219 protein-coding genes, 2 tRNA genes and 1 pseudogene (2 of these 222 running past the window's edge) are annotated in these 225,647 nt (G+C 68.3%); 142 read left to right on the forward strand and 80 right to left on the reverse strand.

The window, feature by feature from the left end; translation table 11 throughout:
• Positions 1–1,032, forward strand: partial view of an AI-2E family transporter gene (locus N177_RS16490; protein ID WP_081718618.1) — the 3' portion only. Its footprint begins 159 nt before the window's first position; 1,032 of the gene's 1,191 nt are visible here — the last part of the coding sequence; the start codon falls outside the window, past its left edge; the stop codon is at positions 1,030–1,032.
• Positions 1,033–1,039: 7 nt separating this feature from the next.
• On the opposite strand, the gene N177_RS16495 is transcribed toward N177_RS16490, so the two are convergent.
• The 4 genes from N177_RS16495 to N177_RS16510 are packed head-to-tail and all read right to left on the reverse strand — an operon-like array spanning position 1,040 to position 4,401.
• Positions 1,040–1,774, reverse strand: coding sequence for an SDR family oxidoreductase (locus N177_RS16495; protein ID WP_023433531.1), 735 nt, complete (start codon positions 1,772–1,774; stop codon positions 1,040–1,042).
• On the reverse strand, positions 1,771–2,622 hold the full coding sequence (gene sseA / locus N177_RS16500; protein ID WP_023433532.1) for a 3-mercaptopyruvate sulfurtransferase: 852 nt from the start codon (positions 2,620–2,622) through the stop codon (positions 1,771–1,773). The genes N177_RS16495 and sseA overlap by 4 nt, the downstream gene beginning before the upstream one ends.
• A 16-nt stretch (positions 2,623–2,638) precedes the next feature.
• Entirely contained in the window at positions 2,639–3,361 is a 723-nt protein-coding gene (locus N177_RS16505) for an alanyl-tRNA editing protein (RefSeq protein ID WP_023433533.1), read from the reverse strand.
• Positions 3,361–4,401, reverse strand: a complete 1,041-nt coding sequence (locus N177_RS16510) for a cysteine synthase A (RefSeq protein WP_023433534.1) — start codon at positions 4,399–4,401, stop codon at positions 3,361–3,363. The genes N177_RS16505 and N177_RS16510 overlap by 1 nt, the downstream gene beginning before the upstream one ends.
• A gap of 186 nt (positions 4,402–4,587) precedes the next feature.
• Here N177_RS16510 and N177_RS16515 point away from each other — a divergent pair, with 186 nt between their 5' ends.
• From N177_RS16515 to N177_RS16535, 5 genes are all read left to right on the forward strand, one after another.
• Entirely contained in the window at positions 4,588–5,004 is a 417-nt protein-coding gene (locus N177_RS16515) for a lysozyme inhibitor LprI family protein (protein WP_040485964.1), read from the forward strand.
• Between the two features lie 288 nt (positions 5,005–5,292).
• Positions 5,293–6,417 carry an ABC transporter ATP-binding protein gene (locus N177_RS16520; protein WP_023433536.1) on the forward strand — a complete coding sequence of 375 codons (1,125 nt, stop codon included), beginning with the start codon at positions 5,293–5,295 and terminating at the stop codon, positions 6,415–6,417.
• A 98-nt stretch (positions 6,418–6,515) separates the two neighbouring features.
• A complete protein-coding gene (locus N177_RS16525; protein ID WP_023433537.1) occupies positions 6,516–7,610 on the forward strand; it encodes an extracellular solute-binding protein in 1,095 nt (364 codons plus the stop codon).
• A gap of 93 nt (positions 7,611–7,703) precedes the next feature.
• Positions 7,704–8,990 (forward strand): ABC transporter permease, encoded by a 1,287-nt coding sequence (locus N177_RS16530; RefSeq protein ID WP_023433538.1) that lies wholly within the window; start codon positions 7,704–7,706, stop codon positions 8,988–8,990.
• A 10-nt stretch (positions 8,991–9,000) separates the two neighbouring features.
• Entirely contained in the window at positions 9,001–9,852 is an 852-nt protein-coding gene (locus N177_RS16535) for an ABC transporter permease (protein WP_023433539.1), read from the forward strand.
• 26 nt (positions 9,853–9,878) lie between these two features.
• On the opposite strand, the gene N177_RS16540 is transcribed toward N177_RS16535, so the two are convergent.
• Positions 9,879–10,319 carry a PaaI family thioesterase gene (locus N177_RS16540; RefSeq protein ID WP_023433540.1) on the reverse strand — a complete coding sequence of 147 codons (441 nt, stop codon included), beginning with the start codon at positions 10,317–10,319 and terminating at the stop codon, positions 9,879–9,881.
• A 253-nt stretch (positions 10,320–10,572) separates the two neighbouring features.
• Between N177_RS16540 and N177_RS16545 the strand changes: the two genes are divergently transcribed.
• From N177_RS16545 to N177_RS16565, 5 genes are all read left to right on the forward strand, one after another.
• Positions 10,573–11,250, forward strand: coding sequence for a 3-oxoacid CoA-transferase subunit A (locus N177_RS16545; RefSeq protein ID WP_200863424.1), 678 nt, complete (start codon positions 10,573–10,575; stop codon positions 11,248–11,250).
• A 10-nt stretch (positions 11,251–11,260) separates the two neighbouring features.
• On the forward strand, positions 11,261–11,938 hold the full coding sequence (locus tag N177_RS16550; protein ID WP_023433542.1) for a 3-oxoacid CoA-transferase subunit B: 678 nt from the start codon (positions 11,261–11,263) through the stop codon (positions 11,936–11,938).
• A 113-nt stretch (positions 11,939–12,051) separates the two neighbouring features.
• Entirely contained in the window at positions 12,052–12,663 is a 612-nt protein-coding gene (locus tag N177_RS16555) for a flavodoxin family protein (RefSeq protein ID WP_023433543.1), read from the forward strand.
• 403 nt (positions 12,664–13,066) lie between these two features.
• Positions 13,067–13,288, forward strand: a complete 222-nt coding sequence (locus N177_RS16560) for a hypothetical protein (protein ID WP_023433544.1) — start codon at positions 13,067–13,069, stop codon at positions 13,286–13,288.
• 212 nt (positions 13,289–13,500) lie between these two features.
• A complete protein-coding gene (locus tag N177_RS16565; RefSeq protein ID WP_023433545.1) occupies positions 13,501–13,743 on the forward strand; it encodes a hypothetical protein in 243 nt (80 codons plus the stop codon).
• Between the two features lie 38 nt (positions 13,744–13,781).
• Here the strand turns inward: N177_RS16565 and N177_RS16570 are convergent, their stop codons facing one another.
• The 3 genes from N177_RS16570 to trhA all read right to left on the reverse strand — a co-directional run bounded on the left by N177_RS16570 (position 13,782) and on the right by trhA (position 16,751).
• The gene (locus N177_RS16570; RefSeq protein ID WP_023433546.1) at positions 13,782–14,609 is read right to left on the reverse strand and encodes a slipin family protein; all 828 of its coding nucleotides are present in this window, start codon (positions 14,607–14,609) and stop codon (positions 13,782–13,784) included.
• Positions 14,609–15,979 carry an NfeD family protein gene (locus tag N177_RS16575; RefSeq protein WP_244444295.1) on the reverse strand — a complete coding sequence of 457 codons (1,371 nt, stop codon included), beginning with the start codon at positions 15,977–15,979 and terminating at the stop codon, positions 14,609–14,611. Before N177_RS16575 ends, N177_RS16570 begins: the two co-directional genes overlap by 1 nt.
• A 124-nt stretch (positions 15,980–16,103) precedes the next feature.
• Entirely contained in the window at positions 16,104–16,751 is a 648-nt protein-coding gene (gene trhA, locus N177_RS16580; RefSeq protein ID WP_023433548.1) for a PAQR family membrane homeostasis protein TrhA, read from the reverse strand.
• A gap of 153 nt (positions 16,752–16,904) precedes the next feature.
• Between trhA and N177_RS16585 the strand changes: the two genes are divergently transcribed.
• The 6 genes from N177_RS16585 to N177_RS16610 all read left to right on the forward strand — a co-directional run bounded on the left by N177_RS16585 (position 16,905) and on the right by N177_RS16610 (position 23,382).
• Positions 16,905–17,699: a DeoR/GlpR family DNA-binding transcription regulator gene (locus N177_RS16585; RefSeq protein WP_023433549.1), complete on the forward strand. Its 795-nt coding sequence runs from the start codon at positions 16,905–16,907 to the stop codon at positions 17,697–17,699.
• Between the two features lie 124 nt (positions 17,700–17,823).
• The gene (glpD, locus tag N177_RS16590) at positions 17,824–19,347 is read left to right on the forward strand and encodes a glycerol-3-phosphate dehydrogenase (RefSeq protein ID WP_040486086.1); all 1,524 of its coding nucleotides are present in this window, start codon (positions 17,824–17,826) and stop codon (positions 19,345–19,347) included.
• 105 nt (positions 19,348–19,452) lie between these two features.
• On the forward strand, positions 19,453–20,538 hold the full coding sequence (locus N177_RS16595; RefSeq protein WP_023433551.1) for an ABC transporter ATP-binding protein: 1,086 nt from the start codon (positions 19,453–19,455) through the stop codon (positions 20,536–20,538).
• Between the two features lie 11 nt (positions 20,539–20,549).
• A complete protein-coding gene (locus tag N177_RS16600; protein ID WP_023433552.1) occupies positions 20,550–21,620 on the forward strand; it encodes an ABC transporter ATP-binding protein in 1,071 nt (356 codons plus the stop codon).
• 3 nt (positions 21,621–21,623) lie between these two features.
• A complete protein-coding gene (locus N177_RS16605; RefSeq protein ID WP_023433553.1) occupies positions 21,624–22,502 on the forward strand; it encodes a carbohydrate ABC transporter permease in 879 nt (292 codons plus the stop codon).
• A 73-nt stretch (positions 22,503–22,575) separates the two neighbouring features.
• Positions 22,576–23,382: a carbohydrate ABC transporter permease gene (locus tag N177_RS16610; RefSeq protein ID WP_040486087.1), complete on the forward strand. Its 807-nt coding sequence runs from the start codon at positions 22,576–22,578 to the stop codon at positions 23,380–23,382.
• Positions 23,383–23,385: 3 nt separating this feature from the next.
• On the opposite strand, the gene N177_RS20730 is transcribed toward N177_RS16610, so the two are convergent.
• Both N177_RS20730 and N177_RS16620 read right to left on the reverse strand, forming a co-directional pair.
• Positions 23,386–23,742 carry a helix-turn-helix transcriptional regulator gene (locus N177_RS20730; protein ID WP_023433555.1) on the reverse strand — a complete coding sequence of 119 codons (357 nt, stop codon included), beginning with the start codon at positions 23,740–23,742 and terminating at the stop codon, positions 23,386–23,388.
• Between the two features lie 12 nt (positions 23,743–23,754).
• A complete protein-coding gene (locus N177_RS16620) occupies positions 23,755–23,991 on the reverse strand; it encodes a type II toxin-antitoxin system RelE family toxin (RefSeq protein WP_023433556.1) in 237 nt (78 codons plus the stop codon).
• 68 nt (positions 23,992–24,059) lie between these two features.
• Here N177_RS16620 and N177_RS16625 point away from each other — a divergent pair, with 68 nt between their 5' ends.
• From N177_RS16625 to N177_RS16640, 4 genes are all read left to right on the forward strand, one after another.
• On the forward strand, positions 24,060–24,344 hold the full coding sequence (locus N177_RS16625; RefSeq protein ID WP_023433557.1) for a DUF2160 domain-containing protein: 285 nt from the start codon (positions 24,060–24,062) through the stop codon (positions 24,342–24,344).
• A gap of 70 nt (positions 24,345–24,414) precedes the next feature.
• Entirely contained in the window at positions 24,415–26,172 is a 1,758-nt protein-coding gene (locus N177_RS16630; RefSeq protein ID WP_040485966.1) for an ABC transporter substrate-binding protein, read from the forward strand.
• Positions 26,173–26,301: 129 nt separating this feature from the next.
• The gene (glpK, locus tag N177_RS16635; protein ID WP_040486089.1) at positions 26,302–27,795 is read left to right on the forward strand and encodes a glycerol kinase GlpK; all 1,494 of its coding nucleotides are present in this window, start codon (positions 26,302–26,304) and stop codon (positions 27,793–27,795) included.
• 129 nt (positions 27,796–27,924) lie between these two features.
• Positions 27,925–28,770 (forward strand): HTD2 family dehydratase, encoded by an 846-nt coding sequence (locus N177_RS16640; RefSeq protein WP_023433560.1) that lies wholly within the window; start codon positions 27,925–27,927, stop codon positions 28,768–28,770.
• Between the two features lie 49 nt (positions 28,771–28,819).
• On the opposite strand, the gene N177_RS16645 is transcribed toward N177_RS16640, so the two are convergent.
• Positions 28,820–29,053, reverse strand: a complete 234-nt coding sequence (locus N177_RS16645; RefSeq protein WP_023433561.1) for a hypothetical protein — start codon at positions 29,051–29,053, stop codon at positions 28,820–28,822.
• 55 nt (positions 29,054–29,108) lie between these two features.
• Entirely contained in the window at positions 29,109–29,555 is a 447-nt protein-coding gene (gene trxC, locus N177_RS16650) for a thioredoxin TrxC (protein ID WP_040485967.1), read from the reverse strand.
• 237 nt (positions 29,556–29,792) lie between these two features.
• On the opposite strand from trxC, the gene N177_RS16655 reads away from it, so the two are divergent.
• Genes N177_RS16655 through N177_RS16665 form a run of 3 tightly spaced genes read left to right on the forward strand, consistent with a single transcriptional unit; the run spans position 29,793 to position 34,046 of the window.
• Complete coding sequence (locus tag N177_RS16655; RefSeq protein WP_040486090.1) at positions 29,793–30,470, forward strand: ABC transporter ATP-binding protein; 678 nt, start codon at positions 29,793–29,795, stop codon at positions 30,468–30,470.
• 4 nt (positions 30,471–30,474) lie between these two features.
• Positions 30,475–32,838, forward strand: coding sequence for an ABC transporter permease (locus tag N177_RS16660; protein ID WP_023433564.1), 2,364 nt, complete (start codon positions 30,475–30,477; stop codon positions 32,836–32,838).
• 2 nt (positions 32,839–32,840) lie between these two features.
• Positions 32,841–34,046: an efflux RND transporter periplasmic adaptor subunit gene (locus N177_RS16665; RefSeq protein ID WP_023433565.1), complete on the forward strand. Its 1,206-nt coding sequence runs from the start codon at positions 32,841–32,843 to the stop codon at positions 34,044–34,046.
• A gap of 10 nt (positions 34,047–34,056) precedes the next feature.
• On the opposite strand, the gene N177_RS16670 is transcribed toward N177_RS16665, so the two are convergent.
• Both N177_RS16670 and N177_RS16675 read right to left on the reverse strand, forming a co-directional pair.
• Entirely contained in the window at positions 34,057–34,845 is a 789-nt protein-coding gene (locus N177_RS16670) for an SDR family oxidoreductase (RefSeq protein WP_023433566.1), read from the reverse strand.
• Positions 34,846–34,848: 3 nt separating this feature from the next.
• Positions 34,849–35,784, reverse strand: a complete 936-nt coding sequence (locus N177_RS16675) for a dihydrodipicolinate synthase family protein (protein WP_023433567.1) — start codon at positions 35,782–35,784, stop codon at positions 34,849–34,851.
• 122 nt (positions 35,785–35,906) lie between these two features.
• On the opposite strand from N177_RS16675, the gene N177_RS16680 reads away from it, so the two are divergent.
• Positions 35,907–37,040, forward strand: coding sequence for an AEC family transporter (locus N177_RS16680; RefSeq protein WP_152527946.1), 1,134 nt, complete (start codon positions 35,907–35,909; stop codon positions 37,038–37,040).
• Between the two features lie 16 nt (positions 37,041–37,056).
• Here N177_RS16680 and N177_RS16685 read toward each other — a convergent pair whose 3' ends face one another.
• Together N177_RS16685 and N177_RS16690 are read right to left on the reverse strand one after the other, a co-directional pair.
• Positions 37,057–37,605, reverse strand: a complete 549-nt coding sequence (locus tag N177_RS16685; RefSeq protein ID WP_023433570.1) for a DUF4334 domain-containing protein — start codon at positions 37,603–37,605, stop codon at positions 37,057–37,059.
• The gene (locus tag N177_RS16690; RefSeq protein WP_023433571.1) at positions 37,602–39,083 is read right to left on the reverse strand and encodes an ArnT family glycosyltransferase; all 1,482 of its coding nucleotides are present in this window, start codon (positions 39,081–39,083) and stop codon (positions 37,602–37,604) included. The genes N177_RS16685 and N177_RS16690 overlap by 4 nt, the downstream gene beginning before the upstream one ends.
• A 64-nt stretch (positions 39,084–39,147) precedes the next feature.
• On the opposite strand from N177_RS16690, the gene N177_RS16695 reads away from it, so the two are divergent.
• Both N177_RS16695 and N177_RS16700 read left to right on the forward strand, forming a co-directional pair.
• The gene (locus N177_RS16695) at positions 39,148–39,963 is read left to right on the forward strand and encodes a phosphatase PAP2 family protein (protein WP_160170940.1); all 816 of its coding nucleotides are present in this window, start codon (positions 39,148–39,150) and stop codon (positions 39,961–39,963) included.
• On the forward strand, positions 39,960–40,859 hold the full coding sequence (locus tag N177_RS16700) for a CehA/McbA family metallohydrolase (protein ID WP_040486093.1): 900 nt from the start codon (positions 39,960–39,962) through the stop codon (positions 40,857–40,859). The genes N177_RS16695 and N177_RS16700 overlap by 4 nt, the downstream gene beginning before the upstream one ends.
• Before the next feature lie 73 nt (positions 40,860–40,932).
• Here N177_RS16700 and N177_RS16705 read toward each other — a convergent pair whose 3' ends face one another.
• Positions 40,933–41,436 carry a ferritin-like domain-containing protein gene (locus N177_RS16705; RefSeq protein ID WP_023433574.1) on the reverse strand — a complete coding sequence of 168 codons (504 nt, stop codon included), beginning with the start codon at positions 41,434–41,436 and terminating at the stop codon, positions 40,933–40,935.
• A 218-nt stretch (positions 41,437–41,654) separates the two neighbouring features.
• On the opposite strand from N177_RS16705, the gene N177_RS16710 reads away from it, so the two are divergent.
• Positions 41,655–42,155, forward strand: coding sequence for a YciE/YciF ferroxidase family protein (locus N177_RS16710; RefSeq protein WP_023433576.1), 501 nt, complete (start codon positions 41,655–41,657; stop codon positions 42,153–42,155).
• Between the two features lie 27 nt (positions 42,156–42,182).
• Here N177_RS16710 and N177_RS16715 read toward each other — a convergent pair whose 3' ends face one another.
• From N177_RS16715 to N177_RS16735, 5 genes are all read right to left on the reverse strand, one after another.
• Positions 42,183–43,232, reverse strand: coding sequence for an ABC transporter ATP-binding protein (locus N177_RS16715; RefSeq protein ID WP_023433577.1), 1,050 nt, complete (start codon positions 43,230–43,232; stop codon positions 42,183–42,185).
• On the reverse strand, positions 43,220–44,956 hold the full coding sequence (locus N177_RS16720) for an ABC transporter permease (protein ID WP_023433578.1): 1,737 nt from the start codon (positions 44,954–44,956) through the stop codon (positions 43,220–43,222). Before N177_RS16720 ends, N177_RS16715 begins: the two co-directional genes overlap by 13 nt.
• A complete protein-coding gene (locus tag N177_RS16725) occupies positions 44,949–45,938 on the reverse strand; it encodes an ABC transporter substrate-binding protein (RefSeq protein ID WP_023433579.1) in 990 nt (329 codons plus the stop codon). The genes N177_RS16720 and N177_RS16725 overlap by 8 nt, the downstream gene beginning before the upstream one ends.
• 130 nt (positions 45,939–46,068) lie before the next feature.
• Positions 46,069–47,034 carry a D-2-hydroxyacid dehydrogenase family protein gene (locus N177_RS16730; protein WP_023433580.1) on the reverse strand — a complete coding sequence of 322 codons (966 nt, stop codon included), beginning with the start codon at positions 47,032–47,034 and terminating at the stop codon, positions 46,069–46,071.
• Between the two features lie 21 nt (positions 47,035–47,055).
• Entirely contained in the window at positions 47,056–47,994 is a 939-nt protein-coding gene (locus N177_RS16735; protein ID WP_023433581.1) for an acetamidase/formamidase family protein, read from the reverse strand.
• A gap of 121 nt (positions 47,995–48,115) precedes the next feature.
• On the opposite strand from N177_RS16735, the gene N177_RS16740 reads away from it, so the two are divergent.
• Positions 48,116–48,703, forward strand: a complete 588-nt coding sequence (locus N177_RS16740) for an NAD(P)H-dependent oxidoreductase (RefSeq protein WP_023433583.1) — start codon at positions 48,116–48,118, stop codon at positions 48,701–48,703.
• A gap of 65 nt (positions 48,704–48,768) precedes the next feature.
• Here the strand turns inward: N177_RS16740 and N177_RS16745 are convergent, their stop codons facing one another.
• The 4 genes from N177_RS16745 to N177_RS16760 form a co-directional block, all read right to left on the reverse strand.
• A complete protein-coding gene (locus N177_RS16745; RefSeq protein WP_023433584.1) occupies positions 48,769–49,713 on the reverse strand; it encodes a sulfotransferase domain-containing protein in 945 nt (314 codons plus the stop codon).
• 127 nt (positions 49,714–49,840) lie between these two features.
• Complete coding sequence (locus N177_RS16750) at positions 49,841–50,641, reverse strand: M48 family metallopeptidase (RefSeq protein ID WP_023433585.1); 801 nt, start codon at positions 50,639–50,641, stop codon at positions 49,841–49,843.
• A 10-nt stretch (positions 50,642–50,651) separates the two neighbouring features.
• Positions 50,652–51,131: a YtoQ family protein gene (locus N177_RS16755; RefSeq protein WP_023433586.1), complete on the reverse strand. Its 480-nt coding sequence runs from the start codon at positions 51,129–51,131 to the stop codon at positions 50,652–50,654.
• A 140-nt stretch (positions 51,132–51,271) separates the two neighbouring features.
• Positions 51,272–53,275, reverse strand: coding sequence for a PhoX family protein (locus tag N177_RS16760; protein ID WP_023433587.1), 2,004 nt, complete (start codon positions 53,273–53,275; stop codon positions 51,272–51,274).
• A 156-nt stretch (positions 53,276–53,431) separates the two neighbouring features.
• Here N177_RS16760 and N177_RS16765 point away from each other — a divergent pair, with 156 nt between their 5' ends.
• Positions 53,432–53,800, forward strand: a complete 369-nt coding sequence (locus N177_RS16765; RefSeq protein WP_023433588.1) for a TfoX/Sxy family protein — start codon at positions 53,432–53,434, stop codon at positions 53,798–53,800.
• On the opposite strand, the gene N177_RS16770 is transcribed toward N177_RS16765, so the two are convergent.
• Positions 53,769–54,245, reverse strand: a complete 477-nt coding sequence (locus tag N177_RS16770; RefSeq protein WP_023433589.1) for a YaiI/YqxD family protein — start codon at positions 54,243–54,245, stop codon at positions 53,769–53,771. The genes N177_RS16765 and N177_RS16770 overlap by 32 nt on opposite strands.
• An 85-nt stretch (positions 54,246–54,330) precedes the next feature.
• Here N177_RS16770 and N177_RS16775 point away from each other — a divergent pair, with 85 nt between their 5' ends.
• Positions 54,331–55,098 carry a sulfite exporter TauE/SafE family protein gene (locus N177_RS16775; protein WP_023433590.1) on the forward strand — a complete coding sequence of 256 codons (768 nt, stop codon included), beginning with the start codon at positions 54,331–54,333 and terminating at the stop codon, positions 55,096–55,098.
• Positions 55,099–55,104: 6 nt separating this feature from the next.
• Here the strand turns inward: N177_RS16775 and N177_RS16780 are convergent, their stop codons facing one another.
• On the reverse strand, positions 55,105–56,625 hold the full coding sequence (locus tag N177_RS16780) for an ATP-binding protein (protein ID WP_040486096.1): 1,521 nt from the start codon (positions 56,623–56,625) through the stop codon (positions 55,105–55,107).
• 206 nt (positions 56,626–56,831) lie between these two features.
• On the opposite strand from N177_RS16780, the gene N177_RS16785 reads away from it, so the two are divergent.
• From N177_RS16785 to N177_RS16795, 3 genes are read left to right on the forward strand one after another with little or no spacing between them, the layout of a single operon-like run.
• Complete coding sequence (locus N177_RS16785) at positions 56,832–57,149, forward strand: c-type cytochrome (protein ID WP_023433592.1); 318 nt, start codon at positions 56,832–56,834, stop codon at positions 57,147–57,149.
• 16 nt (positions 57,150–57,165) lie between these two features.
• Positions 57,166–57,792: a DNA-3-methyladenine glycosylase gene (locus N177_RS16790; protein WP_023433593.1), complete on the forward strand. Its 627-nt coding sequence runs from the start codon at positions 57,166–57,168 to the stop codon at positions 57,790–57,792.
• On the forward strand, positions 57,789–58,313 hold the full coding sequence (locus N177_RS16795; protein ID WP_023433594.1) for a metallophosphoesterase family protein: 525 nt from the start codon (positions 57,789–57,791) through the stop codon (positions 58,311–58,313). The genes N177_RS16790 and N177_RS16795 overlap by 4 nt, the downstream gene beginning before the upstream one ends.
• A gap of 37 nt (positions 58,314–58,350) precedes the next feature.
• Here the strand turns inward: N177_RS16795 and N177_RS16800 are convergent, their stop codons facing one another.
• The 3 genes from N177_RS16800 to N177_RS16810 form a co-directional block, all read right to left on the reverse strand.
• Positions 58,351–59,850, reverse strand: coding sequence for an aldehyde dehydrogenase family protein (locus tag N177_RS16800; RefSeq protein ID WP_023433595.1), 1,500 nt, complete (start codon positions 59,848–59,850; stop codon positions 58,351–58,353).
• Between the two features lie 91 nt (positions 59,851–59,941).
• Positions 59,942–64,846 (reverse strand): translocation/assembly module TamB domain-containing protein, encoded by a 4,905-nt coding sequence (locus N177_RS16805; RefSeq protein ID WP_023433596.1) that lies wholly within the window; start codon positions 64,844–64,846, stop codon positions 59,942–59,944.
• Complete coding sequence (locus N177_RS16810) at positions 64,846–66,753, reverse strand: autotransporter assembly complex protein TamA (protein WP_023433597.1); 1,908 nt, start codon at positions 66,751–66,753, stop codon at positions 64,846–64,848. Before N177_RS16810 ends, N177_RS16805 begins: the two co-directional genes overlap by 1 nt.
• Positions 66,754–67,188: 435 nt before the next feature.
• On the opposite strand from N177_RS16810, the gene N177_RS16815 reads away from it, so the two are divergent.
• The gene (locus N177_RS16815) at positions 67,189–68,370 is read left to right on the forward strand and encodes a Ppx/GppA phosphatase family protein (protein ID WP_023433598.1); all 1,182 of its coding nucleotides are present in this window, start codon (positions 67,189–67,191) and stop codon (positions 68,368–68,370) included.
• The gene (locus N177_RS16820) at positions 68,367–69,089 is read left to right on the forward strand and encodes an RlmE family RNA methyltransferase (protein WP_023433599.1); all 723 of its coding nucleotides are present in this window, start codon (positions 68,367–68,369) and stop codon (positions 69,087–69,089) included. The genes N177_RS16815 and N177_RS16820 overlap by 4 nt, the downstream gene beginning before the upstream one ends.
• A gap of 4 nt (positions 69,090–69,093) precedes the next feature.
• Here the strand turns inward: N177_RS16820 and N177_RS16825 are convergent, their stop codons facing one another.
• On the reverse strand, positions 69,094–70,170 hold the full coding sequence (locus tag N177_RS16825) for an alkene reductase (protein WP_023433600.1): 1,077 nt from the start codon (positions 70,168–70,170) through the stop codon (positions 69,094–69,096).
• Between the two features lie 90 nt (positions 70,171–70,260).
• Here N177_RS16825 and N177_RS16830 point away from each other — a divergent pair, with 90 nt between their 5' ends.
• Positions 70,261–70,617, forward strand: coding sequence for an ArsR/SmtB family transcription factor (locus N177_RS16830; protein ID WP_023433601.1), 357 nt, complete (start codon positions 70,261–70,263; stop codon positions 70,615–70,617).
• Between the two features lie 7 nt (positions 70,618–70,624).
• Here the strand turns inward: N177_RS16830 and N177_RS16835 are convergent, their stop codons facing one another.
• Positions 70,625–72,049, reverse strand: coding sequence for a DHA2 family efflux MFS transporter permease subunit (locus N177_RS16835; RefSeq protein ID WP_023433602.1), 1,425 nt, complete (start codon positions 72,047–72,049; stop codon positions 70,625–70,627).
• Positions 72,050–72,259: 210 nt separating this feature from the next.
• On the opposite strand from N177_RS16835, the gene guaB reads away from it, so the two are divergent.
• From guaB to guaA, 5 genes are all read left to right on the forward strand, one after another.
• On the forward strand, positions 72,260–73,768 hold the full coding sequence (gene guaB, locus N177_RS16840) for an IMP dehydrogenase (RefSeq protein ID WP_023433603.1): 1,509 nt from the start codon (positions 72,260–72,262) through the stop codon (positions 73,766–73,768).
• The gene (locus N177_RS16845) at positions 73,765–74,193 is read left to right on the forward strand and encodes an MAPEG family protein (protein WP_023433604.1); all 429 of its coding nucleotides are present in this window, start codon (positions 73,765–73,767) and stop codon (positions 74,191–74,193) included. Before guaB ends, N177_RS16845 begins: the two co-directional genes overlap by 4 nt.
• Positions 74,190–75,476: an RsmB/NOP family class I SAM-dependent RNA methyltransferase gene (locus tag N177_RS16850; RefSeq protein ID WP_023433605.1), complete on the forward strand. Its 1,287-nt coding sequence runs from the start codon at positions 74,190–74,192 to the stop codon at positions 75,474–75,476. The genes N177_RS16845 and N177_RS16850 overlap by 4 nt, the downstream gene beginning before the upstream one ends.
• A gap of 82 nt (positions 75,477–75,558) precedes the next feature.
• Entirely contained in the window at positions 75,559–76,017 is a 459-nt protein-coding gene (locus N177_RS16855) for a BA14K family protein (RefSeq protein ID WP_023433606.1), read from the forward strand.
• Between the two features lie 157 nt (positions 76,018–76,174).
• On the forward strand, positions 76,175–77,755 hold the full coding sequence (gene guaA / locus N177_RS16860; RefSeq protein WP_023433607.1) for a glutamine-hydrolyzing GMP synthase: 1,581 nt from the start codon (positions 76,175–76,177) through the stop codon (positions 77,753–77,755).
• A gap of 46 nt (positions 77,756–77,801) precedes the next feature.
• Here guaA and N177_RS16865 read toward each other — a convergent pair whose 3' ends face one another.
• The 4 genes from N177_RS16865 to N177_RS16880 all read right to left on the reverse strand — a co-directional run bounded on the left by N177_RS16865 (position 77,802) and on the right by N177_RS16880 (position 81,109).
• Positions 77,802–78,350: a pseudouridine synthase gene (locus N177_RS16865; RefSeq protein WP_023433608.1), complete on the reverse strand. Its 549-nt coding sequence runs from the start codon at positions 78,348–78,350 to the stop codon at positions 77,802–77,804.
• A 479-nt stretch (positions 78,351–78,829) separates the two neighbouring features.
• Positions 78,830–80,284 (reverse strand): cytochrome c oxidase accessory protein CcoG, encoded by a 1,455-nt coding sequence (ccoG, locus tag N177_RS16870; protein WP_152527948.1) that lies wholly within the window; start codon positions 80,282–80,284, stop codon positions 78,830–78,832.
• 113 nt (positions 80,285–80,397) lie between these two features.
• Positions 80,398–80,760, reverse strand: coding sequence for a DUF488 domain-containing protein (locus tag N177_RS16875; protein ID WP_023433610.1), 363 nt, complete (start codon positions 80,758–80,760; stop codon positions 80,398–80,400).
• A gap of 10 nt (positions 80,761–80,770) precedes the next feature.
• On the reverse strand, positions 80,771–81,109 hold the full coding sequence (locus tag N177_RS16880) for a hypothetical protein (protein ID WP_023433611.1): 339 nt from the start codon (positions 81,107–81,109) through the stop codon (positions 80,771–80,773).
• 126 nt (positions 81,110–81,235) lie between these two features.
• Between N177_RS16880 and N177_RS16885 the strand changes: the two genes are divergently transcribed.
• From N177_RS16885 to N177_RS16900, 4 genes are read left to right on the forward strand one after another with little or no spacing between them, the layout of a single operon-like run.
• The gene (locus N177_RS16885; RefSeq protein ID WP_040485970.1) at positions 81,236–81,712 is read left to right on the forward strand and encodes an RrF2 family transcriptional regulator; all 477 of its coding nucleotides are present in this window, start codon (positions 81,236–81,238) and stop codon (positions 81,710–81,712) included.
• 35 nt (positions 81,713–81,747) lie between these two features.
• Positions 81,748–82,227: a group III truncated hemoglobin gene (locus N177_RS16890; RefSeq protein ID WP_040485971.1), complete on the forward strand. Its 480-nt coding sequence runs from the start codon at positions 81,748–81,750 to the stop codon at positions 82,225–82,227.
• Entirely contained in the window at positions 82,224–82,910 is a 687-nt protein-coding gene (locus tag N177_RS16895) for a 5-formyltetrahydrofolate cyclo-ligase (protein WP_023433614.1), read from the forward strand. Before N177_RS16890 ends, N177_RS16895 begins: the two co-directional genes overlap by 4 nt.
• Before the next feature lie 32 nt (positions 82,911–82,942).
• Entirely contained in the window at positions 82,943–83,404 is a 462-nt protein-coding gene (locus N177_RS16900; protein ID WP_244444296.1) for a PAS domain-containing protein, read from the forward strand.
• A gap of 18 nt (positions 83,405–83,422) precedes the next feature.
• On the opposite strand, the gene N177_RS16905 is transcribed toward N177_RS16900, so the two are convergent.
• The 4 genes from N177_RS16905 to N177_RS16920 form a co-directional block, all read right to left on the reverse strand.
• Positions 83,423–84,637, reverse strand: a complete 1,215-nt coding sequence (locus N177_RS16905) for an NnrS family protein (RefSeq protein WP_023433616.1) — start codon at positions 84,635–84,637, stop codon at positions 83,423–83,425.
• 276 nt (positions 84,638–84,913) lie between these two features.
• On the reverse strand, positions 84,914–85,951 hold the full coding sequence (gene nirK, locus N177_RS16910; protein WP_023433617.1) for a copper-containing nitrite reductase: 1,038 nt from the start codon (positions 85,949–85,951) through the stop codon (positions 84,914–84,916).
• A gap of 107 nt (positions 85,952–86,058) precedes the next feature.
• Positions 86,059–86,997: a calcium/sodium antiporter gene (locus N177_RS16915; RefSeq protein WP_244444297.1), complete on the reverse strand. Its 939-nt coding sequence runs from the start codon at positions 86,995–86,997 to the stop codon at positions 86,059–86,061.
• A 305-nt stretch (positions 86,998–87,302) separates the two neighbouring features.
• Positions 87,303–87,734 (reverse strand): Ros/MucR family transcriptional regulator, encoded by a 432-nt coding sequence (locus N177_RS16920; protein WP_023433619.1) that lies wholly within the window; start codon positions 87,732–87,734, stop codon positions 87,303–87,305.
• Between the two features lie 349 nt (positions 87,735–88,083).
• Between N177_RS16920 and N177_RS16925 the strand changes: the two genes are divergently transcribed.
• Positions 88,084–88,449, forward strand: coding sequence for an ArsC family reductase (locus N177_RS16925; RefSeq protein WP_023433620.1), 366 nt, complete (start codon positions 88,084–88,086; stop codon positions 88,447–88,449).
• A gap of 120 nt (positions 88,450–88,569) precedes the next feature.
• Here N177_RS16925 and N177_RS16930 read toward each other — a convergent pair whose 3' ends face one another.
• On the reverse strand, positions 88,570–88,932 hold the full coding sequence (locus N177_RS16930; RefSeq protein WP_152527949.1) for a hypothetical protein: 363 nt from the start codon (positions 88,930–88,932) through the stop codon (positions 88,570–88,572).
• 315 nt (positions 88,933–89,247) lie between these two features.
• Here N177_RS16930 and gatB point away from each other — a divergent pair, with 315 nt between their 5' ends.
• On the forward strand, positions 89,248–90,729 hold the full coding sequence (gatB, locus tag N177_RS16935; RefSeq protein WP_023433622.1) for an Asp-tRNA(Asn)/Glu-tRNA(Gln) amidotransferase subunit GatB: 1,482 nt from the start codon (positions 89,248–89,250) through the stop codon (positions 90,727–90,729).
• Between the two features lie 41 nt (positions 90,730–90,770).
• Here the strand turns inward: gatB and N177_RS16940 are convergent, their stop codons facing one another.
• Positions 90,771–91,199, reverse strand: coding sequence for a VOC family protein (locus tag N177_RS16940; protein ID WP_023433623.1), 429 nt, complete (start codon positions 91,197–91,199; stop codon positions 90,771–90,773).
• 121 nt (positions 91,200–91,320) lie between these two features.
• Here N177_RS16940 and N177_RS16945 point away from each other — a divergent pair, with 121 nt between their 5' ends.
• Together N177_RS16945 and N177_RS16950 are read left to right on the forward strand one after the other, a co-directional pair.
• Positions 91,321–91,698 carry a hypothetical protein gene (locus N177_RS16945; RefSeq protein ID WP_023433624.1) on the forward strand — a complete coding sequence of 126 codons (378 nt, stop codon included), beginning with the start codon at positions 91,321–91,323 and terminating at the stop codon, positions 91,696–91,698.
• A 105-nt stretch (positions 91,699–91,803) separates the two neighbouring features.
• Entirely contained in the window at positions 91,804–92,496 is a 693-nt protein-coding gene (locus N177_RS16950) for a glutathione S-transferase N-terminal domain-containing protein (RefSeq protein WP_023433625.1), read from the forward strand.
• Between the two features lie 61 nt (positions 92,497–92,557).
• Here N177_RS16950 and N177_RS16955 read toward each other — a convergent pair whose 3' ends face one another.
• A complete protein-coding gene (locus tag N177_RS16955; protein ID WP_040485972.1) occupies positions 92,558–92,935 on the reverse strand; it encodes a DUF2147 domain-containing protein in 378 nt (125 codons plus the stop codon).
• Between the two features lie 280 nt (positions 92,936–93,215).
• Here N177_RS16955 and N177_RS16960 point away from each other — a divergent pair, with 280 nt between their 5' ends.
• The gene (locus N177_RS16960) at positions 93,216–93,485 is read left to right on the forward strand and encodes an SEL1-like repeat protein (RefSeq protein WP_023433627.1); all 270 of its coding nucleotides are present in this window, start codon (positions 93,216–93,218) and stop codon (positions 93,483–93,485) included.
• 36 nt (positions 93,486–93,521) lie between these two features.
• On the opposite strand, the gene ilvD (N177_RS16965) is transcribed toward N177_RS16960, so the two are convergent.
• Positions 93,522–95,357, reverse strand: a complete 1,836-nt coding sequence (ilvD, locus tag N177_RS16965; protein ID WP_023433628.1) for a dihydroxy-acid dehydratase — start codon at positions 95,355–95,357, stop codon at positions 93,522–93,524.
• Positions 95,358–95,750: 393 nt separating this feature from the next.
• Between ilvD (N177_RS16965) and N177_RS16970 the strand changes: the two genes are divergently transcribed.
• The 4 genes from N177_RS16970 (at position 95,751) to N177_RS16985 (ending at position 98,766) form a co-directional block, all read left to right on the forward strand.
• A complete protein-coding gene (locus tag N177_RS16970; protein WP_023433629.1) occupies positions 95,751–96,269 on the forward strand; it encodes a MarR family winged helix-turn-helix transcriptional regulator in 519 nt (172 codons plus the stop codon).
• Positions 96,266–96,811: a flavin reductase family protein gene (locus N177_RS16975; protein WP_023433630.1), complete on the forward strand. Its 546-nt coding sequence runs from the start codon at positions 96,266–96,268 to the stop codon at positions 96,809–96,811. The genes N177_RS16970 and N177_RS16975 overlap by 4 nt, the downstream gene beginning before the upstream one ends.
• A 16-nt stretch (positions 96,812–96,827) precedes the next feature.
• Complete coding sequence (locus N177_RS16980; protein WP_023433631.1) at positions 96,828–98,318, forward strand: 4-hydroxyphenylacetate 3-hydroxylase family protein; 1,491 nt, start codon at positions 96,828–96,830, stop codon at positions 98,316–98,318.
• A 73-nt stretch (positions 98,319–98,391) separates the two neighbouring features.
• A complete protein-coding gene (locus N177_RS16985; RefSeq protein WP_023433632.1) occupies positions 98,392–98,766 on the forward strand; it encodes a cupin domain-containing protein in 375 nt (124 codons plus the stop codon).
• Positions 98,767–98,837: 71 nt separating this feature from the next.
• Here the strand turns inward: N177_RS16985 and N177_RS16990 are convergent, their stop codons facing one another.
• The 5 genes from N177_RS16990 to N177_RS17010 form a co-directional block, all read right to left on the reverse strand.
• A complete protein-coding gene (locus tag N177_RS16990) occupies positions 98,838–99,515 on the reverse strand; it encodes an ABC transporter ATP-binding protein (protein ID WP_023433633.1) in 678 nt (225 codons plus the stop codon).
• Entirely contained in the window at positions 99,515–100,261 is a 747-nt protein-coding gene (locus tag N177_RS16995) for an ABC transporter ATP-binding protein (RefSeq protein WP_023433634.1), read from the reverse strand. Before N177_RS16995 ends, N177_RS16990 begins: the two co-directional genes overlap by 1 nt.
• On the reverse strand, positions 100,258–101,193 hold the full coding sequence (locus N177_RS17000) for a branched-chain amino acid ABC transporter permease (RefSeq protein WP_023433635.1): 936 nt from the start codon (positions 101,191–101,193) through the stop codon (positions 100,258–100,260). The genes N177_RS16995 and N177_RS17000 overlap by 4 nt, the downstream gene beginning before the upstream one ends.
• Before the next feature lie 5 nt (positions 101,194–101,198).
• A complete protein-coding gene (locus N177_RS17005; protein ID WP_023433636.1) occupies positions 101,199–102,095 on the reverse strand; it encodes a branched-chain amino acid ABC transporter permease in 897 nt (298 codons plus the stop codon).
• 75 nt (positions 102,096–102,170) lie between these two features.
• Positions 102,171–103,454: an ABC transporter substrate-binding protein gene (locus N177_RS17010; RefSeq protein ID WP_023433637.1), complete on the reverse strand. Its 1,284-nt coding sequence runs from the start codon at positions 103,452–103,454 to the stop codon at positions 102,171–102,173.
• Between the two features lie 258 nt (positions 103,455–103,712).
• Between N177_RS17010 and N177_RS17015 the strand changes: the two genes are divergently transcribed.
• Together N177_RS17015 and N177_RS17020 are read left to right on the forward strand one after the other, a co-directional pair.
• Positions 103,713–104,399 (forward strand): DUF2848 domain-containing protein, encoded by a 687-nt coding sequence (locus N177_RS17015; protein WP_023433638.1) that lies wholly within the window; start codon positions 103,713–103,715, stop codon positions 104,397–104,399.
• Positions 104,400–104,441: 42 nt separating this feature from the next.
• The gene (locus tag N177_RS17020; protein ID WP_023433639.1) at positions 104,442–105,137 is read left to right on the forward strand and encodes a GntR family transcriptional regulator; all 696 of its coding nucleotides are present in this window, start codon (positions 104,442–104,444) and stop codon (positions 105,135–105,137) included.
• A 64-nt stretch (positions 105,138–105,201) separates the two neighbouring features.
• On the opposite strand, the gene N177_RS17025 is transcribed toward N177_RS17020, so the two are convergent.
• Genes N177_RS17025 through N177_RS17045 form a run of 5 tightly spaced genes read right to left on the reverse strand, consistent with a single transcriptional unit; the run spans position 105,202 to position 111,606 of the window.
• Entirely contained in the window at positions 105,202–105,984 is a 783-nt protein-coding gene (locus tag N177_RS17025; protein ID WP_023433640.1) for a carnitinyl-CoA dehydratase, read from the reverse strand.
• On the reverse strand, positions 105,969–108,026 hold the full coding sequence (locus tag N177_RS17030; protein WP_023433641.1) for an acetate--CoA ligase family protein: 2,058 nt from the start codon (positions 108,024–108,026) through the stop codon (positions 105,969–105,971). The genes N177_RS17025 and N177_RS17030 overlap by 16 nt, the downstream gene beginning before the upstream one ends.
• Entirely contained in the window at positions 108,026–109,186 is a 1,161-nt protein-coding gene (locus N177_RS17035) for an acyl-CoA dehydrogenase family protein (RefSeq protein WP_023433642.1), read from the reverse strand. Before N177_RS17035 ends, N177_RS17030 begins: the two co-directional genes overlap by 1 nt.
• A gap of 13 nt (positions 109,187–109,199) precedes the next feature.
• A complete protein-coding gene (locus tag N177_RS17040) occupies positions 109,200–110,696 on the reverse strand; it encodes a carnitine 3-dehydrogenase (RefSeq protein ID WP_040485973.1) in 1,497 nt (498 codons plus the stop codon).
• Positions 110,697–110,700: 4 nt separating this feature from the next.
• Positions 110,701–111,606 (reverse strand): beta-keto acid cleavage family enzyme, encoded by a 906-nt coding sequence (locus N177_RS17045; RefSeq protein ID WP_023433644.1) that lies wholly within the window; start codon positions 111,604–111,606, stop codon positions 110,701–110,703.
• A 103-nt stretch (positions 111,607–111,709) separates the two neighbouring features.
• Between N177_RS17045 and N177_RS17050 the strand changes: the two genes are divergently transcribed.
• The 17 genes from N177_RS17050 to lpxB all read left to right on the forward strand — a co-directional run bounded on the left by N177_RS17050 (position 111,710) and on the right by lpxB (position 129,353).
• The gene (locus N177_RS17050; protein WP_023433645.1) at positions 111,710–112,699 is read left to right on the forward strand and encodes a GlxA family transcriptional regulator; all 990 of its coding nucleotides are present in this window, start codon (positions 111,710–111,712) and stop codon (positions 112,697–112,699) included.
• A gap of 94 nt (positions 112,700–112,793) precedes the next feature.
• A complete protein-coding gene (locus N177_RS17055; RefSeq protein WP_023433646.1) occupies positions 112,794–113,522 on the forward strand; it encodes an HAD family hydrolase in 729 nt (242 codons plus the stop codon).
• A gap of 138 nt (positions 113,523–113,660) precedes the next feature.
• Complete coding sequence (locus N177_RS17060; RefSeq protein ID WP_023433647.1) at positions 113,661–114,494, forward strand: YihY/virulence factor BrkB family protein; 834 nt, start codon at positions 113,661–113,663, stop codon at positions 114,492–114,494.
• A 260-nt stretch (positions 114,495–114,754) separates the two neighbouring features.
• A complete protein-coding gene (locus tag N177_RS17065) occupies positions 114,755–115,795 on the forward strand; it encodes a 30S ribosomal protein S2 (RefSeq protein ID WP_040485974.1) in 1,041 nt (346 codons plus the stop codon).
• A gap of 93 nt (positions 115,796–115,888) precedes the next feature.
• Positions 115,889–116,821, forward strand: coding sequence for a translation elongation factor Ts (tsf, locus tag N177_RS17070; protein ID WP_023433649.1), 933 nt, complete (start codon positions 115,889–115,891; stop codon positions 116,819–116,821).
• A 25-nt stretch (positions 116,822–116,846) separates the two neighbouring features.
• Complete coding sequence (gene pyrH / locus N177_RS17075; protein WP_023433650.1) at positions 116,847–117,548, forward strand: UMP kinase; 702 nt, start codon at positions 116,847–116,849, stop codon at positions 117,546–117,548.
• 63 nt (positions 117,549–117,611) lie between these two features.
• The gene (gene frr, locus N177_RS17080; RefSeq protein WP_040485975.1) at positions 117,612–118,172 is read left to right on the forward strand and encodes a ribosome recycling factor; all 561 of its coding nucleotides are present in this window, start codon (positions 117,612–117,614) and stop codon (positions 118,170–118,172) included.
• Positions 118,173–118,198: 26 nt separating this feature from the next.
• Entirely contained in the window at positions 118,199–118,954 is a 756-nt protein-coding gene (locus tag N177_RS17085; protein WP_023433652.1) for an isoprenyl transferase, read from the forward strand.
• An 8-nt stretch (positions 118,955–118,962) separates the two neighbouring features.
• Entirely contained in the window at positions 118,963–119,814 is an 852-nt protein-coding gene (locus N177_RS17090) for a phosphatidate cytidylyltransferase (RefSeq protein ID WP_023433653.1), read from the forward strand.
• A gap of 24 nt (positions 119,815–119,838) precedes the next feature.
• A complete protein-coding gene (dxr, locus tag N177_RS17095) occupies positions 119,839–121,020 on the forward strand; it encodes a 1-deoxy-D-xylulose-5-phosphate reductoisomerase (protein WP_023433654.1) in 1,182 nt (393 codons plus the stop codon).
• A gap of 26 nt (positions 121,021–121,046) precedes the next feature.
• Complete coding sequence (gene rseP, locus N177_RS17100; RefSeq protein ID WP_023433655.1) at positions 121,047–122,189, forward strand: RIP metalloprotease RseP; 1,143 nt, start codon at positions 121,047–121,049, stop codon at positions 122,187–122,189.
• 190 nt (positions 122,190–122,379) lie between these two features.
• Complete coding sequence (gene bamA / locus N177_RS17105; protein ID WP_244444298.1) at positions 122,380–124,899, forward strand: outer membrane protein assembly factor BamA; 2,520 nt, start codon at positions 122,380–122,382, stop codon at positions 124,897–124,899.
• Positions 124,900–124,949: 50 nt separating this feature from the next.
• Positions 124,950–126,017, forward strand: a complete 1,068-nt coding sequence (gene lpxD, locus N177_RS17110) for a UDP-3-O-(3-hydroxymyristoyl)glucosamine N-acyltransferase (RefSeq protein ID WP_040485976.1) — start codon at positions 124,950–124,952, stop codon at positions 126,015–126,017.
• The gene (fabZ, locus tag N177_RS17115) at positions 126,010–126,468 is read left to right on the forward strand and encodes a 3-hydroxyacyl-ACP dehydratase FabZ (RefSeq protein WP_023433658.1); all 459 of its coding nucleotides are present in this window, start codon (positions 126,010–126,012) and stop codon (positions 126,466–126,468) included. The genes lpxD and fabZ overlap by 8 nt, the downstream gene beginning before the upstream one ends.
• A 2-nt stretch (positions 126,469–126,470) precedes the next feature.
• Positions 126,471–127,280, forward strand: a complete 810-nt coding sequence (lpxA, locus tag N177_RS17120; protein WP_023433659.1) for an acyl-ACP--UDP-N-acetylglucosamine O-acyltransferase — start codon at positions 126,471–126,473, stop codon at positions 127,278–127,280.
• Between the two features lies 1 nt (position 127,281).
• Entirely contained in the window at positions 127,282–128,169 is an 888-nt protein-coding gene (locus N177_RS17125; RefSeq protein ID WP_040485977.1) for an LpxI family protein, read from the forward strand.
• Entirely contained in the window at positions 128,166–129,353 is a 1,188-nt protein-coding gene (gene lpxB / locus N177_RS17130) for a lipid-A-disaccharide synthase (protein WP_023433661.1), read from the forward strand. Before N177_RS17125 ends, lpxB begins: the two co-directional genes overlap by 4 nt.
• Positions 129,354–129,408: 55 nt before the next feature.
• On the opposite strand, the gene gltA is transcribed toward lpxB, so the two are convergent.
• The 3 genes from gltA to N177_RS17145 all read right to left on the reverse strand — a co-directional run bounded on the left by gltA (position 129,409) and on the right by N177_RS17145 (position 131,909).
• Positions 129,409–130,701: a citrate synthase gene (gltA, locus tag N177_RS17135; RefSeq protein ID WP_023433662.1), complete on the reverse strand. Its 1,293-nt coding sequence runs from the start codon at positions 130,699–130,701 to the stop codon at positions 129,409–129,411.
• 267 nt (positions 130,702–130,968) lie between these two features.
• Positions 130,969–131,370, reverse strand: a complete 402-nt coding sequence (locus tag N177_RS17140; protein WP_051402436.1) for an SH3 domain-containing protein — start codon at positions 131,368–131,370, stop codon at positions 130,969–130,971.
• A 107-nt stretch (positions 131,371–131,477) separates the two neighbouring features.
• Entirely contained in the window at positions 131,478–131,909 is a 432-nt protein-coding gene (locus tag N177_RS17145) for an EF-hand domain-containing protein (protein ID WP_023433665.1), read from the reverse strand.
• 380 nt (positions 131,910–132,289) lie between these two features.
• On the opposite strand from N177_RS17145, the gene N177_RS17150 reads away from it, so the two are divergent.
• From N177_RS17150 to N177_RS17160, 3 genes are read left to right on the forward strand one after another with little or no spacing between them, the layout of a single operon-like run.
• Positions 132,290–132,910, forward strand: coding sequence for an RNA polymerase sigma factor (locus N177_RS17150; protein WP_023433666.1), 621 nt, complete (start codon positions 132,290–132,292; stop codon positions 132,908–132,910).
• Entirely contained in the window at positions 132,907–133,371 is a 465-nt protein-coding gene (locus tag N177_RS22120; protein WP_023433667.1) for a hypothetical protein, read from the forward strand. Before N177_RS17150 ends, N177_RS22120 begins: the two co-directional genes overlap by 4 nt.
• A complete protein-coding gene (locus N177_RS17160; RefSeq protein WP_023433668.1) occupies positions 133,368–133,760 on the forward strand; it encodes a periplasmic heavy metal sensor in 393 nt (130 codons plus the stop codon). Before N177_RS22120 ends, N177_RS17160 begins: the two co-directional genes overlap by 4 nt.
• Positions 133,761–133,976: 216 nt before the next feature.
• Here the strand turns inward: N177_RS17160 and gltX are convergent, their stop codons facing one another.
• Complete coding sequence (gltX, locus tag N177_RS17165) at positions 133,977–135,410, reverse strand: glutamate--tRNA ligase (RefSeq protein WP_040486120.1); 1,434 nt, start codon at positions 135,408–135,410, stop codon at positions 133,977–133,979.
• Between the two features lie 106 nt (positions 135,411–135,516).
• On the opposite strand from gltX, the gene N177_RS17170 reads away from it, so the two are divergent.
• Both N177_RS17170 and lexA read left to right on the forward strand, forming a co-directional pair.
• Positions 135,517–137,763, forward strand: a complete 2,247-nt coding sequence (locus N177_RS17170) for a ComEC/Rec2 family competence protein (protein WP_152527951.1) — start codon at positions 135,517–135,519, stop codon at positions 137,761–137,763.
• Between the two features lie 81 nt (positions 137,764–137,844).
• Complete coding sequence (gene lexA, locus N177_RS17175; protein WP_023433671.1) at positions 137,845–138,555, forward strand: transcriptional repressor LexA; 711 nt, start codon at positions 137,845–137,847, stop codon at positions 138,553–138,555.
• A gap of 80 nt (positions 138,556–138,635) precedes the next feature.
• Here the strand turns inward: lexA and N177_RS17180 are convergent, their stop codons facing one another.
• From N177_RS17180 to N177_RS17210, 7 genes are read right to left on the reverse strand one after another with little or no spacing between them, the layout of a single operon-like run.
• On the reverse strand, positions 138,636–139,844 hold the full coding sequence (locus tag N177_RS17180) for a molybdopterin molybdotransferase MoeA (protein ID WP_023433672.1): 1,209 nt from the start codon (positions 139,842–139,844) through the stop codon (positions 138,636–138,638).
• On the reverse strand, positions 139,841–140,326 hold the full coding sequence (gene moaC / locus N177_RS17185) for a cyclic pyranopterin monophosphate synthase MoaC (RefSeq protein ID WP_023433673.1): 486 nt from the start codon (positions 140,324–140,326) through the stop codon (positions 139,841–139,843). Before moaC ends, N177_RS17180 begins: the two co-directional genes overlap by 4 nt.
• Positions 140,327–140,330: 4 nt before the next feature.
• Complete coding sequence (gene trpC / locus N177_RS17190; RefSeq protein ID WP_023433674.1) at positions 140,331–141,143, reverse strand: indole-3-glycerol phosphate synthase TrpC; 813 nt, start codon at positions 141,141–141,143, stop codon at positions 140,331–140,333.
• 17 nt (positions 141,144–141,160) lie between these two features.
• Positions 141,161–142,180, reverse strand: a complete 1,020-nt coding sequence (trpD, locus tag N177_RS17195; protein ID WP_023433675.1) for an anthranilate phosphoribosyltransferase — start codon at positions 142,178–142,180, stop codon at positions 141,161–141,163.
• Between the two features lie 52 nt (positions 142,181–142,232).
• The gene (locus N177_RS17200; protein WP_023433676.1) at positions 142,233–142,835 is read right to left on the reverse strand and encodes an anthranilate synthase component II; all 603 of its coding nucleotides are present in this window, start codon (positions 142,833–142,835) and stop codon (positions 142,233–142,235) included.
• Complete coding sequence (gene trpE, locus N177_RS17205; protein WP_023433677.1) at positions 142,832–144,376, reverse strand: anthranilate synthase component I; 1,545 nt, start codon at positions 144,374–144,376, stop codon at positions 142,832–142,834. Before trpE ends, N177_RS17200 begins: the two co-directional genes overlap by 4 nt.
• Positions 144,376–146,262 carry a peptidylprolyl isomerase gene (locus N177_RS17210; RefSeq protein WP_023433678.1) on the reverse strand — a complete coding sequence of 629 codons (1,887 nt, stop codon included), beginning with the start codon at positions 146,260–146,262 and terminating at the stop codon, positions 144,376–144,378. The genes trpE and N177_RS17210 overlap by 1 nt, the downstream gene beginning before the upstream one ends.
• Before the next feature lie 195 nt (positions 146,263–146,457).
• Here N177_RS17210 and N177_RS17215 point away from each other — a divergent pair, with 195 nt between their 5' ends.
• The 8 genes from N177_RS17215 (at position 146,458) to N177_RS17250 (ending at position 153,502) form a co-directional block, all read left to right on the forward strand.
• Entirely contained in the window at positions 146,458–146,745 is a 288-nt protein-coding gene (locus N177_RS17215) for a virulence factor (RefSeq protein ID WP_023433679.1), read from the forward strand.
• A 5-nt stretch (positions 146,746–146,750) separates the two neighbouring features.
• Entirely contained in the window at positions 146,751–147,443 is a 693-nt protein-coding gene (locus N177_RS17220; RefSeq protein WP_023433680.1) for a hypothetical protein, read from the forward strand.
• Positions 147,440–148,204, forward strand: a complete 765-nt coding sequence (gene tpiA / locus N177_RS17225; RefSeq protein WP_023433681.1) for a triose-phosphate isomerase — start codon at positions 147,440–147,442, stop codon at positions 148,202–148,204. The genes N177_RS17220 and tpiA overlap by 4 nt, the downstream gene beginning before the upstream one ends.
• Before the next feature lie 15 nt (positions 148,205–148,219).
• Complete coding sequence (locus N177_RS17230) at positions 148,220–149,338, forward strand: alpha/beta hydrolase (RefSeq protein WP_023433682.1); 1,119 nt, start codon at positions 148,220–148,222, stop codon at positions 149,336–149,338.
• Between the two features lie 114 nt (positions 149,339–149,452).
• Positions 149,453–149,827 (forward strand): preprotein translocase subunit SecG, encoded by a 375-nt coding sequence (gene secG, locus N177_RS17235; protein WP_023433683.1) that lies wholly within the window; start codon positions 149,453–149,455, stop codon positions 149,825–149,827.
• Positions 149,828–149,894: 67 nt separating this feature from the next.
• Positions 149,895–151,523 (forward strand): CTP synthase, encoded by a 1,629-nt coding sequence (locus tag N177_RS17240; RefSeq protein ID WP_023433684.1) that lies wholly within the window; start codon positions 149,895–149,897, stop codon positions 151,521–151,523.
• An 11-nt stretch (positions 151,524–151,534) separates the two neighbouring features.
• Entirely contained in the window at positions 151,535–152,410 is an 876-nt protein-coding gene (locus tag N177_RS17245; RefSeq protein ID WP_023433685.1) for a VOC family protein, read from the forward strand.
• Positions 152,411–152,470: 60 nt separating this feature from the next.
• Positions 152,471–153,502: a DNA topoisomerase IB gene (locus N177_RS17250; protein ID WP_023433686.1), complete on the forward strand. Its 1,032-nt coding sequence runs from the start codon at positions 152,471–152,473 to the stop codon at positions 153,500–153,502.
• Between the two features lie 70 nt (positions 153,503–153,572).
• On the opposite strand, the gene N177_RS17255 is transcribed toward N177_RS17250, so the two are convergent.
• A complete protein-coding gene (locus tag N177_RS17255; protein ID WP_023433687.1) occupies positions 153,573–154,580 on the reverse strand; it encodes a hypothetical protein in 1,008 nt (335 codons plus the stop codon).
• Positions 154,581–154,680: 100 nt separating this feature from the next.
• Between N177_RS17255 and eno the strand changes: the two genes are divergently transcribed.
• From eno to N177_RS17320, 13 genes are all read left to right on the forward strand, one after another.
• The gene (gene eno, locus N177_RS17260; RefSeq protein ID WP_023433688.1) at positions 154,681–155,955 is read left to right on the forward strand and encodes a phosphopyruvate hydratase; all 1,275 of its coding nucleotides are present in this window, start codon (positions 154,681–154,683) and stop codon (positions 155,953–155,955) included.
• Between the two features lie 69 nt (positions 155,956–156,024).
• A complete protein-coding gene (locus tag N177_RS17265) occupies positions 156,025–156,351 on the forward strand; it encodes an FtsB family cell division protein (protein WP_023433689.1) in 327 nt (108 codons plus the stop codon).
• 124 nt (positions 156,352–156,475) lie between these two features.
• On the forward strand, positions 156,476–157,519 hold the full coding sequence (pdhA, locus tag N177_RS17270) for a pyruvate dehydrogenase (acetyl-transferring) E1 component subunit alpha (protein ID WP_040485978.1): 1,044 nt from the start codon (positions 156,476–156,478) through the stop codon (positions 157,517–157,519).
• 7 nt (positions 157,520–157,526) lie between these two features.
• Positions 157,527–158,969 carry a pyruvate dehydrogenase complex E1 component subunit beta gene (locus tag N177_RS17275; protein ID WP_023433691.1) on the forward strand — a complete coding sequence of 481 codons (1,443 nt, stop codon included), beginning with the start codon at positions 157,527–157,529 and terminating at the stop codon, positions 158,967–158,969.
• 91 nt (positions 158,970–159,060) lie between these two features.
• Positions 159,061–160,524: a pyruvate dehydrogenase complex dihydrolipoamide acetyltransferase gene (locus N177_RS17280; RefSeq protein ID WP_023433692.1), complete on the forward strand. Its 1,464-nt coding sequence runs from the start codon at positions 159,061–159,063 to the stop codon at positions 160,522–160,524.
• A gap of 48 nt (positions 160,525–160,572) precedes the next feature.
• Positions 160,573–161,991, forward strand: coding sequence for a dihydrolipoyl dehydrogenase (gene lpdA / locus N177_RS17285; protein ID WP_023433693.1), 1,419 nt, complete (start codon positions 160,573–160,575; stop codon positions 161,989–161,991).
• A 30-nt stretch (positions 161,992–162,021) separates the two neighbouring features.
• On the forward strand, positions 162,022–162,279 hold the full coding sequence (locus tag N177_RS17290) for a GlsB/YeaQ/YmgE family stress response membrane protein (RefSeq protein ID WP_023433694.1): 258 nt from the start codon (positions 162,022–162,024) through the stop codon (positions 162,277–162,279).
• A 5-nt stretch (positions 162,280–162,284) separates the two neighbouring features.
• The gene (locus N177_RS17295) at positions 162,285–163,385 is read left to right on the forward strand and encodes a DUF2066 domain-containing protein (protein ID WP_023433695.1); all 1,101 of its coding nucleotides are present in this window, start codon (positions 162,285–162,287) and stop codon (positions 163,383–163,385) included.
• A gap of 68 nt (positions 163,386–163,453) precedes the next feature.
• The gene (locus N177_RS17300; RefSeq protein WP_023433696.1) at positions 163,454–164,026 is read left to right on the forward strand and encodes a CDP-alcohol phosphatidyltransferase family protein; all 573 of its coding nucleotides are present in this window, start codon (positions 163,454–163,456) and stop codon (positions 164,024–164,026) included.
• A complete protein-coding gene (locus tag N177_RS17305) occupies positions 164,016–165,137 on the forward strand; it encodes an AI-2E family transporter (protein WP_023433697.1) in 1,122 nt (373 codons plus the stop codon). The genes N177_RS17300 and N177_RS17305 overlap by 11 nt, the downstream gene beginning before the upstream one ends.
• Entirely contained in the window at positions 165,134–165,808 is a 675-nt protein-coding gene (locus tag N177_RS17310) for a P-loop NTPase family protein (protein ID WP_023433698.1), read from the forward strand. The genes N177_RS17305 and N177_RS17310 overlap by 4 nt, the downstream gene beginning before the upstream one ends.
• Before the next feature lie 113 nt (positions 165,809–165,921).
• Positions 165,922–168,153: an RNA degradosome polyphosphate kinase gene (locus tag N177_RS17315; protein ID WP_023433699.1), complete on the forward strand. Its 2,232-nt coding sequence runs from the start codon at positions 165,922–165,924 to the stop codon at positions 168,151–168,153.
• Positions 168,140–169,681 (forward strand): Ppx/GppA phosphatase family protein, encoded by a 1,542-nt coding sequence (locus tag N177_RS17320; protein WP_051402437.1) that lies wholly within the window; start codon positions 168,140–168,142, stop codon positions 169,679–169,681. Before N177_RS17315 ends, N177_RS17320 begins: the two co-directional genes overlap by 14 nt.
• Positions 169,682–169,704: 23 nt before the next feature.
• Here the strand turns inward: N177_RS17320 and rnd are convergent, their stop codons facing one another.
• Entirely contained in the window at positions 169,705–170,901 is a 1,197-nt protein-coding gene (gene rnd, locus N177_RS17325) for a ribonuclease D (protein ID WP_023433701.1), read from the reverse strand.
• 295 nt (positions 170,902–171,196) lie between these two features.
• On the opposite strand from rnd, the gene aspS reads away from it, so the two are divergent.
• Genes aspS through N177_RS17350 form a run of 5 tightly spaced genes read left to right on the forward strand, consistent with a single transcriptional unit; the run spans position 171,197 to position 177,367 of the window.
• Positions 171,197–172,984, forward strand: a complete 1,788-nt coding sequence (gene aspS / locus N177_RS17330; protein ID WP_040485979.1) for an aspartate--tRNA ligase — start codon at positions 171,197–171,199, stop codon at positions 172,982–172,984.
• 49 nt (positions 172,985–173,033) lie between these two features.
• Positions 173,034–175,319 carry an NADP-dependent malic enzyme gene (locus N177_RS17335; protein ID WP_023433704.1) on the forward strand — a complete coding sequence of 762 codons (2,286 nt, stop codon included), beginning with the start codon at positions 173,034–173,036 and terminating at the stop codon, positions 175,317–175,319.
• A 31-nt stretch (positions 175,320–175,350) separates the two neighbouring features.
• Positions 175,351–176,145 (forward strand): glycosyltransferase family 2 protein, encoded by a 795-nt coding sequence (locus N177_RS17340; protein ID WP_023433705.1) that lies wholly within the window; start codon positions 175,351–175,353, stop codon positions 176,143–176,145.
• Positions 176,146–176,148: 3 nt separating this feature from the next.
• Positions 176,149–176,802, forward strand: coding sequence for a ceramidase domain-containing protein (locus N177_RS17345; RefSeq protein WP_023433706.1), 654 nt, complete (start codon positions 176,149–176,151; stop codon positions 176,800–176,802).
• Positions 176,795–177,367, forward strand: coding sequence for a dihydrofolate reductase family protein (locus N177_RS17350; RefSeq protein WP_023433707.1), 573 nt, complete (start codon positions 176,795–176,797; stop codon positions 177,365–177,367). Before N177_RS17345 ends, N177_RS17350 begins: the two co-directional genes overlap by 8 nt.
• A 7-nt stretch (positions 177,368–177,374) precedes the next feature.
• Here the strand turns inward: N177_RS17350 and N177_RS17355 are convergent, their stop codons facing one another.
• Both N177_RS17355 and N177_RS17360 read right to left on the reverse strand, forming a co-directional pair.
• The gene (locus tag N177_RS17355; protein WP_023433708.1) at positions 177,375–178,814 is read right to left on the reverse strand and encodes a cryptochrome/photolyase family protein; all 1,440 of its coding nucleotides are present in this window, start codon (positions 178,812–178,814) and stop codon (positions 177,375–177,377) included.
• Positions 178,815–179,091: 277 nt separating this feature from the next.
• Positions 179,092–179,167 (reverse strand) — tRNA-Asn (locus N177_RS17360).
• Between the two features lie 202 nt (positions 179,168–179,369).
• On the opposite strand from N177_RS17360, the gene N177_RS17365 reads away from it, so the two are divergent.
• Positions 179,370–179,600, forward strand: coding sequence for a hypothetical protein (locus tag N177_RS17365; RefSeq protein WP_341872339.1), 231 nt, complete (start codon positions 179,370–179,372; stop codon positions 179,598–179,600).
• Positions 179,601–179,602: 2 nt separating this feature from the next.
• On the opposite strand, the gene N177_RS17370 is transcribed toward N177_RS17365, so the two are convergent.
• Positions 179,603–179,676 (reverse strand) — tRNA-Cys (locus N177_RS17370).
• Positions 179,677–179,803: 127 nt separating this feature from the next.
• Between N177_RS17370 and N177_RS17375 the strand changes: the two genes are divergently transcribed.
• From N177_RS17375 to N177_RS17425, 11 genes are all read left to right on the forward strand, one after another.
• Positions 179,804–180,664, forward strand: coding sequence for an STAS domain-containing protein (locus N177_RS17375; protein WP_023433710.1), 861 nt, complete (start codon positions 179,804–179,806; stop codon positions 180,662–180,664).
• Positions 180,654–181,061, forward strand: coding sequence for an STAS domain-containing protein (locus N177_RS17380; protein WP_051402438.1), 408 nt, complete (start codon positions 180,654–180,656; stop codon positions 181,059–181,061). Before N177_RS17375 ends, N177_RS17380 begins: the two co-directional genes overlap by 11 nt.
• 4 nt (positions 181,062–181,065) lie before the next feature.
• A complete protein-coding gene (locus tag N177_RS17385) occupies positions 181,066–181,455 on the forward strand; it encodes an ATP-binding protein (RefSeq protein ID WP_023433712.1) in 390 nt (129 codons plus the stop codon).
• Complete coding sequence (locus N177_RS17390) at positions 181,452–182,456, forward strand: SpoIIE family protein phosphatase (protein ID WP_023433713.1); 1,005 nt, start codon at positions 181,452–181,454, stop codon at positions 182,454–182,456. The genes N177_RS17385 and N177_RS17390 overlap by 4 nt, the downstream gene beginning before the upstream one ends.
• Entirely contained in the window at positions 182,453–183,586 is a 1,134-nt protein-coding gene (locus N177_RS20735) for a sensor histidine kinase (RefSeq protein WP_023433714.1), read from the forward strand. Before N177_RS17390 ends, N177_RS20735 begins: the two co-directional genes overlap by 4 nt.
• Positions 183,587–183,691: 105 nt before the next feature.
• A complete protein-coding gene (locus N177_RS17400) occupies positions 183,692–184,354 on the forward strand; it encodes a protein-L-isoaspartate O-methyltransferase family protein (protein ID WP_040486129.1) in 663 nt (220 codons plus the stop codon).
• Positions 184,355–184,517: 163 nt separating this feature from the next.
• On the forward strand, positions 184,518–185,909 hold the full coding sequence (locus N177_RS17405) for a TolC family outer membrane protein (protein ID WP_200863420.1): 1,392 nt from the start codon (positions 184,518–184,520) through the stop codon (positions 185,907–185,909).
• Between the two features lie 362 nt (positions 185,910–186,271).
• Complete coding sequence (locus tag N177_RS20740; RefSeq protein ID WP_160170941.1) at positions 186,272–186,868, forward strand: PopZ family protein; 597 nt, start codon at positions 186,272–186,274, stop codon at positions 186,866–186,868.
• Positions 186,869–187,013: 145 nt separating this feature from the next.
• Positions 187,014–189,713 (forward strand): valine--tRNA ligase, encoded by a 2,700-nt coding sequence (locus tag N177_RS17415; RefSeq protein ID WP_023433718.1) that lies wholly within the window; start codon positions 187,014–187,016, stop codon positions 189,711–189,713.
• 282 nt (positions 189,714–189,995) lie between these two features.
• On the forward strand, positions 189,996–191,720 hold the full coding sequence (gene ilvD / locus N177_RS17420; protein ID WP_023433719.1) for a dihydroxy-acid dehydratase: 1,725 nt from the start codon (positions 189,996–189,998) through the stop codon (positions 191,718–191,720).
• Positions 191,707–192,510: a tetratricopeptide repeat protein gene (locus N177_RS17425; protein WP_023433720.1), complete on the forward strand. Its 804-nt coding sequence runs from the start codon at positions 191,707–191,709 to the stop codon at positions 192,508–192,510. Before ilvD (N177_RS17420) ends, N177_RS17425 begins: the two co-directional genes overlap by 14 nt.
• Before the next feature lie 30 nt (positions 192,511–192,540).
• On the opposite strand, the gene xth is transcribed toward N177_RS17425, so the two are convergent.
• Both xth and erpA read right to left on the reverse strand, forming a co-directional pair.
• Positions 192,541–193,323, reverse strand: coding sequence for an exodeoxyribonuclease III (gene xth, locus N177_RS17430; protein ID WP_023433721.1), 783 nt, complete (start codon positions 193,321–193,323; stop codon positions 192,541–192,543).
• A gap of 7 nt (positions 193,324–193,330) precedes the next feature.
• Positions 193,331–193,672, reverse strand: coding sequence for an iron-sulfur cluster insertion protein ErpA (gene erpA / locus N177_RS17435; protein WP_040486132.1), 342 nt, complete (start codon positions 193,670–193,672; stop codon positions 193,331–193,333).
• A 123-nt stretch (positions 193,673–193,795) separates the two neighbouring features.
• On the opposite strand from erpA, the gene N177_RS17440 reads away from it, so the two are divergent.
• From N177_RS17440 to N177_RS20745, 15 genes and pseudogenes are all read left to right on the forward strand, one after another.
• Complete coding sequence (locus N177_RS17440; RefSeq protein WP_023433723.1) at positions 193,796–194,989, forward strand: deoxyguanosinetriphosphate triphosphohydrolase; 1,194 nt, start codon at positions 193,796–193,798, stop codon at positions 194,987–194,989.
• A gap of 41 nt (positions 194,990–195,030) precedes the next feature.
• On the forward strand, positions 195,031–196,782 hold the full coding sequence (argS, locus tag N177_RS17445) for an arginine--tRNA ligase (RefSeq protein WP_023433724.1): 1,752 nt from the start codon (positions 195,031–195,033) through the stop codon (positions 196,780–196,782).
• A 74-nt stretch (positions 196,783–196,856) separates the two neighbouring features.
• The gene (locus N177_RS17450; RefSeq protein ID WP_040485981.1) at positions 196,857–198,476 is read left to right on the forward strand and encodes an SPOR domain-containing protein; all 1,620 of its coding nucleotides are present in this window, start codon (positions 196,857–196,859) and stop codon (positions 198,474–198,476) included.
• Positions 198,477–198,518: 42 nt separating this feature from the next.
• Entirely contained in the window at positions 198,519–199,532 is a 1,014-nt protein-coding gene (gene nagZ / locus N177_RS17455) for a beta-N-acetylhexosaminidase (protein ID WP_023433727.1), read from the forward strand.
• Position 199,533: 1 nt separating this feature from the next.
• Complete coding sequence (locus N177_RS17460) at positions 199,534–200,319, forward strand: segregation and condensation protein A (RefSeq protein ID WP_023433728.1); 786 nt, start codon at positions 199,534–199,536, stop codon at positions 200,317–200,319.
• Between the two features lie 36 nt (positions 200,320–200,355).
• Entirely contained in the window at positions 200,356–201,021 is a 666-nt protein-coding gene (scpB, locus tag N177_RS17465; RefSeq protein ID WP_023433729.1) for an SMC-Scp complex subunit ScpB, read from the forward strand.
• A 140-nt stretch (positions 201,022–201,161) separates the two neighbouring features.
• Positions 201,162–201,305: pseudogene (locus tag N177_RS22340) on the forward strand (ATP-binding cassette domain-containing protein); the annotation flags it as partial.
• A 94-nt stretch (positions 201,306–201,399) separates the two neighbouring features.
• Positions 201,400–202,176 carry an ABC transporter ATP-binding protein gene (locus tag N177_RS17470; RefSeq protein WP_023433730.1) on the forward strand — a complete coding sequence of 259 codons (777 nt, stop codon included), beginning with the start codon at positions 201,400–201,402 and terminating at the stop codon, positions 202,174–202,176.
• A gap of 93 nt (positions 202,177–202,269) precedes the next feature.
• Positions 202,270–202,515 carry a twin-arginine translocase TatA/TatE family subunit gene (locus tag N177_RS17475; protein WP_023433731.1) on the forward strand — a complete coding sequence of 82 codons (246 nt, stop codon included), beginning with the start codon at positions 202,270–202,272 and terminating at the stop codon, positions 202,513–202,515.
• Positions 202,516–202,582: 67 nt separating this feature from the next.
• Positions 202,583–203,053, forward strand: a complete 471-nt coding sequence (gene tatB / locus N177_RS17480; protein WP_023433732.1) for a Sec-independent protein translocase protein TatB — start codon at positions 202,583–202,585, stop codon at positions 203,051–203,053.
• 12 nt (positions 203,054–203,065) lie between these two features.
• Positions 203,066–203,863 carry a twin-arginine translocase subunit TatC gene (gene tatC, locus N177_RS17485; protein ID WP_023433733.1) on the forward strand — a complete coding sequence of 266 codons (798 nt, stop codon included), beginning with the start codon at positions 203,066–203,068 and terminating at the stop codon, positions 203,861–203,863.
• A 64-nt stretch (positions 203,864–203,927) separates the two neighbouring features.
• Positions 203,928–205,211, forward strand: a complete 1,284-nt coding sequence (gene serS / locus N177_RS17490; protein WP_023433734.1) for a serine--tRNA ligase — start codon at positions 203,928–203,930, stop codon at positions 205,209–205,211.
• A gap of 14 nt (positions 205,212–205,225) precedes the next feature.
• Positions 205,226–205,999 (forward strand): 5'/3'-nucleotidase SurE, encoded by a 774-nt coding sequence (gene surE, locus N177_RS17495; protein WP_023433735.1) that lies wholly within the window; start codon positions 205,226–205,228, stop codon positions 205,997–205,999.
• 4 nt (positions 206,000–206,003) lie between these two features.
• Positions 206,004–206,666 carry a protein-L-isoaspartate(D-aspartate) O-methyltransferase gene (locus N177_RS17500; RefSeq protein WP_023433736.1) on the forward strand — a complete coding sequence of 221 codons (663 nt, stop codon included), beginning with the start codon at positions 206,004–206,006 and terminating at the stop codon, positions 206,664–206,666.
• Between the two features lie 71 nt (positions 206,667–206,737).
• Complete coding sequence (locus N177_RS20745; RefSeq protein WP_081718640.1) at positions 206,738–208,252, forward strand: peptidoglycan DD-metalloendopeptidase family protein; 1,515 nt, start codon at positions 206,738–206,740, stop codon at positions 208,250–208,252.
• Positions 208,253–208,274: 22 nt separating this feature from the next.
• Here N177_RS20745 and N177_RS17510 read toward each other — a convergent pair whose 3' ends face one another.
• Positions 208,275–209,171: an ATP-binding protein gene (locus N177_RS17510; RefSeq protein ID WP_023433738.1), complete on the reverse strand. Its 897-nt coding sequence runs from the start codon at positions 209,169–209,171 to the stop codon at positions 208,275–208,277.
• A gap of 186 nt (positions 209,172–209,357) precedes the next feature.
• Between N177_RS17510 and yajC the strand changes: the two genes are divergently transcribed.
• The 6 genes from yajC (at position 209,358) to N177_RS17540 (ending at position 213,850) form a co-directional block, all read left to right on the forward strand.
• Positions 209,358–209,693 (forward strand): preprotein translocase subunit YajC, encoded by a 336-nt coding sequence (yajC, locus tag N177_RS17515; protein WP_023433739.1) that lies wholly within the window; start codon positions 209,358–209,360, stop codon positions 209,691–209,693.
• Positions 209,694–209,739: 46 nt separating this feature from the next.
• Positions 209,740–211,344 (forward strand): protein translocase subunit SecD, encoded by a 1,605-nt coding sequence (gene secD, locus N177_RS17520; RefSeq protein ID WP_023433740.1) that lies wholly within the window; start codon positions 209,740–209,742, stop codon positions 211,342–211,344.
• Positions 211,345–211,407: 63 nt separating this feature from the next.
• On the forward strand, positions 211,408–212,307 hold the full coding sequence (gene secF / locus N177_RS17525) for a protein translocase subunit SecF (protein WP_051402474.1): 900 nt from the start codon (positions 211,408–211,410) through the stop codon (positions 212,305–212,307).
• Between the two features lie 17 nt (positions 212,308–212,324).
• Positions 212,325–212,702 carry an Mth938-like domain-containing protein gene (locus N177_RS17530; protein WP_023433742.1) on the forward strand — a complete coding sequence of 126 codons (378 nt, stop codon included), beginning with the start codon at positions 212,325–212,327 and terminating at the stop codon, positions 212,700–212,702.
• 2 nt (positions 212,703–212,704) lie between these two features.
• Complete coding sequence (locus N177_RS17535) at positions 212,705–213,556, forward strand: phytoene/squalene synthase family protein (protein WP_023433743.1); 852 nt, start codon at positions 212,705–212,707, stop codon at positions 213,554–213,556.
• Positions 213,557–213,643: 87 nt separating this feature from the next.
• Entirely contained in the window at positions 213,644–213,850 is a 207-nt protein-coding gene (locus tag N177_RS17540) for a hypothetical protein (protein WP_023433744.1), read from the forward strand.
• 24 nt (positions 213,851–213,874) lie between these two features.
• On the opposite strand, the gene trmFO is transcribed toward N177_RS17540, so the two are convergent.
• From trmFO to N177_RS17560, 4 genes are all read right to left on the reverse strand, one after another.
• The gene (gene trmFO / locus N177_RS17545) at positions 213,875–215,293 is read right to left on the reverse strand and encodes a methylenetetrahydrofolate--tRNA-(uracil(54)-C(5))-methyltransferase (FADH(2)-oxidizing) TrmFO (protein WP_023433745.1); all 1,419 of its coding nucleotides are present in this window, start codon (positions 215,291–215,293) and stop codon (positions 213,875–213,877) included.
• 102 nt (positions 215,294–215,395) lie between these two features.
• Positions 215,396–215,956 (reverse strand): type 1 glutamine amidotransferase domain-containing protein, encoded by a 561-nt coding sequence (locus N177_RS17550; protein ID WP_023433746.1) that lies wholly within the window; start codon positions 215,954–215,956, stop codon positions 215,396–215,398.
• 102 nt (positions 215,957–216,058) lie between these two features.
• Positions 216,059–218,944, reverse strand: a complete 2,886-nt coding sequence (gene uvrA, locus N177_RS17555) for an excinuclease ABC subunit UvrA (protein ID WP_023433747.1) — start codon at positions 218,942–218,944, stop codon at positions 216,059–216,061.
• Positions 218,945–218,962: 18 nt separating this feature from the next.
• Positions 218,963–219,499 (reverse strand): GNAT family N-acetyltransferase, encoded by a 537-nt coding sequence (locus N177_RS17560; protein ID WP_023433748.1) that lies wholly within the window; start codon positions 219,497–219,499, stop codon positions 218,963–218,965.
• A gap of 215 nt (positions 219,500–219,714) precedes the next feature.
• Here N177_RS17560 and N177_RS17565 point away from each other — a divergent pair, with 215 nt between their 5' ends.
• The 3 genes from N177_RS17565 to N177_RS17575 all read left to right on the forward strand — a co-directional run bounded on the left by N177_RS17565 (position 219,715) and on the right by N177_RS17575 (position 222,733).
• Positions 219,715–220,233 (forward strand): single-stranded DNA-binding protein, encoded by a 519-nt coding sequence (locus N177_RS17565; RefSeq protein ID WP_023433749.1) that lies wholly within the window; start codon positions 219,715–219,717, stop codon positions 220,231–220,233.
• Positions 220,234–220,363: 130 nt separating this feature from the next.
• Entirely contained in the window at positions 220,364–221,431 is a 1,068-nt protein-coding gene (locus tag N177_RS17570; protein ID WP_023433750.1) for a ketopantoate reductase family protein, read from the forward strand.
• Between the two features lie 234 nt (positions 221,432–221,665).
• Positions 221,666–222,733 (forward strand): ketopantoate reductase family protein, encoded by a 1,068-nt coding sequence (locus N177_RS17575; RefSeq protein WP_023433751.1) that lies wholly within the window; start codon positions 221,666–221,668, stop codon positions 222,731–222,733.
• A gap of 56 nt (positions 222,734–222,789) precedes the next feature.
• On the opposite strand, the gene arsB is transcribed toward N177_RS17575, so the two are convergent.
• The gene (gene arsB / locus N177_RS17580; protein ID WP_023433752.1) at positions 222,790–223,872 is read right to left on the reverse strand and encodes an ACR3 family arsenite efflux transporter; all 1,083 of its coding nucleotides are present in this window, start codon (positions 223,870–223,872) and stop codon (positions 222,790–222,792) included.
• Between the two features lie 253 nt (positions 223,873–224,125).
• On the opposite strand from arsB, the gene N177_RS17585 reads away from it, so the two are divergent.
• On the forward strand, positions 224,126–225,214 hold the full coding sequence (locus N177_RS17585) for an SDR family oxidoreductase (protein WP_023433753.1): 1,089 nt from the start codon (positions 224,126–224,128) through the stop codon (positions 225,212–225,214).
• Between the two features lie 83 nt (positions 225,215–225,297).
• Here the strand turns inward: N177_RS17585 and N177_RS22265 are convergent, their stop codons facing one another.
• Positions 225,298–225,647, reverse strand: the 3' end of a protein-coding gene (locus tag N177_RS22265; protein ID WP_023433754.1) for a MarC family protein. The gene runs 568 nt beyond the window's last position; 350 of the gene's 918 nt are visible here — the last part of the coding sequence; the start codon falls outside the window, past its right edge; its stop codon occupies positions 225,298–225,300.

A 225,647-nucleotide genomic window follows, 5' to 3' on the forward strand; every position in this document is an offset into this window, starting at 1 on the left:
CTGCTGCCCGTGACGCTGTCGTTCCTGTTCGCGCTGGTGCTCAGCCCGGTCGCCCGGTGGCTGCACCGGAAGGGGCTGCCGGAGGGTTTCGGCGCGATCATCCTCGTCGCCGGGCTGACGGCGGGGCTCGCCACCAGCATGTACTTCCTCAGCGGTCCCGTCTCGGACTGGGTCCAGAAGGCCCCGGAGGCGATCGCCGACGTGCGGATGAAGCTCTACCACGTCTCCGGTCCGATGGACGCGGTGCAGGACGCGACGGAGCAGGTGGAGGAGATGACGTCGGAGGACAAGCCCGGCGTCCAGACCGTCGTCGTGCGCGAGCCGGGGCTCATGTCGAAGGCCGCCTCCGGCGCCCCGAACATTCTCGCGAAGATCGTGCTGACGCTCGTCCTCCTGTTCTTCCTGCTGGCATCCGGCGACATGTTCTACGAGAAGCTCGTGGCGGTGATGCCGACCTTCTCCGACAAGAAGCGCGCCGTGCGGATCGCCCGGGACGTCGAGCGGGAGGTCTCGCGCTACCTCCTCACGATCACGATCATCAACGCAGGGCTCGGCCTGTGCATCTGGGCGACGATGTTCGCGCTCGGCGTGCCCAATCCCGTGCTCTGGGGAATCATCGGCGCGATCCTCAACTTCATCCCCTATATCGGCTCGCTGATGGGGGTCGCGCTCGTCGCTCTCGTCTCCCTCGCCACGTTCGAGTCCGTCGAGTACGCCCTCCTGCCGCCGCTGGCCTATCTCTGCCTGACGGCGCTCGAGGGCCAGTTCCTGACGCCGACGATCGTCGGGCGGCGGCTCGAGCTGAACGCGGTCGCGATCTTCATCGCCGTCGCCTTCTGGGGCTGGCTGTGGGGCATTGTCGGCGCCCTGATCGCCGTGCCGTTCCTCGTGACGATCAAGATCTTCTGCGACCATGTGGAGGCGCTGAGCGCCCTCGGACAGTTCCTGTCCGCCCGCCACGTCTCGCCGCTCCACGAGGACGAGGACGATCCGCCGGGCGTCGTGTCGCGTCGCGGCGCGCCGGCCGAATAGGGGCAGGTTATTCCGCGTAGATCATCTTGCGCGTCATGCCGCCGTCGACGACGAACTCCGAGCCGGTGACGAAGCCGGATCTGTCGCCGTCGAGGAGGAACGACACGGCCTGCGCCACGTCCGCGACCTTGCCGACGCGTCCCGCCGGATGCTGCGCGTGATCGACCGGCCGGAGCTCGCCGTAGCCCTCCGTCTCGATCCAGCCGGGGCTCACGCAATTGACCCGGATCCGCGGGCCGAGACTGATCGCCAGCGCGTGGGTGAGGGCGACGAGCCCACCCTTGGAGGCGGCGTAGGCCTCCGTGTCGGGCTCCGACATGTGGGCGCGTGTAGAGGCGATGGTGACGATCGAGCCACCGCCCTCGCGAAGGTGATTCGCGGCCGTCCGCACGAGGTGGAAGGTGGCGGAGAGGTTGGTCGCGAGAACCCGGTCCCAGTCGGAGGTGGACAATTGCTCGACCGGCGCGGAGACCATGATGCCGGCATTCGAGACGAGGCCGTCGAGCCTGCCGAAGCGGCTGCGGGCCTCCTCGACCGCCCGGGCCGCCTGCGCCGGATCCGACACGTCGGCCGCCATCGCGGCCACCGTCCCGGCGGGGAACGACTCTTCGACGCGGCCGAGCTTCTCCTCGGCGCGGTCGACGAGGCAGACCTGCCAGCCGTCCCCGACGAGCTGCCGCGCGATGCCGGCACCGATGCCCTGCGCCGCGCCCGTGACGAGGGTGACCCTGGGAGAGCTCATCGGCGGCCCGTCTCGACCGGTGTGTCGGCGCCGCCCCACTCGCTCCACGAGCCGTCATAGAGCCCGACGTCGCGGTGGCCCGTCAGCGTCAGGGCGAGGCTCAGGACGGCGGCCGTCACGCCGGAGCCGCACGTGGTGACGACCGGGCGGGCCGGATCGACCCCCGCCCCGCGCAAGGCGGCCTGAAGCTCCGCGTCGGGCTTCACCGTGCCGTCGGCGGCCAGGATCTGGCGATAGGGCAGGTTCAGGCTCCCGGGTATGTGGCCGGCGCGCAGGCCGGGCCTCGGCTCGGGCTCCTCGCCCGCGAAGCGGCCGGCCGAGCGCGCGTCGATGATCTGCGCGCCGCCGTTCGCGGCGATCTCCTTCATGGCCTGGAGGTCGCGCACGGCGGCCGCGTCGAGCGAGGCGGAGAAGATCGCGGGCTTGCGCCTCGTCTCGCCGCTCTCGGTCGGCCGGCCTTCGGCGAGCCACTTCGGCAGGCCGCCGTCGAGGATCGCGACCTGGCGCGCGCCCATGACGCGCAGCATCCACCACACGCGGGCGGCGGAGAACAGGCCGGCGCCGTCATAGACGACGATGCGGTTCCGGTCGGAGATGCCGAGCGCGCCCATGCGGGCGGCGAAGGCCTCGGCCGTCGGCAGCATGTGGGGGAGGGGATCTGACCTGTCGCTCACCTCGTCGATATCGACGAAGACGGCGCCCGGAACGTGCCGATCGAGATACTCCTCGCGGCCGTTCCGCTTCATGTCCGGCAGGTACCAGGACGCGTCGACGATGGCGAGGTCCGGCTCGCCGAGCCGCCTCGCCAGCTCGTCGGTCGAAACGAGCGTCTCCTCGCGTGTCGTCATGAGGCGCCTCTCCCTCTCAGGCTTCGTCGAGCAGCGTCACCCGGACGCGCCGGTTCTGCGCACCCTTCGACTCGATCTTCGTGACGGCGACCCGGCCGATCTCTCCGGTGCGGGCGACATGGGTGCCGCCGCAGGGCTGGAGGTCGATGTCGCCGATGCGGATGAGCCGGACCCGGCCGGAGCCGCGCGGCGGCTTCACGCTCATCGTCTTCACGAGCTCGGGCTTCGCCTCGAGCTCCGCGTCGCTGATCCACTCGGCCGAGACCGGATGATCCGCCGCGACGAGCGCCTGGAGCCTCTCCGTCAGCTCGTCCTTGTCGAGCTTCGCGTCGTCGGCGGAGAAGTCGAGGCGGCCGTATTCCTCGGCGATCTGTCCTCCGGTCACCGGGAAGGGCACCGCGACCGACAGGAGATGGAGGCAGGTGTGGATGCGCATGTGACGGTAGCGCCTGGCCCAGTCGATCTGAAGCGTCACATGCTCGCCGCCGTCGGGCAGGCCCACCGGCTCGGCCGGGACGTGGACGATCTCCTCGGGGCCGTCGCCCTTGACCGTCGTGGCGATCTGCAATTCGCGGCCGTCGGAAAAGCGGATCGTGCCGTGATCGCCCGGCTGGCCGCCGCCCGTCGGGTAGAACACGGTGCGGTCGACGAGGACGCCGCCGCGCGGGTTCACGCCGATCACCGCCGCCTCGCAGGACCTGAGATAGGGATCTTCGCGGAAGAGCGCTTCGGTGGACATCAGGCCTCCGGCAGGAACGGGATCTCGACGCTCGGGCTTCGCTCGAGCCATGCGGGCACGGGAAGGTTCTTCTCCCGGAGGAAGCCGGGGTCGAACAGGCGCGACTGGTAGCGGGTGCCGTAGTCGCAGAGGATGGTCACGATCGTGTGGCCCGGCCCCATCTCCCGCGCGAGGCGCACCGCCCCCGCGACGTTGACGCCGCTCGACCCGCCGAGGCACAGGCCCTCGTGCTCGAGCAGATCGAAGACTTGCGGGATCGATTCCTCGTCGGGGATCCGGTAGGCGAGGTCGACCTCCGCGCCCTCGAGGTTGGCGGTGATGCGGCCCTGGCCGATTCCTTCGGTGATCGAGCTGCCCTCCGCCTTCAGCTCTCCCGCCGTGTAATAGCTGTAGAGAGCGGCACCGGGTGGATCGGCGAGCGCGATCCTGATCGCGGGATTGCGCTCCTTCAGCGCCATGGAGACGCCCGCCAGCGTGCCGCCGGTGCCGACCGCGCTGACGAAGCCGTCGACCTTGCCCTCGGTCTGCGCCCAGATCTCCGGACCGGTCGTCTCGAGATGCGCCCGCCGGTTCGCGACATTGTCGAACTGGTTCGCCCATATGGCCCCGTTCGGCTCCGTCCGGGCGAGCGCTTCCGCGATGCGGCCCGAGATCTTCACGTAGTTGTTGGGATTCCTGTAGGGGACCGCCGGCACCTCGACGAGCTCGGCCCCGAAGGCGCGCAGCGTGTCCTTCTTCTCCTGGGACTGCGTTTCCGGAATGACGATCACCGCCCGGAATCCCGCCGCGGCGGCGACCAGCGCGAGGCCGATGCCGGTGTTGCCCGCCGTGCCCTCGACGATCGTGCCGCCCGGCCGCAATTCGCCGCGCTCGATCGCGTCCTGAACGATGAAGAGCGCCGCGCGGTCCTTCACCGACTGGCCCGGGTTCAGGAACTCGCACTTGCCGAGGATCGTGCAGCCGGTCGCTTCCGAGGCACGTCTTAGCTTCACAAGGGGGGTGCCGCCGATGAGCTCGAGCACGCCGTCGCGGAAGTTCATACTGTCACGCCTCTTTCTCCGGGGAGGGAGGCGGACGGTACTGCCACCCCCGCCGGCGTTCAAGCGCACCCTGCCGGCTCTCGGCGAAACCAGGGGCGTCTGCACCAGGCGTCACACATAGGCCTTGCAGCCGTGGCTCTGCTGTGAGAGGCGAAATCCAGCGCGAAAACAGACAGGAGCCTCAGGATGCTGAGCAGGATCAGGACCCTCGCCCTTGCCGGGCTAGTCGGGGCGGCCGTGGCCGCTCCCATGGAGGCCGGCGCCCAGTCGGGCGGGCGGGGGGACCTCGTGGTGTTGAGCTTCGAATGCGCGAGCGCCATCCGGCCGGACCAGACGATGGTGTGCGCTTCGCCCCCGCTCGCGGCGATGGATATCCAGATGCACACGCTCTACACGGTCGTGCGGAAGTTCATTCCCGCGAGCGAGCGCGAGGATCTCGTGGCCGGGCAGCGGGCCTTCATCAACACGCGCGCTGCCTGCGGCACGCAGTTCGAGTGCATCGGCAACGCCTATGCCGAGCGCATCACCTCTCTCGGCCAGATCATCGACTCGATCGGGCAGGCGATCGACCAGATCCAGGGGCAGCAACAGCCAGCGCAGTAATGTAGGAGCGGAGCCCCGTCCGCTCCGCCGGCCGCGACGGTACGTCGCGGCTTCCACCCGGCAGCTTCGGCAGGATGACGTAGGTGCACCGCAAGGTCGCGGTCCACGACATCCCGCCGAACCTTCCAAGATTCTGCCACAATGGGTTGCCTCCGGCTCAAATTGCTGAAGAATATGGAGCCGACGTCGTGCACCGCACACGATCGCTTTCCAGGGGATCAGCAAGCAGCACACGCCGCCGACAATCGCGAAACGCGGAGGGGCAGGCGTTGAGCCAGAAGGAGAGGCATGCCGGAAGCTTCGACGAGGCAATCAGATCCAGGAGCGGCATCCTACGTCCGCTTCGAGGGCGTCCAGAAGAGCTATGACGGCGAGACGCTCGTCGTCAAAGACCTGAACCTCGACATCGCCCGCGGCGAGTTTCTGACCATGCTGGGGCCGTCCGGCTCCGGCAAGACGACCTGCCTGATGATGCTGGCGGGCTTCGAATCCACCACGCACGGCGCGATCTACCTGCACGATCAGCGCATCGACAACGTGCCCCCGCACAAGCGCGGTATCGGCATGGTGTTCCAGAACTACGCGCTCTTCCCGCACATGACGGTGCGCGAGAACCTCGCTTTCCCGCTGAAGGTGAGGGGGATGGGCCGGAGCGACATCGAGACCCGCGTGAAGCGGGCGCTCGAGATGGTCGAGCTTCCGAATTTCGGCGATCGCCGGCCGGCGCAGCTCTCCGGCGGCCAGCAGCAGCGCGTGGCGGTCGCCCGCGCCCTCGTCTTCGAGCCGGACCTCGTCCTGATGGACGAGCCGCTGGGCGCCCTCGACAAGCAGCTGCGGGAGCAGATGCAGTTCGAGATCAAGCACATCCACGAATCGCTCGGCGTCACCGTCGTCTACGTGACGCACGACCAGACCGAGGCGCTCACGATGTCGGACCGGGTCGCGGTCTTCAATGACGGCGTGATCAAGCAGCTCTCGACGCCCGACGTCCTCTACGAGGAGCCGGCGAACGCGTTCGTCGCCCAGTTCATCGGCGAGAACAACCGCCTCTACGGAGAGGTCGTGGAGGCAGGGGACGCGGGCAGCGCCGTCACCGTGCGGCTCGACAGCGGCCAGCACGTCAAGGCGCTGCCGGTCGCCGTCTCGGGTGCCAGGGGCGAGCGGACGACGCTCTCGCTGCGGCCGGAACGGGTGAAGGTGAACCCGCCCGAGGGATCGGTGCCGAACGTCCTCGAGGGGAAGGTGGCCGAGGTCATCTATCTCGGGGACCACATCCGCACCCGGTTCTCCGTCGCGGGCCACGACGACTTCGTCGTGAAGATCCCGAACGCGGCCGAGCACCCCCGCATGCACGAGGGCGATATGGTCAAGCTCGGATGGGCCATCGAGGACTGCCGCGCGCTCGACGCGTGAGCATGGCACCGGCGCGGGTGCCGAGAGATCCGGGCGGAAGCGTCGCTCGGCAAGACGAAGCCCGTAAGGGAAACAGTAAGCCAACCGGAGGACTTCAAATGAAGCGCAAGACACTTCTTCTCGCCGCCGCGGCCGTGCTGCCGGCTGCAGCCGCCGTCGCGCAAGAGGGCAGCCTGACGATCGTCTCGTGGGGCGGTGCCTACTCGATGTCGCAGCAGAAGGCCTATCACGAGCCTTACACGGATAAGACCGGCACGCGGATCCTGACCCAGGACGAATCCGCCAACGCCCTCGCCGGCATCCGCTCGCAGGTCGACGCCGGCAACGTGACGTGGGACGTCGTCGACATGCTGCAGGCTGACGCCCAGCGGGCCTGCGACGAGGGGCTGATCATGCAGATCCCGCACGACGAGTGGCTCGCGGAGGCGCCCGACGGGACACCCCCCTCGGACGACTTCATCGAGGGCACGCTCGGCGAGTGCTTCATCCCGCAGATCCTCTACGCGACGATGTTCGCCTACAACGAGGAGGCGTTCCCCGACGGCGGGCCGCAGACGGTCGCCGACATCTGGGACCTCGAAGCCTTCCCGGGCACGCGGTCGCTGCAGAAGATTCCGCAGAAGAACCTCGAATGGGCGCTCATCGCCGACGGCGTGCCCGGCGACGAGGTGTATGACGTCCTCGCCACGCAGGAGGGCCAGGACCGGGCCTTCGCGAAGCTCGACGAGATCAAGGACAACGTCATCTGGTGGTCGGAGGGCGCTCAGCCGCCGCAGATGCTCGCCGACAAGGAGGCCGTGATCGCGACCGCCTATAACGGCCGCATCTTCAACGCCCAGGTCAGCGAGGATCAGCCGTTCCAGATCATGTGGGACGGCCAGATGTTCGAGGTGGACGGCTGGGTCGTGCCGGTCGAGAAGAGCGACGAGCAGCTCGAGCTGATCAAGGACTACCTGTACTTCGCGACCGACACGCAGCGCCTGGCCGACCAGGCGAAGTACATCCCGTACGCTCCGGCGCGTCAGTCGTCCGTTCCGATGGTCTCCACCCATGAGGAGACCGGGGTCGAGATGCAGCCGCACATGCCGACGACGGAGAAGAACTTCCAGAACGCGGTGCAGTTCAACACCGACTTCTGGGCCGACTACGGCGATCTCCTCGAGGAGCGCTTCAACGCCTGGCTGGCGCAGTAACGCACGTCACGTGACGACCGGGCGCGGCTCGCCGCGCCCGGTCACCCGCCGGGGCGACCCGGCATCGGGGACGAGGATCGGGAGCCCGCGCGGATGGCCGACATACCTGCAGCCGGCACGGTGCCGGAGATGCGACGCGACGAGGAGCTGACGACCGCGGACGGACGCCCGCTGCGGGTCGCCCTGCGCAGGTCGCAGCGCCAGCTCCGCCGCCGCGCCTTCTACCTCGTCGCGCCGCTCCTGGTCTTCCTGCTCGTCACCTTCGGCTGGCCGATCGCGAACATGATCGCCGGGTCGGTCTACAATCCCGAGGTCGCCCATTTCCTGCCGCTGACCTCGTCCGCGATCTCCGACTGGGACGGCGAGGACGTGCCGGGCGAGGACGTGTTCGCGGCGATGGCCATGGACATGGAGTCGGGCCTCGCGAACCGCACCATCGGCCGGGCCGCCGGACGCATCAACCGCGAGATCCCCGGCGCCCGAAGCCTCGTCATGGGCACGGCGCGCGACCTCGAGGACATGCAGCCGCCCTACCGGGAGGCCTTCCTCGCGGAGGACGAGCGCTGGGGCGACCTCGAGTTCTGGCGCCTGATCAAGCGCGAGACGCGCATCGTCACGCCGGCCTACTACCTCCTGGCGCTCGACTTCGAGTACAACAGCCGCGGCGAGATCGTGGAGCGGCCGGAGATCTACCAGGTCTACCGCCAGCTCTTCTGGCGCACGGCGTGGATGAGCCTGACGATCACGGCGCTCTGCGTGCTCCTCGGCTATCCGGTCGCGCACCTCCTCGCGACGCTGCCGCTCAAGACCTCGAACGTCCTGATGATCCTGGTGCTGCTGCCGTTCTGGACGTCGCTCCTCGTGCGGACCTCCGCCTGGATCGTGCTCCTGCAGCAGCAGGGCGTGATCAACGACCTCCTCGTGTGGGCGAACATCATCGACGCCAGCGGCCGCATCCGCATGATCTACAACCAGACCGGCACGATCATCGCGATGACCCACATCTTGCTGCCGTTCATGATCCTGCCGCTCTACTCGGTGATGAAGACGATCCCGCCGAGCTACATGCGCGCGGCCCGCTCGCTCGGCGCCACCCAGTTCACCGCCTTCACGAAGGTCTACATGCCGCTGACGATCCCTGGGGTCGCTGCGGGCGTCCTCCTCGTCTTCATCCTGGCGATCGGCTACTACATCACGCCGGCCCTCGTCGGCGGCGAGAGCGGCATCTTCATCTCGAACCTCATCGCGCAGAACATGCAGGGCACGAGCGCGCAGCTGAAGCTCGCCTCGGCGCTGGCGACGATCCTGCTCGTCGGCGTCCTGTTCTTCTACTGGCTCTTCAACAAGCTGATCGGCGTCGATCGGCTGAAGTTCGGCTGAGGAGGGTACGATGGCGCTTCCAGCCTATGCGGGAACCGGCGAGCGGGTCTGGTACTACAGCTACAGGGTGATCTGCGCGCTCATCTTCCTCTTCCTGATCGTGCCGATCATCGTGATCGTGCCGCTCTCCTTCAACGCGCGGCCCTACTTCACCTTCACGCAAGGGATGCTGGCGCTCGACCCGTCCGCCTACTCGCTGCGCTGGTACGACGCCCTGTTCTCGAGCCGGGAGTGGATGAACTCCATCCGCAACTCCTTCTTCATCGCCACCTCCTCGGCGCTCATCTCCACCGCGCTCGGAACGCTGGCGGCGCTCGGCCTGAGCCGGCCGCAGATGCCCGCGCGCGCCTTCATCACGGCGATCCTCATCTCGCCGATGATCGTGCCGCTCATCATCACGGCGGCCGCCCTGTTCAGCTTCTACGCGCGGCTGAACCTCGCCAATACGTTCTTCTCGATCATCATGGCGCACGTGGTGCTCGGCACGCCCTTCGTCGTCATCACGGTGACGGCGTCGCTGTCGGGCTTCGACCAGCAGCTGATCCGGGCGGCCCAGAGCCTCGGCGCGAACCAGGTGACGACGTTCTTCAAGGTCATCCTGCCGCTGCTTCTTCCGGGCGTCATCGCCGGCGGGCTCTTCGCCTTCATCACCTCGCTCGACGAGGTGGTCGTCGTCCTGTTCCTGGCAGGCCCCGAGCAGACGCCGATGACGGTGCGGATGTTCTCCGGCCTCAGGGAGGAGATCAGTCCGACGATCCTCGCGCTCGCCTCGATCCTCGTCGCGATCTCTATCCTGCTGCTCACCTCGATGGAGTTCCTGCGCCGGCGGAACGAGCGCCAGAGGGGGATCAGTCAGACGTAGCGATCTCCTCCCGGCGACGCTCGCGGCTATGCCGGGCGGACCCGCCGCTCGCTGACGCGGAAGGAGCCCTCGCCGTGGGCGACGAGGGTGCCGTCACCGTCGAAGATCTCGGCGCGCGCGAAGTAGATCCTGCGGCCGCCGCCGGAGCGCGCGCCCACGGCGCGAAGCGGTCCCTTCACGGCGGGCGCGAGGAAGGACGTCGTGAGGGTGACGGTCGCGACGGCCGGCTGCTCGCCCGGTGTCTCGGCATAGCCGCCGGAGAACCCGCAGGCCGTGTCGATCAGCGAGGCGAGGACGCCGCCGTGGACGACCTTGCGCCGGTTGAGGTGCTGCGGCCCGATCTCCATCACGACGACCGCCCGCCCGTCGGTCCACTCGGCCAGCCGGTAGCGCATCGTGGACTGGAAGCCCGACGGCTCCTCGAGGGACCTGGCGGTCAGAAGATCGTCCCTGAACCCATCGGACATCGGTGGCTCGCTCCTCTGCTCGTGGCGCGAAGGAAGACGGCCCCCGGCGCGAGGCTCGGGGTTACTGCAGCGGGATCGGGCCGACAACACGGCACCCCTGCGCAGGGGTTACAGGAGCTATAACCAACACGTATGGCGGTTGGCCCCGGAGCTGCTTTGCACCTCGGCCGCGATTGGCTAGGTTCGCCCCGCCGCCCGACTTCCGGGGCGCCGATCAGCAGGAACACGCGGGGCCACGAGCGAAGCACCCATGATAGACAAATTCGTGCGCAGCATGGCCGATGCCATGGAAGGCATCGCCGACGGATCGACGGTGCTCGTCGGCGGCTTCGGCTCGGTGGGGCAGCCCGACGCGCTGATCGACGGGCTGATCGAGAGCGGCGCGAAGGACCTGACGATCGTCGCCAACAACGCCGGCGCCGGCCGCGTCGGCCTCGCGAAGCTTCTCGAACTGCGCCGCGTCCGCCGCATCATCTGCAGCTTTCCCCGCAGCGCCGGCTCCGTCGTGTTCGAGGAGCTCTACGCGAACGGCGAGATCGAGCTCGAGATCGTGCCGCAAGGGACGCTGGCGGAACGGCTGCGCGCGGCCGGTGCCGGCATCCCCGCCTTCTTCACCCCCACCGCCGCCGGCACCCAGCTCGCGGAGGGCAAGGAGACGCGCGTAATCGACGGGCGCGAATACGTGCTGGAGAAGTGGCTGCCGGGCGATGTCGCGCTGATCGAGGCTTGGCAGGCCGACCGCTGGGGAAACCTCACCTATCGCTCGAGCGGGCGGAACTTCAACGCCGTGATGGCGATGGCCGCGACCACGACCGTCGCGCAGACCCAGCACGTTGTGGACCTCGGCGCGATCGATCCCGAGGCCGTCGCGACGCCCGGCATCTTCACGAGCCGCGTCATCCATGTCCCCTATGGCGACCCCGAGATCTGAGGCACCACCCATGTCCGACACTGCTGCGGCCTTCAAGGCCCTCAACCGCGACGAGATGGCGAACCGCCTGGCGCAGGACATTCCGGAGGGCTGGTACGTCAACCTCGGAATCGGCGCGCCGACGAAGGTCGCCGACTTCATTCCGGCCGACCGCGAGGTCGTCATCCACTCCGAGAACGGCATCCTGGGAATGGGGCCGGCGCCGGCGAAGGACCAGGTCGATCCATGGATCATCAACGCCGGCAAGCAGCACGTGACGCTGAAGCCCGGCGGGTCCTACTTCGACCATGCGACGAGCTTCGCGATGATCCGCGGCGGCCACATCGATCTCTGCGTGCTCGGCGCCTACGAGGTGGCCGAGAACGGTGACATCGCGAACTGGGCCACCTCGGCGACGGAATCCGCGCCCGCGGTCGGCGGCGCGATGGATCTCGCGGCGGGTGCGAAGCGCATCTGGGTCCTGATGCAGCACACGACGAAGCAGGGCGAGGCGCGCCTCGTCGAGAGCTGCTCCTATCCGCTGACCGCCGCGGGCGTCGTCAAGCGCATCTACACCGACCTCGCCGTCATCGACGTGACGGAGGAGGGCTTTTCCGTCGTCGAGATGATTCCCGGGCTGACGCGGGAGGAGCTGCAGGCGCGGTCGGGTGCGAGGCTTCGCTTCGATCGCCTGAACACCGCGGGCTGACCCGGCGGAGGCGCGTGCGGCTCCGCGCCGCCAGCGCCCGGGGGCGGACGAGGAGGGACCCGTCCGGGGCTGCCGGACGTTGGACGTGACATGCCAGCGACCGGAGCTTCCTCATGACCCTCAAGGCCCTCGCGCTCAACTGCACGCTCAGCCCCGCGACCGAGAGCTCGTCCACCCAGCTTCTTCTCGATCAGGTGCTCGCGGCGCTCGCCCCCTTCGACGTGACCGGCAGCTCGATCCACGTCGTCGGCCGGAACGTCAAGCCGGGCGTCACCTCCGACGAAGGGGAGGGCGACGACTGGCCGGCGATCCGCGCCGACATCCTGTCGAGCGACATCGTCATCCTCGGCACGCCGATCTGGCTCGGGCAGCCGTCGAGCGTCGCCAAGCGCGTGCTGGAGCGAATGGATGCGTTCCTCTCGGAGACCGACGAGGAAGGCCGCATGGTGTCCTATAACATCGTGGCGGGCGTGGCGGTCGTCGGCAACGAGGACGGCGCCCATCATGTCAGCGCCGAACTCTACCAGGCTCTGAGCGACGTGGGCTTCACCATCCCCGCGAACGCCGTCACCTACTGGGTGGGGGAGGCGATGCACGGCACCGACTACAACGAGCTCGGCGCGACGCCGGACCCGGTGAAGAAGGCGACGGCGATGCTCGCGCGCAACGCCGCCCATCTCGCGAGGCTCCTCAAGGACAATCCCTATCCCGGAGAAGGGAGCTGACGCCCGCGGCGTCGCCCTTCGGGCGAAGCCGGCGGCCGCGGTCGGCCCGGAGGGGGCGGAGAGCCCCGGAGAACGAACCGGCCCGGCATCCAGGCCGACGAACGCCCGGCCCCGTACGGTGAGGGCCGGAGGCGCCTGCGGGGAGCGTCGGTGTCTTGTCCCGTCCTCGAGGCATTCCCATATAGATGTTGATTTTCCGCCCGAGCCAGCCGGCTCGCGCGCAGCCTCCCTTCCACGCTCGGTTCCCCGGCCGCCCCGCGCCGGCCGTGCCCCGAGCCCCGCCGAGGCGTCTGGAACTCCGCGAAGCTGCTCGCGAAGACCGGCGCCATACCTGAAACATCGGGGGAGCAGCGTCGGTCCTCGGCGCGTCCTGTCCGACAAGCTCGCACTGGAAGGAGCCAGCATGACTTCGCACGCTTACACTGTCGGCCAGAACGTTCGCCTGGCCGGCTCGACCCTTCATCAGGGCCTGGATGGCGTCTACAAGATCCTCGCGCTTCTGCCGGAGGAGCGGGGCGACTGGCAGTACCGCGTCGAGAGCATGTCGCGGCCGCAGCAGCGGGTCGTCACCGAGAGCCAGATCACCCATGCGGACTCCTCGCCGGCCCTCGCATCCGGCGGCTGACGTGGACGCGGCGGCGACTGGTCGCAACACCGCTCGATGGTTGATGGCTAGCGGGGCATCGCCCCCTGGGGCCCGTTAAGCCTTTTCACGGGCGGCGCGGCACCGCGTTCCCGAGACGGCAAATCTCGATCATACTGTTGCTCTCACGCCCCCGCACCTGGTGCCGCGGCGTCGAGGCTGTCGTGTCACATGAACAACGTCGGAGGTTCCGGATGTCGAAGAACAGTGGCGGGAGCGCCCAGAGCAAGCGGGACCGGGGCGAAGAGACGACCAAGACGGCCAAGGCTCTGATCGACGCGGAGCGCACCGCGGCGCAGAAGAAGACCCTGCGGCTGCGCGAGGCGCGGCTGGCCAAGGAAGCCGAGGACGCCGAGGCGGCGGAGGTTGCCGCCAAGGCCAAGGCCAAGGCCAAGGCCGCGCCCAAGAAGCGCAAGCGCGCGGTTCCCGCCGGGTAGGGGCTTCCGGCCGGCCGGACGAGGCGGGATGTGGCGGCTTACGGCCTGCCGCCCGACCCTTCGCCCCGGTCGCTTGGGGACGGCGCCGGCGCCGCCGCCGAGGGCGACGCGCCGGTGGCGGCGCTGAACAGGCCTCGCATCAGATCGATCGGCACGGGGAACACGATCGTCGAGTTCTTGTCGCCCGCAATGTCGTAGAGCGTCGAGAGATAGCGCAGCTGCATCGCCTCCGGGCGGGCGGCGAGGGTGCTCGCGGCTTCCACGAGCCGTTCCGCGGCCTGGTGCTCGCCTTCCGCGTTGATGATGCGGGCGCGCCTGTTGCGCTCGGCTTCCGCCTGCCGGGCGATTGCTCGCACCATGCTCTCGTCGATGTCCACGTGCTTGATCTCGACATTCGCGACCTTGATGCCCCAGGCGTCGGTTTGGCTGTCGAGGATCTCCTGCAGGTCGGCGTTCAGCTTGTCGCGCTCGGACAGCATCTCGTCGAGGTCGTGCTTGCCGAGCACCGAGCGCAGCGTCGTCTGGGCGAGCTGGCTCGTCGCCATCATGAAGTTCTCCACCTGGATCACCGCCTTCCCCGGATCGACGACACGGAAGTAGAGGACGGCGTTCACCTTCACCGAGACGTTGTCCTTCGAGATGACGTCCTGGCTCGGCACGTCGAGGACGATGGTGCGGAGGTCGACCCTGACCATCTGCTGGACGACCGGGATCAGGATGATGATGCCCGGCCCCTTCACGCCCGAGAACCGGCCCAGGGTGAAGACGACGCCGCGCTCGTACTCGCGAAGGATGCTGATCAGCGAGACCAGCACGAAGACGGCCAGGGCTGCGATGACGAGGTAGGCCACGAGGTCGAAAGGCATCACGCGTCTCCTGTTCGGTTCGGTGTTGTCTGTTCCGGCTCCACGACGAGAACGAGCCCCTCCCGGCCGATGACGCGGACATGGTCGCCGGCCGCGAACGAAGCGTCGGAACGGGCCTTCCAGCGCTCGCCGTGGACATGGATCGAGCCGGAGGTGCCGGACCATTCGATCACTTCGGCCGGCTCGTCGGGAAGGGTCTCGTCCCCCGTGACGACGCGGCGCCGATAGGCCCGCGCGACGGCCGCGAAGCCGAGGATCAGGAAGCCGGCCGTCACCGCCGTGGCGACGGCGATGACGGCCGGCGAAAGCGCGAAGCCCGGCACGTCCTCGAACAGGAAGACAGACCCGAGCGCGAAGGCGACGGCGCCGCCGATGCCGAGTATCCCGAACGACGGAACGAACGCCTCGGCGGCCATGAGCGCGAGACCGAGGAACAGGAGCGCGCCGCCGGCATAGCTGACCGGCAGCATGTTCAGCGCGAAGAGGGCGACGACGAGGGCGATGGCGCCGATGACGCCGGAGAAGATCGTGCCGGGGTTCCAGAACTCGAGGATGATGCCGTAGATCCCGATCAGCATCAGGATATACGCGATGTTGGGGTCGGTGATCGCGGCGAGGAGCCGCGTGCGCCAGTCGGGCTCGAGCGACGTAAGGCCGAGATCGGCCGTGCGCAGGACGACGTCCCGGCCCTGGACGCGCACCTGCCTCCCGTCCGCCTGGGCGAGCAGGTCCAGCAGGTCGTCCGCGAGGATCTCGATCACGTTCTCGTCCAAAGCGGCGCGCGCGGCCAAGCTCTCTGCATCGCGCACCGCATGCTCGGCCCAGTCCGCGTTGCGGCCGTGGATGTCCGCGAGGCTGCGGATCTGGGCGACCGCGTCGTTGACCGCCTTGCTGCTCGCCGGATCGCGGGAGGGTCTATCCTCGCCCTCCTCTTCGCCCTCGCCACCCGGTGTGAGGCCTCCGCCGATCTCGATCGGGGTGGCAGCACCGACATTCGTGCCGGGTGCCATGGCCGCGAGGTGGCTTGCATATAGGATGTAGGTGCCGGCGCTCGCCGCCCGCGCCCCGCTCGGGGCCACGTAGGCGATGACGGGGACGGGGGAGCCGAGGAGGTCGCGGATGATGTCGCGCGTCGAGGAGACGAGGCCGCCGGGCGTGTCGATCCGCAGGACGATCGCCGCCGCGCCACGGTCTGCCGCCTCGTCGAGCCCGCGCCTGAGGAAGAGCGTGGTGGCGGGACCGATGGCGCCCTGCACGTCGAGGAGGAGCACCGTGCCTCCGCTCTCCGCCGGCTGGGCGGCCGAAAGCGTCCGGTCCGACAGGAACAGGAACGCGCCCAGGACGGTCAAGGTCGCGAGCGCGAACAGCAACACCCGGCCCCGAGGCCCGGAATGGCGATGTCGCGGTCCCGCCGTCGGCAAGCTGCCTCTCCCGATCCGGTTCGAGTCTCCCCCCCTTTCTAGCCGATTTCGGCGCCCGGCGCTCCCCGGGGTCTCACGCGGTGACGCAGATCCAGACGGCGGCGAAGTGGATCGAGGCGGCGACGAGGACGAGGCCGTGCCAGATCGGGTTGTGGAAGCGCAGGGTCTGCCACAGGTGGAAGATCACGCCGAGCGTGTAGACGAGACCTCCCGCCAGGATGAGCCAGAGCGTCGCCCTGGGCAGGGTCTCGATGAAGACGTCGAGGGCGCTGACGCCGCTCCAGCCGAGGGCGAGGTAGAGGTAGATCGACAACCGCTCGTACCGCCCCGGCCGGATGAGCTTCAGCGCGACCCCGGCCACCGCGACGGTCCAGACGACCGCCATCAGCCGATACGTGCCGGCCTCGATCATGAAGGGGGTGTATGTCCCGGCGATCAACAGGTAGATCGCCGAGTGGTCGAAGCGCCTCAGAAGCCACTTCGTGCGGCCGACCGGCCAGATGTTGTAGGTGGCCGACAGGCCGAGAGACAGGAGCAGCGACGCGGCGTAGGTCGAGACCGCCATTGTACCCACCAGGTCGAACCTCTCGAGGGATGCAATGAAGAGGGCGGTGGCGGCGACGACCCCCAGAACGAGCCCCACCGCGTGGACGATGCCGTCAGCCCATAGCTCCGCCGGCGTGTAGTTCCAGGATCTGGCGTCGACGAAGCGTTCCGACATTGCTTCTCCGTTTGAGCGAGGCGAGGCGCCTCGTAAACCTAGATACCCCCGACGGGGAAGCAAGTCGTCCCTCCGGGCTCTGGTGCCGCAGCCGGGACCTGCGGTATCTTGCGCGGGACTTTCGATTGTCCCAGAAAACGAAAGCGTCTCACCATGCTGCCTGAACGCCAGAAAGCAATTCTCGGGCGTGCCCGCGAGGTCGGCCGGGTGGCCGTCGAGGATCTCGCCGAGCGGTTCGGGGTGTCGTCGCAGACGATCCGCAAGGACCTGAACGAACTCTGCGATCGGCGCTACCTCACGCGCGTGCATGGCGGCGCCACGCTCTCCTCCAGCGTGGAGAATGTCGGCTACGACGCGCGGCGCATGATCGCGCACGCCGAGAAGGCCGCGATCGGCCGTGCGGCCGCGGGCCTGATCCCGGACCGGGCGTCACTCTTCATCAATATCGGGACGACGACGGAAGCCGTGGCCGAAGCGCTTCTGCAGCGGTCCGGACTGATGGTGATCACGAACAACATCACCGTCGCCACGATGATGCGGCCATATCCCTCGCTTCAGGTCATCATTGCCGGCGGGGTCGTCCGCTCGTCGGACGGAGGCGTCGTCGGCGAGGCGGCGGTCGACTTCATCCGGCAGTTCAAGGTCGACTACGCGATCATCGGCATATCGGCGATCGACCTCGACGGCGCGCTCCTCGACTTCGACTACCGGGAAGTTAAGGTCGCACAGGCCATCGCCGAGAACGCCCGGCGCGTGGTGCTGGTCGCGGACGCCACGAAGTTCGAACGCACGGCGCCCGTCCGCATGGGGCATCTGAGCCAGGTCGACGTCTTCGTGACCGACCGGTGCCCCCACGAAGAGGTTCGGCGGCTCTGCGCGGAGCACGACGTCGAGCTTATCGAGGCCCTGCCGGAAGCCTCCCCCGCAGCCCTTCCCGAAGCGGTGTAACGTTTTCATCGCCTTTTTGCTTTCGGGCTACTTGCGGAAATGCGCCAAACCGAAATACAAATGAAGGGGTCGAGAGCGGCGAAAGACCGCCCGGCGCGCAAGGGAGCGAGCGCAGGTGGGGCGCGTGGCGAAGCAGTACGACATTCTCGTGGTCGGCGGCGGCATCAACGGATGCGGCATCGCGCGTGATGCGGCCGGGCGGGGCTGGTCGGTCCTGCTCTGCGAGATGAACGACCTCGCCAGCGGCACGTCGTCATGGTCGACGAAACTCGTGCATGGCGGCCTGCGCTACCTCGAGTACTACGAGTTCCGTCTGGTGCGCGAGGCGCTGATGGAGCGCGAGGTGCTGTGGTCGATGGCGCCGCACATCATCTGGCCGCTCCGTTTCGTGCTGCCGCACCATCGCGGCCTGCGGCCGGCGTGGCTGCTGCGCCTCGGCCTCTTCCTCTATGACCATATCGGCGGGCGGAGGAAGTTGCCGCCGACGCGGACGCTCGACCTGCGCCGGGACGCCGCGGGGAGGCCGCTCGCCGGCGACTATCGCCGCGGCTTCGAGTATTCCGACTGCTGGGTCGACGATGCTCGCCTCGTGGTGCTGAACGCGCGCGCCGCCCGGGAGAAGGGCGCGGAGATCCGAACGAGGACGCAGGTCGCCTCGCTCGAGCGCTACGGCGAGGGCTGGCGGGTGCTCCTGCGCACGCCCGACGGGGGCAGCGAGACCGTCCATGCGCGGCTCGTCGTCAACGCCGCCGGGCCATGGGTCGACAAGGTGCTGGGCGTCGCGACCCACGCCACGGCCCACAACGTGCGGCTCGTCCAGGGCAGCCACATCGTGGTGCCGAAGCTGTTCGACCACGACCGCGCCTACATATTCCAGAACGAGGACGGCCGCATCGTCTTCGCCATCCCCTACGAGCGCGACTTCACTCTGATCGGCACGACCGACCGGGACTACGAGGGCGACCCGGGCTCGGTCCGCATCACCGACGAAGAGATCGAGTATCTCTGCCGGGCGGCCGGCGAGTATTTCTCGCGGAAAGTCGCTCCGGCCGACGTCGTCTGGACCTATTCGGGCGTACGGCCGCTCTTCGACGACGGGGCGACGGCAGCTCAGGCCGCCACGCGCGACTACGTCCTGAAGCTCGACCGGGGCGCAGGCGTGCCGCCGCTCCTCAACATCTTCGGCGGCAAGATCACGACGTATCGCCGTCTTGCCGAGGCGGCGCTCCAGAAGATCGAGGAAGCGCTCGGCGAGCGGCGGGGCCGGCCATGGACTGCCGGTGCGACGCTGCCCGGCGGCGACTTTCCGGCCGACGGCTACGAAGCGCTCTGCGACCTCGTGGCGCGCGACCACCCGGCGCTGCCGCGCGATCTCGTGCGGCGCCTGGTGCGGGCCTACGGCACCGACACGAGCCTGCTGCTGAACGGGGTCGGCTCGGTCGCGGATCTCGGTCGCGACTTCGGCGAGGGACTGACGGAGCGCGAGGTCGAATGGCTGCGCGCGAAGGAGTGGGCGAGCACGGCCGAGGACATCGTGTGGCGGCGTTCCAAGCTCGGCCTGCGCATGACGATCGACCAGGTGGCGGCACTCGAGGAATATCTGCAGGATCGACATCCGGCACGCGAAGCAAACCTCGCCGCCGGCTGAGACGAGAGGGCGGGCGAACCGCCCCGAGCCAGAAGCGTGCGGCCGCAAATGGCCGCGAGGGAAGGACAACGGCGCCCGCGGGGCCGGAGAAGGGAACGGCGGTCGATGCTCGAACTGCGTGACGTGACCAAGGTCGTCGGGCGGGAGACGCATATTCGCGGCGTCTCGATGGCGCTCGAGCGCGGGTCGCTCAACGTGCTGCTCGGGCCGACGCGCTCCGGCAAGACGAGCCTCATGCGCCTGATGGCCGGGCTCGACAGGCCCGCCTCGGGCGACATCCTGATGGACGGCAAGAGCGTCGTCGGGGTGCCGGTCCAGAAGCGCAACGTCGCCATGGTCTACCAGCAGTTCATCAACTACCCGACGCTCACCGTCTACGAGAACATCGCCTCGCCCCTGCGCGTCGCCGGCCGCGACAAGGCGACGATCGAGGCGGAGGTCAGGAAGGCGGCCGCGCTCCTCAGGCTCGAGCCCTATCTCGAGCGCACGCCGCTCGAGCTCTCCGGCGGACAGCAGCAGCGGACGGCGCTCGCGCGGGCGCTGGTGAAGGGGGCCGACCTCGTGCTCCTCGACGAGCCGCTCGCCAATCTCGACTACAAGCTGCGCGAGGAGCTGCGCGCCGAGTTGCCGAAGATCTTCGCGGAAAGCGGCACGATCTTCGTCTACGCCACGACGGAGCCGAGCGAGGCTCTCCTTCTCGGCGGCAACACGGCGACGCTGTCGGAGGGCAGGGTGACGCAGTACGGCCCGACGCCGGAGGTTTTCCGCAACCCCGTCGACCTCGTGACGGCAAGAACCTTCTCGGACCCGCCGCTCAACATGCTGAAGGTGACGAAGCGCGGCGACCGCTTCCACGGCCCGCAGGACACGGCCATCGCCGCGCCCGCCTCCGCGATGGCGCTGGCCGACGGCACCTACGTGCTGGGTTTCCGGCCACACCACCTCTACCTCGATCCACCCGGGCCGCAGGCCGTGGCGCTGAAGGCCCGCGTCGCGGTGACCGAGATCACGGGCTCGGAGAGCTTCGTCCACCTCGACCACGGCGGCGAGCGCTGGGTCGCCCTCGCGCACGGTGTGCGGTCGATCGAGGTGGACGAGGACCTGACGGTCTATCTCGATCCGCAACGTCTCTTCGTCTTCGGATCCGACTGGCTGCTCGCCGCCGCCCCGGCCCTCCGCAGCGCCGCCTGAGGGAGAAGCCCATGTCCCGCATCGTGCTCGACGGCATCGCCCACTCCTACAGGTCCAACCCTCAGGGCGCCGCGGACTGGGCGCTGAAGGAGGTCAACCACGTCTGGGAGGACGGGCAGGCCTATGCGCTCCTCGGCCCCTCCGGCTGCGGAAAGACGACGCTCCTCAACCTGATCTCGGGGCTCCTGACGCCGAGCAGGGGCCGCATCCTCTTCGGCGACAGCGACGTGACGGACATGCCGCCGGAGGCGCGAAACATCGCGCAGGTCTTCCAGTTCCCGGTCATCTACGACACGATGTCGGTCTTCGACAATCTCGCCTTCCCCTTGCGCAACCGCCGCGTGCCGGAGGCGGAGGTGCGGACGCGGGTCGAGGAGATGCTTCGCATCATCGACCTTCAGGACAAGGCGAAGCGCAAGGCCGCCAACCTGTCGGCCGACGAAAAGCAGAAGATCTCGCTCGGCCGGGGGCTTGTGCGCTCCGACGTCAACGCGATCCTGTTCGACGAGCCCCTCACGGTCATCGATCCGCACATGAAGTGGGTGCTTCGCTCGCAGCTCAAGCACCTGCACAAGCGCTTCGGCTTCACGATGATCTACGTCACCCACGACCAGACGGAGGCGCTGACTTTCGCCGACAAGGTCGTCGTCATGTACGAAGGCGAGGTCGTGCAGTTCGGGACGCCTGAGGAGCTCTTCGAGAAGCCGCGCCACACCTTCGTCGGCTACTTCATCGGCTCGCCGGGGATGAACGTGCTGCCTGCCTCCGTCGACGGGCGGGAGGCGATTCTCGGCGGCAACCGCATTTCGCTGTCGGGTAGCTACGAGCGAGCCGTGACCGCCGAGATCGGCGTGCGGCCGGAGTTCGTGCGGGTCGCCCGGGCAGGGGAAGGCCTGCCGGTGCAGATCAGGCGCGTCGAGGATCTCGGACGCTTCCGCGTCGTGCGTGCTTCGCTCGAGGGCCACGAGGTCAACGCCGTCGTCGGCGAGGACCAGGAGCTGCCGGCCGAGGCCTCGCTCGTCTTCGATCCTGCCCGGGTGAACGTCTACGTCGACTCCCATCTCGTCGAGCCGAGGGCCTGAGCGATGGAAAAGCCCTGGAACAACAAGGCCTGGTTCCTCGTCCTGCCGGTCATCGTACTCGTGGCATTCTCGGCGATCATCCCCCTGATGACCGTCGTCAACTACTCGGTTCAGGACACGTTCGGGAACAACGTCTTCTTCTGGGCGGGGACCGAGTGGTTCGAGGAGACGCTACAGTCGGAGCGGTTCTGGGCGGCCCTCGGGCGCAACCTCGTCTTCTCCTTCATCATCCTCGCGATCGAGGTGCCGCTCGGCATCGCGGTGGCGCTCGCCATGCCCCGCAAGGGGATCGGCGTCCCGGTCTGTCTCGTCCTGATGGCCCTGCCGCTGCTCATACCATGGAACGTCGTCGGCACGATCTGGCAGGTCTTCGGCCGCATCGACATCGGCCTTCTCGGGCGCGTGCTGGCGGATTTCGGCATCTACTACAACTACACCCAGAACCCGCTGCACGCCTGGATCACGGTCATCGTCATGGACGTGTGGCACTGGACGAGCCTCGTCGTGCTCCTGTGCTACGCCGGCCTCGTCTCCATTCCCGATGCCTACTACCAGGCCGCGCGGATCGACGGGGCCTCGCGCTGGGCCGTCTTCCGCTACATCCAGCTGCCGAAGCTGAAGCACGTCCTGCTGATCGCCGTGCTCCTGCGCTTCATGGATTCCTTCATGATCTATACCGAGCCCTTCGTCGTCACTGGCGGCGGCCCCGGAAACACGACCACGTTCCTGTCGATCGACCTCGTGAAGATGGCCATCGGCCAGTTCGACCTGGGGCCGGCGGCGGCGATGTCGATCATCTACTTCCTGATCATCCTCGCGCTGTCCTACGTCTTCTACACCGTGATGACGCAGACGGGCCGCGACCGCGAGACGGGGCGCTAGAGCCATGGCCGCGACAGACGTGACGACGACCGCGCCCGCGGCGCAGGTGCGCCCGGCGACCAGGACGAGGAGCATGGGCCGTGCCCGGTTCTCCTGGATCGTGCCGACCCTCTACATCATCTTTCTGCTGCTGCCGATCTACTGGCTCGTGAACATGAGCTTCAAGACGAACCAGGAGATCCTGTCGATCTTCACGCTGTGGCCGCAGAACCCGACCCTCGCCAACTACCGGGTGATCTTCACCGATCCGGCCTGGTATAACGGCTACATCAACTCGATCATCTACGTCGTCCTCAACACGGTGATCTCGGTCGCGGTCGCGCTGCCGGCGGCCTACGCGTTCTCGCGATACCGCTTCCTCGGCGACAAGCACCTGTTCTTCTGGCTCCTGACGAACCGCATGGCGCCGCCAGCCGTCTTCGTGCTGCCGTTCTTCCAGCTCTACTCGGCCTTCGGGCTGATCGACACGCACATCGCCGTCGCCATCGCGCACTGCCTGTTCAACGTGCCCCTGGCGGTGTGGATCCTCGAGGGCTTCATGTCCGGCGTCCCGAAGGAGATCGACGAGACCGCCTATATCGACGGCTATTCGTTCCCGCGCTTCTTCACGAAGATCTTCATGCCGCTGATCGCGTCCGGCATCGGCGTCGCGGCCTTCTTCTGCTTCATGTTCTCCTGGGTCGAGCTCCTGATCGCCAGGACGCTGACGACGACGGACGCGAAGCCGATCGCGGCGACGATGACGCGCACCGTCTCGGCGTCGGGCCTCGACTGGGGCGTGCTGGCGGCAGCCGGCGTGCTGACGATCATCCCCGGCGCGCTCGTGATCTATTTCGTGCGCAACTACATCGCCAAGGGCTTCGCCCTGGGGAGGGTCTAGATGTCAGTCGATGATGTCTTCCACACCCAGATTGAGCGCGCCGGCGAGAGCCTTGAGCGTCGACAGGCGCGGGTCGATCTTGCGGCTCTCGATGTCGCTGACGCTGGCCGGCCGGACGCCCGCCTTGGCGGCGAGGGCCGCCTGGGTGAGCCCCACCGACTTACGCCACGCGGCGAGGGGGTGGAGCTGGCCGTCGAGCGACGCAATGACGAGTTCGGACGGCATGCCGGGAGAGCCTTCGGCCTCGATTTTCGCCTGCTCGGCCAGGGCCATGTCGCCCGCATCCTCGACGAGGGTGCGGTACTCTTCTTCGGTCATGACGATCAGCCGATCGCCCTTCAGATTGACGGCCTCGTTCACGAGAGATCTCCCTCAACGGTAGATGTCTTTTCGATGTGCGATGCGGACCACATAGACGTCGTCGACAAGCTCGAAGACGGCCCGCCAGACGCCGTGTCGCAAGCGGAACCTCGGCTCGCCGACGAGTTTGATCACGTCTCCCGTACCGTCGGCCGCGAACCGTTCGAGCTTCGAAACGATCGCTACCCGGTCGGTCACGGGCATGCGCTTGAGGCCCCGGCGTGCCACGTTCGAGAAGATAACCTTCATGCGCTGGTCCGCAAGACTCTGCGGCAAGGATACGGTACGGCGCATATTTCTGCAATTGGGGGGCCAGCATGATCGACCTCTCCTGGATGGCCTGGACGTGGCCGACGGCGATCTTCTTCCTGACGATCTTCGCGCTGCTCGCGACCATGGGCGTGTGGGAATACGCGCGGCCGGGCGGGCACCCGAGAAACGGTATCCTGGGCTTCGAGACGACACGCGGCGACAGGCTCTTCATCTCGCTGCTCGGCTCGGCCTTCATCTGTCTTGCATGGCTCGGCTTCACGGAGCTGAGCCTCTGGTGGGCTCTCGCCCTCTGTCTGGCCTACGCCTACGGCGTCTTCCGGCTGGTCTGAGGGCGGACGAGGTGTCGGACCCGCGGCAGACGGGCCGGCAAAGATCAACAACGACTTGGGAGGACCTTCGATGAAAAGGACACTTATGGGGACGGTGGCGATCTGCGCGCTCACCCTGTCCTCGAGCGCCTTCGCCGACATGGACGCGGCGAAGAGGTTCCTCGACGAGGAGATCGGCGATCTCTCCAGCCTGTCCCGCGAGGAGCAGGAGCAGGAGATGCAGTGGTTCATCGACGCGGCCGAGCCCTTCCAGGGCATGGACATCCGCGTCGTCTCCGAAACGATCACGACCCACGAGTACGAGTCGAAGGTGCTAGCGCCGGCCTTCACGGCGATCACCGGCATCAAGATCACGCACGACCTGATCGGCGAGGGCGACGTCGTCGAGAAGCTGCAGACGCAGATGCAGTCGGGCGAGAACATCTACGACGCCTACATCAACGACAGCGACCTGATCGGCACGCACTGGCGCTATCAGCAGGCGCGCAGCCTGACCGACTGGATGGAGAACGAGGGCGCGGACGTCACGAACCCGAATCTCGACATCGACGACTTCATCGGGAAGTCGTTCACCACGGCGCCGGACGGCGAGCTCTACCAGCTGCCCGACCAGCAGTTCGCGAACCTCTACTGGTTCCGCTACGACTGGTTCAACGACCCCGAGATCCAGGCCGACTTCAAGGAGAAGTACGGCTACGACCTCGGCGTGCCGGTGAACTGGTCGGCCTACGAGGACATCGCCGAGTTCTTCACGGGCCGCGAGATCGACGGCCAGAAGGTCTACGGCCACATGGACTACGGCAAGAAGGACCCCTCGCTCGGCTGGCGCTTCACCGATGCGTGGCTCTCCATGGCCGGCAACGGCGACGTGGGCATCCCGAACGGCGTGCCGGTCGACGAGTGGGGCATCCGCGTGAACGAGCAGAGTCAGCCCGTCGGCTCCTGCGTCGCGCGCGGCGGCGACACGAACGGCCCGGCGGCGGTCTATTCGATCCAGAAGTATCTCGACTGGATGGAGGCCTACGCGCCGCCGGAGGCGCAGGGCATGACCTTCTCGGAGTCCGGCCCGGTGCCGGCGCAGGGCGCCATCGCCCAGCAGATCTTCTGGTACACGGCCTTCACCGCCGACATGGTGAAGGACGGGCTTCCCGTCGTCGACGAGGAGGGCAACCCGAAGTGGCGCATGGCCCCGTCGCCGCACGGTGTCTACTGGAAGGACGGCATGAAGCTCGGCTACCAGGACGCGGGCTCCTGGACGCTGATGAAGTCGACCCCGGACGACCGGGCGAAGGCCGCCTGGCTCTATGCCCAGTTCGTGACCTCGAAGACGGTCGATGTGAAGAAGAGCCATGTCGGCCTGACCTTCATCCGCGAGTCTTCGATTCAGCACGACTCCTTCACCGAGCGCGCGCCGAAGCTCGGCGGCCTCGTCGAGTTCTACCGCTCGCCCGCGCGCGTGCAGTGGACCCCGACCGGCACGAACGTGCCCGACTACCCGAAGCTCGCCCAGCTCTGGTGGCAGGCGATCGGTGACGCCTCGTCGGGCGCGAAGACCGCCCAGGAGGCCATGGACTCGCTCTGCGAGGAGCAGGAGAAGGTGCTCGCCCGCCTCGAGCGCGCCGGCATCCAGGGCGACATCGGCCCGAAGCTCAACGACGAGCACGACATGGAGTACTGGGTCGAGCAGGCACAGGCGAACGGCACGCTCGCGCCCCAGCCCAAGATCGAGAACGAGAAGGAAGAGCCGCAGACCGTCTCCTATGACGAGCTGGTGAAGAGCTGGCAGGGCGAGTCTTCCGCCGACGGGCAGAAGGCCAGCGCGAACTGAGATCTACCTCTCTCCCGGGAACAGACTGGAGATGGCCAGGGCCTTCGGGCTCTGGCCAAATTTTCCGGCAGGGGAGGACGTCACGAGGGTCGCGTGAAGACGACCGGCAGGAACGGCAAGGGAGGGCAGATGAGCCGCTTCGTACTCGCCATCGACCAGGGCACAACCTCCTCGCGCGCCATCGTGTTCGACGGCGACTGCCGTACGGTGGGGGTGGGGCAGCTCGAGTTCCCGCAGCATTTCCCCCAGTCGGGGTGGGTCGAGCACGATCCGGAGGACCTGTGGCGCACGACGGTCGCCACTGTGCGCCAGGCACTATCCGAGGCGAAGATATCGGCCGCAGACCTCGCTGCGCTCGGCATCACGAATCAGCGCGAGACGGCCCTTGTCTGGGATCGCCACACCGGCGAGCCGATCCACAACGCCATCGTATGGCAGGATCGCCGCTCCGCCCGGCTCTGCGACCGGCTGATCGCCGACGGCTATGCGGAGATTGTCGCCGAGAAGACGGGGCTCCTCATCGACAGTTACTTTTCGGGCACCAAGGTCGCCTGGATCCTCGAGAACGTCGAGGGCGCCCGGGCGCGTGCGGAGAATGGCGATCTCCTGTTCGGCACCGTCGACACCTGGCTGATCTGGCGCCTGACGGGCGGCAAGCGCCACGTGACCGACGCCACGAACGCCTCGCGCACCCTGATGTTCGACATTCGCGGGCATCGGTGGGACGACGAGCTGCTGCGCATGCTCGGCGTGCCGCGATCGATGTTGCCGGAGGTGCTCGATTCCGCGGCCGAGTTCGGCGAGACCGATCGCGAGATCTTCGGCGCCACGATCCCGATACGCGGCGTTGCCGGCGATCAGCAGGCGGCGACGGTGGGGCAGGCGTGCTTCTATCCGGGCATGGTGAAATCGACCTACGGCACGGGCTGCTTCGCCGTCCTCAACACCGGCCATGAGTTCGTGCGCTCGCAGAACCGGCTTCTGACGACGATCGCCTATCGGCTCGACGGCCAGACCACATACGCGCTCGAAGGCTCTATCTTCGTGGCCGGCGCGACCGTCCAGTGGCTGCGCGACGAGCTGAAGCTGATCGATCGGGCCGAGCAGTCGGGCCAGCTCGCCGCGCGCGCCGACGAGACCCAGGAGGTCTTCCTGGTGCCGGCCTTCACCGGCCTCGGCGCGCCCTGGTGGGACGCCGACGCCCGCGGCGCGATGTTCGGTCTCTCCAGGGCGACCGGGCCCGAGGAACTCGCCATGGCCGCGCTCGAATCCGTCTGCTTCCAGACCGTCGACCTCGTCGACGCGATGCAGCGCGACTGGACGCATGACGGGCAGACCGTGCTGCGCGTCGACGGCGGCATGGTGGCGAGCGACTGGACGATGCAGCGCCTCGCCGACCTCCTGGACGCCCCGGTCGACCGCCCGGTGGTCCTCGAGACGACCGCCCTCGGAGCGGCTTGGCTCGCAGGCCGGCAGGCGGGCGTCTGGCCGCGGGAGGCCGAGTTCGCGGAGGCGTGGCGCCGCGATCGCCGCTTCACGCCGGAGTTCGACGCGGAGCGGCGGAGCCGGAAGCTCTCCGGCTGGCGCGACGCCGTGCGGCGGACGCTGTCGCGAGCGGAGTGAGCCTCCGACGGTCCGGCATTCTTGCGGCGTCGGGGGCTGGTCGGCACCCGACGAGCGGCGTATTCCTCGAAGAAGTGACCGTCGTACGGCAGACAGCCGCGGCGACGGAGCGCGGCGAGGGGACGCAGCATGGCAGGGCGCTTCGACGACTGGGTGGGGCGTAACGAAACTCGCCGCGACACCATTTCCGCCGACGCGGTGGCGCGGCTGTCCGCGACGCTGGACCGGGACGAGGCGGAGCCGGTGGTTGGCGAGGCCGCGCCTCCGCTCGGCCACTGGCTGGCCTTCCTGCCTCGTGAGCGGCAGTCGCTCCTGGGCGAGGACGGCCATCCGAAGCGCGGCGGCTTCCTGCCTCCGATCGACCACCTGCCGCGCCGCATGTGGGCCGGCAGCCGCCTGACCTTCGACGGCGACCTGCCGGTGGGCCGGCCGATCGACCGGCGCTCGACCATTTCCTCGATCAGCGAGAAGGCGGGCCGCGGCGGCGACCTCGTCTTCGTCACGGTGCGCCACGAGGTCGGCGAGCCAGGCGGGCCGGTCCTCGTGACCGACGAGCACGACATCGTCTATCGCGAGCCGCCCAAGGGCCCTGCGCCGGAGCCCGAGAGGCGGAGCACCGGCGAATGGCACCGCGCGCTCGTTCCCGATCCGGTGCTCCTGTTCCGCTACTCCGCGCTGACCTTCAACGGCCACCGCATCCACTATGACGGCGCCTATGTGACGGAGGTGGAAGGTTATCCCGGCCTCGTCGTCCACGGCCCGCTGACGGCGACGCTGCTGCTCGATCTCCTGCGGCGGAAGATGCCGCGGGCGCGCATCCGCTCATTCGAGTTTCGGGCCGTCTCTCCGCTCTTCTGCGGCAGTGAGATGCACCTGAACGGCACGCCACCTGATGCGAACGGCATGGCCGAGCTCTGGGCGACAAACGCGCAAGTCGGCCTCGCGATGACGGCGCGTGCGGTGGTCGAGGCGTAAGATCGCCGGGTGAGGAACCACCGAACGTGCCGGCTGAGGGATCAGCGCCTCAGCACGACAAACCCTTCAGCTCGTCCGGCGGCTCGCTCATCGGTGCGCCCGGCGAGCAGTACCACATGGCGGAGTGCTCGAGCGGGTGCTCCCGGCACTCGCGCTCCGCGAAGCTCTTGCGCTCGAGGCATGCGTCTTCCGTGGGATAGGCCCGGGAGCTCCAGCCATCGATGTCGTCGCCGGACACCCAAACACCGTTCACGAGGAAGAAAACGCTCAACCACCACTGCATCGACCGGTCCCGCGATGGCGTTCTACAGGGGGAGGCGAGGTCGGCCGATCCGTCGTCACGCGGCGACGCCCAGTCGCTGTCGCGTCCAGTCGACGATCTGCCGGGCCTGCAGGGCACCCGAGATCCGATCGATCTCGCGGCCATCTCGGAACAGGATAAGGGTCGGGATCGAGCGGATGGAGAGGCGTGCGGCGAGGGCCTGCTCGCTCTCCGTGTCGAGCTTGATGAGGCGCACGTCGGGTTCGAGGACGCGTGCCGCCTCCGCGAAGGCCGGCGCCATCATCCGGCAGGGGCCACACCAGGGCGCCCACGCGTCGACGAGAACGGGAACGCCGCTGCGCTCGACCTGACGCTTGAACATCCGTGCGTCGGCCTCGGCCGGGTGGCCATCGAAGAGTGCCCCCTTGCATGTTCCGCAGCGGGCGGCCCCGGCGGGCCGGCCGGTGGGAATGCGGTTCACTCCCGCGCAATGGGGACACACGACGTGATGGGCGCCAGTCATCCTGTTCCGCTCCTCTTCGGGATCCCGGCTGACGCCATCGATATTAGGCTACGCTAAAGTGATGGCAAGCCCAACCGGTCTCGCGGTCGGCGCCGGTTGCGCCACATCATTGGGAGAGGATGCGCGGCCGGTTAAGCTTGTTTGTCGGTTCGGGAGGGCAAGCACATGGATGGGGCGGCGGCTGACGGGTTCGACCCTGCGTCCGGTCCGCATCAGCCGGTCTTCGTGATCGAAGGCGTGAGCAAGCTCTATCGCACGGGAGAGGTGGAGGTCCGCGCGCTGAATGGGGTCGACGCCGTGCTCTACGAGGGTGAGCTCACGGTGCTGCTCGGCCCCTCCGGCTCGGGAAAGTCGACGCTTCTCAACATCCTGGGCGGCCTCGACAAGCCGAGCGAAGGGACGGTCCGCTTCCGCGGCCGGGAACTCAGCGCCTTCAGCGAGCGCCAGCTCACCCTCTATCGCCGCGACCATGTCGGCTTCGTCTTCCAGTTCTACAACCTGATCCCGAGCCTGACGGCGCTCGAGAACGTGGCGCTCGTGACGGAGATCGCGCGCCGGCCGATGAAGCCCGAGGAGGCGCTCGAGCGCGTGGGCCTCGCGCCGCGGATGGATCACTTCCCGGCCCAGCTGTCCGGCGGCGAGCAGCAGCGCGTCGCCATCGCCCGCGCCATCGCCAAGCGCCCGGAGGTGCTTCTCTGCGACGAGCCAACAGGCGCTCTCGACTCCCAGACCGGGATCCGGGTTCTCGAGGCGCTTTCGGCGATCAACGCCGAGCTCGCCACCGCAACCGCGATCATCACCCACAACGCGGCGATCCAGGCCATCGCGCACCGCGTCTTCACCTTCGCCGACGGGCGGATCAGCGAGATGCGCGAGAACGAAAGTCGCGTGTCCCCCTCCGAGATCAGCTGGTAGCGCCATGACGGCGCTCGACCGCAAGGTGCTACGCGACCTCGGGAGGCTCTGGGCGCAGGCGCTCGCCGTCGCGCTCGTCCTCGCCTCGGGTGTCGCCACGCTCGTGCTGGCGATGGGAGCCTACCGCTCGCTCGACGAGACCCGCGAGGCGTATTACGAGCGCTACCGCTTCGGCCACGTCTTCGCGCACGCGACGCGGGCGCCGGACAGCCTCATAGTGCGTATCGCGGCCATCGAAGGAGTCGCCGCCGTCGAGGGCAGGGTCGTCGAGAGCGTGCTTCTCGACGTGCCGGGGCTCGAGGCGCCGGCAACCGCGATCGCCGTCTCGCTGCCTGACCACGGCGAACCGTCGGTGAACCGACTCTATCTCCGCACGGGCCGCCTTCCCGAGCCGGGGCGGCCGGACGAGGTGGCGGTCAACGAGAACTTCGCGACGGAGAACCGCCTTTCTCCGGGCTCCGCGATCTCCGCCCTCATGGACGGGGTGAAGCGCACCTTGACGATCACCGGGACGGTTCTGTCTCCCGAATACGTCTACGCGCTCGGACCGGGGTCGCTCGTTCCGGACAACCGGCATTTCGGCATCCTCTTCATGTCGAGAAGGGCCCTCGGCTCCGTCTTCGACATGGAAGGCGCGTTCGATGATCTGAGCCTTCGCCTGCTCCGCGGGGCGGACGAGCAGAGCGTCATCGCGGCGCTCGACCTTCTCCTCGCACCCTATGGCGGCACGGGCGCCTATGGGCGGAAGGACCAGCTCTCGCACGCCTTCCTCGACGGCGAACTGACGCAGCTCCTCGCGATGGCGCGCATCATCCCGCCGATCTTCCTGCTCGTGTCGGCCTACCTGATCAACATGATCCTCTCGCGGCTGATCGCGCTCGAGAGGGAGCAGGTGGGGCTCCTGAAGGCGCTCGGCTATTCCGGGCTGCAGATCGGCGTCCACTACCTGAAGCTCGTCGTCGTCATCGCCTGCGTGGGCGTCGTCGTCGGCTTCGCCGCAGGCACGTGGCTCGGCGCGGGGCTGACGAGGCTCTACGGCGAGTTCTACAGCTTCCCCTTCCTCATCTTCCAGTGGAGCGTCGGCACCTATCTGGCGGCAGGGGCGGTCGGAATCGCGGCGGCCGTGGTGGGAGCGCTGAGGGCGGTGCACGGTGCCGTGGCCCTGCCGCCGGCGATCGCCATGCGGCCGCCCGCGCCCCCGGTCTTCCACCACATCTCGTTCGACGTATTCGGCCGCCTCGGGCTGTTCTCGCAGCTCACGGTGATGGCGCTCCGCCACCTCTGGCGCTGGCCGCTGCGCGCGGCGCTGAGCGCGCTCGGCACCTCGCTCGCCGTCTCGCTCCTGGTTGTGGCTCTCTTCTCCTTCGATTCGGTGGAGTTCATGGTCGACATGCTGTTCTTCCAGTCGGACCGGCAGGACGCGACTATCAGCTTCGCCCATGCCCGGCCGCCGGCCGTCCGGGAGGCGGTGCTTCAGCTGCCGGGCGTGATGGCGGCCGAGCCGTTCCAGGCCGTTCCCGTCCTGCTGCGCCACGGTCACCGGGAGCGGCGGTTGGCGATCACCGGCAAGCCGATGGCGACGGACCTGAGCCGCGTGCTCGATCTCGACCTCCAACCCGTGGTGCTGCCCGAGACCGGCCTCGTCCTCAGCGAGCGCGTTGCCGCGATACTGGATGTCCAGCGTGGCGATCTCGTCGAGGTCGAGCTGCTCGAGGGGCACAGGCGCTCGGTCCGGGTGCCGGTCGCCGAGGTCATCCAGAGCTATCTCGGCCTGATGGTGTTCATGAACCTGGAGGCGCTCTGGAAGCTCACCGGAGAGGGACCGCGCGTCTCCGGCATGCACGTCGCGATCGACGAGGCGAAGCTGTCCGCGCTCTATGCCGCCGTGAAGGAGACGCCGGTCGTGGGATCGGTCGCGCTGCTCGACGCGACCCGGCTGAAATTCCGCGAGACGATCGAGCAGAACATGCTCGTGATGACGACGGTCTACGTCGTCCTCTCGGTCATCATCGCTTTCGGCGTCGTCTACAATTCGGCGAGGATCCAGCTCTCGGAGCGCGCCCGCGAGCTCGCGGGCCTGCGCGTCCTCGGCTTCACCCGGTGGGAGGTTTCGCGCGTGCTGCTCGTCGAGCTCGCCATCGTGACGGTACTGGCACAGCCCCTCGGCTGGGCACTCGGCTACGGCTTCGCCTACGCGGTCATCGCCGGCTTCGAGAGCGACCTCTACCGCGTCCCCTTCGTCGTCGAACGCGACACCTTCGCGGTGGCGAGCCTCGTGGTCATGGCCGCCGCGACCGCATCCGCCCTCCTGGTCAGGCGCCGCGTCGACACTCTCGACCTCATTCGCGTGCTCAAGACGCGGGACTGACAATGGCATGGCTGAAACGACTTCTGCTGCTTCTCCTGGTCCTCGGCCTCGGAGGAGCAGTCTATTGGGGCCTTCGTCCGGATCCCGTTCCCGTCGACGCGGCGGTGCTGGCTCGCGGGCAGATGCAGGTGAGTGTCGGCGAGGAGGGCAAGACGCGCATCCGCGACGTCTACCGCGTCTCGGCTCCCATCGCCGGACGCGCCGCACGCACGTCCTTGAAGGTGGGGGACGAGGTGGTGGGGGACGAGACGCTGATCACCACGATCCATCCGGCCGACCCTCCGTTCATCGACGTGCGGACGGAACGCGAGTTGCGCGCGGCGGTCTCCGCCGCCAGCGCCGGCGTGGGCTATGCCGAGGCGGAGCTCTCGCGGGCGAACGCCCAGCTCCGGCTGGTCGAAGGCGACCTCGAGCGGGCGCAGCGTCTTTCCCGCAGCGGCACGATCTCGGCTCGCGCACTCGAGAAGGCCGTGCTCGACGTCGAGACGGCGAAGGCCGGGGTGCGGGAGGCGGAGGCCAGCCTGGAGCTTCGCCGCAGCGAGCTCAGGAGCGCGGAGGCACGGCTCATCCAGCCGGGCAGCCGCGAGACGTACGCCAACGGCGATACCTGCTGCGTCGAGGTGCGGGCCCCGGTGAGCGGGGTGGTCCTGAGCCTGCCCGTCGACAGTGAGCAGGTGATCCAGGCGGGCAAGCTCTTGGCGGAGATCGGCAGTACTTCGGACCTCGAGATCGTTGTCGATCTTCTCTCGAACCAGGCGCTGAGTATCGAGCAGGGCGCACGGGCGACGATCACCGAGTGGGGTGGGCAGCCGCTCGAGGCGCGGGTCCGGCGCATAGATCCCGCCGCCTTCACCAAGGTCTCCGCCCTCGGCATCGAGGAGCAGCGGGTCAACGCGGTCCTCGACATCGAGGCGCCGCGCGAGACCTACGCGCGGCTCGGACACGGTTTCCGGGTCTATGTCGAGATCGTGGTCTGGACCGGCGACGACATCCTGCTCGTGCCGCTCGGCGCGCTGTTCCGCGCAGGGCCCGACTGGGCGGTCTTCGTCGTCGAGGAGGGGCAGGCCCGGTTGCGGCGGGTCGAGATCGGACGCCGCAACACGCAGGTCGCGCAGGTTCTTTCGGGCCTAGAGGCGGGCGACCTCGTGATCCTCCACCCGAGCGACCGGGTGGAGGACGGCATCGAGGTGGCGCCGCGCCAGGAGTAGCCGGCCGTGATCAGACCGACTTCACGGAGCCGCCGTCGCAGCGGATGACGCTGCCGGTCACATAGCTCGCCGGGCCGCTGACGAGGAACGCGGCGACGGCCGCGAACTCCTCGACCTTGCCGTAGCGGCCGGCGGGAATCGTGGCGAGGGCCGCCTCGCGCACCTCCTCGCGCGACTGGCCCGTCCGCTTGGCGTTCGCCTCGTCGAGCTGGTCCGTCCGGGCGGTGTGGATGCGGCCCGGGAGGAGGAGGTTCGAGGTGACGCCATCGGCCGCGACCTCGTTGGCGAGCGACTTCGACCAGCCGACGAGCGCGGAGCGCAGCGTGTTCGACAAAGCGAGGTTCGGGATCGGCTGCACGACGCCCGACGAGGCGACGGTGAGGATGCGTCCCCACTTCCTCTCGCGCATGCCCGGCAGGGCGCGGGTCGTCAGGTCGATCACCCGCGCGACCATCATCGGGAACTGCTTCTGCAGCTCGTCGACCGACATGTTGGCGGCACCGCCCGGAGGAGGGCCGCCGGTGTTGTTGACGAGGATGTCGATGCCGCCGAGCTTCTGGTCGGCCGCGTCGAGCATCCGGTCGACGAAGCCCTCGTCGCCGAGGTCGGCCTCGACCCAGTCGGCCGTGCCGCGGCCTTCCGCATTGATGGCCCCGGCATTCGCCGCGAGAGCATCGGCGCTGCGGCCGCAGAGCAGCACGTTGGCACCTTCGGCGGCGAGCGCCCGCGCGATGCCGTGGCCGAGGCCCTTCGAGGAGGCGAGGACGAGGGCGCGCTTGCCTTCGATCTGGAGATCCATGAGCTAGAGTCCCTTCACTTTCCGGTCGGTTCGCTCCATCAGGCGGGTCAGTTCCGCCTGGTCGGTGTCGTTCAGGCGCGGCCCGGGTGCCCGGGTCCGGGCGCATGCGATCGCGCCGCGCCGGCGCAGGATCTCCTTGCGCACGGCGAGGCCGAAGCCCGGCTGCTGCTCGTAGCGCAGGATGGGGAGGTAGGCGTCGTAGATGTCCTCCGCCCGGTCGGGGTCGCCCGCGCGGTGGGCTTCGACGACCTGGACGAGCATCTCCGGATAGGCGAAGCCCGTCATGGCCCCGTCGGCGCCGCGGGAGAGCTCCTGCGGCAGGAACAGGCCGCCATTGCCGCAGAGGATCGAGATGCGGGGCGTCTCGGCCGTGCCCGAGCCCGCCCGTACGGCGGAGATCTTCGAGAGGCCCGGCCAGTCCTCGTGCTTCAGCATCACGATCTGCGGCATCTCGCGCGTGAGCGTCAGGATCGTGGCGACGGACACCGGAACGCCGGTCGTCAGCGGGAAGTCCTGGAAGCAGATCGGAACGTCAGGTCCCAGCGCCTCGCACACCTGCCGGAAGTAGCCGATGATGCGGTCCTCGACCGCTGGGCCCGGCGTCGGCGCCACCATGATGCCGGCCGCGCCCTCGTCCATGGCGAAGCGGGAGAAGCTCTTCAGGTTGTCGATGCCTGCCGCCGACGCGCCGACGATCACGGGGATGCGTCCGTCGATGCGCTTGAGGACGCGGCTCGCGAAGCCGCGCGATTCCTCGGCGGTCAGCTTGTTCGCCTCGCCCATGATGCCGAGGATCGTCATGCCGTTGACGCCGCTGTCGAGGTAGAAGTCGACGAGACGGTCGGTGCTCGCCTCGTCGACCGCTCCGTTCTCGGTGAACGGTGTCGCGGAGATGATGTAGACGCCGCTCGTGTCGCGGTCGATCAGCCGTTGTGCCATCTGGCCTCCCTGAAGCCGGTCGTTGCCATCCCGTGGGCGTGCCGGTGCCGGCACCGCCGCAAGATGTCCGTCGCTGTAGCCCCCATGGAGCCTCACGCCAAGAGGGGGAGCGGTCGACACCGGTGCCGGCATCGCTGGAGCGAGGGCGCGTCGCGCTCGGTTTCCGGCTGCGGGGCGGCGGGCAATCAGCTGCGGTGTCGCCCGCTCGCGCCACCGGGAGCGGCGTCTTCGCACTGGCACGATCACGCCGGCCGCGCTACGGCTTCACGCGCCCGCCCGGCGCTCGCCCCGCACACCCATCGCTCGAGCCGAACCTCGTCCTCATGGCCGACCTCCTGTCGCTGACGCTGCCCATCTTCCTGCTGATCGGCCTCGGACTCTTCGCGGTGAAGAGCGGGATACTGACCGACCAGCACATCGCAGGTCTCGCCGCCTTCGTCCTCTATTTCGCGCTGCCGGCGCTCATCCTGCACGCGATCCTCGCGCAGGAGCTCAGTGAGACCTTCAGCCTCGGCTACATCCTGGTCTACGGCGCGGCATCGGTCCTCACGTTCATCGCGGTGCTGGCGGTCATGAGGCTTCTGTTCCGCCGTGCGCTCTCCCACGCGGCCATCGCGGCGCTCGGCGGCTCCGCCTCCAACAGCGCCTATGTCGGCTTTCCCGTGGCGTCCCAGGCTGTCGGGCCTGCAGCGCTGACGGCGCTGCCGCTTGCGATGCTGATCGAGAACCTCGTGGTCATCCCAACCGCGCTGGCGCTCGCGGAGGCCGGGGCTCAGAACGGCAGCTCCAGGCGCCAGGTTCTGCGCCAAACGCTTCTGCGGTTCGCCAGGACGCCTCTCATCGCCGCCATAATCCTCGGTGTGGCTCTCTCGGTCTTCCAGGTGGAGTTGCCTGGCACCCTCGCATCGGCGCTCGCCATGCTCGCGCAGGCCTCCGTGCCATGCGCCCTGGTCGTCGTGGGAGGCACGCTCGCGGCGATCGAGCGGGTGGAGCTTGCGGGCGACGTCGCGTGGATCGTCGTCGCCAAGCTCGTGCTCCATCCCGTCCTGGTGGCGGCGGGATTTCTTCTCGTCGACGATGTGCCGGACGACCTCAAGATCGCCGGCATCATCATCGCGAGCGCTCCGTCCCTCGGCGTCTATCCCATTCTCGGGCGCCGCTTCGGCCTCGACCGCATGTGCGCCGCCGCCCTGATGTTCGCCACGGTCGCCGGGTTCTTCACGATCACGACGGTGCTGGCCCTGACCGTTAGATAGCGCGTGGCGCCCAGGATCAGGCTTCCCGTTCGAGCAGGAAGAAGAACGGCTCCGGCACGCCGCGCAGATCCATCAGGCCGAGCATCCTGTCCCGGTCGATCAGGCGGAAATGGTCGATGATCGGCTGCCGGTCGTAGATCATCGCAGCACTCGCCACCGCCCGGTGCTCGACCACGCGCACGCGTGCCGCAGGGGCCGAGGTCGCCAGAAGAGGCAGCGAGAGGCGGAAGAGCCTCGGCGCGAGCGGATTGCGCAGCACGGGGAGAAGCCGCAGCGCGAGCCCGAGGGGCAGGCGAGCAGGGTCCACAGTGCGGATGCCGCCGCCGAAGGATCGGAAGAGCAGCGGCGCTACGTCATCTTCCGTCCGCAAGTCCTTGCCGTGCCACCCGAAGGCCTCGAGGAGCCCGTCGAGGCGGTTGCCGCTGCCGAGCCCGGCGCCGCGCCATCGCCCGATCGCCGAGGCAATGGGCACGCCCGGCAGCGCGTCGAAGAGAGCGAGCCCCTCCTCGGGTGAGAGGGGCGCCTCTCGCCACCGGCAGAGCCAGTCGGGAGCTCGAGGCGTCATGGCAGCGCGTAGACCGTCATACTCTGGGAGTGGTTGTTATAGAGCGGGGCTTGAATGTCGGCGACAGGGTGCGCGCCAAGCCTCTCCGCGGTCGGGAGATCGAAACCGAAAAGGAACGTCCCGGCGCCCCCGTCGCCTGGCCGCCATGGCCGGTCGAGGTGGAAGTGGTGGGATGGCGCCGTTCCCTCCGGAAAATACGACAGGACCTCGATGGGCGCTTCGCGCAGGGCGTAGACGAAACCGGCCGTGTAGTTGCGGCCATTGATCACAAGTGTCCTCGCCCCTTCCTCGCGTGCCACCTCCTCCAGCGCCCGGGCGGTCTGAGACCAGCCGCCGAGCTGCCGCAGCTGACGTGCCGGCCCGGAGACGGATGTCGGATCGACGAAGGCCGCGCCAGCCGCGATCGCCAGGGCCAGGAGCCCACACAGCACGACGTTGGCCACCCTGAGGGCGTGCCAGCTCCGGTCGACGATGATGGCCGAGGCGACGACGACGCCCGCGGGGTAGGCGGCGGCTCCCCAGTTGGCATTGGCGCTGGACAGGAAACCCTGGAGGGTGATCGCCGCCAGCACCGGGCAGGAGAGCCACAGCAGAAGGAGATCGGTGCGCGGCCGGCTGCTCCGCCGGTGGGCCAGCAGCGCGGCCAGGAGGGCGACCATCACGGCCGGGCCTGCGACGCCGAACTGGGCGGCGAGAAACTCGAAGCCGCCGACCGGGTTGAGCCGCGAGATGCTCCAGCCGATGTTCTCTCCGGTATGCGAGAAGGTCGCGAAGCCGTGAGCGGCGTTCCACCAGAGATTCGGAGCGATGAGCGCGAGCATGATCAGCGCGGCCAGGGCCGAATAGCGTCTCACGAGCGCCGCACGAACCTCCGGGAGCGCAACCGCCGCCAGAACCGCCATCGCCGGGAGGTAGATCATCGCGTATTTCGCGTTGAGGCCGAGGCCCGCAGCCACCCCGAAGACGATGGCGCTGGCCCATCCGGGCCTCTCGACATGGCAGACGAGCGCATAGAGCGCGACGCTCCAGAGGAAGAGGAGAGGCACGTCCGTCGTCATCAGGAAAGACGACACCGCCACCCCAGGCATGAGCGCGTAGATCACAGCAGCCAAAGCGCCGACCGATCGGCCGTAGATGCGGTTTCCCAGGGCCCCGAGCGTCACTGCCGTCGCAAGGTGCAGGAACGGGGCCGCGATCCTGACGCAGGCCGCGCCCGATCCGCAGATCTCCGTCTCCGCGCGGATGAGCCAGGCTATGAGCGGCGGCTTCGTGAAATACCCGAAGGCGAGTTCCCGCGACCACGTCCAGTATTGAGCCTCGTCGGGGCCGAGTTCGCTTGGACTGACGGGCAAGGCGACGAGCCGCAGCAGCGTGACGGCCATGATCGCGCCTATCGCCGCGCTCCAGCCCCACAAGGGCAGGAGCGGCCGGGTCGGATTTCCCGCATCTCCGGGCGAACCGAGCGTGTGGGGTGTCATGCTAGTCTCACTCGCCGAGCATAAGAGAGGCCGTGTGATTCACGACCGGGAGATGCTTGAGGAAATGACGGCAACCCGCGCCGCACATATGCCGCCCCTGGCGAGGCTGAGCCGTCTCGTTTCCTCCGTCCCACGCTTCCTACTCGTGGCGGCGCTCGTCGGCGCCAGTGCGGTGTTCATCGCATCCCCGGAAATCGATATCTCCGTCAGCCGACACTTCTTTGACGGCGAGGGGTTTCCAGCCACCGGCGATGCGGTTCTTCGGCTCATTCGCTCCGCCGGAATCCACCTGACGGCCTTCATCATCGTCGCGTCTCTGGCCGCCGTCGCTTTCGCGGCCGTCTCGGGGCGCATGACCTCGCCCCGGCCGAGCCGGGCCCTCTTTGTGCTCTCCGTCTACCTCGCAGGGCCGGGACTTGCGGTCAACGCGATCCTCAAGGAGGTATGGGGGCGCGCTCGCCCGCGAGAACTCATCGAGTTCGGAGGCGACGGCGTGTTCTCGCCGGTGTGGATCGTCGCCGGCAGCTGCGTCGGCAACTGCTCGTTCTCCTCGGGCGAGGCGGCTTCCGCCGCAGCGCTCCTGTCCCTTCTGGTCCTCGTTCCGAAGTCGGATCGGAAGACGCTCGGTCTCGGGCTCTTCACGGTGGCACTCGTCCTATCGGTGAACAGGATAGCCTTCGGCGGCCACTTCCTGTCAGATGTCGTCGTGTCGTGGCTTCTCGTGCTCCTGATCGCGGTCTGTCTCTTCCCGCTGTTCTCCGGCGCACGGGGAGAGGCCATCGACCGTGTCGTGCTCGGCAGCCGGGCGAGAGCTGCGGCATGGTGGCGAGGCGTGCGGTGGGCCGCCGCCGCCGGCCGGTTGCGGAGGCGATCAGGATGAGCTTCGGAGCTTTCGAGAGCGGGGGCAGGTTCTTTCGCGGCAACATCCATACCCATTCCACGAACTCCGACGGCCATCTCGAGCCGGAGGCGGTGGCGCGCCACTATGCCGAGGCCGGGTACGACTTCCTCTGCCTGTCCGACCACTTCCTCGATGCCTACGGCTTCCCGATCAGCGACACGACGCCGTTTCGCACGAACCGGTTCACCACGATGCTCGGTGCCGAGCTCCATGCTCCGGCGAACAGCCACGGAGAGCTCTGGCACATCCTCGCAGCAGGCCTTCCCGCAGATTTCGCGCCGACCGCCGATGGTGAGGACGGAGTGGCACTCGCGCGCCGGGCGCGCGCCACCGGAGCCTTCGTCGGCATCGCCCATCCGCAGTGGTCCGGCCTGACGATCGAGGACGGGCGGGCCCTCGCGGAGATCGCCCATGCCGTCGAGATCTACAACTTCACCTGCGATATCGACACGGCGCGACCCGATGGCACCTACCTCCTGGACCAGCTTCTGAACGAGGGGAATCGGCTCCTCGCCTATGCCGCCGACGACGCGCATTTCCGATGGCCGGACGCAGGCGGCGGCTGGATGATGGTGAAGGCGGAGGGCAATGAGCCGGAGGCTCTCCTCGAGGCGATGAAGAGGGGAGACTTCTACTCCAGCCAAGGGCCGGAACTGCGCGAGCTCTGCCGCGACGGCGATCACCTCGAAATCGCCTGCTCACCCGCCACCACGATCTGTGTCCTCGGGCGCGGCACGAGGGCGGAAACCGTGCAGGGGCGCCAGCTGACGCGCGCCCGTCTCCCGCCCGAGAAGTTCCTGGGCGACTGGTGCCGTATCGTCGTCAGGGACGCGAGCGGACGCCACGCCTGGACGAACCCGCTCTGGCTCGACTGACACGCGGCATGAGAAAGAGAAGACCCGCCGGCGGGACCGGCGGGTCTACTGCTCATGCCGTCTGGGTGCGCCCTCAGCGCTTGGCCGTCTCGCTGCCCGTCTGCTCGCGCTCGAGATACTGGCGCGTCATCGTCGGCAGGTGGTCGTAGAGCCACGTCGCCATCGCCTCCTCCTCGAGCAGGATCTCCTCCGCGACGGCCTTGACCTCCGGCTCGCCCGCGATCTCGGCGGCACCGATGATCGAGCGGTAGGCAGAGATCTCGAAATGCTCGAAGGCGTAGCTCGCCATGGCGCCCTTGACGACTTCGTCGCCGGCGAACATGCCGCCCATGCCCTGCATCATCGCCGTCATCTTGGCACCGGCATCCTTCATGGCCGAGGTGCCCCCGAGGCGATCGAGGCAACCGCGCAGCTTCTCCTCCTGGCGCTCCGTCTCCTTGAGGTGCTGCTCGATGCGCGCCTTCAGCTCTGGATAGTGCTCTATGCGGCTCGACTGAGCGTCGAGCATGGTCTTCGCCTGCTCCTCCATCGCGTGGGCGTCGCGCAGCCACTGCGCGAGAGTATCCTTGGCGGCCATGGGTGGGCTCCGTCTCTGATGCTTGCGCTGAATCATCCGGGCGTCCCGGATCTCTCGGCGAAGAAGCGCATCTTGAGCGTGCACGTTCCGTCACGTGCGAATAGGTGCGCTTGCGGACTGAGGATCGCCTCGCCCCGCGGACGGCCGAGTGTCTGGACCTCGGCGACGGTCGACACCGTTCTTGCCCCGACACCCCATTCGGGAAGAGGATTCGTCCGATGACGATCAAGACCTTTCACGAGCTGTACGTCGCCGAGCTGCAGGAGGCGCGTTCCCTCGAGGAGATGCTGACGAAGGCTCTGCCGAAGATGGCGGACGCGGCCAAGAGCGAGCGTCTGAAGACGGCCTTCGGACAGCATCTCGAGGAGACGCGCGGCCATCTGGAGCAGGTGGAGGCGCTCCTGCGCGGCTTGAACGAGGAGAAGGCGGCCCACGCCGACCAGAGCATGGAGCGTCTCATTCAGGAGGCCGACCGCATGGCGGGCATGGTCGAGGCGGGAGCCGTGCGGGATGCGGCGCTGATCGCCTCGGCGCAGAGGATCGAGCACTACGAAATCGCCGTCTACGGCACGCTCTCGAGCTATGCCGACGTGCTGCAGCGAACCGAGGACCGAGAGATCCTGGCGGCAATCCTCGAGGAGGAGGAGGACTGCGACGACCTCCTCACCGACATCGCCGAGGGCATGGTCAATCCCTCTGCGATCGAGGCGGCCGAATAGGTGCTAAGGCGGCGGGCTCCTGCCGCCTCAGCTGGGCAGGAGCCAGGCATCGAGCACCCGGACGCCCGCCTGCTCGCCAAGGCGGGGCGGCGTGCCGGTGTGCTGGACGCGCAGCTCGCCGACCCCCGCGACGAGCACCGTCACGATGGTGGCCGCACCCTGGTAGCTCGTGTCGACGACCGGGCCGCAAAGCACGTCATCTCCGGGTGCCGCGATCTCCAGGTTCTCCGGCCTGAGGCAGGCGAGGCCGGGGCCCGGCTCCTTCGCGGCACCGAGCACACACACGAGAAGGCCATCCAGCCGCACTTCGCAGAAGCCGTCGTGCGAACGCTCAACCTCGACCGGGACCACCATTCCGCGCCCGACGAAGCGTGCGACCATCTCCGTGCTCGGCTCGCGATAGAGGTCGCGGGGGTGGCCGACTTGCTGGAGCTGCCCCCGATCCATGACGGCGACGCGATCGGCCATCGACATCGCCTCGGTCTGGTCGTGCGTCACGTAGACGAAGGTCGCGCCGCTCTCGCCGTGGAACCGGCGGAACTCGCGCTGCATGGTCTCGCGCAGATGCGTGTCCAGGTTCGCGAGCGGCTCGTCGAGGAGCACGATGCCCGGCCGCATCGCGAGGCATCGTGCGAGCGCGACGCGCTGGCGCTGGCCGCCCGAAAGTTCATGCGGCCGGCGGGACGCGAAGTCCTGAAGGCCCACGGCCGCCAGAGCCTCCGACACGCGCCGCTCGCGCTCAGGGCGAGCGACGCGGCGGACGCTGAGCGAGAAGCCGACATTCTCCGCGACGCTCATGTGCGGCCACAGCGCGTATGACTGGAAGACCATCGCAAGCCCCCGGTCCTCCGGCGCCACGGAGCGCGAGGCCTGCCCGACGATCGTGTCGTCGAAGCTGATCGTCCCGGCGTCCGGCGTCTCGAAGCCCGCGATCAGGCGCAGGAGGGTCGTCTTGCCGCAGCCGGACGGGCCGAGCAGGGCGAGGAACTCGCCGCGGCGGATGTCGAGCGAGACGGCGTCGACGGCGTTCGTCCTGCCGAATCGCTTCGTGACCGCCTCGAACCTCACGCGCGCCACGGCACCGCTCCGTCGGGCAGGCGTCGGCCGAGCAGGCCGAGGGCGAAGGCGATCAGAAGCGTGATCGCGACCGTCGCGGTCGCCAGCGCGGAGGCGGCCGGCGAATTGCCCTCGTAATGCAGGGCGAAGATCATCACGCCGATCGTCTCCTTCCCCGATGACCAGAGAAGCGCCGAGACGGTGAGCTCGTTCAGTGCCGTGATGAAGATGAGAAGGCCCCCCGCAGCCGCCGCCGGAGCGACGTTCGGCAGGACGATCGACCAGATGCGGCGCAGGGGCCCCGCGCCTGCCACGCGTGCCGCCTCGTCGAGTGCCGGCTCGAGCGTCTCCATGCCGGCAGTGACGGGGCGGAGCGCCAGCGTCAGGAAGCGTGCGAGATAGGCGACGAGCAGGATCCAGATCGTGCCGTAGATCGAAACGCCGAGGCCCGGCAGCGGCGGCAGGTAGACGAGGATGATGCCGATCGCGAGCACGGTGCCCGGTATCGCATAGGGCGTGTCCGCGACGAGGTCGAGCGCCCGGGCGAGTGGCCGGCGGCGCAGGATCGACAGGTAGGCGAGGGGTATCGCGATCGCGGCGCTGACGACTGCCGTCGCCGCCGCGAGCATGAGCGAGTTCATGAAGGCCCGGTGGCTGGCGGCCTGGCTGAAGATGGCGAAGCGGTAATTGTCGAGCGTCGCGGTGTGAAGGTTCAGCGGCACGCCGAGGGCCGGCGTCAGCGAACTCGCGACGAGCGCGGTCAGCGGCAGCAGGGCGATCACCGCCAGCACGAGCCAGATGCCGGCCTCGACCGGCAGCCGCGCCCGGCCCAGCGCGAAGGGCTGGAGCGGCGCGCTCGAGCGCTCGACCGCGCTCCGCGACCAGCGCGAGAAGAGGGCGCGCAACGCGAGCCCGCCGACCGCCAGCAGGATGAGCACCACGGCGATCGCCGCGACCTCGCCGAGGATCGACGGACCGAATCCGTTCAGACGGCGATAGATGAGCGTGGTCAGCATCGGGTAGCGGCCTGGAATGCCGAGAAGGGCCGGGACGCCGAAATTGCCGATCGCCGAGACGAAGGCGAGAGCCGCGCCGGCGAGGATCGAGGGGAAGGCGAGCGGCGCGATCACCGAGAGCGTCGCGCGCAATGGCTTCGCGCCGGCGAGGCGGGCCGCTTCGACGAGGTCGCGCGGCAGATGCCTCAGCCCCGCGCGCACGGCGAGGAAGACGAGCGTCGCGTGCTCGATGCCCATGACGAGGACGATCCCCTCGCGGGAATAGAGGGGATTGGTCGTTCCCGGCGCCGCCGCGAGCCCCAGCAGGTTCAGTATCGGGCTCGACGGACCGGTCAGTTCGAGCCAAGAGAGCGCGGTGATCTGCGGCGGAATGAGAAGCGGCAGGAGCAGCACGAAGGTGAGCGCCGTCTTCGCGCGCACGTCCGTCAGCGCCAGGAGGAACGCCATGGAAGTTCCAAGCGCGACGGAAAGGACTGTAGCGAAAGCAGAAGCTTCGAGAGTGTTCTGAAGAGCGCGCGTGAAGCTGCGGCTCTGCCACTGGTCGCGCAGAAGTCCCAGAAGCTCGCCCTCGGCGTTCGGCGCCAGTGCCTCGGCCAGCAGCCGACCGAGCGGCCACAGCGTGAAGAGCGCGAGGTAGGCGACGACGGCGAGGAGGATCAGCCCCTCGCCGTCCGGAAGAAGGCGCCTCGGCAGGAGCCGCGGCGCCATGGGCAGCGCGGCGTCAGCCACCGAAGAGTTCCGCGAACTCTTTCTTGTTCTCTTCGTCGCTCTGAAGGATCTGGCCGGCGTCGGTCGGCAGGATCCTCAGCGACGAGACCTCGGGATAGCCGGCAGGCGGCTCGACACCCTCGAAGATCGGGAAATAGCCCTGCTCGACCGACTGCTGCTGCGCCACCTGCGAGAGCTGCCAGTCGACGAACGCCTTGGCGGCCTCCTCGTTGTCGGTCGTCTTGAGGATCGCGACCGGCTGCGTGATCGCCGAGACGCCTTCCTCGGGGAACACGAACTCGACCGGCGAGCCCTGGTTCTTCGCGTTCATCGCCATGTACTCGATGATGATGCCGTAGGCCTTCTCGCCGCGCGCCACCGCTTCGACCACCGAGCCGTTGCCGCGGCCGGCGACGGCGCCGTTCTCCGCCAGCGTCTCGTAGTAGTCCCAGCCGAACTCGGGCTGCTGGACCATGGTGCCGACGTGGATCACCGCCGCACCGGAATAGAGCGGGCTCGGCATGATGAGCTTCGAGGCGACCCCGGCGTCGGCCAGATCCTTCCAGGAGGTCGGCGCCTCCTCGACGAGATCGGTGTTGTAGATGATGCCCGTCGTGATCAGCTTCGTGCCGAAGAAGGTCATGTCGGGATCGACCACTTCGGCAGGCAGGCTGTCGACCGGCGCGTCCTCGTAAGCGAGCAGACGGTCGTCGTTCTTGAGCTGCGTCGCCGCCGTCGCGTCGGCGATGAGGACGATGTCGGCCTGCGGATTGCCGGCCTCGAACTCGGCCATCAGCTTGTTCATGACCTCGGTCGTGCCGGACCGGAAGACCTCGACCTCGATCTCCGGATAATCCTCGTTGAACGCCCTGACGACGGCGTCCATCTGCTCGCTCGGCTGCGAGGTGTAGACGGTGATCGTGCCGCTCTGCGCCGCGGCGGGGAGCACGGAGGCTCCGGCCATCGCCGCTCCGGCGAGAAGGGTGAAGACGGATTTCATCATGGCGCCTGTCCCGTGGGTTGTCGGAAAAAACGTGGGGCGCCGGTGAGGTAGCAATGCTGCATAACGGATCCGTGACACCGTCTGCGCCGCCCGCACCTCGCGGGTTCGGCGCAGACGGCGAGGCCTCCGTCTAGCCGGCGGGCGCGGCCAGCACCCGCACGGGGCTGCCCTGGCGCCACGCCCGGATATCCTCGACCATCCCCTCGTAGAACTCGGCGTAGCCGGCCTGCGTGACATAGCCGAGATGGGGCGAGAGCACGACGTTCGGCGCCCGGCGGAGGGGGTGTTCACGGGGCAGCGGCTCAACGTCGTAGACATCGAGGCCGGCGCGGATGCGACCCTCCTGCAAGGCCGCGAGCAGGGCCGCCTCGTCGACGATCGGCCCTCGCGAGGTGTTCACGAGGATCGCCCCCGGCTTCATCAGGAGAAGATCGCCTTCACCGACGAGCCCGCGCGTGCGGGGGCCGAGCACGAGGTGGATCGACACGGCGTCCGCCTCGCGGAACAGCGTCTCCTTCTCCGCGAACTCCGCACCGCCCTCCGCCGCCCGCTCCGGCGTCAGGTTCGGGCTCCAGGCAAGCACACGCATGCCGAACGCCTTGGCCACCGGCACCATCTTCCTTCCGAGGCGGCCGAGGCCCACGAGACCGAGCGTGCCGCCGTTCAGTGCGGTGCCGACGCTCTCCTGCCAGCGACCGGCGCGGACATTGGCGTGCTCGTCGACGAGGTGGCGGGAGGCCGCCAGGATCAGCGCCCAGGCGAGCTCCGGCGTCGCGACGCCCCCCTGGCCGCCGCCGGTGCCACAGACCGTGATGCCCTGCGCCGCAGCCGCATCGAGGTCGATCATGCGCGCGTTCGTCCCGGTCGCGACGACGAGCTTCAGCTTCGGCAGCCTTGCCAGGAGGTCGGCCGGCATCTTCATGCGCTCGCGCATCAGGCAGATCACGTCGTAGTCGGCGAGCTTCGCCGCCGCCTCGTCCCCGCCCGGAATGTTCTCGTGGAAGAAGTCGACCTTGCACTCCTCGTCGAGCGTGGACCAGTCGGCCATCGAGGCCGCAACCTTCTGATAGTCGTCGAGAACGGCGATGCGGGTCATGTTCTTCTTTCCGTCTTGGTTTCAGAGCAGGGACTTCGCGAGCATCATGTGCACACCCTTGTGCACGTCGACGAGCTGCGTGACGCGCAGGTCGCCGGCGAGCGAGCAGAGCATGTAGGCCTCGTTCGGCGTCAGGTTCGTGCGGTCGCAGACGTGGCGCACCATCTCGCGCACCGCCTGCTTCGCCGCGTCGTCGAGATCCTCGTCGATGCCGATCGAGATGAGGTGCGTCTCGTTCTCGGCGAAGGGGCGCTCGTAGTCGAGGTCCCTGCGCACGGTCAGCCGGAACGTGCCGCTGACGCCCGTCTCGAGCGCCGTCACGCAGACCTCGCCGTCGCCCTGCACGCCGTGGCCGTCGCCGGCGTAGAAGAGCGCGCCTTCGTTGAACACCGGCAGGTAGAGCGTCGTGCCGGGGCGCAGCTCCTTGTTGTCCATGTTGCCGCCGAAGGCGCGCGGGATGATGGTTCCGCAGCGGCCCCAGAGGGGCGGTGGCGCGACGGCGATCGTGCCGAAGAACGGCGCGAGCGGCACCTCGGTGCCCCACGGCATGACGGCGACCTGCCGCGCGTGGTCGACGCTGGGGTGGATCGTCTCCGGCTCGTCGAACTCGTCCGGCAGCGTTCCCTCGAGCGGCATGATCGCGGTGATGCCCCAGTCGTAGTCGACCACCGTCTCGAGGATGTCGATCTGGAGGACGTCTCCCGGCTCCGCGCCGTCGACGTGGACAGGTCCCGTCACCCAGTGCGGGCCGGGGCCCATCTCGACCTCCCGCAGCGCGCGAAGATAGGCCTCGGGCACGAGCGAGCGATCCTCCGGCAGCCGCGTGCCGTCGCCGGCGGGGAAAGCGCTCAGCGAGACGGTGTCGCCGGAGGCGATGCGGAGGACGGGCTCGGCACGAGCATCGAAATAGCCCCAGGCCATGTGCTCGTGCGTGCCCGGGATCTCGTGGCGGCGGGGCATCGGCCTCTCCTGGCTCTTCGGTGGGTCGGTTGCTGGCGGGCGTCCGGGGTGATCTGCGTCAAGGCGGGTGTCTCAGGGGCACTATAGGCTGTTCGTCGGTCCGTAGCAGTGAGAAGTGCTCATGATCCGGCGAATCCTCGTCATCGACGGCCATCCGGATCCCGACCTCGACCATCTCGACCATGCACTTGCCGATGCCTACCGCGCGGGTGCCGAAGCGGCGGGGCACGAGGTTCGCCTGATCCGCGTCGGGGAGCTCGACGTCCCGCTCCTTCGGCGGGCCTCGGACTTCGAGCACGGTGCGGTGCCGCCCGGGCTGCAGCCTGCGGTCGACGCGCTCCTGTGGTGCGATCACCTGGTGGTCGTGTTCCCGCTGTGGCTCGGCATGGTGCCGGCGGCGCTCAAAGGCCTGCTCGAGCAGATGGCTCGGCCGGGCGTCGCCTTCGCCTACACGAAGCGTGGGCCGCAGGCGGGACTCAAAGGGCGCTCCGCCCGCATCGTCGTGACGATGGGGATGCCTGCCATCTTGTACCGGCTGTGGTTCCGGGCTCACGGCACGAGGGCGCTCGAGCGCAATGTGCTGCGCTTCGTCGGCATCCGGCCGGTGCGCACGACGATGTTCGGCATGGTCGAGGCGGGAGGGAGGGGGCGGAAGCGGAAGTGGAAGTGGCTCGAGAAGATGGAGCGGCTCGGCCGGCGGGGCAGGTGAGGGCGGGGGCGCCGGCCGGATGGCGGCCGGCCATCGGCGCCGGGAGCCGATGGCCGTCGATGAACTCAGGCAGCCAGTGCCGCAGCCGTCCGGTCGTCGTCGCGATTGCCCGTCGCCAGCCATCGGGCGCAGTCCTCGCCGAGCTCGCGGCGCGCCCGCTCCTCGTAGGCGAGGCTGTCGCACGCCATCAGCACGTCGTGCCAGCGGCCGTTCGTGCCCCTGTTGATGAAGGTCTCGGCCCCGCCGTCCCAGAAGGCGCCGCCGAGCGGGACGCTCTTCGTCGCGTTCTTCTTCATGTAGTCGAACGTGCAGTGCTCGACGATCGCCGGGAAGCGTAATTCGTCGATCGGAATCGACAGGAACTCGGCGATCCGCCGGATCTGGCCCGGCATGTCGGCCTTCAGCTCCGAGAAGTGGAGGAGCATGACGTTCGGCAGGTGACGCACCGCCCACCAGGAGCGGACGTTCTCCCAGAAGGGCCAGAACGGGTGGCCGTCGCGCGCGAGCCACTCCTGAAAATACTGGCGGATGGAGGCCGGCGGTCTCCCGATCGGGTCGCCGACGCGCCCCGGCGCGTCGTTCAGCGCCTGGTACCAGAGCTCGTTCGCGTTCGCGTGGTGATTGTACATGCTCATCACCACGTCGCGACCGTCGCGGGCGATGTAGATGTACTTCGCCTTCGGCGAAAAGACGAGCGCATCGACGGGCAGGTGGGTCTTCAGGAAGCGGCGGTGAGCCTGCGCCTCGATCGCCGGAAGCTTCACCTCCTTCGGCGGGACGCGCAGGTCGACCCACGGCGACATCTCGGCGACGTTCAGATCCTCGCGGCCGTCGAAGAGAAGCTGGCCGACGATCTGCTGCGTCCAGGTCGTGCCCGACTTCGCATAGGTGGCGATGACGATGTCGTCGTCGCGAAACCGGAAGTCGTTCCAGACGGTGGAATCGAAATGGTGGTTGTGCATCTCCCGCGTCTTGCGGGGCGAGACGAAGGTGTAGGACGGCATGTCCATGGCGAGACCTCGTAGATGAGCAGAGGCCTGCTTTGTAACGACCTGCCGTTGCGGGGCGATTTCGTCATGTCGGAATGTGGTTTCTGGCGCGTGTCTTCCCGGTGGGCCACCGGTAGCGGCCGGATCGTCAGGACAGCGGCGGGCAGCCTGCCGCCTCTCTTGCCTGAAGGGCCTCGTCGATCCAGCCGGTGAGGTTCTCGATGCGGCTCTGCGGCGCCGGGTGCGTCGACATGAACTCCGGCGGCCCGTCGCCTGCGGCGCGCGCCATGCGGCGCCATAGCTCCGGCGCCTCGCGCGGGTCGAAGCAGGCCTGCGCCATGAGGACGAGCCCGATCCTGTCCGCCTCCGACTCGTGGACGCGCGAGAAGGGCATGAGGATGCCGAACTGCGTGCCGATGCCGAGCGCGCCGATGACCGCCTGGCGTGTGCCGGGGTCCATGTCGCCGAGGGCGACGGCGACGGCGAGGCGGCCGAGATCGGCGATCCGCTGCTGGGTCAGACGCTCGGCGGAGTGGCGGGCGATGACGTGGGCCACCTCGTGGCCGATGACGGTGGCGAGGCCGTCGGCGTTCTGCGCGACGGGCAGGAGCCCCGACAGCACGGCGATGTTGCCGCCCGGCAGCGCGAAGGCGTTCGCCGCGTCGTCCTGCAGAAGCTCGGTGCGCCAGTCGTAGTCGGCGCCGAAGCTCTCTTCCGCAGCCTTGACGATCCGGGCTGCGATCTCCCGCACGGCATCGGCTCCGTCGCCCTCGAGGGCTCGGTGCCGCGACAGCACCTCCTCGAAGGCACGGGCCCCGAGGGCGGATTCCTCTCCGGAATCGATGAGGATGACCTGCGAGCGCTCCGTCAGCGGCACCTCGTCCCCGCCGGTGAGCCAGGCCCATGCGAAGGAGATCGCGAATCCGATCGCCGCGAGGATCTCGAACATGGCCCCTGTCTCACTCGGCGGCGGCGCGCGCCCGCCCCGGCAACTCCCCGGCAATCACGTAGCGCAGGATCTCGACGACCTGCTCCGGCGTCTCCGCGACCGCAAGGGCGGCGGCGTCGACCTCCTTCAGGGCGTGCGTATGTTCCTGCGGGTGCAGCACGATCAGCGGCTTGCCCAGTGCGGCCGCATAGCCCGCGTCGAACGCCGCGTTCCACTGCTTGTACTTGTCGCCGAAGCGGACGACCACCACGTCGGCCTGCTCGATCAGGGTGCGCGTGCGGATCGCGTTCAGCTTCGCGCCCTTGTGGTCCTTCCAGAACGGCTTGTCCTCCTGGCCGAGGATCGCCACGCCGCAATCGTCGCTCGCCTCGTGGTCCGTCACCGGCGCCGAGAACGTGATGTCGAGCCCGGCCTCGTCGGCGCCCGCCTCGATGCGCTCGCGCCAGTCCGTGTGGATCTCGCCGGAAAGGTAGACGTCCCAGCCATACATGCTTCGCTCCTGTCGTTGCTTCCGCAGCCAATTCGCCACTCGCAGATGGGGCGGCGGCGGGCACCGCCAAGGGTCTTAGACGCGAAGGGCGCCGGCGGAAAGCCGCCGGCGCCCCGAAGGTGAGCGTTTCGAGGTGAGCCTCAGACGGCGATCTTGCCGCCGCCCTGCCGGGTGATCACCACGACCGACGGGCGTGTCGGCATGTCGTCCCGGAAGTCGGGCCACCGCGTCGACAGGTCCTCGTAGTAGGAGGGACGGCCGAACTCCGGCCAGTCGTCGCCGCCGTCGGCGGGATGCTGGACGGCGACGAACATCGTCTCCATGTCGTCGAGGACGAGCGGACCGCACATCTCCGCGCCCACGGGGACGCGATAGAAGAGCTTCGAGGTGGCGCGGGCCTCGCCCTCCGTGTCGACGGCCCAGAGGCCGTCGGTGCGGCCCGTCGCCTTCGGCGAGTTGCCGTCGGTCGAGACCCAGAGACGGCCGTCGCTGTCGACGGCGCAGTTGTCGGGCATGCCGAACCACCCGTTCTCCGTCGTGGAGGTCGAGAAGGTGGCACCCACCTCGGCGACGCTCGGGTCGCCGCACTGCAGGAGCACCTCCCACGTGCCGCTCTCCGCGGCGAAATCGCCCTCGGCCTCGGCGATCTCGATGATGTGCCCGAAGGCGTTCTCGGCGCGCGGGTTCGCCGCGTCGACCTGATCTTCCTTGCGGCGCGTGTTGTTCGTCAGCATGACGTAGACGCGGCCGTTCGTGCCGTTCGGCTCGATGTCCTCGGGGCGATCCATCTTCGTGGCGCCGAGGAGATCGGCGGCGCGGCGCGTCTCGATGAGGATGTCGGCCTGGCTCTCGAACCCGTTCTCCGCCGTCAGCGGGCCTTCGCCGTGCACCAGCTTCATCCACGTGACGCTGCCGTCCTCGTCGAAACGGGCGACGTAGAGCGTGCCCTCGTCGAGCAGGTTCATGTTCGCCTCGCGGTCGCCTTCCGCGAAGGCGCCGGCGGTCACGAACTTGTAGACGTAGTCGAAGCGCTCGTCGTCGCCGAGATAGAAGACGACGCGGCCGTCCTTCGCGACGATCGACTCGGCGCCCTCGTGCTTGAACCGGCCGAGGGCGGTGCGCTTCCGCGGCACAGAGTTCGGGTCGAACGGGTCGACCTCGACCATCCAGCCGAACCGGTTCGGCTCGTTCGGCTCCTTCGAGACGTCGAAGCGGTCGTAGAACTTGCCCCAGTCGTACGTGCCGTCCGGCACGCCGTAGCGCTTGTAGTTCTCGGCCTCGGTGTGGCCCTCGGGAAGCTCGCCGAGGAAGTAGCCGTGGAAGTTCTCCTCCGCCATCATATAGGTGCCCCACGGCGTGACGCCGCCGGCGCAGTTGTTGATCGTGCCGAGCACCTTCGTGCCGGTCTCGTCGGCAACCGTCCTGAGGCGATGGTGGCCGGCGGCGGGGCCGGTGATCTCCATCTCGGTGTCGGCGGTGATCCGGCGGTTGTAGGGCGAGTCCTTCACGACCTGCCACTTGCCCTCGACCTTGCGGATCTCGACGATCGTGCCGCCATGCGCGGCCATCTCGATGTCGATCCGGTCCTGCGTGGCCTCGGCCACCTGCGGCTTCCCGTCGACGATCGTGACGATGCCGGGGAACATCAGGTGCTCGTTCGTGTACTCGTGGTTCACGACCAGCAGGCCGTGGGAACTCGGGTCCTCGGCGTCCGGCAGCGGGATGTAGCCGACATAGTCGTTGTTGTAGCCGAACTGCCGGCGCTGCTTCTCCGCCGTCTGCGCGTTCGGGTCGAATTCCGGCGCGTCCACGAAGAGCGGGTCGCCCCAGCGCAGCAGCACGTCGGCGTCGTAGCCTTCCGCGACGTGGTGATCGGCGTCGACGCCGGCCTCGACCTCGGTGAAGCTGAAGCGCGAACCCGTTTCCGCCTTCGCCTGGTCGGCGGCGACCAGCGCGAGGGGGCTGACGGTCGTGGTGATCGCGGAGACGGCGAGCGCCCCCTTCAGCAACCCGCGGCGCGAGAATCGGGCGGCGATGACCTCGCCCATCGTGGGATTGGAGGTGGGGTTGCGCGGCTCGGACACCGCGTCCTCGAGAAGGCTCGTGCGGAAGGCTGGCGCGTCCGGTTTCACATGCTCGTTCATGTCGGGGCTCCTGACGAAGAATAGATCGCTCCGGCTCCCTCTCCCGGAGCCGTTGCGATCCGCTATCCAAGGTCGGTCACAGGATGATGACGGGGGCTTGCGCGACTCCCCGTCCGGATGGATGCTGCCCTCGCCGTATGCTCCGGAGTCCTCGGGATGGCCGTCTCGCCGCAGTTCAGGCCCCACGTGGTCGACCTGCTCATGCCCCTGGGCCCGATCGATACGAAGCGGATGTTCGGCGGCCTGTCGGTCCGCTGCGCGGGGCGCCACTTCGCCGTCGTCATCGACGACACGCTCTATCTCACCTCGGACGAGGCGCTGCGGGCGGAGCTCATGGCGCGGGGAGGGAGCGTCTTCACCTACGCGAAGCGCGACCGGATCGTGGAGGCGCCGCGGCTCGTCTCGGTGGTCGAGGATCTGCTCGAGGACCCCGAGGCGCTTCTGCCTTTCGCCCGGCGATCGCTCGAATTCGCGACGAGCGGCCCGGGCGCCGTCAGGCCCCGAAGCCCGCGCGCTTCAGCCTGACGACCGCGAGTTCCAACGCCTGGAGGAAGGCGGAACGGTCCGCCTGGGAGAATGGGGGTGGCCCGCCCGTCATCTCCCCGGCGCTCCGCAGGTCGTCCATCAGGTTGCGCGTTGCCAGCGCCATGCCGATCGTGCGTTCGTCGAAGAAGCGCCCTTTCGGCGAGAGGACGGTCGCCCCGGCCTTCACGCAGCGGCTGGCGAGCGGCACGTCCGCCGTCACGACCACCGCTCCGGGCCGCGCACGCTCGGCGATCCAGTCGTCGGCGACATCGAGGCCGCTGCCGACGATCACGCGCTCGATCAGCGGGTCCTTCGGGACGTTCATGAAGCTGTTCGAGACCACCAGGGTCCTCAGCCCGTGGCGGCCGGCCACCTTGTAGATCTCGTTCTTCACGGGGCACGCGTCCGCATCGACGTAGATCTCTATCACCCGGCTGTCGTCCACATCGCCTCCTTCACCCGGCTTGCCGATTTGCAGAAACCGCGCCTGCGGCTTAAGGAAGCTCCTACCACACGGATTTCCCCGACGTATGTCCCTCATCGAAGCGTTTCTACCAGCCGGCCTGTCCTTGCTCGGCGCGACGGGCCTGGTGCTCGCCGCGTTCCTCACCGCCACGCTCACCGCCGCGATGGGCATTGGCGGGGGCGTCGTGATGCTGGCCGTCATGACGCAGATCGTGCCGATCTCGGTTCTCATCCCGGTCCATGGCGTCGTCCAGGTCGGCGCGAACGTCTCGCGCGCGGTCGCCCAGTGGCGGCACACGCACTGGAACCTGATCGGCTATTTCCTGGCCGGATCCCTCGTCGGCGCGGTGGTCGGCGGCAACATCTTCGTGGCCCTGCCCGAGGACGTGATCCTCGTGACGGTGGCGCTCTTCATCCTGTGGTCCGTGTGGGGCAGCCTGCCGGCGATCCGCGGGTCCGGCCGTGCCGTTCTGGCGATCGTGGGCGCCGTCGCGGCGGTCCTCACCATGTTCGTCGGCGCGAGCGGGCCCTTCGTCGTCGCCATGTTCCGCCAGTTCAATCTCAACAAGACGGCGCTCGTCGGCACGCACGCGACGGCCATGACCCTGCAGCACGGGCTGAAGGTCGTGGTGTTCGGCTTCCTCGGCTTCGCCTTCGGCGAGTGGTTGCCGATCATGGTGGTGATGGTGCTCTGCACCTTCCTCGGCACGGCGTTGGGAACGCTCCTGCTCCACCGCCTGCCCGAGGAGGGCTTCCGGCTCGGCCTCAAGATCATCCTGACGGCCGTGGCGGTGCAGATCCTCGCGAAGGAACTCTGGGACGTCGTTGCCTGACGGAAATCAGGCCCGGCGCTTCTGCAGTGAGGCGCGGGCCTGTCCTTGCGCGGCCTTCGGTGCCGAAGGCGCGGTGCGCCAGCCGACGCCGGGGAAGGAGACGACGCGCTGGCCGCGGAAATCGGTCTCGCAGAGGATGTAGCCCTGGTTCTCCATGTAGGTGAGAAGCCAGCGCGCCCGCGAGGGCGAGTGGCTTCCATAGGCGCGGGCGAGGCTCTCGTCGGAGGGGCAGGGCGCCTCCTCGCCGGCGCTGCGGGCGAGCATCAGGAAGACGCCCTGCATCTCGACCGGCAGGTTCTCGGACACGGCCAGCACCTGCGACCATGACGCATCGTCGGCGTCGCGGGCGGAGACGCCGGCGCGCCCGAGCGCAAGCCTCCGCCGGAACGTCGCCATGTCCTGCGCCACGGCTCCGAGCTTCTTGACGCGGCAGTGGAACTGGAAGTCCTGGTAGATCACGGGCTCGGGCCGGAAGGCTGCCTCCGGCTCCGACAGGATCTCCGCGAAGATCTCGTCGAGCGCCGCCTCGAGGGTCTCCGCGTCGATCGCCTGGGCCTCGGCTTTCGCCTCGCTCGCCGCCGTCGCGCCGGCGGTCTCCACCTGCACGATGAGCTCGTCGGTCGTGGTGCGCATCGGCATCACCATCTGCGACGGCATGGCCGGCTCCGGATCGTTCGGGCTCGGCTGGAAGATCAGGTCCTCGAGATCCTCCCTCGGCGTCTCCGGCAGCGGCAGGAGCTCCGGTCGGCCGCTGCGGCCCCGCGTGACGACGTCGCCGATCTTGATCCGCAAGGGGCGACGGGAGAGTGCGGGCCCCAGCGCCACGAACTGGCCCGGCGCGAGGTCACGGAAAGCCTCCGCCTGCCGGCGCTCCATCCCGAGCAGATCCGACGCGCGCGCCATGTCGATGTCGAGGAAGGTGCGGCCCATCAGGAAGTTGGATGCTTCCGCCGCCACGTTCTTGGCGAGCTTGGCGAGCCGCTGCGTCGCGATGATGCCGGCGAGGCCGCGCTTGCGGCCGCGGCACATCAGGTTCGTCATGGCGCCGAGCGAGGCGCGGCGGGCCTCCTCCGAGATCTCGCCGCCGCCCGCGGGCGCGAAGAGCTGCGCCTCGTCGACCGCCACCAGCATCGGGTACCAGGCCTCGCGGTCCGCGTCGAAGATGCCGTTCAGGAAGGCGGCCGCGCAGCGCATCTGCACCTCGGCATCGAGCCCCTCGAGGTCGAGCACGACGGAGGCCCGGTGGTGACGGATGCGGTTCGCGATCTTCGCGAGGTCGTTCGGCGTGCGGTTCGCGTCGACGACGATGTGGCCGTAGCGCTCCGCCAGCGTGACGAAGTCGCCCTCGGGATCGATGATCGCCTGCTGCACGAGGCCTGCGCTCTGCTCGAGCAGCCGGCGCAAAAGGTGCGACTTGCCCGAGCCGGAGTTGCCCTGGACGAGCAGGCGCGTGGAGAGCAGCTCTTCGAGATCGAGCCGGGCCGGCAGGCCCTTCTCGTCCGTGCCGAGTACGATGCCGGAGTCCATGAGGATGAATGCGATTCCCTTGGCGTTCGCGGGCGCCAACATAGCACGTCGGCGGACGTGCGAGCGTGGGAGGCGGACCGGTCTCCACAGGGAATCGGGCGGGTCGGGCCGCTGGACAGCCTCCGTGTTGATCCTATCGTTGCCGCCTCGTCGTGAAGCCCTATCCTCGCTGGGGTGTCACGGGCCGACGAGGAGGAGTGGGAACGATGCGCAGGGTCTGGCTGATCGCGCCGGCAGTGCTGGCGGGTGTCGTCGCAGGAAGTGTCGGGGCACAGGCGAGGGGAGACGCTCGGGCGGGCGAGGAGATCGCCAATCGCTGGTGCGCGACGTGCCACATCGTGTCGGAGGGGCAGGAGAGGGGAAGCGCCGCCGTGCCGACCTTCATGGAGATCGCCGCCCGCTCGGAAGGCGATCTTGCATGGCTCGACGGCTTTCTCGCCGATCCTCACCCGATGATGCCGGACATGAGCCTCACCCGCCAGGAGATCCAGGACCTCGTGTCCTACATCGCGAGCCTGCGGTGACGTCCAAATCGTGAGTATGAAGCGATCCCGCCGCGAGATGGGGGAGGACGACGATAGGCCGGCGCTGCCGGCCGGCTTCTTTGCCGGCCCCGCGCCAGACGTCGCGCGCGGGCTGATCGGCGCCACGCTTCTCGTCGGCGGCGTCGGCGGAGTCATAGTGGAGACGGAGGCTTATGTTCGCGAGGATCCGGCGTCGCACAGCTTCGCCGGCCGAACCGAGCGGAACGCGGCGATGTTCGGTCCCGTCGGGCGCGCCTATGTCTACCGCTCCTACGGCATTCACTGGTGCCTGAACTTCGTCTGCGACGAGGCGCAGGAGGGCAGCGCCGTCCTCATCCGGGCGGTCGAGCCCACCAACGGGATAGAGATCATGCGCGAGCGGCGGGGGCTCCAGGACATGCGCCTGCTCTGCGCGGGCCCTGGGCGGCTGTGCCAGGCGCTCGCCGTCACCCGGGACGAGGACAAGGCGCCGCTCGACGCACCACCCTTCGTGCTTCTGCCGCGGCAGGCCGAGGTCGAGATCGGCGTCGGGCCCCGTATCGGGATCACGAAGGCTGCGGAGAAACCGTGGCGTTTCGCCATGGCAGGTTCCCGCTACCTGAGCCGCCCCATGAAGCCGCTCCTCGTCGAGGCCAGGGCTTGAGCGTCTTCTTCACCGGCGACACGCATTTCGGCGATCCTCGGGCGCTTCGGGCCGACCGCCGGCCGTTCCCCGACATGGCGGCGCACGATGCAGGGCTCGTCGCACTGTGGAACGAGGTCGTGTCGCCGGCGGACGAGGTCTGGCATCTCGGCGATTTCGCGCTCGGGCCCGGGCCGGAGCGAATCGACGAGTTGCTCTCCAGCCTGAACGGCACGAAACACCTGATCATCGGCAACAATGACGGGCCGGCCACCATCGCCGCGGCGGCCTGGGCGAGCGTGCAGCACTACCGCGAGATCACGGTCGACGGGCGCATGGTCGTCCTGTGCCACTACGCGTTCCGCACCTGGAACGGCGCGGGCAAGGGCGCGCTCAACATACACGGCCACAGCCACGGACGGCTGTCGCCGATCAGCCGGCAGTACGACGTCGGTGTCGACGCGCAAGGATACCGGCCGGTGCGGCTCGAGGACATCATGGGCAAGCGGCGGAAGAAGCGGCCGGGCATCGGCAAGGCGTGAGGGCGGCCGCCGGCGCGACCGCCCGGTTTCCCCGGGGTCAGCCCACGAGATCCTTCAGGCTGAACGGGTAGGGGCGCGGCACGTGCTGCACCGTCACCCACTGGTCGGTGGTGAAGGCGTCGATCGCCCAGCGGCCGTTGAAGCGGCCGATCCCGGAGTTCTTCTCGCCGCCGAAGGGGTTGAAGGGCAGGTCGTTGACCGGCTGGTCGTTGACATGCGCCATGCCGGCCTCGATCGAACGGGCGAAGCGGGTGCCCTTCTCGACGTCGCGGGTGAAGACGGCGCTCGACAGGCCGTACTCGGTGTCATTGGCGATCTTCAGTGCGTCCTGTTCGTCGCGTGCCTTCAGGATCGGCGCGACGGGGCCGAAGATCTCCTCCTGCGCCAGCGCCGAGTCGGTCGGGATGTCGGCGAAGACGTGCGGCGGCAGGACCTGGCCGTCGGGCTCGCCGCCGGCGAGCATGCGGGCGCCCTTCTTGCCCTTCTCGATCTTCTCGACGACCGAATCGAGCTGCGACCTGTTGATGATCGGGCCGATGAACGTGTCGGGGTCGCTCGGATCGCCGACCTTCAGGCCCTTCACCCGGTCGACGAAGCGCGAGACGAACTCATCGTAGATCTTCTCCGTCACCACGAGGCGGTTCGAGATCATGCAGATCTGGCCTTGGTGGAGGAACTTGCCGAAGACCGAGGCCTCGACGGCGAGGTCGAGGTCGGCGTCGTCGAGCACGACGATCGGGCTGTTGCCGCCGAGCTCGAGCTCGAGGCGCTTGATCTTCTTGCCGTCGGCGCTGGCCTTCGCGATGCCGCGCCCGACCAGCGTCGAGCCGGTGAACGAGACGACGCGCGGGATCTCGTGCATGATCAGCGTGTTGCCGACCTCGGAGCCCGGCCCCGGCAGGACGGAGAGGAGACCCTCGGGCAGTCCTGCCTCCTCGAGGATCTTAGCAAACAGCAGTCCGCCGGTGATCGGCGTGTCGGAGGCGGGCTTCACGACCACGCCGTTGCCGACGGCGAGCGCCGGCGCCAGCGTGCGTGCGGTGAGCTGGAACGGCCAGTTCCACGGGCTGATGAGGGCGACGACGCCGACCGGCTTGCGGTAGACGCGCGACTCCTTGCCGGGGATGTCGTTCGGCAGGATGCGGCCCTCGACCATGTGGGGGAGGGAGGCGGCTTCCTTGAAGACGCCCTGGACGAAGGTCCACTCCATCGTCGCCTTGAGGCGCGTCGAGCCCGCCTCGCGCACGAGCCACGAGACGATCTCCTCCTGGCGCGCTTCGACGATCTGCGTCGCCTTCATCATAATCTCGGCGCGGGCGGCGGGCACGAGCGCGGCCCACTCGCGCTGCGCCTCGAGGGAGGCGCGGCAGGCCTCGTCGACGTCCTCGGCGGACGCGGTGCTGATCTCCGCAAGGGTGTCGCCGTTGAACGGATTCGTGTCCTCGATCGGCTTCCCGCCCCGGCCGCGCCGCCACTGTCCGGCGATGAAGATCGACTGAAAGCCCGAGTAGAGGCCTGGATCTGCGGTGCTGTTCATCGTGGCTCCAATCGCGGTTCTCGCAGTGGAGAATGCGCGACTGGACCAAGGGTTCGGGCGGAGCGGGGGCTCCGGGCGCCACGGACGGCGGTCAGTACTCCCGCTCGTAGAACAGGCCGATGCTGGAGTCGCGGGTCGTCGCCTCTCCGCGGATCTTGAGGTTACCCGTGATGTCGAGATTGACGGAGACGCCGCTCTCCTCCTCGCCCGCGGTCACGCCGAGATAGATATTCTCGTCGATATAGCGTCCCGCCTGGACGGCGGCGCCTCCGCCCTCTTGCGTGACGATGTCGAGGTCGTCGAGACCGGTTGTCGCGCGCAGCTGCTGAAGGATGCTCGGCCCGCCGCCGCCCGCGAGCTGCGCCGCAGCGGAGGCGAGTTGGGCGATCTGGAGCGCCGACAGGTCGTTGATCGACCGGCCGAAGAGAAGCTGCGCCAGAACTTCGTCCTGCGGGAGGTCCGGGTTAGACGAGAAGGTGATGTCGGGGTCCGAAGCGCGGCCCTGCACGCTGAGCGTGATGGTGACGGTGTCGGTCTCGGTCGTCGCGACGAAGTCGAGATAGGGGTCGAGATCGCCATAGAGCGTGACGAGGCCGCGATCGAAGGTGATCCGCTGGCCGAGTATGTCTATGCGGCCGCGGATCATCTCGAACGAGCCGACAGGGCTGATATTCGAGACGGGCCCGGTCAGCCGCACGCTGCCGCCGAGCTCGGCGTCGAGGCCGCGCCCGCGCACGAAGATCTGGTTGGGCGCGTTGATCGTCAGGTCGAGGAGGATGCCGCCGGGCTGGTTGCCTCGGGTGGCGCGGGGCTCGTCACCCCCGAGGAGGTCCGCCTTCTGCAGGGTGTTCAGGACGTCGGCGGGCGTGTTCACGTGCCGAACGTCGATCAAGGCCGTCGAGCCGCCGAACCTCTCCGGCACCGTGATCTCGGCTCTGTCGATCGTCACGACGCCCGCGAGCGTCGGTTCGCCGAGGAGCGGACCCTGCAGCGTCAGATCGCCCGTGAGGGTGGCCGCGATGAGCTGCGGATCCTCGTAGCGGGCATCGCGCAGAGTGATGCGAAGATCGGCGGGGAAGGAGCTCGCCGGATCGATGCCGATGGTCCCGGTGACGGAGACGCGTCCATTGCCGAGCGACGCGGACAACTCGTCAATCACCGCCTGCTCGCCGGTCAGCGACGCGCGCAGCCGGCCATTCGTCAGCCTCAGGCCCGAATCGGGATCGATGAAGCTGACGCCGTCTGCCGTGAGGCTGCCCGAGAAGCGCGGCGCCTGGATGGATCCGACGACGCGCGCGTCGACGGCGATCGCTCCGGACAGGCGGGCACCACGCTCGGCGAGAAGCTGGTCACTCAGCGTGAGGGGGATATTGCCCTGCACAGCGACATCCAATCCCTCGCCGCTCAGCGGCACGCGCCCCTGAGCGCGAAGGGTCACTCCGCTGCCCTCGGCCGACGCGGACTGCAGGATGACCGTCTGGTTCTCGAACCGCCCGTCGACCGCGACGCTGACGGCGGCGATGCCGGCCTCTCGCAGGGGTGTCGCCGACAGGCCCTGGCCCCTGACGTTGAACGCGGCGGCGGGATTGTCGATCGAGCCCGTGGCGGTCGCCGTGCCGGTCAGGCTACCCCGGAGACCAAGGTCCGGCGCAAAGGCGTTGGCGATCGCCAGCGGCAGGTTCTGCAACTCGACCCGGACGTTCAGGCCCTGCCCCTCGAGTGGGACGGTGCCCTGGGCCGTCGCCGAGATGCCGCCGCCCTGCAGCCGGGCCGTCTCGAGCGTGAGGGTGCGGCCCGATACGCGGCCATTGGCCGTGAGGCTGAGCGGCCCGGCATTCGCCTGCCGCAGGACGTCAGCCGTCAGGCCGACGATCGTCGCGTCGAACGTGCCATCCGGGTTGTCGAGCGATCCCGTCGCGCGCGCCGTGCCGCTCAGCGACCCGCCGAGGCCGAGATCGGGCACGAAGGCGTTGGCGATCGCGACCGGCAGGCCATTTATTCGCGCCGTCACGTCGAGGGTCTCGCCGATGCTGCCCTCCACGTTCACGGTGCCGCCGCCGACATTCGTGTCGAGCGTCAGCTCCACCGTGCCGTCACGGAACTGGCCGGCCGTCTCGATCGAGAGGGCGCTGATGCCGGCGTCGCGCAGCGGAGCCGCGGTGATGCCGCGGCCGGTCAGCTGGAAATCGGCCACGGGAGATGCCGTCGTGCCCGTCGCCTCGAGCCTTCCGGAGACCTCGCCGCCGAGAGCGAGGTCGGGCACGAAGGCATTGGCGAGCGACAGCGGCAGCGCCTGTACGACCGCCGACAGATCAAGCTCGTCGCCTATCGTCCCCGCGAGCGTCACTCCCCCGCCGCCGATGCCGAGATCCGCGCTCTCGATGGCGATCTCGCCATCGCGGATGGCGACGCGAGCCTCCGAGCGCAGGCTCGCGACGATGTCCTGATGCGAGAGGCGTAGCGTCGACAGAACGACGTCGAAGCCGCTCTCGACGGGGGCGAGCGTGCCGCTCGCCGCCAGGGCGCCTTCCGCGAGATCTGCCGTGACGTCGAAGCTCGTCGTGTCACCCGAACGTGTGGCCGTGGCCTGCAGGCTGTCGAGAACGTAGCCACCCACCCGGACGGCCGACGCGGTCGCCTCGCCCTCGAGCATCGGAGCCTGAAAGAGGTTCGACCCGGTCAGATCGACCGAGGCCGAGCCCACCTCGATCGTGTTGAATCGCAGCCTGTTCGCGCTCGCCTCGATGGCGGCGGACTGTTCCTCGCCGACGACCGACAGGTTGACGTCCGCCTGAAGGGACCCCGAAGCGTCGGCCAGGAAGAGCGGCGCTATCGTGGCGAGATCGGGCGCGTCGAGGGAGATCGCGCCCTCGTAGAGCCCGTCGGGCCGCAGGGTCAGGTTGCCGCTCGCCGTCGCCCTGCCGGCACGCGCCGTCAGGTCCTGGAGCACGCGGCTGCCGTCCTCGAGGCTGGCGATCCCGGCTTGCGCCTCGACCGGCACGCCATCGAGGCTGGCCGAGACCGCAAGATCGCCGTTCAGGTAGGTGCCCTCCGTGAGGGCGCCCTCGAACGTCGCATCGAGACCCGTCAGCGGCTTGCCGTTCAGCACGAGGCGATCGCTGTTGACCGAGGCGGCGATCTCCGGACGCTCGGCGTTCCCGGTCAGCATCGCCTCGACGGAGACGGAGCCCGAGGCGCGATCGCTCAGGGCGGCGATATCGTCGACCTCCACCGTGGCGACCAGATTGGCGGCTTCGCTCCCATATGCGCCATGGACGCGAGCTTCCACCTGCGGGTTCGAAAGCCTCAGTTCCTCGAAACGGAAGCCGGTGTCGGAGCGCGCGATGCCGCCCTCCAGGGAGGTCTCCCCGGCGAAGAGCCCGTCGAGTGCGGGGATGCCGAGTTCGAGGTTCGTCCCGCGCCCTTGAAGGGTCAGGTCAAGCTCCGCGCCGGAGAGGCCGACCAGCCCGCTGGCCGTGACGTCGACCGCCCCGCCGAGATCTTGTCCGACGAGCCCGGAGAAGAGCCCGAGATTCTGCGCCTGCAGCGCATAGTCGCCCCGCAGGCCGTCGCCGTCGATGCGACCCTCGAAGCTCGCGTTCGCGTTCGGGTTCTCGATGCGGGCAACCTGCACGTCGACCGGCTGGCCGGACGACCAGTTGCCGCGCGAGGAGAGGGTGATCTCTCCGCCGAGCGCGCGCGCCACGTCTCGGTCGTTCGAAGTGAGGCCTGTGGCCGAGCCCGACACTTCGAAGGTGATGCGCCGGTTCTCGGCGTCCGCCATGTTGGCAGCGAGCCCGCTCCCCATGATCTGCGCGCGTTCCGCGGAGAGGAGGGGTGTGTTCAGCTGGTTGAGGTCGAAGCGCGCCACCCATGTGTTCTCGACATCGCCGCCCAGCGTGATGCTGATCGTCCCGCTCTGCACCGTCGCCTCGCCGCCACCGCCGGGAAGCGCAACGGGGTTGCCTTCATCCGAGCCGAGCCGAACGTCGGCGTCGAGCGCGGTCGGGAAGCCGTCGGCCGCGACCTCCGCCGTGGCCTGCACGCTGGCGACGCCCGAGGTGATCTCTGCGCGCCGCACGCTGATCGCGCCGCTGTCCGCACGCGTGACATCGATCGCGAGGTTCGAGCCGCCCTGGACGAGGTCCTGGTAGAGCGGCGGCACGAGGGGCTGCAGGTTGCCGTCCACGTCCGCCACGAAGCGCAGGCCGGCGCCCGTCTGGGAGATGGTCGCGGTGCCGTCGACCAGCTGCTCGTCGTTCGCGGAGAGGGAGATGTCCGCCTCGAAGGCGTCGAGCGGTCCGGTGCCTTCGATCGAGAAGGAGAGGGCGGGGCGATCTGGAATGTTGAGCGCGTTCGCGACGACGCCGTTCTCCGGCTCCGACAGGCGCAGGTTGAGGCCGAGCACCCGCGTCTCGTTCGAGAAGCTCGCTTCGAGCACGAGACTGCCGGGCTCGTCGAGGCGCTCGATCTCAAGGTTCGAGTCGAGCGATCCGTCGTTGAGGTGCAATTCGCCAGTGACGGAGAGCGAAACGGCAGGACCGATGACGCCCGCGGCGATGTCGATCCGCGGGACGTTCATCTCGTCGATGTCGACGCCGACCGGCAGCTCGGGGATCTCGAACTGCGCCTCCTCCGGGATCTCTTCCTCGGGGGCGTTCGGAGTGCGCGCGATCTCGATCCTATCGGCCTCGAGAAGGTCGATGTCCAGTCGCCCGCGCAGCAGCGCCAGCCGGCTCCAGACGAGATGCGCGTTCTCGATGGTCAGCCAGACGCCCTCGCGGTCGGCGATGGTGATGGACGAGATCGTGACGTCCGAGGAGAGGGCGCCGTCGATGGCTCCGAGGCGGATCTGGCGGTCGGGAGTGGAGATCTGCCGCTCGACGAAGCGAACGAAGCGCGACCTCTCATTCTCCTCCTGTGCGTCGGCGATGGTCTGCCAGCCGACGAGGATCGCCAGGCCCAGAAACACGAAACCGAGGACGTAGCGCACCATCAGAATGCCTGTCCCAATCCAACATAGATGCCGAAATCCGGATCGCCCGGTCCGGGGTCGAGGGGAAGCGCGACGTCGACGCGAAGCGGCCCCAATGCCGTGAAGTACCGCAAGCCGACGCCTACCCCGACCTTCAGGTCCTCCTCGAAGGAGGGGTAGCTTTCCAGGAAGGCGTTGCCGGCGTCGGCGAAGGCGACGACGCCGATCTTGTCCGTCACTTTCGCGCGCAGCTCGATGGAGCCATCCACGTAGGATCGCCCGCCGATAACCTGATTGCTCACGTTGACGCCGTTCACGAAGGTGCCCTCGGGCAGCCGCGGGCCGACGTTGCGATAGCCATAGCCACGGATCGACCCGCCGCCTCCCGCGAAGAATAGCCGGTCGGCCGGCAGCTCGTCGCGCGCCGCGCCAACGATCGAGCCGACCCCGATGCGGCCCGCGAGGATGAAGCGGTCCTCGGCGTCGATCGAGTAGTAGGTCGAGATCCTGGCGTTGGTGATGAGCGCGACATTCTCGAACTCGAACTCGTAGAGCGGCTCGGCCTTCAGGGAGGCCCGGATCCCCTCGGTGGGGTTCAGCTCGTCGTCACGCGTGTCGTAGGTGAGTTCGGAGGGCAGGCTGACGAGGAAGAAGTCACGCTCGCCCAGCGGATCCTCGGTGCGCGAGCGCTCGACGTTCAGCATGGCGTTGCCGCTCAGCTCGTCGGAGAACCGGTGCGCCAGGCCGATCTGCGCGGCGGCGCGCCGCGAGAGGTAGCTCTCCGGGCGCTCCTGCTCGGCGAGCACCCGTGCGGTCAGGTCCGTGAACGGGGTGATGACGCCCGGCTTCACGAAGGTGACGCCCGCCCGGTATTCGAGATCCTCGTAGCCGTTCGAGCCCAGGCGGCCGACGCTGCCTTCCACGCGCAGCCTCTCCGCCTGTCCGAACAGGTTGCGGTGCTGCCAGTAGGCTTGGACCCCCGCTCCGTCGAGCGTCGAATAGGTCCCGCCGAACCCATAGACGCGCAAGGGGCGTTCGGCGACCTGCACTGTCAGCGGCAGCGTTCCGTCCGGCGTGACTTCCTCGGCCTCGACAATCTGCAGCGCCTGGAACACTTCGAGGCGCCGAAGCTGCTTGCGAGCAAGCTCGAGATCGTCGGGATCGAAGGGCTCGCCCGGCCGGATCCCCGTCTGCCGCGCGACGAAGTCGGGGTTCATTCGCTGCGTCCCCGTCACGCTGACCGGGCCGTAGACGGCGAACGGGCCGGGATCGACGTCGATGCCCACGTCGAGCGTGTCGCTCTCGTGGCGCGCGACGGCGTCCCTGCGTGCGATGGCGGCCTTCGGGTGGCCGAGCTCGCGCCACCGCGAGACCAGCACCCCCTCGCTCTGCAGAACGAGACTCGAGCGCGCCTCGTTGCCGGGAACGAGACCAAGCTCGGCCGGCGTCTCCGGAACGTCGTTGTCGTCGGGAATGGGGCCAGGCTCACCCTGGATCCGCACATTGCCGAAACGGAACTGGGGTCCCGGATCGACCGTCACGACCACCCGCGCCGTCTCCCCGAACTGCGCATCGGCGGGAATCGTCTCTGCGGGCCGGCCGTCGATCGTGATGTCGATGACCGGGCCGTAGCGGCCCTCGCCGTAGAGGGCGCCGACGAGGCGAGCGTAGTCGCCACGGGCCCTGCCGATCAGCGCGGCGGGGCTGAGTGGCACGTCCTCGCGCTCCCGGTAAAGCTGGGACGCGTTCTGCAGGGTCTCCTCGAGATCGTCGTCGTCGCCCGCGACGCGGAAGTCGATCTCGTAGGGCTGGGCGTCCGCGGTCAGCTCGGGATCCTCGGCGTCCCGGCCGAAGAACCGCATGCCGAAAAGCTCGAAGGCATGAGAGGGCGCCGCCATGGGAAGCGCGATCGCAGCCGTGGCGAGCAAGCACGCGAAGCCCCTCCGGATGGGTCCTGACCGCTCAAACACCATACTTGATCGCCGTCTCGTCACCTGTCCGCCGCCCGTCGAGGGTGCACCCTATTGGTTAAGCTATTGGAAGCCAACGAAGCAGGGGCGTTTGCCGGGAGGTTTGGCGGGAGGGTGTAGCCTTCAGGACATAGCTCGTCGCATCCCGCGCACGCCGGCTGGACCTCGCTTCGGCCCAGATGCCGCCAATGCCGTCCCCCGAGGCGCCGCCGCCCGAGCGATCCGGGCGTGGCGTCACGTTGCGGTGAGGCCGGAGGATCGAGAGCCGACCAGCTCCCGTCTGCAGCGGTCCTTTGCGTGTTTCGCGCAGCGTTGTTAAGCTGCTCCCGACTGAATTTTCCTGCGGCGGTCCGGACTTCGATCATGATCGCCGCCTTACGGGACGCGAGTGTTGTGAACGAACTTTTTGACGGCGCGCCCGTGGCCGAACTGCTCGTATCGGGCACCGGAAACGAGTGCGGCGTCGTTCGCCCTGTGGCGGAGACGGCGCCGCTGCGACAGGCGCGCCCGGCGCGGAGAACGGGCGACGAGCCGGCGAGCGATTCGCTGTACGCCGCGCTCGACCTGGGCACGAACAACTGCCGGCTGCTCGTGGCGCAGCCGACGCGCCGGTCTTTCCGAGTGGTCGACGCATTTTCCCGGATCGTGAGACTTGGCGAGGATCTCGACCGGAGGAGCGCGCTCGGCGATGCCGCCCAGTCCCGGGCCATCGAGGCGCTTAAGGTTTGCCGCGACAAGTTGATCTCGCGCGGCGTCACGCGCTCGCGCCTGATCGCGACCGAAGCCTGCCGCCGCGCGGCGAACGGCATGGAGTTCATCGACAGGGTCCAGCGGGAGACCGGGCTGAAGCTCGAAGTCGTCGACCGTGAGACGGAGGCGAGGCTGGCGGTTGCCGGCTGTGCGAGCCTCGTCGATCCGGCGGCGCGCGGTGCGATCGTGTTCGACATCGGCGGCGGCTCGACGGAGCTCGTCTGGTTGGATTTCGACGGGCAGTGCTGGCCCGGCCCCCTCGGCCTGCAGAAGCGCGTCGCGGCCTGGACGTCGATGCCGCTCGGCGTCGTCACGCTCGCAGAGAAGTTCGGCGGCGTGGCCGTCGGTCCCGAGGACTTCGAGGAGATGGTGTCGCATGTGCGCGAGACGCTGGAACGTTTCGAGGCACGCGAGATCATGGTGAAGGCACTCGCAGAGGGCGACGTCCACCTGCTCGGCACCTCCGGCACCGTCACCACGATCTGCGGCGTGCATCTCGCGCTCGACCGCTACGACCGGCGCAAGGTCGACGGGACGTGGATGCGCGGCGACGACGTGGTCGCGGTGACCGAGCGGCTGCTCGGCATGACGTTCGAGGAGCGGGTGAAGAACCCGTGCATCGGCCCCGATCGGGCCGACCTCGTGCTCGCGGGTTGCGCGATCTTCGAGGCGATCAGGCGGGAATGGCCGTGTCGGCGCATCCGCGTGGCCGACCGCGGCTTGCGAGAGGGAATCCTCATGTCGCTGATGGCGCGCGACGGCGTGTGGCGCAACAGCCGCGGGCGGCGGGCGCGGCGCGGCCGGCGCAGGCAGCAGCCGGCATGAGCGACAATCGGGGCCGCGAAGGGCGGCTCAAGGTGCGCGTGCGCACGGCGCGCGGCCGCAAGACCTCGTCGACACGGTGGCTGCAGCGGCAGCTGAACGATCCGTATGTCTCGAAGGCGAAGGCGGAGGGCTATCGTTCCCGTGCCGCCTACAAGCTGATCGAGATCGATGACCAGCAGCACCTCCTGAAGCCCGGCCAGTCCGCGCTCGACCTCGGTTCCGCGCCGGGCGGCTGGAGCCAGGTGGCGGCCGAACGCGTGAAGTCGCGAGAGGGGCAGGGAAGGGTGGTCGGCATCGACATTCAGGAGGTCGCGGAGATTCCCGGCGTCGAGTTCATGCAGATGGACTTCCTGTCGCCGGATGCACCTGCGCGCCTCGAGGCGCTGCTCGGCGGGCGGGTGGACCACGTGCTGTCGGACATGGCGCCGCACGCGACGGGGCACAAGACCACCGACCACCTGAAGATCATGGCGCTCTGCGAGGCGGCGCTCGACTTCGCGCGCCAGGTTCTGAAGCCCGGGGGTTCCTTCCTGGCGAAGGTGCTGCAGGGCGGAACGCAGAACGAGCTGCTGGCGCAGATGAAGCGCGACTTCGCGGTGGTGAAGCACGTGAAGCCGAAGGCGAGCCGCGCCGACTCGTCCGAGCTCTACGTCCTCGCCACCGGCTTTCGCGGCGGCGGCGAGGACGGGGGAGCCGAAGGGCCGGGCGCCGAGGCCTGAGGGCCTACTCGGCAGCCTGTGCGTTGGCTTGCTCTAGGGTAGGGTAGTCGATGTAACCCTCGGGCCCGGAGGCGTAGAAGGTCGAGGCGTCCCACTCGTTGAGGGGTGCACCGAGCTCGAAGCGGCGCGGCAGGTCCGGGTTCGCGATGAAGGCCTTGCCGAACGCGACGGCGTCGGCGTCGCCACTGGCAACAAGCTCGGCGGCGCTTTCGAAGTCGAACGCCTCATTCGCGATGTAGGCGCCGCCGAAGGCTCTCTTCAGCTTAGGGGTCAGCCAGTCGTCGCCCCTGTGCTCGCGCGAGCACAGGAAGGCGAGGCCGCGCCGGCCGAGTTCCTCCGCCACGTAGCCGAAGGTCCTGGCAAGATCGCTGTCGCCCATCGTATGGCTGTCGCCGCGCGGGGCGAGATGCATGCCGACCCGGCCCGGCGACCAGACGGAGAGCACGGCGTCCGTCACCTCGAGCATGAAGCGCGCGCGGTTCTCCAGCGAGCCGCCATAACGGTCGGTGCGGATGTTCGAGCGGTCCTGCAGGAACTGGTCGATCAGATAGCCGTTCGCCCCGTGGATCTCGACGCCGTCGAAGCCCGCCCGCTTCGCGTTCTCGGCTCCCCTGCGATAGGCCTCGACGACGGCAGGGATCTCGGAGGCTTCGAGCGCGCGGGGCGTCACATAGTCCTTCTTCGGCCGCACGAGGCTGACCGAGCCTTCCGGGCGCAGCGCGCTCGGAGCGACGGGAAGGGCACCGTCGAGGTAGACGGGGTCGGAGATGCGCCCGACATGCCAGAGCTGCAGCATGATGAGGCCGCCCTCTTCGTGCACCGCGTCCGTCACCCTGCGCCAGCCGGCGACCTGCTCGTCGGACCAGATCCCGGGCGTATCGGGATAGCCGACGCCCATCGGGTCGACGGAGGTCGCCTCGCTGAGGATCAGCCCGGCCCCGGCGCGCTGGCGGTAGTACTCGACCTGAAGGTCGCTCGGCACCCGGCCCGCATCGGCGCGGCACCGGGTGAGCGGCGCCATCAGGATGCGGTTCCCGAGTTCGAGCTCCCCGACCTTTATCGGATCAAACAGCGTAGCCATCTACGTCTCCATCGGATGTGTTCGTCAGCGGCCTTTGCCTTGCGGCCCGAGACGGGCGAACATGGCTGAGGACAGAAAGTTCGATGTTCGTTGATCATCGACCATAGGGAGGCGACACTGGCGAGGCAATGCGGACATCCGTGCCTTGAGCAGGTTCGGCTCGGCGACGTTCTCGCGGCGCTGAGCGATCCCGTGCGCCTGTCCATCATGTGCGCCCTCTCCGACGGCGAGGAGCGCGCCTGGGGCGACTTCTGCGAGCCGGTCGCGAAGTCGACGCTGAGCCATCACATGAAGGTGCTGCGCGAGGCCGGCCTGATCGTCACGCGACACGAGGGGACGCGGTGCTTCGTGAGACGGCGCGACGAAGTCGACGAGATCTATCCGGACCTCGTTTCCACCGTTCTCTCGCTCGCTCACCGCGAGCGGAACGCGAAGGAGGGCGCCTGAGCGCTCATCACGGCCTTTCGCGCGCGACCGAGACGGCACCCTGACCGCACGCTCTGTGCCCCGACACCTGGCCACCCGCGGCGGCCGGCAGCGCCGCGAACACGAAGGCCGAAAGTGCCGCGGCCGCCCCGACGACCAGGAACGCGGGGGCGAAATCGGCGACTTCGAAGCTCGAGGCCGGCTCCCCCGCCGTCGTCGTGTGGAGCACGATGGCGGCCACGCTGATGCCGAGACTGAGCGAGAACTGCTGCATCACGCTCGTGAGGCTGGTGCCGCCGCTCATGCGCGGCGACTCGAGGTCCGAGAAGGCGAGGCCATTGATGCTCGTGAACTGCAGCGAGCGGAAGAAACCACCGACGAGCAGGATCGCGACGATGAGGGCAAACGGCGTCGCCTCGCTGAAGGCCGCGGGAACGGCGACGAAGGCGGCGCAGAGGAGAGCGTTCAGGACGAGGATCCGCCTGAACCCGAAGTGGCGCACGAGCCTCGAGGCGCAGAGCTTCATCCCGATCGCCCCGAGCGCCCCCGCGAAGGTGATCATGCCGGACTGGAACGGCGTCAGGCCGAAGCCGATCTGCAGCATGAGAGGCAGGAGGAACGGGCTCGCCCCGATGCCGATCCGGAAGAGCATGCCGCCGAGAACGGCCGCCCGGTAGGTCGGCACCGCGAAGAGCGACAGGTCGAGGATCGGTGCGGCGACGCGGCGGCTGTGGCGGACATAGGCGGCGATGAGAATCGCACCGACCGCGAGGAGCGCGGCCACCCATGGCAGCGGGATGACGTCGAGCCCCATCGTCGTCGAGCCGCTGACGATCGCGGAGAGCCCGAGGCCCGACAGCAGAAATCCCACGATGTCGAAGCGGGGGCGCGCCTCCTCCCGGATGTCCGGGACGTAGATGCGGGCGAGCACGAGGCCGACGCAGCCGATGGGCACGTTGATCCAGAAGATCCACTGCCAGGAGAAGTAGGTCGTGATGAAGCCGCCGAGCGGCGGCCCGAGGACCGGCCCCGTCAGGGCCGGGATGGCGAGCCATGCCATCGCGTCGACCATTTCCGACTTCGGCACCGACCGCAGCACGACGAGCCGGCCGACGGGCACCATCATCGCGCCGCCCAGCGCCTGGATGACGCGTGCCACCACGATGTGCCCGATGGACTGCGAGAGGGCGCAGAGTATCGATCCCGTGATGAAGACGAGGATCGCCGTCGAGAACACGTTCCGGGCTCCGAAACGGTCGGCGAGCCATCCGCTGGCCGGAATGAACACCGCAAGCCCGATGAGGTAGGATGTCAGAGCGAGCTTCAGCCGGATCGGGTCTTCGCCGAAATCGGCTGCGATCGCAGGCAGCGCCGTCGTGAGAACCGTCGAATCGAGGTTCTCCATGAAAAGGGCGCTGGCAATGATGAGGATGACGAGGCGACGATTCGGCACAGCGCGTCGAGTGCTATCAGAAGACGGTACGGCGGGCGAGGCTGCGGGACGCATGGCAGCGTCTCGCGGCTCGGAGGCACGCTCCTCTTTGCGCCGTCACAAAGGAATGGTATGAACCGCCGCCAACCCGAACGCGCGCCGTCCCGGGATCCTTCCCGCATTTCTAGAACCTCTCGCCGCCCAGAGAGGTCGCCCCTCAGGAGTTGGCACATGGCCCATCGAGACATCTTCGTATCGGAAGAGATGGGGGCGCCGATGGCGCTCACCTTCGACGACGTCCTCCTGCGTCCGGCCGCGTCGAACGTGCTGCCCGGGGAAGTCGACACGGCCACGCGCCTGACGAAGACGATCCGCCTGGGCGTCCCGATCATCTCTGCCGCCATGGACACCGTGACCGAGGCACGGCTCGCCATCGCGATGGCGCAGGCGGGCGGTCTCGGCGTCATCCACCGCAACCTCGAGCCCGAGCAGCAGGCCGAGGAGGTGCGGCAGGTCAAGAAGTTCGAGTCCGGAATGGTCGTCAATCCGGTCACGATCACGCCCGACGCGACGCTGTCCGAAGCCCATGCGGTGATGCGGGCGAACGGCATCTCGGGAATTCCCGTCGTCGAGCGGGACGCGAGCGGCGTCCAGAAGCGCCTCGTCGGCGTCCTGACGAACCGCGACGTGCGCTTCGCGACCGACCCGAACCAGCCGGTGTCCGAGCTGATGACGAAGGAGAACCTCGTCACGGTGCGCGACACGGTGAACCAGGAGGAGGCGAAGCGCCTCCTGCACCAGCACCGCATCGAGAAGCTGCTTGTCGTCGACGACCAGTACCGCTGCATCGGCCTCGTGACCGTGAAGGACATCGAGAAGGCGCGGCTCCACCCGAATGCCTGCAAGGACGAGCAGGGGCGTCTGCGGGTGGCCGCGGCGACGAATGTCGGCGAGCAGGGCTACGAGCGCTCCGAGCGCCTCGTCGACGCGGGCGTCGACGTCGTGGTGGTGGACACTGCGCACGGGCATTCCTCACGCGTTCTCGAATCGGTCTCGCGCATCAAGCGCATCTCGAACGCCGTGCAGGTGGTGGCCGGCAACGTCGCGACGGCCGACGGAGTGAAGGCACTCATCGATGTCGGCGCGGACGCGGTGAAGGTCGGCATCGGCCCCGGCTCGATCTGCACCACGCGTGTCGTGGCGGGCGTCGGCGTTCCGCAGCTGACGGCGATCCTCGACGCGGTCGGCGCCGCGCGCGACGCGGACGTGCCGGTGATCGCGGATGGCGGCATCAAGTACTCAGGCGACCTCGCGAAGGCGATCGCCGCCGGCGCCGAGGTCGCGATGATCGGCTCGCTCTTCGCCGGCACCGACGAGAGCCCGGGCGAGGTCTATCTCTACCAGGGGCGGAGCTATAAGAGCTATCGAGGCATGGGCTCCGTCGGCGCGATGGCGCGTGGCTCGGCCGACCGCTACTTCCAGCAGGAGGTGAAGGACTCGCTGAAGCTCGTGCCCGAAGGGGTCGAGGGGCAGGTGCCCTATCGCGGGCCGGTCGGCAGTGTCCTGCACCAGCTCGTCGGGGGCCTCCGCGCGGCGATGGGCTACACCGGCTCCGCCACGCTGAAGGACTTCCACGAGCGCGCCGAGTTCATCCGCATCTCGAACTCCTCGCTGCGCGAGAGCCACGCGCACGACGTGACGATCACCCGCGAGTCGCCGAACTACCCGGGGCGGGTGTGAGCCTCGCCTCGGGTCTTCTCGCTCTCGCGCTCCTGGGTCAGGTCCTCCTCACGCTCGTCGTCTACCTCGTCATGGGCCGTCGCCGCTATGCGGCCGCGGCCCGTGGCGAGGTGAGCCTCGCGACTTACGTTCTGGTGCGCGACGAGCCTCCGGCGCTGGCGAGGATCACGAAGAACCTGGCGAACCAGTTCGAGCTGCCCGTGCTGTTCTACGCGCTGGCACTGCTGCTCGTCGCGCTCGGCGCCGCGAGCCTTCTCGACGCGCTCGTCGCCTGGGTCTTCGTTGCGAGCCGCATCGCCCATGCCTATGTCGCGATCGGGTCGGAGAACGTGCGTCTGAGGGCGCGCATCTTTCAGTTCGGCGTTCTGATGGTTGGGCTTCTGGCCATCCATTCCGCCTTCATCGTGATTGCGAGCATGACATGAGGCACGGCGGTATCATCGCCGCGGCGATCGAGGTTCTCCAGGACATCGAGACGCGGCACCGACCGGCGACCCTGGCCCTCAAGGACTGGGGCCTGTCACATCGCTTCGCGGGTTCGGGCGACCGCACCGCCATCGGCAACCTCGTCTTCGACGCGCTGCGGCACAGGAGCTCGATCTCCTGGCGGATGGGCTCGGATCAGGCGCGCGCGCTGGCGATCGGCGCCCACCGCTTCGTATGGGGCAGCGAGGTCGACGAGATCGAGCGCCTCTTCACGAGCGACCCCCATGCCCCGGCCGCGCTGTCCGAGGAGGAGCGGGCACGGCTCGAGATCGGTGACCTGGCGGGGGCTCCGCCGGCGGTCATGGGAGACTATCCCGCCTGGCTCGACAGGGAACTGCGCGACGTCTTCGGCGACGACCTCGTTCCGCAAATGGCGGCACTCGCGGCGCGCGCGCCGATCGACCTGCGGGTGAACACTCTGAAGGCAGACCGCGCGAAGGTCATCAAGGCGCTCGGCCGCCTGCCGGTCGAGGAGACGCCGCACTCGCCGGTCGGGTTGCGCATCGCCGCCGGCGAGGGGGCCGCGCGCGCCCCGAACGTCCAGGCGGACATGTCCTTCAAGAAGGGCTGGTTCGAGATCCAGGACGAGGGCTCCCAACTGGCGGCGCTCCTGACGGGCGCGACGGCCGGCGAGCAGGTGGCCGACATCTGCGCCGGCGGCGGCGGCAAGACGCTCGCCATGGCGGCCGCGATGCAGGGCAAGGGGCAGGTCCACGCCTGGGATGCCGACCGCAACAGGCTCGGCGACATCCACGAGCGCGTGCAGCGTGCGGCGGCCCGCAACGTGCAGATCATCGGCGGCGGGGACGCGGCGCTCCTCGCACCGCTCGAGGGGCGGATGGACCTCGTGCTGGTGGACGCGCCCTGCAGCGGCACCGGCACGTGGCGGCGCCGCCCCGACGCGAAATGGCGCCTGACGGAGAAGTCGCTGGACGACAGGCGGCGCGACCAGCGCGAGGCGCTTGCTGCGCTCGCCGCGCCTCTCGTCAGGCCCGGCGGGCGGATCGCCTACGTCACCTGTTCGGTTCTGCCGAGCGAGAATGACGGTGCCATCGAAGCCTTCCTGGAAGGGCATCCGGGCTTCGGAGTGCGCGCCGACCTGCTCGAGCGGCTGCCAGCGCTGAACGGAGTTGCGCTTCCGGCTCGACACGGCCTCCTTCTCACGCCACTGGTTGCGGGAACGGATGGCTTCTATGTTTCGGTGCTCGAGCGGCGGGCCTAGGGAACCCCTCGATCTCGTGAACGTTCATTTGCCGAACAACACGTGTCCGGGGGCTGTCACCGGAAGTGTTCGGAGAAACCAGATGTCCCTCTACATGAAGCGCGGTGCGTGCGCTGCTCTCGTTGCTATCATCGCGGCGACGACGACGGTTCCCGCCACAGCGCAGAACCGAGGCGGGTATCGCGATCGCGACGCCTATATAGAGCGTTACTACAAGAGCAACCGCCACGACGATGAGTATCGTCGCTGGCAGCGCGACCGGCATCGCTGGAGCCAGCGCGACTACGATCGCTGGTATCGCAGCCGCCATCGCGGCAGCGACAACGCTGCGGCCGCCATTTTCGGCCTCGCGGCCGGCGCGATCGCCGGTGCGGCCATCAGCAGCGCGAACCGCTCCTCCGGATCCGGTATCCCCTCTGCGGGCGGTTATCCCGCGGGCTCTGATGGCTGGTACCGCTATTGCTCGAGCAAGTACCGCTCGTTCGATCCCGGCTCGGGCACCTATCTGGGTTACGACGGCCAGCGGCACTACTGCCGGTAAAGGCCACCACGAGTAGCAGCGCGTCGAGCCCGCCCCGGCCCAGCCGGGGCGGGCTCCGCTTTTTGGCGCCTGCGCCGGCATTCGTCCTGATCGGGGGCCATTGCGAAGCCTGAGCGATTGCCCTAACAGGCTGTCTTTGGAAGAAGGCCTGCCGGATATGTCCACCGCCATTGCCGAGCGCTCCGCCGCGCTCCACGACCGCGTGCTCATCATCGATTTCGGGAGTCAGGTGACGCAGCTCATCGCGCGGCGCGTGCGCGAGGCGGGCGTCTACTGCGAGATCGTGCCGTTCGACAGGGCTCCAGAGGGGTTCGCGCGGCTCGAGCCGCAGGCGGTCATCCTGTCCGGCGGACCGGCGAGCGCGGCGGAGATGGGCACGCCGCGCGCTCCCCAGGAGATCTTCGAGGCGGGGGTGCCGATCCTCGGGATCTGCTACGGCGAGCAGACGATGTGCGCGCAGCTGGGCGGCGGGGTCGAGCCATCGGATCACCGGGAGTTCGGCCGCGCCTATCTGACCGTCGAGGACGACTGCCCGCTCTTCGAGGGCGTGTGGGCGAAGGGAGAGCGTCACGAGGTCTGGATGAGCCACGGCGACCGGGTGACGGCGCTGCCGCCGGGCTTCCGCGTCGTGGGCGTCTCGGACGGCTCCCCGTTCGCCGCGATCTGCGACGAGAGCCGGCGCTTCTATGCCGTGCAGTTCCACCTGGAGGTGTTCCACACGCCGGATGGGCCGCGGCTGATCGAGAACTTCGTGAGGAAGATCGCGGGGCTCACGGGCGACTGGTCGATGGCCGCGTTCCGCGAGGAGGCGACGCGCCGCATCCGCGAGCAGGTGGGGCAGGGCAGGGTCATCTCCGGCCTGTCGGGCGGCGTCGATTCGAGCGTTGCCTCTGTTCTCATCCACGAGGCGATCGGCGAGCAGCTCACCTGCATCTTCGTCGATCACGGCCTCTTGCGGCAGGGAGAGGCCGAGCAGGTCGTGACGCTCTTCCGCGACCACTACAACATCCCTCTCGTCCACGTGGACGCCGCCGACCGCTTCATCTCCGAGCTCGAGGGCAAGAGCGATCCGGAGGAAAAGCGCAAGATCATCGGCCGGCTCTTCATAGAGGTGTTCGAGGAGGAGGCGGCGAAGCTCGGCGGCGCGGATTTCCTGGCGCAGGGCACGCTCTACCCCGACGTGATCGAGTCGGTGTCCTTCTCTGGAGGACCCTCGGTGACGATCAAGTCGCACCACAATGTGGGCGGGCTGCCGGAGCGCATGAAGCTCAGGCTCGTCGAGCCGCTGCGCGAGCTCTTCAAGGACGAGGTGAGGGTGCTCGGCCGCGAGCTCGGCCTGCCTGACAGCTTCGTCGGGCGCCATCCCTTCCCCGGGCCCGGCCTCGCGATACGCTGCCCGGGCGGCATCACCCGGGAGAAGCTACAGATCCTGCGCAAGGCCGATGCGATCTATCTCGACGAGATCCGCAAGGCGGGCCTCTACGACGCGATCTGGCAGGCCTTCGCGGTGCTCCTGCCGGTGCAGACGGTCGGCGTCATGGGCGACAGCCGTACCTACGAGTATGTCTGCGCGCTGCGCGCCGTCACCTCGACCGACGGCATGACGGCCGACTTCTACCATTTCGACATGAGCTTCCTCGGCCGCGCGGCGAACCGGATCGTCAACGAGGTCAAGGGCATCAACAGAGTGGTCTACGACGTGACCTCGAAGCCCCCCGGCACGATCGAGTGGGAATGATTGGGAACGGTCGGATCGTCCCCGGGAGTTCTCGCCCGCCCGCCTCTCAGGCGTTCGTTTCGCGCCATTCTCCGGGTGCCAGCCCATCCACCGTCCAGTCGCCGATACTCCACCTGACGAGGCGCAGCGTGGGATAGCCGATGGCCGCCGTCATCCGGCGGACCTGGCGGTTGCGGCCTTCGGCGATCGTGATCGAGAGCCACGTGTCGGGCACGCTCTTGCGGTGGCGGATCGGCGGCACGCGCTCCCACAGAGCCGGCGGGTCGACCACCCTGACGGTCGCCGGCTTGGTCGTCCCGTCCTTCAGAGCGATGCCGCGGCGCAGGGGGGCGATGTCTTCCTCGCTCGGGCTCCCCTCCACCTGCACCATGTAGCTTTTCGGGAGCTTGAACCTCGGGCTCGAGATGCGGGCCTGCAGCTTCCCGTTGTCAGTCAGCAGAAGCAGCCCCTCGCTGTCCTTGTCGAGTCGCCCCGCGGGATAGACGCCGGGGATCTGCAGGAACTGCGACAGCGTTGCGCGACGCACCGGGGCGCGCTCGTCGGTGAACTGCGAAAGCACGTCGTAGGGCTTGTTGAACAGGATGAGCCTCGCCACGGCCGCCCCCTCGCACTGCCATCTCCGGTCGTGACCATGCCCTAGCACAGCCCGGCCGCCAGGGCACCCAGAAGCGCCTCGGCTTCGGTGAGGGGATCGTCGGAGGCGTTCTGCCGCGGGTCGACGATGAGGCGTCCTCTGCGTCGGAGGGACCGGTAGCCCGCTGTCTTCAGCAGGGCCTCCGCCCGGACAGGCTTCTCTCGAAAGCCGATCGCCGCGGCGGCCGGCCCGATCTCGAACGTCGCGATGCCGAGCCCGCGGCAGGCGGTCGTCAGTCGCGCGAGCCGGAGGAGGGGCTGTCAAACGGCATGGAAGCGGGACCCCGGATCGGCGCCCAATATGGACCCCGTCGCCGAGGCTCGGCTGGCCGGCACAGTAGAAGTCGCCACCGTCGAGGGGGTTCCGGGCGTGATCTCGCGGGAGCGGAACCGGTGCCCGCCCGCTCCGTCCGGAGTTGAGTCGGTCGCGACCTCTTGCCGTCACCTCGGACGGTGGAAGAGGTTCGTCTCCCTGACCGTCTCGCCCGTCGTCGTGTCGCTCAGCGTGAAGGCGATCTCTCCCTCCGAGCTTTCGCTGGCGGTGACCAGCACACGGACCTTCTGCGAGGCGTCAGCGCCGAGCTCCAGGGGCACCGTCTCGTCCTCGACCGCCGCGTAGCCCGGCACCTCGAGAACCGTTCCCTCGGGCGAGGAGAGGTGGACCGTCCGTGCCTCGCCCGACTTGTTCACCAGCCTGACCTCGTAGGCGTTTCGGATGTCGCCGTTCGAGAGCAGGACAGCGCTCGGATTGCGCACGTGAGACACGCTCATCGCCATGGTCGCGCGCGTGCCGAGGGAGAGGCCCGGCACCGCGAGCAGGACGAGCGCCGCGGTGGCGAGGGCCATGGTCTTCGGGCGTACGAGGCGAACCCGGCGGCGCGGCTCGCTCCGGCGTCCTCGCTCGATATTCGTCCAGCTTTCGTAGTCGATCAGCCCGCGCTCGCGACCGATCTTCCCCATCGTGTCGTCGCAGGCGTCGACGCACAGGCCGCAGTTGATGCACGCGATGCTCGGGCCCTCGCGGATGTCGATGCCCATCGGGCAGACGTTCACGCAGGCCGCGCAGTCGACGCAGTCGCCGGCCGGTAGCCCCGCCTCGCGTGCGGCCTTCGCCTTCTTCACCGACATGCGCTCTTCGCCGCGGTGGTCGCGGTAGTTCACCGTCAGCGCCTCGGGATCCCATATCGCGCCCTGCAGGCGCGGCCATGGGCACATGAAGGTGCACACCTTCTCGCGTGCGAAGCCGGCGAGGGCATAGGTCGTGAAGGTGAGGGACAGGATGACGGCGTAGGCGGCGGTCGAGGCTTCGCCGGTGAAGACCTCGACAAGGAGCGTCGGCGCGTCGGCGAAGTAGAGGATGAAGGCGCCGCCGGTCGCGGAGGCGATGAGCAGCCAGGCTATGTGCTTCAGGCCGATCTCGGCGATCCGCCTCGGAGTCTTCGGCTCGTACATCTTGCGCAGGCGCTCGCGACGGTCTCCCTCGATCCACCGCTCGACGAGCATGAAGAGGTCGGACCAGACAGTCTGCGGGCAGGCGAACCCGCACCAGATGCGGCCGGCCAGAGCATTCATGAGGACGAGGACGACGGTCGCCAGCACCAGGAGCAGCGTCAGGTAGTAGAGCTCCTGCGGCCAGATCTCGATGCCGAAGAGATAGAAGCGGACCCGCTCCACGTCGAACAGCACCGCCTGCAATGGCTGTCCCGGGCCCCGGTCCCAGCGCAGGAAGGGCACGGCGTAGTAGACGAGGAGGCAGATGGTGAGCACGTGCCACTTGATGCGGCGGAAGCGACCCTCGACGGAGGCCGGCACCACCGCGCCGTTCGGTATGCTCCTGCGTAGTCCCGGCCGGGAGGCAGGCATCTTCCGGCGTTCGTCGATTGGAAGGGCGACCATTCCGTCCTCGCGGTAGATAAAGATGTATACTAGATGCATCATTATCTGCCGAAGGGTCGGCCGGGAATACGTAGAACTCTGGAGGAGGGTGGAAGGGCGCCGGGTTGGCGAAATCAGCCGCGCGCCCGACGGAGCAGGACCTCCCTCAGCACGACCGCGTGGTTGCGCTCGAGGTTCTTCGCGGCTGTCAGGAGCCGGAGGCAGCGCCCGGACACGGTCTGCTCGAACGCCTGGAGGGCATCGTCAGCGGCATTCAGTTCCCGCTGATAGGCCTTGTAGAAGTCGTCCCACGACATGCTGCCGGAGTGATAGAGCTTTCGCAGCTCGCTCGACGGCGTGATGTCCTTCGGCCAGAGGTCGACTGCCGCTTCGTTCTTGCTGAGCCCCCGCGGCCAGAGGCGGTCGACGAGGACGCGGAGGCCGTCGTCCGGCGAAGACGGCTCATAGACGCGTCCAATCGAGATCGGGCTGTGCATCACCTCACCCTCAGAGCAGCCCGGCCAGCAGCTCGATCTCCAGGAAGATGCTGAGCGCGCAGGCGTTCGCCGCCCACGAGACGGTGAGCACGCGGGCGAAATCGCCCCAGAAGGGTGCGGCATTGCGGGTGCACCGCCAGACGGCGACGAGCAGCCATGCCGTATAGGCGAGGAAGGCGATGAGGGCGATCTGCAGCTGGAGGAAGCGCCCGTCGTGCAATGCAAAGAGAATGACGGCCAGGAGGCAGGCGCTGACGCCGACCCCGTGGAGCCAGAAGACGCGCCACAACGGAGCCCGGCCCTGCCAGGCTTTCAGCTCCGGATCGAAGAAGGAGGCGAGGTCCGTCATGCCGTGCCGAAGGGGTTCGGAGCCCGGGCGGCCAGCGAGCGGTCGCCATCCGGAAGACTACTCCGGTTTGCATCCGGGCCACAACGCATTAATATGCATCATGAATGTTTCTTTTGGACGGCTTCCATGCGACTGACCACCTTCTCCGACTACTCCCTGCGCGTGCTGATGTTTGCCGCGAGCGTGGGAGACCGGCGGATCACGATCGAAGAGACCGCAAGAGCCTACGGTATCTCGCGAGCGCATCTGATGAAGGTGGTGCAGACCCTTGTCCGCGCAGGCTTCCTGCGGGCGGTGCGTGGTCGTTCGGGCGGCTTCACGCTGGCGCGGCGCCCGGAGGAGGTCAATCTCGGCGCCGTCGTGCGGGCGACCGAGCCCGACTTTGCGCTCGTGGAGTGTTTCGCGACGGGCAACCAGTGCGTCATCACCGGGTGCTGCCGACTGCCGAACGTGCTCAACGAGGCGCTGCGGTCCTTCGTCGAGACGCTCGATCGCTACACGCTGGCGGACATCTTGCTGCGTGAGCGCGACTTCGCCCTGCCGCTTCCCGGTGAGTTGCCTCTGCGCGGTCCGGAGCTCGCGTCGGCGGGGCCGGCCGACTGAGGCCGCGGATGACATCTCCTGAAGGGCAGAACGCCATGAACCAACTGGACCGCCGTGCGCAGATCATCGCCGACATCGTCGCGCGCACCGGCATCGACGAGGACCTGATCGAGCGGCTCGTGCGCCGCTTCTACGCGAAGGTGCGGCAGGACGATCTGCTCGGTCCGATCTTCGCTGCACGGATCGACGATTGGGAGCCGCACCTTCAGCGCATGTTCGCCTTCTGGTCGTCCGTCGCGCTCATGTCGGGCAGGTATGGCGGACGCCCGATGGAGAAGCACATGCGGCTGCCGGTGGACGCTGATCATTTCGACCGCTGGCTCGAGATCTTCGAGGAGACGGCGCGCGAACTCTGCAGCCCTGCCGCGGCCGATCATTTCGTCGAACGGGCGAGGAACATCGCCCAGAGCCTCGAACTCGGTGTCGCGAGCCATCACGGCGTGCTGGTGATGAAGGGTGAGCGCTTCCGGCACGTTGCGCACGATATTCCAGAAGAAGGAGACCGGGCGACATGACCGGCAGCGACGAGGACGACCGCGGTTACGCTTCTCCCCCCTGCTTCATGCACGAGCTCGACCCGGCCTGTGCCGGCCTCGTGACCAACGCGAAGCAGGAGGCGGACGTCAAACGCTGGCGCAAGGCGGAGCGGGAGCGCCTGATCGCCGCGCGTCTCGGCCTGTCGAGCGACACGCGCCGGACGTATGGCGATCGGATCGTTGAGGCGCTGCGCGAGCTGATAGGCAATCCGGCGGGGATCGTCGTCAGCGCCTACTGGCCGTTTCGCGGCGAGCCCGACCTTCGCGGCCTGTTCGAGGAGGTGGATGCTGGCGGGGGCAGGGGCGCGCTGCGGATAGTGGTGGAGAGGGGCAGGCCGCTCATCTTCCGGACGTGGGGCAAGGGCGAGCCGCTCGAGCGCGGGGTGTGGAACATCCCCGTGCCGGCCGGCGGCGAGGAGGTGGTCCCCGACATCGTCATCTCCCCGGTGGTCGGCTTCGACCCGTCCTGCTACCGGCTGGGATATGGGGGCGGCTTCTTCGACCGGACGCTCGCCGCCCTCCCGAAGAGGCCGCGTGTCCTCGGCGTCGGCTATGCCCTGCAGGCGATACCCACGATCTACCCGCAGCCGCACGACATCCCGATGGACGTGGTCGTGACCGAGGAAGGCGTGGTGACGCCCGTGAAGCGGCCGGCCGACTGAAGGGCTGACCCGAAGCGCACACGAAGGAGGAGGTGCCAGCTGTGAACCTCGACGCGCGGACACCGGCGCTGTCGCGCCACGAACTCCAGAGGCTGGGCGAGACGCTCGCCAACGCGCTGCCCGACGCGGTCGTCTTCGCCGACCGGGAGGGCCTCATCCGACACTGGAACGAGGGTGCCGCCCGGATCTTCGGCTACGATGCGGGGGAGGCGCTCGGCCGATCGCTCGACATCATCATCCCCGAGCGCCTGCGGCAGCGCCACTGGGACGGCTACGACCACATGATGCGCACCGGCAGGTCGCAGCATGACGCCGACGAGCTTCTCTCGGTGCCGGCAGTGGCGAAGGACGGGGCAAAGCTCTCCATCCAGTTCACGGTCGCCCCTGTCGCGGACGACGAAGGGGGCATTGTCGGCGTGGTCGCCGTGCTGCGCGACGTGACGGAGACCTTCGAGGAGATGAAGCGCCTTCGACGGGCGCAGCGCGGCGAGTAGCCAGGCTCCGCCTCATCGTCAGGGCCTCGCCGGCCGCACGAGGAGCATACGCGCATAGCCAGCCGCGAAGGCGAGATAGGCGCCGGCCCACGCCAGCCCTGCGACATTGAGGAGGTCGAGCGCGATCCCGCCGGCATAGGGAGACGCGACCCGCGCGGCCGCGCCGACGATCACGAGGGCGAAGACCGACAATTCGAGCCGCCCGGCGGTCAGGGGGTGACCCGAGTGCCCGCGGCTCGCCCGCGTCATCACGGCGAGCGTGATCAGGCCGAAGGTTCCTGCCGTCCACACATGAACCGCCGACTGCGCGTCCACGACCGGAGACAGCGCGGACGTCCCGACCAGGACGAAGCCGAGAGGCACCGTCAGGAACGCCACGTGCAGCACGGCGAGCAGCGGCTCGGACTGTGTTGCGAGCCCTCGCCATCGCAGGAGTCTCGCGAAGGCCAAGGCTCCTGCCGCGAGGAGAGCAAGACCCGTCCCCTCGGCGAACGGTTCGAGCACCCACAGGGCCAGCGCCACCGCCGCTACCATTATGGAGGCGGCGTCGACCCTGTCGAAGGTCTTGGGCAGGCGGTCGGGCGTCCGACTGGCGAGCCAGTTGCGCGTGAAGGCGGGGATGATCCTGCCGCCGATCAGGAGCACGAGCATCAGCACGACCGCCACGCCCGCGCGGAGCGCGTGGTCTGCCGTTCCCCGGGTGATCGCCTCGTAATGGAACGCTGCATCCGTGAGGCCGAGAAGCGCCACGAGACCGACCACCACCAGGTTGCGGCGATTGCCTCCCGCGACGACTTCACGCGCGAAGACGAAGACGAGTGCCGCGGGGAAGAGGAGGTCGACGGCCGCCGCGAGATAGGCGCCGATGAGGCCCGAGAAGGAGGTCGCCACCCGCCCTGCGAGCCAGAGGACGACGAGAAGGGCGAGAAGCCGGCCGGCGACGGGCTTGCGGCCGGTCCAGTTGCTGACGGCGGTTAGGGCAAAGCCCGCGACGATGGCGAGCACGCCGCCGAAGATCAGCGTGTGCACGTGCCAATCGCGCGGGGTGAAGGCCGTCGGGATCTGCCACAGGCCCATCATCGTCGGCAGCCACGCGAGCACCGAGAGGGCCATGGCCAGCGCCCCGCCGAAGAAGAACGGCCGGAACCCGCCGCTGAGCCAGTGCGGCCAGGAGTACCGATCTGCCGCCGCCTCTGCTCCGGGTCGCGGGTGGAGAGCCTGAATTGATGCCACGGCTAGTGCTCCATCTTTGAAACTGCCTGCAGCCTAGGCGGCCGGCGCGCGTCAGAGGTTGTCCCAGCTCAAAGACCGAGGGCTTACCCGCCACGTCTCGCCTCAATGGCCGGAGATCGTCCTGGCCACTCGTGGATGATTGGGCGGGGGCGCAGGATTCGCGGACCCGGGAGGTCGAACGTGAGCGAGTTCGGCGTCGTTGGCCGAGCGCCGCAACGGAGCACGCCGGCCGGAAGGCGGCCGGCGCGTCCTCGGTCAGGTCTCTACCCGATCAGCTCATTCCGCCAGGAGTCCGAGCCTCTCGGGGACGCCCTCCCGGTAGACATCGGGCTGCTCGGGCCCCTCGACGATCAGCTTGCCGACGAGGCCGCGCGCCGCCCTGGAGAGGGCATGGTCGACGAGGATGTACTCCCCTGGGACCTCGACCTTGAAGTCGATCGCCGCCGCGCCTCCGGGCGGAACGCTGATCGTCTGGATGTCCGTCAACGGCTCGGCGGTCAGGCCGCCGAGATTGTAGACCTTGTCGAAGATCTCGCCGATCACGTGGAAGCTCGAGGTCTTGTTCGGGCCACCGACGCCGAAGTAGATGCGAACCGTCTCGCCCACCTCGGCATGAAGGGCCTTGCCCTCCGTCAGCGCGTTGGCGGCTCCGTTGAAGACGTAGTACTCGGGCATCTCGTTCAGGAGCTTGTCGTAGCTCTCGCCGAGCTCGCCCCGCGAGCCGTGCGCTTCCTCGGTGTAGATCTCGCCTTGCATGACGTAGAACTCGCGATCGACCGGCGGGAGGCCCCCTTCGGGTTCGACGAGGATCAGGCCGTACATGCCGTTGGCGATGTGCTGGGCCGCGAGCGGCACCGCGCAGTGGTAGACGTAGAGGCCGGGGTTCAGGGCCTTGAAGGTGAAGCCCTGCGACTCCTCGCCCGGATCCGCCATCGTGGCGTGACCACCGCCATGCAGGCCGGTCACGGCATGGAAGTCGACATTGTGCACCATCCAGCTGTCTTCGTGGTTCTTCAGCCGGACCTCGACCGTGTCACCGACGCGCACCCTCGCGAACGGGCCGGGGACCTTGCCGTCGAACGTCCAGTAGCGGTACGTCGTGCCGTCGTCGAGCTGGCCGACGAGCTCGATCGTCTCGAGTTCGATGCTCACGGTCTCGGCCGTCTGGCGAGCGAGCGGCGCAGGCAGGTCGGTTGCCGCGCGGACGATATTGGCGGCAGCGCCTTCGGCCAGCGCCGTAACCGGGGCGAGTGAACCCGCCACGGCCATGACGGCGGCTGCGGCGGTTCCCATGAAAAGTGCCCGGGCGTTCATTTCAGGTGTCCTTTCGACCCGAATAAGTTCGTTGACGGGTCGAGGATACCGCGTGTGCGAAATCGCAGTTTGCTGCGGCGCAAACAACGCGCCGAACGTCCGGCCGGCTACGCGAGGCCCATTGACTGCCGCAGCGCCGGCGACAGCTGAACGGCGAGATAGAGGCAGTAGCCGAACACGAAGACTGCGCCTTCGCCGCGGGTGATCCGCCATCCCGTGACCGCGAACACGACCAGCAGGAGCGCGGTGGCCAGCATTGCCCAGATGTCGAAGATGACCACCTCCGGAGGGATATCGATCGGCGAGACCAGGGCCGTCACGCCGGCGATGCCAAGGATATTGAAGATGTTGCTACCGACGATGTTGCCGAAGGCGACGTCGCCGTGGCGCCGGATGGCCGCCATCACCGACGTGACCAGTTCAGGCAGCGAGGTGCCGACGGCGACGAGCGTGAGGCCGATGACGGCCTCCGACATGCCGAAGCGCTGCGCGATCTCGACCGCACTGCCGACCAGCAGGCTTGCGCCGAATACAACGCCGGCAATGCCACCCACCGTCAGCAGCAGGGAGACTGCCAGGGAATCGGTGGAGGTCGTTTCCTCGGTGGCCGCGATCTTCGTGGAGTTTCGCTCGGTGCGGTAGGTGTAGACCGTGTAGACCGCGAGGAGGATCAGGAACACGAGCCCAGCGAGACGGTTCAAGGTGCCGACGAGCGCCACTGCCACCAGCAGGAGGCTGGCCCCCATCAGCACGGTGCCGTCGCGCCGGAACGCCTCCTTCGTGGTGACGACGGGCAGAATGAGCGCCGAGACACCAAGGACGAGCAGGATGTTCGCGATGTTGCTGCCGACGATGTTGCCGACGGCGATGCCGGGCGCGCCGATCATCGCCGCCTGCACGCTCGCCACGAGCTCGGGGGGCGAGGTGCCGAAGCCCACCAGGGTGAGGCCGATCACGAGAGGTGAGACGCCAATGCGCGTGGCGACACCCACGCTTCCTCTGACCAGCCCCTCGCCGCCCGCCAGAAGAAGGGCGAGCCCGGCCACGAGGTAGACCCACGTCAAGTTCTTTCCCCCATGAAAACACGATGGCCGCAGGGCTGCGGCGGCTGGCGCCGCTGGTAGATGGGCGACCGCGGTGCTGAAAGGAAGGGGGACGACTATGTTCGGACGATCCTCTCGGAGGTATGTCCAGGCGTAAGCCGCATAGAGGCGCCGCCGTCTCACGCCGGCGGTTAGGAGTGCCCCGTCTCTGCAGGCATCCGTCCCCCGGCGCTCCCGCCGGCCTCTCGAGGGCTGGCGTCTGCGACGAGGCGGCCCACCTCGAGCCGCCCCGCTGTTGCGTGACGTCGTCAGGCGGCCTTCTTGCGACCGCGGGTCTTCGGCTGCACCTGCTGCGGCTTTTGGCCGAGGCCCATCTGCTTGGCGAGCGCCGAGCGCGCCGCGGCGTAGTTCGGCGCGACCATGGGGTAGTCGGCAGGCAGGCCCCACTTCGCCCGGTACTCTTCAGGCGACAGGTCGTAGTGCGTGCGAAGGTGGCGCTTCAGGGACTTGAACTTCTTGCCGTCCTCGAGGCAGATGATGTGGTCGGGTGTCACCGACTTCTTGATCGGGACGGCCGGCTTCAACTCGACCTTCGGCTCCTCGACGGCACCGGAAGCTGCCGTGGAGAGTGCCTGATAAACTGATCGGATGAGCTCCGGCAGGTCCGACTGCTGGACGGGGTTCTTTCCCACATACGCGGCGACAACGTCAGAAGTGAGCTCGATGAGTTCTTCGTTCATGGGGTGTTCCTTTTCTTCTTGAACACCGCCACAGATATACATCTGATGGCCCACGTCCAGATGCCTTCGAAGATTTTATTTGTAAAACGAGGTGGTGGCCGCGGACGACCGGGAGTCCAGCCGACCGACATCTCGGGACCACTGGTACAGTGTTTGGGTGGAACGTGCGATATCCCATGCTGCCACATTCGGGGGCGCATGCCGCCGACTTGCCGTTTCTTGAGGCGGATTTCCGATCTCTTCGCGCCGTTATCTTCCCTTCCCCACTTGACCTCATGCGGCCTGCGCAGCGATTTCGGGCGCGGCGAACCGTCGGGTCCGCAGTCTTGGCGAGCAAGGAGGCAACTGCTTGGGAAGCGTCACGATCTACGGCATCAAGAACTGCGACACGATGAAGAAGGCGCGTCACTGGCTCGAGGCACGCGGCATTGGCTACGTGTTTCACGACTACACGGTCGCGGGCCTTGCGCCGGAAACGCTCGACGGGTGGCTGGTCCAGACCGGCTGGGAGACACTCCTCAACCGGAGCGGCACCACGTTTCGAAAGCTGCCGGACGAGGAGAAGGCCGCGCTCGACCAGGATCGGGCACGGCGGCTGATGCTCGCGCAGCCTTCGATGGTCAAGCGGCCGGTGCTGGAGGTTGAGGGCAGAGGGCTGCTCGTCGGCTTCAGGCCCGAGAGCTATGACGCGTTCTTCGCCGGGACCGGAACCTAGCATCCGCAGTCTCGGCCGGCGACTTCCTCCGTCCGTGCAATCCGGCCACGCCAAGAATAAGGAGACCTCGGCTTTGCCGAGGTCTCAGTCGGGGAGCTTCGTGCGACCAGGTCGCGGCGTCTACCTGGCGGCTTCGTCCTCGGCGCCATCGAGGTCTTCGACGACCCGCTGCGCCTCGGGCACCGTCCCGGCCTCCGGATCCTCTTCGGCCCGTTGCTGGATGATCCGGTTCTCGCGTGCTGCCTCGTCGGCAACGCGCGTGTCTTCCGGGTCGACCTCCGCCGGAGACGGCGGTCCGGCCGAGACCGCCTCGCCGGCGTCTCTGACTGCCTCCTCGACGTCTTTGGCGGCCGCTTCGCCGACCGCGTCCGCCGCGTCGGGCTGGGCAACCGAGCTTTCCGTATTCTCGTCGATGACCCCGCTCTCCGAAACGTCCGCCGCGTCCGGGCTCTCAATCGCGGGGTTCGTCTGCGCGATCTCCATCTCCTCGTCGCCCGATCCGGCCCACCCGAACGCGAGGACCGCGATAAGGGCGGCCGCCGAACCGGCGACGAGCCACGATGTCGTCCGTCCTGGGCCGCCGCGCGGCCCGTGATCCTGTTCGCTCACTGTGCTACTCCTTGATACCCGAGACGTCGCCGGCGCCGTCGCCGCGCGTCTTCATCCTCGAATCTGCAACGTGAGCCCGCGACGGGGGGTTCCTCGTCGGTGCCAAAAGCGACCTTTCCGAGCGGGGGGCTCGTGGGCTAGAAGGGCCGGACGAGACTGGACTTCATCTCAAGGCGACAGCGAGACGACATGAACGAGGCGGTGCGCGAGCCGGTGAGCGCGAAGCTCATCGAAGGGGCGACGGGAGCGTGGGAGGTGGTCATCGGCATGGAGATCCATGCCCAGGTCACGTCCCAGGCGAAGCTCTTCTCGGGCGCCTCCACGGCCTTCGGCGGCGCACCGAACAGCCACGTCTCTCTGGTCGACGCGGCGATGCCGGGCATGCTGCCGGTCATCAACGAGTATTGCGTTGCCCAGGCAATCCGCACGGGGCTGGGCCTCAAGGCTGAGATCAACCTGAGGTCGGTGTTCGACCGGAAGAACTACTTCTATCCGGACCTGCCGCAGGGCTACCAGATCTCGCAGTACAAGTACCCGATCGTCGGCGAGGGCCGGGTGCTCGTCGACCTGCCCGACGGAGAGACGATCGAGGTCGGCATCGAGCGCATCCATCTCGAGCAGGACGCCGGGAAGTCGATCCACGACCTGCATCCGACGAAATCCTATGTCGACCTGAACCGCTCGGGTGTCGCGCTGATGGAGATCGTCTCCAAGCCCGACCTGCGGTCCTCGGAAGAGGCGAAGGCCTATGTCACCAAGCTTCGCACCATTCTGCGCTATCTCGGCACCTGCGATGGCAACATGGAGCAGGGCAATCTGCGCGCCGACGTGAACGTGTCGGTGCGCCGGCCGGGCAACCCATTCGGCACGCGCTGCGAGATCAAGAACGTGAACTCGATCCGCTTCATCGGCCAGGCGATCGAGTCGGAGGCGCGCCGCCAGATCGACATCATCGAGGATGGCGGCACGATCGACCAGGAGACGAGGCTCTTCGACCCCAAGACGCTGGAGACGCGCTCGATGCGATCGAAGGAGGAGGCGCACGACTACCGCTACTTCCCCGATCCCGATCTTCTGCCGCTCGAGCTGACGCAGGAATGGGTCGACACGCTCGGCGAGAACCTGCCCGAGCTGCCGGACGAGAAGAAGGCGCGCTTCATCGCCGACTACGGGCTGACGCCCTACGACGCCTCGGTGCTCGTCGTCGAGCGGGAGAACGCGCAGTATTTCGAGCAGGTCGCAGCCGGTCGCGACGGAAAGGCAGCCGCGAACTGGGTGATCAACGATCTCCTGGGCGCGCTCAACAGGCAGGGCCACGGCATCACCGACAGCCCCGTTTCGGCCGATCAGCTCGGCGCGATCATCGACATGATCGGCGAGGGGGTCATCTCCGGGAAGATCGCCAAGGAGCTCTTCGAGATCGTCTGGAACGAGGGTGGAGACCCGCGCGTGATCGTCGAGGAGCGCGGGATGAAGCAGGTCACCGACACCGGCGCGATCGAGGCGGCCGTCGACGAGGTGATCGCGGCGAATGCCGACAAGGCCGAGCAGGCGAGGGCCAAGCCCTCGATGGCGGGCTGGTTCGTCGGTCAGGTCATGAAGGCGACGCAAGGCAAGGCGAACCCCCAGGCCGTCAACGAGCTGGTGCGCCGGAAACTCGGCATCGAGTGAGCGGACATCAGGCAGCAGGCTTGCCTGACGTCCGGGGCGTGCTATCCGAGGTCGACGGTGCCATCCGGGGCGAGCTTCCAGAACGGGTTGTGGGCGACCTCCCATAGATGCCCGTCGGGATCCGCGTAATAGCCGGAATACCCGCCCCAAGGCGCTTCCACCGGCCGCTTCACCTCGCCCGCGCCCGCCGCCAGCGCTTCCTCATAAGCCGTGTCCACGCTCGCTCGGTCGGGGAAGTTGAGCGCGATCGCCGTCGCCGCGGGGGCGCCTGCTGCGGCCACGCCACGCCCCGTGTCATCCGCGAAGCCGCGGCGCGAGAAGAGCGCGAGCGCAACGCCGTTCAACTGGAAGAACGAGATCTCGCCCGCGACGGAGGAGGGGTGCGATCGCCAGCCGAGGCGCCCGTAGAAGGCTGTGGCTGCGGCCACATCGTCGACCGCAAGCGTTACCAGGGTCAGTCTCTGTTCCATTGCTGCTCTCCCGTCTGAATGGAACGTACCATGAACACGCAATTGATCGCGGTCAATGATGGGGTGTCCTCGGAACGATAGGCGGTGGTGGAGACCTGAATTCCGGAAGGGATAGCGCCCGATGTTCGCCACATGGCTATGGATTGCCTTTGTCGCCCTGTGGGGAATCGCGCTGATCGCGTTCATTCCGCACGTCCGCAGGAACCGCCACCCGGAGTCGCGGCCGGTCGGGGCCTACCTGTCCTTCGTCACTGTCTTTTCCGTCGCTGCGTACCTGATTTTCGGAGCGATCCTCGCCATCGCCACCGGTGTCTGGCCGGGCATGCCTCTCGGGAACTGGCTCGCCGCGATCATCGTCCTGCTGATCGTGTTCGTGCCCTCGTTCCTGCTGGCGACGGCGATGATCCGCCGGCGGCCGCCGAAGGCTCCCCCGCTCGACGATGCGCCGCCTCACGTCGTGCCGACCGGCCGAGAGAAGCGGCGGAATGAGGAGCGTTGACGCTCCAGTCCGGCCTTGCCGAAGAGGATCCGCGCGACAGATGGTGTCCCGTGCCCGGGCGGCTCCGCCCGGCATTTTCAATCGAACGTCAAAAGGCATGGGACGATGTCGCGACCGATCGAGCTTCACTACTGGCCGACTCCGAACGGCTGGAAGATCACGATCATGCTGGAGGAGTGCGGGCTTCCCTACGAGGTGAAGTTCGTCAACATCGGGAAGGGTGAGCAGTTCAGGCCGGAATTCCTGGAGATCGCACCGAACAACCGGATGCCGGCGATCGTCGATCCGGACGGGCCGGGCGGCAAACCCGTTTCCGTCTTCGAGTCGGGCGCGATCCTGCAGTATCTCGGCCGCAAGACCGGCAGGTTCTATCCGGCCGACGAGCGCCGGCGTGTCGCAGTCGAGGAATGGCTGATGTGGCAGATGGGCGGTTTCGGACCGATGCTCGGCCAGAACCATCACTTCCGCAACTACGCCCCGGAGAAGATTCCCTACGCCATCAAGCGATACGAGGACGAGGCGGACCGTCTCTACGGGGTTCTCGACCGCCGTCTTCAGGGCCGCGAGTTCGTGGCGGACGAGTACTCGATCGCGGACATGGCGATCCTGCCCTGGGCGCGCCATTACGACCGCCAGGGCGTCGACATCGAGCAGTTCCCGAACGTGAAGCGGTGGCGCGAGGCGATCCTGGCCCGCCCGGCGGTGCAGAAGGCGCTCGAGGTCGGGGCCGATCAGCGCATGGACCTGACGACCGACAAGGAGGCCCAGGCCGTGCTGTTCGGCCAGCGCCGAAAGTAGCAACGACAGGCGAGGGAAGGGCGGGCGACGTCACGCCCGTTCCTGCCTCGCCCGCCTTCGCCTACCGTGTCCTGGTCCAGGTCTGGCTCCTGCAGATCAGGCCGCCGAGAACACATCCCGAGAGCTTGATCCGGTTCTCGCTCTCCAGGGAAAGCTTGCCGCGGTAGGTCTTGCCGTCCTTGTAGTTGAAGAGCTCCCCGCTCCAGCTGCCGTTTCCGGACGCACTCATCGTCAGGAGGCGTGTGCCCACCTGCGCGTTCGGCGTCGGGGCCTGCAGCCAGACGATATCGCCGCAGAGGCCGCCGCCGCATGGCGCGATCTTCACCTTCGTCTCGCCGCTCTCGGTCAGCCACGTGCCTTCCGGCCCTGCCGCGCTCGCCGATATGGCGCCGGCCAGCGTGACGGCTGCGGCCATGGCCACAAGAACAGAACTCCTCATCGACCTCCTCCCGAGCGCTCGCCGCGTCGGCACCCGCTCTTGTGGTTTCCGAAGTCTTGCAGGCTAGGGCACGTCACGCGCGGGGGCAACGGGTGCAAGTGATTGATAATGCTGCCGTTACGGCAGGCGGTATGAGGTTGAGGATCGGTTCGATTCGTCGAAAATTAAGCGAGACCTTTTACGTCGAATTCAGCCGATCCGCCTCATCCTCCGGTCATCGAGGACGGGGAGCACGAGTGCCAGAAAACCCGTCCCTCGCATGGGAACAAGGGAGCTCAAAATGGCTCGACTGGATTGCAACACGGCCATCGAGGCCGGCATCGCCACCGGCGCCGCGGCCGGCGACGTCTTCTTCCGCCTTGGCATGATGTACGCCACGGGCCGCAGCGTCGAGGTTGACCGCGTGAGCGCGCACAAGTGGTTCAACATCGCCGCGCTCAAGGGCCACAAGGCGGCCGCCGGCTACCGCAGGGAGATCTCGGCGGAGATGACGGCGGCCGAGATCGCCACCGCGCAGCGTTCGGCGCGCGACTGGCTGCAGCTGAACTGAGGTGGCGGCGCAGAGCGACCGCGCCGCCAGCGACGTTCAGTCGACCTTGCGCACCGCGCCCTTCGCCGCGCTCGTCGTCATCGCGGCGTAGGCTTTCAGCGCCTTCGAGACCTTGCGCTTGCGCGGCTCGGCCGGCTGGAAGCCCTTCGCCTCCTGCGCCTCGCGGCGCGCGGCCAGTTCGGCCTCGTCGACGGCGAGATGGATCGAGCGGTTCGGGATGTCGATCTCGATCAGGTCGCCGTCATTGACGAGCCCGATCGTGCCGCCTTCCGCCGCTTCCGGCGAGACGTGGCCGATCGACAGGCCCGACGAGCCGCCCGAGAAGCGCCCGTCGGTCACGAGGGCGCAGGCCTTCCCGAGGCCCTTCGACTTCAGATAGCTCGTGGGATAGAGCATCTCCTGCATGCCGGGGCCGCCGCGCGGGCCCTCGTAGCGGATGAGGACGATGTCGCCCGGCACGATCTTGCCCGTGAGGATGGCGCTCACCGCCGCGTCCTGGCTCTCGAAGATCCGGGCGGGACCGGAGAAGGTGAGGATCGACTCGTCGACGCCCGCCGTCTTCACGATGCAGCCGTCCTCGGCGAGATTCCCGTAGAGCACGGCCAGGCCGCCATCCTTCGAGAAGGCGTGCTCCACGTCGCGGATGACCCCCGTCTTCCGGTCGGTGTCGACGCTGTCGTAGCGGCAGTCCTGCGAGAACGCGACCTGCGTCGGGATACCGCCGGGGCCCGCGGCGTAGAACTGGCGCACCGAGTTGCTCTCCGTGCGCATGATGTCCCACCGGGAAAGCCCCTCCGCCATCGTCGCGGAATGCACCGTCGGCACGGACGTGTCGATCAGGCCGCCGCGATCGAGCTCGCCGAGGATCGCCATGATACCGCCGGCGCGGTGGACATCCTCCATGTGCACGTCGGCCACCGCAGGGGCGACCTTGCACAGCACCGGCACCTTGCGGGACAGCTTGTCGATGTCCGCCATGGTGAAGTCGACCTCGCCCTCCTGCGCGGCCGCGAGGAGGTGGAGCACGGTGTTCGTCGAGCCGCCCATGGCGATGTCGAGCGTCATGGCGTTCGCGAAGGCCTGCCACGAGGCGATGGAGCGCGGCAGCACGCTCTCGTCGCCCTCCTCGTAGTAGCGCTTGGCGAGGTCGACCACGAGGTGGCCCGCCTCGACGAAGAGCCGCCTGCGGTCGGCATGGGTCGCGAGCGTCGAGCCGTTGCCGGGCAGCGACAGGCCGAGCGCCTCCGTCAGGCAGTTCATCGAGTTCGCGGTGAACATGCCCGAGCACGAGCCGCAGGTCGGGCAGGCGGCCTGCTCCATCACCAGCACGTCGGCGTCCGACACCCTGTCATCCGCCGCGGCGACCATCGCGTCGATCAGGTCGACCGCCTTCTCGCCGGTCGAGAGCTTGACCTTGCCGGCTTCCATCGGGCCGCCGGAGACGAAGACGACGGGGATGTTGAGCCGCAGCGCAGCCATCAGCATGCCGGGCGTGATCTTGTCGCAGTTCGAGATGCAGACGAGGGCGTCGGCGCAGTGGGCGTTGACCATGTATTCGACGCTGTCGGCGATGAGCTCGCGCGAGGGCAGCGAATAGAGCATCCCGTCGTGCCCCATCGCGATGCCGTCGTCGACGGCGATCGTGTTGAACTCCTTGGCGACGCCGCCGGCCTTCTCGACCTCGCGCGCGACGAGCTGGCCCAGGTCCTTCAGGTGCACGTGGCCCGGCACGAACTGGGTGAAGGAGTTGGCGATCGCGACGATCGGCTTGCCGAAATCCTCGTCCTTCATGCCGGTGGCGCGCCACAGGCCGCGGGCGCCGGCCATGTTGCGGCCATGGGTGGTGGTGCGGGAGCGGTAAACGACGGCCATCGTGGATGCTTCTCGTGATCTTGCGGCTCGGCCCCGAGCGGCCAGCTCTTTGCGGCTTGTTCGCCGGCTCGGCCTGCTCCGTCGGCCGGCGTCTGCGATCCGCTCCTATCCCGGTGCGGCCGCCGCCCCGACGATTGCCACGACTGGCCCCGCGCGCACAAGTGTTTCGGCGGAAGGGCTGAATCCCGGCCACTGCAGACCGGGTCGGGCGCAGCCACGCAAGTTTTGAGAAGGCGGAGGTCGGCCGGCGCTGGCTCAGGCCGACGCGATTGTCGTTGACATGGCACAATAGCTTTGTAACTTAGCTATATGGCTATGCAAGAAGGCAGCGCGCTGACAGACCGCCGGTCTGGGCCCGGGGGGCAGGTCCAAGGGGAGCCGCGCAGGCTCACGGTGTCGCGCAAGGATTTGCTGCGGGAGGGTGGCGACGGCGCGTTCCGTGCGTTCGTCCACGGGCTCCTCGCCTTCACCGCCCGGCTCGAGGCGACGCGCAACGGGCTCGCCGGGCTCGTCGGCCTGAGCGGGCCGCAATACACGATCCTCATCTCGATCGCTCACCTGGAGGAGGAGGGCGACGTGAGCGTCTCGACCGTCGCCGCCCACCTCCATTGCAGCGGCGCATTCGTGACGCTCGAGGTCGGGCGTCTCGTGAAGAAGGGCCTCGTGTCGAAGCGCCCGAGCACCACCGACCGCCGCCGCGTGCGGCTGAGCGTGACGGAGAAGGCGCGGCGCCTTCTGGCGGGCCTCGCGCCGACCCAGTCGCGTGCCAACGACACGCTGTTCGCGAGCCTCGACGCGCGGGATCTCGACAGGATCCTCGAGCTTCTGCCGGGGCTGATCGCCGGCGGCGACGCGGCCACCGCGCTCATGGGCTACGAGATCGCGACCCGGGACCGAAAGGAGGACGCATGAGCGAAGCAACGCTTGCGCCCCACGACCCGCGGGCCTTCCGCAACGCCCTCGGCGCCTTCGCCACGGGCGTCTGCGTCGTCACGGCCGAGGTCGGCGAGGAGCGCCTCGGCATGACGGTCAACTCCTTCAGCTCCGTCTCGCTCGATCCCCCGCTCGTCCTGTTCTCGGTCGCCACGGCCGCCCGCGGCATCGAGGGGTGGCGGCAGGCGCAGCACTACGCCGTGAACGTGCTCGCCTGGAACCAGCAGGACGTCTCGAACCGCTTCGCACGCGCCGCCACCGACAAGTGGCAGGGCGTGGCGGTGGAGACGGGCGTCACCGGGGCGCCGCTGATCGCGGGGGCCGTGGCGCGGTTCGAGTGCCGTGCCGAGCACCAGTACCCCGGCGGCGACCACCTGATCTTCGTCGGGCGCGTGTTGCGCTACGACCTGCCGCGCCCCGACGCCGAGCCACTCGTCTTCCAAGCGGGCCGCTACCGCGAGCTGACGAAGGATCACGACATGACGGTGCCCGCCGACGCGCTGTGGCTGCTCGGCTGGTGATCGATACTTCCAGAGGATGGAGATCTTCGAGATGATCAAGAACGGCGACATGCACGTCGAGAGCCTGCGCGACGGACGCACGGTCTATATCGACGGCCATCAGGTTGCGGAGCCCGTGGACGATCCGGCCTTCCGCAACGCCGTGCGCTCCTACGCGCAGCTTTACAACCACCAGGCGCAGAACCCCGAGCTCATGACCTTCGAGACGGAGACCGGCAAGCGCGTCAACCGGATGTGGGAGCTGCCGACGAGCTACGAGCAACTCGTGAAGCGCCGCGAGGCGCTCGAGTCGTGGTCGGAGCAGCACTACGGCTTCCTCGGCCGCTCGCCGGACCACGTCGCCTCCTGCATCTCCGGCATGTATATGGGCCTGCCAGTCTTCGAGCAGTACGACCAGGGCCGCGCGAAGGCGCTCGCCGACTACTACCGCTACGCGCGCGACAACGACCTCTTCCTGACCTACGTCATCATCAACCCGCAGGCGGACCGGTCGAAGGCGGCGCACGAGCAGGCCGACCCCTACCTCACGACCGGCGTGGTCGACGAGGACGCGGAGGGCATCACGGTGCGCGGCGCCAAGATGCTCGCGACGTCGGGCATCATGGCCAACGAGGTCTTCGTCACCTGCATCCAGCCGCTGCGCGAGGGCGACGAGATCTACGCGCTCTCCTTCGTCATCCCCATGAACGCGAAGGGCTTGCGGGTCCTGTCGCGCAAGTCCTACGAAGCCGGTGCCCAGTCGCGCTTCGACAACCCGCTGGCGAGCCGTTTCGACGAGAACGACGCCGTCCTCTATTTCGAGGACGTGAAGGTGCCGTGGGAGCGTGTCTTCGTGCACAAGAACGTGCAGATGGTCGCGAAGCAGTTCCACGCCACGCCGGCGCACGTTCACCAGAACTACCAGTGCCAGATCCGGCTCATGGTGAAGATGCGCTTCCTCGCGGGGCTCGCGCGCGGCATCACGGAGACGAACGGCACGAGCGCCTTCCCGCAGGTCCGGGAGATGCTGGGGCAGATCGCCGCCGAGGCGAAGATGGTCGACGCGCTCGTGCGCTCGATGGAGGTGAAGGGGCGGATGGAGAACGGCTACTTCGTGCCGGACCGCCACACGCTCTACAGCGCGCAGGTGCTGACCCAGCAGCTCTACGGCAAGGTGATCACCTCGCTGCGGGACCTCGCGGGTGGCGGCGTCATCATGCTGCCGTCCAGCATCGAGGACTTCGCCGATCCCTATATCGCGTCGATCATCGACAAGACGCAGCAGTCGCCGGTCCGTTCCTCGCGCGAGCGCGTGAAGTTCTTCAAGCTCGTGTGGGACGCGATCGGCTCGGAGTTCGCCTCGCGGCACTCGCAATACGAGATGTTCTATGCGGGCGCCACCTTCGTGACGAAGGGTCACTCGTTCCGCAGCTACGACTGGGAAGGCGCGGGGCGGCTCGTCGAGGACTGCCTGTCGAGCTATTCGCTCGACGAAGAGCTGCAGAAGGTGAAGCGGGCGGCGGAATAGACTGCCCGGGACGAGCATGGATCAGGGGTCGCCGAAGACGCTCGGTGGCCCCGCAACGGAAGAGAGAGCAGGAATGGCGATCGACAAGCCGCATCTGGAGTTCCACACGGTCGACATGACCGAAGGCTTCGCGAGCCCTCCGGGATATCCGGCGGGGATCCAGCAGAAGATCCTGGCCGGCTACCTCGACGAGGAGAAGAAGGTGGGGAACCGCACGAGGCTCCTGCGCTTCGAGCCCGGCGTCTTCACGACGAAGCCCTTCGTCCACGACTACTACGAGGAGGTCTACCTGATCTCCGGCGACCTGACGGTCGGCAACGACGAGAACGGCGAGGGCGGTGAGAGCTTCCCGCCGAACACCTATGCCTGCCGCCCGCCCGGCGCCTATCACGGCCCCTTCAAGTCCGAGAAGGGCTGCCTGCTCGTCGAGATCCACTACTACCCTTAGGCCGAGGTTCCGCAGAGGCGGAGTTCGAGAGGCGCCTCCGGGCGCCTCTTCCCGTTTTTCGGTGGCAGAGCTCAGTGCCGTGCCTCGGCGAGCGTCGTCTCCATCACCTCGCCGCGCTCGATCTGAAGCGCCCGGTCCGTCACGCCGCCCAGCAGTTGCGGACTCGACTCCGTCACGAGCAGCGTGAGGTCCTTCCGCTGGTCGCGCACCTTGGCGAGGGTTCGGGCGTAGTTCAGCGCGAGCGCCGGTGCCAGGCCCTGGAACGGCTCGTCCAGCAGGATGACCCGCGTCGCCACCATGAGCGCGCGGCCGAGCGCCACCATCTTGCCCTGGCCGCCCGACAGGCTGCCCCCGGGCCGCCGGGACAGCTCGCGCAGCTCCGGCATCAGCTCGTAGACGGAGCCGAGCCGCTCGCGCGTCGTCGACTGGTCGAGCTTCAGGGCGAGCGTCGGCAGAAGAAGGTTCTCCTCGACGGTAAAGCCGGGGATCATGCGCCGGTCCTCGGGGGCATAGCCGATACCGAGGGCGGCGCGGCCGTGGTCCGGCACCTCCGCGAGATCCTGGCCGTCGATCGTGATGCGGCCCGCCGAGAGCGGCAGGAGCCCCATGATGGTGCGCAGCGTCGTCGTCTTGCCGGCGCCGTTGCGGCCGATCATGACGGTCGTGCGCCCTTGCGGCAGCTCGAACGAGACGTCGCGCAGCACGGTGTGGCCGCCGAATTCGACGCGCGCGTTATGAAGGACGAGCATCAGATCACTCCCACCACGTCGCGCAAGACCGCGGGGTCGTTCATCACCTCGTCGGGCGGTCCGTCGGCGACGACCTTCCCCTGGTTCCAGACGATCACGCGGTCGGCGTAGCGGCGAACGAGGTCCATGTCGTGCTCGACGAAGACCGCGGTCACGCCCTGTGAGCGCAGGACGTTCATCAACCGGTCCATGAGGGGGAACTTCTCCCCCGAGCTCACGCCCGCGGTCGGCTCGTCGAGCAGCAGCAGGCGCGGCTCGAGCGCGAGTGCGAGTGCGATGTCCGTCAGCTTGCGGATGCCTTCGGGCAGCGTGGCGACGTCGCTCTCGGCCTGATCCTGAAGCCCGACCATCTCGAGAAGCGCGGTTGCGCGCTGCCTGTGTGCGGGCTGGTCGAGCGGGGCGAGAACCTGCCAGAAGCCCTGGCGCGCGGCGACGGCCAGCATCAGGTTGTCGATCACGCGGTGCTCCGTGAAGAGCTGCGGGATCTGGAAGGCGCGGGCGATCCCGAGCTTCGTGATCTGGCGGGGCGTGTTGCGGGTGATGTCGCGCCCTTCGAGGTGGATCGAGCCTGCGTGCGGCTTCACGTAGCCGGTGCAGAGGTTGATGAAGGTCGTCTTGCCCGACCCGTTGGGACCGATGATCGCCAGGACTTCCCCTTGGCGCACCTCGACATCCACGCCGTCGGCGGCGCGGACGCCCCCGAAGGAGACGTGGACGTCACGGACCGAAAGAAGCGGCGCGGTCATCGACGTGGCCCCCGCTGCGTCGCCCGCTCGATGAGCCCATAGAGCCCGCGGGGCAGGAAGAAGATGACGATCAGGAGCCCGGCTCCGATGATGAGGTTCCAGATGTTGTCGAAGTAGATGACGGCGAAGGACCGGATGATCTCGAGGAAGAAGGCTCCCACGAACGGTCCGACCACGCCGCCTATGCCGCCGAGGACCGCCACGAGCACGAGCTGTCCCGAGATGGTCCAGTAGGCCAGTTCCGGCGACACGTGTCCGACAAGCAGTCCGTACATCGCCCCGCCGAGGCCGGCCAGTCCAGCCGAGGCGACATAGGCCGCGAGCAGAACCCTCGGCACCGCGATCCCGAGATACTCGAGGCGGATCTCGTTCGTCTCGACCGCCGGGAGCGCCTCGCCCATCGGGCTCTTGAGATACCGGTGCACGAGGTAGCCCACGCCGAAGGCGAGGACGAGGCCGCCGTAGAGAAGGATGCTCTCGAGCGTATCGCGCTCGATCGTGGTGCCGAACAATGTCGGCGTTCCGATGCGGACTCCGTCCGTGCCCCCCGTGAGGGCGTAGAGCTTCGAGAGGAGGGTGAAGAAGACCATCGAGACGGCGAGGTTCAGCATCGCAAAGAAGATGCCGCGGTAGCGCACCATGAAGAGGCCGATGATCAGGCCGACGAGGCTCGACACGGCGACCGCGCCGGCGAGTTGCAGGATAAGGTCCGTGACGCCTGCTCCCCTCGAAAGGTAGGCGACGGTGTAGGCGCCCAACGAATAGAAGAGCGCGTGCCCGATCGAGATGAGGCCGGCGCGCAGCAGGACCGCGACGCCGAGCGCCGCGAAGCCCTTCGAGATCACGAGGGTGAAGACGAAGGCGAGCCAGGGAAACGCGAGGGGGAACGCGACGAAGAGCGCCGCGAGCGCGAGGAGGAGGGCGATGCGCATCGTCGTCAGATCCTTCGGGCCTGGGCGGTGCCGAACAGCCCGTAGGGGCGCACGAGGAGGACGACGAGCATCACGAGATACGGCATGACGGGCTCGAACGCCGGGGCATAGTAGATCGCGATCACGCGCGAGAGCCCGACGATGACGGCCGCGAGCGCGGCGCCCTCGATCTGCCCGAGGCCGCCGATTGCGGCCACCGCGAAGCCGAGCACGATCGCCTCCGCTCCGAGCCCGGGCGCGACCCCCGAGGTCGGGGTGGCGAGCGCACCCCCGAGGGCCGCGAGGAAGACGCCGATCGTGAAGGCGATGGAATAGACTTGGCGCGCGTTGATGCCGAGGGTGACGGACACCTCCGGGTCGGCGACCACCGCGAGGATCAGCTTGCCGAGCCTCGTGTGCCGCATCAGCAATCGCAGGCTCACGACCACGACGACGGCGAGCGCGATCAGCAGGAGCTGGTAGTTCAGGTAGATGATGCCCCCGATCTCGCTCACGCCGAGCACCTGCATCGCCGCGTCCTGGTAGTGCGCCTGGACGCCGAAGACGAGCTTCTGGAGATCCTCGAAGATCAGGAAGAGCGCGAACGTCACAAGGATCTGCAGCGCCTCGGGCTTGCCGTAGGTGTAGCGGATGAAGGTCGCCTCGATGAACGGCCCGAGCAGTGCCGCGACCAGAGCCGCGCTGATCAGCAGGATCGGGAACGACAGCCAGGGGCTGAGGCCCGCGCTCGCCGCCCAGCCGCCGATCGAGACGGCCACGTAGGCGCCGATCGAATAGAAGCTCCCGTGGGCGACGTTGAGGACGCGGAGCACGCTGAAGACGAGCGTCAATCCGACGGCGATGAAGAAGATGAGGGACGCGGCCGCAAGGCCGTCGACCAGAAGAGGTATGATGATGTCCATCGTGGCCCGGGATGATGCGACGCTCTTTGGGGGTTCAGCGGGCGGGGCAGGCCCCGCCCGCGCGTCGAACGGCTCCTACTCGTAGGATCCGGGCTTCGGCAGCGAGGCTGCGAAGTCGGGCGTCAGCGTCCCGATCCAGGCCATCGGGTCCTCGCCGACCGGCGGCGTCACCTGGTCGGCAGGGTAGCGCACCATCTCGCCGATGACGGGGAAGTCGTGTTCGTCGGACGCGACGGTGACGCCGACCAGCTGGTCCACGAGACCGTCATGATCCTCGCGGACCGTCACCGTGCCGGTCAGCGTCTCGAGCTCGAGGCCCGCGAAGGCTTCGCGGAGATCGGCGCGGCCGGGCCAGCCGTCGCTCGCCTCGATCGCCTTCTCGTAGGCCGCCTGAACGGCGAGGATCGTGTTCGCCATCTTCATGGCGGGGAAGACCGGGTACTCGCCGAACCTCTCCCTGTAGGCCGAGACGAACTCCTTCGTCCGCTCGTTCGCCTGGGCATCCGGCGACATCCACCAGCCGTCACCGAGCACGCCGACGATGACTCCTTCCGGCAGTTCGACGCGCTGCAGCACCGATTCGCCGAGCGCCAGGACGACCTGCGACGACCGGAAGAGGCCGCGGGCCTGCGCCTGGCGGACGAAGTTCTCAAGGTCGGCCCCCCAGAGATTCGAGAAGATGACGTCGGGCCTGGCGGCCGCGATGCGCGAGATCTCGGTGTTGAAGCTCGCCGTGCCGAGCTTGGGGAAGAGCTCGGCCACCACCTCGACGTCCGGGTTGAAGGCCTTCATCGCGCCGGTGAAGATCTGCGCAGCGTCGTGACCGAAGGCGTAGTCGGGATTGATGATCGCGATGCGGGTCGCGTCGGGGCTCTTCTGGGCGAGGTAGGCCGCGTAGGAGATGAACTCCGGGACCGTGCTCGAATTCGGCCGGAAGACGTAAGGGTGCTCCTCGCCGAGGAAGAGCTGGTGCGTGTCGCAGTTCCAGGTGACCATCGGCACTTCGAGCTGGTCAGCGATCGGCGCGAGCGCCATGCAGTTGCCGCTCGACAGCGCGGCCACCATCACGCCGATCGACTGGTCGCCGGCCAGCCGCCGGAACTCCGACACCACGCCCTCGCCGCCCTGAGCCTCGTCGACATAGGTCGGCGCGATCGGCACGCCGCCGATGCCGCCGGCCTCGTTGATCTGTTCGATGATCAACTCCGCGGCGTTGCGGCCCGGCATACCGTAGGCGGCCGCGGGCCCCGATGTGAAGGTGAAGATCCCCATCCCGATCCGCTCGGGCCTGTCCTGCGCCGCCGCGGGCCCGGCGATCACGCCCAGTCCGACCGCGAGTGTCGCTGCTAGCTTCCACATGTCCTGTTCTCCTCGTTGGCGCCTCGGTGCCGAGGCTCGGGCGGTCACCGCGATGCCCCATGGCGGCCGCCCCACGCCCCTCGCTCGGTGGCGATCAGCGATATATTAAAAAGGTCTTGTGAAATTTCACAAGGGCATTAAACGTGGAGCTGTGTTGCACAGCCTGTCGCGGCCTCACGAGGGCGGGCAGGCTGCCGGCAGCGCCAACCAAAGAACCGGGCCACCCCCCTACCGTGCTCGCGCAAGGGAAAAACCAAGATGCTTGAACTGCCCATCCGGATCGAGAGCGTGAACGGCGCGTCGGACGACACGATTTCGGTCGACGAGCTGGTGATCGCCGGCTGGACGGGCCGGAACAAGGAGGCGATGGAGCACCACATCGCCGAGCTCGAGGCGCTGGGGGTCAAGCGACCCGCGCACACCCCGATCTACTACGCCGCGGCCGCGAGCCGCCTCACTCGGGCACCCACGATCGAGGTTCTCGGTGGCGCGTCGACCGGCGAGGCCGAGTTCGTCCTCCTGGCCGGGCCCAGGGGCCTCTATGTCGGCGTCGGCTCAGACCACACCGATCGCAAGGCCGAGACAATCGGTGTCACGCTGTCGAAGCAGATGTGCGACAAGCCGATCGGGGCGGCGGTCTGGCCATTCGAAGAGGTCGCGGACCACTGGGACGAGCTCGTGCTCCGCAGCCACGCCATGATCGACGGCGAACGCGTGCTCTATCAGGAGGGCGCGCTGAAGGGCATGCTTCCGCCGGACTCTCTCATCCATGGGTATGACGCTGGCGGGCAGCTGAAGCCCGGCACGGTGATGTTCGGCGGCACGTTCGTGGCGATCGGCGGCGTGCGTCCCGCGACCGCCTTCGAGTGCGAGCTTGAGGATCCCGTGCTGAACCGGCGGCTGACGTGCCGCTATGCGATACGCGAATTGCCCGACCGCGGCTGAGGCCCTAGCTTTGCCGCCCGGGGCCAGAGACGGCAGCACACGATGAGCATGCAGGAGCAGGCGGCTGCGCGCGAGAAGGGCATGCAGCGCGACGAGGGACCCGCGCGGCGAGTCTCGCTGCGCGACCAGGCGTACAGGCTGATCAAGCAGCAGATCATCACCTGCGAGCTGAGGCCGGGCGAGGTCTTGAGCGAAGCAGCCGTCAGCACGGCTCTCGGCATCGGGCGGACGCCGGTGCACCAGGCGCTCGACCGGCTCATGGTCGATGGTCTCGTGGAGGTGCTGCCGCGCAAAGGCGTCATGGTTCGGCCGCTCAGCCTCCATGAGGCGCTCGAGATCATCGACGTTCGGGTGATCAACGAGACCTATTGTGCCCGGCTTGCCGCGCAGCGCGCCGAACGGGGCGACGTGGAGGTGCTGCGCGACAACCTCGACGGCATGCGCCGTGCGTCACGGCGGCGCGAGATCAACGAGCTGATGCGTCTCGACCGGGAGTTCCATTCCGCGCTGTCGGCCGCGGGGCGCAACTCGATCCTGTCGGATTTCCTGGCGAACCTGCACGACCGCGCCCAGCGCTTCTGGTTCGTCTCCCTCAGGGCGCCCGACCACCACGACCGCGTGTGCGAGCAGCACGCCGCGATAGTGGATGCCATCGCCGCGCACGATCCGGATGGGGCCGCCGAGGCGATGCGGTTCCACATCGAAGCCTTCCGCACGAACGTCACCCGCCAGATCTGAGGGACACGCGGGCGTCGCGAGCCTCCTGAGGCTGCACCCGACCGCCCTCGCTCGTGGCGGATCGTCAGCGACCTTTCCAGACGGGATCCCGTTTCTCGGCGAAGGCGCGGGGTCCCTCGAGCTGGTCCTCGCTGCCGTACAGGATGTCGACGGTGGCGTATTGCCGCCGGGCGATCTTGTTCATCACGGTCTGGTAGTCCGAGCCCTCCGCGTCGCGGGCGATCTCCTTGATCGCGGCGAAGACGAGAGGCGGGCCCTTCTCGAGCAGGCGCGCGAGCTCCCAGGCCTTGTCCATGAGGCCCGCGGCGGGGACGATCTCCTTCAGGAGGCCCCAGCGCAGCGCTTCCTCCGCGTCCATCCAGCGGCCGGTGTAGAGCATGTCCATCGCCACGTGAAACGGGATGCGCTTCGGCAGCTTCGCGGTCGCGGCGTCGGCGACCGTGCCGGCGCGGATCTCCGGCAGCGCGAAGGTCGCGTGATCGGCCGCGAGGATGAGGTCGCAGGAGAGCGCGAGCTCGAAGCCGCCGCCGACCGCCATGCCGTTGACGGCGGCGATGACGGGCTTGTTGAAGTCCCTGAGCTCCTGCAGGCCCCCGAAGCCGCCGATGCCCGTGTCGTCGTCGACGGCGGCGCCGGCCGCCGCGGCTTTCAGGTCCCAGCCGGCGGAGAAGAACTTGCTCCCGCCGCCGGTGACGATCGCGACGCGCGTGTCGGGATCGTCGCGGAACTCCGCGAACACCTCGCCCATCACCCGGCTCGTGGGATAGTCGATCGCGTTCGCCTTCGGCCGGTCGAGCGTGACCTCGAGGATGCCGCCCTCGCGGCGGGTCTTCACGGCGTCGCCCATGATTCCTCCTTCGTGCGGATCAGCGCGTCGGCCGCGAAGGCACCCCGGCCCTCGCCGCAGACGAGCAGCGGATTGATCTCGATTTCCTGCAGATGGCCTGCGTTGGCTGCGACATAGGCGGCGACCGCCTCGATCGCGTCGAGCGCCGCCTCGAGGTCGGAGGCGCGGCTGCCGCGATAGCCGGTGAGGACCGGCGCAGCCTTCAGCGACATGAGCGCGGTGCGGAACTCGTCTCGCGTCGCCGGCAGGATGAGCGACACGGTGTCCTTCAGGAGCTCGACGAGCACGCCGCCGAGGCCGAGCGTCATGAGGAAGCCGAACTGCGGGTCGCGCACCACGCCGACGAGCAGCTCGGCGACGGGCTCGTCGACCATGCACTCGACGAGGAAGCCGGTCGTGATGCCGGCCATGTCGCCGGCCGCTGCCTCGACCGCGGCGGCGTCTGTGAGCCTCAGCCTGACGCCGCGGGCCTCGCTCTTGTGGGCGAGGCCGATCGCTTTCAGCGCGACGGGGAAGCCGATCTCCGCCGCGATGGCGGCCGCTTCGGCAGGCGTGCGGGCGACGCAGCCGCGAGGCACGGGAATGCCGGCGGCGGCGAGCGCGGCCTTCGCCTCGGGCTCGGAAAGCGTGCGCGTGTCGAAGGTCGGCTCCGTCCCGACGAGCGCGGGCGAGGCGAAGGGCCGCGCCCACGCCCGCCCGATCTGCGCGGCGGCCTCGATGGACGCCATCGTCTCGGCGATGCCGCAGAACGGCACGATGCCGAGGCCGACGATCTCCTCGCAGCGGGCCTCGGGCAGGTTCTCGGTCATCGACGCGACGATCGCGGCGCGCGCGCCGGTGCGCGAGACGGCATCGGACAGAGCGTTCACCGTGACGTCCCAGTCGGCATCGTCGCAGCGGTCGGTGCGGGGGAAGTCGAGGACGAGGCAGGAGAGGTCGAAGCCCGTCTCCATCATGGCCGAGAACGTGTCGGCCATCGCCTCGCGCTTGCCCCAGACGAAGGTGTGGTAGTCGAGCGGGTTGGCGATCGCGACCATGTCGTTGAGGGTCGATTTCACGCGCGCCCGGTCCGCACAGCCCAGCTTCTTGTACGACACACGCCGGCCGACCGCCGCGTCCGCCATGATCGCCGCCTCGCCGCCAGAGCAGCTCATCGACGAGATTGCGGAGCCGGGGAGGGGGCCGTGGACGTGGAGGAGCTTCAGCGTCTCGAGGAACTCCGGGATCGTGTGGAGCCGCGGGATGCCGAGCCGGTCGAAGAATGCGTCGGACGCGGCGGCGGCGCCGGCGACGGAGGCCGTGTGGGAGACGGTGGCGGCGCGCGCCTCGTCGGAGCGCCCGACGGTGAAGGCGACGACGGGGGTGCCGGCCTTCCGGGCGGCCTCGGCGAGCGCCTCGTAGCGGCGCAGATCGTCGATGCCCTCGACATGCAGGCCGACCGCGGTGACGCGGGGATCCTCGAGGAGTGCCAGCGCGATCTCCGACAGGCCCGTCTGCGCCTGGTTGCCGGCCGTCGCGACATAGGCGATCGGCAGGCCGCGGCGCTGCATCGTCATGTTGATCGCGATGTTGGAGGACTGCGTGACGATTGCCACGCCGCGCTCGCAGCGTTTTCCCCCGTGCTGGTCGGGCCACATCAGGGCGCCGTCGAGATAGTTGATGACGCCGTAGCAGTTGGGGCCGACGACCGGCATCTTGCCCGCCGCCTCGAGGAGGGCGGCGTTCAGCGCCGCCCCGTCATGCGTCTCGCCGAAGCCGGAGGCGTAGCAGATCGCCCCGCCGGCGCCGCGGGCGGAAAGCGCGCGCACGATCGAAACCGTCAGCTCTCGATTGACGCCGACGAAGGCCGCGTCGGGGGCGGCAGGGAGGTCCGCGATGCTGCGGTAGCAGCGCCGCCCGCAGACTTCGTCCTTCTTGGGGTGGACCGGCCAGATGTCGCCGTCGAAGCCCATCCGGTCGCACTGCCGCACCACCTCCTCGGCCTGCCTGCCACCGATGACGGCGAGTGTTCTCGGCCTGAAGACCCGCTCGAGCCGCGACATCAGGCGCCCAGCGGACGCAGGAGGCTGCGGGCGATGATGTGCCTCTGGATCTCCGAGGTGCCGTCCCAGATGCGTTCCACGCGGGCATCGCGCCAGAAGCGCTCGAGCGGCAGTTCGTCCATCAGGCCCATGCCGCCGTAGATCTGGATCGCCTCGTCGGTGACGCGCGCCAGCATCTCGCTCGCGTAGAGCTTCGCCGAGGCGATCTGGCGGTTCGCGTCGCGGCCCTTGTCGAGCGCGTCGGCCGAGGCGAGGGTCAGCCAGTCGGCCGCGTCGATCTCCGTGATCATGTCGGCGAGCTTGAAGCCGACGCCCTGGAACTTGCCGATCGGCTGGCCGAACTGCTTGCGGTCGGCGGCGTACTGCACGGCGAGGTCGAAGACCCTGCGCGCCCGGCCGACGCACATCGCCGCCACCGTGATGCGCGTGGCGTAGAGCCACTCGTTCATCACGTCGAAGCCGCCGTCGATCTCGCCGAGCACCTGGCTCCGCGGCAGGCGGCAGTCGTCGAAGTTCAGGATCATGTTGTGGTAGCCGCGATGCGACACCGAGCGGTAGCCCGGCACGATCTCGAAGCCCGGCGTGCCGCGGTCGACGAGGAAGCAGGTGATCTTCTTCTTGCGGCCGCGCGGCGTGTCCTCCTCGCCCGTCGCGATGAAGACGATGACGAAGTCGGCGACGTCGGCGTGGGAGATGAAGTGCTTCGTGCCGTTGACGACAAAGTCGTCGCCGTCGGCCCGCGCGAAGCACTTCATGCCGCGCACGTCGGAGCCCGCGTCCGGCTCGGTCATCGCGAGCGCGTCCATCTTCTCGCCGGTGACGGCGGGCATGAGGTACTTCTCGCGCTGCTCGCCCTCGCAGGCCATCAGGATATTCGAGGGGCGACCCCAGAACACCGACAGCGCCATCGAGGCGCGGCCGAGCTCGCGCTCGAGGAGCGCGAAGGTCAGGTGGTCGAGGCCGCCGCCGCCGACCTCCTCGGCCATGTTCGGCGCGTGGAAGCCGAGCTCGATGACCTTGCGCTTGATCTCGGCGCCGATCTCCTTCGGCACCTCGCCGAGCCGCTCGACCTCGGCCTCGTGCGGGTACATCTCGGTCTCGACGAACTCGCGCACGGTGTCGACCACCATGCGCTGCTCGTCCGTCAGGTCGAAATTCATGTCGGTCCTCCCGCTATTTCTTCTGTCCGACCGATCGGCCGGCGCCCTCGGGACGGGGCAGGGCCTCGTGCGCGGCGGCGATCTGCTTCGCCTTCGCCTGGATCTCCTCGCCGGCCGGGCAGGCGCGGCCCTCCTTCGTGTCGACGTGCAGCAGCAGGTGCTCGCCCGTCGCCAGCACCTCGTCCGTCTCGCCGTGGCGGATCTCGTGGAAGAGGTGGAGCTTCTTCTCGTCCGCCATCAGGACGGTGGTGAGCGCGTGGATCGGCTTGCCGGCGCGGACCTCGCGCAGGTGCCTTATATGCGTCTCGACCGTGTAGAAGGAGCGGCCCGACGCGTTGTAGGCCTCGTCCATGCCGACGAAGCGCAGGAGCGCGTCGGTCGCGTCGCCGAGAACCTGCAGGTAGCGGAACTCGGTCATGTGGCCGTTATAGTCCGTCCAGGCGGGCGAAACGGTCGTCTCGTGGAGCCGCAGCGGCTTCGTGATGTCGTGCTCGGCCGCGGCGGCGCGCGCATGGGCACGTGCGTAGAGCCGGTCCTCGTACTGGCGCAGCGTTTCGCCGGCACCCCAGCCCTTGCCGTCGTTCTGACCTTTCAGCGCCTGCATGATCGCGACGAGGTTCTCGTCGCGGATCCGCTCGAGCTCCCGGATGGATCGGTGGCCCGACTGTGCGTCCGACTGGCCGGCGATCAGGTCGACGAGCTCGTTGTTGAACTCCGGCACGTCCATGAGCTTCGTCCACGGCCAGCTCAGCGTGGGGCCGAACTGCGCCATGAAGTGGCGCATGCCCGCCTCGCCGCCGGCGACGCGGTAGGTCTCGAACAGGCCCATCTGCGCCCAGCGCAGGCCGAAGCCGAAGCGGATCGCGTCGTCGATCTCCTCGGTCGTCGCCACGCCGTCCTTCACGAGCCACAAGGCTTCGCGCCAAACCGCCTCGAGGAAGCGGTCGGCGACGAAGGCGTCGATTTCCTTGCGGATACGGAGCGGCTTCATGCCGATCTCCGAGAAAATCTCCTCGGCCCTCGTCATCGCAGCTTCGCTGCTCTTCTCGCCGCCGACGATCTCGACGAGCGGCAGGAGGTAGACCGGGTTGAAGGGGTGCGCCACGAGCAGGCGGCCGGGATGCTTCATCTCGGCCTGCAGGTCGGTCGGCTTGATGCCTGAGGTCGAGGAGGCGATCGGAACGTCGGCGCCCGCCGCAGCCTCGATCTCGGCGTAGATCTTCCGCTTCAGCGCCGTCTGCTCGGGGGCGGCCTCTGTGATCAGCTCGGCGTCCTTCACCGCGTCGGCCACGGAAGAGGCGAAACGATAGCTGCCCTTGGCGGTCTGCGGTGCGTTCGTGAGCCGCGCGTAGGCGCGGTCGGCGCCGGCGACGACCTCGCCAACCTTGCGCGGGGCCTCCGGGTCGGGATCGAAGATCGCGACGTCGATGCCGTTGTGGATGTAGCGGGCGACCCAGCCGGCGCCGATCACCCCGCCGCCGATCACGGCGACTTGTCTCGGAAGTGCCATTTCGTCAGCCTTGCTTCCTGAGCTTGAGTTTGTCGCGCACGGCGTCGGGGCCGATCACCTTCGCGCCGAGGCCCTCGACGATCCCCTTCGCCTTCAGGACGAGGTCCTCGTTCGAGGCCAGGACACCGCGCGACAGGTAGATGTTGTCCTCGAGGCCGACGCGGACATTGCCGCCGGCGAGCATCGCGGCGGCGGCATAGGGCATCTGGTCGCGGCCGATCGAGAAGGCCGAGAACACCCAGTTCTCCGGCAGGTTGTGGACCATCGACATGAGCGTCGGCAGGTCGTTCGGCGCGCCCCACGGAATGCCCATGCAGAGCTGGACGAGGACGGGTTCGTCGATCAGCCCCTGGTCGACGAGCCACTTCGCGAGCACGAGGTGGCCCGTGTCGAAGATCTCGATCTCGGGCTTCACGCCGAGCTTCTGGATTTGCGCCGCCATGTCCTTGAGCATGGCGGGCGTGTTCGTCATGACGTAGTCGCCCTCACCGAAGTTCATCGTGCCGCAGTCGAGCGTGCAGATCTCGGGCAGGAGCTCCGCGACATGGGCCAGGCGCTCGGTCGCGCCGACCATGTCGGTGCCCGTCTCGGCCGGCGGCAGCGGCTTTTCCGTCGAGCCGAGCGTCAGGTCGCCGCCCATCCCGGCCGTCAGGTTGATCACCATGTCGACGCCGGAGTTTCGGATGCGCTCGACGGCCTCGCGGTAGAGCGCGACGTCGCGGGAGCCGGCCTTCGTCTGCGGATCGCGGACGTGGATGTGGACGACCGCCGCGCCGGCCTTGGCCGCGGCGATGGCGTCCTTCGCGAGCTGCTCGGGCGTGACCGGCACCTTGTCGGACTTGCCCGTCGTGTCGCCGGCGCCGGAGAGCGCGCAGGTTATGAAGACCTCCCGGTTCATCGCGAGCGCCATGTCGTTCCTCCTTCGGGTTGTTCGAGATCGGTTGGTGCGCAGCTTGGCGTGGAGGCACGCGCCATGTGATACAGGGCGCGCAGATCTTGATACGGATTGCGCGGTGCACCGATCGATTTTTCACCCCAGCGAGGAGACGCTGCGGCTCGACCTCCTGGTCCTGCCGGACGTGTCGCTGCTCTCGTTCGCCTCGACGCTCGAGCCGCTGCGGGCGGCCAACCGCGTGTCCGGGCGCAAGCTCTACGATTGGCGGCTGCTGGGAGCTGTCGGCACGGAAGTCGTCACGTCGAGTGGCATCCGGCTGCCGATGGATGGCGTGTTCGACCCCGAGGCGACGCGTGACGCTCTCGTGGTGGTCGCCTCGTTCAACGTCGAGCGCCATGCGAGCCCGCGGCTTCTCGGGCAGCTGCGGCACCTGGCGCGGCGAGGGTTGTGCATGGGTGGCGTCGAGGCAGGGGCATGGGTCCTAGGGCTCGCCGGTCTGCTCGGCGGCCGTCGAGCGACGACACACTGGGAGGATCTCGAGATCTTTGCCAGCCGCTTTCCCGACACCGACGTTCGCCCCAACCGCTACGTGATCGACGGGCAGTTCTTCACGACCGGCGGGGCGTCGCCGGCCCTCGACACGATGCTTGCGCTGATCCGGGCGCGGCAGGGCTACGCGCTCGCCCTGGATGTCGCGAGCGTCTTCATCTACGACCAGTCGCGCACCGGGGAGGACCCGCAGCCCTCGCTCTCGCTCGGCCGGCTCGACTGGTACGAGCCGCGCGTGGCCAAGGCGATGCGACTGATGGAGGAGGCGCTGGCCGATCCGCTACCTGTCGCCGGGATCGCAGAGCGACTGGGCACAAGCCGGAGAACGCTCGAGACACTCTTCGCAAGCGTCGTCGGCATGTCGCCCGGCGAGTTCTACCTGGGCGCCAGGCTGAATGCGGGGCGCAGGCTCGTCGTCGAGACGCGGCAGAGCATCACGGCGATCGCCGAAAGGGTCGGCTTCGGATCGGCTTCGGCCTTCGCACGCGCGTTCCGGCAGCGCTTCGGCCTAAGCCCGACAGAGGCCCGCCGGATGGCCCGGAGCCAGAACTCGGTCTAGACATCGTGGTGGAGACCTGAGGACGGCCTCGGGAGTGAAGCGGTTGCAGCTTCGACTGCCGGGCTGTGCTGCGTTCGGTGGAAGGGGAGAAGGCGTGCCGATACGGGGCATCGTATTCGACAAGGACGGCACGCTGATCGACTACGCCCGGACCTGGGTCCCGATCAACATCCGGGCGGCCAGGTACGCGGCAGCGGGGGACCTCGACCTCGAGGTACGCCTCCTGGCGGTCGGCGGACAGGATCCGCAGAGCCACGGGGTGCGAGGTGGCAGCCTGCTGGCGGCGGGGCACACAGGGGAGATCGCGGAGGCGTGGATCGCCGCTGGTGCCCGCCACGATCATGCCGGCCTCGTGGCGGCACTGGACGAGATCTTCACGCAAGGTGCCGCTGGCGCTGTCGCCGTCACGGACGTCGCCACGCTGTTCGAGCGCCTCGCCGCCCGCGGGTTGAGGCTCGCGGTCGCCACGAGTGACAGCGCCTCCGGGGCTATGGCCACCCTCCGCGAGATCGGGCTCGACCGCCAGCCTCTCTTCCTGGCGGGTTACGACAGCGGACATGGCGGGAAGCCGGAAGCGGGCATGGTCCTCGCCTTCTGCCGCGAGGCCGGACTGGCGCCGGGCGACGTGGCTGTCGTCGGCGACAACCTGCACGACATCCGGATGGGCCGCGCCGCAGGCTGCGCACTGTGCGTCGGCGTGCTGACGGGCACGGCCACGCGGGAGGAGCTCGAGGCGGAGGCGGATCACGTGATCACCGGCATCGACCAGCTAGAGGCGCTGTTCGACAGGCTCGGTGTCTGGCCGCACCAACGGGGGACATGAGGTCTGGCCCACGATCAGGATGTTGGAGGATCCCGGGTTGGGCCGCGACACGCGCGATGGCTTGAGGACGGAGCCGGTGCCGCTAGATCGATAGCTCCAATGCCCGGCACGCGCCGTTTCGTGAATCGAGGCCTGTTGATGCGAGTAAAACACCTCTTCCGGACTGCGCTGGCCGGCTGGTGGAACGACCGGTGTCTTCGCATGGGCGCAGCGCTCTCGTTCTACACGATCTTCTCGCTGATGCCCGTGTTGCTCATCGCCATCTCGGTCGCCGGCATGGTCTATGACGAGGCGGCGGCGCGTGCGGCGGTGGTCGCGGAATTCCGAGGCCTGATCGGCTCAGGTGCTGCCGCAGCCGTGGACGACATGCTAGAAGGCGCCGGGGACTTCGGAACGGGTGTGGTTTCGACCGCGACCGGAATCGCGCTGTTCCTGATCCTCGCCACCGGCGCGATCTCGGAGTTGCAGGACAATCTCCACCAAATCTGGAAGGTCGACACTCGTGCATCGGCCGTCACCGCGCTGATCCGCAGCAGGCTCCTGAGCCTGAGCCTCGTGGTCTGCATCGGGTTTCTGCTGCTCGTGTCCCTCGCGATCGACGCCGCCCTGGCGGCCGCCACCGGCGCGATGGGGTCGCGGTTCGGCGCAGCGGAGATCGTGGTCTCCGCCGGCAACGTCATCGTCTCCCTGTGCGTCGCGACGGTGCTCTTCGCCCTCGTCTTCAAGCTGCTGCCGGAGTTCGAGATCGCCTGGTGGGACGTGCTCGTCGGTGCTTTCGTCACCGCGCTCCTTTTCCAGCTCGGCAAGATCCTCATCGCACTCTATATCGGCGAGAGCGGAGTGACGTCGGCCTACGGCGCCGCAGGCTCTCTCGTGACCATTCTCCTCTGGGTCTACTACTCCTCCCAGATCCTGCTGTTCGGAGCCGAGTTCGTGAAGGCCTATTCGCAGAGCCGGCAACAGGGGCTCTAGATCAGCTGGATCGATGCTGCGCGCATGGCTGCCACGAAGTCGCGGAGGTACGGCATCGTTTCCGCCGGCGCTGCCACACGCACCGCCGATGGAATGGGCGCTTGAAAGCCTTGTAAGGAGTGCATATAACCCCGCCATCTCGCACGCGAGCGTGACCAGGCGCGTCCTGCAGCAGCAGACGCGCTTTTCCGGTGTTCGTCGATCGGTCGGCGAATGCAGTGCTCGCGGAGGATCAACCGGAAGACTGGAGTTTCAGGGCCATGGCACTGCCCACGTTCACTATGCGTCAGCTTCTCGAGGCGGGCGTTCACTTCGGCCACCAGACCCACCGCTGGAATCCGAAGATGGAGCCGTATCTCTTCGGGTCGCGCAACAACATCCACATCATCGACCTCGCGCAGACCGTGCCGATGCTGCACCGCGCGCTCGAGGCCGTCAGCGACACCGTCGCGCAGGGCGGCCGCGTGCTGTTCGTCGGCACGAAGCGGCAGGCTGCGGAAGAGGTGGCCGCGGCGGCCCGCCGGTGCGCGCAGTACTACGTCAACGCCCGCTGGCTCGGCGGCATGCTGACGAACTGGAAGACCATCTCGCACTCCATCCAGCGTCTGCGCCGCGTCGAGGAGATCCTGTCGGGTGAGACGGGTGAGGCCGGTAACCTCACGAAGAAGGAACTCCTTCGTCTGACGCGCGAGCGGGACAAGCTCGAGCGGTCGCTCGGCGGGATCAAGGACATGGGCGGGCAGCCCGACCTCATCTTCGTGATCGACACCAACAAGGAGCAGATCGCGATCCAAGAGGCGCGACGCCTCGGCATCCCGGTCGCTGCCGTGCTCGATTCGAACTGCGATCCTGACGGCATCACGTTCCCCGTCCCCGGCAACGATGACGCCGGACGCGCGATCAATTTCTACTGCGACATGGTTGCGCGCGCCGCGATCGACGGCATCGGCCGCGGGCAGGGCGACATCGGCGTCGATATCGGCGAGTCCGAGGAGCCGATCGTCGAGGAAGCTCTGGCCGACAACGACACGGCGACCGCCGCTCAGCCGACGGGCGACTTCTCGTTCGAAACGCTTTCTGCCCCGCGTGGCGCTCCCGACGATCTCAAGAAGATCGCAGGGCTCGGCCCGGTGATGGAGCAGAAGCTCAACGACATGGGCATCTTCCATTACTGGCAGGTCGCTGCCTTCTCGCAGCAGGATGCCGCCCGGGTCGACGAGGCGCTGGCCGTCAAGGGCCGCGTCGAGCGTGACGGCTGGATCGAGCAGGCCAAGAAGCTGGCCGACCTCGAGGAGGCGTGAGGAGCGGCGGGTTCACCCGCCGTCACAACCGAATTGGCTCCGGATGTCATGTTCGGAGCCAAACGCTCTTATTGAATCGATCAGGAGGCCGTTATGGCTAATGTCACCGCGTCGATGGTGAAGGAACTCCGCGAGAAGACCGGCGCGGGCATGATGGACTGCAAGACCGCGCTCGCCGAGAACGACGGCGACATGGAGGCGGCCATCGACTGGCTGCGCGCGAAGGGTCTGTCGAAAGCCGCGAAGAAGGCCGGACGCGTCGCCGCAGAGGGTCTGGTCGCGGTGGCCGGCGGCGGCACCGAGAAGGCGGCAGTCGTCGAAGTGAACGCCGAGACGGATTTCGTCGCCCGCAACGAGATCTTCCAGAAGATGGTCACGACCATCGCCGAGGTCGCGCTTCAGGGCGACGGCGATGTGGAGGCGCTCAAGCAGAGCGCCTATCCCGGCGCCGGTCGCTCTGTCCAGGAGCAGGTCACGGAGAGCGTGGCGCAGATCGGCGAGAACATGACCCTGCGCCGCGCGCAGGTGTTCTCGGTGGAGCAGGGCGTCGTCTCCGCGTACGTGCACAGCGCGACCGCTCCGAATCTCGGCCGCATCGGCGTGCTCGTCGCGCTCGAATCGTCGGGCGACAAGGCTGCGCTCGACGTGATCGGCCGTCAGGTCGCGATGCATGTGGCGGCAACGAGCCCCCTCGCGCTCGACGTGAACGATCTGGACCCCGAGGTTGTGGAGCGCGAGCGGACCGTGCTCCGCGAGCAGGCCCGCGAGTCCGGGAAGCCCGACAGCATCATCGACAAGATGATCGAGGGGCGCATCCGGAAGTTCTACGAGGAGTCCGTTCTTCTGAAGCAGGCCTTCGTCGTCGATCCCGACACGTCCGTCGAGAAAGCGGTGAAGAATGCCGAGGCCGAGGTCGGCGCACCGATCACCGTGAAGGGCTTCGCGCGCTTCGCGATCGGCGAGGGCATCGAGAAGGAGACGTCGGACTTCGCCGCCGAGGTTGCGGCCGCGGCGGGAGGCCGCTGAGCGAGACCCGCGGGAGTCAATCGAGATGACCCGGGTTCTCCTGAAGCTCTCCGGCGAGGCGCTCATGGGCGCCTCGCCTTTTGGTATCGACCTTCCGACGACGAGGGAGTACGCGCGCGAGATCGCCGAGTGCGCCCGCGATGGGGCCAGCATCGCTATCGTCGTCGGGGGCGGCAACATCTTCCGCGGCATGGCTGGCGCCGCGAAGGGCATGGATCGCGCCAGCGCCGATTACATGGGCATGCTCGCCACCGTCATGAACTCGCTCGCCGTCGCACAGGCGCTTCGCGACGCAGGCGTGGCCGCTCGGCCGATGTCGGCGATCCCCATGGAATCGATCTGCGAGACCTATACGCGCTACCGCGCCGACGAGTATCTGAAGAGCGGCGAGATCGTCGTCCTCGGTGGTGGCACGGGTTCGCCCTTCTTCACGACCGATTCCACCGCTGCGTTGCGTGCGGCGGAGCTTGGATGCTCGGCCATACTGAAGGCGACCCAGGTCGACGGCGTCTACGATTCCGATCCGAAGACCAATCCTGCTGCCACTCGCTTCGAGACGCTGACCTATGGCGAGGTCCTCGCCAGGGACCTGCGGGTGATGGATTCCGCCGCGATCGCGCTTGCCCGCGACAGCGGCATTCCGATAATCGTGTTCGACATTCATCGCGACGGCGCGCTTGCCGATGTCCTTGCCGGCCGCGGCCGCTTCACACGAGTCGCCGGATAGGGCCGCGACGCGCCTCGGTGCGGGAGGGCGCTCGCGCCAGAAGAAACGAGAAGGGGAACCTCAATGGCCGGGGAATTCGACATCAACGATCTGAAGCGTCGGATGCAGGGAGCAGTGAGCTCTCTAAAGTCCGATTTTGCCGGACTTCGGACCGGACGAGCGAGCGCGGGCTTGCTGGATCCGATCACGGTCGATGCCTATGGCTCGAGCATGCCGATCAGCCAGGTCGCGACGGTGAGCGTCCCCGAGCCTCGCATGATTTCGGTCAGTGTCTGGGACCGATCGCTGGTCGGCGCGGTCGACCGTGCAATTCGCGAGTCGGATCTCGGCCTGAACCCGGTGATGGACGGGCAGACCCTGCGTCTCCCGATCCCGGAGCTGAACGAGCAGCGTCGCCAGGAGATCGTCAAGGTGGCGCACAAATACGCGGAACAGGCCAGGGTGGCGGTGCGCCATGTCCGCCGGGACGGGATGGACACGCTGAAGAAGCTCGAGAAGGATCACGCGATCAGCGAGGATGACCAGCGCGTCTATGCCGATGAGGTGCAGAAGGCGACCGACGCGTCGATCAAGGAGATCGACGAGATGCTGGTCACCAAGGAAAAGGAAGTGATGCAGGTTTAGGCCGCATCCGGCCGGAGACCTTCCTGATGCGTGGTGGAGACGCCGTCCCGACGCAGGACGCGAAGTCGTCCAGGCCGACCCATGTCGCCATCATCATGGACGGCAACGGGCGATGGGCGGCGGATCGCGGCCTCCCGCGGGCCAAGGGACATCACGCGGGTGTCGAGGCATTGCGGCGGACGCTGCGTGAGGCGGCGAATCTGGGCGTCCGCTACCTCACTCTCTTCAGCTTCTCGTCCGAGAACTGGTCGCGGCCGCAGAGCGAGGTCACGGAGCTGATGCAGCTCCTGAGGCACTTCATACGCGACGATCTCGCCGAGTTGACGCGAAACAACGTGCGTGTCCGGGTGCTCGGACGGCGGGACGATCTTCGCCCGGACATTCTCGAGCTCGTCGAGCATGCCGAGCGGGAGACGGCGGACAATGACGGGCTCTTTCTGCAGGTCGCGTTCAACTACGGCGCCCGGGACGAGATCGTCAGAGCAGCCCAGGCACTGGCGCGCGATGTTGCCTCGGGTCGCCTCGACGCGGACGCGATCGACGAGGAAGCGCTGGCCGCCCGTCTCGACACCGCCGGCCTGCCGGAGCCCGACCTCCTGATCCGCACGAGCGGCGAGCAGAGGATCTCGAACTTCCTGCTGTGGCAGTGCGCATATACGGAGTTCGTGTTCCTGCCGATCTGGTGGCCCGACTTCGATCGCAACGAGTTCCTGAAGGCACTCGATCTCTATGCCCGCCGGGAGCGGAGATTCGGCGGGCTCGTTCCGCATCCGGCGGAATAGGCGGACCGGTGGCGAGGCTGCCCGATCAACCGCTCACTGGGTCCCGGCTGGCGGACCTCTGGCTGAGGCTCGCCTCTGCCGTCGTGCTGGGTCCCGTGGCTCTCGCCGCGGCGTGGCTGGGAGGAACACCCTTCGCGATCGTCTGCGCGGTCATGGGCGTGGCGATCACGTGGGAGTGGAACGGGATCACGAGACAGAAGCGGCGGGATGCCGCGACTATTGCCGGCATGGCCGGTGTCGCGGCAGCGGTCGTTGCGCTTCTGCTCCATGGAGTTCTGTCTGCGGTCCTCGTTCTGGGGGCGGCAGCGGTCGCCGCGCATGTGCTTTCGCCCCGCCCGAGGTCTGTGCCGTTCGGTGCCGGCGCCGCGGTCATCTATGGCGGGCTTCCGACGCTGTCTCTCGTCGTCCTGCGCGGCGATTCCACGATCGGCCTCATCTGCGTCTTCTGGCTGTTCGCCGTGGTTTGGGCTGGTGATGTCGGAGCCTACTTCACCGGCAGGCTCGTCGGAGGACCCAAGCTCTGGCGGCGGGTCTCGCCGAACAAGACGTGGTCGGGGGCCGTTGGCGGGACTGTGGCAGCCTTCGCCGCCTCATCGATCCTGCTGTATTTCTCGCCTGGCGTTGCGCCCGTTCCCTTCTTCCTGCCGGTCGTGCTGAGCGCGGTGGCCCAGGCGGGCGATCTCGCCGAATCGGCGCTCAAGCGACACTTCGGTGCGAAGGACTCGAGCAGGCTCATCCCCGGTCATGGCGGTGTGATGGACCGTGTCGATGGGCTCGCTGCCGCCGCGGTGGTCGGTGTGCTGATCGGAATGGCCCGGGCAGGTGCGGATCACTCCGCTGGAGGTCTCATTGCCTGGTAGGCGTTCTGTGATAGGGGGAGGCGCATGAGCGAGCCTCAATCCCTTACTATCCTCGGCGCCACCGGATCGATCGGCACCTCGACGCTCGATCTCGTCGGCCGGTTGCCCGAGCGCTTCGTGCTTTCTTCCGTCACGGCCGGGACAAACGCTAAAGCGCTGGCGGCCATCGCGCGCCGCCACGGTGCCCAATTCGCGGCGGTGGCGGATCCGGCGGCCTATGAAGAGCTCAAGGCTCAGCTGTCGGGATCGGGTATTGCCTGCGGAGCGGGACCGGCGGCGCTCGTCGAGGCGGCGGAGCGGCCGGCGGACCGCGTGATGGCTGCGATCGTCGGCACGGCCGGGCTCGCGCCGACCCTGGCGGCGCTCAGGCGGGGAACCACCGTCCTCCTGGCCAACAAGGAGTGTCTGGTCTCCGCCGGCGACTGCTTCATGCGCACGGCGCGGGAGCATGAAGCGGAGGTCCTGCCGGTCGACTCCGAGCACAGCGCGATCTTCCAGGCCCTCGAGGGACGGAATCGCGATTGCGTGGAGACGGCGACGCTGACTGCGTCGGGTGGGCCGTTCAGGACTGCGAGCCTGGAGCGGCTCGAGCAGGTCACTGCGGCCGAAGCCGTGTGCCACCCCAACTGGTCGATGGGTGCCAAGGTCTCGGTCGACTCGGCGACACTCATGAACAAGGGCCTGGAGCTTATCGAGGCCCATCATCTCTTCGCCCTCTCGGCCGAACAGCTTCGTGTGCTCGTGCATCCGGAGAGCGTGGTGCATGGCCTCGTCTCCTACACGGACGGATCCGTCCTGGCCCAGCTTGCGCCGCCCGACATGCGTACGCCGATCGCCCTCAGCCTCGCCTGGCCGGCACGCATGACGACGCCGGTGCCGCGACTTGACCTGGCGCGGCTCGCAAAACTGACGTTCGAGGAACCCGACCTCGTTCGCTTCCCCGCGCTTGCCCACGCTCTGGCGGCGCTCGGCGCCGGCGGGGGCGCCCCAACCGTTCTCAACGCCGCGAACGAGGTCGCCGTCGCCGAATTCCTGGTCGGTCGACTACGGTTCCTCGATATTGCCAGAATCGTGGGTGCTGTTCTTGATCGCGCAGCCGCTTCGCCGCTTACGGCTCCTGCCGAGCTCGACGATGCACTCGAACTTGACCGCTGGGCTCGGATGCTGACGCGCGAAGCAATCGCTCGCGCGCCGGAATCGGCCTGACCGGAAGCCCGGACGGAGGGGCTCTGATGGAACTACTGAACGGCCTCGGAGGATTCGGCGGCAGCTTTCTGTTCTATGCGCTGCCTTTCCTCTTCGTCCTCACGGTTGTGGTGTTCTTCCACGAGCTCGGCCACTTCATGGTCGCGCGCTGGTGCGGCGTGAAGATCGAAGCCTTCTCTGTCGGATTCGGGCCCGAGCTTTGGGGCTTCACCGATCGCCATGGCACGCGCTGGAAGCTCTCGGTCATCCCGCTCGGCGGCTATGTGCGCTTCTTCGGCGATGAGAACGTCGCCAGCGCTCCCGATTCGGAGGCGGTCGCGGGCATGGCCGAAGACGACCGACGCGCGAGTTTCCATGGGAAGGGGCTCGGAGCTCGCGCGGCGATCGTCGCCGCTGGGCCTATCGCGAACTTCATCCTCGCGGTCGTGATCTTCACGGTGATCTTCACGACCATCGGCCGCTTCGTTTCACCGGCCGAGGTGGAGACGGTGGTCCCCGACAGCGCAGCCGCCGAGGCGGGATTCCAGCCGGGCGACGTGATAACGGCGATCGACGGCAGGGCGATCGGCAGCTTCTCGGAGATGCAGCGCATCGTCAGCACGAATCCCGAGGTGGAACTCACCTTTCGGGTCGACCGCGGCGGAGAGGAGGTGGTTCTGGCCGCCACCCCCGAACTCCAGGAGATCAGCGATCCCTTTGGCTCGACGCAGCGCATCGGGCGGCTGGGCATACAGGGTGTCGTCGGCGGCTCCGCGACGATGAAGCGATACGATCCGTTTACCGCCTTCGTGATGGGATTGGGTGAGACGTGGTTCGTGGTCGAGCGCACCGGAGCCTATCTTGCGGGGGTCGTGACGGGCACGCAGGCGGCCGACCAGTTGGGCGGTCCGATCCGCATCGCCCAGGTCTCGGGCGAGGTGGCGCAACTCGGGTTCGCGGCGCTTCTCAATCTGACGGCGGTGCTGTCGATCTCTATCGGGCTTCTGAACCTGCTGCCAATTCCGATGCTGGACGGCGGGCACCTTCTCTTCTATGCGGTCGAGGCCGTCAGGGGGCGGCCGCTGAGCGCGAGAGCGATGGAGATCGGCTTTCGGGTGGGACTGGCCTTCGTGCTGATGCTGATGATCTTCGCGACGTGGAACGACATCAGGCATCTGGCAAATCTGTAACTCGTTGCCGGCGTGCAACGGCGTGGGGCATCTGAGGGGGCAATCGGTGTTGGCTGTTTCCAGAGCAGGGCAAACGGGATACAACCCGAAGCGCTCTAAGAGGCCGCTGCTCGCCTCGTGCGACTCGATTGTTCGCGCGCAACGCGTGGGCGAGACGGATCTAAGGATCGACAATCCGATGGTGTGGACGGTGCGTAAGACAAAACTGGCCCTGGCTCTTTTCATCCTGACGCTCGCTATGCTGGGGGCACCGGCCGGGGGCCAGCTGCTCGGCGTCTCGACCGCCCACGCCCAGACCATCCGGAGCATCGCCGTCGAGGGCAACCGCCGGGTCGAGGACGACACGGTTCGCTCCTACATATCCCTCCAGCCTGGGCAGGCTTACAGCGAGGCCGGCGCCAGCGAGTCGATCAGGACGCTCTTCAACACCGGCCTGTTCTCCGACGTGCGGCTCACGATGCGCGGCAGCACGCTCGTGGTGAATGTCGAGGAGAACCCGATCATCAACATCGTTTCCTTCGAGGGGAACGAGAAGTTCAAGGACGACGTGCTGACCTCGGAGATCGAGTCGCAGCCGCGCTCCGTCCTCACGCGCGCCAAGATCCAGAATGACACGCAGCGCGTCCTTCAGCTGTACCGGCGCGCAGGTCGCTTCGACGCCACGGTCGAGCCCAAGGTGATCGACCTCCCGGACAATCGCGTCAACGTCGTGTTCGAGGTCCAGGAGGGCAGGAAGACCAGCGTCTCCCGGATCAACTTCATCGGCAACAAGGCGTTCTCGGACTCGGCGCTGCGCGACGTCATTTCCACGTCCGAGAAGAACTGGCTGAGCTGGCTCAAGACGAGCGACATCTACGATCCCGAGCGACTGGACGCCGATCAGGAGCTGCTCCGGACGCACTACATGAAGAACGGCTACGCCGACTTCCAGGTCGTCTCGGCCGTCGCTGAACTCGACCGCGAGCGCAACGCGTTCTTCATCACGATCACGGTCGACGAGGGGCCCCTCTACCGCTTCGGAAACGTCGACGTCGAAGCGTATGTTCCCGACGTCGATCCGCAATCGCTGCGCGGGGAGATCCTCACCAAGTCGGGCGCCGTCTACAATGCCGAGCTGGTCGACAAGACGCTCGAGCAGATGACCCTCGAGCTGGCGAAGAGCGGCTATGCCTTCGCGCAGGTACGTCCCCGCGGCGACCGAGATTACAGCGCCCAGACGATCAGCCTGACATATGTCGTGGAAGAGGGCGCCCGGGCCTATGTCGAGCGCATCAACATCCGCGGCAACACGCGCACGCTCGACCGCGTCATCCGTCGCGAGTTCGATTTCGCCGAAGGTGACGCCTACAACGTCGTTCTCCTCGATCGTGCGAAGCGGCGCCTCGAAGCTCTGCGCTATTTCAAGACGGTGAACATCACGCGCGAGCCCGGCTCCGCCCCCGACCGTATCGTCATCAACGTCGAGGTCGAGGAACAGCCCACGGGCGAGCTCTCGCTGGGCGGTGGCTACTCGACGAGCGACGGCTTCCTCGCCGACGTTTCGATCACGGAGCGCAACCTTCTCGGTCGCGGCCAGCAGCTGCGGGTCGCCGGCGCGATGGGCGAGCGCACTCAGTCGGTCGACGTCAGCTTCACGGAGCCCTACTTCCTCGGCCGCCGGCTGGCGGCGGGCATCGACGGCTTCTATCGCTACCGCGAATACGACGACAACTCGACCTACGAGTCGAAGACCGTCGGCGGCGGGCTGCGCCTCGGCTTCCAGCTGACCGAGAACCTGTCGATGATCACGCGGTACCGCCTGTACCAGAACGAGATCACGATTGAACATCCACTGGACGACGGGAACCTCTGCTATCCCGTCAGCACGAACGCGGACGGGACGATCAACTACAACGCGGGATGTACCCTTCCTGGTGATCAAGACCCGACCCGTGCGTACTACAATCCCGAAGCGTCGATCGCGCTCAAGCTGGCGGAGGGCAGGCGGCTCTACTCGGTGATCGGCTACGACCTCGTCTATTCCGACCTCGACAGCATGGCTCGTCCTACACGCGGCTTCTACGGGAAGTTCTCGAACGATATCGCTGGTCTCGGCGGCGATGCAGAGTGGGTGAAGGCCGAGATCGAGGGGCGCTACTATCATCCGATCCACAACCAGATCGTCGGCATGCTGAAGCTGCGCGGCGGCGTGATCGAGGGCTGGGGAGACGACGACGTCCTGATCACCGACACGTTCTTCGGGACCTCGAACCTCGTGCGCGGCTTCGGCAACTCCGGCTGGGGGCCCCGCGACCTCACGCCGGGTGGCCAGCGTGACGCCATCGGCGGCACGGTCTATGCCGCGGCCACGGCCGAGGTCCAGTTCCCGATCCCCTTCGTCCCGAGCGACCTCGGCTTCAGGGGCGCACTCTTCGCCGATGCCGGCGTCCTCACGAGGCCGGGCTTCACCGGGAATCCCACGACCGGGCTTCCGGGCGGCGCCGGATACCTGCTCGAATGCGAGGGCATCAATGCCGATGGAAGCGGCGTCGTGCCGGCGGCGGCCACCGGCTGCTACGTCGACGATGCCTCGATCCGCGCCTCGGTCGGCGTCAGCGTCCTCTGGGACTCGCCGTTCGGCCCGCTGCGCGCGGATGTCGGCTATGCCGTCCTGAAGGAAGACTACGACGACGAGCAGGTCTTCCGCTTCGGCGCCGGCAAGCAGTTCTGACCGCTTAACGATCAGAGAGAGACGCCGGGCCCGTCGGGCCCGGCGCGATCATGGACCAGCTACAGTTCTTCGACGCGTGCGGCCCGTTCACAGTCGGCGAGATCGCGGGCTGGGTGGGAGCTGCGGTTCCCGCCGGTCGATCCGACCGGCTGATCAGCGGTCTTGCGCCGCTGGCGAGCGCGGCGCCCGATCAACTCGCATTCCTCGACAACCGGAAGTTCCTGCGCGAGCTGGCGCATTGCAGGGCCGGCGCTTGCCTCGTCGCGGAACGGGATCATGCCAGCGTTCCGCAGGGCACTGTCGCACTCGTCGTCGCCAAACCCGCGCGCGCCTTCGGCGAACTCCTCAGTCGCTTCTATCCTCAGTCCGCACGGCCGCTGCCGGTTTGGGGTGGCTCCGGCGGCACGGTGCACCCCGGGGCCCGGCTGGAGCCCGGGGCGATCGTGGAGCCGGGCGCGGTTGTCGGGGAGGGGGCCGAGATCGGCCGGGGGACCTGTGTGCTGAGCGGCACGGTCGTCGGTCCCCGGGTGCGCATCGGTCGCGATTGCCGTATCGGCCCGCAGGCGACTGTCCTTCATGCGGCCATCGGCGACCGTGTGATCATCCACCCGGGCGTGCGCATCGGCCAGGACGGGTTCGGCTACGAGATGTCTCCGGAGGGCCATCGGAAGGTCCCTCAGATCGGCCGCGTGGTCATTCAGGACGACGTCGAGATCGGAGCCAATACGACGGTCGACCGCGGCGCGCTGGGCGACACGGTGATCGGCGAGGGCACCAAGATCGACAATCAGGTGCAGATTGGCCATAACGTCCGGATCGGACGTCACTGCGTCATCGTCTCGCAAGTCGGTCTCTCCGGAAGCTCCACGCTCGGGGACTTCGTCGTGATCGGTGGTCAGGCCGGCGTGGTTCCCCATGTCACCATCGGCGACGGCGCGCAGATCGCCGGCCAGAGCGCGGTGCGCGACGACCTGGCTCCCGGTGGCCGCTACGGCGGCGCGCCGGCGAGGCCGGCGCGGGAGTGGATGAAGGAAATGACCGTTCTGAAGAAGATCGCTCAGGAGCGGCTGTCCGGGCAGGGGCGGCCTGCGGGTGGGGAGGACGAAGGTAATGGCTGACGAGACCGCGACGCTGGAGGCCCATGACATCCAGCGGATCCTGAAGCTCCTGCCCCACCGTTACCCGTTCCTGATGGTCGATCGCATCATCGAGCGCCAGGGCGACGAAAGCGGCATCGGCATCAAGAACGTCACTTTCAACGAGCCGCACTTCCAGGGACATTTTCCCGACAATCCGATCATGCCGGGTGTGCTTCTCGTCGAGGGCATGGCCCAGACGGCAGGCGCGATGTGCATCGCGGCTGGTGAGAGCGAGGAGCCGAAGGTGGTCTACTTCATGACCATCGACCGCTGCCGCTTTCGCCGTCCCGTCGTGCCCGGCGACGTGGTGCACTACCACCTGAAGAAGGTCCGCAGGCGGAGCCAGGTCTGGAAGTTCGAGGCCGTCGCCAAGGTGGGGGAGACCGTCGTGGCGGAAGCCGTGATCAGCGCCATGATGACCGAGCGTTGAGCATGACTACGGAGATTTCGATCCATCCAACGGCGATCGTCGCGTCCGGTGCGGTCCTCGGTGAGGGCGTGAAGATCGGGCCATACTGCGTAGTGGGCGAGAACGTCGTGCTCGGCGACGAGGTCGATCTCGTCGCGCACGTGACGCTCGATGGTCACACCTCGATCGGCGCGCGCACAAAGGTGTTCCCCTTCGCCTCGCTCGGCCATCCGCCGCAGCATCTGCGATACGCGGGCGAGACGAGCCGGCTGATCATCGGCGACGACTGCACGATACGTGAACAGGTCACGATGAACCCGGGCACCGCGGGCGGCGGCATGGAGACGCGCGTCGGCGACAACTGCTTCTTCATGGTCGGTTCGCACGTGGCGCACGACTGCCATGTCGGCAACAACGTGATATTCACGAACTGCGCGACGATCGGCGGGCACTGCCAGGTCGGTGACAGGGCCATACTCGGTGGGTTGGCCGCCGTGCATCAATGGTGCCGCATCGGCGAGAGTGCGTTCGTGGGCGGAATGAGCGCCGTGCAGGCGGACGTCATTCCCTACGGCTCCGTCCTCGGGAACCGCGCCTATCTCGGTGGGCTCAACATCGTCGGTCTCAAGCGGCAGGGCTTCGCCCGAGAGGAAATCCACCGTCTGCGCCAGGCCTACCGCCTGCTCTTCTCCAACGAGGGCACGCTGATGGAGCGTGTCGAGGACGTGGGCGAGCTCTTCCCGAACGACAAGCTGGTGCAGAAGGTGGTCACGTTCATTCGCGACGGCTCCGACCGCTCGATGGTGGTGCCGGCGAGCGCGCGGGCCGCCTGACATGGCGGCCGGGACCGCCCCGCTCGAGGGCCGGCCGGCTCCTATCGGGATTATCGCGGGGGGCGGAAATCTGCCGCTTGCCGTGGCGCGGGCGGCGCGCGGCGCTGGCCACGACGTCTTCGTCCTCCTCGTCGACGGCGTGAGCGACGCCGATTATTCGGACTTCGAGACGGGCCGCACAGCCCTCACGACGGTTGGGCGGGCCATCTCCGAGCTCCGGCGTGCCCGGTGCCGGGATCTGGTCGTCGTCGGCAACTTCACGAGACCAGACCACGCTCGGCTCGAGTGGGACTGGGGCACTCTGAAGATCATGCCGCGGCTCCTGCAGATCCGCTTCGGGGGCGACGACAGGGTGAACTCGATCGTTTCGAGCCTGTTCGAGGCGCAGGGGTTTCGCGTCTTGCCGCCGCTGGCCGTCGCCCCGGGCCTCGCCGCTCCGGCCGGCCTCGCCGCGGGGCGGAAGCCGTCGAAGGAGGAGGAGGAGGACATCGCCCTCGGCCTGTCGGTTCTGGCCTCCCTCGGCGCTTTCGACGTAGGCCAGGCGCTGGTCGTGTCGCACAGGCGCGTGCTCGCCATCGAAGCGGCCGAGGGAACGGACGCGATGATCGCCCGGTGCGGGGAGCTCCGGCGTAACGGCCGCTTCCGGGAGGCGGCGCCCTCGGGCGTGCTCGTCAAGGCCGCGAAGCCGGGTCAGGATCTGCGCATGGACCTGCCGACGGTCGGCACACGCACTGTGGAGGCGGCCGTCGCGGCGGGGCTTGCGGGCCTCGCTCTTCACGCCGATCACGTCCTGATGCCAGACGGGCAGGAGATGCTCGACATGGCGACGCGTCAGGGCCTCTTCGTCGTCACCGTCGACATGCCTGCGTCCGCCGGGCCAGGCCGGTGACCGGCTTGCGTATCGCGGTGATTGCCGGCGAGGAGTCGGGTGATCTCCTCGGCGCCGGCTTGATGGCGGCCCTGCGCCGGAGCGAGCCGGATGTCTCCTTCATCGGGGTCGGCGGCAGGCACATGGAAGCCGAGGGCCTTCGGAGCCTGTTTCCGCTCGACGAAATCGCGGTGATGGGGCCTGTCGCGATCGCCAGGGCGTTGCGGCCGCTTCTGAGGCGAATACGGCAGGCTGCCGGTGACGTGATCGCGGCGCGGCCGGACGCTCTCGTCATCATCGACAGCCCCGAATTCACGCACCGTGTGGCCAAGCGTATCCGGAAGGCTCTTCCTGCGCTGCCCATCATCAACTACAGCCCGCCGACGGTCTGGGCCTGGAGGTCCGGGCGGGCGCGCGCGATGCGCTTCTATGTCGACCGGGCGATGGCGCTGCTGCCGTTCGAGCCTGCCGCCTACTCGCGGCTCGGCGGCCCGCCTTGCGACTATGTCGGGCATCCCGTGGTGGAGGCCGCGAAGCGGCACCTGGCGGCGGATCTGCCAGCGGAGGCTACCGACGCCGATCCGCTCCTCGTCGTGCTGCCCGGGAGCCGCCGGTCGGAGATCTCCCGGTTGCTCGGTCCGTTCGCCGCGACCGTTGCTCGACTGGCCGCCGCTGGCCACCGGTTCCGCGTCGCAATGCCGGCCGTCGGGCATCTGGTGGAGGAACTGCATGCGGCGACGCGAGCCTGGCCGGTGCCGGTCGAGATCGTCGAGGGCGAGGAGCAGAAATGGCTCGCATTCCGCCGCGCTCGCGCAGCACTCGCTGCGTCCGGCACGGTGACTCTGCAACTGGCCATCGCCGATGTGCCGATGGTCGTCGGCTACAAGGTCGAACCGGCCGTCGCCTGGCTCGCTCCGGTCTTTCGGCGCCTGTTCCCGATGCGCAGCGTCGTCATGGCGAACCTGATCCTCGACGAGAACGTCGTGCCTGAGTTCATCGAGGAGCCGTGCACGCCAGAGAACCTCTCGAGCGCTCTGGCGCTCATCCTCGGCGAAGGCCGGGAGCGCCGGAAGCAGATCGAAGGCTTCTCGGAGATCCGCCGCCGGATGCAGATGGACGGCGCCACGCCGAGCGAGCGCGCGGCGGAGATCGTGCTGGAGACGGCGCGGCGCGCGTCCGCAGAACGGGGAGTGGGCGCCTCCTGAACGAAGAAGGCCGCCCGGGTGGGCGGCCTCCCGAGGTCGGTGCCGGCGCCTGATCTCACTTCCGCAGGGACACCGGAACGTAGTCGCGCTGCGTCGCGCCAGTATAGAGCTGGCGCGGGCGGCCGATCTTCTGCTTCGGATCCTCGATCATCTCCTTCCACTGTGCAATCCAGCCCACGGTGCGGGCGACGGAGAAGAGCACGGTGAACATGGTGGTGGGGAAGCCCAGCGCCTTGAGGGTGATGCCGGAGTAGAAGTCGATGTTGGGGTAGAGCTTCTTCTCGATGAAGTACTCGTCCTCGAGAGCAATCCGCTCGAGCTCCATCGCGACGTCCAGCAGCGGGTCGTCCTTGATACCCACCTCCGCAAGAACCTCGTGGCAGGTCTTCTGCATGATCTTGGCGCGCGGGTCGTAGTTCTTGTAGACCCGGTGACCGAAGCCCATCAGGCGGAACGGATCGTCTTTGTCCTTCGCCCGCTTTACATATTCAGGTATGCGGTCGACGGAGCCGATCTCCTGCAGCATCGAGAGGGCCGCCTCGTTGGCCCCGCCATGTGCCGGACCCCACAGGCAGGCGATGCCGGCGGCGATGCAGGCGAAGGGATTCGCGCCCGACGACCCGGCGAGACGGACGGTCGAGGTCGAAGCATTCTGCTCGTGGTCGGCGTGAAGAATGAAGATGCGGTCCATCGCGCGCGACAGGACCGGGTTCACCTTGTACTCCGCGCACGGCACCGAGAAGCACATGTGCAGGAAGTTCGCGGAGTAGTCGAGGTCGTTGCGCGGATAAACGAAGGGCTGGCCGATGTGATACTTGTAGGCCATCGCCGCTATGGTCGGCATCTTCGCGATCATCCTGACGCTCGCGACCATCCTCTGGTAGGGGTCGGAGATGTCGGTGGAGTCGTGATAGAAGGCCGAGAGCGCGCCGACCACGCCGACCATGACCGCCATCGGGTGCGCGTCCCGGCGGAAGCCCGTGAAGAAGCGGGCCATCTGTTCATGAATCATCGTGTGGTAGGTCACCCGATGATCGAAGTCGGCCTTCTGGGTCTGGGTCGGCAGCTCGCCGTAGAGCAGAAGGTAGCAGGTCTCGAGGAAATCGCCGTGCTCGGCCACCTGGTCGATCGGGTAGCCGCGGTAGAGGAGGGTGCCCTCGTCGCCGTCGATATAGGTGATCTTCGACTCGCAGCTCGCGGTCGAGGTGAAGCCGGGATCGTAGGTGAAAGCTCCCGTCTGGCCGTAGAGCTTCGAGATGTCGATCACATCCGGGCCGATCGTGCCGTTGTAGACCGGCATGTCGAAGGATTTGTCGCCGATGCTGAGCTTGGCGTTTTCGTCACTCATGGGCAGATCGTCTCCTGTCAACGGTCGCTGAGGACCGGCGGTCCATCCAGCCCCGCCGGTCGTGAGGCGGACCGGTGTCAAAGCGTGCTGCTTCGCGGGCGCAGGAAGTTCAGCCTTCGGTACAGGATTTGGCAGGACGCCGCAAGCAAGGCGGAAAACGGGCATTTCCGTGGGCAAGGCCGCGGCTTGCGATGCCGCGACCCCATGTACGGCGGCGATCTGAGCTTGAGACTCCCGCGCTTGCGGCGGAAGCCGGCACAGCGGGCGTCAGTTGCCGGTCCACCGCTCCCACCTGCGGTCCATCCGTCGATGAACGCGATACTGGACCCGCGCGTCCCTTCTCGCCTCCACCCACGGGGATACGGTCGGCACGCGGTGATACACGGTGGCGATCGGCACCGAATAGCCCGGGGCCGCATAGTGGATGTAGCTGGCAGAGACCCATCCGCGATGCCCCGCCCAAACGACGTCGCACCATGCCGAGCCTGAGAGGCAACCTACGATTGTGACGGGCTGGCTGACCGGAATCGCGATCACGACGGGGTGCTGCGTGCCGGGACCGATCCGCATGTTCACGGTTCCCGTGGTGACGCCCGGATGCGCAAGTGCCGCCGAAGCCGCCATCAGCACGGCTGTGAAGACGACCGCGGATGCTGGTCTGAATTTCATTTCGGTCTCCTGATCGAGTGGCGAATGCCGGTGGTGGGGTCAAACCGAAGCTGCTCGACGAGATCTCCGGCGATCTCTCGCATGCCGTCGTTCGACGTGTGTGGGGGTTATCGGCGGCGCAGCGCGCGTAACTCGCGGAGTGACAGCGCGCCGTCGCCGTTCGCATCGGCGCGCCGGATGCGGTCGGGGATGAACAGGGAGAACTCCTCCCGCGAGATCCGGCCGTCCCCGTTTACGTCCATGCGCGCGGCCTGCGATGCCAGGTCATTGGCGGAGGCCGTCACGACGTGTCCACGGTCGCCGATCCGCTCGGCCGCCGCTCGTGCCTCTGCAGGGTCGAGAAAGCCGTCACCGTTCGCGTCGAGCCGGTCGAACAACGCAGCGCGCGCAGCTTGAATCTCGGTGAGCTGGATCACCCGGTCGCCGTTGGTGTCGAGCCGGGCGAACATCTCGCGGGCGCTGGGGAGCTCGGACGCGTGAGCGCCGCCCGTGCCGAGCAGGACCACGAGAAGCGGGAGAAGTCTGGTCGTCATGCGCATCTGCACCTCCCAAGGGGCCGCAGCGGCCTCTCTTCACGCCTTCTACGCAGAAGAGCGCGACGTCCTACGCCATCGGTCCAGCGATCGCGCAAGGGGGAGGGAGGAGGCGGCCGGACGCAGCTTCGAAGGGACCGTAGGAGGATCCGATCCTCTGCGTATCATCGGTGTCGCAACCCCTCGCGGGGGCCCAAGAGACGAGAGGGCGAACTGCCTAAAGCCGTGCTTTCACCGTGCCGACGGCCATCACCCAGGGCGATGCGCGCCAACATCGTGCAGGTGCACGCAGGGCGGGGCTTGCCGTGTGCCGGCAAGCGAAGCCGCTGGCGGACGACGCTGAAACAGCTCGAGCTGTCTCCAGCCTCACGGGAGCTGGAGGTGGCGTGAGCGGAGGAGGAGACGCGGAGGATGAGGAGCGGCGCTGGCGTGGCGAGGACGAGACGCTCCTCATCCGCATCGCCTCGGGTGAGCAGGCTGCTCTGGCGCGCCTCATCGACCGGCACGGCCGTGGCCTGCGCCTCTTCGCCGCCCGTTACCTTGGCAGTGCCGCGGACGCCGAAGACGTCGTGCAGGACGTCTTCGTGTCGGTCTGGAAGCACGCGACGCGTTTCGACCCGGCCAAGGCTCGTGCCTCGACGTGGCTCTACAGGATCACCGCGAATCGCTGCATCGACGCGCGCCGAAGACGGATGTTTCGGACATTTGTCGGCCTCGGCGACGTCCATGAGTTGCTCGCCGACGACAGCCCGGCGGCAGATGCGCGCGTCGGGGCGCGGCAGGAACTCGCCAACGTCCGGCTTGGCCTTTCGCGCCTGCCGGAGCGGCAGCGCATGGCGTTGCTGCTGCGCGCCGTCGCCGACCTGGACGTGCCGCATATCGCCGAAGTGATGGGCGCGAGCGTCGGCTCCGTCGAGCAGTTGCTGGTGCGCGGCAGGCGCGGCCTGCAAGCGCACATGGCGAAGATGCAAGACCTTACGAATGATCACGAAGAGCCACTGACATGAACAAGGAAGAGCTTGAAGGTCTGAAGCGCCGTTTCGGCCCCGATGCCTCGGTCTGGCCCGCGCCCTACCGGCAGGAAGCACGTTCGCTTCACGCCACTGCGCCGGAGGGTTCGTCGGCCCCCGCCGCCGAGCTGGACCGGCTCATCCTCGAAGCCGCGGGCATGGAAACGGACGAGCGTGCCCTCGCGCGGAAAGTCCAAGAGCGAATCGAGGTGGAACGGGAGCCCTTCCTCCGTTTCGGGCCGCTCATGTCGCCGTGGCGAACACCCGCAATCACGTCATGCGTCGCCCTCATCCTCGTTGCGACTGCGTTCGCCGGCTATTCGGCTGCGGGCCGGGATCACGGGCACCTGGACGAGGCGTTGCTGGCCCTTGCGGCCGGAGACCCGGCCGCAAGCGGCATCGACGCGCCTTCCGTGCCGCTTCTTCCAGAGACCCTTGGCGATGGAGACATCCTGTGAGCCGGCGTTCAGGGCCACGCCTCGCGCTCGCCGTGGCGCTCGGCGCATCCTTGCTGGCGAACGCCTTCCTCCTCGGCTTTGCGGTCAGGAACACGGGCCAAGGGCCCTTTGCCGGCTTCCAGGCCGAGAGCATCGGGCGGAGCTATCCGGACCAGGTTCGTGCCGAGTTCCGGAACCTGCTGAGGGAGAACCGGCCGCGCGCTCTCGCCGCCTTGCGCGAATTGCGGGAGGCGCGCCGAAACCTCGCCGCCGCAGCGAACGCCGCGACATTCGACGAAGCGGAAGTCGAGCGTATCATGCAAGACGTGCGCACGGCGACGGAGGCGCTCCAGCGTCTCATGCAGGAATTCCTGCTCGAAGCTCTCAGACGGACGCACGGCGCGAGTTGAACGACCGGCCGGGCCGACCTCTCGGGGACTCGCGGCGTTCCTCTTCCGAGCCGCTCTAAGCCCCCTTTCGTGGCGTGTCCAGCCACCCCCGCGAGAGGGCAGAAGCTCTTGCCGCATCGGAGGTGAGCCGAAAGCGCTTCGGATGCCCTAAATCGACGGCGGGCACAGTGTGAAAGAAGACCCTGGCGTCGGGCGGCAGATGCGGCCGCGACCGCCCTAGGTCCCGCCCGCCTGATCCTCGATGCGGCCGAGGCTTTCTTCGCGGCCGAGGGCGAGGAGCACGTCGAAGATGCCCGGCGAGGTCTTGCTGCCGGTGAGGGCTGCGCGCAGCGGCTGGGCGACGGCGCCGAGCTTGCGGCCCGTGTCCTCGGCGAAGGCGCGCACCGCGCCCTCGAGCGCTTCCGCCGTCCAGTCGTCGAGCGCCTTGAGCCGCGGCAGAAGCTCGGCCAGCACCGCCTGCCCGTCGCCGGAGACGAGGTCGCGCGCCTTCGGCTCGAGCTCGATCGGGCGGTCGACCATCAGGAACTCCGCGTTCGCCACGAGCTCGACGAGCGTCTTCGCGCGCTCCTTGAGGCCGGGCAGGGCGATGCGCAGGCGCTCCTGGCGGATATGGTCGAGGCGCTGCGCGAAGGCCGGCCCGTTCGACAGGTGCGGCAGGTTCGCGACGAGCGTCTCGTAGAGCTCGTGGTCGGCCGTCTCGCGCATGTAGTGGCCGTTCAGGTTTTCGAGCTTCTGGAAGTCGAAGCGCGAGGGCGAGCGGCCGATCTGCCCCATGTCGAACCACTCGACGAGCTGCTCTGTGGAGAAGATCTCCTCGTCGCCATGGGCCCAGCCGAGGCGGGCGAGGTAGTTGCGCATGGCGGCCGGCAGGTAGCCCATCTCGCGATAGGCCTCGACGCCGAGCGCGCCGTGGCGCTTGGAGAGCTTCGCGCCGTCCGGGCCGTGGATCAGCGGGATATGCGCCATCACCGGCACGTCCCAGCCGAGCGCCTGGTAGATCTGTGTCTGCCGCGCCGCGTTCGTCAGGTGATCGTCGCCGCGGATGATGTGCGTCACGCCCATGTCGTGGTCGTCGACGACGACGGCCAGCATGTAGGTCGGCGATCCGTCGGAGCGCAGCAGCACGAAGTCGTCGAGATCCTGGTTCTGCCAGGTGACATCGCCCTGCACCTGGTCTGGCACACGCGTCTCGCCGGCCTGCGGGGTCTTGAGACGAATGACGGGCTTCACGCCCTCGGGCGCCTCTGAGGGGTCGCGGTCGCGCCAGCGCCCGTCATAGCGGGGCGGCCGCCCCTCGGCCTTCGCCGTCTCGCGCATCTCGGCCAGCTCCTCCTGGCTCGCGTAGCAGCGATAGGCGTGGCCCTTCGCCAGAAGCTCCTCTGCCACCTCGCGATGCCGTTCGGCCCGAGCGTATTGCGATATCGGCTCGCCCTCCCAGTCGAGGCCGAGCCAGGTCAGGCCGTCGAGGATCGCGTCGATCGCGGCCTGCGTCGATCGCTCGCGGTCGGTGTCCTCGATGCGCAGCAGCATCCTGCCGCCGCGACCCTTCGCATAGGCCCAGTTGAAGAGGGCGGTGCGGGCGCCGCCGATATGCAGGAAGCCGGTGGGGGAGGGGGCGAAACGGGTGACGATGTTCTGCGGCGTGGACATGGGACGCGGAAAGGACCGATGATCGGGATTGGAGATGGCGGTCCTGTAGCACACTCGCGCGGCCGACGCGAAGTGGGAGGGGCGGCATGGCGTGCCCGTGCCGGGGGTGAGACGTCTTGCGGACGAGCCGTGGCCGGCGGGCCCTGGCGCGGCGCCCGACGCCGCGCCGCCGGCCGGCCTCGTGGCGGCGCTCGAGAGGCGGCTCGAGGCGGAGGGCGAACGGCGCTTCCTCTTCGCGCCGGCCCTCATCGGCTGCGGCATCCTCGTTTTCTTCGCGCTGCGGCACGATCCGGCGCCGGAAGCCGTGGCCCTCGGGGCGCTTGCGAGCGGCCTCCTGGCGCTCAAGCTCGTGCCGGGCAGCCTCGCGAGGCACGCCGCCGCGATGCTCTGCCTCGTGCTGCTCGGCATGCTGGCGGCGACCGTCCGGACAGGGCTCGTCGACGCTCCCGTCTTCGCGGGGGAGCCGCGCGTGCGGGAGGTGTCGGGGCTCGTCGAGCGGATCGAGCGCGACCCTGCATCGGGCGATCGCGTGACGCTCGCCGTGCGGTCGATCGCGGGCGTGGCGCCGGACGCCGCGCCGCGGCGCGTGACGTTTCGCTCGCGGGTGAGGGAGGCGAGCTACGAGATCGGAGACACTGTTGCCGTGCGCGCGGTGCTGATGCCGCCGCCCGACGCGGCGCGGCCCGGAGGCTTCGACTTCGCGCGGCAGGCCTTCTTCGCCGGCATAGGCGCGAGGGGCTACGCCGTCTCGGCGCCGGTCGCCGTCGATGCGCCTCCGTCGGGCCTCCTCACGCGGCTCGCCATCGGCGTGGAGCGGGTGCGAGAGGCGATAGGTGGCCGGATCCGGGCTGCCATGTCGCCCGAGGCCGGCGCGATCGCCACGGCGCTCGTGACGGGCCAGCGCAGCGGGATCGGCGAGGAGACGCAGGACGCGCTGAGGGCGGCGGGGCTTGCGCACATCCTCGCGATCTCGGGGCTTCACATGATGCTCGTCGTCGGCGCCATCTTCTCGGCCGTCAGGTACGGCGCGGCGCTCGTGCCGGAGATCGCCCTGACACGGCCGGTGAAGAAGTGGGCGGCGGCCGCGGCCCTCGTCGGCGGCACGGCCTACCTCCTGATCTCCGGCATGTCGGTCGCCACCCAGCGCGCCTACATCATGGCGCTCGTGGTCCTTCTCGCCGTACTCGCGGACCGGCCGGCCATCACGATGCGCAACGTCGCGCTCGCCGCGCTCGCCATCCTGCTCCTGCGGCCCGAGGCGGTGGTCTCCGCCGGCTTCCAGATGTCGTTCGCGGCGACGATCGCGCTCGTCGCGGCCTATGAGGCGCTTCGGCGCCGGCCGGGGCGCGAGGCCCGGGGCGAGCGTCCGCGCCGGCGGGGCGGCACCGTCGGCCGCTATGTCCTGGGCCTCCTCCTCACCTCTTTCGTGGCCGGCGCGGCAACCGGGCCGTTCGCCGCCTACCATTTCCACCGTGTGGCGACCTACGGCCTCCTGGGCAACCTGCTGGCGATGCCGATCTTCGGGATGGTGGTCATGCCGGCGGGGCTTGCAGGCGTGCTCCTGATGCCGCTCGGCCTCGAAGGGCCGTTCCTGTGGGTCATGGGGCAGGGGATCGAGGCTATCCTCAAGATCTCGCGATGGGTGGCCGGGCTCGAGGGCGCGACGGGGATCGTGCCCGCCGTCGGCCCGCAAAGCCTCGCGGCGGTCGCTTTCGGGGCTCTGTGGCTCGCGCTCTGGCGGACGGGATGGCGCTGGCTCGGCGCGGGCGCGATCGCCATAGGCGTGGCGATGGCGGCGCTCGCAGAGGCGCCCGACGCCTATGTCGACAGGAGTGGCCGGCTCGTCGCACTCCGTGAGGCGCACGGCGTCACGACGGTCGGGGGCCGGGGCGCCGCCTACGAGCGCGAGCAGTGGCTGCTCTCATGGGGGATGCGGACGGACCATCCCGTGAGATCGGCGCCGTGCGACGACCTTGCCTGCCATGATAAGGACGGCGCGATTCGAACCAGCCGCGTTGCGCACTCTGCGGCCTTCGCGGAGGATTGCGCGCTCGCCGACCTCGTGCTCGCCGCGCCGGCGGCCCCGGCCTGGTGCGGCGAGCGGGCGCTCGTCCTCGACGGCGAGACGCTCGAGAAGGCCGGCGCGGTCGCGATCTACCGGGCGGCGGGGGAGCCTCTAGCGCTGCGGATCGAGACCGCGTCGGGTCGCACGGGGGCTCGCCCGTGGAACTGGCGCTGGCGTGCCCACGGTCCGCCGGGCGTGCCTGCGAGATGGGAGAGGCGGCCGCGGGGCCGGGCGCCGGAGGAAGCGGCGCATCCATCGGCAGCGGTCGGCGCGTTGGGCGGAAATTAACTCTTGTGGAACACAACTGGAACATGTAGCGTCGTTCCTGTTTTGTACGCATCGCGCAGCGCGCCGGGAGCCCTCGAACTCATGCTTACGAAGAAGCAGCACGAACTGCTGATGTTCATTCATGGACGTCTCAAGGAAGCGGGCGTGCCGCCGTCGTTCGACGAGATGAAGGAGGCGCTCGACCTCAAGTCGAAATCGGGGATCCACCGCCTGATCACGGCGCTCGAGGAGCGCGGCTTCATCAGGCGGCTGCCGCACCGGGCCCGCGCGCTCGAGATCCTCCGGCTGCCGGAGGTCGCCTCCGGCTCGGCCGCGCGGCCGCCCCGTGGCTTCTCGCCTTCCGTCATCGAGGGGAGCCGCGGCAAGCCGGCGACGCCGGAGCCGGCACCCGCGCCGGCCCTGCGGGCGGCGGGGCTCGAGATCCCCGTCATGGGCCGGATCGCGGCGGGCGTGCCCATCTCGGCGATCGAGCACCAGAGCCACGTCATCCAGGTTCCGCCGGAGATGGTGGCGCGGGGCGAGCATTTCGCGCTCGAGGTGCAGGGCGACTCGATGATCGAGGCCGGCATTCTCGACGGCGACACGGTGATCCTGCGCAGGACGGACACGGCAGACAGCGGCGACATCGTCTGCGCGCTCGTCGACGACGAGGAGGCGACCCTGAAGCGACTGCGCAGACGCGGCGCCTCGATTGCGCTCGAGGCGGCGAACCCGGCCTACGAGACGCGCATCTTCGGGCCTGATCGGGTGCGGATCCAGGGGCGGCTCGTCGGGCTCATCCGCACCTACTGACGCCGTTCCCGCGGCTGGTCGGGGAGGTTCGTGCCTCGCTCGGCTCTGCCCGACGGGTTCTGTTCTGTCGTCGGCCCCGGTCAGACGTCGAGGCGGACGATGCGGCAGGGGTCGCCGGCTTTTGCCGCCGGGGCGAAGGGTGGCCGCACGAGCAGGCATTGCGAGCGGTGTAGCGTCGCGAGCATCGATGAGTCCTGGCGGCCGTGCGGCGTCGCGACGAGGCCCTGCGGGGTCTTCTTCAGCGTCGCACGCATGTAATCCTGGCGCTTGTCGTTCTCGCCGAGATCGCCGCCGAGAATCGCTTCCTCCTCCTGCGTATCCGGCGGCAGTCCGAGAAGCGCCTTGACGAGCGGCACGACGAAGAGCTGGGCGCACACCATCGACGACACCGGGTTGCCCGGCAGGCCGAGCACGCGCATGGGCCCGAGCCGGCCGAACATCAGCGGCTTGCCCGGCCGCATGGCGATCTTCCAGAAGCCGAGCTTCGCGCCCTTGGCCTCGAGCCCGGCGTGGACGAGGTCGTGCTCGCCGACCGAGGCGCCACCGAGCGTCACCAGGACCTCCGGGCTCTCCTCGCTCGCGCGGTCGAAGGCCGCCGACGTCGCCTCGGGCTTGTCGGCCACGATGCCGAGATCGATCGGGTCGGCACCGGCGCGCCGCATCATCGCCCCGACCCCGTAGGCGTTCGAGGCGATGATCTGGTCGGGACCCGGGTCGCCGCCGGGCGCAACGAGCTCGTCGCCGGTCGAGAGGAGGGCGACGCGAGGACGGCGGCGGACCGGGAGCTCGGGATGGTTCATCGCGGCGGCGATGGCGATATCGGCCGGGGCGAGGACGCGGCCCGCCTCGAGCAGAACCTCGCCCTCGCGGAAGTCGAGGCCGCGGCGGCGCACGAAGCGGCCGGGTCTGCCGGCCTCGCGCACGGTGACGGTGTCGCCCCGGCGGTCGGCATCCTCCTGGATGACGATCGTGTCCGCCCCCGTGGGCAGAGGCGCCCCTGTGAAGATGCGGGCGGCCTCGCCCGGGCCGACTTCTCCGCCGAACCGTTCGCCGGCGCGCGATTCGCCGACGATCCTCAGCTCGGCGGGGAGCCCGGCGAGATCTGCCGCACGGGCGGCGTATCCGTCCATGGCCGAGGTGTCCCAAGGAGGCTGGGTTCGCCTCGACGCGACATCGGCCGCGAGCACGCGGCCGAGGCAGAGATCGAGCGGCACCGTCTCCGCCTCGAGGGGCGTGACGCCCTCCAGGATCGCGGCGAGCGCGTCGGCGACCGGGAGGAGGCCGCTCATTCTGCGGCCTTCCAGTGGCCGGAGCGGCCGCCTTCCTTCTCGATCAAACGGATGTCGGTGATGGTGACGCCGCGGTCGACGGCTTTCACCATGTCGTAGACCGTGAGACAGGCGACGCCGACCGCCGTCAGCGCCTCCATCTCGACGCCGGTTTTTCCCGTCAGCTTGCAGGTCGCCGTGACTCGGATGGCGTTCTCAGACTCGACCGGCTCGAGATCGACGTCGATCTTCGTCAACATCAGCGGGTGGCAGAGCGGGATCAGCTCGTGCGTCCGCTTGGCGCCCATGATGCCGGCGAGGCGGGCGACGCCGAGCACGTCGCCCTTCTTCGCCTGGCCGGAAACGATGAGCCGGAATGTCTCGGGCGCGACGCGGACGAAGCCCTCCGCGGTCGCCTGGCGCACCGTCGCGGCCTTGTCGGACACGTCGACCATCCGGGCGGTGCCGGCCTCGTCGACATGGGTGAGGCGCTGCTCGCTCACGTGGTCACTCCGCTGCGGCTTGGGCGGCGCCCGTCAGCAAACGCCGGGTCGCCTCCGCCACGTCCTCCTGCCGCATCAGGCTCTCGCCGACGAGGAAGGTGTGGAGCCCGGCGCTCCGCAGCCGCTCTATGTCGGCGTGGGTGAAGATTCCGCTCTCCGCGACGAGCGTGTAGCCCTCCGGCACGCGGGCCGAAAGCTCGAGCGACGTCTCAAGGCGCGTCTCGAAGGTCCTGAGATTGCGGTTGTTGATGCCGAGCAGGCGCGACCGAAGTCTCAGCGCGCGGTCGAGCTCCCCGGCGTCGTGCACCTCGACCAGGACGTCGAGGCCATGGCGCTCGGCCGCGGCCTCGAGGTCGGTCGCCTCGGCATCCGTCACGGCCGCCATGATGATCAGGATGCAGTCCGCGCCCATCGCCCGCGCCTCGGCGACCTGATAGGGCTCGAACATGAAGTCCTTGCGCAGGAGCGGCAGGTCGACCGCCGCGCGCACGGCGGTCAGGTACTCGGGGCTGCCCTGGAACGAGGGGCCGTCGGTGAGGATCGAGAGGCAGGTCGCGCCACCGTCGCGGTAGGCGCCGGCCAATGCAACTGGATCGAAGTCCGCACGGATGAGGCCCTTCGACGGGCTCGCCTTCTTGATCTCGGCAATGAGGGCCGGACGTCCCTCCGCCACGCGGGCCTCGATTGCCGCGCGGAAGCCGCGGGCGGGGGGCAGGGTAGCGATCTTCTCCTCCAGCGCGCCGAGCGGAACGGCGGCCTTCGCCGCCGCGATCTCCTCGCGTTTGTAGGCCGCGATCTTGTCCAGAATGTCGGCCATCGGCCCCTTCCTTGTCGTCAGGCGTTCGAGGCGGCGACGAGCCGCGTCAGGCGATCGAGCGCGGCGCCCTCGTCGATCGATCTCGCCGCCATCTCGGCGCCTTCCCGCAGCGTCCCTGCCTTGCCGGCGACGATGAGGGCGGCGGCGGCGTTCAACACGACGATGTCGCGGAACGGACCCTTGTCGCCGTCGAGCACGGAGCGGATGGCTGTGGCGTTCGCCTCGGCGTCGCCACCCTTCAGATCACCGGGGGACGCGAGCGGCAGGCCGGCATCCTCGGGTGCGATCGTGAAGCGGCGGACCTCGCCGCCCTTCATCTCCGCGACATGGGTCGGGCCCGTGGTGGTGATCTCGTCGAGCCCGTCCGAGCCGTGCACGACCCAGATACGCTCGGCCTCGGCGATCGCGAGCGTCCGCGCGATCGGCTCGAGCCACTGCGCATGATAGACGCCTATGAGCTGCCGCCGGGTCCGGGCCGGGTTCGAGAGCGGGCCGAGAATGTTGAAGATCGTCCGGGTGCCGAGCTCGACGCGGCTCGGGCCCACGTGCTTCATCGCGCTGTGGTGGTTCGGCGCGAACATGAAGCCGAGGCCCGCTTCCCTGATGCAGCGAGCGATGGTCGACGCGTCGACATCGATGTCGATGCCGAGCGCGCCGAGCACGTCGGCCGCCCCCGACTTCGACGAGAGGGCCCGGTTGCCGTGCTTGGCGACCGGCACGCCGCAGCCGGCCACCACGAAGGCGGTGCAGCTCGAGATGTTGTACGTGCCGGAATTGTCGCCGCCGGTGCCCACGATGTCGATCGCGTCGGCGGGAGCCTCCACCGGGAGCATCTTCGCGCGCATCGTCTCGACCGCGCCCGCGATCTCGTCGACCGTCTCGCCGCGCACCCGCAGACCCATCAGGAAGCCGCCGATCTGGCTCGGCGTCGCCTCGCCCGACATGATGATGCCGAACGCTTCCCGCGCTTCCTCGCGCGTGAGGCTCTGGCCGCCCGCGACCTTCGCGATGTGGGGCTTGAGGCTCTGGCCGTTCATGGTGTCGTCTCTCGTCCCGGGTCGTCTCAGCAGGTGGCGGTTCGGCAGCCGGTCAGGCCGCCTCGTTGGTCGTCCGCCTGTGCCATCGGCCCGCGAGATCGAGGAAGTTGCGAAGGAGCTTCGCTCCGTTCCTCGAGGCGATGCTCTCGGGATGGAACTGCACGCCGTGTACCGGATGCTCACGGTGCGACAGGCCCATGATCGTGCCGTCATCCGTCTCCGCCGTCACCTCGAGGCATTCGGGCAGGCTCTCCCGCTCGACGACCAGCGAGTGATAGCGGGTGGCGTCGAAGGGGCTCTCGAGATCCGCGAAGACGGCGCGGCCCTCGTGCCGCATGGGCGACAGCTTGCCGTGCATCAGCGTCGTCGCGCGGATCACCTTGCCGCCATAGGCTTGGCCGATCGCCTGGTGGCCGAGACAGACGCCGAGGATCGGCGTCGAAGCGCCGAGTTCGCGAACGACGTCGAGGCAGATGCCAGCCTCGTTCGGCGTGCAGGGGCCCGGAGAGAGCACGACCGCGCTCGGCTCTTCCGCCGCGATGTCCTCGACGCTCACCTTGTCGTTGCGGTGCACGCGCACCCGCTGGCCGATCTCGCCGAAGAGGTGGACGAGGTTCCAGGTGAAGCTGTCGTAGTTGTCGATTAGGACGATCATGGTTCCACCGGTTCAGGTGCGCGGCTCCTCGCTGCGAAGCGCACCGCCTCGTCGGCGGCGCGGAACAGCGCCCGCGCCTTGTTCAGGCACTCGCGATGTTCGGCCATCGGGTCGGATTCCGCAACGATGCCGGCGCCGGCGCGGACGTGCACCTTGCCGTCCTTGATGACCGCAGTCCGCAGGGCGATACAGGTGTCCATGTCGCCGTTCGCGGCGAAATAGCCGACCGCCCCGGCATAGAGCCCACGCTTGTCGCCCTCGAGCTCGTCGATGATCTCCATCGCCCGGACCTTCGGAGCGCCGGAGACGGTGCCGGCGGGAAATCCCCCGACGAGGGCGTCGATGCAGTCGCGGGCCGGATCGAGCTCGCCCTCGACGTGGCTGACGATGTGCATGACCTGGCTGTAGCGCTCGATCTGGAACTGCTCGGTGACCTTGACGCTGGCCGGCCGCGCGACGCGGCCGACGTCGTTGCGTCCGAGGTCGAGCAGCATCAGGTGCTCGGAGCGCTCCTTCTCGTCGGCAAGGAGCTCGGCCGCCAGAGCCTCGTCCTCCATCGCCGTCGTCCCCCGCGGGCGCGTTCCGGCGAGCGGCCGGATAGTGACCTTGTCCCCCCGCAGGCGCACGAGGATCTCGGGACTCGAGCCGGCGATCGCGAAGCCCGGGAGCTCGAAGAAGAAGAGGAAGGGGGCCGGGTTCGTGCGCCGCAGCGCCCGGTAGAAGGACAGCGGCGGCAGCGCGAACGGGATCTCGAAACGCTGGCTCAGCACCACCTGGAAGATGTCGCCGGCGCGGATGTACTCCTTCGCGCGCTCGACCATCCCGCCATATTCCTCGGCCGTCTTCTTGCCGGCCGGGGTTCCCTTGACCGTCTCGCCCGCGCCGGCGGCGGGCGCGGAGGGAAGCGGCCGGTCGAGCGCCGCCGTCACCCGCTCGATGCGGGCGCGGGCCGCCTCGTAGGCCTCCCGGGCGCCCAGCGCAGCCTGTGGACGGACGGGCGTCACGATCGTCAATTCGTCGCGCACATTGTCGAAGATGACGATGATCGTCGGCCGCAGGAAGACCGCGTCGGGAAGGTCGAGCGCGTCCTCGCCCGGCCGGCCGAGATCCTCCATCAGCCGCACGCAGTCGTAGCCCATGTATCCGAAGAGCCCGGATGCCATCGGCGGCATGCCTTCGGGCAGGTCGATCCTCGTCTCGTTCACGAGCTTGCGCAGCGCGGCGAGCGTCGGCTCGGCGCAGGGCGAGTAGCCCTCCGGATCGCCCTGCGGGTCGAGATTGATCTCCGCCTCGTTGCCTCGGGCACGGAAGGCGAGGTCGGGCGAGACGCCGATGACGGAGTAGCGGCCTCGGGCGGCTCCTCCCTCGATCGATTCGAGGAGAAAGCTGTTCGGCTGCCCGGCGGCGATCTTCAGATACGCGCCGACTGGCGTCTCGAGATCGGCGACGCGCCGGGTGGAGACGATCTGCGAGGCGCCCAGCCGGTAGCGCTCTTCGAAGGCGTCGAAACCCGGGTCGAGGAAGCGGTCGTGGACGGCCATCAGCTTGCCTGTTCGCCGAGGGCGATCCTCAAGCCTTCCTGGTTGACGCGGCTCCCGAGCTCGGCCTCCAGGCCGTCGATATACTGGCCGATGAGGTCGTTCGCGATGGCGGACTGCAACTGCTGCGACACGGGGCCATCCGGCTGCGCCTCGAACTCAGGCACGCCGACGCTCGTCACGCGGAAGATCACCCGTTGCGCGGGGTTGGCCCCCGTCGTCTGGGCGACCTCGCCGCGGGGCGTCGTGAACATGAGGCCGAGCGCCGCCTGGCCGAAGTCGCCCGAGTCCTGGGTGCGCCGGACGGGGCCCAGCGACAGCACGCTCGTGCCCAGCTCCTGCGCCACGTCTTCGAGGCTCGCGCCCTCTTCAATCCGCGCCACCAGCTCGTCCGCCCGCTCCTCGACCTGCGTGCCCTGCTGCTCGGCGACCCAGGCGGCGGCGACGGCATCGCGCGCCTCCTCGAAGTCGAGCTGCCGGGACGGCGCGATCTCGGTGACGCCGTACCAGACATAGCCGTCGTCGCCGACCTGGATGGGGTCCGTCTCGATGCCGATATCGGTCTCGAAGACGCCCGCGAGGAGGTCGTTCGCCTGCGGCAGGGCAATCTGCTCGCCCTCCGGAGAGCGGCCGGCCTGGTCGACGACGACCTGACGATGCTCGAGGCCCCGCGTCTCCGCGATCTCCTGAAGCGTCATGCCGGACGCGCGGTCGTCCTCGATGTTGTCGTAGACGTCGAGGATCTCGTCGCGGGCGCGGGCGGTCGCGACGCTCTCGCGGACCTGGGGAGCGATCTCCTCCAGGGACGGTTCATGCCCCGCCTCGACGGCGGTGATGCGGAGAAGCACGGTGGAGAAGCGGCCTTCGACCGGCGCGCTGACCTCGCCCTCGCCGAGTGCAAAGGCCGCCTCGGCGACCGCCGGGTCCACCACCTGCTCACGCGTGAGCGTCCCCAGGTCGATGTCCTGCTCGCTAAGCCCACGCGCCTCGGCAACCTCGCCGAATGTCCGCTCTCCGCTCGTGATCTCGGTGTAGGCAGCCTCGGCGGCTTCGCTTGAGTCGAACGAGATCTGCTCGATCGAACGCCGCTCCGCCACCGTGAACTCGCCGCGCCGCGCCGCGAACTCGGCCTCGATGTCCTCCTGCGAGACCTCGATCGTGTCCGCCACCGCCTCCGGTGTGACCTCGATCAGTGAAACGGTGCGGTATTCCGGCGCGGTGAACTCGGCCTGGCGGGCCTCGTAGAATTCACGCAGCACCGACTCATCGGGTTCCTCCACGGGGCCCAGCGCTTCGGGCGAGACCACGACGAACTCCGCCGACCGCGTCTCGTTGATGTAGCGGTGGAAGGCCGCGGCCATGGTTTCCGGCGCCGTGGCGGCGCCGCCCACGGCCTCGCCGATCGCCCGGCGCTGGAGCAGCTGCCGCTGGCGTGCGACGAACGCGCCCTCGCTGTAGCCCGTCGCGCGCAGGTACTGGTCGAAGGCGCCGCGGTCGAACTGGCCGCCGGGGGTCTGGAAGGCCTGCTCCGTGCGGATGCTCTCGGCGACGACGGCGTCCGGCACGCGGAGATTGCGCCGCGAGGCCTCGTCCTCGAGCGCCGCCTCGGCCATGAGCCTGCCGAGGACCTGCGAATCGAGCCCGATCTGGCGGGCCTGCTCCATCGTCAGGTAAGTGCCCGAGCGGCGCGAGATCGACTGGATCTCGTCGCGAAGGGCCTGGCGGTAGGCCTCGACGGTCACTTCCGTCTCCCCCACCTCCGCCACCGTCGTCGCGGTGCGGGTCCGGAAGATGTCCGCCACACCCCAGACCGCGAAGCTCGCCACCAACAGGAAGATGAATATCTTGGCGAGGAAGCTGCCGGTGCCTCTGCGCAATGCCTCGAGCATCAGTTTTTCACGCGGTCCGATTGGCTTGGAGTGACTGGGGAAATCGAGCGGCGCATAGTAGGTGTGGCCCTTCGGCGCCGCAAGTGTCGAAGGCGAGGCGGCTCGTCGCGGCATCCGGGCGGCTGGCGAGCTTGACAGGCGCGTGCCGCGCATGCGTCGACTCCGTATGGGTGAAGGGACCGGAGGAGGCCGCCCGTGGTCAAGCTGACGCTCGTGTCGTGGCAGGAGATTCCGTCGATGATCGAGGCTCGCGACGGGCGCGACCGTGCCCGCGTGGAGCTCAGCGCCCGGTTCCAGGAGCTGATCGACATGATGGCGATGCGGCGGGGCCTCGCCGGCACGGACGCCTATCTGGAGGCCTGGCGGCGCCAGCCGCTGGTGGAGCGCGAGGGTGGCTGCGAGGATCTCGCCAGAGCTGCCGCCGACGAATTCGAGGCGCGCTACGAAGACATACGCGCCGCCGCGATCGCGACGCCCGCTTGAGGTCCATGGCACCGCCGGAGACCGGCCCGGCCGGCCGATGGGAGGGGCGCCTCGAGGCGCCGCCCGTCCCGCGCATCCTGCGCGTGCACGGCTACCGGGATCCTGCCCGCGTCCGGCGCCCCATCCTGCGGGCCGCCGAGGCGGCCGCGGCGCTGGCGCCGGACGTCGCCGCGCCGGTCGCCGTGTGGCGGCGCTTCTCCATCGCGGCGCTGGAGCCCGAGGCGCTCCACCTCTCCTCCGGGGTCTCCTTCTCCGGCGCCTCCTTCGCACGCACGCTGCGGAACTGCACCGAAGTCGCGGTCTTCATCCTGACGCTCGGGGAGCGGCTCGACGAGGAGATTTCCGCAAGGATGCAGGATGAGCCGGTCGAGGCGCTCTTCCTCGACACGGCCGGATGGCTCTCCGTCGAACGGGCGACGCGCGATCTCGCACGCCACCTCGACCAGGTTCTCGGCCCCGAGTTGCGCACCGGCGTGCGGCTCGGGCCAGGCTATGACTACCGGGGGGAGGAGGCGCGCAGGAGCTGGCCGCTCGAGGAACAGCATGCGCTCTTTTCGCTTTTCGTCCCCGGCGAACCACCCGTGCGGCTCCTGGAGAGTTGCGCTATGACCCCCAAGATGTCGCGGTCGGGCCTGTTCGGCCTCCTTGCCGCCGGCACGGCAGCAACCGACGAGAACGCAGGAGCTTTCCCAAGATGACACCCGGCGTACGGCCCCTGGTCGCTGGCAACTGGAAGATGAACGGGTTGCGCGGCAGCGAGCGAGAGTTCGAGGCCATGCTGGAGCGGGCCCGAGCGGATCGTGGCGCAGACCTGATGATCTGCCCGCCGGCGACGCTGCTGATGCGGCTGTCGGCGATCGCCGGCAACGGGCCCATCGCGCTCGGCGGGCAGGATTGTCATGCCGAGGTGTCCGGGGCGCACACGGGCGACCTCTCCGCGGAGATGCTCGCGGATGCCGGCGCGACGGCCGTGATCCTCGGCCACTCGGAGCGGCGGCAGGACCATGGGGAGACGAGCGCGCAGGTCGCCGCGAAGGTCGAGGCGGCGTGGCGGGCCGGTCTGACCGCCATTGTCTGCGTCGGCGAGACGGAAGCGGAGCGCGACGAGGGCAGGGCGGTCGAGGTCGTGCTCGGCCAGCTCCAGGGATCGGTGCCCGAAGGGGCCACGCACGAGACGCTCGTCGTGGCCTACGAGCCCGTCTGGGCGATCGGCACCGGACGCACGCCGACGGCGGAGGACGTGCGGGAGATGCATTCGCGGCAACGCGAGGGGCTCAAGGCGCGGTTCGGCAAGGCCGGCGAGGCGATCCGCATCCTCTACGGCGGATCGGTGAAGCCCGCGAACGCCGCCGAACTGATGGCGATCGCCAATGTCGACGGCGCGCTCGTCGGCGGTGCCAGCCTCAAAGCGGACGATTTTATGGGCATTGCTGCGGCATACGAAACGTTGAGCGGATAGGCTGGGAGTGGTGGCATGACGGCTCTGCGGTTGGCGTGGCTCGCATGCGCCGGGTTTCTGGTTCTCGCCTCCCCCGCACCCGGCTGGGCCCAGCCCGCCCCTGACGGCCAGGCCGAGCCGGCCGCGGCGGAGGAGACCGGAGCGGAGCGCGAGGCCGAGGCCGGGGAAGGGGACGCCGAGTCCGCGGAGGATGGTGCCGACAGCGTGGCGCAGGCGCTGGAGGAGCCGGGCGCCCAGGGTGTTCTGGAACAGGATCTGACGGTGCAACACCAGGACGATCAACTCGCCGGCACCTATGCCTGGCCCGACGGCGAGGAGCCGTGGGCAGCGGCTCTCTTCATCTCCGGCTCCGGCCCGACCGATCGCAATGGCAACCAGCCGGGCCTCGTGAACGATTCGCTGAAGCAGCTCGCGCTCGGCCTTGCGGCGCAGGGTGTCGCGACGCTCCGCTTCGACAAGCGCGGCGTCGGCGAGAGCCTGGACGCCGCGCCGCCGGAGGACCGGCTGCGTTTCGACACCTACGTCCGCGACGCCGTGCTCTGGCTGATTCGGCTCAGGGAGGAGGCGCCGGACGTGCCGGTTTTCCTCGTTGGCCACAGCGAGGGCGCTCTCGTCGCGACGATGGTGCTGCAGCAGGTCGACGCGGACGGGCTCGTGCTTCTGGCCCCGGCGGGCACCAGGGCGAGCGATCTGATCCGCCGCCAGCTCGACGCCGCGGGCCTGCCCGGACCGACGCAGGAGAGGGCGGAAGAGATCCTGCAGTCTCTCGAGCGGGCGGAGATGGTGGACGACGTGCCAGACGAGCTCGCCCCGATATTCCGCCAGAGCGTCCAGCCCTATGTCATCTCCTGGTTCGCGCTCGACCCGCGCGACGAGCTCGCGCGGCTCGACGTACCGACGCTCGTCGTGCAGGGCACGGCCGACCTGCAGGTCGGGCGGGAGGGTGCCGAGCGCCTGGCCGCCGCGAGCGATCGCGTGGATTTCACGGTGATCGAGGGAATGAACCACGTCTTGAAACCCGCCCCCATGGAGCGCGAGGCCAATCTCGCCACCTACGCGAGCCCCACGCCGCCTGTCGACAAGCGGGTGACGGAGGAGGTGGTGGGTTTCATGAGGCGGGTCGCCGCGCCGTGAATGTGACCGCGGCCTCTTGACCTCGCGGCCCAGTGGGTTCACTTCGCGGGGTAGCTTGGGCCGGCGCGAGAGTGTACAACGCGCCTCAAACTCCCCATCCGGACATCGACAGGTATGGAAACGGTTCTCATCGTCATCCACCTCATGGTGGTGATCGCGCTCGTTGGCGTCGTGCTCGTGCAGAAGTCGGAAGGCGGCGCGCTGGGCATCGGCGGTGGCGGCGGCGGCAACTTCATGTCGGGCCGCGGCTCGGCGAACGTGCTGACGCGCACGACGACGATCCTCGCGGTCGCCTTCTTCGCCACCAGCATCAGTCTCACGCTTCTGGCCCGCCAGGGTGCGCCGACGTCGATCCTCGACAGCGCAGCGCCACGCGCGCCTGCCGCGGGCGAGGCACCGGCCGACGGGGCTGGCGAGGGCTCGGGCAGCATTCTCGACCAGCTTCGCCAGAACCAGCCGGCCGAGCCGCAGGTTCCGCAGTCGCAGTGAGTTGGCCGGCGCGCGACGTCGCGCCGTCGCCGCCCGCGCGGCGAGATACTGAGGTGGCACGAGCGCAATGGCGCGATACGTCTTCATCACCGGCGGCGTGGTCTCTTCCCTCGGGAAGGGACTCGCATCCGCCGCCCTCGGCGCTTTGCTTCAGGCCCGGGGCTACAAGGTCCGGCTGAAGAAGCTCGACCCTTACCTGAACGTCGACCCCGGCACGATGAGCCCGTACCAGCACGGCGAGGTGTTCGTGACGGACGACGGCGCCGAGACCGACCTCGATCTAGGTCATTACGAGCGCTTCACCGGCGTCGCCTGCTCGCAGGACGACAACATCACGACCGGCCGGATCTACCAGGACATCATCACCCGCGAGCGCCGCGGCGACTATCTTGGCGCCACGATCCAGGTCATTCCGCACGTGACGGACGCCATCAAGGAGTTCGTCTACCGCGGAAACGACGGCATCGACTTCGTGCTCGTCGAGATCGGCGGCACGGTCGGCGATATCGAGGGACTGCCGTTCTTCGAGGCGATCCGCCAGCTCGGCCAGGAGCTGCCGCGCGGGCAGGCGATCTTCATCCACCTCACGCTCCTGCCGTACATCCCGGCGGCGGGCGAGATGAAGACGAAGCCGACGCAGCACTCCGTGAAGGAGCTGCGGTCGATCGGCATACAGCCCGACATCCTGCTCTGCCGCTGCGACCGGCCGATCCCGCAGGAGGAGAAGCGCAAGCTCGCGCTGTTCTGCAACGTGCGCGAATCGGCGGTGATCGAGGCGCGCGACGTCGACACGATCTACAAGGTGCCGATCTCGTATCACGAGCAGGGTCTCGACGACGAATTGCTGCGCGCCTTCGGCATCGAGCCCGAGGCCGAGCCCGACCTCGCGCGCTGGGTGGACATCGTCGACCGGGTGGAGAACCCCGAGGGCGAGGTGACGATCGCCGTCGTCGGCAAGTACACGGGCCTCAAGGACGCCTACAAGTCGCTGATCGAGGCGCTGATGCACGGCGGCATCGCAAACCGCGTGCGCGTCAACCTCGAGTGGATCGAGGCGGAGGTGTTCGAGCGCAAGGACGCCGCGCCCTACCTCGAGAACGTGAACGGCATCCTGGTGCCGGGTGGCTTCGGCGAGCGCGGCTCCGAAGGCAAGATGGCGGCGGCGAAGTTCGCCCGCACGCGCAACGTGCCGTATTTCGGCATCTGTTTCGGCATGCAGATGGCGGTGATCGAGGCCGCGCGGAACCTCGCCGGCATCGAGGACGCGAGCTCGAGCGAGTTCGGGCCCACGAGCCAGCCGGTCGTGGGCCTGATGACGGAGTGGCTGCGCGGCAACATGCTGGAGAAGCGCGCGGCGCAAGGGGATCTCGGCGGCACGATGCGGCTCGGTGCCTATCCCGCGACGCTGAAGCCCGGGAGCCACATCTCGGCGGTCTACGGGTCGGAGACGATCGAGGAGCGCCACCGTCACCGCTACGAGGTGAACATCGACTACATGGAGCGCCTCGAGGCGTGCGGCATGCAGTTCGCCGGCATGTCGCCGGACGGCGTGCTGCCGGAGACCGTCGAGTTCCCCGACCATCCGTGGTTCATAGGCGTACAGTACCATCCGGAGCTGAAGTCGCGTCCGTTCGATCCGCATCCGCTGTTCCGGTCGTTCATCGCGGCGGCGCTCGAGCAGAGCCGGCTGGTCTGAGGAGTTTCACGATGGCGCGCGGCATCGATCATCTCGTCATCGCCGTGCGCGATCTCGAGCGTGTCCGCGAGCTCTACGCCGCGATGGGCTTCACCCTGACGCCCGTGGCCCAGCATCCCTTCGGAACGGCGAACAGCCTCGTGCAGCTGCAGGGATCGTTCCTGGAGCTCCTGACCCTCGCGGACGCGGCCGCCATTCCGGTGCCCGAGCCCGGCGCCTTCAGCTTTCCCCGCTTCAACCAGCGCTTCCTCGATCGGCGCGAGGGCATCGCGATGCTGGTGCTCGAAACGCATGACGCGGTGGGGGACGGGCAGACCTTCGCGAAAGCCGGCCTGCAGTCCTACCTGCCGTTCGAGTTCGGCCGCGACGCCACCATGCCGGACGGAACGAAGCTGCGCGTCGGCTTCAAGCTCGCCTTCGCGAGCGATCCGCTTGCGCCGGAGGCCGGCTTCTTCACCTGCCAGCAGCTGAAGCCGGAGGCGTTCTGGAAGCCCGAGTACCAGAGGCACGACAACACGGCGGTGAGCGTCGTCGAGACCCTGATCGTCTCGCCGCAGCCGGCCGACCATCGCGACTTCCTCCTCGGCTTCACCGGCTGCGACGCGGTGCGCGAGGTGGATGGCGGCCTCCTCTTCGAGACCCCGCGCGGTGCAGTGCGCGTCGTCTCGCCCGCCACGATGCGTGCGGCCTGGGGCGAGGCGATCGACGGGTCCGCGTTCGACCGCGCCCGGATCGCTGGCACGGTGATCGGGGTCGCGGATCTCCGGGCAGCGGGCCGGCGGCTCCAGGGAGCGGGAATGACCTTCGCCGAGCGCGGGGGCAGGCTCGTCGTCGGCGCGCGCGACGTGATGGGCACGGCGATCGCGTTCGAAGAGGTCCGGGCGTAGCCTCACCGGCCTCAACGTTCGGCGGGAACCGCTGCGCCCGGTTGCCGGTTCTCTCCGGCCATGATCGAGCCAGCCCTCAGCTATGCCTCCGACGAGGAACCGGGTTTCCGCCGCAAGCGCAGCGGCAAGGGGTTCGCGTTCTACGATTGCGACGGGAAGCTGATCAAGGACGAGGACGAGCGGGCGCGTATCCGCAAGCTCGCAATCCCGCCCGCATGGGAGAACGTCTGGATCTGCCCGGATCCTTCCGGCCACATCCAGGCGACCGGCCGGGATGCGAAGGGCCGCAAGCAGTACATCTATCATCCCGAGTACCGAGCCTGGCGCGAGCACCACAAGTTCGCGCACATCCTGCAATTCGCGGTGAAGCTGCCGGAGCTGCGCCAGCGGGTGCGGGTCGATCTCGCGAAGCGCAAGCTCAGCCGCGAGCTCGTGCTGGCGACAGCGGTGCGGATGATCGAGCAGACGCTGATCCGCGTCGGCAACGACGTCTACGCCAAGCAGAACAAGAGCTACGGTCTGACGACGCTCAGGCAGAAGCACCTCGACTACGAGGGCCACACGATACGGCTGCACTTCACCGGCAAGTCGGGCCAGGAGGTGGACACGACCTTGCGCGACCGCCGCGTCGAGACCGTGCTCAGGAAGATGGAAGGTCTGCCGGGCCAGCACCTCTTCAAGTATGTCGACGAGGATGGCGAGCCGCACCGGATCCAGTCGGCGGACGTGAACGAGTATATCCGCGAGACGATGGGCGAGGAGTTCTCGGCGAAGGATTTCCGGACGTGGGCCGCCACCGTGTTCGCGGCGCTCGCGCTCCTCGAATACGAGGCGGCGGAGACGAAGAAGGTCCAGCAGTCGAACATCAAGCGGGCGATCGAGCGGGTCTCACGCCGGCTCGGCAACACCCCGTCGGTCTGCCGCAAGAGCTACGTCCACCCCGAGGTGATCGAGGGCTATGTCGACGGCACGCTCGCCAAGGTGCTGAAGCGGAAAGTGGACGAGGAGATCGCGGAGGACGACGACCTGTCCGCCGACGAGAAGGCGGTCCTGAAGTTCCTGAGCCGCCGGATCGAGCGCGAGGCGGCGTGAGGCCGAGTCCTACGGCGAGGCTCCACTGGAGAGGCTTGTCGTACCACTCTGGATTCCGGTCTCCAGGACCTCACGCCTCGTCGGGACCGATCAGCCGTTCATCCTCCCGGTCCCAGCGCCAGAGGTTGTCCGGCGTCATGTGGGTGCCGCCGAACCAGCGGGATATGCCGTTCGACAAAGCATGGTCGAACTCGCCCTCGAGGGCGCCTTCGCCGGCCTCCGTCAGGGTGACGACCGCCGTGGCGAACTCGCGGTAGTCCGCCGTCTCGGGGCCGTCGGCGCAGCGCACCGACTCGAACGGCAGCCCCTCGATCAGCGGCACCGACACGAACTGGAGGGCGTCGAGCCGCAGGAAGAAGGATGTGTCGCCGAGGAACTCGGCCTCCTCGGAGCTCTGCGTCTCGCGGAAGAGCTCGCCGACAGGAATGCCCTCCTCGCCGGCGGCGGCGAGCGCCCGCAGCACGCGCTCCTCCGTCAGGCCGAGCCCCGAGTCCGGAGCCGGGAACTCGCACAGGAATCGCTGGAGCGCGGGCGCGAGGAAGACGAGCTCGCCCATCGTCTCGGCGGCGAAGGCCGGCAGGCCGACGGGGGCCTCGGAGGCGAAGCCGTTCCAGGCCGCCGACGCCTCCTCGAGCATGTCGGCGGTGACGGGCACGCCGAGGTCGAAGACCTCCTCGAACTCGGGGCCCTCGAGCCGCCCCAGATGCTGGTCGGACTGCATCAGGAACAGGCCGTCGATCCTATCCTCGACCGCGAAGAAGTCGAGGACCTGCAGGAGTTGCAGCTGGTCGTAGAGATCGTGCTCGAACCAGAGCTCGATGCGGTCGAAGTCCTCGTGCGACCTCAAGGCGGCATCGCGCTCGCGGAACTGGTGGAGCACGCCGAGCACGTCGTGGCCCATATGCGCGGCGATGAACTCGCCGCGGACGGCCGACAGCTCCTCGAGCGACAGGCCGGCCGGCACCGGCCCCTCGTGCAGAACGTCGCGCCAGGGGAGGAGCACCGCGCCTTGCCCGACGCCGGAGTCGAGCAGCCGCTCGGCCGCCACGTCACCGTTGGTGATGATGAGCCGTTCCATGTGCCAGAGCCTCTCGATTCACCTAGGCCGGGCCTTCCGCAAGAGCCCCGCCTCGGCTATAGGCCGGGCACCGGGCCACATGCAAAGGGAAGCGTGCTTCATGACCGCCATCATCGACATCATCGGCCGCGAGATCCTCGACAGCCGCGGCAATCCGACCGTCGAGGTCGACGTCGTGCTCGAGGACGGCTCGGAGGGCCGGGCGGCGGTTCCGTCGGGGGCATCGACGGGTGCCTACGAGGCGGTGGAGCTGCGCGACGGCGGCGACCGCTACGGCGGCAAGGGGGTGCTGAAGGCCGTCGACGCCGTGAACGGCGAGATCTTCGACGCGCTCGCCGGCATGGAGGCCGAGGAGCAGGCGCATATCGACGAGACGCTGATCAGGCTCGACGGCACGGAGAACAAGTCTCGCCTGGGCGCGAACGCGATCCTCGGCGTGTCGCTGGCGGTCGCGAAGGCGTCGGCGTCGGCGTCGGGCCTGCCGCTCTACCGCTATGTCGGCGGCGTCGGCGCGCGGACGCTGCCGGTCCCGATGATGAACATCCTGAACGGCGGGGCGCATGCCGACAACGACGTCGACATCCAGGAGTTCATGGTGATGCCGATCGGCGCCGACTCGATCGCCGAGGCGGTGCGGATGGGCGCGGAGATCTTCCACGCGCTCAAGGCGAAGCTGAAGGCGGCGGGGCACAACACCAATATCGGCGACGAGGGCGGTTTCGCGCCGGCGCTGAAATCCTCTCACGAGGCGCTCGACTTCATCATGTCGGCGATCGACGCGACCGGCCTCAACGCCGGCAACGAGGTCGTGATCGCCCTCGACGCGGCCGCGACCGAGTTCTACGCCGACGGCAAGTACAAGCTCGCGGGCGAAGGCAAGGATCTCGATTCCGACGCCATGGCCGGCTACCTCGCCGAGCTCGCCGGCTCCTACCCGATCGTGTCGATCGAAGACGGAATGGCCGAGGACGACTGGGAGGGCTGGCAGGCCCTGACGCTGAGCCTCGGCAATCGCTGCCAGCTCGTCGGCGACGATCTCTTCGTCACCAACACGAAGCGCCTTTCGAGGGGCATCGCGGAGAATGCGGCGAACGCCATCCTCGTGAAGGTGAACCAGATCGGCACGCTGACGGAGACCCTCGATGCCGTCGACATGGCGCACCGGGCGGCGTTCCGGGCCGTGATGTCGCACCGCTCCGGCGAGACGGAGGACGCGACGATCGCCGACCTCGCGGTCGCGACGAATTGCGGGCAGATCAAGACCGGCTCGCTGTCGCGCTCCGACAGACTCGCGAAGTACAACCAGCTCATCCGCATCGAGGAGGAGCTGGGGCCCCAGGCGCGCTATGCAGGCCGGCTGGCGCTGAAGGCGTGAGCTGCCGTTAAGCCCGACGTAACCTTGATGATGTGTGGTGGTGACGGTCACCTCTAGCCGGAACCCACCATGCGTCGTCGCAGGATTCACTCCCGCTCCGCCGGTCTCGTCATCCCGTTCGTGGGCGTCCTGATGTGCGCGTATTTCGTGTGGCACGGGCTGCACGGGGCGAACGGCTATCTCGCGCGGGAGCGCCTGGAGGTGCAGGCGGCGGAGCTTCAGGCCGAGCTGGCAGACGTCCAGGAGGAAAGGCGCCGCCTCGAGCGCCAGGTGGCGCTCCTGCGGCCCGAGAGCCTCGATCCCGACATGCTCGAGGAACGCGCCCGGGCGATTCTGAACCTCGCCGATCCCCACGATGTCGTGATCATGCGCGGGCGCGAGCAGCCGGGCGACTGAGGCGGCCGGCCGCAGCTTCGCACGGGAAGATGGACCGGCACGCCGATTAGGGCGGCTGCCCCGTATGGCCAAGCGCCGATCTATCGGCTACTTCTTTCCGCCAGTCGCAGGAAGGGAGTTCTCGATGGCGGCCAATGCCAAAAAAACGAAGCCGTCTGACGCGGACGCGCCTGAAGTCGCCGTAACGACGCCCGCCCTCGCCGAGCTGGGCAGGGACGAGGAGCTCGAGGCGTATCGCTCGATGCTGCTCATCCGCCGGTTCGAGGAGAAGGCGGGCCAGCTCTACGGAATGGGCCTGATCGGCGGTTTCTGCCATCTCTATATCGGGCAGGAGGCGGTCGTCGTCGGCATGCAACTCGTCGCCAAGGAAGGCGACCAGGTGATCACCGGCTACCGCGACCACGGCCACATGCTGGCCACCGGCATGGACCCGAAGGGCGTCATGGCCGAATTGACGGGCCGCCGCGGAGGCTACTCCAAGGGCAAGGGCGGCTCGATGCACATGTTCTCCGTCGAGAAGGGCTTCTACGGCGGACACGGCATCGTCGGCGCCCAGGTCTCGCTCGGCACGGGCCTCGCCTTCGCGAACAAGTACCGCGGCAACGACAACGTCTCCTTCACCTATTTCGGCGACGGCGCGGCGAATCAGGGCCAGGTGTACGAGAGCTTCAACATGGCGCGGCTCTGGCACCTGCCTGTCGTCTACGTCATCGAGAACAACAAGTACGGCATGGGCACGAGCGTGGCTCGCGCCTCGGCGACGACGGACCTGTCGCAGCGCGGCCGCTCCTTCGACATTCCCGGGGAGCAGGTCGACGGCATGGACGTGCGGGCCGTGAAGGCCGCCGGCGAGCGCGCCGCCGAGATCTGCCGGAAGGGCGAGGGCCCCTACATCCTCGAGATGGTCACCTACCGCTATCGCGGGCATTCGATGTCCGACCCCGCGAAATACCGCTCGCGCGACGAGGTGCAGAAGATGCGCCAGGAGCGCGACCCGATCGAGCAGGTCCGCAAGCGCCTCTCAGAGACGCACGGGATGAGCGACGACGACCTGAAGGAGATCGACAAGGACATTCGCGCAGTCGTGAGCGAATCGGCCGAGTTCGCGCAGACGGATCCGGAACCGGACCCGAGCGAGCTGTGGACCGACATCGTACGCGAAGGATAAGAAGACCATGCCGACCGAGGTACTTATGCCGGCGCTTTCCCCCACCATGGAGGAGGGCAAGCTCGCCAAGTGGGTGAAGCAGGAAGGCGACGAGGTCGCCGCCGGCGACGTCATCGCCGAGATCGAAACCGACAAGGCGACGATGGAGGTCGAGGCGGTCGACGAGGGCACGCTGGGCAAGATCCTCGTGCCCGAGGGCACCGAGAACGTGAAGGTCAACACGCCGATCGCCGTGCTGCTCGCGGAGGGCGAGGACGCCTCCGCGATCGACCAGGCGGAGAAGGGCGAGGCGCCGTCGCGCCAGGCCGAGACGCCGGCGGAAGACAAGGCCGCCAAGGCCCCCACCGACGAGGCGCCGGCCCCCAAGCCGCATCAGGACGACGAGAAGTCGGCGAAGCCGACGGCGATGTCCACGATGACGCAGGCGCCGGAGATCGAGGCGACACCGGAGATCCCCGAAGGCACCGAGATGGTCGAGATGACCGTCCGCGAGGCCATTCGCGACGCCATCGCCGAGGAGATGCGCCGCGACGAGGACGTCTTCATCATGGGCGAGGAGGTCGCCGAGTACGAAGGCGCCTACAAGATCACGCAAGGGATTCTCGCGGAGTTCGGGGCGCGCCGCGTGGTCGACACGCCGATCACCGAGCACGGCTTCGCGGGCCTGGGCGTCGGCGCGGCGATGGCGGGCCTTCGCCCGATCGTCGAGTTCATGACGTTCAACTTCGCCATGCAGGCGATGGATCAGATCATCAATTCCGCCGGCAAGACGCTCTACATGTCCGGCGGCCAGATGGGCTGCCCGATCGTGTTCCGCGGGCCCAACGGCGCCGCCGCCCGCGTCGCCGCCCAGCACAGCCAGGACTACGCCGCCTGGTTCGCCCACGTGCCGGGCCTGACGGTGTTGCAGCCCTATTCGGCGGCGGACTTCAAGGGGCTCATGAAGTCGGCGGTGCGCTCGCCGAACCCGGTGATCATCCTCGAGAACGAGATCCTCTACGGCCACACCTTCCAGGTGCCGAAGCTCGACGACTTCACGGTGCCGATCGGCAAGGCGAAGGTCGCGAAGTCCGGCACCGACGTGACGATCGTCTCGTGGGGCATCGGCATGACCTACGCCCTGAAGGCGGTCGAGGAGCTGAAGGAGCAGGGAATCGACGCCGAGGTGATCGACCTCCGGACGATTCGGCCGCTCGACATCGACACGGTGATCAGGTCGGTGAAGAAGACCGGCCGCTGCGTGACGGTCGAGGAGGCGTGGCCACACTGTTCCGTGTCGTCGGAGATCGCCTACCAGGTGATGGAGAAGGCGTTCGATTATCTCGACGCCCCCGTCACCCGCGTGACCGGCAAGGACGTGCCGATGCCTTACGCGGCCAATCTCGAGAAGCTCGCTTTGCCCAGCGTGAAGGAGGTGATCGAGGCCGTGAAGGCGGTTTCGTACGTCTGAAGAGGGCGTTCGCCATGCCCCTGAACGCCAACGACCCGAAGTGCTGCGCCGGCGCCGCGCCTGATGGCGGCCGGACGAGGCGAGGATAGCCATGCCGATCGACATTCTGATGCCCGCCCTCTCGCCGACGATGGAGAAGGGCAATCTCGCCAAGTGGCTCGTCAAGGAAGGCGACCAGATCTCGGCTGGCGACGTGATCGCCGAGATCGAGACCGACAAGGCGACGATGGAGGTCGAGGCGGTCGACGAGGGGACGCTCGGCAAGATCCTCGTGCCCGAGGGCACGGCCGACGTGGCCGTCAACGAGGTGATCGCAAAGCTCCTCGCCGAGGGCGAGGACGAGAGCGCGCTTCAGGGCGACGGTGGCGGTTCGAAGCCGGCGGAGGGCGACGTGAAGACGCCGAAGGCCGAGGCCGAGCCGAAGAAGGCCGCCCAGGCCGAGGCCGCGTCCGCCGAAGAAGGCAAGTCGACGGCGAAGGCCGGGGAGAAGGCGGGCAGCCCGCAGCGCGAGGGGCTGCATTCCGGGAATGGCAAGTCTGCCGGTGGCGGTGCGCCGCGGGAGGCGACCGCCAAAGCCGGCCCGGTCGCGAAGGACGGGAGCGGCCAGCGCGTCTTCGCGTCTCCGCTCGCCCGTCGCATCGCGAAGGAGAAGGGCGTCGATCTCTCCGGGGTCGAGGGCTCGGGGCCGCACGGCCGGATCTTGAAGCGCGACGTCGAGGCAGCCAAGCCGGGTGCCGCGAAGCCGGTCGAGGCCGCTGCCGGCCAAAAGGCCGCGGCAGCGCCGGCCGCAGGACCCATGCCCGCCGCCCCGTCCATGTCCGACGACCAGATCAAGGCCATGTTCCCGAAGGGCTCCTTCGAGGAGAAGCCGCATGACGGCATGCGCCGGACGATCGCGCGCCGGCTGACCGCCGTCACCCAGGAGGTGCCGGTCTTCTACCTCACGGTCGACTGCCGGCTCGACGCGCTCCTCAAGCTCCGGAAGGACCTGAACGATTCCGCTCCCGTGGGCGAGGGCGACAAGCCCGCCTACAAGCTCTCCGTCAACGACTTCATGATCAAGGCGATGGCGCTCGCGCTCATGGCGAAGCCGATGGCGAACGCCTCGTGGACCGGAGGCGCCAGGCTGATGCACAAGGGCGCCGACGTGGGCGTCGCGGTCGCCGTGCCGGACGGCCTCTTCACGCCGATCATCCGCGACGCTCAGACGAAGACGCTGTCGGTCATCTCCAACGAGATGCGCGATCTCGCGAAGCGGGCGCGCGACAAGAAGCTGAAGCCCGAGGAGTATCAGGGCGGCGTGACCGCGATCTCCAATCTCGGCATGTACGGCATCAAGCACTTCACGGCGATCATCAACCCGCCGCACGCCTCGATCCTGGCGATCGGCGCGTCGGAGCAGCGACCCGTGGTGAAGGACGGCGCCGTGGCGGTCGAGACGACCATGACGGCGACGCTCGCCTGCGACCACCGCGTGATGGACGGCGCGCTCGGTGCAGAGCTCCTGGGCGCGTTCAAGGATTATGTCGAGAAGCCGATGTCGATGCTCGTCTGAGCACGCCACATCAAAAGCTTCATCCAAGACACTGAAAGGGCCCGAAGAATGGCCGACACTTCCTACGACGTGATCGTCATCGGCGCCGGGCCCGGCGGCTACGTGACAGCGATCCGCGCAGCGCAGCTCGGCCTGAAGACGGCCGTCGTCGAAAACAAGCACCTGGGCGGCATCTGCCTGAACTGGGGCTGCATTCCGACGAAGGCGCTGCTGCGCTCGTCGGAGGTCTACCACTACTTCAAGCACGCCGAGAAGTACGGCCTGAAGGCCGACAACGTGAGCTTCGACACCTCGGCCATCGTGAAGCGCTCGCGCGGGGTCTCGGGGCAGCTGAGCCAGGGCGTCGGGTTTCTTCTGAAGAAGAACAAGGTCGACGTCATCTGGGGCAAGGCGACGCTGAAGAAGGGCGGCAAGGTGTCGGTCGAGGCGGCCGAGAACGCGCCGAAGGGGGCGCTCGGCGGCGGCGAGTACCAGGCGAAGCACACGATCGTCGCGACCGGCGCCCGCCCGCGCGCGTTGCCGGGGCTCGAACCCGACGGCAAGGACATCTGGACCTATTTCGAAGCGATGGTGCCGGAGAAAATGCCGAAGTCCATGCTAGTCATGGGCTCCGGCGCGATCGGCATCGAGTTCGCGAGCTTCTACCAGACGATGGGTGTCGACGTCACGGTTGTCGAGATCCTGCCGCAGATCCTTCCCGTGGAGGACGAGGAGATCGCGAGCGTCGCGAGGAAGCAGCTCGAGAAACAGGGCCTCAAGATCATGACCGGCGCGAAGGTCGCGAAGCTCGACCGGAAGGGCGGCTCGGTGACCGCGACAATCGAGGACGATGAGGGGAAGGCCCAGACGCTCGAGGTCGAGAAGGTGATCTCGGCCGTCGGCGTCGTCGGCAACATCGAGGGTCTCGGCCTCGAGGATCTCGGCGTGAAGACGGAGCGCGGCATCATCTCCGTCGACGGCTACGGCCGCACGAATGTCGAGGGCGTCTACGCGATCGGCGACGTTGCGGGGCCACCGATGCTCGCCCACAAGGCCGAGCACGAAGGCGTCGTCTGCGTCGAGACGATCGCGGGCCAGCATACGCACCCGCTCGACAAGCTAAAGATCCCGGGCTGCACCTACTGCCACCCGCAGGTCGCCTCGGTCGGCCTGACGGAGAAGAAGGCGAAGGAGGCCGGCCGCGAGATCAAGGTCGGCCGCTTCCCCTTCATCGGCAACGGCAAGGCGATCGCGCTCGGCGAGCCGGACGGGCTCGTGAAGACGATCTTCGACGCGAAGACGGGCGAGCTTCTGGGCGCGCACATGGTCGGCGCGGAGGTGACGGAACTGATCCAGGGATTCGTCGTCGCGATGAACTGCGAGACGACGGAGGAGGAATTGATGCACGCCGTCTTCCCGCATCCGACGCTGTCGGAGATGATGCACGAGAGCGTGCTCAACGCCTATGGGCGCGCGATCCACATCTGAGGCGTCCCAAGAAGAGCGGCGGAGGCTTAAATGGGTCCGGGCGGGGTCGGCTTCATCGGATTCCTGATCGTCGGCCTGATCGCCGGCTTCATCTCCAACAGGGTGATGGGCCGGGAAGGCTCGCTCCTGCGAAACCTCATGGTCGGGGTCGTCGGCGCCCTGCTCGGCGGTTTCCTCGGCTGGATCGTCGGCATCCGGGCGATCGGCTTCCTCGGCGCCCTCGTGATCTCCACGGCCGGGGCGATCCTTTTCCTGTGGCTCGTCGAACGCTACGGGCGACGGGGCTAGCCGCCATGCGGCGCCTCGCGATCCGGGCGCTCGTGCTTCTCGCCGCACTGATCGCCACACAGCCCGGCCATGCGGATTCCTCGGCCTATGTGGCGGGCGGCATCGAGGTGGCGGCAGAGGCGGAGGACGCCGTGAAGGCGAAGGACGCGGCGATCGCCGAGGCGATGCTGACGGCCTATCGCCGCGTCGCGGCCCGCATCGCCGTCGGCGGCCGGGTACCGGAGATCAGCGCCGGGCGGGCAGAGGGGCTGGCGTCGAGCTTCTCGATCGACCGCGAGGTCATCGGCGCGAACGGCTACCGGGCGACGTTCACCGTGAGCTTCTCGCCCGAGGGGATGCGGCGTCACCTTTCGGCGAGCGGCGTCCGCGTGGTCGACGAGCGTGCGCCCCCGGTGCTCGTCGTGCCGGTGCTCGTCCTCGGTGGGGAGGCGAGGCTGTGGGAGGGAGCCCGCCAGTTCGCGGCCGCGCTGGAGGCGCAGAAGGGGGCCGACGGCCTCGCGCCGGTGATCCTGCCGAGCAGCAGCCGCCAGGATGCGGAGCTCGACCGCGACTATCTCCTGAGCCTCGCCCCGATCGAGGCGACGAAGCTGCGCATGCGCTATGATGCCCACTCCGTCGTGCTGGCCATCGCCGAGCCGCGACAGGGCGAGGTGCGGCTGACGCTGAGGGGCGAGGACGCCGCCGGCCCGATCGACAGTGCGAACACGGTCGAGGGAGGGCTCGACGCGGCCGCCGCGGCGGTGGTCTCCGCACTGGAAGAGAGATGGAAGCGCGTCATGTCGGGCATCGCCGTGGCGCAGCCGAAGGAGACGGGCCGGGAACTCAGGGGACCGATCACGGCGTCGAGCTCGCGCGTGGCGCCGCTGTCTCCGGATCCCCTGTGGGTGCGGGTCCTGCTGCGCTACGGTGACGACTGGCGCGACATCCGCCGGCGCATCGAGATCAGCGGCGGCAGCGACGGCATCGCGCTCGACTATCTCGAGCCGGGGCTGGCAGAGATCCGGCTCTGGCCCCGCGGAGATCCGATGGATCTCGTGAGGCGCCTGTCTCAGGTGGGGCTCGACCTGTTCCCGGCCGGGGGCGGGTGGGTGCTTCAATCCTACTGACCACCCGGCATTCGACATTTCCCACCCGGTGCATCGCCACCGGCCCGTTGCGTGAGGCCCCCGTCGCCGTGAACCTGCCCAATCTCATCACAGTGGCGCGACTCCTGGCGGTGCCGCTCGTCGTCTACCTCATCGCGCTGCACGAGTACTGGTTCGCGTTCTGGGTGTTCGTGGCCGCCGGCGTGTCGGACGGGCTCGACGGCTTCATCGCCAAGCACTACCACCAGGAGACGGAGCTCGGGCGCTACCTCGATCCGCTGGCCGACAAGGCGCTGCTCGTGGCCATCTATGTCGGCCTCGGCGTGCAGGAGGAGATCCCGCTCTGGCTCGTCATCGCCGTCGTCAGCCGCGACGCCTTCATCGTCTCGGCCGTGACGCTGTCCTACATGCTCTCCCATCCCGTGCATATCAGGCCGTTGATGGTCAGCAAGGCGAACACGACGGCGCAGATCGTCTTCGCCGCCGTCGCCCTCGGGGATCTCGCCTTCACGCTGGACGTCGGCCAGCTGCGCGACCTGCTCGTCTTCCTCGTCGCGGCCCTGACGGGGCTCTCGGGACTGGCCTATTTTCTGGTATGGATCCAGCACATGGCAACGGAGCCGGCGGAACCGGGCGACCGGGGAGGGCAGGATGAGGCTTGAGCGGAAGGTGGCGTTCTGGCTCGGCGCGCTCGCCGTGTTCGTCCTTCTCCTCTACATCTTGAAGCCGATCCTGCTGCCGTTCATCGCGGGCATGGCGCTCGCCTACGTGCTCGACCCGATCGCCGACAGGATCGAGCGCCTCGGCGCGAACCGGCTCGTCGCAACGCTGACGATACTCTTGCTGTTCACCCTCATCGTGGCGCTCGTCCTGGTGGCCCTGGTGCCGACGCTCGCGCACCAGGTGGCCGTGTTCATCGAGCGCCTGCCGAGCCTGCTCGAGCGCCTCGAGGCGCTGTGGGACGAGTTCGTCACGCACTGGCTCGAAGTCGACTGGATCGGCCGCGAATGGCTCGGGGAACTGCTGCCGCCCGAGGCGGAGACGGCGACCTTCAGCGACACGATCAGCAATTTCGCCGGCCAGGCAGCGTCGTGGGCCGGCAGCCTCGTCGGCACCGTCGTCACGGGCGGCTTCGCGCTCGTCAACGCGATCGCGCTTCTCGTCGTCACGCCCGTCGTCGCCTTCTACCTCCTCTACGACTGGGACCGCATGGTGGCGAGCATCGACAACTGGGTGCCGCGCGACCATGTCGGGACGGTGCGGCGGCTCGCCCGGGAGATCGACGCCGCGCTCGCCGGGTTCGTGCGCGGGCAGGGCCTCGTCTGCCTGATCCTCGGCGCGATATACGCGACGGGTCTCAGCATCATCGGGCTGAACTTCGCCCTGCTGATCGGCGTCGGCGCCGGGCTGATCAGCTTCGTGCCCTATGTCGGCACGATCACCGGATTCGTGGTGGGTGTGGCCGTCGCGCTCGTGCAGTTCTGGCCGTCATGGGGGCCGATCATCGCGGTGATCGGCGTGTTCGTGATCGGGCAGTTCATCGAGGGGAACTTCCTGCAGCCGAAGCTCGTCGGCGGCAGCGTCGGCGTTCACCCGGTCTGGCTGATGTTCGCGCTGTTCGCCTTCGCATATCTCTTCGGCTTCGTCGGCATGCTGCTCGCGGTGCCGCTGTCTGCCGCACTCGGCGTCCTCACCCGCTTCGCCCTTTCGAGGTATCTCGACAGCAGCCTCTACAGGGGTGGAGCCGGAGGTGCAGCGGACCGCGAGCCATGACGAGGCCGCGGCAGCTCGCACTCTCGCTGCCCCACCGGCCCGCGCTCAGCCGCGACGACTTCCTCGTCGGCGCGGCGAACCGCGCGGCCCTGCAGGCCGTCGAGGCGTGGCCGGACTGGGCTTACGGTGCGCTGCTCCTGCTCGGACCGGAGGGGAGCGGCAAGACCCACCTCGCCGAGGTCTGGCGGGCGCGCTCGGGGGCATCGAGGATCGCGGCCGGTGTGCTGCGCCCCGAGGATGTGCCCGCACTCGCGGAAGCGGGGCCGATCGCGGTCGAGGATTGCGACAGGGGCGTCGACGAGCGGGCGCTCTTCCACCTCGTCAACGAAAGCGATCAGAGAGGCTCGACCCTGCTGCTGACGGCGCGATCGGAGCCGGCGACTTGGCGGCTTGTCCTGCCGGACCTGCGGTCCCGCCTCGCGCGCATCCCCACGGTGGCCTTGGGGCCGGTGGACGACGAGCTTCTGGCCGCGCTCATGGTCAAGCTCTTCGCCGACCGGCAGATCACTGTCGAGCCGGGTCTCGTGCGCTACCTAATCCCCCGTGTCGAACGGAGCTTCGCGGGAGCGAGCCGGCTCGTGGCGAGGCTCGACGAGCTGGCGATCGAGGAGAAGAAGCCCGTGACACGGGCGCTCGCCTCGCGGATCCTGCGCGAGGAGCAGGCCCCTTGAGGCGCCGGACCCGCCGTGGGCGGCGGACGCCTGCAAAGGAATGGTCACAACACGCACGTATAGGGGCAGGTCTGCGGCATGCTGCAGGAACCGTTGCCACAGGAGCGAGCGAGATGAACGAGTCGACGCAACAGATGGCCGAGGTGGCGAGCGAGCCCGTCGAGACGGCGAGTGCGGCGCCGCAGGGCCAGCGTGACGACGCCTTCGACACGTTCATGTCGAGCCCGGAGCGTTTCATCAACCGGGAGCTCTCCTGGCTCGGCTTCAACCGGCGCGTCCTCGAAGAAGCGGAGAACCCGAACCACCCGCTCCTCGAGCGCCTGCGCTTCCTGTCGATCTCGGCCAACAATCTCGACGAGTTCTTCATGGTGCGCGTCGCGGGGCTGAAGGGACAGGAGCGCGAGGGGGTCGACACGATCAGCCAGGACGGTTTGACGCCGCGTCAGCAACTCTCGCGCATCGAGGAGGCCGTCGGCTCCCTTTCGTTCGATCAGCAGGCGCGGTGGCGGGAGCTGCGCAACGAAATGGCCGAGGTCGGCATCGTGATCGCCGAGGCCGACGAACTGACGGACGCCGATCTCGACGATCTGGAGCAGTTCTTTCTCGACCGTGTGTTTCCGGTGCTGACGCCGCTGGCGATCGATCCGGCCCATCCCTTCCCGTTCATCCCGAATCTCGGCCTCTCGCTGGCACTCGAGCTTCTCAGGCCCGACGACGGGCGCGTGATGCGCGCGCTCGTGCGCATGCCGCTCAAGATCGACCGCTTCGTCTCCCTGCCGGGGCGGCAGAGCGACGGCGGCCAGCCGGTCGTCCGCTTCATCCGGCTCGAGACGGTCGTCGAGCTGTTCATCTCGAAGCTGTTCCCCGGCTACCAGATCCGCGGGGGCGGCGCCTTCCGCGTGATCCGCGACAGCGACATCGAGCTCGAGGAAGAGGCGGAGGATCTCGTCCGCTTCTTCGAATCGGCGCTCAAGCGCCGGCGGCGCGGGTCGGTGATCCGGCTCGAGGTCGAGAAGTCGATGCCGGCGACGTTGCAGCACTTCGTGGCCTCCGAGCTCGACGTCACGAACGACGAGATCTTCATCGTCGACGGCGTTCTCGCGCTGCCGGACCTCTCCCAGATCGTGTCGATCGAGCGTCCGGAGCTGAAGTTCCCGCCCTACACGCCCCGTTTTCCCGAGCGCATCCGCGACCATGGGGGCGACTGCTTCGCCGCCATCCAGCAGAAGGACCTGATCGTCCATCACCCCTACGAGTCGTTCGACGTCGTGCTGCAGTTCCTCAGGCAGGCGGCGGCCGACCCGGAGGTGGTGGCGATCAAGCAGACGCTCTACCGCACGAGCAACAACTCGCCGATCGTGCGCGCCCTGATGGACGCCGCCGAGAGCGGCAAGTCGGTGACGGCGGTCGTCGAGCTCAAGGCGCGCTTCGACGAGGAGGCGAACATCAAGTGGGCGCGGGACCTCGAGCGTGCCGGCGTGCAGGTGGTGTTCGGGTTCGTCGAGCTCAAGACGCACGCGAAGCTGTCGCTGGTCGTCCGCCGGGAGGGCGGAGAGCTCAGGTCCTACGTGCATATCGGCACGGGCAACTACCACCCGATCACGGCGCGGATCTACACCGACCTCTCGTACTTCACGGACGATCCCGTCATCACGCGCGACGTGGCGCGCATCTTCAACTTCATCACGGGATACGCCGAGCCGGGCGGGCTCGAGGTGATGGCGCTGTCGCCATACACGATCAAGAAGACGATCCTTCAGAACATCGCCGACGAGATCGCGCACGCCGAGGCCGGGCGGCCGGCCGCAATCTGGGCGAAGATGAACTCGATCGTCGATCCCGACGTGATCGACGGCCTCTACCGCGCAAGCCGGGCCGGCGTCGAGGTGAAGCTCATCATCCGCGGCATCTGCTGCCTGCGGCCGGGCATCCCCGGCATATCCGAGAACATCGAGGTGAAGAGCATCGTCGGGCGCTTCCTCGAGCACTCCCGCATCGCCTGCTTCGGCTGCGGGCACGGGCTTCCCTCTCCCGAGGCGGCCGTCTACATATCGAGCGCCGACTGGATGCCGCGCAACCTCAACCGTCGCGTCGAGGCCGCCGTGCTGATCACGCATCCGACGGTGCACGCCCAGATCCTCGACCAGATCATGGTTGCGAATCTGAAGGACAACGAGCAGAGCTGGCAGCTGCTTCCGGACGGCGGATCGAAGCGTATCGTCCGGGATGAACGCGACAGCCCCTTTAACGCCCACCGCTACTTCATGACCAATCCCAGCCTGTCCGGACGCGGCAAGTCCCTCGACCAGCACCAGCCGGACACACTGAACGATGACGCCACTTGAGCATGTGAGGGCGGCCGAGCAGGCCGCTCCGGGGCGCCTGCCGGGCCTGAGGCCGGTCGGCGTGGTGGACATCGGCTCGAACTCCGTCCGCCTCGTCGTGTACGAGGGGCTCTCGCGGTCGCCCACGCCGCTCTTCAACGAAAAGGTGCTCTGCGGCCTCGGCCGGCACGTCGCCTCGAAAGGCATTCTCGACGAGGACGCGATCGACAAGGCGCTCACGGCGCTCCGCCGGTTCAAGGCTCTCGCGAACTGCCTCGAGGTCCAGTCGCTGCACGTGATCGCCACGGCCGCGGCGCGGGAGGCGTCGAACGGGCCGGCCTTCGTCGAAGCCTGCGAGAGGATCTGCGGCACCGAAGTCCGCGTTCTCACGGGACCGGAAGAGGCGGAGCTCTCCGCCTTCGGCGTCCTCGCCGGGATGCATCGCCCCGCGGGGCTGGTCGGGGACATGGGCGGCGGCAGCCTCGAGATCGTCGACATCGACGCCCAGCACATCGGCGAAGGCGCCACGATGCCGCTTGGTGGCCTGCGCCTCATGGACGTCGCCGGTCGCTCGCTGAAGAAGGCTGAGAAGTTCGTCAGCGACACGTTCGATGCGATGCCGGATCTCGCGGCGGGCCGTGACCGGGACTTCTACGCGATCGGGGGCACGTTCCGGGCCCTTGCGCGTCTCCACATGGCGCAGAGCGGCTACACGCTGCACGTCATGCACGGCTACACGATCCCCGCCCAGGCGGCGATCGAGTTCTGCGGCCTCGTGAAGTCGGAGAAGCCGGGAACGCTCGGCGGCATCAGCGCGGTGAGCGAAGCCAGGCAGGGCCTCCTGCCATACGGGGCGATCGTGCTCGAGCAGCTCCTGCGCCGGGCGGAGCCGAACCGTGTGGTCATCTCGGCCTACGGCGTGCGCGAGGGGCTGCTCTACACGCTGCTGCCGGAGTTCGAGCGGCAGCAGGATCCGCTTCTCGTGGCCTGCGCCCAGCTCGGCTACCTGCGCTCGCGGTCGCCGGACGCCGGCGAGGAGCTCTTCGAGTGGACGTCGATGCTGTTCGAACAGGCGGGTCTCGACGAGACGCCCGAGGAGCGCAGGCTGCGCCACGCGGCCTGCCTCGTCGTCGATATCGGCTGGCGCGCCCATCCCGACTACCGTGGCGAGCAGTCGCTGAACATCCTCGCGAACGCCTCGCTGAGCGGCATAGACCACCCGGGGCGGGCGTTCCTCTCGCTGGCCATCTACTACCGCTACGCGGGGCTGGTCTCAGACGAGATGAGCCCCCAGATCCGCGAGCTCGCGAGCCCACGCCTCCTCCACCGGGCGCGCGTGCTCGGCGGGGCCATGCGCGTGGCACTGCTTCTGTGTGGTGGCATGTCAGGGATCCTCTCCCACACGCCGATCCGCCTCGAGAACGAGGTCCTGACGCTCTCCCTCGACGGGGAGGCAGCGGCGCTGGCCGGCAGCCGCGTCGAGACGCGGCTCAAGAACCTCGCCAAGCTCCTGTCCTGCCGGTGGGCGATCGAGGCGCCGCCGGAATAGGGGGGGCGGGGTGTCGGACTTCCTCAGCCCGAGCGGCTTCGGGAGCGCCGCTTCTCGTTGCGGGCGGGAGGCTCGCGATCCTCCACGCGCAGCGACTCGCCCTGCACGGCTAGCGCGAGGCGCCCGTGCTTCAGCGCCAGCGCCTTCTCGCCGAACAGCTCGCGCCGCCAGCCGGAGAGGGCCGGCACGTCGGCCTCGTCGTCGGCGGCCAGCGCCTCGACCTCTTCGGAGTTGGCGATGAGCCGCGATGCGACGCGGTTGCGGTCGGCCACGTGCTTCAGGAGAACCTTCAGGAGATCCGCCACGGGCCCCGCCGCGCGGCGCGCGCCGTCGCTGCGGGGCACCCGCGGCAGCTCCTCGGCGGGCCGCGCTTTCACGCGCTTGACGATCGCCACGATCTCCCGGCCGCTCGCCGAGCGCTCGTATCCGTTCGGCACGCCGCGCAGACGGCCGAGCGCCTGCTCGCTGTCGGGTGCGTGGGCGGCAACCTCGTAGAGCGCGTCGTCCTTCAGGACTCGCGACCGCGGCACGTCGCGCGTCTGCGCCTCGCGCTCGCGCCACTCCGCAAGCTCCATGAGAATGGCGAGATCCCGCGGCTTCTTCACCTTCATCTTCAGACGCTTCCACGCGTCTTCCGGCTCGGTGCGGTAGGTCGCGGGGGAGGTGAGGATCGCCATCTCCTCCGCGATCCACTCGCTGCGCCCCAGCTTCTCGACCTTCTCCGCCAGCGCTTCGTAGACGGGCCTCAGGAACGTCACGTCGGCGGCCGCGTAGGCGAGCTGCGCCTCGCTCAGCGGCCGGCGGCTCCAGTCGGTGAAGCGGTGTGACTTGTCGATCGCGCCGTCGGCGATCTGCCGCACCAGCGCCTCGTATCCGATCGACTCGCCGTATCCGCACACGGAGGCCGCCACCTGGGTGTCGAAGAGCGGATGAGGGATGAGGCCCGCCATGTGGTGGACGATCTCGACGTCCTGGCGCGCGGCGTGGAAGACCTTCACGATCGTCTCGTCGGCCATCAGGTCGAAGAAGGGCTGAAGATCGATGTCGGCCATCGCGTCGACGAGGATGGCGTCGCCCTCGGGGCCCGCCATCTGGACGAGGCAGAGCTTCGGCCAGTAGGTCGACTCGCGCATGAACTCGGTGTCGACGGTTATGTAGGGCTGCCCTTTCAGGCCGGCGCAGGCGTTCTTCAGGTCGTCGGTCGTCGTGATCGTGTGCATGGGCCTTCGTATATCCCGGGGCAGGACGATTCTCACGAGGCGCCGCCAAGGCGGCGACGCACCCGCGCAAACCCGCTTCCGAAGGGGCCCGGAACGTCGGAGACGCGTCATCGGGAGGCCGGCTGGCCGGGAAGGGCGGGCGTGTCGGAGAACCGTCACGTTCGCGCCTACTATAGCAGACGCTTCGGCATGGCCGACATACCGTGTCGCCGCCCGCCGCGCTATTGACATCCCCGGGAGCCTATGCGCCTTTCGCCCCCGTTTTCGTGGTGAATCCAACAGTTAGGGACTGACGATGCATCCGTATCGGACGCACACCTGCGGCGAGCTCCGCGAGGCCCGGGTCGGGGAGACCGTGCGGCTCTCGGGGTGGGTGCATCGCGTGCGCGACCACGGCGGCCTGCTCTTTATCGACCTCAGGGACCACTACGGCATCACGCAGTGCGTGGCGGACCCCGATTCGCCCGCCTTCGCGGATGTCGAGAAGGTGCGCGCGGAGTGGGTCGTGCGGATCGACGGCCGCGTCCGCAGCCGCCCGGCCGAGACGTACAACGAGAACCTCTCCACCGGCGCGATCGAGGTGTTCATCGACGGGCTCGAGGTGCTGAGCGCGGCGGCCGAGCTGCCGATGCCGGTGTTCGGCGACGCGCAGTATCCGGAGGAGACACGGCTGCGCTACCGCTTCCTCGACTTGCGCCGCGAGAAGCTGCACCAGAACATCGTCAAGCGATCGAAGATCATCGCCTCGATCCGCCAGCGGATGGTGGATCAGGGCTTCCTCGAGTTCCAGACACCGATCCTCACGGCGTCGAGCCCGGAAGGCGCGCGCGACTTCCTCGTGCCGAGCCGGCTGCACCCCGGCCAGTTCTATGCGCTGCCGCAGGCGCCGCAGCAGTTCAAGCAGCTGACGATGGTGGCGGGCTTCGACCGCTACTTCCAGATCGCCCCCTGCTTCCGCGATGAGGATGCCCGCGCCGACCGCTCGCCGGGCGAATTTTACCAGCTCGACATCGAGATGAGCTTCGTCACCCAGGACGACGTGTTCTCGGTTGTCGAGCCGGTGCTGCGGGGCCTCTTCGAGGAGTTCGGCGAGGGCAAGCACGTGACGCCCGAGTTCCCGCGCATCCCCTACGCGACGGCCATGCGGAAGTACGGCACCGACAAGCCGGACCTCCGTAACCCGATCGAGATGGAGGAGGTGAGCGAGGCCTTCCGCGGCTCCGGTTTCAAGGTCTTCGCGAACATCCTGGAGAAGGACGCCGACGCCGAGGTCTGGGCGATCCCGGCCAAGGGCGGCGGCAGCCGTGCCTTCTGCGACCGGATGAACTCCTGGGCGCAGGGCGAGGGGCAGCCGGGGCTCGGCTATATCTTCTTCCGCGACGGCGAGGGCGCGGGCCCGGTGGCGAAGAACATCGGGCCGGAGCGCACCGAGCAGGTGCGGACGCAGCTCGGCCTCGCCGACGGCGACGCGGTGTTCTTCGTGGCGGGCAAGCCGAAGAGCTTCGTCAACTTCGCCGGCGCCGCGCGCCGCAGGGTCGGCGAGGAGCTCGGCCTGATCGCGAAGGACCTCTTCGAGTTCTGCTGGATCGTGGACTTCCCGATGTTCGAGTGGAACGAGGACGAGAAGAAGGTCGACTTCTCGCACAACCCCTTCTCGATGCCGCAGGGCGGCCTCGAGGCGCTCCAGACGATGGACCCGCTCGAGATCAAGGCCTTCCAGTACGACATCGTCTGCAACGGCATCGAGCTGTCGTCGGGCGCGATCCGGAACCACCTGCCGGAGATCATGCGCAAGGCCTTCGAGATCGCGGGCTACGACCAGAGCGTGCTCGAGGAGAAGTTCGGGGGCATGCTGCGGGCCCTGCAATACGGCGCCCCGCCGCATGGCGGCATCGCCCCGGGCGTCGACCGGATCGTGATGCTGCTCTGCGGCGAAGAGAACCTCCGCGAGGTCGTGATGTATCCGATGAACCAGCAGGCGCAGGACCTCATGATGGGCGCGCCCTCCGAGGTCTCGGCGAAGCAGCTTCGCGAGCTTCACATTCGCCTCGCGTTACCCCAGACCCGGCAGCAGGCGAGCTGACGGCCGGTCATCGTTCGGATTAGGTTTTGACGGCGGAGAAGTGCAGGGGATGGCGACGAATTTCTCGGACGATCTGAAGTCGGGCGCGCTCTTCTATCATCGCTATCCCAAGCCCGGTAAGCTCGAGATCCGCGCCACGAAGCCGCTCGGCAATCAGCGCGACCTCGCGCTCGCCTACTCGCCGGGCGTGGCGGCGGCCTGCGAGGCGATCGCCGAGGATCCCCTCGAGGCGGCCAATCTCACGGCGCGCTCGAACCTCGTCGGCGTGATCTCGAACGGCACCGCGGTGCTCGGCCTCGGCGCGATCGGGCCGCTCGCCTCGAAGCCGGTGATGGAAGGCAAGGCCGTCCTCTTCAAGAAGTTCGCCGGCATCGACGTGTTCGACATCGAGATCGACGCGACCGAGCCCGGGCGCATCATCGATGTCGTGGCGGCGCTCGAGCCGACCTTCGGGGGCATCAACCTCGAGGACATCAAGTCGCCGGAGTGCTTCGAGATCGAGGCGGCGCTGGCCGAGCGCCTGAACATCCCCGTCTTCCACGACGACCAGCACGGCACGGCGATCATCGTCGCGGCGGCCGTGGTCAACGCGCTGCGCCTCGCCGGCAAGCGTTTCGAGGACGTGAAGATCGTCACCTCCGGCGCGGGCGCCGCCGCCATCGCCTGCCTCAACCTCCTGGTGACGCTCGGGGCGAAGCGCGAGAACATCTGGGTCACCGACATACACGGCGTCGCCTATGCCGGCCGCGAGGCGGACATGGACCGCTGGAAGTCGGTCTACGCGCAGGACACGGAGTTGCGGACGCTCGCGGAGGTCATTCCCGGCGCCGACATCTTCCTCGGCCTCTCGGTCGGCGGGATCCTGAAGCCCGAGATGGTCGAGATGATGGCGCCGAACCCGCTGATCATGGCGCTCGCCAATCCGACGCCGGAAATCATGCCGGAAGTCGCGCTGGCGGTGAGGCCCGACGCCATGATGTGCACGGGCCGCTCGGACATGCCGAACCAGGTCAACAACGTCCTGTGCTTCCCGTATCTCTTCCGCGGCGCGCTGGACGTGGGCGCCACCGCGATCAACGAGCCGATGAAGGCCGCGGCGGTGCGCGCGATCGCCGACCTCGCCCAGGAGGCGCCGTCGGACGTCGTCGCGAAGGCCTATGGCGGCGAGAGCCGGATGTTCGGGCGCGACTACCTCATCCCCGCGCCGTTCGACCCGCGCCTCATCCTGCGCATCGCGCCGGCCGTCGCGCGCGCGGCCATCGAGAGCGGCGTCGCGTCGCGGCCGATCGACGACTTCCAGGCCTACGAGGACCGGCTGAACCGCTTCGTGTTCCGCTCCGGCTTCGTCATGAAGGAGATCTTCTCGACCGCGAAGGCCGCGCCGAAGCGCATCATCTTCGCGGAGGGCGAGGACGAGCGGATCCTCCGCGCCGTGCAGGTGGTGTCCGAGGAGAAGCTCGCCCAGCCGATCCTGGTCGGCCGCCCCAGCGTGATCGAGACGCGGCTGAAGCGCTACGGCCTGACCATACGTCCCGGGATCGACTTCGAAATCGTCAATCCCGAGGACGATCCGCGCTACCGGGACTACGTCGAGACGTTCCTCGACCGCACCTGCCGGAAGGGCGTGACGCCGGACCTCGCGCGGACTCTCGTCCGGACGAGCACCACGGTGATCGCGGCGATCTCCGTCTATCGCGGCGAGGCGGACGCGATGATCTGCGGCGTCGAGGGTCGTTTCGACAGCCACCTGCGCTGGGTCCGCAACATCATCGGCCTGCGCGAGGGCATCAGGGATTTCTCGGCCCTGAGCCTGCTGATCCTGCCGCGCGGGGCCTATTTCCTCGCCGACACCTTCGTGACGCACGACCCGGGCTCGGCGGATCTCGCGGACATGGCGCGGTCGGCAGCCGAGCATGTGCGGCGGTTCGGCCTGACGCCGAAGATCGCGCTCCTCTCGCATTCGAGCTTCGGGAGCTCCGACAGCGAGAGCGCGCAGAAGATGCGCTCGGCCGTCCAGATCCTCCGCCGCATGGCGCCCGAGCTCGAGGTCGAGGGCGAGATGCACGGCGATGCCGCGCTCGACGAGGTTCTGCGAAACCGCATCTTCCCGCGCTCGCGCCTGACGGGGGAGGCGAACGTCCTGATCCTGCCGAATCTCGATGCCGCCAACATCGCCTACGAGCTCCTGAAGTCGCTCGCCGACGCCCTGCCGGTCGGGCCGATCCTCATCGGGGCGAACAAGCCCGCTCACATCCTCACCCCGTCCGTGACGGCCCGCGGCATCGTCAACATGACGGCCGTCGCCGTGGCGGAAGCGCAGGGGCATGTCTCCTGAGAGCGAGGCTGGCGCCTTGGACGCGGGACCGATGGGCCCGCGTCTGCCGGTTTCCTGTTTCATCATCGCGAAGAACGAGCGCGACCGCATCGGCGCGGTGATCGCGGCGGTCCGTGATCTCGTCGACGAGGTGCTCGTCGTGGATTCGGGCTCGACGGACGGGACGCAGGATCTCGCTTCCTCTCTCGGCGCCCGTGTCGTGCACAACGACTGGCACGGCTACGGCCCCCAGAAGCGCTTCGCCGAGGAGGCGTGCCGCAACGACTGGCTCCTGAACCTCGACGCCGACGAGGTGCCGGACGAGACGCTGCTACGCTCGATCGCCGCTCTCTTCGCGGCCGGAGGGCCCGACGCGAAGTTCCATGCGTTCAAGATAGCGCTCGTCTATCCCGGCGAAGACCGGCCCCGGCGGTTCGCGGACGGGCCGAGCCCTGTAAGGCTCTATGACCGGCGGGCGGGACGCTACTCCGACAGCCCCGTGCACGACCGCGTCGTGCTGCCGAAGGGCGCGCGTGTCGGGCGCCTCCACGGCGAGGCGGCCCACTTCTCCTACCGCTCCTTCGGGGCGCTCGTGGAGAAGCTGAACGGCTACAGCGACCTCCAGGCGAGGACGCTGAAGCGCGGGGGGCGGACGCGTCTGCTGGTGCGACTTCCCTTCGAGATGCCGCTGGCCTTCGTGAAATACTACCTCGCCAGGCGGCACATACTCGGCGGTTGGCGTGGCTTCGTCTTCGCGAGCATCAACGCGTTCTACCGTTTCCTCCGACTGGCGAAGATGCTGGAGACGAGTGATCGCGGTTCGGGAGGGCGAGAGGTTGGAGACTGAGCCATGGACTGGTCCGCCTCGATCGACGCCTATTGCGAGCGCACGTCGGAGGCGTTCTGGGCCGAGCCGCTGAACGCCGTGTCGAACGTCGCGTTCCTGGTTGCAGCCGTCGCAGCGGCACGACTGGTCTCCAGGCGCGCACCGGGCGACGGGGCCGGCTGGTTCCTGTCCGTCCTGATCGGGGGGATCGGGATAGGGTCCTTCCTCTTTCATACCTACGCCACGCGCTGGGCCGCCCTCGCCGACGTCCTTCCGATCGCGGTGTTCATCCACGGCTACCTCTATTTCGCGATGCGGCGGTTCCTCTGGCTGCCGGTCTGGGCGTCGGTGGCCGTGGTGGTGGCGTTCTTCGCAGGGTCGACGGGCGTCGAGCGGCTCGTTCCGGACGGGGCGCTGAACGGCTCGTTCGGCTACATGCCGGCGCTGCTCGCGATGCTGGTCGTGGGTCTCCTGCTCCTCGGGCTCGGCAGGCCCGGAGGGACGGCGTTGCTGCAGGCGGCGGCGGTGTTTCTCGTGTCCCTCACGGCGCGCACCTTCGACGAGGCGGTGTGCGGCCTCGTCCCGATCGGGATCCACTATGTCTGGCACATGCTGAACGCCGTCGTTCTCTACCTTCTCACGCGGGCGCTCATCGTGCACGGTCGGCGCCATGCATGAGATTCCGAAGACCTACCGTGTTCACGGGCACGCGATCGTCTCCACCGACGACAGGATCGCCGACGAGCAGGGGCATATGCCGAAGGCGCTGCGCGTGCCGGCCGACTGGCGCCGCTTCCGCAAGGCGCTGGACGAGGCCGTCGTCGTCGTCCTCGGGCGGCTTGGCCACGAACTCCACCCCGACGCCTCCGGCCGCAGGCGGATCGTCGTGACGCGCGGCAAGACGCATCCGGCACCGACCGCCGACGTCATGTTCTGGAATCCCCTTGCGACGCCGCTGCAGGACGTTCTAGCCAGCTTCGTGCCGGGTGGGGGCCCGATCGCGGTGCCGGGCGGGCAGGGCGTCTTCGATCTCTTCCTGCAGATCGGCTATGACGAGTTCCACCTCGCGCGGGCCCACCGCGTGACGCTCGGCGAGGGCACGAGCGTCTTCTCGGGCGTCGACGACGGGGTGCCCGCCGAGAGGCTTCTGGCGGAGGCGGGCCTCGTTCCGGGCACGCCCGAGATCCTCGACGCGGAGCGGGACGTGACGGTGGCCGTCTGGCGTCCGCGCGCTGGCCGATGACGACCGGTCACGCGCGCGGCAGCTCCTGAAACAGCGCGAGCGCCCGCTGCCGCGCGACGGAGTGATCGACGACGGGCCGGGGATAGGTGTCGCCGAGCCGCACGCCTGCCTCCGCAAGGACATCTTCGGGGGCTTGCCAGGGCTTGTGGATCCACCTCTTCGGCAGTCTCGAGAGCTCCGGCACCCAGCGCCGGACATAGTCGCCCTCCGGATCGTGGCGCTCGCCCTGAAGGACGGGATTGAAGATGCGGAAATAGGGCGCGGCGTCGGCGCCGGAGCCGGCCACCCACTGCCAGCTCGCCGCGTTGTTCGCGGGGTCGGCATCGACCAGCGTGTCCCAGAACCACGCGGCGCCGACACGCCAGTCGATCATCAGGTCCTTCACGAGGAAGGAACCCACGATCAGTCTGACGCGGTTGTGCATCCAGCCCTGGTGCCAGAGCTGTCGCATGCCCGCGTCGACGATCGGATAGCCCGTGCGGCCCGTCCGCCAAGCCTCGAGCGCCTTCTCGTTGCGGTCCCACGGGAACGCATCGAAGCGCTCGTTGAAGTTCGCTTCGCCGAGATCCGGGCTGTGGTCGAGAAGGTGATAGGAGAAATCGCGCCAGGCGAGCTCGCTCAGGAACTTCTCCCCGTTCCTGCCGGTCGCGTGGCGATCGATCGCATGCCAGACCTGGACGGGCGATATCTCGCCGAAATGCAGATGCGGCGACAGGCCGGACGTGTCGTCCCGGTCCGGGCGGTCGCGGCCCTCCGCGTAATTTCCCAGGCGGCTCTCGACGAATCGCCTCAGCCGCTCTCGCCCGCCATGCTCCCCAGGTTCCCAGGCCTCGCGAAGTCCGCCGGCCCAGTCGGGCATCGTCGGGAGAAGGTGCCAGTCGGCGAGATCCTCGCCGCGCGGGGCGTCCGGAGCCGGCTCGAGCCGCCCTGGCGCCGGAAGCGGCGACCGCGGCGGAGCCTCCGCCGCCAACGCCTTCCAGAAGGGCGTGAAGACGCGGTAGGGCGTGCCGGATCTGGTGAGGAGGCGCTCGGGATCGTGGAGGAGATTCGCGGAGAAGAGCACGAGCTCGACGCCCTCGTCGCGCAGCGTCTCCGCGATGTCGCGATCGCGCCGGCCGGCCCGGCCGTAGCGACGGTTGCAGTAGACGCGTCCCGCCCTGCACGCCTTCGCGGTCTCCGGGAGGACGCGGGCCGGATCGCCGCGGCGCAGCACCAGCTCTACCCCGCGCTGCTCCAGGGCGCCGCCCAAGGCCGCGAGGCTGTGATGAAGCCACCACAGGCTCGCCGCACCCCGCGAGGGCTCTCCGCCGACCTCCTCCAGCACGAAGAGAACGAGGATGGGCCTCCCGGACCGCGCGGCTTCATGCAGTGCCGGGTTGTCGGCGAGGCGCAGATCGTCGCGCAGCCAGACGATCGCCGCTTCACCCTCTCTTCGTCCACCAGTCATCCCGTCGTCACCTGCGATGCCGATATGGGGTGAGGCTACGGGGCCCGGACGCCGATGGATCGCTTTCCGTCTTTGGCAGTCAATGCTCGCAAGGTGCCGGCGACCGGAGAGCGGCTGTCGCCGTCACGGCGAACCGGATCGCGAAGCCGGCGAGGGCAGCGCAGACCCCATAGACGTCCAGCCGTCGCCCGAAGCGATCCTTGCGGCCGAACAGGCACCGCAACGGAGCGGGAGCGGAAGGAACCGGATTTTAGGAAAGCTAAGCGCTTGAAAAAATTGGCTCCCCGGGCCGGACTCGAACCAGCGACAAAGCGGTTAACAGCCGCTTGCTCTACCAACTGAGCTACCGGGGAACACGCCGTCGTTTGCGACGGTGGGCGGCATATAGCAAAGCGCGTCGCGCTTGCAAAGCCCGTGGATTGAATTTCTGCGGGAGCATCACGACTTGGCCTGGAGAAGGCTTGGCCGGAGCGGCGACAAGAGACGATGACGAACCAGGAAAACGAGGCCGGAAGCGGTTGGCGGGCGCCGCATGTCAGGTTCGGGAAGCGAAGCGTGCCATTGCCGCCTTACCGCTGGCAGCGCGTGACGATCGGCTCGCTCCTGATCGCGGGAGGCTCGCTCGGCTTCCTGCCCGTGCTGGGGTTCTGGATGATCCCCCTGGGCGTCGTCTTCCTGTCGATCGACTTGGCGATCGCCCGGCGGTGGAGACGGCGGTTCGACGTGTGGTGGGGAAGGCGCCGCCAGAGGCGCCACACGGGAGAGGGAAGCTCTTCGACCGGGTGATCTGGAGGCCACGCCCGGAATCGAACCGGGGTATACGGATTTGCAGTCCGCTGCGTCACCACTCCGCCACGTGGCCGTCCGGGGCGCATACATATTTTGCAAAGCGGGCTTAAGCAAGCCCGAAACGGCTCGGGTTGCGCCATTGCGAGCCGGCAGTCCTTGCGGCATAGAGACTTGAGCGACAGATCAGGCAGGGAACGCAGATGGCCTCTGAGAACAACGTGCTGGCCGAGACACTGCAGTCCGACTTCGAGGGTATCCTCACGGGCTGGCTGCAGGCGCAGGCCAGGGAAGGGGCGAAGCGGACCGACCTCGTCTCGACCCGCGAGACGGAGAAGCAGAGCCGCGACCTGTTGACGGCGCTGGCTCGCGCCAGTCGCGACGCCGTCCTCGACGACGGCTTCGATTTCGCAAATCCGGTCTGGGACCAGGTGCGCGAGACGCTCGAGGAGATCACCGAAAGCCGGACGCAGCGCGGCGTCTCGCCGACGGAGATCGGCGTTTTCGTCACCTCCATGAAGCGCCCCATCTTCGAACGCCTGCGCAGCAAGATCGGGCCCGAGCTTCAGGGTATCGAGGACATGTGGAACGTGTCCCGGGTGATCGACCAGCTGTCGCTCTATGCGATCGAGAGCCTCGTGACGAAGCGCGAGGCGGTGATCGAACGCCAGCAGTCGGAGATGACCGAGGTCTCGGCGCCCGTCGTCAGGATCTGGGACCGGATCGTCACGGTGCCGCTGATCGGCACGCTCGATTCCTTCCGCGCCCAGACCGTGATGGAGAATCTGCTCTCGGCGATCGTGCAGTGGGAGGCCGAGGTCGCGATCATCGACATCACCGGCGTCTCGACGGTCGACACGCTCGTCGCCCAGCACCTGCTCAAGACGGCCGCGGCCGTCCGCCTCATGGGCGCGCAGTGCGTGATCTGCGGCATCAGCCCGAAGATCGCGCAGACGATCGTCAATCTCGGCGTCGAGCTGCCGAACGTGACGACCCGCATCGATCTGCAGAGCGGCCTCGAATACGCCTTCAAGCGCATAGGCGTCTCGGTCGATGGACACTGAGGGGGTGGAGGGCGTCCTGCACGCGGGAGGCACGCCCATCGTCACGATCACCGGCTGCGTGATCGTAGCGATTCGCGACGATCTGGACGACCAGTCGGTGATGCACCTGCAGGACGAACTCGTCGAGGAGGTCGCCCGCCGGGGCGCGAGAGGGGTGATCATCGACATCTCGGCTCTGGAGATCGTCGACACCTTCGCCGGCCGGATGATCGGGAGCATGGCGCAGATGGCGCGGATGATGAACGCGAGGACCATCCTCGTCGGGATGCGCCCGGCCGTCGCTATGACGCTCGTCGAGCTCGGCATGACCCTCGTCGGTGTCGAGACGGCTCTCAACGCCGACAAGGCCATGAACCTCATCGTCAACGATCTGCCACCGGTCGCCCTTGCCCAATGACACCGTGAGCGTCACGCTGAGACGGGCGAGCGACGTGGCATATGCCCGCCAGGCCGCCATGCAGACGATGGCAGCGATCGGCGCAAGCTCGATAAAGAAGACGAAGTTCGTGACCGCCGTCTCGGAGATCGCGCGGAATGCCGTGCTGTACGGGCGTGGCGGCGTGATCACGTTCGAGATCGTCGGCAGCGGGCCCCGGCGCAGCGTGGTCGCCGAGTGCATGGATCGGGGTCCCGGCATCGCCGACGTGGCACTGGCGCTCACGGAAGGATACTCGACCGGCTCGGGCCTCGGTTTGGGATTGAGTGGAGCGAAACGGCTCGTCGACCGTTTCGAGATCGCCTCGTCCGCCCTCACCGGCACGACCGTCACGATGGAGTGTTTTGCCAGATGATATCCCTGCCGGTCGTCGAAGCGAGCCAGGTCGGCGGTGCGCGCCGCCGGGCGCTCCACGAGGCGGAGAGCCTCGGGATGCCGAGCGACCTTCAGGACCGGCTCGCGATCATCGTCACGGAGATCGCCACCAACCTGCTTCGCCACGCGCGGGAGGGAGAGGTCGTGCTCGTGCCGGAGAGGCGCGGCCCGCACCTCGGCATGACGGTCATCGGAATGGACCTCGGCCCCGGCATCACGGCTGTGGAGACGGCCTTCGAAGACGGCTACACGACGGCGGGCGAGGGGGGGCGGGGAATCGGCGGAGGGCTGGGCGCGATCCGCAGGCTCTCCGACGAATTCGACTTCCACACCGACCAGGGGGGAACGACGGTTCTCGCCAAGGTCGCCTCGGGTGCGGCGCCGTCCTCTCCCGACGCCGTGACGGCGGAGGGTCTGATCGTTCCCAAGCCGGGCTTCGATGCCGGCGGCGACGCCTTCGCGGTGCGCCACGAGACGGACGCGACCCTCGTCCTGCTGCTCGACGTCCTCGGCCATGGCGCGACGGCCGCTGAGGAGGCGACCCGTGGCGCCGCGGCGTTCGAGGAGTGCAGCGGCGATTCGCTCGACGAGGCCCATCGCGAGGTCTGCCGGGCGCTGGAAGGTGGCCGCGGCGCCGCATCGCTGATCGTCCGGATCCCGAGCGAAGGCGGCGTCCTGACGGGCATCGGCCTCGGCAATGTCCGCGGCGAGATCGTCTCCCCCGACGGCAGCAGGCGCGGGATTCCTTGTGCCCCCGGGATCGTGGGCGCGACGCAGAAGCATCCCCGGCAGACGGAGCACGAGTGGCCCCAGGGGGCGACGCTCGTGATGTCGACCGACGGACTGAGGAACGCCGATCGCACGGGCGAATCGCCCGCTCTTTTCTCGCGCCGGCCGCTGGCCATCGCGGCCACGCTGTACAAGCGTCGCCGTCGCGGCACGGACGATTGCGGGATCGTGGTGGCTCGGGGGGCGGCTTGAGGGCGATCGTCACCTCCGTCCGGCTGGAGCGGGACACGGACGTTGCGCATGTGAGACGCACGGCGAGGCTGGCGGCGAAGTCGGCGGGAGCGGCGCCACGCGACCAGATCCGCTTCGCCACGGCCGTCTCGGAGATCGCGCGCAACGCGCTGCAATATGCCGGCGGGGGAATCGCGGAGCTGTCGTTCGACCAGAAGGGGCGTATCCCGCGGCTGGTGGCGCGTATCCAGGATCGCGGGCCCGGCATCGCCGGCGTCGACGCCATACTGCGCGGGCGGCACCAGTCGCATACCGGGCTCGGGCTCGGACTCAACGGTTCTCAGAAGCTCGTCGACAATTTCGACCTCAAGACGGGTGAGGGCGGCACGGTCGTGACGCTCGGACTCCACCTCGCCGCGGTGGGGACGCCGCAGGAGCTGGCTCATTCGGCGGCATCCGCCCTCGTCGACGTGGCGCAGGGGAACCCGGTGGAGGAGCTCGCCGAGCAGAACCGGGCGCTGCGCGACTCGCTGGCGGAGCAGGAGTTCCTTCTGCGCGAGCTGCATCACCGCACGAAGAACAACCTCTCGATCATCCAGTCGCTCGCGACCCTCCAGGCCCGCTCAGTCAAATCGGAGGAGGCGCGAGAGGCGCTCGACGTCCTGACCGGCCGGATCCAGGCCTTCGCCAACGCCCACAGCTATCTCTACAAGGCGGAGAACGTGGCGGAGATCGACCTGCGCGAGCATGTGCTGGGCCTGACCGAGCGGCTCTCGGCGGCGTTCAGGTCGCAGAGCGTGGAGATCGTCTGCGACGTGGAATCGATGCTCATCGGCTTCGACTTCGCCACCGAGCTCGCGCTCATCATCAACGAGCTTGTGACCAACGCCGCCAAGCATGCCTTCAAGTCGCCCGGGGAGGGCGGCCATATCCATCTCGATGCGCACCGGAGCGACCACGGCCTGACGATCCGCGTGCGCGACGACGGGCCGGGCCTCGCCGATGCGGAAGCGGAGTTGCGGCGCTCGAAGTCTCTCGGCTGGCGAATCGTCGAGACGAGCGCCAGGAAGCTGCGTGCCACGCTGGAAGTGGACGGCAGCGACGGCCTGGCGGTGACCGTGCACGTGCCGCTGCAACAGGTCGAGGAATGAGCTGCGCCCGCCGTGGCGACCGAGACGGCATCACTTGCGATTCCGGCGCAGCGAATTAAGAGTGCACCCCCGAGCGGTAGGGACAGGGCAGGGAGCCTCGTGTCGATGATGGACTTCGCAGAGTCGCGAATGAACATGGTGAAATCCCAGGTGCGCCCGAGCGAGGTGACGGACCGGCGGCTGCTCAACGCCCTGCTCAACCTTCCGCGCGAGCGATTCGTGCCCGCCTCGCGCCGTCCCATGGCCTATGTCGACGAAGACATTCTCCTGAACGACGAGGGCGAGCCCCGCTGGCTCCTGGAACCGATGCACTTCGCCCGCCTCGTGCAGCTCGCGGAGATCGGGGCCGGACACCTCGTGCTGGACGTGGGCTGCGGCACCGGGTACTCGACCGCGGTCCTCGGTCGCCTCGCCGACTCGGTCGTCGGGCTCGAGAGCGACCCGGCCCTGTGCCAGACGGCGGAGGCGCTGATGATCGAGCTCGGCATCGACAACGTGGCGATCGTGGAAGGCGACCTGAGGGAGGGCTACCCCTCGCAGGGCCCGTACGACGTGATCATCCTCGAGGGAGCCGTCGAGGAAGTTCCCGAGGGACTGTTCAAGCAGCTCCGCAATGGGGGGCGGCTCGTGGCGCCGGTGATCGAAGGGGGGATCGGCAAGGCGATGGTCTTCCACTCGATCGACGGTGACGTGAGCCATCGAGTCGTCTACGACATGAACGTGCACCGGCTGCCCGGCTTCGAGCGACCCAAGACGTTCGTCTTCTGAGCTTCCGGTTCAAATAAGCTGGCGTGTGGCGGTTTGACCGCACCTGCTCACCGAGTGGGTTGCTGTGGCCGCTCCCCCCTTCCCGGCGGCGCGAATCCCACTTACCGTTCTTCGGACGCCGCCGGCGGGGGGGCATCGGATCTAACAACCGGGCGTTGAAGCGTTGAGCAGACCCAATCGCACGATCATCCGCAGGTCCGCCGTGCGGGCTGCAGGCCTGGCGGTGGCGGCCGCCGTCTCCCTCGCTCCTGTCGGGCCGGCATCCGCCGAGACGCTGTTCTCGGCGATGGCACAGGCCTACCGCGCGAATCCCAACCTGAATGCCGAACGGGCAGGCCTCCGGGCGACCGACGAGCTCGTGCCTCAGGCGCTGTCGGCGTGGCGTCCGCAGGTCTCCGCGAGCGCGTCAGCGGAAACGAGCATCCAGAATTCCCGGCCCGGCGGCACACGGAGCCTCAGCGGCACTGACGTGGGCCTGACGGTGCAGCAGTCGCTCTTCAACGGCTTCCGCCGGGTGAACGGCACGAAGCAGGCCGAGGCCCAGGTCCGGGCAGGCCGAGCCTCGCTCGCGAACTCGGAACAACAGATCCTGCTGCAGACCGTCACATCATACATGGACGTGCTGCAGAACGCGGCCATCGTGCGGCTGCGGCAGCAGAACATCGAAGTCCTGCAGGAGCAGCTCCGCGCGGCTCGCAACCGCTTCGAGGTCGGCGAGGTGACGCGCACCGACGTGGCACAGGCCGAGGCACGCCTGCGGGGCGCGGTGTCCGAGCTGAACTTCGCGGAATCGAACCTCATGTCGGCACGTGCCACCTATCGGCAGGTGGTGGGGTCCGATCCGGCGAATCTCGCGCCGGCGCGCCCGGCCACCGGCGTGCCGTCCAGCGTCGACGCCGCGCTCGATCGCGCCTACCGCGAACATCCGGCCGTGGTCGCGGCGGTCTACAACGAGGAGGCAGCGGCCTTCGCCGTGAACTTGGCCGAGGGGCAGCTTCTGCCGACGGTCAACCTTCAGGGCACCGTCGGCTATTCCACGAATCCGAGCTTCTCCGTCGATTCGGCGGCGAGCGCGTCGGCATCCATCCAGCTCAACGTGCCGATCTATCAGGGCGGCGGCGAGTACTCGGCGGTCCGCCAGGCGAAGGAGCAGCGCAACCAGGCGCTGCTGCAGATCGAGGCGGCGCGGCTGGGCGTGAGGGCGGACATCCTGTCGGCCTGGGGCGTGCTCGAGGCCGCGACGGCGTCGATCGATTCGGCCCGCGCGCAGGTCGAGGCGGCGAGCATCGCGCTGACCGGCGTGCGGGAGGAGGCCAATGTCGGCCAGCGCACCACTCTCGACGTGCTCAATGCCGAGCAGGAGCTTTTCGACGCGCGCGTCTCGCTCGTCGTGGCCGAGCGAGACCAGGTGGTGGCCTCCTACGCGCTGATTTCCGCCATGGGCCGCCTGAGCGCTCACGCGCTCCAACTCGCCGTCGACGTCTACCAGCCGGAGGTTCACTACCACCAGGTGCGGGACAAGTGGATCGGGCTGCGCACCCCGAGCGGCCAGTGACGGCGGGAAATCCGCAAGGTTAAGAGAAACCTAAGTTCTTCGGGTTGCCTGTCGGCCATCTCGTGCGATAGTTGCTGAGGGCCGCTTTCGACACGCGAGTCGTTTCGTCGGCAATTTGATGGCTTTGCCACGGCGGGCAGCAGAGCACTATGAGCAATCCCAACCCGATGCCGGAACCCTCGATGGAGGAGATCCTGGCATCCATCCGACAGATCATCGCCGAGGGCGAAGAGCAGCCGCCGGCCAAGCCGAGAGCGCCCGCGCCGGAGGCCCGGCGGCGCCCGGAGCTTGAAGCTCCGCAACGGCCACAGGCTCCGCAGCGACCCCACGCCCCGGAGAGACCCCAGGCGCCGGAGAGGCCGGTGGCCGCGGCCCCGAAGCCGGCGGCGGACGACGACGACATCTTCGACCTGACGGACGAGATGATGTCTTCTCCGCCGGCATCCGCCATTCCGTTCCCCCAGCCTTCCACGGCGGCCCGCCCCGCACCCCGACGGCCCGAGCCGCAGGCCGAGGAGGACAGTTCCTACGACCGGTTCCGCGCGCCGCGCGAGGCGGAACAGGAAGTCGATCTCGAGTTCCGGCCGATGATGCCCGAACCCGAGGAGCACGAGGAGGAGGAGACGACGCCCGTGGAGGCGCCGTTCATCCAGCAGGTCCGGAGCTACGACCGCGAGCAGGAGCCCATGCAGGAAGAGGCGGAGGCGCCCTCCCTGGGGCAGCAGCGGGTGGACGAGCCGAGTGAAGCCCTACTGTCTTCCGCGGCGGGCCAGGCCGTGGCCGAGGCTTTCGGGCGTCTGACGCAGCGGGGGCCGAACTCCGAGGGCAGGACCATCGAGGAACTCGTGGCGGACATGCTTCGGCCGATGCTGAAGGAATGGCTGGACGACAACCTGCCGGTGCTGGTCGAGCGCCTGGTGCGTGACGAGATCGAACGGGTGACGCGCGGGCGCCGCTGAGGCCCGATCCGCCAAGGACGGGGCACCACCGCCTGAAACCACCTGCGCCGATACAGCCTGGATTGGCGGATTGCCCTCGCAGTTGACTTGCCCACACCCGTCGGGCTTTCTCCGCGCGACCTAATGCACTGGCGAAAGTGGTTTCATGCTCGACAAGACGTTTCAGCCCGCGGCCGTCGAGCCGCGGATCTCGCAGCTTTGGGAAGACGCCGGCGCCTTTCGCGCGGGCACGCGCGAGGGCGTCGACTCATTCTGCGTCGTGATCCCGCCGCCGAACGTCACCGGCAACCTGCATATGGGCCACGCCCTCAACAACACGTTGCAGGACGTGATGGTGCGGTTCGAGCGCATGCGCGGGAAGAACGTTCTCTGGCAGCCGGGCACCGACCATGCGGGCATCGCCACCCAGATGGTGGTCGAGCGCCAGCTCGAGGCGAGCGGCATCTCCCGCCACGACCTCGGCCGCGAGCAGTTCGTCGACCGGGTGTGGAGCTGGAAGGAACAGTCGGGCGGGTCGATCCTCAACCAGCTGCGCCGGCTCGGCGCCTCTTGCGACTGGAGCCGCGAGCGCTTCACGATGGACGAGGGCCTGTCGCGGGCCGTCCTCAAAGTTTTCGTAGAGCTTTACCGTAAAGGTCTGATCTACAAGGACAAGCGCCTCGTCAACTGGGACCCGAAGCTGCTCACGGCGATCTCCGATCTCGAGGTCCAGCCGACGGAGGCGAAGGGGCATCTCTGGCACCTGCGCTATCCCGTGAAGGGCGAGGAGGGCCGCTACATCGTCGTCGCGACGACAAGGCCCGAGACGATGCTCGGCGACACGGCTGTGGCCGTCCATCCTGACGACGAGCGCTACCGCGACCTGATCGGCAACCATGTCGTCCTGCCGCTCGTGGGTCGCGAGATTCCGATCGTCGCCGACGAGCATGCCGACCCGGAGACCGGGTCCGGCGCCGTGAAGATCACCCCTGCGCACGACTTCAACGACTTCGAGGTCGGCAAGCGGCACGACCTTCCGATGATCAACGTCCTCGACGAGCGCGCCCGGATCAACGAGAACGCGCCCGACGCCTATCGCGGCCTCGATCGTTACGAGGCGCGCCGCCGTATCGTGGCGGACATGCAGGAACTCGGGCTCCTCGAACGCATCGACGAGCACATGCTCACGCTCCCCTATGGCGACCGCTCGGGCGTGGTCATCGAGCCGTGGCTGACCGATCAGTGGTATGTCGACGCCGCAACGCTGGCCGAACCGGCGATCCGGGCCGTCGAGGACGGACGCTCGGTCTTCATCCCGAGGAACTGGGAGAAGACCTACTTCGAGTGGATGCGCAACATCCAGCCCTGGTGCATCTCGCGCCAGCTGTGGTGGGGGCACCAGATCCCGGCCTGGTACGGGCCGGACGGGCATATCTTCGTGGCGGAGACCGAGGAAGAGGCGGTCGCCGACGCCCTCGCGCACTACGTCCTCAACGAGACCCTGACGGACGAGGAGGCGAGGGCGCTTGCGGCGGATCCCGAGCGACGCGCGGATTTCCTGCGCCGCGACGAGGATGTGCTCGACACCTGGTTCTCCTCCGCCCTGTGGCCGTTCTCGACGCTCGGCTGGCCCGATCGCACGCCAGAGCTCGACCGCTACTACCCCACGAGCGTGCTCGTGACCGGCTTCGACATCATCTTCTTCTGGGTCGCCCGGATGATGATGATGGGCCTCCATTTCATGGACGAGGTCCCTTTCCCGAAGATCTACATCCACGGCATCGTGCGCGACGAGCACGGGCAGAAGATGTCGAAGTCCAAGGGCAACGTCGTCGACCCGCTCGACCTGATCTCCGAGTTCGGCGCGGACGCCCTGCGTTTTACGATGGCCTCGCTCGCGACCCCCGGCCAGGACGTGAAGCCCTCGAAGGCCCGCATAGAGGGTTACCGCAACTTCGCGACGAAGCTCTGGAACGCGAGCCGCTTCATCGAGATGAACGAGTGCCGGGTTCCGCCGCGCTTCGACCCCAGCACGGCGGAGCTCGTCGTCAGCCGCTGGATCCTGAGCGAGTCCGAGACGACGGCGCGCGAGATCGCGGAAGGGATCGAGCAGTTCCGCTTCAACGACGCAGCCGCCACGGCCTACCGCTTCGTCTGGAACGTGTTCTGCGACTGGTACGTGGAGCTTGCGAAACCGGCGCTGCAGGGCCCCGACGGAGCCGAGAAGGAAGAGACGCGCGCCGTGGCTGCGTTCGTCCTCACGCGCATCCTGAAGCTTCTCCACCCGTTCATGCCGTTCGTGACGGAGGAGCTCTGGCAGCATCTGGGGCACGAGGGGGTGCTGGCGACGGCATCCTGGCCCGTCCCGGCCGATCTGGAGGACCCGGAGGCCTGCGCCGAGATCGGATGGGTCATCGAGGCGATCTCGGCCATCCGCTCCGTGCGCTCGGAGATGAACGTGCCGGCAGGGGCGCGGCTGCCGCTGGTTCTCGTGCAGGCTAGTGCGGAAACGCGTGAGAGGGCAGAGCGTTACGGCACGGAGCTGAAGCAGCTTGCGAGGCTCGACAGCGTGGCGGCCGGGGACCAGGCACCGTCGGGCTCCGTGCAGATGGTGGTCGGCGGCACGACGCTGGCACTCCCGATCGCCGAGGTGATCGATCTCTCCGCCGAACAGTCGCGGCTCGAGAAGGAGATCGGCAAGCTCGGCGCAGAGATCGAGAAGATCAGGGCGAAGCTCGGCAACGAGAACTTCACCGCCAGGGCGCCCGAGCACGTGGTGGCCGAGCAACGCGAGCGCATGGCCTCGGCGGAGGAGACGAGGGGGCGGCTTCAGTCCGCCCTGGAGCGCCTGTGCGGCGCCGCCTGAGTAACCCCGCCGGCACGTCAGGTTCATGTGGCGCGCCGGCAACAAGGGTTGCACATTTGTCGAGAAGGCCGACGGCTGCGGGCCTGCCGCCGTCATTGCGCCACAAACGAAGCGTGAATCCTAACTCATTGGCCTAGCGGTCTAATCCGCCGAATGCCGGGAGCCTTCTTTCTCTGCGAGAGAGAGGGCCGCGCATGCGGCGGGCGAGCGCTGCCGCTTGTCGCCCGGGAGGGCGCCGTGGCAGTGGTCGCATCTGCGGTAGCCGGTGAGTGAGGAGCCGACATGGACCTGCCTTCCTTCGACAAGTCCAGACTGCCGAGCAGGCATGTCACCGAGGGGCCGTCCCGGGCGCCGCACCGCTCCTACCTCTACGCCATGGGTCTGTCGGCGAAGGAGATCCACCAGCCGCTCGTCGGCGTCGCGACGTGCTGGAACGAGGCGGCTCCGTGCAACATCTCGCTCATGCGGCAGGCGCAGGTCGTCAAGAAGGGCGTCGCCGCGGCGGACGGCACGCCGCGCGAGTTCTGCACGATCACGGTCACCGACGGCATCGCCATGGGTCACCAGGGCATGAAGGCCTCGCTCGTCAGCCGCGACGTCATCGCGGATTCCGTCGAGCTGACCATGCGCGGGCACTGCTACGACGCGCTCGTCGGCATGGCGGGCTGCGACAAGTCGCTGCCCGGCATGATGATGGCGATGTGCCGGCTCAACGTCCCCTCGATCTTCATCTATGGCGGCTCGATCCTGCCGGGGAAGTTCAAGGGCCGCGAGGTCACGGTGCAGGATCTCTTCGAGGCGGTCGGCCAGCACTCGGTCGGCCGGATGTCTGACGAGGACCTCGACGAGCTCGAGCAGGTGGCCTGCCCCTCGGCCGGCGCCTGCGGCGCACAGTTCACCGCCAACACGATGGCGATGGTCTCCGAGGCGATCGGCCTCGCGCTGCCCTATTCCGCCGGCGCGCCCGCGCCTTACGAGATCCGCGACCGGTTCGGCTTCGCCGCCGGCGAGAAGGTGATGGAGCTAATCGCGCGCAACATCCGGCCGCGCGACATCGTCACCCTGCAGGCGCTCGAGAACGCTGCCACCGTCGTCGCGGCGACCGGCGGGTCGACGAACGCGGCGCTGCACCTGCCGGCGATCGCGCACGAGTGCGGCATCGCCTTCGACCTCTTCGACGTCGCCCAGATCTTCAACAGGACGCCCTATATCGGCGACCTCAAGCCCGGCGGGCGCTACGTGGCGAAGGATCTGTTCGAGGCGGGCGGCATTCCCCTCCTGATGAAGACGCTCCACGAGCATGGCTACCTGCACGGCGACTGCCTGACGGTGACCGGCCGCACGATCGCGGAGAACCTCGAGAAGGTGCGTTGGAACCCGGACCAGGACGTCATCCGCCCGGCTAACGACCCGATCACGCCCACCGGCGGCGTCGTCGGCCTCAAGGGCTCCCTCGCGCCGGACGGGGCGATCGTGAAGGTGGCGGGGCTCAAGAACCAGAAATTCACCGGGCCCGCGCGATGCTTCGACTCCGAAGAGGAGTGCTTCGCTGCCGTGCGCGACCGTAAGTACCAGGAAGGCGACGTGCTCGTCATCCGCTACGAGGGGCCCATCGGCGGCCCCGGCATGCGCGAGATGCTGTCGACGACCGCGGCCCTCTACGGCCAGGGCATGGGCGACAAGGTGGCGCTCATCACCGACGGCCGGTTCTCCGGTGCGACCCGCGGCTTCTGCATCGGGCACGTCGGGCCGGAGGCAGCCGTCGGCGGGCCGATCGGCCTGCTGCGCGACGGCGACGTCATCGACATCGACGCGACCACCGGGCGAATCGACGTTCGCCTGAGCGAAGAGGACCTCGCAGAGCGCCGCGCTTCGTGGCAGCCGCGGGAGACCGACTACCGCTCCAGCGCGATCTGGAAATATGCGCAAACCGTGGGTCAGGCGCGCCAGGGGGCCGTCACCCATCCGGGCGGCGCCGCGGAAACCACGACCTATGCGGATATTTGAGTATCTTTTCGTCTGCGTCGCCTTCGCCTGCGTAACGGCGGGCCCGAGCCAGGCATTGGACCCGTCGCGATCGGTCGATCGGGCTGCGAACCCTTCCGACGCTTTCCGTCTCGGGGCGCAGTTCTACCACAGCGGCGATTATGCCTCCGCCTTCGATGCCTTCACGGTGGCTGCCGAGAAGGGGCATGCCGTGGCGCAGTGGAAGCTCGCCAAGATGTATGCCGAAGGCGAGGGCGTGAAGGAGGACGACTTCAAGGCGTTCCAGATCTTCTCGAGCATCGCCGACGCGCATGCCGACGACGATCCGTTCGCCCCCGTGTCGAGCGTGGTGGCCGACGCCTTCGTGCGGATCGCGAGCTATTACCGCACCGGTATCGCGACAGCCGGGATCCAGCCGGACATGACCCGGGCGCTGGGGCTGCTGCGGCACGCCGCGCTCTACTTCGGCGACGCCGAGGCGCAGTACGAGGTCGGACGGATGTACCTGAACGGCGAGGGTGTCGGGGCCAATCCCGCCCAGGCGGCACGCTGGCTCGACCTCGCGGCGCGAAAGAACCACGTGGCGGCCCAGGCGACGCTCGGCGACATGCTGGTCTACGGCCACGGCGTGCCGCCCATGCCCGAACGTGGCTATGCCTGGCTTCTTGTGGCGAAGGAAAGGGCGGCGCCTGCCGAGCGGGACTGGGTTCTCTCGCTCACCCATCGCGCCGAAAGCGTGCTCGGAGCCGACGAGATCGCCGTGGCCAGGCAGGAAGCGCAGGCCTGGATCCTGTCCAACAGCGGAAGCTGAGCCGGGGCCGTCCGACGGCCCGGGCGGGCCTCAGGCGCCGATATCCACCCAGGCCGGCACGTGATCGGACGGCTTCTCCCAACTCCTGACGGCGCGGTCGATACCGGCGCCCGTCATCCGATCGGTCGCCTGCGGCGACAGCAGGAGATGATCGATGCGGATGCCGTCGTTCTTCTGCCAGGCGCCGGCGGTGTAGTCCCAGAAGGTGTAGACGCCCTGACCGGGATGATGGATGCGGATGGCATCGGTTAGACCGAGATGGACGAGAGCGCGGAACAGGGAGCGGCTTTCGGACTGGAAGAGGGCGTCGTTCACCCATTTGCCCGGGTTCTTCGCGTCGAGATCCGTCGGAATGACGTTGTAGTCCCCCGCCAGCACCATCGGTTCCTCGAGCCGCAGACGCGCCTCGGCATGGCGGCGCAGGCGCTCGAGCCAGGCCAGCTTGTAGGCGAACTTCTCGCCGCCGATCGGATTGCCGTTGGGCAGGTAGATGGACGCCACCCGTACCGTCCCCGTCTCGCCAGGGATCACAGCTTCGATGAAGCGGGCGTGGGCGTCTTCGTCGTCGCCTGGCAGGCCGTCCGACACGTCCTCGATCGGCCGCCGCGAGAGAATGGCGACGCCGTTGAAGCCCTTCTGCCCGTGAACCGCCAGGTTATAGCCGAGACTCTCGATCTCTGAGGCGGGGAACGCCTCCGTCTGGCACTTGATCTCCTGGAGGCACACGACGTCCGGCTTCTCTTCCGCGAGCCAGGCCGTGAGGTTCTGCAGGCGGGCGCGAACGCCATTGATGTTCCAGGTCGCGACCCGCATGGTCTGATCAGATCGAGAACGACGTGCCGCAGCCGCAGGAGGCGGTCGCGTGGGGGTTCCGGATCTGGAACGACGCGCCGATGAGCTCGTCCACGAAATCGATCTCGGAGCCTTCCATATACATGAGGGAGATCGGATCGATGAGAACGGTCACGCCGTCCTTCTCGATCGCGACATCGTCCTCCGCCCGCTCCGATTCGAGGTCGAAGCCGTACTGGAAGCCCGAACAGCCGCCACCGGAAACCGTCACGCGCAGGGCTTGCTTGGCCGGCTCACGCGCCAGGATCTGCGAGATCCGCCTGGCCGCGCGGTCGGTGACCGTCACACTCTCGGCAGTGGGAGATGCCATGATATCCGTCGTCATAAAAGGTGGCTCCGCTTCATCTCGAGCGCTGGGCGCGGAGGGACTGGCCTCGGCCGCGCGAAGCTGCCACTAACGTAGGTACTCCACCGTCGCTGTCAACGAGAGGCCATGCTAGAGAACGCCGCCGCGCGGGCCGTCCGTGTCGTCGCAAGCTATGCCTGCGATCCCCTCCGCTCGCCCGGTCGCGCCGTCGAGGAAGAGGCCAGCAGGACGCGCAGCGCCTTCCAGCGGGACCGCGACCGCATCCTTCATTCGACCGCGTTCCGGCGGCTCAAGTTCAAGACGCAGGTCTTCGTCTATCACGAGGGCGACCACTACCGCACGCGGCTGACCCACACGCTGGAAGTCTCGCAGATCGCCCGGTCGCTCGCCCGCAGCCTGGGTTTCGACGAGGACCTGGCCGAAGCGATCGCGCTGGCGCACGACCTCGGCCACTCGCCGTTCGGGCATGCCGGCGAGCGGGCGCTCCAGCGCGTGGCGACCGACATCGGCGGCTTCGACCACAACACGCAGTCGCTGCGCGTGGTGACGCGGCTCGAGCGTCGCTACGCCGAGTTCGACGGGCTGAACCTGACCTTCGAGACGCTCGAGGGGATCGTGAAGCACAACGGGCCCGTGATGCCGGGCGCGCCGACGGCGACGGGGTTCCTTCTCGACTGGGCGGAAGGGGCAGGGGTCGACCTCTCGACTTTCGCGCCGGGCGAAGCCCAGGCCGCTGCGATCGCCGACGACATCGCCTATAATAGCCACGACATCGACGACGGGCTTCGGGCGGGGTTGTTCACGGTCGACGAGCTGTGTGCGGCAGTGCCGCTCGTGCGGTCGCATGTCGAGGCGATACGGCAGCGCTACCCCGATCTCTCGCTCAATCGCCTGACGCATGAGATCGTCCGGCGATTGATCACCGGCATGGTCGAGGATGCGTTGAGTGTCGCCATGAGCCGTATCGACGCCTGGGCCCCGGCGACGCCCGATGACCTCCGCAACGCCGGAGCGCCGGTTCTCGCCTTCTCGCCTGCGATGATGGAGGAGGTCGACGCCATGCGTCGATTTCTCTTCAGGCGCATGTACCGCCACCAACGGGTGATGGCGGTGATGGACGCGGCGGAGCGTCTCGTGGAGCAGCTCTACGGTCGGCTCGTCGAGGATCCTCGCGAATTGCCGGGCGAGTGGCCCAGCGGAGGGACGCTGAGCGGCGAGAAGCTGCGCCGCACGGTCTGCGACTACATCGCCGGCATGACCGATCGCTACGCCGTCGCCGAATACGAGCGGCTGTTTGACGCGGTATCGGAATTGCGCTAGGCGCCTCGCGTGCGCCGAAAAGTGGCGCCTGGAGTTCTCCGATGGACGTTTTCACAGATTTCACCCGCCGCCTCGCCGAGGCGGTGCGGGAGCTTTCCGATGCCGGCGTGCTGCCGCAGGGGCTCGAGACCGATCGGATCACGGTCGAGCCGCCGCGCGATCCCAGCCACGGCGATCTCGCGACGAACGCGGCGCTCGTGCTCGGCAAGCCGGCAGGACTGAAGCCGCGCGAGCTGGCGGAGAAGCTCGCGTCGCGCCTCGGCAAGACAGCCGACGTGGCCGAGGTGAGCGTCGCAGGGCCGGGCTTCGTCAACCTGCGGCTGAGCGACGCCTACTGGCGCCGGCAGCTGAGGAGCATCCTGGAGAATGGCGAGGGCTTCGCCCGGAGCACGATCGGGCAGGGCCGGAAGGTCAATGTCGAATACGTCTCGGCGAACCCGACGGGTCCGATGCATGTCGGCCATTGCCGTGGCGCCGTCTTCGGAGACGCCCTCGCCGGGCTTCTCGAATATGCGGGCTTCGAGGTGGCGCGGGAGTACTACGTCAACGATGCGGGCGTTCAGGTCGACGTCCTCGCGCGCTCGGCCCATCTGCGCTACCGCGAGGCGCTGGGTGAAGAGATCGCGGAGATCCCGGAGGGTCTCTATCCCGGCGACTACCTCGTGCCGGTGGGGCGGGCTCTTGCGGCCGAGCACGGCGAGTCGCTCCTCGACGTGCCGGAGGCGGAATGGCTGCCGATCGTGCGCGCGCGGGCGATCGGGATGATGATGGACATGATCCGGCAGGATCTGGCGTCGCTCGCCATCGAGCACGAGGTGTTCTTCTCCGAAGCGAGCCTCAAGGGGCCGCCCGATCGGATCGCGGAGACGATCGAGTATCTGAGGAGCCGCGGCCTCATCTACGAGGGGCGCCTTCCGCCCCCGAAGGGCCAGCTTCCCGAGGACTGGGAGGACCGGGAGCAGACGCTCTTCCGCGCCACCCAGTTCGGCGACGACGTCGACCGGCCGCTCATGAAGTCGGATGGTAGCTACACATACTTCGCCTCCGACATCGCCTATCACCGCGACAAGTTCGAGCGCGGCTATGGCGAGATGATCGACGTGCTCGGCGCCGACCATGGCGGATACGTGAAGCGGATGCAGGCGGCCGTCGCCGCAGTCAGCGGCGGCGAGGCGCATCTCGACTGCCGGCTGTGCCAGCTCGTCAGGCTGTTTCGCGGCGGTCAGCCCGTGAAGATGTCGAAGCGGGCGGGAGAATTCGTCACGCTTCGCGAAGTCGTGGAGGAGGTAGGGCGCGACGTCGTGCGCTTCATGATGTTGACGCGGAAGAACGACGCGCCGCTCGACTTCGACTTCGAGAAGGTCACGGAGCAGTCGAAGGACAACCCCGTCTTTTACGTGCAGTACGCCCACGCGCGGGCGCATTCGGTGTTCCGCAACGCCGCCGAGGTCTTCCCGGAGGTGACGTTCCCGCTGAGCGAGGCGGCCGACCTCGACCTGCTCGAGGATCCGGCGGAGCTTGCCCTCATCCGCCAGATCTCGACCTTCCCTCGGACGATCGAGCAGGCTGCGCTGGCGCACGAGCCGCATCGTGTGGCATTCTATCTCTACGACCTCGCGAGCAGCTTCCATGGCCTATGGAACCGCGGCAAGGACCTGCCACAATTACGTTTTATTAACCCAGAAGATCGAGCGTTGTCTCTTGCGAGACTGGCGCTGGTCCAGTCCGTCGCCAGCACTGTCTCTGCGGGACTCAGGGTTCTCGGCGTCGAGCCGGTCACCGAGATGCGCTGAGGAGGCGGGCGACGAAGGAGTGGGGTACTGCTGCCGCGCCACCGCTGCCGCAGGTCAAACGAGATAGCTGATCCATGTCGAACAACGGTGCTCGTCGCTCAGGCCAAAACTGGCGAGACTACCAAAGCGATCCGCATGGCGCGGACGACGATCCGCTGTCCGAACTCGCTCGTCTGATCGAGGAAGACCCCTTCGCCGACTTCGAGCAGGGGCGCCGTCCCCAGGCGCAGCCGGCGGAGAGCAGGGCGACGAACTTGTGGCCCTGGAGCGACGAGCGGGGCCAAGCTGCCGCCCAGGCAGGCGGGCAGGGGAGCCACGCTCCGAGCCGCCATGGCGAGGCGGAGTGGGACGAGGAGCCCGGCCGCCAGGACTACGACGACCAGGACGCCTATTACGGTGCCGCAGAGGGTGAGACCCAGGACCAGGAATGGCCCGGCGAGGGGGAGCCTTCGCAGGGGCACGCCTATTACGGCCAGGGCCGGATCCAGGAGAGCGCCTTCGAGGAGGAGCTTCTCTCCTTCCGGCCGTCCTCGTCGGGGTATCAGGAGGTCGAGCCGCATTTCGACGACAGCGGCCACCTGCCGCCGATGCAGGACGAGCCCGAGCGCCGGACCGGGCGCAAGACGCTCGTCTTCGGCGGCCTCGCGATGCTGGCGCTGATCGGCGGGGCGGGCGCGGTCGCCTACAAGCAGATGACGCCGACGGTCTCCGACGGGCCGCCCCTCGTGGTCGCGGCCGAGACGGACCCGGTGAAGACCAAGCCGGACGAGCCGGGTGGTGCGCAGGTGCCGAACCAGGACAGGATCGTCTTCGATCGCTCGGCCGGTGTCGTGTCGAACGGCAAGTCGGAGGAACGGATCGTCTCGCGGGAGGAGCCCGTCGAGACCGTACCCCTTCGCGAACAAGTGCGCGAGGCGGGGGCTCCCGCGAATGGTGGCGTGGTGCCCGACGTCTCGCGGGACGAGCCGAAGCGCGTGAGGACCGTCGTCGTCAAGCCGGACGGCACGATCGTCGAGGAGCCGCAGGCGGCGCCGGCGCCACAGCAGGTGGCGATGAACGACGCGGCAACCGGTTTTGCGCAGGTTCCCGCCAATGCCGGCCCGGTGACGCTCTACGATTCGAGCGAGATCCCGGATGCTCCCGCCGTCTCGGCGTCGCCCTCTGCCGGCGGGAGGTCGGGCAACGCGGCCGAGGCGGCAGAAGAGCCGGTCGAGGACGTCCAGGCAGAGGCGCCTGGCCAGTCCGCCGAAGCGCCGGCGGCCCGCCAGCCCGAACCGGCGACCCCGACCCCTCCGGCGGCCACGCAGAATGCGGGCCAGTCCCGGCCAGGCCAGCCGATGCAGATCACGCCACAGGCCGATGCCCCTCAGCAGGTTGCGGCCGCCGATCCGCAGAGCCAGCCCGAGCAGGCCCAGCCTGCCGCCGCCTCGGGAGGCTTCCCGGCCGGAAGCTACGTCGTCCAGGTCTCTTCGACGCGGTCCGAAGCGGACGCGGAGCGCAGCGCGGCGAGCGTCCGCGACCGGTACTCGAGCGTCCTGTCCGGCCATCAGACGGCGGTGGAGCGGGCGGATCTCGGCGACAAGGGCATCTACTATCGTGTCTCGATCGGCCCCCTGTCCGACAGCTCGTCCGCCGGCACCCTGTGCAGCCGTCTGAAATCGCAGGGGCTCGACTGCTTCGTGCGGCGCAACTGATGCGGCGTTGACCGTGTCCCGGACAGTCGGTAACGACGGTCCATGACAAAGGCACTGATCGTCGGCTGCGCAGGCCCGGAGCTCACAGCAGAGGAGGCCGACTTCCTTCGGAAGGTCGACCCCTGGGGCTTCATCCTCTTCGCCCGGAACTGCCCCAGTCCCACTGCCGTGGAGGCGCTTGTCGCGGCGTTCCGCGAGACGGTCGGCCGCGAGGACGCTCCCGTCCTGATCGATCAGGAGGGGGGGCGCGTGCAGCGCCTGAAGCCCCCCTACTGGGCGCAATACCCCTGCGCGGCGGACATCGGGAAGGTTCATGCGCGAGACCCCGCGGCGGGTGTCGAGGCGGCGCGCCTGACGGGGCGGCTGATCGCGGAGGATCTCCGGCTCCTCGGCATCACGGTGGATTGCCTGCCGCTGCTCGACGTGCGCGACGAGAGCGGGCACGACGTCATCGGCGACCGCTCCTTCGGAAGCGATCCCCGGGCCGTCGCGGAGCTCGGCAGGGCGCTGGCGGAGGGCCTGCGTGCCGGCGGCGTGAGCCCGGTGATGAAGCACCTCCCGGGCCATGGCCGTGCCGGCGCCGACAGCCACCTCGAACTGCCGCGCGTCGACGCTCCGCTCGAGGAGCTTCGTCGCGTGGATTTCGCGCCGTTCCACGACCTTTCGGACCTGCCGATGGCGATGACGGCGCATGTCCTCTACACGGCGATCGATGCCGAACGCTGCGCCACTATCTCTTCGAAAGTGATCGCTGACGTGATCCGGGGCGAGATCGGCTTCGACGGCCTGCTCATGAGCGACGACCTGTCGATGGAAGCGCTCTCGGGCAGTCTGGCGGAGCGCGCAGAGGCGGCTTTCGCCGCCGGGTGCGACGTCGCGCTCCACTGCAACGGCAAGCTGAAGGAGATGCGGGAGGTGGCCTCCGTCTCCCCCGAGCTCGACGGCCGTGCGGCGGAGCGTGCGGAGGCGGCGCAGACATGGCCGCGCCGCGACTGGACCGACACCGTCGAGGCACGGAGCGAGCTCATGCGCCTGCTCGGGCGGGACGAGGCCTGAGATGCCGCCGGTCGAGGGGGATCCGTGGGATGCCTCGCCGCCTCGGGACGAAGCCGAGGCGCTGATCGTCGATGTCGACGGTTTCGAAGGGCCCCTCGACCTGCTCCTGTCGCTGGCGCGGACCCAGAAGGTCGACCTGACCCGCATCTCGGTGCTGGCGCTGGCGGAGCAGTACATCGCCTATGTCGAGGAGGCCCGCCGGCTCCGTCTCGAGCTTGCGGCCGACTATCTGGTCATGGCCGCATGGCTCGCCTATCTGAAGTCGAAGCTCCTCCTGCCGAAGCAGGAAGAGGAGGAGCCGAGCGGCGAGGAGATGGCGGCCCATCTGGCCTTCCGGCTGCGCCGCCTGGAAGCCATGCGCGAAGCGGCGGCGAGGCTCGTGAACCGCGACCGGCTCGGACGGGACGTCTTCCCGCGGGGCGATCCGGAAGGCATGCGGGTGGAGCGTCGGAGCCGCTATGAAGCGAGCCTCTACGATCTTCTCTCCGCCTACGGCGCACGCCGCAGCCAGAACGCGGCGAGCCGCGTGGTGCTGCATCGGAGGCGGGTCGTGGGCTTGCAGGAGGCGCGGGAGATCCTGACACGGCTCATCGGGGATCTGGCCGTCTGGACGCCGCTCGACGTCCTGATGGCCGCGTTCCCGTCGGACGACGCGCGGAGATCGACATCACTGGCGAGCGCTTTCTCGGCGTCTCTGGAACTCTGCCGCGAGGGCCGGCTCGACCTTCGCCAGGAACGACCCTTCGCGCCGCTCTATCTGCGCGCCCGGGACGGCGCCGGCGCCTGAAGGCTTCACACGACCCACGGAGACACGCGACGAGACATGCCGGAGCGTCTGCACGTCGTCGAGAGCATCATCTCGAACGAAGAGCGCGAGCAGCTGCGCATGCTCGAGGCATTGCTGTTCGCCGCCGTGGAGCCACTCGACCTCGCCACCATGCGCAACCGCCTGCCCGCCGGCGCGAATGTGGAGCAGCTTCTGCGCGACCTCCAGGGGACCTACGCGCGCCGCGGCGTCAACCTCGTGCGCGTCGGCGACCGCTGGCGGTTCCGGACGGCATCGGACCTCGCCCATCTCCTGCGGCAGGACGCGGTCGAGGAGCGAAAGCTATCGCGTGCAGCGCTCGAGACCCTCGCCATCATCGCCTACCACCAGCCGGTGACGCGGGCGGAGATCGAGGAGGTCCGCGGGGTGTCGGTCAACAAGGGGGTGATCGACGTGCTGATGGAGGCGGGCTGGGTGCGCATGCGCGGGCGCCGCCGCTCTCCCGGCCGACCCGTGACCTATGGCACGACCATCGGGTTTCTCGATCATTTCGGCCTCGAGCAGCTCGACGACCTGCCCGGTCTGGAGGAACTGAACGGCGCAGGGCTTCTCGAGGGGAGGCTGCCGCCCGACTTCGACGTGCCGCGGCCGACGGGGGAGGATGATCCGGACGAGGATCCGCTCGACCTCGTGGATCGCGACGACGGGGGGGACCGGCCATGATCCGGCGGCTGGCGCCGATGATCCGACCTCAGGGAACGGGTGCCGCACCCGACCGCGGGAAGGCCGGTGCCTCCTTCGCCGCCAGCCTGTCCTTCGAACAGGTGTCGATGTTCTACGGCGAGAACTGGGCCGTGCGGGACATGACGCTCGCGGTGGAGCCGGGCCAGATCCTGTGCCTGCTCGGTCCGTCGGGCTGCGGCAAGTCCACGCTTCTTCGGCTTGCGGCGGGCCTCGAGCGGCCGGCCCGGGGGCGGGTTCTGATCGACGAGCGCGAGGTCGCCGGGGCAGCCCGATTCGTGCCCGCGGAACGGCGTGGCGTCGGCATGATGTTCCAGGACTTCGCCCTGTTCCCCCCATCTCTCCATCAAGCGGAACGTGATGTTCGGGCTCTCCGACCTGCCGCGCGCGGAGGCGGAGCGCTCCGCCATGACCGCGCTTCGGCGGGTGGGGCTGGAAGGTTATGCGGAGCTTTATCCGCACCTCCTGTCGGGCGGCGAGCAGCAGCGCGTGGCGCTCGCCCGCGCCGTGGCGCCGCGGCCGCGGATCCTGCTCATGGACGAGCCGTTCTCCGGCCTCGACGCTCGGCTGCGCGACGACGTCCGCGAGGACACGATCGCCGTCCTCCGGGAGATCCGCGCGACGTGCATCGTCGTGACGCACGATCCCGAGGAGGCGATGCGCATGGGCGACCGGATCGCCCTGATGCGCAAGGGGCGCTTGGCGCAGGCGGGAACGCCCGAGGAACTCTATCGCCGTCCAGCCGACATGGCCGCGGCGAGGTTCTTCAGCCCCATCAACGAGATACAGGCTGTCTGCGAGGCCGGCCTGATCTCGACCCCCATCGGACGGCTGCCGGCGGCGCGAAGTCCGCAGGTCGGTGCCGGCGGAGGAGGGGTTCGGGTCGGCCTCCGGCCGCACCACCTGCGCATCGTGCCGATGGGGGAAGGCGCGCGGGCGCGCGTCGTCGGACGGCGCTTCCTCGGCGAGGTCGAGCATGTCGAACTGGTGGTGGAGGGCGTGGACGAGAGGCTGCAGGTGAGGGCCGATGCCGGAGCCGTGCCCTCCATCGGCACCGAGGTCGGCGTGACGTTCCGGGAGGAGGACGCGCTGGTCTTCACCGCCGACCCGGACGCGACCGACGAAATGTCGCCCTAGTTCTGTAGTCCAATTGTTGCTGGTCGGGCTGTGCATATATAGATTGCAGCCGACGGGCCGGACCCGGGGTGGGGAAGGCCGCAGGAGAGTGTTATGGCGCCTAGCTGGTTTCAGATTCTGATCGTCGTCGTCCTTCTCGTGCTTCTCTTCGGACGCGGCAAGATCTCCGAGCTGATGGGAGACGTCGCGAAGGGCATCAAGAGCTTCAAGAAGGGGATGGCCGAGGAAGAGGCGGACTCCAAGCAGGAGCAGCGCACGATCGACCATCAGCCGGCAGAGACGGTCGACGCCTCGCGGGAGACGACCGCCCGTAACCGGTCCGCCGAGAACGTCAGCTGACGACGGCGAAGGCGCGAGAGGACCGGTTGCGCGCGGACGGCTGACGTCCGCGGAACGGAAGAGACCCATGTTCGACATCGGCTGGAGCGAAATGCTCGTGATCGGGGCCGTGGCGATCCTCGTCGTCGGCCCTCGCGAGCTGCCGGGGATGCTCCGGACCTTCGGCAAGTACATGGGGCAGATCCGCCGCATGGCCGGAGAATTCCAGTCGCAGTTCAACGACGCGCTGAAGGAGGCGGAGCTCGACGAGGTGCGGCGCGGCATCGAGAGCGTGCGCCAGGCGTCGCCCGCCAAGCAGCTCCGCAAGGAACTCGGATCCCTGAAGGACGCCGGCGACAGTGTGCGCAAGGCGGTCGAGGATCCGGCCGCGCCGAAGGCTCCCCAGACAGGCTCCGCGCCGGCCTCGGAGCAAGGCCCGGCCAAGGCCGAGGCGCCAAAGGCCGCGCCACCCGTGAAGGGCGCGGTCGAAGACGCGCCCGTCCAGCCGGTCCAGCCGGTTCGGCACGAGAAGACGACCACGCCCGAAACGGCTTCGTAGCAAGCGGATCGCATGAGCCAAGACGACATCGAAGCCTCGCGCGCACCGCTGATCGAGCACCTGATCGAGCTTCGGCGGCGGCTGCTCTACTCCGTGATCGCGCTCGCGATCGGGTTCGTGTTCTGCTTCTTCTTCGCGGCCGACATCTTCAACATCCTGCTGAAGCCGTACGAGTGGGCGGTCGGCAGCGTGAAGGACCTCGAGCTGATCTACACCGCGCCGCAGGAGTATTTCTTCACGCAGCTGAAGATCGCCCTGTTCGGCGGGCTGTTCCTCTCGTTCCCGGTCATCGCCTCGCAGATCTACATGTTCGTGGCGCCGGGCCTCTACAAGAACGAGCGCGGCGCGTTCCTGCCGTTCCTGGTCGCGACCCCGATCCTCTTCCTGGCCGGCGCGTCGCTCGTCTACTTCATCACGATGCCGCTCGTGATGGAGTTCTTCCTGTCGATGGAGCAGGCGGGCGGCGAGGGGCAGGCGCGGATCCAGCTCGTCGCGCGGGTGAGCGAGTATCTGGGCCTGATCATGACCCTGATCTTCGCCTTCGGGCTCTGCTTCCAGCTGCCGGTGCTCCTGACGCTCCTCGGGCGGGTCGGTCTCGCGACCTCCGAAGGCCTGAAGACGAAGCGCAAATACGCGATCGTGATCACCTTCGCGGTCGCCGCGTTCCTCACGCCCCCCGACCCGATCAGCCAGATCGGGCTTGCGCTGCCAACCCTGCTTCTCTACGAGATTTCGATCATATCGGTGCGCATGATCGAGCGGAAACGCCTCCAGGCCGAGGCGGAGGCCGAGGCCGAAGCGGCGGAGTGACGCCGCGGCGTCGCCTGGTGCGCCGCTCCCGTGCGCACGGCAGCAACGAGACGCGGCAGCAGACATGTTCGACATCAGGTGGATTCGCGAGAACCCCGAAGCCTTCGACCGCGGCATGGCGAGGCGGGGCATCGAATCTCCCCGCGAGAGCCTCCTCGCCCTCGACGACCGGCGGCGCGAGCACGTGCGCGAGCTGCAGGAGGCCCAGGAGCGGCGCAACGCCGCCTCCAAGGAGATCGGCAAGGCGAAGGCATCGGGCGACGAGGGGACGGCCCAGCGGCTGATCGACGAGATCGCCGAGCTCAAGGCGTTCGTCCAGACGGGCGAGGAGCGGGAGCGCGAGCTGCAGGCCGCCCTCGAGACGGAGCTCGCGCAGATCCCCAACGTGCCGCTCGACGAGGTGCCGGACGGGCCCGACGAGAGCGCGAACGTCGAGGTCCGCCGCCACCTCGAGCCGCGGTCGCTCGGCTTCGAGGCGAGGCAGCACTTCGACCTCGGCGAGGCCCTCGGGCTGATGGATTTCGAGACTGCGGCGAAGCTGTCGGGCGCGCGCTTCGTCGTCCTGCGCCAGTCGCTGGCGCGGCTCGAGCGGGCGCTCGGCAACTTCATGCTCGACCTTCACACGGGCGAGCACGGCTACACCGAGATCAATCCGCCGCTCCTCGTCCGCGACGAGGTGATGTTCGGCACCGCCCAGCTTCCGAAATTCGTCGACGACCAGTTCCGCACGACCGACGGGCGCTGGCTCATTCCGACCGCCGAGGTCGCGCTGACGAACCTCGTCCGCGAGGAGATTCTCGAGGAGGCGGAGCTGCCGATCCGCGTGACGGCGTGGACGCCGTGCTTCCGCGCGGAAGCGGGCGCGGCGGGGCGCGACACGCGCGGCATGATCCGACAGCATCAGTTCGCGAAGGTCGAACTCGTCTCCATCACCACGGAGCGGCAGTCGCTCGAGGAGCACGAGCGCATGACCGCCTGCGCCGAGGAGGTGCTGAAGCGCCTCGACCTGCCGTTCCGGACGATCACACTCTGCACGGGCGACATGGGCTTCTCGTCGCGCAAGACCTATGACATCGAGGTCTGGCTGCCCGGGCAGAATGCCTACCGGGAGATCTCGAGCTGCTCGGTCTGCGGCGACTTCCAGGCGCGACGGATGCAGGCGCGCTACCGGCCGGCCGGCGAGAAGGGCGTGCGATACGCGCACACGCTGAACGGCTCGGGCGTCGCAGTCGGCCGAGCCCTCGTGGCCGTCATGGAGAACTACCAGCAGCCGGACGGCTCCGTGGCCGTTCCCGACGCCCTGCGGCCCTATATGGGCGGCCTGGAGCGAATCGAGATGGCCTCCTGATCCGGGATACCAAGATGCGCATTCTTGTGACGAACGACGACGGCATCCACGCGCCTGGGCTCAAGACGTGCGAGAAGATCGCCCGCGCCCTGAGCGACGACGTGTGGATCGTGGCGCCCGAGACGGACCAGAGCGGCTCCTCCCATTCCCTGACGATCAACGATCCGCTGCGCTTGCGGGAGGTTTCGGAGCGGCATTTCGCGGTGAAGGGCACGCCGACCGACTGCGTCATCATGGCGGTCAAGCACATCATGCCCGAGCCGCCGGACCTCGTGCTGTCGGGCGTCAACCGCGGCCACAACGTCGCCGAGGACGTGACCTACTCGGGCACGATCGCGGGGGCGTTCGAGGGATCGACCCTCGGCATCCGGTCGATCGCGCTGAGCCAGGCCTCGATGGGCGGGGAAACCCGCCGGATTCCGTGGGAGACGGCGGAGCGGCACGGGCCGGCGGTGGTCCGCCGCCTGCTCGAGATCGGTCTGGACACGACCGTGATCCTGAACGTGAACTTCCCCGCGCGGGAGCCCGACGACGTGACGGGCTTCCAGGTGACCACCCAGGGCAGGCGCGACCAGGCGATGCTCGGCGTCGACGCGCGGGTCGACGGGCGCGGCAACCCGTATTACTGGCTGGCGTTCGAGCGCCGGAAGCTGTCGCCGGGGCAGGGCACGGATCTGCGGGCGGTGGAAGAGGGAGCGATCTCCGTGACGCCGCTGAGCCTCAATCTCACGGATTCGCCTGCCCATTCCATCCTCCTCGATCGCATGAGCCGGACGGAAGCCGGCTGATCCCATGGCGGAAGAAGACGGGGAGCACGAACGAAACATCTTCGCCGCGCGCCTCACGATGGCTCTTCGGGCCCAGGGCGTTCGCGATCTGAAGGTGCTGCAGGCGATCGAGACGCTGCCGCGCTCGGAGTTCGTCGATCCTGCCTACGTGGCCTATGCCTATGACGACCGCTCCTTGCCGATCGAGTGCGGCCAGACGATCAGCCAGCCCTATGTCGTCGCCTTTATGACGGCCCAGCTTCGGATCGGCGATCGCGACAAGGTGCTCGAGATCGGCACCGGCTCCGGCTACCAGGCGGCGATTCTCTCCCGCATCTGCCGCCGGGTCTACACGATCGAGCGGTACCGGACGCTCCTGCGCGAGGCAGAGGCACGGTTCGAGAGGCTGGGCTTCTCCAACATCACCACCATGCTGGGCGACGGCCTGAAGGGGTGGCCGAGCCAGGCGCCGTTCGACCGGATCATGGTGACCGCCGCGGCGGAGGAGATCCCGCCGCACCTCGTCGAGCAGTTGAAGGTGGGCGGGCTCATGATCGTCCCCGTCGGCCCGGTCGGCGGCATCCAGCACCTGATCCGGGTGGAGAGGACGGAGGAGGGATTCACGGAAGAGCGGCTGCTCGCAGTGCGCTTCGTTCCGCTCGTTCCCGGGAAAGCCGAGCAGCTTTAAGTCGTCATTTACCCAAACGACTCTTTAATGTCCGCACAATTTCTGAAGACCTGCGGCATGGGTATGTTTCGATGCACAGCTTGAAACTCGGCTTCCGTTCCTCCGTGGCAGCGCGCTGCTTGCTGGCGTGCACGCTGGGGGTGGCTGTGACGGGCTGCAGCTCCGAAGTCACGCGGTTCGCCGGACCGATGTTCGGGGGCGGCGGCCAGTCCGAATACACAGGCTCGATAGCCGCCAACCCGACGGAGCCCGTGCAGTCGGGGGCGCTCGCGGCGCCCGGCCAGAGCGGCAACGGGTCGTCCTACCCCAACACGTCCTACGGTGGAGGGGGCGGGGTCCAGTCCTCGCCGCTCGACAGCCCGGCGAGCGGGCAGCCCATGTACGGGCAGCAGGGTCAGGGGCAGGGGCAGCCGGCCGGGCTCTCATCCGACGGTCGCGTCGTCACCCTGGGCCCCGGCGACAACCTCGATGCGATATCCCGCCGCTTCGCGATACCCCGCCAGGCGCTGATGGACGTAAACGGCATTCGCGACGCGAACGCCGTGCGACCGGGTCAGCAGCTTCTCGTGCCCGTCTACTCCCGGTCGAAAGGCGGGTGGGTCGCGCCCGACATGAGCGGAGCGCAGGCGCCCCAGATGTCCGGCGGCCAGACCTACCCGACTTCCCCGCAACCGTCGTCGTCTTTCGGTGACACCCAACCCGCAACGGCCGCCGCGCAGTCTCCCGGCCGGTCCGGCTCGACCCAGGCGGGCGGGCAGGGCAGCGGACGCCATCGCGTGCAGCCCGGCGAGACGGTCTACTCGATCGGCCGCCAGTACAATGTGAGCCCCAACGCGATCATTTCCGCGAACGGCCTGTCGGATCCGAACAATGTCAGGATCGGCACGGACCTCGTGATTCCCGGCGCCAGCGGCCAGGTCGCCTCGGCCTCTCAAGGCCAGCCCGCGGCCCAGTCGGCGCCGCAGCAGACCCAGCCGGCGCAGCTCGGAGAGCCGCCGCGCAGCCTGCAGGAGCAGGCCCAGACCCTTCAGGCGGCGCCGTCCCAGCCTGCGGCCTCCCAGCAACAGACCCAGCAGTCCCAGGCGCCAGCGCAGCAGCCGGCCGCACAGCAGCCGCAGGCTCCGCAGCAACAGCAGGTGGCCATGGCGCCCGCCAGCGGCCAGCAGAATGCCGATTCAGGCGTCCAGTCCACGCAGGCGATGTCGAGCGGGATGTTCCGCTGGCCGGTGCGCGGCCGCGTGATCTCCGGGTTCGGCGACAAGGCGAGCGGCGGCAAGAACGACGGGATCAACATCTCGGTGCCGGAGGGCACGGCCATCCGTGCCGCCGAGGAGGGAACCGTCGCCTATGCCGGCAACGAGCTGAAGGGCTACGGCAACCTCGTCCTCGTGCGCCACAAGGACGACTGGGTGACGGCCTATGCCCACAACAGCGAGATCCTCGTCCAGCGCGGCGACACCGTCAGCCGGGGGCAGGTCATCGCGAAAGCGGGGCAGAGCGGCTCCGTCAATGCGCCGCAGCTGCATTTCGAGGTGCGCCGCAACTCGACGCCGGTCGATCCGATGAAGTACCTCGCAGAGAATTGAGCGGGGTCTCTTTCGGCCCTCTCTAGCGCGCCGCCTCCAGCGGCGTGCCGAGCTCTCCCGCCAGATCCTGCACGAACTGCCAGGCGACGCGGCCGGACCGGGCGCCGCGGGTGGTCGCCCATTCGAGCGCACGCCGCCGCAGATCGTCCTCGTCGATCGGCAGGCCGAAATGCTCGGTGTAGCCGGTCACCATGGCGAGATAGTCGTCCTGGCTGCACTTGTGGAAGCCGAGCCACAGGCCGAACCGGTCCGACAGCGACACCTTCTCCTCGACCGCCTCGGAAGGGTTGATCGCCGTCGAGCGCTCGTTCTCCATCATGTCGCGCGGCAGGAGGTGCCTTCGGTTCGAGGTGGCATAGAACAGCGTGTTGTCGGGACGGCCCTCGATGCCGCCCTCGAGCACGGCCTTCAGGGACTTGTACGAGGCATCGCCGCCGTCGAAGGACAGATCGTCGCAGAAGAGCAGCACGCGCTCCGGGCGGTCGCGCAGATGACCCATCAGGATCGGCAGCGATTCGATGTCCTCGCGGTGGATCTCCACGAGCTTGAGGGGCGCAATGCCATCCACCTCGGTCCGGGCGTTCACCTCCGCGTGGGCGGCCTTCACGAGCGAGCTCTTGCCCATGCCTCGCGCGCCCCAGAGCAGGGTGTTGTTCGCCGGCAGGCCGCGCGCGAAGCGCTCGGTGTTCCGCAGAAGCTGGTCGCGCGCCCGGTCGACGCCCTTGAGAAGGGCGATCTCGAGGCGGTTGACCTTCGGCACGGGCAGGAGCGCCGGCGGCTTCGGCCGCCACACGAAGGCGTCGGCCGCGCCGAGGTCGATCGAGCCCTCGGGATGCGGCGCGAGGCGCTCCAGGCTGTCGGCGATTCGCTCCAGGAGGGAGGCGATGGCGTGCGTGTCCTGGTGGGAGATCGTGGTCATGTTGTCTCGCGGGAGTGATCGGGCGCGGAAGCGTGCGTCGACCGCGCGCGCCGGGTGGCGCAAGGCCCGCATCAAAGCGAAAGCCGAACGGTTTGCAAAGCCCGTGCTCATGGCTATAGTCCGCCGCGCTTTCGAAGGGGCCGCATCCGCCGGCCCCCTGACGTGCTGCCTCAGGAGGAGAACGGGATGCTGGTCACGCCGGCCTACGCACAAGCAGCCGCGCCGGGTGGCGGTGGCGATTTTCTGATTTCGCTGCTGCCTTTCGTCCTGATCTTCGTGGTCATGTACTTCCTGATCCTGCGGCCGCAGCAGCGGCGCGTGAAGCAGCATCAGGAGATGGTCGGCGCGCTGAGGCGGGGCGACACCGTCGTCACGACGGGCGGGCTGATCGGCAAGATCTCCAAGGTCGTCGACGACAGGGAGATCCAGCTCGAGATCGCCGAGGGCGTGCGCGTGCGCACGGTGCGTTCGATGATTGCCGAGGTTCGCGCCAAGGGCGAGCCCGTGAAGGACGAAGGCTGAGCGCCGCGGGCGCCGCCGCCGGTTCAACCCCACCCGTCAGGGACCCATGCTCCACTTCTCGCGCTGGAAGATTGCCGTCACGCTTCTGATCTGCCTCGTCGGCATCTTGGCGACCATCCCGAACTTCTTCTCGCGCGAGACGGTCGCCGAGTGGCCGGGCTTCATGCCGACCCGCCAGCTCACGCTGGGCCTCGACCTGCAGGGCGGCTCGCACATCCTGCTCGGCGTCGACACGCAGGCGGTCGTCGGGGAGCGTCTTGCGACCCTGCGCGACGACGTCCGCGACACGCTGCGCCAGGCGCGGATCGGCTACACCGGCCTCGGGGTGGAGGGAAACCGTGTCCAGGTGCGGGTCCGCGATCAGGAGAGCTTCGACGAAGCCCGGAGGCGGCTGCGGGAGCTCGCGGCGCCGGTCGGGTCGCTCTTCGGGGACACGAGCGGCAACGACATCGAGGTTTCCTCGGGCGACGGCGGGCTGCTCTTCGTCCAGCTCACGGAGGCCGGGCTGAACCAGCGCGTGTCCTCTGCGGTCGAGCAGTCGATCGAGATCGTGAGGCGACGCATCGACGAGCTCGGCACCACCGAGCCCACGATCCAGCGCCAGGGGCTCGACCGCATTCTCGTCCAGGTTCCGGGCCTGCAGGATCCCGCGCGCCTCAAGGCGTTGATCGGGCAGACGGCGAAGCTGACCTTCCACCTCGTGGACGTCAACACGCCGGTCAACGACGCGCTCCAGGGACGGGTGCCGCCTGACTCCGAGATCCTCTACACGCAGGATGATCCGCCTCAGCCGGTGCTGGTCGAGAAGCGGGTGATGGTCTCGGGCGAGAACCTCGTCGACGCGCAGCCCGGATTCGACAGCCGCACGAACGAGCCGGTCGTATCCTTCCGCTTCGACACGTCCGGCGCGCAGCGCTTCGGGCGCGTGACGCAGCAGAATGTCGGCCGGCCCTTCGCGATTATCCTCGACAACGAGGTCATCTCGGCGCCCGTCATCCGCGAGCCGATCCTCGGGGGCTCCGGCCAGATCTCCGGCGACTTCACCGTGGAGACGGCGAACGACCTCGCCATTCTCCTTCGGGCGGGCGCGCTGCCCGCGCCGCTCGACATCCTCGAGGAACGCACGGTCGGGCCCGGTCTTGGCCAGGATTCCATCGAAGCGGGCGCGACGGCCGCCGTGATCGGCACCGTGCTCGTCATCTCGTTCATGATCGCCGTCTACGGGCTGTTCGGGCTGTTCGCCAACATCGCGCTCGTCGTGAACATGTTCCTGATCATCGGTGTGTTGTCGCTCCTGCAGGCGACACTGACGCTGCCGGGCATCGCCGGCATCGTGCTGACGATCGGCATGGCGGTCGACGCGAACGTGCTGATCTACGAGCGCATCCGCGAGGAGCAGCGCGCGGGCAAGAGCGCCATCGCCTCGATCGACTCCGGCTACAGGCTCGCGCTCAGCACCATCCTCGACGCGAACATCACGACGCTGATCGCCGCCATCATCCTGTTCTATCTCGGGTCCGGCCCGATCCGCGGCTTCGCCGTGACGCTCGCCATCGGTATCGTGACGACCGTCTTCACGGCCTACCTGTTCAACCGGCTCATCGTGGCCACGTGGGTCCGCCGCCGCCGCCCGTCGGCCGTGCCGATCTGAGCCGAAGGAGCCTCTCCCGTGTTTCACCTCAGACTGGTCCGCGACGAGACGAAGATCGGCTTCATGCGCCTCCGGCGCGTGACGCTGGCCCTCTCGGCCGTGCTCTCCGTCCTGTCGATCGTCCTCTTTCTGGGGGTCGGCCTGAACCTCGGCATCGACTTCCGCGGCGGCTCGCTGATCGAGATCAAGACCGACGGCCCGGCCGATCTCGGCCAGCTGCGCGAGACGATCGGCGGCCTCGGCCTCGGCGACGTGCAGATCCAGGAATTCGGCGCGCCGGACGACGTGATGATCCGTGTCGTCGAGCAGGAGGGCGGCGAGGCCGCCCAGCAGGCGGTGATCGCCAATATCCGCGGGGCGCTCGGGGACGAGGTCGAGTACCGGCGCGTCGAGATCGTCGGGCCGACGGTCAGCCAGGAGCTCGCGCGCAGCGGCACGATCGCGGTCATCGCGGCGATCTTCGCGATCCTCGTCTACATCTGGTTCCGCTTCGAGTGGCAGTACGCGCTCGGCGCGGTGATCGCGACGATCCACGACGTCGTCCTGACGATCGGGCTGTTCGCGGCCCTGCAGCTCGACTTCAGCCTGTCGTCGATCGCTGCGATCCTGACGATCGTCGGCTATTCCTTGAACGACACGGTGGTCGTCTACGACCGCGTTCGGGAGAACGCCCGGCGCTACAAGAGGCTGCCGATCGTCGATCTGCTCGATCTGAGCGTCAACCAGACGCTGTCGCGCACGATCATGACCTCGCTGACCACGCTCCTGGCGCTGTCGGCGCTCTACATCTTCGGCGGCGAGGTCATCCGCAGCTTCGTCTTCGCCATGATCTGGGGCATTGCCGTCGGCACGTACTCCTCCATCTACGTTGCGGCGCCGGTGCTGCTCTATCTCGGCCTCGGCCGCGAGGGCGAGGGGCGCAGCGGCGGCCAGGCCGCGGCGCAGGAGAACGGCGCCGCCTGAGGAGGGGAGCGCTACGGATGGAGATGCGCCGGCAGCACTTTCCCGGCCGGGCGCCGATCGACGCCTACGGCAATGGCGGGTTCCGGTTCGCGGACATGTCGCACCGCGGCTCGATCCTCGTGCTGCCGAGCGGCATCTACGGCTGGGAGCCGGCTGAGCCGCCGCGGGTGAGCTCGGAGGATCTGGGTCGCCTGTTCGAGGAGGATCCGGCGCCGGAGCTTCTCCTGCTCGGGACCGGCGAGGACCTCGTTCCGCAGGGGCCCGAACTGCGGCAGGCGTTGCGCGAGCTCGGGGTGACGCTCGAACTGATGAGCACGGGCGCGGCGGCCCGCACCTACAACGTGCTTCTCGCGGAGGCGCGCGTCGTCGCGGCGGCGCTTCTGGCGGTCGAGTGAGCATGGCCGACGCCGCCATCGCCCATGTGAGCGAGCTTCTGCGCCAGGGCGACAAAGATCGCTTCCTGTGCGATCTCTTCGTGCCCGCCGAGAAACGGCCGCATATCATGGCCCTGCACGCTTTCGCGCTCGAAATCGCGCGGGTGCGCGAGGTCGTGAGCGAACCAATGCCCGGCGAGATCCGGCTGCAATGGTGGCGGGACGCCATCGAAGGGCACGGGCACGGCAACGTGGCGCAGCATCCGGTCGGCGGTCTTCTCCTGGAGGCGCTCGACCGCTTCGATCTTCCCCGACAACCCCTGCTCGACCTGATAGAGGCGCGGAGCTTCGACCTCTACGACGACCCGATGGGCTCCGTGGCGGAGCTCGAGGGCTACGGGGCCGCGACCGTCGGGCCGACCCTCGCACTCCCGGCGCTGGCGCTCGACCGCGGAATCGCAGGAGCCGATCTCGACCCCGTCTCGCAGTCGGGGGGCATCGCCTACGCCACCGCCGGGCTCCTGCGCGCCATCCCGCTACACGCCTCCCGCGGCCAGGTCTACATGCCGCTCGACGTGCTCGAGCGGCACGGCACGGATCCCGCGTTGCTTCTGGCCGGGAAGACGGACGAGAGGCTGCGCGCCGCGCTGAAGGAGATGGCGACGCTGGCGCGTTCGCATCTCAGCCTGGCACTCGACGCCGCGCGGCGCCTGCCGGCCGGGGTGGTGCCCGCTCTCCTGCCCCTGGCGCTGGTCACGCCATATCTCGATCGCTTCGAGCGGGCCGGCTGCGACCCGTTCTCCCCGAAGGTCGACCTGCCGCAATGGCGGCGACAGTGGACGCTGTGGCGCTCTGCCCGCCGAGGGTTCGCTTAGCGACCGGAACGACCATGACGGGCGTCGGGTTGGCTTCGTGGGCCTAGCGGATCTCGCCGGCCCCGACCGAGAAGGAGCGAAACCGCCATGTCTCGCGGAAACATGCTCGTCGTCCTGCTTGTCGTCGCCTTGATCGCGCTCGGCTTCGTCTTCTGGTGGTACATGGTGAGCGGCGACGAGGCGTCCGATGCCGCCCCGCCGGCGGAGGCCGAGACCTCCGAGCCGGAGGGGACCACCGAGACGCCCGGAACGGCCGAGCCCGGAGGAACGGCGGAGCCGGTGCCGGCGCAGTAGCCGCCCCGGAGGCGGGCAGTGCGGCTATTCGGCCGCCTGCGACACGGGCGACAGCCAGCCCTCCAGGTCTCTGAGCGCGCGGGCGGTGTAGGCGCGCTTCTTCGCAAGCGTCTTGGCGCCTCCGCGCAGGCGCACGCCGGGCTCGCGGGGGATCTCGACCGGAGGGAAGAGCCCGAAATTCACGTTCATGGGCTGGAAGGACCGCGTTCCGCCGTTCGCGTCCACGAGATGGCCGCCGGTGATGTGGGCTAGAAGTGCGCCGAGCGCCGTCGTCGCGGGAGGAGGAGGGCAGGCGCGACCGAGCCTTTCGGCGGCCGCGAACCGGCCGGCGAGGAGGCCGATCGCCGCCGACTCCACGTAGCCCTCGACCCCCGTGACCTGGCCCGCGAAGCGCAGGCGCGGCAGCGCCTTGAGCCGCAGCTCGCGGTCGAGGAGCTTCGGCGAGTTCAGGAAGGTGTTGCGATGCAGGCCGCCGAGGCGTGCGAACTCCGCGTTCTCGAGCCCCGGGATCATGCGGAAGATCTCGGCCTGTGCGCCGTATTTCAGCTTCGTCTGGAAGCCGACCATGTTGTAGAGCGTGCCGAGCGCATTGTCCTGGCGCAGCTGCACCACGGCGTAGGGCTTCACGTCCGGCTGATGCTGGTTGGTCAGGCCGACGGGCTTCATCGGGCCGTGGCGCAGGGTCTCCGGCCCGCGTTCCGCCATCACCTCGATCGGCAGGCAGCCGTCGAAATATGGCGTATCCTTCTCCCACTCCTTGAACTCGCCCTTGTCTCCGGCGATGAGCGCCTGGACGAACGCCTCGTACTGGTCCTTGTCGAGGGGGCAGTTGATGTAGTCGGCGCCGGTTCCGGCGGGGCCCGGCTTGTCGTAGCGGGACTGGAACCACGCCTTGGAGAAGTCGATCGTATCCTTGTGGACGATCGGCGCGATGGCGTCGAAGAAGGCGAGTGAATCCTCTTCCGTGACCCCGCCGATGGCCTCGGCCAGCGCCTTCGAGGTGAGGGGACCGGTCGCGACGATGACCGAGTCCCAATCTTCCGGCGGCAATCCCGCCACCTCCTCGCGGCGGATCTCGATCAGCGGATGCTCCTCGAGCGCCTTCGTGACGGCGTCCGAGAAGCCGACGCGGTCGACCGCCAGCGCGCCGCCCGCCGGCACCTGGTTCCGATCGCCCATCGCCATGATGATCGAGTCGCAGCGCCTCAGCTCCGCGTGGAGGAGGCCGACGGCATTCGTCTCAGCGTCGTCCGAGCGGAAGGAGTTCGAGCAGACGAGCTCGGCGCAGCCGTCGGTGACGTGGGCTTCGGTGCCGCGGACGGGCCGCATCTCGTGCAGCACCACGGGAACACCGGTCTGCGCGATCTGCCAGGCGGCTTCCGAGCCGGCGAGGCCGGCGCCGACGACGTGGACGGGGCGGGAGGCGGCTGATGTATCATTCATGCCGCCTATCTAGGCTCGCCTGCGCCGGCATGCAAAGGGCCGCGAAGCGCATGGCTTCGCTGCCCTTGGCTGCCGAATGCGAACCCGCCGTTGCGGACGGTGTCAGGCGGCGCGTCGCTCGTGGCGGCCTTCGGCGATCTCCTCCGCGATCTTGGCGCAGAACGCGCCGAGGTCGCCGGGATTGCGGCTCGTGACGAGGCCCTTGTCCGTGACCACTTCCTTGTCCTGCCAGTCGGCGCCGGCGTTGATCACGTCGGTCTTGATCGAGTGGTAGGACGTCATCGGATGGCCCTTGGCGATCCCGGCCTCGACGAGGAGCCAGGGCGCGTGGCAGATCGCCGCCAGAACCTTCTTCTGCGCGTAGATCTTCTTGATGAAGTCGATCACCTTCGGCTCGACGCGCAGGAGGTCGGGGTTGATCTGGCCGCCCGGCAGCACGAGCGCGTCGTAATCGTCGGGGGAGACCTCGCCGATCGCGTGGTCGACCTTGACCTTCTGGCCCCAGTCGTCCTTGTCCCAGCCCTTGATGTCGCCCTTCTCGAGCGAGATCACGTGCACCTCGGCGCCCGCGTCCTTCAGCTTGTGAAGTGGCACTTCGAGCTCGGACTGCTCGAATCCGTGGGTCGCGATGATGGCGACTTTCTTGCCGGAAATGTCATGCATGGCATGCCTCCGTTGGAGTGCGTTCAGGAAACGTGCCTGCAGAACGGGGCGGCCGCGGGAGCGGTTCCGGATTCGCCGCCCCTGCGGCAGATCGCGCGCGGTCTACTCCGCCGCCTCGCTCGTCGGTCGGCGATGGCCCGGCCGGCGCTCCAGAAGCTCCTTCAGGAAGGCGCCGGTGTGGCTTCTCGGCTCGGCCGCGACGTCCTCCGGCGTGCCGGTGACCACGATCTCGCCGCCGCGGTCGCCGCCGTCGGGCCCGAGGTCGATCAGCCAGTCGGCGGTCTTGATCACCTCGAGATTGTGCTCGATGACGAGCACGGTGTTGCCCTGGTCGACGAGCGAGTGCAGGACCTCGAGAAGCTTGCGCACGTCGTGGAAGTGCAGGCCGGTGGTCGGCTCGTCGAGGATGTAGAGCGTGCGGCCGGTGGCCCGCTTCGACAGTTCGCGCGCGAGCTTCACGCGCTGCGCCTCGCCCCCCGACAGCGTCGTCGCCTGCTGGCCGACCTTCACGTAGCCGAGGCCCACGCGCTCGAGCGTCTCCATCTTGTCACGGATCGACGGCACCGCCTCGAAGAGGTTCCGCGCCTCCTCGACGGTCATGTCGAGGACGTCGGCGATCGAGTGGCCCTTGAAGGTGACGTCGAGCGTCTCGCGGTTGTAGCGACGGCCCTTGCAGACATCGCAGGTCACGTAGACGTCCGGCAGGAAGTGCATCTCGATCTTGATGACGCCGTCGCCGTGGCAGGCCTCGCAGCGCCCGCCCTTCACGTTGAAGGAGAAGCGGCCGGCCTGATAGCCGCGTGCCTTCGCCTCCGGCAGCCCGGCATACCACTCGCGGATCGGCGTGAAGGCGCCGGTGTAGGTGGCGGGATTGGAGCGCGGCGTGCGGCCGATCGGCGACTGGTCGATGTCGATGATCTTGTCGATGTGCTCGAGGCCCTCGATCGCCTCGTGCGGGGAGGGTAGCTCGCGCGCGCCGTTCAGCCGGCGGGCGATGGCCTTGTAGAGCGTGTCGACGGTGAGCGTCGACTTGCCTGAGCCCGACACGCCCGTCACGCAGGTGAAGGTGCCGAGCGGGATGTCCATGTCGACGCCCTTGAGATTATTGCCGCTCGCGCCGACGACCTTGATGCGCCGCTCCGTCTCGACGTTCCGCCGCTCCTCCGGCAGGGGCACGGCCTCGATGCCCGTCAGATACTTGCCCGTCAGGCTCGCGGGGTTCGCCATGATCTCGGCCGGTGCGCCCGATGCGATGATCTGCCCGCCGTGCACGCCCGCGGCGGGGCCGACGTCGATGACGTGGTCGGCGGCGAGGATCGCGTCCTCGTCGTGCTCGACGACGATCACCGTGTTGCCGAGGTCGCGCAGGTGCTTCAGCGTGTCGAGAAGCCGGGCGTTGTCGCGCTGGTGCAGGCCGATCGACGGCTCGTCGAGCACGTAGAGCACGCCGGTGAGCCCCGAGCCGATCTGCGAGGCGAGACGGATGCGCTGGCTCTCGCCGCCCGACAGCGTGGCCGAGGCGCGCGACAGTGTGAGGTAGTCGAGGCCGACATCGTTCAGGAAGACGAGCCGCTCGCGGATCTCCTTGAGGATCCGGTGGGCGATCTCGTTCTGCTTGTCCGTCAGCTTCTCGGGAAGCGCCTCGAACCAGCCGCCGGCGTGGCGGATCGACATGTCCGCGACCTCAGCGATGTGAAGCCCCGCGATCTTGACCGAGAGGGCCTCGGGCTTCAGCCGGGCGCCCCCGCAGGCCTTGCAGGGCGTCTGGCTCATGTATTTCTCGATCTCCTCGCGCGACCAGGCACTGTCGGTCTCGCGCCAGCGCCGCTCGAGATTGTTGACGACCCCCTCGAACGCCTTGTGGGTGTCGAAGGATCGCAGGCCGTCATTGTAGGTGATCGTGATCTTGTCCTTGCCCGAGCCGTAGAGGATCGCGTTGCGCCCGTCCTCGGGCAGGTCCTTCCACTGCGTCGTCATGTCGAAGCCGTAGTGGCGGCCGAGCGCCTCCAGCGTCTGCAAGTAATAGGGCGAGGAAGAGCGCGCCCACGGCACGATCGCACCGCCGCGCAGCGTCGCGCGCGGGCCTTCGACGACGAGGTCCGGGTCGACCCGCCGCTCGCTGCCCAGGCCGTCGCAGGCCGGGCACGCCCCCTGGGGCGAGTTGAAGGAGAAGAGCCGCGGCTCGATCTCGGAGATCGTGAAGCCCGAGACGGGGCAGGCGAACTTCTCGGAGAAGATGATGCGCTTCGGCTCGCCCTTCCCGTCTGCCTCACCGGCGAACTCGGCGACCGCGATGCCGTCCGCCAGCCCGAGCGCCGTCTCCAGCGAATCCGCGAGCCGCGAGCCGATGTCGCCGCGCACCACGATCCGGTCGACGACCACGTCGATGTCGTGCTTGAACTTCTTGTCGAGGGCGGGCACGTCCGGCAGCTCGTGGAACTCGCCGTCGACCTTCACGCGCTGGAAGCCCTTCTTCTGCAGCTCCGCGAGCTCCTTGCGGTACTCGCCCTTCCGCCCGCGCACGATGGGCGCGAGCAGGTAGAGCCTCGTGCCTTCGGGCAGTGCCATCACCCGGTCGACCATCTGGCTGACCGTCTGGCTCTCGATCGGCAGGCCGGTCGCCGGCGAGTAGGGCACGCCGACGCGCGCGAAGAGGAGGCGCATGTAGTCCCAGATTTCGGTCACGGTCCCGACCGTCGATCTGGGGTTCTTCGACGTCGTCTTCTGCTCGATCGAGATCGCCGGCGACAGGCCCTCGATGTGGTCGACATCGGGCTTCTGCATCATCTCGAGGAACTGGCGGGCATAGGCCGAGAGCGATTCGACGTAGCGGCGCTGGCCCTCGGCATAGATCGTGTCGAAGGCGAGAGACGACTTGCCCGACCCCGACAGGCCGGTGATGACAACGAGCTTGTCGCGGGGGATCTCGACGTCGACGTTCTTCAGATTGTGCTCGCGTGCGCCGCGAACGCTGATCGATGTCTGCATGTGAGCCAAAAGGTCCGGTCAGTTGGTGGCGGCGGCCCCGCGGGCCGTCATGTACTGCTCGTTCGTCAGGCCGAAGAACGCGTGGGGCAGTCCGGCGTGCAGCCTCTCGCCAATATAGGGGAGGCCGATGCGGCGGATAACCCTCAGCGATCGCTCGTTCGTCGGCAGTGCCACGGCGACGACGCGTCCCAGGCCGAGCGTGCGCATGCCATGGTCGAGGAGGGCGCCCGCCGCCTCGGTCGCGTAGCCCTGCCCCCATTTGCGCGGCAGGAGGTGCCAGCCGATCTCGACGTCCTCGGCGTCGTCGACCTGGATGGGCTGCAGGATGACGTTGCCGATGAAGGCGCCGCCGTCCCGCAGGAACACCGCGAACCAGCCGAGACCGAGCGGGGCAAGCCGCGCCGAGCGTGCCATCACCGCGTCGATCACCTCGTCCGGAACGGGCTGGTCACGCCAGAAGAAGACCTCCGGGTTGCGCATCAGCGTGGCCACGAAGCGGCGCTCCTCGGAGCGATAGGGCCTGAGCGCCAGGCGCTCCGTCTCTAGCTCGGTCATCGATCGGCCCGCTTGCGGATGGAACTGGAACAATATAGGAACATTATAGCCGGCGGCACCTCGGGTGGCAACGACCGGCGGCGGAGCTGCCGACAGGCGGTGTCAGGAGACCGCGCAGGGCGCGCGCCTTGTGGACGAGCGTCGCCGACGGGGGAGACGAGGTGGCGCCGGCGCGGTATCAAGGTGCGTGGAACGTCTGAGAAAAGGAAAGCGGCATGGCCGGTAGCGTCAACAAGGTGATCCTCGTCGGGAATCTCGGTGCCGACCCGGAAATTCGGCGGACGCAGGACGGCCGGCCGATCGCGAATCTCCGCGTGGCGACCTCTGAGACCTGGCGGGACAGGAACTCGGGCGAGCGCCGCGAGCGCACGGAGTGGCACCGCGTCGTGATCTTCAACGAGGGCCTGTGCAAGATCGCCGAGCAGTATCTGCGCAAGGGCTCGAAGGTCTATATCGAGGGCCAGCTTCAGACGCGGAAATGGCAGGATCAGTCCGGGCAGGACAAGTACTCCACCGAGGTGGTGCTGCAGGGCTTCAACTCGACGCTCACCATGCTCGACGGCCCCGGTGGCGGTTCGGGCGGCGGCTCGGGCCCGGACTACGGCTCCGGCTCGGACTTCGGCTCGTCGGGCCCGATGGAGCAGGGCGGCGGCGGACGTGGCGGCCGCGGCGGCGGCAGCAGCTATGGCGGCGGCGGTTTCGGCAATGATATGGACGACGAGATCCCGTTCTGACGGCTGACATTCCGTCAGAGAGGGCAGTCATTCGGGTTTGTGACGTTTCCTGCGCCTCGCGATCGCCTCTAGAGTGCCGGCTCCGGAACAAGGGTGCGAGCGAACGCGCCTCAATCGGGGAGGCAATGCAATGCCGTTCAACATGCTGATTCTCGGGGCGTCCTACGGCTCCCTCCTGGCCACGAAGCTGCTGATGGCCGGGCACGACGTTACCCTCGTCTGCCTGCCGGAGGAGGCCGACCTCATCAACGCGGAGGGCACGCGCGTGCGCCTGCCGGTGCGGGGGGAGAGCGAGCCTGTCGTCCTCGACTCCCGCGATCTCCCGGGCAAGCTCCGCGCAGTCACGCCCGGCGCGATCGACCCGGCCGACTACGACCTCGTCGGCCTGGCGATGCAGGAGCCGCAATACGGGGCGCCTGCCGTGAAGGCGCTGCTCGCCAAGGTCGGACGCGCCGGCGTGCCCTGCATGTCGATCATGAACATGCCGCCGCTGCCCTATCTCCGGCGGATCCCCGGCATCGATGCGGGCGAGCTCGAATCCTGCTTCACCGACGCCAGCGTCTGGAGCGAGATCGAGCCGGCGCACATGACCCTGTGCAGCCCCGACCCGCAGGCGTTCCGGCCTCCCGAGGAGAGGCCGAACGTTCTCCAGGTCACGCTGCCGACGAACTTCAAGGTCGCCCGCTTCGATGCCGACGAGCCGACCTCCATGCTGCGGCAGATGCAGCAGGACATCGAGGCGATCCGCTACGACGTCGGTGGCCGGTCGATCGAGCTGCCGGTCAAGCTGAAGGTGCACGAGTCGATCTTCGTGCCGCTTGCCAAATGGGCGATGCTGCTGACCGGCAACTACCGATGCGTGACGCCGGAGGGCGCCCGCTCGATCAAGGACGCCGTGCATGGCGATCCCGCGCAGTCGCGCGAGGTCTATGACTGGGTCCGCGAGGTATGCGTCGCGCTCGGCGCCTCGCCGGAGGACCTCGTGCCCTTCGAGAAGTATGCGAACGCGGCCCAGGGCCTGGTGCGGCCCTCCTCGGCGGCGCGGGCCCTCTACGCCGGTGCCGCGAACATCGAGCGGGTCGACCGGGTGGTGCAGATCCTCGCCCGCCAGAAGGGGATGAACCATCCAGTCGTCGACCGGACGGTGGAACTCGTGGACGCACAGCTCGAGGAGAACCGCCGCAAGGCCGCGGCGTGAGCCGTGACTGCGGCCGGCTTGGCCGGCCGCGACGTGCCGAAGCGGCAAGCACCGCTGCGTGAGGCAGTGGCCGGCATTCGTGCCGGCGTACCTCGATGTGCGGGCAGGAGCGGGGCCTGCCGCCCTGCTTCGTGATCGACCGCCGGCGGGCGCCGCAAGGTGACGTCCTGCCGCATCCCTCGGGAAGAGAAGGGCGTCGCGAAGTGCGCCCACAACAACGAACGGAGGAACGGGATGGCTTTCAACACGCTGATACTCGGGGCGAATTACGGGTCGCTGGTCGCCACCAAGCTTCTTGTGGCCGGCCACGACGTCACGCTCGTGTGCCGGCCCGAAGAGGCCGAGCTCATCAACGCGGAAGGCACCCGCGTGCGCCTTCCGGTGAAGGGAGAGAGCGAGCCGGTCGTGCTCGACTCGCGGGATCTGAAGGGCCGTCTCGCGGCGGTGACGCCCGAGCAGGCCGACTCCTCGGGCTTCGATCTCGTGGTGCTCGGCATGCAGGAGCCGCAGTATCGCGCCCCCGAGGTGAAGGACCTGATGCACAGGATCGGGCGCGCGCGCACGCCGGCGATGTCGATCATGAACATGCCGCCGCTCACCTACATGAAGCGCGTGCCGGGCATCGACGCGGACGAGCTCTCCGCCTGTTATGCGGACGCCGGCGTGTGGGACACGTTCGAGCCCGCGAACATGACGCTGTGCAGCCCGGACCCGCAGGCCATCCGGCCGCCCGATGAACAGCCGAACGTTGTCCAGGTGACCCTGCCGACGAACTTCAAGGCGGCTCCGTTCGAGGGCGAGGCGGCGACCTCGATCCTTCGCCAGATGCAGAGCGACATCGAGGCGGTGCGTCACGACGTGGGCGGTCGTACGCTCGAGCTGCCGGTGAAGCTGAAGGTACATTATTCGATTTTCGTGCCCTTCGCCAAGTGGCCGATGCTGCTGACGGGCAACTATCGCTGCGTCACGCCCGGCGGGGTGCAGTCCGTGAAGGACGTGGTGCACGGCGACCCCGAGGGCGCTCGCGCAGTTTACGACTGGGTCGGCGAGGTCTGCCTGAGCCTCGGCGCCTCGGCCTCGGATCTCGTGCCGTTCGAGAAGTATGCGGCGGCGGCGCAAGGCCTCGTCAGGCCGTCATCCGCCGCCAAGGCGGTCTATTCCGGCGCGCCCTATATCGAGCGTGTCGACCGTCTGGTTCAGATCGTGGCGCGGCAGAAGGGAATGCGGCTCGCCCAGGTCGACGAGATGGTCGACCGGATCGACGCGCTTCTTCAGGAGAACCGGCGCAAGTCCGCCGCCTGACGCGAGAGGCGATCGGCGGGGCGGCGATGCTTGCCGCCGTCCCGCGGCCGTCGCTTCTATCCCTCTGGAAAGTGGTGCCGCGTCGCGTTGGCGAAGGCGACCAGCGAGAGCATCACGGGGACCTCGACGAGGACGCCCACGACCGTCGCGAGCGCCGCGCCGGAGCCGAGCCCGAAGAGGCCGATCGCCACGGCCACGGCGAGCTCGAAGAAGTTCGACGTGCCGATCATCGCGCATGGAGCCGCGACCTTGAAGGGCACGCGCCACGCCCATGCCGCCGCATAGGCGAGGGCGAAGATGCCGTAGGACTGGATGAGGAGCGGGATCGCGATCATCACGATGAGCAGCGGCCGCTCGACGATCACGTGCCCCTGGAAGCCGAAGAGGAGAACCACGGTCGCGAGCAGCCCGACGATCGAGAACGGCTTCACCGCCCCCGTGAAGCGCGCCACGGCCGCCTCTCCGGTCTCGCCGCGCCTGGCGTGGCGCGTCAGCCAGTGGCGCGTCGCCGCTCCCGCCGCGAGCGGTATCACGACGTAGAGGCCGACCGACAGGAGAAGCGTCTCCCACGGCACCTCTATATCCGTGACGCCGAGGAGGAGAGCGACGATGGGGGCGAAGGCGAAGATCATGATGACGTCGTTCACGGAGACCTGCACGAGCGTGTAGGTCGGATCGCCCCTCGTGAGCTGCGACCAGACGAAGACCATGGCGGTGCACGGCGCGGCGCCGAGCAGGATCAGGCCCGCGATGTACTGTTGCGCGTCCGCCGGTGCGATCATCCCCGCGAAGAAATGTTCTAAGAACAGGACGCCGAGAGCCGCCATCGTGAACGGCTTGACGAGCCAGTTCACGGCGACCGTCAGGATCAGCCCCTTCGGCCGGTCGCCGACATGGGCGAGGCTCGAGAAGTCGACCGCCACCATCATCGGATAGACCATCGCCCAGATGAGGAGCGCCACGGGGACGTTGACGGCGGCATATTCCAGGCCGGCGAGGAAGCCGAAGAGTCCCGGCAGAACGTTGCCGAGAACGATCCCCGCGACGATGCAGAGGCCGACCCAGACGGAGAGCCACTTCTCGAAGAAGCCGATGCCGCCCGGAGAGCTAGCGGCGCGCGCGGAGCCGTCGATCGTCATGGTCGCGTTGCCTCTCAAGTGGAGCGACGAGGGGGGATCCAGCCGGTGGAGCCGGATCCCTCAGTGGCCGCTGCACCACGTGCCGCTTCGTGCATGGTGAAATTTCCTTATTTCGAGAAATAACGTATATAGCTGAGCTGTCAACGTGGGCCTTCGGGTCTGCTGGAGCGCCGGCGGCGACATGCCTCCCGAGGGAACCTGAGGCGGTAGGGCTGCCTTCTCACCTGGAGATCCGAACTCCACGGAGAGACACGTGCTGGGGAGAAGCAGGCTCAGGCCGATCGAGAAGCAGGTCATCGTCATCACCGGCGCCACGAGCGGTATCGGGCTGGCCACCGCCCGGCTGGCGGCACGGCGTGGCGCCCGGCTCGTCATAGCCGCGCGCAACGGCGCGGCACTCCGGGAGGTCGCCGAAGATCTGCAGGACAAGGGCGCCCGCGTCCACGCGGTTCCGACGGATGTCGGCGACGAGACCGGAGTGGAGCGTCTCGCGGAGGCGGCGATCGACACCTTCGGGCGGATCGACAGCTGGGTGAACGATGCGGGGGTGCCGCTCTACGGCTATCTCGACGAGATCTCGACCGAGGATCACAGGCGGCTGTTCGAGACGAATTACTGGGGCGTGGTCCATGGCAGCCTCGCAGCCCTGCGGGCGATGCGGAGCGAAGGTCGCGGGGCCATCATCAACATCGGCAGCGTGCTGAGCGATGTGCCGGTTCCCCTCCAGGGCGCCTATGTCGCCTCGAAACACGCCGTGCGGGGCTTCACCGACGCCCTGCGCGCCGACATCGCGACGAGCGATCCCGGGATCTCGGTGACCCTCATCAAGCCCACATCCATCGCCACGCCGTACACCGAGCACGCCCGCAGCTATCACGACGAGGCGCCCAAGACGCCGCCGCCGCGCTACTCGCCGTGGCTCGTCGCCCGCGCGATCCTGCGTTCGGCGGAGCGCCCGATCCGGGAGATCTATGTCGGCGGCGGCGGGCCGGCGCTTCTCGTCATGCAGAAGCTGATGCCCGGCATCTTCGACCTCGCGATGCGGCAGTTCGTGAAGCCGCTCCAGCTCTCGCCCTCCAGGCGGGCGGCCGACTTCCTGCAGCGCGACAACCTCTACGGGCCCAGGCAGGACGGGCGGGTGCGCGGGAACTTCCCCGCCCATCGTGAGCACTCGCTCTTCACGCTCGCGCAGATGTATCCCGGCGCGAGCCTCCTGTTCGGAGCGGCGGCCCTCGGCGGGCTGGCGCTCGGACTTGGCGCTCGGCGCCGCGCGCACGACCGCGAGACGGCCCGCTCGAGGGAAGATGACCGCTACAGCGCAGTCGGCCGGGGAGCGGTCTAGCTCGAAGCGCTCGGAACGAAGCCCGCGCCGGGGCGCGGGCTTCGGGGCTTGCGCGAGATCCTGCCCTCCGGGCCGGACGCGCGTCAGCGGGAGGTCGGGACCATGAGCTCCGGCACCGGCGTGGTGTCGGTGCTCCGCGGCAGGATGGGATACTCGACCCGCGGCTGCTCGCCCGTCAGCGTGTGGAGGAAGGCTGGGATCGCCTCGATCTCCTCCTCGCTCAGTTCTATGCCGAGCTGGGCCGTGCTCATGATCGCCACGGCCTGCTCCAGATCCCATACCTGGCCGCTGTGGAAGTAGGGCGCCGTGAGCGCGACGTTGCGCAACGGGACGGCGCGGAAGACGTACTCGTCCGTCGCCGTCTGCGTCACCGCGAAGCGGCCCTTGTCCTCCGGCGGCAGGATGTCCGAGCCCGGCCGTTCGATGACGCCGA

Origin of the sequence: Lutibaculum baratangense AMV1 (genome assembly GCF_000496075.1) — a bacterium.
Taxonomy (GTDB): Bacteria; Pseudomonadota; Alphaproteobacteria; order Rhizobiales; family Tepidamorphaceae; genus Lutibaculum; species Lutibaculum baratangense.

Excerpts from the sequence above, each read along its gene's own strand:
- N177_RS16710 (WP_023433576.1), top strand. The coding sequence starts at position 41,655 with ATGACGATCAAGACCTTTCACGAGCTGTACGTCGCCGAGCTGCAGGAG.
- N177_RS17415 (WP_023433718.1), top strand. The coding sequence starts at position 187,014 with ATGCTCGACAAGACGTTTCAGCCCGCGGCCGTCGAGCCGCGGATCTCG.
- tpiA (WP_023433681.1), top strand. The coding sequence starts at position 147,440 with ATGACACCCGGCGTACGGCCCCTGGTCGCTGGCAACTGGAAGATGAAC.
- N177_RS17010 (WP_023433637.1), bottom strand. The coding sequence starts at position 103,454 with ATGTGGAAGCTAGCAGCGACACTCGCGGTCGGACTGGGCGTGATCGCC.
- N177_RS16525 (WP_023433537.1), top strand. The coding sequence starts at position 6,516 with ATGAAGCGCAAGACACTTCTTCTCGCCGCCGCGGCCGTGCTGCCGGCT.
- N177_RS17295 (WP_023433695.1), top strand. The coding sequence starts at position 162,285 with ATGCGGCGCCTCGCGATCCGGGCGCTCGTGCTTCTCGCCGCACTGATC.
- N177_RS16920 (WP_023433619.1), bottom strand. The coding sequence starts at position 87,734 with ATGAACGAAGAACTCATCGAGCTCACTTCTGACGTTGTCGCCGCGTAT.
- N177_RS17320 (WP_051402437.1), top strand. The coding sequence starts at position 168,140 with ATGACGCCACTTGAGCATGTGAGGGCGGCCGAGCAGGCCGCTCCGGGG.
- N177_RS16855 (WP_023433606.1), top strand. The coding sequence starts at position 75,559 with ATGTCCCTCTACATGAAGCGCGGTGCGTGCGCTGCTCTCGTTGCTATC.
- N177_RS16630 (WP_040485966.1), top strand. The coding sequence starts at position 24,415 with ATGAAAAGGACACTTATGGGGACGGTGGCGATCTGCGCGCTCACCCTG.
- tsf (WP_023433649.1), top strand. The coding sequence starts at position 115,889 with ATGGCTAATGTCACCGCGTCGATGGTGAAGGAACTCCGCGAGAAGACC.
- N177_RS16620 (WP_023433556.1), bottom strand. The coding sequence starts at position 23,991 with ATGAAGGTTATCTTCTCGAACGTGGCACGCCGGGGCCTCAAGCGCATG.
- N177_RS16645 (WP_023433561.1), bottom strand. The coding sequence starts at position 29,053 with ATGCAGTGGTGGTTGAGCGTTTTCTTCCTCGTGAACGGTGTTTGGGTG.
- trpE (WP_023433677.1), bottom strand. The coding sequence starts at position 144,376 with ATGGCCGTCCACGACCGCTTCCTCGACCCGGGTTTCGACGCCTTCGAA.
- N177_RS16505 (WP_023433533.1), bottom strand. The coding sequence starts at position 3,361 with ATGTCCACCGAAGCGCTCTTCCGCGAAGATCCCTATCTCAGGTCCTGC.
- gatB (WP_023433622.1), top strand. The coding sequence starts at position 89,248 with ATGAACGAGGCGGTGCGCGAGCCGGTGAGCGCGAAGCTCATCGAAGGG.
- N177_RS16980 (WP_023433631.1), top strand. The coding sequence starts at position 96,828 with ATGGAGATCTTCGAGATGATCAAGAACGGCGACATGCACGTCGAGAGC.
- N177_RS16735 (WP_023433581.1), bottom strand. The coding sequence starts at position 47,994 with ATGCCCCGCCGCCACGAGATCCCGGGCACGCACGAGCACATGGCCTGG.
- N177_RS17355 (WP_023433708.1), bottom strand. The coding sequence starts at position 178,814 with ATGACTGGTGGACGAAGAGAGGGTGAAGCGGCGATCGTCTGGCTGCGC.
- N177_RS16530 (WP_023433538.1), top strand. The coding sequence starts at position 7,704 with ATGGCCGACATACCTGCAGCCGGCACGGTGCCGGAGATGCGACGCGAC.
- pdhA (WP_040485978.1), top strand. The coding sequence starts at position 156,476 with ATGGCGGCCAATGCCAAAAAAACGAAGCCGTCTGACGCGGACGCGCCT.
- N177_RS16875 (WP_023433610.1), bottom strand. The coding sequence starts at position 80,760 with ATGCACAGCCCGATCTCGATTGGACGCGTCTATGAGCCGTCTTCGCCG.
- N177_RS16640 (WP_023433560.1), top strand. The coding sequence starts at position 27,925 with ATGGCAGGGCGCTTCGACGACTGGGTGGGGCGTAACGAAACTCGCCGC.
- N177_RS17060 (WP_023433647.1), top strand. The coding sequence starts at position 113,661 with ATGCGAGTAAAACACCTCTTCCGGACTGCGCTGGCCGGCTGGTGGAAC.
- N177_RS16805 (WP_023433596.1), bottom strand. The coding sequence starts at position 64,846 with ATGGTGCGCTACGTCCTCGGTTTCGTGTTTCTGGGCCTGGCGATCCTC.
- lpdA (WP_023433693.1), top strand. The coding sequence starts at position 160,573 with ATGGCCGACACTTCCTACGACGTGATCGTCATCGGCGCCGGGCCCGGC.
- N177_RS16555 (WP_023433543.1), top strand. The coding sequence starts at position 12,052 with ATGACCCTCAAGGCCCTCGCGCTCAACTGCACGCTCAGCCCCGCGACC.
- N177_RS17020 (WP_023433639.1), top strand. The coding sequence starts at position 104,442 with ATGAGCATGCAGGAGCAGGCGGCTGCGCGCGAGAAGGGCATGCAGCGC.
- ilvD (WP_023433719.1), top strand. The coding sequence starts at position 189,996 with ATGGACCTGCCTTCCTTCGACAAGTCCAGACTGCCGAGCAGGCATGTC.
- trpC (WP_023433674.1), bottom strand. The coding sequence starts at position 141,143 with ATGGCCGACATTCTGGACAAGATCGCGGCCTACAAACGCGAGGAGATC.
- N177_RS17125 (WP_040485977.1), top strand. The coding sequence starts at position 127,282 with ATGGCGGCCGGGACCGCCCCGCTCGAGGGCCGGCCGGCTCCTATCGGG.
- N177_RS16595 (WP_023433551.1), top strand. The coding sequence starts at position 19,453 with ATGCTCGAACTGCGTGACGTGACCAAGGTCGTCGGGCGGGAGACGCAT.
- arsB (WP_023433752.1), bottom strand. The coding sequence starts at position 223,872 with ATGACGATCGACGGCTCCGCGCGCGCCGCTAGCTCTCCGGGCGGCATC.
- N177_RS16780 (WP_040486096.1), bottom strand. The coding sequence starts at position 56,625 with ATGGACTCCGGCATCGTACTCGGCACGGACGAGAAGGGCCTGCCGGCC.
- lpxA (WP_023433659.1), top strand. The coding sequence starts at position 126,471 with ATGACTACGGAGATTTCGATCCATCCAACGGCGATCGTCGCGTCCGGT.
- nirK (WP_023433617.1), bottom strand. The coding sequence starts at position 85,951 with ATGAACGCCCGGGCACTTTTCATGGGAACCGCCGCAGCCGCCGTCATG.
- N177_RS16695 (WP_160170940.1), top strand. The coding sequence starts at position 39,148 with ATGACGGCAACCCGCGCCGCACATATGCCGCCCCTGGCGAGGCTGAGC.
- N177_RS16895 (WP_023433614.1), top strand. The coding sequence starts at position 82,224 with ATGACCGGCAGCGACGAGGACGACCGCGGTTACGCTTCTCCCCCCTGC.
- N177_RS17280 (WP_023433692.1), top strand. The coding sequence starts at position 159,061 with ATGCCGATCGACATTCTGATGCCCGCCCTCTCGCCGACGATGGAGAAG.
- guaA (WP_023433607.1), top strand. The coding sequence starts at position 76,175 with ATGTCCACCGCCATTGCCGAGCGCTCCGCCGCGCTCCACGACCGCGTG.
- trxC (WP_040485967.1), bottom strand. The coding sequence starts at position 29,555 with ATGACTGGCGCCCATCACGTCGTGTGTCCCCATTGCGCGGGAGTGAAC.
- N177_RS16535 (WP_023433539.1), top strand. The coding sequence starts at position 9,001 with ATGGCGCTTCCAGCCTATGCGGGAACCGGCGAGCGGGTCTGGTACTAC.
- N177_RS16955 (WP_040485972.1), bottom strand. The coding sequence starts at position 92,935 with ATGAGGAGTTCTGTTCTTGTGGCCATGGCCGCAGCCGTCACGCTGGCC.
- N177_RS16495 (WP_023433531.1), bottom strand. The coding sequence starts at position 1,774 with ATGAGCTCTCCCAGGGTCACCCTCGTCACGGGCGCGGCGCAGGGCATC.
- dxr (WP_023433654.1), top strand. The coding sequence starts at position 119,839 with ATGAGCGAGCCTCAATCCCTTACTATCCTCGGCGCCACCGGATCGATC.
- secF (WP_051402474.1), top strand. The coding sequence starts at position 211,408 with ATGCGCCTCCGGCGCGTGACGCTGGCCCTCTCGGCCGTGCTCTCCGTC.
- N177_RS17030 (WP_023433641.1), bottom strand. The coding sequence starts at position 108,026 with ATGTCGCGGCTCGAGCGGGTCTTCAGGCCGAGAACACTCGCCGTCATC.
- N177_RS17340 (WP_023433705.1), top strand. The coding sequence starts at position 175,351 with ATGGGCCCGCGTCTGCCGGTTTCCTGTTTCATCATCGCGAAGAACGAG.
- N177_RS17250 (WP_023433686.1), top strand. The coding sequence starts at position 152,471 with ATGATCGAGCCAGCCCTCAGCTATGCCTCCGACGAGGAACCGGGTTTC.
- N177_RS17015 (WP_023433638.1), top strand. The coding sequence starts at position 103,713 with ATGCTTGAACTGCCCATCCGGATCGAGAGCGTGAACGGCGCGTCGGAC.
- N177_RS17265 (WP_023433689.1), top strand. The coding sequence starts at position 156,025 with ATGCGTCGTCGCAGGATTCACTCCCGCTCCGCCGGTCTCGTCATCCCG.
- argS (WP_023433724.1), top strand. The coding sequence starts at position 195,031 with ATGGACGTTTTCACAGATTTCACCCGCCGCCTCGCCGAGGCGGTGCGG.
- N177_RS16750 (WP_023433585.1), bottom strand. The coding sequence starts at position 50,641 with ATGTTCGAGATCCTCGCGGCGATCGGATTCGCGATCTCCTTCGCATGG.
- gltX (WP_040486120.1), bottom strand. The coding sequence starts at position 135,410 with ATGTCCACGCCGCAGAACATCGTCACCCGTTTCGCCCCCTCCCCCACC.
- N177_RS16665 (WP_023433565.1), top strand. The coding sequence starts at position 32,841 with ATGGCATGGCTGAAACGACTTCTGCTGCTTCTCCTGGTCCTCGGCCTC.
- N177_RS16945 (WP_023433624.1), top strand. The coding sequence starts at position 91,321 with ATGTTCGCCACATGGCTATGGATTGCCTTTGTCGCCCTGTGGGGAATC.
- N177_RS16675 (WP_023433567.1), bottom strand. The coding sequence starts at position 35,784 with ATGGCACAACGGCTGATCGACCGCGACACGAGCGGCGTCTACATCATC.
- N177_RS16985 (WP_023433632.1), top strand. The coding sequence starts at position 98,392 with ATGGCGATCGACAAGCCGCATCTGGAGTTCCACACGGTCGACATGACC.
- scpB (WP_023433729.1), top strand. The coding sequence starts at position 200,356 with ATGCCGGAGCGTCTGCACGTCGTCGAGAGCATCATCTCGAACGAAGAG.
- N177_RS17200 (WP_023433676.1), bottom strand. The coding sequence starts at position 142,835 with ATGATCGTCCTAATCGACAACTACGACAGCTTCACCTGGAACCTCGTC.
- N177_RS17375 (WP_023433710.1), top strand. The coding sequence starts at position 179,804 with ATGGCCTCTGAGAACAACGTGCTGGCCGAGACACTGCAGTCCGACTTC.
- lexA (WP_023433671.1), top strand. The coding sequence starts at position 137,845 with ATGCTTACGAAGAAGCAGCACGAACTGCTGATGTTCATTCATGGACGT.
- N177_RS17230 (WP_023433682.1), top strand. The coding sequence starts at position 148,220 with ATGACGGCTCTGCGGTTGGCGTGGCTCGCATGCGCCGGGTTTCTGGTT.
- xth (WP_023433721.1), bottom strand. The coding sequence starts at position 193,323 with ATGCGGGTCGCGACCTGGAACATCAATGGCGTTCGCGCCCGCCTGCAG.
- N177_RS16825 (WP_023433600.1), bottom strand. The coding sequence starts at position 70,170 with ATGGCTACGCTGTTTGATCCGATAAAGGTCGGGGAGCTCGAACTCGGG.
- N177_RS17390 (WP_023433713.1), top strand. The coding sequence starts at position 181,452 with ATGATATCCCTGCCGGTCGTCGAAGCGAGCCAGGTCGGCGGTGCGCGC.
- lpxD (WP_040485976.1), top strand. The coding sequence starts at position 124,950 with ATGGACCAGCTACAGTTCTTCGACGCGTGCGGCCCGTTCACAGTCGGC.
- N177_RS16940 (WP_023433623.1), bottom strand. The coding sequence starts at position 91,199 with ATGGAACAGAGACTGACCCTGGTAACGCTTGCGGTCGACGATGTGGCC.
- N177_RS16820 (WP_023433599.1), top strand. The coding sequence starts at position 68,367 with ATGAGCGACAATCGGGGCCGCGAAGGGCGGCTCAAGGTGCGCGTGCGC.
- N177_RS17530 (WP_023433742.1), top strand. The coding sequence starts at position 212,325 with ATGGAGATGCGCCGGCAGCACTTTCCCGGCCGGGCGCCGATCGACGCC.
- N177_RS16880 (WP_023433611.1), bottom strand. The coding sequence starts at position 81,109 with ATGACGGACCTCGCCTCCTTCTTCGATCCGGAGCTGAAAGCCTGGCAG.
- N177_RS17240 (WP_023433684.1), top strand. The coding sequence starts at position 149,895 with ATGGCGCGATACGTCTTCATCACCGGCGGCGTGGTCTCTTCCCTCGGG.
- N177_RS16605 (WP_023433553.1), top strand. The coding sequence starts at position 21,624 with ATGGAAAAGCCCTGGAACAACAAGGCCTGGTTCCTCGTCCTGCCGGTC.
- trmFO (WP_023433745.1), bottom strand. The coding sequence starts at position 215,293 with ATGAATGATACATCAGCCGCCTCCCGCCCCGTCCACGTCGTCGGCGCC.
- N177_RS16670 (WP_023433566.1), bottom strand. The coding sequence starts at position 34,845 with ATGGATCTCCAGATCGAAGGCAAGCGCGCCCTCGTCCTCGCCTCCTCG.
- N177_RS16775 (WP_023433590.1), top strand. The coding sequence starts at position 54,331 with ATGTCCCTCATCGAAGCGTTTCTACCAGCCGGCCTGTCCTTGCTCGGC.
- aspS (WP_040485979.1), top strand. The coding sequence starts at position 171,197 with ATGCATCCGTATCGGACGCACACCTGCGGCGAGCTCCGCGAGGCCCGG.
- tatB (WP_023433732.1), top strand. The coding sequence starts at position 202,583 with ATGTTCGACATCGGCTGGAGCGAAATGCTCGTGATCGGGGCCGTGGCG.
- ccoG (WP_152527948.1), bottom strand. The coding sequence starts at position 80,284 with ATGGTCGCCCTTCCAATCGACGAACGCCGGAAGATGCCTGCCTCCCGG.
- N177_RS16760 (WP_023433587.1), bottom strand. The coding sequence starts at position 53,275 with ATGAACGAGCATGTGAAACCGGACGCGCCAGCCTTCCGCACGAGCCTT.
- N177_RS16785 (WP_023433592.1), top strand. The coding sequence starts at position 56,832 with ATGCGCAGGGTCTGGCTGATCGCGCCGGCAGTGCTGGCGGGTGTCGTC.
- secG (WP_023433683.1), top strand. The coding sequence starts at position 149,453 with ATGGAAACGGTTCTCATCGTCATCCACCTCATGGTGGTGATCGCGCTC.
- N177_RS16585 (WP_023433549.1), top strand. The coding sequence starts at position 16,905 with ATGCTGCCTGAACGCCAGAAAGCAATTCTCGGGCGTGCCCGCGAGGTC.
- N177_RS16570 (WP_023433546.1), bottom strand. The coding sequence starts at position 14,609 with ATGCCTTTCGACCTCGTGGCCTACCTCGTCATCGCAGCCCTGGCCGTC.
- N177_RS17440 (WP_023433723.1), top strand. The coding sequence starts at position 193,796 with ATGCTAGAGAACGCCGCCGCGCGGGCCGTCCGTGTCGTCGCAAGCTAT.
- N177_RS16685 (WP_023433570.1), bottom strand. The coding sequence starts at position 37,605 with ATGACGCCTCGAGCTCCCGACTGGCTCTGCCGGTGGCGAGAGGCGCCC.
- surE (WP_023433735.1), top strand. The coding sequence starts at position 205,226 with ATGCGCATTCTTGTGACGAACGACGACGGCATCCACGCGCCTGGGCTC.
- N177_RS16690 (WP_023433571.1), bottom strand. The coding sequence starts at position 39,083 with ATGACACCCCACACGCTCGGTTCGCCCGGAGATGCGGGAAATCCGACC.
- pyrH (WP_023433650.1), top strand. The coding sequence starts at position 116,847 with ATGACCCGGGTTCTCCTGAAGCTCTCCGGCGAGGCGCTCATGGGCGCC.
- yajC (WP_023433739.1), top strand. The coding sequence starts at position 209,358 with ATGCTGGTCACGCCGGCCTACGCACAAGCAGCCGCGCCGGGTGGCGGT.
- N177_RS17380 (WP_051402438.1), top strand. The coding sequence starts at position 180,654 with ATGGACACTGAGGGGGTGGAGGGCGTCCTGCACGCGGGAGGCACGCCC.
- N177_RS16765 (WP_023433588.1), top strand. The coding sequence starts at position 53,432 with ATGGCCGTCTCGCCGCAGTTCAGGCCCCACGTGGTCGACCTGCTCATG.
- N177_RS16565 (WP_023433545.1), top strand. The coding sequence starts at position 13,501 with ATGTCGAAGAACAGTGGCGGGAGCGCCCAGAGCAAGCGGGACCGGGGC.
- N177_RS17575 (WP_023433751.1), top strand. The coding sequence starts at position 221,666 with ATGGCTTTCAACACGCTGATACTCGGGGCGAATTACGGGTCGCTGGTC.
- N177_RS16660 (WP_023433564.1), top strand. The coding sequence starts at position 30,475 with ATGACGGCGCTCGACCGCAAGGTGCTACGCGACCTCGGGAGGCTCTGG.
- sseA (WP_023433532.1), bottom strand. The coding sequence starts at position 2,622 with ATGACGACACGCGAGGAGACGCTCGTTTCGACCGACGAGCTGGCGAGG.
- N177_RS17210 (WP_023433678.1), bottom strand. The coding sequence starts at position 146,262 with ATGCTCGAGGCATTGCGCAGAGGCACCGGCAGCTTCCTCGCCAAGATA.
- N177_RS17565 (WP_023433749.1), top strand. The coding sequence starts at position 219,715 with ATGGCCGGTAGCGTCAACAAGGTGATCCTCGTCGGGAATCTCGGTGCC.
- N177_RS17460 (WP_023433728.1), top strand. The coding sequence starts at position 199,534 with ATGCCGCCGGTCGAGGGGGATCCGTGGGATGCCTCGCCGCCTCGGGAC.
- N177_RS17570 (WP_023433750.1), top strand. The coding sequence starts at position 220,364 with ATGCCGTTCAACATGCTGATTCTCGGGGCGTCCTACGGCTCCCTCCTG.
- N177_RS16850 (WP_023433605.1), top strand. The coding sequence starts at position 74,190 with ATGAGGCACGGCGGTATCATCGCCGCGGCGATCGAGGTTCTCCAGGAC.
- N177_RS17425 (WP_023433720.1), top strand. The coding sequence starts at position 191,707 with ATGCGGATATTTGAGTATCTTTTCGTCTGCGTCGCCTTCGCCTGCGTA.
- N177_RS16995 (WP_023433634.1), bottom strand. The coding sequence starts at position 100,261 with ATGACCGCGCCGCTTCTTTCGGTCCGTGACGTCCACGTCTCCTTCGGG.
- N177_RS16610 (WP_040486087.1), top strand. The coding sequence starts at position 22,576 with ATGGGCCGTGCCCGGTTCTCCTGGATCGTGCCGACCCTCTACATCATC.
- fabZ (WP_023433658.1), top strand. The coding sequence starts at position 126,010 with ATGGCTGACGAGACCGCGACGCTGGAGGCCCATGACATCCAGCGGATC.
- N177_RS16755 (WP_023433586.1), bottom strand. The coding sequence starts at position 51,131 with ATGTATGGCTGGGACGTCTACCTTTCCGGCGAGATCCACACGGACTGG.
- N177_RS16625 (WP_023433557.1), top strand. The coding sequence starts at position 24,060 with ATGATCGACCTCTCCTGGATGGCCTGGACGTGGCCGACGGCGATCTTC.
- erpA (WP_040486132.1), bottom strand. The coding sequence starts at position 193,672 with ATGGCATCTCCCACTGCCGAGAGTGTGACGGTCACCGACCGCGCGGCC.
- N177_RS17245 (WP_023433685.1), top strand. The coding sequence starts at position 151,535 with ATGGCGCGCGGCATCGATCATCTCGTCATCGCCGTGCGCGATCTCGAG.
- N177_RS17345 (WP_023433706.1), top strand. The coding sequence starts at position 176,149 with ATGGACTGGTCCGCCTCGATCGACGCCTATTGCGAGCGCACGTCGGAG.
- N177_RS17540 (WP_023433744.1), top strand. The coding sequence starts at position 213,644 with ATGTCTCGCGGAAACATGCTCGTCGTCCTGCTTGTCGTCGCCTTGATC.
- N177_RS16740 (WP_023433583.1), top strand. The coding sequence starts at position 48,116 with ATGATCCGGCGAATCCTCGTCATCGACGGCCATCCGGATCCCGACCTC.
- N177_RS17220 (WP_023433680.1), top strand. The coding sequence starts at position 146,751 with ATGGCACCGCCGGAGACCGGCCCGGCCGGCCGATGGGAGGGGCGCCTC.
- trpD (WP_023433675.1), bottom strand. The coding sequence starts at position 142,180 with ATGAACGGCCAGAGCCTCAAGCCCCACATCGCGAAGGTCGCGGGCGGC.
- N177_RS16700 (WP_040486093.1), top strand. The coding sequence starts at position 39,960 with ATGAGCTTCGGAGCTTTCGAGAGCGGGGGCAGGTTCTTTCGCGGCAAC.
- N177_RS17045 (WP_023433644.1), bottom strand. The coding sequence starts at position 111,606 with ATGGCGCTCGCGATGAACCGGGAGGTCTTCATAACCTGCGCGCTCTCC.
- N177_RS17400 (WP_040486129.1), top strand. The coding sequence starts at position 183,692 with ATGATGGACTTCGCAGAGTCGCGAATGAACATGGTGAAATCCCAGGTG.
- N177_RS17035 (WP_023433642.1), bottom strand. The coding sequence starts at position 109,186 with ATGAATTTCGACCTGACGGACGAGCAGCGCATGGTGGTCGACACCGTG.
- N177_RS16930 (WP_152527949.1), bottom strand. The coding sequence starts at position 88,932 with ATGGAGATCGCGCAGACGAACCCCGCGATTGAGAGCCCGGACGCGGCG.
- N177_RS16800 (WP_023433595.1), bottom strand. The coding sequence starts at position 59,850 with ATGAACAGCACCGCAGATCCAGGCCTCTACTCGGGCTTTCAGTCGATC.
- N177_RS17560 (WP_023433748.1), bottom strand. The coding sequence starts at position 219,499 with ATGACCGAGCTAGAGACGGAGCGCCTGGCGCTCAGGCCCTATCGCTCC.
- N177_RS17315 (WP_023433699.1), top strand. The coding sequence starts at position 165,922 with ATGAACGAGTCGACGCAACAGATGGCCGAGGTGGCGAGCGAGCCCGTC.
- frr (WP_040485975.1), top strand. The coding sequence starts at position 117,612 with ATGGCCGGGGAATTCGACATCAACGATCTGAAGCGTCGGATGCAGGGA.
- N177_RS17000 (WP_023433635.1), bottom strand. The coding sequence starts at position 101,193 with ATGCGCATCGCCCTCCTCCTCGCGCTCGCGGCGCTCTTCGTCGCGTTC.
- N177_RS17275 (WP_023433691.1), top strand. The coding sequence starts at position 157,527 with ATGCCGACCGAGGTACTTATGCCGGCGCTTTCCCCCACCATGGAGGAG.
- N177_RS17500 (WP_023433736.1), top strand. The coding sequence starts at position 206,004 with ATGGCGGAAGAAGACGGGGAGCACGAACGAAACATCTTCGCCGCGCGC.
- uvrA (WP_023433747.1), bottom strand. The coding sequence starts at position 218,944 with ATGCAGACATCGATCAGCGTTCGCGGCGCACGCGAGCACAATCTGAAG.
- gltA (WP_023433662.1), bottom strand. The coding sequence starts at position 130,701 with ATGAGTGACGAAAACGCCAAGCTCAGCATCGGCGACAAATCCTTCGAC.
- N177_RS16885 (WP_040485970.1), top strand. The coding sequence starts at position 81,236 with ATGCGACTGACCACCTTCTCCGACTACTCCCTGCGCGTGCTGATGTTT.
- N177_RS17470 (WP_023433730.1), top strand. The coding sequence starts at position 201,400 with ATGTTCGGGCTCTCCGACCTGCCGCGCGCGGAGGCGGAGCGCTCCGCC.
- glpK (WP_040486089.1), top strand. The coding sequence starts at position 26,302 with ATGAGCCGCTTCGTACTCGCCATCGACCAGGGCACAACCTCCTCGCGC.
- N177_RS17310 (WP_023433698.1), top strand. The coding sequence starts at position 165,134 with ATGACGAGGCCGCGGCAGCTCGCACTCTCGCTGCCCCACCGGCCCGCG.
- ilvD (WP_023433628.1), bottom strand. The coding sequence starts at position 95,357 with ATGGCCGTCGTTTACCGCTCCCGCACCACCACCCATGGCCGCAACATG.
- N177_RS17255 (WP_023433687.1), bottom strand. The coding sequence starts at position 154,580 with ATGGAACGGCTCATCATCACCAACGGTGACGTGGCGGCCGAGCGGCTG.
- N177_RS17535 (WP_023433743.1), top strand. The coding sequence starts at position 212,705 with ATGGCCGACGCCGCCATCGCCCATGTGAGCGAGCTTCTGCGCCAGGGC.
- nagZ (WP_023433727.1), top strand. The coding sequence starts at position 198,519 with ATGACAAAGGCACTGATCGTCGGCTGCGCAGGCCCGGAGCTCACAGCA.
- N177_RS22120 (WP_023433667.1), top strand. The coding sequence starts at position 132,907 with ATGAACAAGGAAGAGCTTGAAGGTCTGAAGCGCCGTTTCGGCCCCGAT.
- N177_RS16540 (WP_023433540.1), bottom strand. The coding sequence starts at position 10,319 with ATGTCCGATGGGTTCAGGGACGATCTTCTGACCGCCAGGTCCCTCGAG.
- rseP (WP_023433655.1), top strand. The coding sequence starts at position 121,047 with ATGGAACTACTGAACGGCCTCGGAGGATTCGGCGGCAGCTTTCTGTTC.
- N177_RS16790 (WP_023433593.1), top strand. The coding sequence starts at position 57,166 with ATGAAGCGATCCCGCCGCGAGATGGGGGAGGACGACGATAGGCCGGCG.
- N177_RS16890 (WP_040485971.1), top strand. The coding sequence starts at position 81,748 with ATGAACCAACTGGACCGCCGTGCGCAGATCATCGCCGACATCGTCGCG.
- N177_RS17510 (WP_023433738.1), bottom strand. The coding sequence starts at position 209,171 with ATGACCACGATCTCCCACCAGGACACGCACGCCATCGCCTCCCTCCTG.
- N177_RS17475 (WP_023433731.1), top strand. The coding sequence starts at position 202,270 with ATGGCGCCTAGCTGGTTTCAGATTCTGATCGTCGTCGTCCTTCTCGTG.
- N177_RS16515 (WP_040485964.1), top strand. The coding sequence starts at position 4,588 with ATGCTGAGCAGGATCAGGACCCTCGCCCTTGCCGGGCTAGTCGGGGCG.
- N177_RS17550 (WP_023433746.1), bottom strand. The coding sequence starts at position 215,956 with ATGCATGACATTTCCGGCAAGAAAGTCGCCATCATCGCGACCCACGGA.
- trhA (WP_023433548.1), bottom strand. The coding sequence starts at position 16,751 with ATGTCGGAACGCTTCGTCGACGCCAGATCCTGGAACTACACGCCGGCG.
- N177_RS16560 (WP_023433544.1), top strand. The coding sequence starts at position 13,067 with ATGACTTCGCACGCTTACACTGTCGGCCAGAACGTTCGCCTGGCCGGC.
- N177_RS16600 (WP_023433552.1), top strand. The coding sequence starts at position 20,550 with ATGTCCCGCATCGTGCTCGACGGCATCGCCCACTCCTACAGGTCCAAC.
- N177_RS16520 (WP_023433536.1), top strand. The coding sequence starts at position 5,293 with ATGCCGGAAGCTTCGACGAGGCAATCAGATCCAGGAGCGGCATCCTAC.
- N177_RS16975 (WP_023433630.1), top strand. The coding sequence starts at position 96,266 with ATGAGCGAAGCAACGCTTGCGCCCCACGACCCGCGGGCCTTCCGCAAC.
- secD (WP_023433740.1), top strand. The coding sequence starts at position 209,740 with ATGCTCCACTTCTCGCGCTGGAAGATTGCCGTCACGCTTCTGATCTGC.
- tatC (WP_023433733.1), top strand. The coding sequence starts at position 203,066 with ATGAGCCAAGACGACATCGAAGCCTCGCGCGCACCGCTGATCGAGCAC.
- N177_RS16705 (WP_023433574.1), bottom strand. The coding sequence starts at position 41,436 with ATGGCCGCCAAGGATACTCTCGCGCAGTGGCTGCGCGACGCCCACGCG.
- N177_RS16510 (WP_023433534.1), bottom strand. The coding sequence starts at position 4,401 with ATGAACTTCCGCGACGGCGTGCTCGAGCTCATCGGCGGCACCCCCCTT.
- N177_RS17140 (WP_051402436.1), bottom strand. The coding sequence starts at position 131,370 with ATGAAATTCAGACCAGCATCCGCGGTCGTCTTCACAGCCGTGCTGATG.
- N177_RS17180 (WP_023433672.1), bottom strand. The coding sequence starts at position 139,844 with ATGAGCGGCCTCCTCCCGGTCGCCGACGCGCTCGCCGCGATCCTGGAG.
- N177_RS16550 (WP_023433542.1), top strand. The coding sequence starts at position 11,261 with ATGTCCGACACTGCTGCGGCCTTCAAGGCCCTCAACCGCGACGAGATG.
- serS (WP_023433734.1), top strand. The coding sequence starts at position 203,928 with ATGTTCGACATCAGGTGGATTCGCGAGAACCCCGAAGCCTTCGACCGC.
- N177_RS17040 (WP_040485973.1), bottom strand. The coding sequence starts at position 110,696 with ATGGCACTTCCGAGACAAGTCGCCGTGATCGGCGGCGGGGTGATCGGC.
- N177_RS16990 (WP_023433633.1), bottom strand. The coding sequence starts at position 99,515 with ATGCTCGTCCTTCATAACGCGCGCGTCGAATTCGGCGGCCACACCGTG.
- N177_RS16730 (WP_023433580.1), bottom strand. The coding sequence starts at position 47,034 with ATGACCCGCATCGCCGTTCTCGACGACTATCAGAAGGTTGCGGCCTCG.
- N177_RS17145 (WP_023433665.1), bottom strand. The coding sequence starts at position 131,909 with ATGCGCATGACGACCAGACTTCTCCCGCTTCTCGTGGTCCTGCTCGGC.
- N177_RS17065 (WP_040485974.1), top strand. The coding sequence starts at position 114,755 with ATGGCACTGCCCACGTTCACTATGCGTCAGCTTCTCGAGGCGGGCGTT.
- N177_RS16950 (WP_023433625.1), top strand. The coding sequence starts at position 91,804 with ATGTCGCGACCGATCGAGCTTCACTACTGGCCGACTCCGAACGGCTGG.
- N177_RS17335 (WP_023433704.1), top strand. The coding sequence starts at position 173,034 with ATGGCGACGAATTTCTCGGACGATCTGAAGTCGGGCGCGCTCTTCTAT.
- N177_RS20745 (WP_081718640.1), top strand. The coding sequence starts at position 206,738 with ATGCACAGCTTGAAACTCGGCTTCCGTTCCTCCGTGGCAGCGCGCTGC.
- N177_RS16725 (WP_023433579.1), bottom strand. The coding sequence starts at position 45,938 with ATGATGAAATCCGTCTTCACCCTTCTCGCCGGAGCGGCGATGGCCGGA.
- N177_RS17350 (WP_023433707.1), top strand. The coding sequence starts at position 176,795 with ATGCATGAGATTCCGAAGACCTACCGTGTTCACGGGCACGCGATCGTC.
- eno (WP_023433688.1), top strand. The coding sequence starts at position 154,681 with ATGACCGCCATCATCGACATCATCGGCCGCGAGATCCTCGACAGCCGC.
- N177_RS17290 (WP_023433694.1), top strand. The coding sequence starts at position 162,022 with ATGGGTCCGGGCGGGGTCGGCTTCATCGGATTCCTGATCGTCGGCCTG.
- rnd (WP_023433701.1), bottom strand. The coding sequence starts at position 170,901 with ATGCACACGATCACGACGACCGACGACCTGAAGAACGCCTGCGCCGGC.
- N177_RS16745 (WP_023433584.1), bottom strand. The coding sequence starts at position 49,713 with ATGGACATGCCGTCCTACACCTTCGTCTCGCCCCGCAAGACGCGGGAG.
- N177_RS17305 (WP_023433697.1), top strand. The coding sequence starts at position 164,016 with ATGAGGCTTGAGCGGAAGGTGGCGTTCTGGCTCGGCGCGCTCGCCGTG.
- guaB (WP_023433603.1), top strand. The coding sequence starts at position 72,260 with ATGGCCCATCGAGACATCTTCGTATCGGAAGAGATGGGGGCGCCGATG.
- N177_RS17025 (WP_023433640.1), bottom strand. The coding sequence starts at position 105,984 with ATGGGCGACGCCGTGAAGACCCGCCGCGAGGGCGGCATCCTCGAGGTC.
- N177_RS16960 (WP_023433627.1), top strand. The coding sequence starts at position 93,216 with ATGGCTCGACTGGATTGCAACACGGCCATCGAGGCCGGCATCGCCACC.
- N177_RS17085 (WP_023433652.1), top strand. The coding sequence starts at position 118,199 with ATGCGTGGTGGAGACGCCGTCCCGACGCAGGACGCGAAGTCGTCCAGG.
- N177_RS17005 (WP_023433636.1), bottom strand. The coding sequence starts at position 102,095 with ATGGACATCATCATACCTCTTCTGGTCGACGGCCTTGCGGCCGCGTCC.
- N177_RS17450 (WP_040485981.1), top strand. The coding sequence starts at position 196,857 with ATGTCGAACAACGGTGCTCGTCGCTCAGGCCAAAACTGGCGAGACTAC.